Raw genomic sequence first — 164,715 nt, forward strand, 5'->3', positions numbered from 1 at the left:
GCACCTATGTGGAAACCCAACTGGTTCCAACCTTGAAGCCGGGCGACATCGTCGTCATGGACAATCTTGGCTCCCACAAGGGAAAGCAGGTACGCCAAGCCATCCGAGAGGCAGGAGCAAAGCTGCTATTTCTGCCCAAATACTCCCCCGATTTGAACCCAATCGAGCAGTTCTTCGCCAAACTCAAACACTGGCTGCGCCAAGCCGCCGCTCGTTCTCTCGATGAGCTCACGCACGCCATCCAGCACATCTTGCAGCAGACCAAACCCAGCGAATGCGCGAATTTCTTTGCTAACGCAGGATATGATCGAACCTAATTTCATAATGCTCTAATCGGGATGACGGGCCAATTCCGGCAGGCCAGTCAGACCTGATGGGAGGTCGTGTGAGGTCGCAATCCCAAGACGTTTTGGGATTGCAGAACTATCCCTTCAACTGCGCCATAACGCCGGCGATGTCGCCCATGCCCCAATGCTCGGCGATCAGGCCGGCCTTGATGCGGAAGATGTCGCAGGAGGTGAAGCGCAGGTGCCTGCCGGTGGGAGCGATGCCGAAATAGGGGCCCTTGTGCGTGCCGCTGTAGACGAAGCTGGCCGCAACCTTGTCGCCCTGGCTCACCTGCGTCTCGATCCCCACCTGCAGGTCCGGCATGGCGGTGAGGCGGGCCTGGAAGAAGGCTACGGTCGCCTGCTTGGCGCTCAGCTCTTTGCGAGCCGGAGCGGCGGCACTGGCCTGGTTGTTGATGTAATCATCGGCAAACAGGGTAGCGAAGCCGTCGATGTCATGAGCATTCAGCCGGGCCGCGAAGCGCTCAGCCACGCTGGGTTCCTGCGCCAGCGCCGGCAGGTTCATGCCGCCTGCCAGGGCAAGCCCGCTCAGGATCGTCAGTCTGCGTCTACAATCCATATCAGGCCTCCTCCAGTCCTTGATTAGGAAGACGCCTCCTCCAGGGCGGCACTGGCTTCGAGCCAGGCTTCCTCTGCCAGGAGCAGCCTTTCCTCGGCGGTTGCGCGCGCCTTGGCCATCTCGGCCGCCTTGTCGGGCGAGCGTTCGAACAGGCCGGGACGCGAAAGCTTCTCGTCGAGATCCGCGATGATGGCCTGCAGCTTTTCCATCGCCGCTTCGATCTGGCGGACCTTTTCGCGGTCGGCCGCGGTCTGTGCCCGCCGCGCGGCATTGGCCTGGCGCTGCGTCGGTTCGCCGGCGCGCTCGTTTTTCTCCACGGTGGGCTTGGCCAGCACGAGGCGGCGATAATCCTCCATATCGCCGTCGAAGCCCTTGACGGTGCCGTCCGCCACCAACCAGAGCCGGTCGACGCATGCTTCGAGCAGATAGCGGTCATGGCTGATCAGGATCACCGCGCCGGGATAGTCGTTGAGTGCCTGGATCAAGGCCTGGCGGCTGTCGATGTCGAGATGGTTGGTCGGCTCGTCCAGGATGAGCAGATGCGGGCCGCCGAAGGTGGCCAGACCCATCAGCAGGCGTGCCTTCTCGCCGCCGGAAATGTTGGAAACCGGCGTGTCGGCCTTGTCGGCCCCGAAGCCGATCTGGGCGGTGCGGGCGCGGATCTGCGCTTCGGTGGCGCCGATCATCATCTCGGCGACATGGTCGCGGGCCGAGGCCTGCGGATTGAGTTCGTCGAGCTGGTGCTGGGCGAAATAGGCCACCTTCAGCGCCGAGGAGCGGCGCATGCGGCCGGCCATTGCCGTCAGGCGCCCGGCCAGCAGCTTGGCGAAGGTCGACTTGCCATTGCCGTTGGAGCCGAGCAGGCCGATGCGATCCTCGCTGTCGATGGAAAGGTCGAGCCGCGACAGCACCGTGCGCTCGCCATAGCCGACGCTGGCGCCCTCGAGCGCGATGATGGGAGGCGAAAGCGGCTTGGCGGGCGGCGGAAAATCGAAGGGTCTGACTTCCTCGTCGACGAGAGCCGCCACCGGCTCCATGCGCGCGAGCATTTTCATGCGCGACTGGGCCTGGGCGGCCTTGGTGGCCTTGGCCTTGAAACGGTCGATGAAGGACTGGATGTGGCGGCGCTGGTCTTCCTGCTTCTTCCTGAGCTTCAGACTGAGCGCCTGCTTTTCCCGGCGCTGCTTTTCAAAGCCGTCATAACCGCCGCGATAGAGCTCGAGCCGCCCCTCTGTGAGGTGCAGGATGTAGTCGACCGAGGCGTTGAGAAGGTCGCGGTCATGGCTGATCACCACCACGGTGTGGGGGTAGGAGGCGAGATAGTCCTGCAGCCAGAGCGTGCCTTCGAGGTCGAGATAGTTGGTCGGCTCGTCCAGCAGCAGGAGATCCGGCTCGGTAAAGAGCAAGGCGGCCAGCGCCACGCGCATGCGCCAGCCGCCGGAGAATTCCGAGCAGGAGCGGCTCTGCGCGGCATGGTCGAAGCCCAGGCCCGCAAGGATGGTGGCTGCGCGGGCCGGCGCGGCGTGGGAATTCTTGTCGGCAAGGCGGGTCTGGATCTCGGCGATGCGGTGGGGGTCGCTGGCCGTCTCCGCTTCGGCCAGCAGGGCCGTGCGCTCCTCGTCGGCCGCCAGCACCACCTCGATCAGGGTTTCCGGCCCACCCGGCGCTTCCTGGGCGACACGGCCGATGCGCATGCCGCACGGCACCGAGACGCTGCCGAGATCGAGCGAGACCTCGCCCATGATCATGCGGAACAAGGTGGTCTTGCCGGTGCCGTTGCGTCCGAGAAAACCGACGCGCGCATCCGGCGGCAGCGCCACGGTGGCGTTGTCGAACAGGACGCGCGGTCCCAGGCGATAGGTAAGGCCGTTCACATGCAACATGGCCGGGCTTTTGGCATGAGCCGGCCGGCAGGGCAATCATCCAGAGCCAAAGGTGTCGCCTCGCTCCTCCAATTTGACCTTTTTTGCTCTCATCTTGCCGCCATCCAGTGCCGACGACCCGCCGGGAAGGGGCAGTCTCCCGGCAAATGGCCGAGTTCCTCGAGGCAGGCGTGCTGCATGACGCTTCACCGGAAAGAGGGCACTTTCGCGCCGGCGTGGCTGTCGGAGGTTCCCGCAGTACATCGAACAAGGAGTTTTCGCGATGAAACCGCTTATCAGCGTCTTGAGCATCGGCGTGGACGATCTGGAAGCCGCCGTCCGATTCTACCGTGACGGCCTCGGCCTGCCGACGGAGGGGATCATCGGCCGGGAATTCGAACATGGCACCGTCGCCTTTTTCGACCTGCAGAACGGCTTGAGGCTCGCACTATTTCCGCGCGCCAACATCGCCCATGACGCCGGCATTGCGCAGTCGGCGCGCAGCCCGACCGAATTCACCCTCGGTCACAATGTCGGCAGCGAAGCCGAGGTCGACGCGGTGATGCGTCAGGCGATTGCCGCGGGTGCGCGCCCGGTCAAGCCTGCCCGGGAGACCTTCTGGGGTGGCTATGCCGGCTATTTCCAGGACCCCGACGGCCATCTGTGGGAGATCGTTTTCAATCCGGATTTTCTGCCGCCAGCCTGAGAGCATGGTGTTTGAGCAGCGAGGCGCAGCTTCCACTTTTATAGTAATCCGTGCGGAAAACTATCTCGTCTTTCCGTTGCGTGATGTTAGGGTTTGGTCTTGTCGAATCGCGCGGCGGCCTGCCGCCGTTTTTAACCAATTGCTGAGACTCCACTCGCGATTCCGGCATTTGAACCATGCTGTTGCGTTAGAATCATGATATTTCATCTATCCGTGCGATTGGGGAGGTAGAATATTAATTCATTCCCCAACGTCAATTTAGGATGCCGGGCGACAGCAAAAACCGGTCCATGAAGATGAGTCATTCACGGCATGGACCGAGCAACCTCACGTAAGACAAGCCCAAATGGATGAGACATGATTAAAAAACTCGCGGCAGAGTTCTTTGGAACGTTCTGGTTGGTTTTCGGTGGCTGCGGCGCCGCCGTGCTTTCGGCGGCTTTCCCGGAATTGGGCATCGGCTTCGCAGGTGTAGCCCTGGCTTTCGGCCTGACCGTCCTGACCATGGCTTTCGCGGTCGGCGGTATCTCCGGCGGTCATTTCAACCCGGCCGTCTCTCTGGGCCTGGCTGTCGGCGGCCGGTTCAGCTGGGCTGAGCTGGTGCCCTACTGGATCGCGCAGGTCGTCGGGGGGCTCGCTGGCGCGGCGGTGCTCTACGCCATCGCCAGCGGCAAGCCCGGCTTCGAAGTCGGCGGCTTTGCCTCCAACGGCTTCGGCGATCTTTCACCCGGCAAATACGGCATGATCGCCTGCCTGATCGCCGAGATCGTGCTCACGGCAGCCTTCCTCGTCATCATCCTGGGCTCGACCTCCAAGGTGGCGCCGGCCGGCTTTGCGCCGATCGCCATCGGTCTTGGCCTGACGCTGATCCATCTGATCTCGATCCCGGTCACCAACACCTCGGTCAACCCCGCCCGTTCGACGGCTGTCGCCTTCTTTGCGCAGACCGGCGCCGTGAACCAGCTCTGGCTGTTCTGGGTTGCGCCTTTGGTCGGCGCCATCGTTGGCGGCCTGATCTGGAAAGTGCTGCTGGAACCCGAGCAGGCCTGAGCTCCTCTGCAGGAAGATAGGAAGACAAGCAAGCGGCGATCGGCCCTCCGGTCGCCGCTTTTGCTTGGCCGCAAGGAAACGGAGTATTGCCGGATACGGCTGGGATTTCGCGGAATCACCCGGGAGGCGTTTTCATCAAGACGCGCTTTTGCTCTGGGGGTTGAAGCCGGGCAGGGCCATGGCTATAAGCCGCTCACCTCAACCCAAAGAAACCAGGACGATCATGGCTCTCGAGCGCACCTTTTCGATCATCAAGCCCGACGCGACCAACCGCAACCTCACCGGCGCCATCAATGCCGTGTTCGAGAAGGCAGGCCTGCGTATCGTCGCCCAGAAGCGCGTCCGCATGACCCGCGAGCAGGCCGAGACCTTCTACGCCGTGCACAAGGAGCGTCCCTTCTTCGGCGAGCTCGTCGAGTTCATGATCTCGGCCCCCGTCGTCGTGCAGGTGCTGGAAGGCGAGAATGCCGTCGCCAAGCATCGCGAAGTGATGGGCGCCACCAACCCGGCCAATGCTGCCGAGGGCACCGTCCGCAAGCTCTATGCGCTGTCCGTCGGTGAGAACTCGGTGCATGGCTCGGACTCGCTCGACAATGCCAAGATCGAGATCGCCCAGTTCTTTTCGGGCAACGAGATCGTCGGCTGAGACGACCGGCAACTGCAGAGCTGATTGTGTAGCGCACGTTCAGCTCGCGCGGCCTTGCCCCGCGCCGAACAGACACCTTTCAAGGCGGATCCTTCGCGTCCGCCTTTCTCCATTTCTAATTTTCTACTAAATCTATAGAAAATAATTGACATATGCGGGCCGCCGTCGCACCCTTCGACCATGACGAGCGGGCATCCCTGATTTCCCCGCAAGCCGAACCTGTGGAGGGGATCGCATGACCAATTGTTGTTGCTGCTGAGTCCTTTGCATTCGGGCGCCGGACCAGCATTGCACCTCCTACACCCTTCATCACCGCATCGACGTTGCCGAGCGTTTTACAATGCTCCTGTGCAGCGCATGGCGGATCGCGTCTTCAAGGATCTCACATGACATCGCTCAATCGCCGCCTGTTCCTGGCCGCTGGCCTGGCTCTCGGCACCGCGTTCGGCGGGGCCGCCCATGCGGCCGACAACAAGGTGACCATCGGCTTTCAGACCGGGGTCGACCCGGCCAAGGCCGCGCAGGCCGCGGGCGCCTATGAAAAGGCGACGGGCTGGCAGATCGCCTGGCGCAAATTCGACTCCGGCGCCGACGTGATCGCGGCCATCGCCTCGGGCGACGTGCAGATCGGTTATGTCGGTTCGAGCCCGCTCGCCGCGGCCGCCAGCCGCCAATTGCCGATCGAGACGATTTTCGTCGCCGCCCTCCTGGGCGATTCCGAGGAACTGGTGGTGCGCGACACCATCAAGGACCCCAAGGATCTCGCCGGCAAGAAGATCGGCGTGCCCTTCGTCTCCACCTCGCATTACAGCCTGCTGGCGGCGCTCAAGCATTGGGGCATCGCGCCCAAATCGGTGCAGATCCTCAATCTGCGTCCGCCTGAACTGGCTGCGGCCTTCGAGCGCGGCGATATCGACGGCGGCTATGTCTGGGATCCGGCCTTGGGCAAGCTGAAGGAAAAGGGCAGGGTGCTGGTATCCTCGGCCGACGTCGCCAAATGGGGCGCGCCGACCTTCGATGCCTGGATCGCTTCGAAGGACTTTGCCAAGGCGCATCCCGACGTGGTGACCTCCTTCGTCAAGGTCACCGGCGAGGCCTACAAGACCTATCGGGACAATCCGGAGGCCTGGAGCGTCGACTCCGATCAGGCCAAGGCGATCGCCCGGCTCACCGGTTCCAAGCCCGAGGATGTGCCGGGCCTTCTGAAGGCGAATGTCTGGCCGCTTCTGGCCGAGCAATCCTCGCCCGACCTTCTCGGCGGCGCCACGGTCAAAGCGATCGCGGATACAGCCGGCTTCCTCGCCGAACAGAAGAAGATCCCGGCGGTGCTGCCCGACTATTCCGCCTATGTGAACAAGGCCTTCGCCGCACAGGCCCTGACGGAGCTTTCCTCTCAATAGGCTTTCGTCGGCTTGCCCGCCCCGGGATCTCCTCCCTCCCGGGGCGGGCCTTATTCGATGCATTGAAACGGTGGCCCATCGTCATTGCGAGCGCAGCGAAGCAATCCAGTCTCGCCTCGCCCAGGGCCTGGATCGCTTCGCTGCGCTCGCAATGAGGTTCCAAGGGCAGAAAGGGGTTCCCGTGTCCGCTCTGTCCGCCCGTGACGTCAACGTCGTCTATTCCGGAAGAGGAGGGCGTTCCGTCACCGCCCTCAGCAATGTCTCCCTCACCATCGAATCCGCCGAGTTCGTCGTGGCGGTCGGGGCGTCCGGCTGCGGCAAGACCACCTTGCTCAAGCTCCTTGCCGGGTTTCTGCCACCGAGTTCGGGAACGATCAGCCTTGGCGGCAAGCCGGTGACGGGGCCTGGCGGCGAGCGCGGCGTGGTGTTCCAGGACGATGCCCTTTTTCCCTGGCTTTCGGTGCGCGGCAATATCGAGTTTGGCCCCAGGCTTGCCGGGCTCGATACGGCCGTGCGCAGGGAGCGCTGCGGACGCATCATCGATCTGGTGGGTCTTGCCGAGTTCGCCGATCACAGGATCTGGGAATTGTCAGGCGGCATGCGCCAGCGTGTCGGCATGGCGCGCGCACTCGCCAACGAGCCCGAAATCCTGCTGATGGACGAACCGCTGGGCGCTCTCGATGCGCTCACGCGCGAGAAGATGCAGGAACTGCTGATCCGCTTGTGGGACCGCACGCAACGCAGCGTCTTCCTGATCACGCATAGTGTGGAAGAGGCGATCTTCCTTGCCACCCGCATCGTGGTGCTGTCGCCGCGCCCGGGGCGCATCACGCGCGAGTTCCATACCGATTTCTCACGCCGGGTCCTGGCCGGGGAGAGCAGCCGGTCGATCAAGTCCGATCCTGCCTTCATCGCCCTGCGCGAGCGAGTGCTCGCGGCCGTGCTGAAGGGAGCGGATGCATGAGCGATCTCGCCAATTCCGTCAGTCTGGACGATGTCGAGGAGCAGAACGGCAAGAGCGGCTCGCGCAAATCCGCTTTGCCGCTCGGCGCGACGCCGGTGCGCGTCCTCACCATCCTCGGCCTGCTGCTGCTCTGGTCGGTTGCCAGCTATTTCGAATGGCTGCCGGCCTTTTATTTGCCGTCGCCGCGCGCGGTGGTCGAACAGCTCGTCACGGTCGCCACGGAGGGCTATGCCGACGCGACCCTGCTTCAGCATTTCGACGCCAGCCTCTGGCGCATCCTTGCCGCCTTGCTGATCGCGCTGGTGACGGCCGTGCCGGCCGGCATCGCCATCGGCCTCAGCCCGATCGCCCGTGGCGTTCTTGATCCGATCATCGAATTCCTGCGCCCGGTGCCGCCGCTTGCCTATCTGCCGCTGATGGTGATCTGGTGCGGCATCGGCGAGACCACCAAGGTACTGATCATCCTGATTGCGATTTTCGCGCCGGTGGCCATCACCACGGCGGGCGGGGTCGCTACCGTGCCGCCGGACCGGGTGGACGCGGCGCGAGCGCTGGGGGCGCGGCGCTGGCAGGTGCTCTGGCACGTCATCCTGCCCAACGCGTTGCCGTCGATCCTGACGGGCATCCGCATCGGGCTCGGTGTCGGCTGGTCGACGCTGATCGCGGCCGAACTGGTTGCCGCCTCCCAGGGGCTCGGCATCATGATCAAGACGGCTTCGGATTTCCTGCAGACCGATATCGTCGTTCTCGGCATCTTCGTGATCGCCCTGGTGGCGATCGGCTTCGAATGGCTGGTTCGCCTTGCCGAAAGGCTGCTGGTGCCCTGGCATGGCAAGGCTTGAGGCCGGCTCGCCGGTTCGGATTTTCTTCTTGTCGGGTTTGCGCTGCTCCTCAAGCAAAGTGAGTGGCTAACGAAACGCTTCTACGCGATCGGCAGCCGTTCGATGGCGTCGACCCGATCGGGATAGAAGGCGAGGTGGTCCTTGATAGCCGCCACCGAGGGGTAGGGTGCTTCATAGCTCCACACGGCGTTGACCCCGCGCTCGCCGGTCGCCGGCAGGCTGAAATAGGAGCAGTCGCCCTTATAGGGGCAATAGGTGGCGTGGTCGCTGCGCGTCAGCGCGCTCATGTCGACATCGTCTCGCGGAACATAGAGCACAGCCGGATAGGAGGCTTCCTGCAGCCGGAGAGCCTTCAGGCTGTCCGCGATCACCCGCCCGCCGGCCCGGACGACGATGCGCTCCCGGCTGGGTTCGACGGTGATCGGGTGGTCGGGGCTTGGGATCTTGATGACCTTATCCGTCATGGCATGGCTGTCCTTCGTTTGAGCAAAGTGCGATTTCTTCGAATCGAACTTTGCTCTCCAACTCTTGTTTCGACGCGTTTTCTTAATCGAAAAGTCTATCAGCTGTTCTGGAAACGCTTCAGTCCGCGACCGACGGAAGCGCCCGGCAGGCTACCTTGCGCTGGCCCAGGCCGGCGGCGAGATAGGCTCCGCCCACATGGAAGGCGGCGATCGCCAGCAAGGTCCAGGCGAAGGCGGTGCCGATGCCGCCCGCATCGGTACGTGCGCCGAGTATGGTAAAGAACAGCCCGCCCAGAACCGCCACGCTGATTGCGGCGCTGACCTGGAGAGTGGAGTTCACGATGCCGCCGACCAGGCCGGCATGATGGGGCCCGACACGTTCGACGATCGCTCGCATCATGGTCGGCATCGAGGTGCCCATGCCGAGGCCGATGAAGCCGAGTGCGGGGGCCATGAGCAGAAGAGGCGGCATCGCGCCGGGCGGGAAGGCCAGCACCAGCAGGGCGGTCGCGGCGGCGCCGAAGGCCGAACTGCTGAAGCCGAAGGCCGGCGCGAAACCGCCAGTGAGGCGGCTGATCGCCGGACTGAAGGTGGATCCGGCCAGGAAGCCAGCCGAGAAGGGCAGGATGGCCAGCCCCGCATGCCAGGCGCTGTAGCCGAGCGCGCCCTGCAGATAGATCGAATAGGTCAGGAAGAAGGTCGCCATGGCGTAGAGCGTCAGGATGGCGGCGATGCCGCGAACCAGACCCGGCAGGCGGAAGATGCTGAGATCGATCAGCGGGTCGCCGCCCGCGCGGGCAAGACTGAGCTCGTAGCGGCGGAAGAGTTCGACGAAGACCGGCGTTGCCAGCAACATCAGGACGGACCACCAGGGCCAACCGCGTTCACGGCCCTCGACAAGGGGCACCACCAGACTGCTGAGTGCCAGGCTCGAGAGAACGACGCCGCCGAGATCGAGACGCGGCCGCTTTTCGCTGCGGGTTTCGCGCAGCAGCGGAATAGCGGCGAGAAAGGCAACGAGTGCGATGGGAAGGTTGATCAGGAAAATCAGACGCCAGCCGAAGCCGTCGAGGTCCGCGCCGACGAGGGCGCCGCCCAGCAACTGGCCGACGATGGAGGACAGGCCAAGCACCACGCCATAGATGCTGAGCGCCCGCCCGCGTTCATGCGCCGGGAAGAGGGCGTGGACGGAGGCGAGTGCCTGGGGCGCCATGGCTGCTGCGGCGAGGCCTTGCAGCATTCGCGCCGCGATCAGCACGGCCGGCGACCAGGCGAGGCCGCACAGGGCCGAGGCGACGGCAAAGCCCGCCAGGCCCGCCATGAAGATTGCCTTGCGGCCGAAAATATCGCCGAGCCGTCCGCCCGTGATCAGGAAAACCGCATAGATCACGGCATAGCCCGATATCACCAGCTGCACGTCGGCGGCGGTGCTGTGGAGGCCGGTCGTGATGGCCGGCATGGCGACATTGACGATGAAGAAGTCGAGAGGGGCCAGAAAGGCGCCGGTCAGCAGAATGGCCAGAGCCGACCAGCGGCGAGGGTCGGGCGATGGGCTGATCGGCCGGGTAATATCGGAAACGCTGAGTGCCGAGTCTGGCATTGCAGGACCTCGTTCTGAAAAATATTAAATACGTACGAGCGTATTATTTCGGGATGATGATGCGCGTTCGAAGTTAAGCTTGAGTCCAGCAGGTCTCAACGCAGGACGGAAGCAAACAGGAATTTCTTGAAACGCTCGACCGGTTCGGGGGTGCGTTCCGTCTTCGCGGCCAGGAAGGCTCCCTGCAGCGAAGAGAGGATGAAGGCGGCAGCCTCGTGACAGTCGAACCCTTTCGGCAGCTTGCCGAGCCGGACGGCAGCCTCCAGGCAATAACTCATGGCGCGCCGGCTCTCGGCGAAGATATCGAGCAGTTCGAGGCGGATCGCCTCGCTGTCGCTGCTGGATTCGGCCGCAAAATTGCCGAACATGCAGCCACAACGCATGCCGTTCTGCTTGAAGCGCTCCGTCCTGGCGTCGATATAACCTCGAATGCGCTCGAGAGGCGGCTGGTTGTCGTCGAGCAGCGTCTTGTGGGCGTCCTCGCGCTTTTCGGCGCGATAGAGACCCAGTACCTCCAGGCCGAAAGCTTCCTTGGAGGTGAAATGGTTGGTGAAGCACCCCTGCGGGACGCCGGCCGCACGCACGACGTCGCGCACACTGGTGGCGTTGTAGCCATGTTCATGGATCAGGCCGAGCCCGGCGATAAGAAGCTTTTCACGGTTCGATGCGCGTGCCATTCTTCCAATATGTACGACCGTATTATTTTGTCAAGATATTATCGTAGAGCGGGAGGGCGACAAGTTCGGGTTGACGTCGCGCCGTACTTTGCCCTCCCCATCGAGGGGAGGGTCGTTGCGCCTCGCATTCACCTGAACCCGTTGCCCTCTGGGGAGCGAGCCTGAAGACCTGCACCCCGGGTTCTAGCCCTTCTTTGCCTGATGGCTGGTGGAGGCCTTCAGGCGGCGTTCGAGCCACAGGCTGTAGCGCGAAGCCGGGAAGCAGATCAGGAAATAGACCAGGGCGGCGAAGGCATAGGCTTCCGGATAGGAATGCGGCCAGATCTGCTCATTGGTGGCGGCCGTGTTCCTGACGGCGGTGAGAAAGTCGATCATGCCGATGAAGCCGATCAACGGGGTGCTGAGCAGGACGCCGATGCCCAGATTGACCAGAGGCGGGATGATGGCGCGCAGGGCCTGCGGCAGGATCACCAGGCCGGTCGTCTGCCAGTAGCTCAGGCCCAGGGCCCGGGCCGCCTCGCCCTGGCCGGCCGGCAGGGCCTGCATGCCGGCCCGGATCACCTCCGCCAGATAGCAGGCGATGAAGAGGGTCAGGGCGACTTCGACGCTGAAGAACAGGTTCACGTCGAAATAGGGCAGGGCCATCGGCACGATCAGGCTGGAGACATAAAGCACCACCAGCATCGGCATGCCGCGCACGATCTCGATGAAGCTGGTGCTGACCAGACGCACGCCGCCCATGCTCGAACGGCGCCCCAGGGCCAGCGGAATGGCGATCAGGAAGGACGAGGCATAGGCGATCGTCCAGATCAGCATGGTCAGCGGCAGGCCACCCCAATCATTGGTCGAGACGATGACGCCGGAGAAGTAGCCGCGCAGCAGCAGGCAGGTGACCAGGGGCACCGCGATCCAGGCGAGGATCAGGCCCCGCCCCCAGAAGCGCGGAATGGTGCTGAGGCCGGCCAGGCCGAACATCAGGACCAGGCTGAGAATCGGACGCCAGAGGAGGTCGGACGGGTAGGTCCAGAACAGCATCAGCTTGAGATTGACGCCGACGAAAGCCCAGCAGGCGCCGCCATTGGCCTGGCAATCCTGCGCGGTGCCTGACCAGGTCGCCCGGATGAAGGCCCAGTCGATCAGATGCGAACCGACCCAGGCGATCAGGGCCAGCACGACGAGCGTAATGGTCGTGTTGAGGGGGGATGAAAACAGGCCGGCCTTCAGCGTTTGCCAACGCCGGCTCGAGCGTATCCGCGCTGCATCGGGTAGGGACATCGAACTCATTTAGCGATGATCCCTCGCTTGGCCAGGCTGCGATTATAAAGATTGATCAGGTAGGAGGTCGGCATGCTCACGGCCAGGAAGACGGCGACGAGCACGATGATGGTCTCGACCGCGTTGCCGGTGTTGTTGGCGCTGGTCTTGATGATGGCGGTCACCTCGGTAAAGCCGATGAGGATGCCGAGCGTGGTGTCCTTGGTGAGGTCGAGATAGCTCGACGTCATCAGGGGCGTGATCACACGCATCGCCTGCGGCATCACGATGAGGCGCATGATGCGCCCGCGCGGCAGGCCGATCGCCCGGCCGGCTTCCCACTGGCCGATATTGACGGATTCGATGCCGCTGCGCACGCTTTCGGAGATACTGGCGGAATAGTAGATCGTCAGCCCGACGAGCATGGCGGCGAATTCCGGCGTGAGGGTGATGCCGCCGCGGATGTTGAAGCCCTGCAGCACGGGCAGATCCGGCGTGAAGGTGATACCGGCGAGCCAGATCCAGGCGAAGGCGATGGCGGGAAAGAGGGCAAGCACGCCAAGAAGGCCGAACGCCGAGAGGGGATGCTGCAGGCGGCGGATGAAGGCCCTGACCGCGATGGCGAGCAGCACCAGCACCGCGGCCAGCAGCCACAGGCTCTGGCCATTGCCGATCTCGACCCAGGGCAGGAAGATGCCGCGCACCGACAGGAAGGTCGAACCGAAAGGCTGCAAGGCCTGCCTTGTAGGGGGCAGGGCCTGGGTCAGGGCGATCCAGAAGAACAGCTGCAGGGGCAGGGGCGTGTTGCGGATCAGTTCGACATAGGCCTGTACGAGGCGGGAGAGCAGCAGATTGCCGGACAGGCGGGCAATACCGAGTGTCGTGCCGAGGACGGTGGCGAACAGGCAGCCGAGCACGGCGAGCTTGAGCGTGTTGAGCAGGCCGACCGCGATGGCGCGTCCATAGCTGTCGCCGGCCTGATAGACGAGCAGGCTCTCGGTGATGTCGAAATTGGCCGGCTGCCAGAGATAGTCGAGCCCGGGCGCCATGCCGAGACGGTGCATGCTGGCCAGGATGTTATGGCAGATGAGGCCAAGGAACAGAGCCAGGGCAGCGATCAGCAGGAGCTGGCCATAGGGATGGGCGCCCCACCACCGGCGGATCCTGCCGATGGGGCCGGGAACATCAGGGGAAGCTATGCTGATCGTGTCGGCCATCGAGGGATCCCAAAGGGGGCGGACCCGGAGTGTCGACCTTCAGGTCGACACCTGTTCGGCATGGGTCGCGTGAGGAGAATGCCGGTCCGAAGACCGACACTCCGATTCCGGACTGTCCTCAACGGAAGGGAGGCGAATAGATCAGGCCGCCCTTGGTCCACAGATTGTTGAGGCCGCGATCGAAGCCGATCTTCGTGCTCTTGCCGAGATTGCGCTCGAAGATCTCGCCGTAATTGCCCACTTTCTTGATGATGTTGTAGGCGAATTTCGGGTCGAGGCCGATGGCCTGGCCGAGGGACGGATCGACGCCGAGGAAGCGCTTGATGGCCGGATCCTCGCTGGTGAGGAACGTATCGACATTCTGGCTGGTGATGCCGAATTCCTCGGCCTGGATGGTGGCATAGACGGTCCAGTTCACGATTTCGAGCCAGCGGTCGTCGCCGCCCAGAACCGCCGGCGCCAGGGGCTCCTTGGACAGGCGTTCGGGCAGCAGCACATATTCGTCCGGGTTGGGCAGGGCGGCGCGGCGCAGGCCGAGGTCGGTGCCGTCCTGCGTCAGCGCGTCGACGCGGCCGGAGGTCAAAGCCTGGGTGAAGGTGGCGGTATCCTCGATCACCACCGATTTGTAGGTCTTGCCGGTCTTCTTGAAGAAATCGGCGATGTTCTGTTCACCGGTGGTGCCGCTCTGCACGCCGATGGTGGCGCCGTCGAGTTCCGAGGCCTTGTTCACGCCCAGCGACTTCTTCACCAGGATGCCCTGGCCGTCATAGAACACCACCGGGCCGAAATGGAAATTCAGCTTGAAGGCGCGGGTGATGGTCTGGGTCACGGCCGAAAGCAGGATGTCGAACTGGCCGGCCTGGAGGGCGGGCAGGCGCTGCTGGGGCGAGGAATTGGTGAACTCGACCTTGTCGGGATCGTTGAACACGGTGATGGCGAGCGCCCGGCCGAAATCGACGAAGAACCCCTGCCAGCGGCCATTGGCGTCGGGCGCGAAGAAGCCGGCCTGGCTGCCGACGCCGACCTTGATGACGCCGCGCTCCTTGATCTTGTCGAGCGTGAGGCCGGCCTGGGCCGGCGCCGCGGCGATGAAGCCGGCCGCGAGTGCTGCGACGGCGAGGCCGGCGCCGCACGTGAAGCCGCGTTTGACTGTGTTCAGCATGGAAGTCCCTTTCATTCCCCGCATGGTCGATATCCACGACAGGGCGCCCCGTTTCTCTCTTATCTCACAGGCCCGGCGGCATGCGCCGGCGCCTGTGGTTTCGGAAGGATGTCACTGCTTCCAGGCATGATCGGGCGATTATACCGCGATAGCAAGGTCGGCAGCGGCGCCCCCGATCTCTGTCAGCTGTTTCATCCATTCAGCAGACTATGATCGTAAAATAAATTATTACACACTGTCCACTGGTTTATAAGTCAATTCACAAGCTGAAATTGGGTGTTACGCCTCGCTTCAAAGGCCGACATCGAAGAAGATCTGATCCATGGTCCGTCCCGGCTCGGCGCCCGGCGTGTCGCCGATGATGCGGGCCGGCACGCCAGCCACCGTCTTGTGCGGCGGCACCGACGCGGTCACCACCGAGCCGGCGCCGACGCGGGCGCCTTCGCCGATCTCGATATTGCCGATCAGCTTGGCGCCCGAGCCGATCAGCACGCCCTTGCGAATCCTGGGGTGGCGCTGGCCGGACTGTATGCCGCTGCCGCCCAGCGTCACCGATTGCAGGATCGAGACGTCATCCTCGATCACGGCCGTCTCGCCGATGACGATGCCGGTGGCGTGGTCGAAGAAGATGCCGCGTCCGATCGGAACGGCGGGATGGATATCGACTTGCAGCACCTCGGAGACCCGGCTTTGCAGATAGAGGGCGAAATTGCGCTGGCCGTGCCGCCACAGCCAATGGGCAAGACGGTGCAATTGCAAAGCATGGAAGCCCTTGAAATAGAGCAGCGGCTCCAGATAGCGTTGGCAGGCCGGATCGCGCTCGAGCACGGCCTGGATGTCGGCCCGTATGCCCAGGCAGATGCCGGGATCGGCGGCGATCGCCGTGCGGAAGGCATGGCGCAGCACCGAGGCCGGCATGTCCGGATGCTCGATGCGCTGGACCAGGCGCTGGATCAGGGCATCTTCGAAGGAAGTATGATCGAGCACGCCGGCATAGAATTGAGTGGCGAGTTGCGGCTCGGCGGCGATTGCGGCCTGCGCCTCGTCGATCAGCCGGCCCCAGATCAGGTCGGATACGGCGCCCGGCCTTCCGGTCCGGCGCGAGAGCTTGCGGCTGTTCGAGGCGTTCATGGCGGCCCCTCCGATCAGCGTGCGCCGGCCGTGCCGGTACGCTTGGCGAGTGAACGCTCGAGGCTGCCGAGCGCATCATAGATGAGCACGGCCAGGAGCGCGACGATGATGCCGCCCTGCAGGATGTAGGCGGTGTTGGTGGTGGTGATGCCGGCCATGATCACTTCGCCGAGGCTCTTGGCGCCGACGGTGGAGCCGATGGTGGCCGTGCCGAGATTGACCACGAAGGAAAGGCGTATCCCGGTCAGGATCACCGGGAGGGCGAGCGGCAGCTCGACCTTGGTGAGGCGCTGCCAGCCGGTCATGCCCATGCCGCGGGCTGCGTCGAGAGCCGTGGCCGGAACGCTCTTCAGGCCCGCCATGGTGTTTTCGAAGATCGGCAGCAATCCATAGAGCGTAAGGGCGAGCAAGGTCGGCTCCGCCCCGAAGCCGAGCGAGGGCACCGCGATGGCGAGCACGGCGATCGGCGGAAAGGTCTGGCCGATATTCACGATGGTCCGCGACAGCGGCAGGAACTCGGCGCCCGCCGGCCGCGTCACGAAGATGCCCGCCAGCAAGGCGAGCGCCCCGCCGATGAAGGTGGAGACGGCGACCAGGCCGAGATGGCTGAGGGAAAGGAACAGGAGGCTGCCCTGGCGATAGACCGCCGGCGCCCCATTGTCGTTGAGGCCGGCCAGGATCGGCGCGAACAGCTCGGTGTCGAGCAGCAGGAGCAGCAGCAGGATAAGGGCGAGCGCCCTGGCGCCGTAACCGAGCCATTTCATGCCGGGCTATCCTCGACGCGATGCGCATCGGCCCCGGCCAGGTCGAGGATGGCCGGCAGGGTGATGCGTCCGCGCGGCGTGCCGTCCGCCGCCGTGACGGGCAGGGCCTGCACCCGAGCCCACAGCAATTCGGAGAGCGCGTCGCGCAGTGTCGCATTTTCCTGCACGGGCTTGCCCTCTGCGGTGCCCGGCTGCACGGAATCGGCCACCCTGAGCAGGGAGAGCAGGCGCAGCGAACGGTCGGGTCCGCCGATCAGGCGCTCGACGAAACCGGGCGCCGGATGGGTGAGGATCTCGGTCGGCGTGGCGTATTGCAGGAGCTTGCCGCCATCCATCACGCCGATGCGGTTGCCCAGCAGCATGGCCTCTTCCATGTCGTGGGTGACGAGGACAACGGTGATGCCGAGCCGGCGCTGCAGGGCGAGCAGGTCCTCCTGCGCCTTGGCGCGGATGATCGGATCGAGCGCCCCGAAGGGTTCGTCCATCAGCAGCACGGCGGGCTCTGCTGCCAGGGCTCGGGCGACGCCGACGCGCTGCTGCTGGCCGCCGGACAATTGATGCGGCAGTTTTTCGGCATAGAGGGCCGGGTCGAGATCGAACAGGCGGAGCAGTTCGTCGACGCGCCTGGCGATCCGCCCCTGGTCCCAGCCGAGCAGGCTCGGCACGGTGCCGATATTGCGGGCCACCGTCCAATGCGGGAACAGGCCGTGGCCCTGGATGGCATAGCCGATGCCGCGCCGCAGTTCCTCGCCCGACAGGCCGGAGGTGTCCTGGCCGTTGATCAGCACGGTGCCCGTGGTCGGCTCGATCAGCCGGTTGATGATGCGCAGCAAAGTGGACTTGCCGCTGCCTGAGGTGCCGACCAGCACGGTGATCGTGCCGCGCTCGATGGTGAGCGAAACATTGTCGACGGCCAGCTGGGAGCCGAAACGGCGGCTGACTTGCCTGACTTCGATCATGCGTGCCGTCCTTTGAGTGTATCGACGATGGCATCGAGGATGATGGCCGCCGAAAAGGCGAGGGCGATGGTGGGGATGGCGCCGAGCAGGACGAGATCGATGGCGGTGGCGCCCATGCCGTTCTGCACATAGACGCCGAAGCCGCCGCCGCCGATCCAGGCCGCGATCGTGGCCAGGCCGATATTCTGCACCAGCACGATGCGCACGCCCGTCAGGATCACTGGAAAGGCCAGCGGCAGTTCGACCTGGAACAGGCGCTGCCACTGCGTCATGCCCATGCCGCGGGCGGCATCCACCACATTGGGAGAGACCGAATCCAGGCCGATCGCCGTGTTGGAGACCACCGGCAGCAGGGCATAGAGGAAAAGCGCGATCAGGGCCGGCGAGGAGCCGGTGCCGTGCACGCCGATGGCCTCGACGACGGGATAGGTTTTGGCCAGGTAGGTCAGCGGCGCGATCATCAGCCCGAACAGCGCCAGGGACGGGATCGTCTGGATCATGTTCAGCGCCGGCAGCACCGCGCCGCGCAGCCCCTGGTGGCGCTGGCAGAGAATGCCGAGCGGCAGGCCGACGACGAGGGCGCCGAAAAGCGAAGCCAAGGCGAGTGTGACGTGCACCACGGCGTTTGCGGCGAAGCCCGAGCCGTTGGTGGCGTATTCCTTCATGATCGACAGCCCGTTCCAATGGCCGGAGAGCAGGAAGGCCAGGAAGACCGCCAGGGCGAGAACCAGGGCGACGACCCTCTGGAGCGGACGCAGCGCCAGCTTGACCAGCGCGTCGGTGAGCAGGATGGCAAAGGAGAAGGAGAGCAGCCAGAAGCCCGAGGCGGGACCGACCCGCGGCCGGGCACTGCCGGGTGGGATCAGGACTTGGGGTACCAGGCCGATCAGGATGGCAAGGAGCACCAGTGCACCGACGGCCAAGACGAGCCTGACGCGCGGCGAACTCCGGCGCAGGAGAGCGGCCAGGCAGAGGAGGAGCAGGGCGAGGCTGGCCCAGGCAAGCCCCGTGGGAAGCGCCTGGATGAAGCCGATGCCCTGGGCCTGGCCGATGCGGCTCGGCCGGAAATTGGCGAAAGGCAATGCCAGCGCCGAGGCCGCGATCACAGCCATGACGGCGCCGAGCTTGTCGAAGGCCAGGGCATTTTTGCCCGTGGCGACGGGCGGCGCCGGGAAAGCGCTGTTGTCGGCCTGTACTTCCCCGGCGCTTGAACTCACTTCACCAGGCCTTTCTTCTTCAGATAGTCGGCCGCCACGTCCTTGGCCGCCTCGCCATCGACCTGGATTCGGCCGTTTAGCTCCTGCAGCGTGGTGAGGTCGAGGCTGGCGAAGACCGGCTTCAGCCATTCGGCAATTTCGGGATGGGCCTTGAGCACGGATTCGCGAATGACCGGCGCCGGGGCGTAGACGGGCTGGACGGACTTGTCGTCGTCGAGCACCACGAGATTGCCGGCGGCGATGCCGCCATCCGTGCCATAGACCATGGCGGTGTTGACGCCGTCGGTCTGCTCGGCCGCCGCCTTGATGGTGGACGCGGTGTCGCCGCCGGAAAGCACCACGAGCTGGTCGGAAGAGAGTTTGAAGCTGTAGGTCGTCTGGAAGGCGGGCAGGGCGCCGGCGCTGTTGACGAACTCGGCGGAGGCGATCAGCTTCACCTTGCCGCCGCCCGTGACGAACTTGCCGAAATCGCCGAGCGACTTCAGCTTGTTGGCATCGGCCAGGTCCTTGCGGACGGCGATGGCCCAGGTGTTGTTGGCGGGAGCAGGATCGAGCCACACCAGCTTGTTGGCGTCGTAGTCGAGCTTCTTGGCCTCGGCATAACCCTTGGCGGCGTCCTTCCACAGGCTGTCGTCGGCCTTGTTGAAGAAGAAGCCGGCATTGCCGGTATATTCGGGATAGAGATCGATATCCCCGGCCACCAGCGCCTTGCGCACGATCGGCGTGGTGCCGAGCCCGACCCGATTGTTGACCGACAGCCCATGGGACTCCAGGACCTGCACGATCAGGTTTCCGAGCAGATTGCCCTCGGTGTCGATCTTGGAAGCAACGGTGACGTCGGCGGCCTGGGCGGCGCCGGCGGTTGCCATCATGGCCGCGGCGGCAACCCAGGATGTCAGCCGTGCCGCTCTCTTGCCGAAGAGGGAGCGCAGGGGGGATGAGAATGGCATTTGTGGTCCTCTTGATGTCCTTTGAACGACGCCGGAACTAGGAAGGGCTGTGCCGACGGTCGATGATTCAGATTCTGAAGTTGAGGGAGACCCCGTATGTGGTTGATCCGACTCCGGAACTCGGGCCGGCCGTCATTGTTCAGGCATCTCGTGCCGGCCCCGTCGCGAAGCTGGCGCAGAGCGCCGCGACACCGATCCACAGGCTGGCCGACCAATAGGTGACGATCGCCAGAGGATGGGTGCTGCGGCACAGCGATCTTGCAAGCTGGCAAATATCGCTGTTGCTGACAAGGCAGAGACTGGCATCGGGAAGCGAGAGATAGTTGTAGCCGATCACATCCCGGTAGGTCATCCACCACCAGGCGAAGGACAGCGCGACGATGACAGCCCCGGAGATCTGCAAAAGGCGAGTGAATACGGGCAGGGCACTCATGAAAGGCTCAGCCCGAGCGCCTGCAGGATCTCTCGGCGCAGATGAACCAGTTCCGTATCGTCGCGGTGGCGCGGATAGGGCTTGTCGACGGCAAATTCCGCCTTGATGCGCGCGGGCCTGTCGGAGAACACGATCACGCGGGAGGCGAGCAGCAGGGCTTCCTCGACATCGTGGGTCACCAGCAGGGCGGTGAAGCCGGTGCGCTGCCAGAGCGACACCAATTCGTCCTGCAGGGCGAGGCGTGTCAGGGAATCGAGCTTGCCGAGGGGTTCGTCGAGCAGCAGCAGGGACGGGTCGTGCACCAGCGCCCGCGCCAGCGAGGCCCGCTGCGCCATGCCGCCGGAAAGCTGGTGGGGATAGGCGTCGGCGAAGCGCTCCAGACCGACCAGCGCCAGGGCCTGGCCGATGCGGTGGCGCTCGCGGGCGAGCACGCCGCGCGCCTCCAGCCCGGCCGCGACATTCTTGCGGACCGTCAGCCAGGGAAACAGGGTCGGGTCCTGAAAGACCAGGATGCGGGAGGGATCGGGGGCCATGACCGGCTGGCCGTCGGCCAGGATGGCGCCGGCGGCAGGCGGTTCGAGCCCGGCGATCAGACGCAGCAAGGTCGACTTGCCGCAGCCCGAGGGACCGAGCAGGGCGACGAACTCGCCGGGCTCGACCTTGAGGTCGACGCTGTCCAGCACGGGCAGATCTGCGCCGGAGAGATCGAAATGATGGCTGACGGCATGCACGTCGATGCCGATGCTGTGGCTCGATGCAGCCATCAGATGAAGCCCTTCTGCCAGGTAAGGAGGCGATCGCGCAGCACGAAGAGCAGCTTCACGATGCCGGCGCAGATGACGGACATGATCAGCAGCGTGGCATAGACATTGGCATAGCCCGAATAGGCGGTCTGGAACTGGATGTACCAGCCGAGCCCGTATTTGGCGCCGAGCATCTCGGCGACCACCAGCACCGCGAAGGAATAATAGAGCCCCATGAACAGGCCGACGAAGACATGCGGCAGGGAGGCGGGGATGGCGATGTTGCGGATCAGGTACCAGCTCCCGGCGCCGAAGATGCGGCTGACGTCGTAGAAGGCCCGGTTGACCGAGGCGACGCCGGAGGCTGTCAGGATGGCGACGGGTATGCCGGAGGCCAGCGCCACGATGAACACGCTCGCATCGAAGGTATTGGGGAAGAAATAGAAGGTGCAGGGGATCCAGGCCGTGGCCGGGATCGGGCCGATCAGCTTGAGGACGGGCATGCCCCAATAGCTGAAGCGCTTCGACCAGCCGAGCGCCACCCCGAGTGCATAGCCGACGGCGATGCCCGAGAGAAAGCCGGCTGCCCACAGGCGCAGCGAATAGGCGATGCAGATCAGGAGGCGCTGGCTCTCGGTGACATAGACGTGGAGCAGGCCGTGCGGCGGCGAGAAGAACGGCTTGGGCAGCCATCCGGTCTTGGCCGTCGAGAGTTCCCACAGCGCCAGCCAGATGCCGATCGCCGCGAACCAGGGGCCGTAATGCAGGAGCGTGCGCCCCAGCCCGCCGAGGCGCTGGATGGTGAGGGCTAGCACGAGGAAGGCCAGCGAGGCCGTGCCGGCCAGGGCGGCGAACAGCCCGGCGCTACCCCAGGGCACCACGTCGGGCAGGCCGATGGTGATCGCGGCCGTGGCCGCGAACGTTGCCGAGGCCAGGAGCCCATGTTTCCACACGCGGTTCCAGAGCGCGGGCAGGGCGGCCCGTGACGGCGGCGTCGCCTCGAGGATCCCGGGAGTGGGTGCGCGCAGGGTGTCGCTCATCGCAAGGCCTCAGGCGAGCAGGTTGATGGTGACCCGTTCGGCGAACTCCTTGGGATCGGTGGTGGGATCGAGCACCTTGACCAGCTTGAGGTCCTCGGCGGCGAGGCGGATCTGGTCGACCAGAGGCTGGCCGATCGGATGGTTGTGATAGACCAGCGTTCCCAGGATTTCGGTGAGCTGGGCGGCCGTCAGGCCGGCCGGCTTCAGCGTTTCGAAATACCACTGCGCCACCTCGTCGGGATGGCTGGCGGTATATTCGTGGATCTCGATATTCGCCTCGGCGAGGCGGCGCAGGGCGTCCCTGTTGGCATCCAGGAAGGGCCCGCTGGCGCCGAGGACGCAGCAGGTGTGGCCCTCGTAGAAGCCGGTCTGGGTGTCGGCGATCTTGGTGAAGCCGAACTGCTTTTCGATGGCCCAGGCCCAGGGGTCGAGATGGGCCGCGAGCTCGACGTCGCCCCGGTTCAGCGTCTCGCCGACCAGTTCGAAGGGCACGGCCTTCCAGGTCACGTCGGTTTCAGGGTCGAGCCCGGCCTTGGCGAAGCTGACCTGAAAGGCGACCTGGGGCGGGGCGCCGATGCCATAGGTGGCGATCGTCTTGCCCTTCGCGTCGGCCAGTGTCTTGATGCCGGAATCCTTGCGCGCCAGCAGGCGTTGGCAGCCGCCATGCGAGCCGACGAACAGCTTGACGTCGAAGCCCTGTTCGAGCGGTTTCAGCCAGTCGCCGATCAGCCCGGCGCCGGCATCGGCCTTGCCGGTGGCAAGGGCCTGGATCAGCGTCTGGCCGCTGGCGCCCTGATAGAACAGCTCGACATCGAGATTGTGCTTGGCATAGATGCCCTTCGCCGCGCCGAAGCCGAGCGGCGAATGGCAGGCGGCCACCTCCGTCCAGGCCAGGCGGATCTTGGGCGCGGGCGCCGCGATGGCCGGCGAGAGGATCCGTCCGCCGACGGCCCCGAGGGAAGCGAGGGCACCGGCCGCTCCGGCCAGTTTGAGCGCCTTGCGGCGCGAGAAAGCGGGAAGTCTGGACATGGGTTCCATCCGGGGCCGGTAGGATATGAGGAGCACTGTCATCCCCGGCGAGCGAAGCGAGGGAAGGGGATCCAAGGGATGACAGGCGCTATTCTCGAGCGATGTTTTAGGCCGCCTGGCGTTCTGCCGCGTCGTGCTCGCCTTCGGCGGCGGCCAGGGCCTGCGTCAGGTCGGCGATGATGTCGTCCGGGTGCTCGATGCCGATGGAGAGGCGCACATAGCCGGGCGTCACCCCGGTCGCGAGCTGGTCCTCGGGCGTCAGTTGTTGATGGGTGGTCGAGGCCGGGTGGATGGCGAGCGAGCGGGCATCGCCGATATTGGCAACGTGGTAGAGCAATTTGAGCGCATCGATGAAACGCTTGCCGGCCTCTATGCCGCCCTTGAGCTCGAAGCCGACCAGGGCGCCATAGCCGCCCTTGAGATAGGCCTCGGCGCGGCGGCGGTTCTCGTCCGACTGCAGGCCGGGGAAGATGACATGGCTGACACCGGGGTGCTTGGCGAGGAAGTCCGCCACCTTGACGGCATTCTCGTTGTGCTGACGCAGGCGCAGCGGCAGGGTTTCCAGCCCCTGCAGCAGCTGGAAGGCGTTGAAGGGCGACAGGGCCGCGCCGACGTCGCGCAGGAGCTTCACCCGCACGCGCAGAATATAGGCGATCGGCCCGAGCGGCTTGGCGGCCTCGGTCCAGATCGCGCCGTGATAGGCCTCGTCCGGCTGCGTCAGCAGGGGGAAGCGGTCGGCATGGTCTTCCCAGGGGAAATTGCCGCCGTCGACGATCAGCCCGCCGATCGAGGTGCCGTGGCCGCCGATATATTTGGTCGCCGAATAGACCACGACGGCGGCGCCATGTTCGAGCGGGCGGGCGATCAGTGGCGCGGCGGTGTTGTCGACGATGAGGGGGATGCCCAGCGAGCGGCCGATATCGGCGATCTCGCGGATCGGCAGCACCTGCAGCTTGGGATTGGGCAGCGTTTCGGCGTAGAAGGCGCGGGTCTTGTCGTCGCTCGCCCGGCGGAAATTCTCCGGATCGGAGGGATCGACGAAGCGGACCTCCACGCCGAATTGTTTGAGCGTCGAGGCGAACAGGGTCCAGGTGCCGCCATAGAGGTCGGTGGAGGAGACGATGTTGTCGCCGGCCTGGGCCAGGTTGAGGATCGAATAGGCCGAGGCCGTCTGCCCCGACGAGACGGCCAGTGCCGCCGCACCGCCTTCGAGGGCGGCTATGCGCTGCTCCAGCGCGTCGGTCGTCGGGTTCTGCACGCGGGTATAGATGTTGCCGAGTTCCTCCAGAGCGAAGAGGCGGGCGGCATGGCCGGTATCCTGGAACTGGTAGGAGGTGGTCTGGTAGATCGGCACCGCGACGGCGCCGGTGGCCGGGTCGGCACGATAGCTGCCGCCATGCAGAGCGAGGGTCTCGAAATGTCGGGAATCGGTGGTCATGCCAAGGGCTCCTGAAGCGTGGCTTTGAAGATCGAACCGAAGATCAGTAGGCGGAGGCGACCTGCGCCGGCTTGCTGGCGTCGATGAGGTCGGGATGGTGGCGGCGGGCGACGTCGGGGTGGGAGCGCAGGCGACTCTTGAGATAGTTGCGCCCGGCCTCGCGGAAGAGCGGATTGAGCGGGTCCTGCGTCAGGCCGCGCGCCTCGACTGCCAACTCCGGTGCAAGCGTCAGCAGCGGTACCTCGGCGTCGAGATTGGCACCGAGGAAGAAGGGCACCGACAGCCGGTCGGTACCGGCCGGCGGAGAAACCACACGATGGACGTTGGCGCGCAGATAGCCGTTCGACGCCAGTTCGAGGATCTCGCCGATATTGACGACGAAAGTGCCGGGGATGGGCGGGGCGTCGATCCAGCCCTGCTCACCTTCGACCTGAAGGCCGCCCTGCACGTCTTGCAGCAGCAGGGTCAGGAAGCCTGAATCCTCGTGGGCGCCGACGCCCTGGTCGCCCTCGCTGGCATCGCGGCCGGGATAGCGCACGATCTTGAGGAGCTGGTTGGGCTCGGGCGTGTAGATCGGCTCGAAGGCATCGGCCTTCTGGCCCAAAGCGAGCGCGAAGGCGCTGAGGACGCGAATGCCGAGCTGGGTGATTTCCTGGAGATAGCACAGCGTGATGAGCTGCAATTCGGGCAGCGCTTCCGGCCATTGATTGGGGCCTTGCAGGCGATGCCAGGCCGGCGCGCTCGGATCGAGGGGTCGAGCTTGCTTCTCGGCGCCGATGTCGACCTGCTCGCGCCAGTCGGGCTTGCCGCGCGTATGCTCGAAGCCGGCCCGGTTATAGCCGCGGAAATGGGGCGAGTTGATCATCTCGATCGCCAGCTTGTCCCGTTCGGGCAGGTCGAAGAAGCGCCGAGACAGGCGCAGGACATCGTCGATCAGCTGCTGGGGAACGCCGTGGCCGGTGAGATAGAAGAAGCCAGGGCCGCGCGCCGCCGCGCGCAAATCCTTCAGGAAGGCCGCGCGTTCCGCCGTTCCGGTGTCGAAGCGGCGGAAATCGAAGATGGGCAGGCTTTCGGCTGACGTCGTCATGGCATTGGACCGTCTGGTTGAATCTCGGTGTGAAATCGACCATGGCGATATTTATAAGTCAACTGATTTTATAGACTATATAGAATTAAGGTGGCGATCTGCGGAGATAACAACGTTACAACAGAGGGTTAGCTGCCGGTTCGGAATCACGCCGCGAGCCACCCTCACAGGGAGGAGCGGCGCAGGTCGTGGCCAAAATCACGCAGCTGAAAGAGATGAATTAATTATTGACTAAATCTATCAACTATTGGGATTATGGCGGCGGATATCCCCTGAAGGAAGAACTGATGACTGCACTCTGGACCCGCCGCACCCTGCTTGCTGCCGCGCCCGTTCTCGCCGTGACCGCCACCCTCGGGCCCGCGCGAGCCGCGAGGAAGACGATCCGGGTCGGTTATCAGAAATACGGCACCTTCCTGCTGCTCAAGGCGCGCGGCAATCTGGAACGCAAGCTCGAACCGCTCGGCTTCGGCGTGACCTGGACGGAGTTTCCCGGTGGTCCGCAGTTGCTGGAGGCCCTGAATGTCGGCGCCCTGGACTTCGGCATTACCGGCGAGGCCCCGCCGATCTTCGCTCAGGCGGCCGGCGCGCCCCTGGTTTATGTCGCCAACGAACCGGCCGCCCCCCTCAGCGAGGCGATCCTGGTGCGCAAGGACAGCCCGCTGCAATCGGTGGCGGAACTGAAGGGCAAGAAGGTCGGGCTCAACAAGGGATCGAACGTTCACTACCTCCTGGTCAAGGCGCTAGAGAAGGCAGGAGTGGCCTATGGCGACATCCAGACGGTGTTCCTGACGCCCTCGGATGCGCGCGCCGCCTTCGAGCACGGCGACATCGATGCCTGGGTGATCTGGGATCCCTTCCAGGCGGCGGCCGAGATTGCTATCGAGGCGCGCCAGCTTGCCAATGGCGAGGGCCTTGTCGCCAACCGGCAATTCTATCTGGGCGAGCGCGCTTTCACCGAGGCCAATCCGGCCGCGATCGACGCTGTGCTGGCCGCCATCAACGAGATCGACCAATGGGCCAAGGACCATGTCGACGAGGCGGCGAAGGAACTCGCGCCCGCCGTCGGTATTCCTGCGCCGGTGCTCAAGCTGGCGCTCGGACGGCAGTCCTGGAACGTGCAACCGATCACGGCCGAGACGGTGGCTGCCCAGCAGCAGATCGCCGACACCTTCCACAAGCTCGGCCTCATTCCCAAGGCGATCAAGATTTCTGACGCCTTGCGGCCCGGCGTGACGCTCTGACCGGGGAGGGGACAATGGCGTCGCGACGCATGAATGGGATGGCCCAACGCCTGATTCCCTGGCTGCTGCCGGTGCTGTTGCTGGCGGGCTGGGAGATCGCTGCCGATCTCGGCTGGCTGCAGGCCAGGGTGCTGTCGGCACCGAGCGCAGTGGCGCTCGCCTTCTGGCAGACCCTCCAGGACGGCACCCTCCTGCACAATGTCGGTGTCAGCGCCGGGCGCGCGCTGCAGGGCCTGGCCATTGGCGGTCTGATCGGCTTCGCGCTCGGTGTCGCCAACGGTGTGTGGCGCCCGGCCGAATTGCTGCTCGACTCAACTCTGCAGATGCTGCGCAACGTCCCGCATCTGGCCATCATTCCGCTGGTGATCCTGTGGTTCGGCATCGGCGAGAGCGCCAAGATCTTCCTCGTCGTCCTTGGCGTGCTCTTTCCCGTCTACATCAATACCTATCATGGCATCCGCACCATCGATCCGCATCTCACCGAGATGGCCCGCGTCTACGGCCTGGGGCCGGTAGCGCGGTTCTGGCGGGTGATCCTGCCGGGCGCCCTGCCGTCGGTCTTCGTGGGATTGCGCTATGGACTCGGCATCATGTGGCTGACGCTGATCGTAGCCGAAACCATCTCGGCTTCGTCGGGCATCGGCTACATGACCATGAACGCCCGCGAATTCCTGCAGACCGATGTCATCCTGCTCGGCGTGATCATCTATGCGGTGCTCGGCAAGCTTTCCGATACGCTGGTGAAGCTGCTCGAGCAGGCCGCCCTGCAATGGCATCCAACCTATGCGCGACCCCGCCGGGAGGCTCTGGCATGACCAACGCTCTGCTCCATGTCGAAGATGGCTATTTCGTTCCCGAACTGACCCGCAACAGCTTGGCACCTTCGGGTCGTTCCGTATCGTCGCCGCCCAAGGGACTGTCGATCGAGCTGAAGGGGGCATCCAAGGCCTTCGATCACCGGGTCGTGCTCGACAGGCTCAATCTCGCCATCGAGCCCGGCGAATTCGTTGCCGTCGTCGGGCGCTCGGGCGGCGGCAAATCCACGCTTCTGCGCCTGATTGCTGGCCTCGACCGCCCTAGCGCCGGCGAGGTCGCGGTGGGCGGAGCCGCCGCGCAGGGAGCTCATCCCGCCGCCCGCCTGATGTTCCAGGATGCGCGGCTGCTGCCCTGGCAGCGGGTGATCGGCAATGTCGGCATCGCCCGTGGCCCGAACTGGCGCGACCTGGCCCAGGCCGCGCTCGACGAGGTGGGATTGGGTGACCGGGCCAATGAATGGCCGAGCGTTTTGTCCGGGGGGCAGAGGCAGCGTGTCGCCCTGGCGCGCGCTTTGGTCAGCCGGCCCGACATCCTGCTGCTCGACGAGCCCTTCGGCGCACTCGATGCCATGACGCGGGTCGAGATGCATCAATTGCTGTCGCGCATCTGGCGTGAGCATGGCTTCACCGCCATCCTGATCACCCATGATGTGTCGGAGGCGGTGGCGCTGGCCGACCGGGTGATCGTGCTGCGCGAAGGCGCTGTCGCGCTGGATCTGGCAGTCGACCTGCCGCGCCCACGCCGCGACGAGGACCGCAATTCGCAATTGGCGAGCCGTATCCTCTCCTATGTCTGATCCTGCCGCCGGTGCGAAAAAGGCTAGGGCAGCGCCGCTGACCTAGCCTTTTCATGGGTGCTGCACTCGATGTGCGGAGGCTCAGCCGCCGGAGAAGAAGGCGAAGCGCACCACGAACAATGCGGCGACCAGCCAGGTTGCCGGATGGACCTGCCGCGGGCGGCCGGTCAGGGTCTTCATGGCGCAATAGCTGATGAAGCCGAAGGCGAGGCCGTTGGCGATCGAATAGGTGAAGGGCATCATCAGCGCGGTCAGCGCGGCCGGAGCGGCCTCGGTGATGTCGTCCCACTCCACCTCGAGCAGTTCGCGCATCATCAGGCAGGCCACATAGAGCAGGGCCGGAGCGGTGGCGTAGACCGGCACGGAACCGGCGAGCGGCGAGAAGAACAGCGCAGCCAGGAAGAGGATGGCGATGACGATGGCGGTGAGGCCGGTGCGCCCACCGGCTTGCACGCCGGATACGCTTTCGACATAGGCGGTTGTGGAGGAGGTGCCGAGCAGCGAGCCGGCGAGAATGGCGGAGCTGTCGGCCAGCAGGGCGCGGCCGAGGCGGTTGGGCTTGTCGGGCTGGATCAGGCCGGCGCGCTTGGCGACGCCGATCAGCGTGCCGGTGGCGTCGAACACCTCGACCAGCACGAACACCAGGATGACATGCAGCAGGCCGGCATGCATGGCGCCCACGAGGTCGAGCTGCAGGAAGGTCGGCAGGATGGAGGGCGGCATGGAAATGACGCCGCCGAACTTGCTGACGCCGAGCGCAATCGAAAGCGCGGTGATGACGAGAATGCCGATCAGGATGGCACCGCGGACCTTCAGCACGTCGAGGGCGGCGATGATGAAGAAGCCGAGGATGGCCAGCAGCGTGCCGGTCTCCTTGAGCGAGCCCAGGGTCACCAGCGTGGCGGGGCTGGCCACTACGATGCCCGAGCTCTTGAGCGCGATGATGGCGAGGAACAGGCCGATACCGGCCGCGATGGCGGATCGCATCGAATGCGGAATGCCGGCGATCAGCCAGCTGCGCACGCCGGTGACGGTCAGCAGCAGGAAGATACAGCCGGAGATGAACACCGCGCCCAGCGCCTGCTGCCAGGTGAAGCCCATGGTGGCGACGACCGTGAAGGCAAAGAAGGCGTTCAAGCCCATGCCCGGCGCCATGCCGATCGGCCAGCGGGCGATCAGGCCCATGATCAGCGAGCCGAGGGCGGCGGCCAGGCAGGTCGCGACGAAGACCGCATTGCGGTCCATGCCGGTGGTCGACAGGATCTCCGGATTGACGAAGATGATATAGGCCATGGTGAGAAAGGTGGTGATGCCGGCGATCACCTCCGTCCGCACCGAGGTGCCCTGTTCTTTCAGTTTGAAAAACGCGTCCAGCACGTCTTGCTTCCTCTCTTGCGGCACCCGCACGACCAAAGTCGCGCGCCTGACCCTTCCCGGTGCAGCGATTGCGATCGCAGCCCCGAGCCTGGCCTCTGCCGAGCGTTATGACTCCCCTTGCGGAATCTTCGGCTTCATCGCTCGGACGAAACCAGGAAGTACCCGCATTTTCTCAAGATACAAGCAGATGATTTCGAGCAGGAAGCACGTTCCAACCTAAAAGCATTTGCTCGATCGGCCGCTTTTGCCATCCCGGACAGGGTGACGGCCACCGATCGTCTGACGTGGCAAGGTGCCAGCTTCAAACCATTATAATCTCTGCTGCTTTGTCTCGTGACACAAGGGATTCGGCAGCCGGCTAAGCTGGAAGGTCTTTCGCAAATATCTGTGAGAAGGGCGCAGTCGGAAAAGGGAGCCTGCCCCGCAAGACGAGAATTTCCCGCCAGGGCACCGTCATCGCGCCAGTGAAGGGCGCCGGCAGACCAATGCAGGGTCCTTCGTCGCATCTTGTCGACCGAAACCACGTAACTATGCCTGATATACGTCGGGTCTGCAATTTCGACTACTGGCCCGATGCACTGCCGCCCCAGTTTCTGCGCCGATTGTCTGAACATTACGGCGGTTGAGTTCTGTCGCGCAGCGGTTTATGGAGGGCCGCAACGCTGTTCGGATGCTCGGTTGTGGACATCGAAAAAATCGCCGAACAACAGTTGACTAATTTTGTGGACTATTTATTTTTGTGTCATCGGCTTCTCAGGGAGTCGGTCGCGGGGATTTGAGCGAGCAGCTTGCGCCGCGTCATCAAACGCTAAAGCGCCACGGCTGATGTCGTGGGCTCCAGACAGGAAGTGACCCATGATCGTTGTCAGCGGAATGGATATCGAAAAACCAGACGGAAAGATGTGTTGCGGCTGCTGTTGTTGCTGAAGCCGGTCTGAACACATGTATTCCCTGTCATTTCGGAGCGCCACCAGGTGGCGGCTTTATCCATGTCCCATCCCTCCAATTCCGAATCCTATGTTATCGAGATCTCCGGTGCCGCGGTCGGCATCGTGGTGCGCGAACCGCAGGCGCGCCGCTTTGCGTTTCATGCCGCCAGCCGGCGTTTCAGCCGGTTCGACGGCATGACCTTCGTGGGTCCGCGTGATGCCGAACGCTATCTCTCAGGCCAGGTGGCCCGGCGCCTGCACTCCCTGCTGGAGGAGCTGGTCGCGTGAACGCACCTGTGAGAGTGGAAAGCCTGGCCTTGCCTGGTAAGGCGGAGGCAGGCGAGCCGATCGTGCGCTTCGAGCGCGTGTCGCGTTCTTTCGCCGCGCGCAAGGGCAGTGCGGCCGTGTTCGCGCTCGACGATCTCAGCCTGGAGATTCCGCGCGGCGAGATCTTCGGCGTGATCGGGCGCAGCGGTGCCGGCAAGTCGACGCTGCTGCGGCTGATCAACGGGCTTGAGCGGCCGACCGGTGGCCGCGTCGTCGTCGACGGCATCGAGGTCAATGCGCTCAGCGAAAGCGAATTGCGCCCGGTGCGCCGTTCCATCGGCATGGTGTTCCAGCATTTCAACCTGCTGTCCTCGCGCACGGTGTTCGAGAATGTGGCGCTTCCCCTGGAAGTGGCCGGCATCGGCGACGCTGAAATCCGCGATCGCGTCGAGCCGCTGCTCGACCTCGTGGGGCTGGCCGACAAGCGTAACCGCTATCCGGCGGAACTGTCCGGCGGGCAGAAACAGCGCGTCGGCATTGCCCGCGCCTTGGCGACCCGGCCCAAGATCCTGCTCGGCGACGAGGTGACCTCGGCGCTCGATCCGGAGACGACGGCTTCCATCCTGGCGCTGCTCGCCGATATCAACCAGCGTCTCGGCGTCACCATCGTGCTGATCACGCACGAGATGTCGGTGATCAAGGAAATCTGCCACCGGGTCGCGGTGCTCGAGGCCGGCAAGCTGATCGAGACGGGGCGGGCCTTCGAGGTGCTGACCCAGCCGCGTCACGCTACCACGGCCAGTTTCGTGCGTGGCGTTACCGGCGTCGAGCTGCCGGCCGATCTTGCCCGGCGCCTCTCGGACCAGCCAAGCCCGGGAAGCCAGGCGGTACTGCGTATCACCTTTACCGGCTCGCATGCCACGGCACCGGTGGTCAGCCGTCTCACCACCATTCTCGGCATCGACATCAACATTCTGGCAGGCCGCATCGACACCATCGGCGGCGAGCCCTTCGGCGCGCTCCTGGTGTCCGTCCCCGGCGACGAGGCGACCCGGCTTGCCGTGGTCTCGGCGGTGGAGCGGCTCAACCTGCAAGGGGAGGTGATCGGCTATGTCGCCTGAAATCCTCAAGGTCATTTGGAGCGCGACCGGCGATTCCCTGATCATGGTTGGCGTCTCCATCCTGTTCGGAACGATTTTGGGTCTGCCCCTCGGCATCTTCCTGGCCACGAGCCGGCGCGGTGAATTGCTGGCCGCTCCCAAGGTCAATGCCGTGCTCGGTGCGATCGTCAATGCCGTGCGCTCGGTGCCCTTCATCATCCTCATCGTCGCGATCATTCCGTTCACACGGCTGCTGGTCGGCAGTTCGATCGGCCTGAAAGGCGTGATCGTTCCCTTGACCATCGCGGTGGCCCCCTTCATCGCGCGTATCGTCGAGAGCGCCATTCGCGAGGTCGATGCCGGGCTGATCGAGGCGGCGCGCTCCTTCGGAGCCACGCCGTTCCAGATAATCAGAAAGGTTTTGTTTCCAGAGGCCTTGCCGGGTCTGGTTCTTGGCCTCACGCTCACCACGGTGAGCCTGATCGGCTATTCGGCCATGGCCGGCGTGGTCGGCGGCGGCGGCCTGGGCGACGTCGCCATCCGCTATGGCTATCAGCGCTTCATGCCCGAAGTCATGGGGGCGGTGGTTCTCATCCTCATCCTGCTCGTGCAGGGCGTTCAGTCGGCGGGCGACCTGGCCGCGCGCAAGGTCAACAAACGCGTGCGACAGGACTGATATCATGTCTCGACGATGCCGAGGCATCCGAGACCTGAATACCTCGCAATTTATTGAACGAATGCAATAATTTGCGACACGGAATCGGGAGCCATTGCCAATGCCGCCCGACTGGATTCAATGTCTATTTAAAACAGGAAAGACTCTCATGTCCGCCTATACTCTGACGCGTCGCCGCCTTGCCGGCGCTGCCCTGGCCCTGGTCTTCGCCCTGGCTCCCGCCGGCGCGGCCTTTGCCGCCGAGAAGCTCAAGCTCGGCGTGATGGGTGGCGACGAGGAGCGCATCTGGGAAGTGGCCAAGAAGATCGCCGCCAAGGATGGCCTCGACATCGAACTGGTTTCTTTCTCCGATTACGCCATTCCCAACGAGGCGCTGGAGAAGGGCGATCTGGATGCCAACGCCTTCCAGCACAAGCCCTATCTCGACAGCCAGATCGCCGCCCGCGGCTACAAGATCGTGCCGATCGGCTATACGCTGGTGCAGCCCATCGCCCTCTATTCGAAGAAGCTGAAGGCTTTCGCCGATCTGAAGGAAGGCGCCGTCATCGGCATTCCCAATGATCCTTCCAATGGCGGACGGGCTCTCAAGCTCCTGGAAGCCAATGGCCTGATCAAGCTGAAGACCGCCGAAGGCCAGGTGCCGAGTGTGCTCGACGTCACCGACAATCCCAAGAAGGTCGAATTCAAGGAAATCGAGGCCTCGCAGCTCGCCAATCTGCTGCCTGACCTCGACGCCGCGGTGATCAACACCAATTATGCGCTTGGCGCCGGCCTGACGCCGGCCAAGGATGCATTGATCCAGGAAAGCCGCACCAACAATCCCTATGGCAACTTCATCGCCGTGCGCGAGGCCGACAAGGACAAGCCGATCTTCAAGAAGCTGGTCGCTTCCTACCAGAATCAGGAAGTGGCCGATTTCATCAACGCCAATTTCAAGGGCGCGATCCAGCCGGCCTGGTAAGGGCAGGGGGCGGCGGAAACCAAACCGAGGTCGAGCCGCCCCTCACCCGTCCCCTCTCCCCATAAAAACGGGGCGAGGGCGGCCTCGATGGCGAGTTCCATCTTGAAACGACCTCATCTCGCCCAACCGTCGGGCGAGATGAAAAGTATGAGTATAAACAGCGACGCTTGTGCCCCCTCGCCCCGTTCTTACGGGGAGAGGGGACGGGCGAGGGGCAGCATGACGCCAAGGAGCGATGCGCGCCCGCAAAAGCGAGAGCCGAGGCTCTCATTTTTTCACCCATAAATTCTACAAAATCTATAGACATAAGATTTTTACTGTTGCACCATCCGCCCACGACGCGCCGTTGGGTGCCAGCGAAAGGGGAGGCCGAGCCTCCGCTGCTTTTTCGGATGACGGATACGAACATGAATATCGCCGTGAAATTGCCGCCGGTTACGGGGCCGAATCTGCGCGATGCCATGCGGCTGGTTGCCGGTGGCGTCAGCGTGATCACCGCGGGTGAGGGGGACGAGCGGACCGGCCTCACGGCGACCTCGGCGGTGTCGCTGTCGGTCGAACCGCCGACCATGATCATCTGCGTCAACCGCGACGCCTCCGCCTGGCCGGTCATCCGTCGCTACGGCCATTATTGCGTGAACATCCTGGCCGACCATCAGCGCCATGTCGCCGATCGCTTTGCGGGGCGGGGCGGCATCAAGGGAGCGGCGCGTTACGAGAACGCCAGCTGGCGCCGTCTGTTCACCGGCGCGCTCGCGCTGGAGGGAGCGCTCGCCTCCGTCGATTGCGAGGTCGAGGAGTTCATCGACCGCCACAGCCATTCCATCATCATCGGGGCCGTACGAGGCATCCGCACCGCCGATGGCAGGCCGCTCGTCTATGCCCAGGGCGGCTATGGCGGCTTCCATCCTGCCTGACTCAAGAAGACCGGGATCATCATGACCATTTCCGTTGCGCCGCCGCTCACCTCCGCGCCGCCCCAGTTCGACCTCGAACCCCAGGCCCATGTCATCGCGTCCGACGCCGAGGCGATCGAGGTCGCCAAGACTTTGGCGGCTGAATTCGTGGCCGGGGCGGCGTTGCGCGATCGCGAACGCATCCTGCCGGCCGCCGAACTCGACCGTTTCTCCAAGAGCGGGCTTTGGGGCATCACCATTCCCAAATCCTATGGCGGTGCCGGCGTTTCCTGGGTGACGCTGACGGAGGTGATCAAGCTGATCTCGGCGGCCGATCCTTCCATCGGCCAGATTCCGCAGAACCACCTTGCCGCCGTGGATGTGATCAGGGCCACCGCTTCGGAAGAGCAGAAGAAATTGTGGTTCGGCCGCGTGCTCTCGGGCTACCGGTTCGGCAATGCCTTCTCCGAGGCCAAATCCAAGCATGTCGGCGCCTTCGAGACCACGCTGACCCCCGATGGTGACGGCTACCGGGTGAAGGGTGAGAAGTTCTACGCCACCGGGGCGCTTTTCGCGCATTACATTCACATCGGTGCCGTCGATCCGGCCGGCAAAGTGAACCTCGCCATCGTGCCGCGCGACGCCGAGGGCCTCGACATCATCGACAATTGGTCGAGCTTCGGGCAGCGCACCACCGCGAGCGGCAATGTCCGCATCGACAATGTCCGCGTCGAGCCCGAAGGCGTGATTCCGGCCTATCTCGGCGGGGAGAACCCCTCGACCAATGGCGCGGTCTCTCAGATCATCCAGGCTGCGGTCGATGCCGGCATCGCGCGCGGCACCATCGAGGAGACCATCCAATTCGTGCGCAACAATGTCCGCCCCTGGATCGATAGCGGTCAGGAGCACGGCTATGAGGATGTCTTCACCATCGCCCAGATCGGCGACCTCAAGATCAAGCTTCATGCCGCGGAGGCCCTGCTCGAGAAGGCCGGGCGGGCGATCGATGCGATCGTGGTCGAGCCGACCGAGGAGGGGGTGACGGCGGCCGCCATCGTCGTTGCCGAGGCCAAGGTCTTGACCACCGAGATCGCCATCCTCGCCACCAACAAGCTGCATGAACTGGGCGGCACGCGGTCGACCCTCGGCCAGTACAATCTCGACCGGCATTGGCGCAATGCCCGCACCCACACGCTGCACGATCCTGTGCGCTGGAAATTCTACCATGTCGGCAATCACGCCCTGAACGGGGTGAGCCCGCCGCGTCATCCCTGGAGTTGATTTCTCCGGGTGCGCGGGCGTCTCGCCCGCTCTTCTTTGCCGCCAGTGTTGAGTTTCCAAATTGCGGACGAGACGTCCGCGCACCCGGAATAGGACTTAGTTATGCCCACTGCCGCCGCCCTGACCGCCGATACACCACCCGAGCGCCTGGTTGCGTTCAGGGCACCGCCCTTGCGGGCCGGCAAGGCCCACATCATCAAGGACGATGCGGAGGCGCTCGCCGCTGCGCGCGCGGTCGCCGCCCGCATCGCCGAAACCGCGATCGAGCGTGACCGAGAGCGGCGCCTGCCCTATGAGGAGCTCGACTGGCTGTCGGATGCCGGCCTTCTCGCCATCACCGTGCCGAAGGCCTATGGGGGCGCCGAGGTGTCCTCGGGCACGCTGGCCGAGGTGATCGCGCTTCTTTCCGCCGCGGACGGCTCGATCGGCCAGATCCCGCAGAACCACTTCTTCATCCTGCATGCCCTGCGGCTGGAAGGCAGCGAGGAGCAGAAGCGCTTCTTCTATGGCCGCATCCTGGCCGGGGAGCGCATCGGCAATGCCCTGTCCGAGATCGGCACCAAGACCGCCCAGGATCACAACACCCGTCTCAGCAAGGACGGGCCGGTGCTGCGCCTCAACGGGCGTAAATTCTATTGCACCGGCGCCTTGTTCGCCCATTGGGTGGCCGTTGTCGCCAATGACGACGAGGGGCGTTCGACCATCTCCTTCGTGCCGCGCCAGACCCCCGGCCTCGAGGTTATCGACGACTGGGCCGGTTTCGGCCAGCGGGTCACCGGCTCGGGCACCACCACGCTCGACAATGTCGAAGTGCATCCTTTTTCGGTGATTTCGTTGAAGGCCGTGTTCGACCGGCCCACTTCGATGGGGCCGGTGGCGCAGATCATGCACGCCGCTGTCGAAGCCGGCATCGCGCGGGCCGCGCTCGCCGAGACGCTGAGCTTCGTGAAGAAGCATGCCCGCCCCTGGAAGGACAGCGGCCTCGATCACGGCTACGAGGATCCCTACACGATCGCCGGCATCGGCGAAGTGAAGATCCGCGTGGCCGCCTCCGATGCGCTGCTGGAGCGGGCAGGGCGCTTTTCCGACATCGCCGTGGCCGACCCCACTGTGGAGACGGTGGCAGCCGCTTCGGTGGCCGTTGCCGAGGCCAAGGTTGCCTCCACCGAGGCTTCGCTGCTGGCCGGCAGCAAGCTGATCGAATTCGCCGGCTCGCGCGCTACCCAGGCCCAGTTCGGCTTCGACCGTTTCTGGCGCAACGCCCGCACCCACACCGTGCACGATCCCGTGCGCTGGAAATACCGTGCCATCGGCGACTACTGGCTCAACGGCATCAATCCGCCGCGCCACGGCGCCATCTGACGAGGAGCCTATTGATGAATAGGCGAGCCGAATTGGGCCGACCTCCATAAGCGCAGACTTTACGGCCGAAGGCGCCGGAGCATGGAGGGTCGATCTCCAGATCGACCGTCTTCGCGCTCCATCCCGTCCCGCGTTTTCAAGATGGTTGATCAGGAGATCGACCATCCAATCTATGACCAGAGACTTTACCATGCCCTATGATCTCGACCTGCCCCCGCCCGCCCAGGAAACCGATGTGCTCTGGTTCCTGCCGACCCATGGCGACGGGCGTTATCTCGGCAGCGAGCAGGGGGCGCGGCATGTCTCGCTCGGCTATCTCTCGCAGATTGCCAAGGCCGCCGACGACCTCGGCTATTTCGGGGTGCTGCTGCCCACCGGGCGCTCCTGCGAGGACAGCTGGGTCATCGCCTCCGCTATGGTGCCGCTGACCAAGCGCCTGCGCTTCCTGGTGGCGATCCGTCCCGGCCTGACCACGCCTGCCTTCGCGGCCCGCTCCGCGGCAACCCTTGATCGCCTGTCGGACGGGCGCCTGCTCATCAATGTCGTGACCGGCGGCGATCCCGTGGAATTGAAGGGCGACGGCGTTTTCCTCGACCATAAGGAGCGCTACGAGGTCACCGACGAGTTCCTCGACATCTGGCGCGAGCTCCTCCAGGGCGGCAAGGTCGCCCGCGAGGGCAAGCATCTGCGCATCGAGGACGGCGTGCTGCTCTATCCGCCGGTGAACCAGCCCTATCCGCCGCTCTATTTCGGCGGGTCGTCGGATGCAGGCAACGAGGTCGCCGGCAAGCATGTCGATGTCTATCTGACCTGGGGCGAGCCGCCCCAGCAGGTGGCGGAGAAGATCGCCAATGCCAAGGCGGTGGCCGCCAAATATGGCCGCACGCTCTCCTTCGGTATCCGCCTGCATGTGATCGTGCGCGAGACCTCGGCCGAGGCCTGGCGCGCGGCGGATGAGTTGATCTCCAAGCTCGACGACGAAACCATCGCTACCGCCCAGAAGGTATTCGCGCGCATGGATTCGGTGGGGCAGAGCCGCATGCGGGCGCTGCATGGCGGCTCGCGCGACAAACTGGAGATCAGCCCCAATCTGTGGGCCGGCGTCGGCTTGGTGCGCGGCGGCGCCGGTACGGCCCTGGTCGGCAACCCGGACGAGGTTGCCGAGCGCATGAAGGAATATATGGCGCTCGGCATCGACCGCTTCATCCTCTCCGGCTATCCGCATCTGGAGGAGTGCTATCGCTTCGCCGAACTGGTCTTCCCCAAGCTCCCGCTGAAGAAGACCACCGGCAATGATCTCGGGCCGGCCCGCAATGCCGGCCCCTTCGGCGAGGTCATTGCCAATGTCGTCGCGCCCTCCCATCGCAAGACGGCGGCGGGATAGGTTTCTTACCCTCCCCTGGAGAGGGAGGATCGACACGCAGTGTCGGGGTGGGGTGAGAACTCTACCCGTGCTAGGTTTCCACCCACCCCGGCCTTTCAGGCCGACCCTCCCCCTGCGGGGAGGGTAAAGAAGCCGAGTGATGTCCAAACCCATCCGCTTCAACGCCTTCGAGATGAATTGCGTGGCGCACCAATCCCCGGGGTTGTGGCGCCATCCCCGGGATCGTTCGCGCAGCTATAACCGGCTCGACTATTGGCTCGATCTCGCCCGCATCCTGGAGCGGGGCCTGTTCGACGGGCTGTTCCTGGCCGACGTCTTGGGCGTCTACGACGTCTATGGCGGCAATGGCGAGGCCGCCCTGCAGCATGCCACGCAGATCCCGGTGAACGACCCCCTGCTGCTCGTGCCGGCCATGGCTGCGGTGACGCGCCATCTTGGTTTCGGCGTCACCGTCAATCTCAGTTACGAGCCGCCTTATGGTTTTGCGCGCCGCATGTCGACGCTCGACCACCTGACCGAGGGGCGTATCGGCTGGAACATCGTCACCGGCTATCTCGACAGCGCGGCCCGAGGCGCCGGCAGGGACAAGCAGACAGCGCATGACGATCGCTATGCCATCGCCGAGGACTATATGGCGGCCGTTTACAAATTGTGGGAGGGAAGCTGGGATGATGATGCCGTGGTCGCCGATGCCGAGGCCGGTGTCTTCACCGTTCCCGGGCGGGTGCGCAAGGTGCAGCATGACGGCCCGCATTTCCGCATCAATGCCCTGCATCTGAGCGAACCCTCGCCGCAGCGCACGCCCGTGCTCTACCAGGCGGGGACCTCGCCGGCCGGCCTCGGCTTTGCGGGCCGGCATGCCGAATGCGTCTTCATTTCGGGGCCGAGCCGCAAGGTGATCGCCGGCCGGGTGGCGGCGATCAGGCAGGCGGCTGCACGCCTTGGACGCAACCCCGCCGATATCCTGATCTTTACCCTGCTGACGGTGATCGTGGCGCCCACCGATGAGGAGGCGGCGGCCAAGTTCGCCGATTATCGCGGTTATGCCGATCATGAAGGGGCCCTGACGCTGATGTCCGGCTGGACGGGCGTGGATTTCTCCCGGCTCGATCCCGATGCGGTCGTGGAGCATGTTCAGAACGAGGCCGGGCGCTCGGCACTCGAGAACATCACCCGTGCCGATCCCGATCGCCGCTGGACTGTGCGTGAGGTCGCCGAGCATGTGGCGATCGGCGGCATCGGGCCGGTGGTGGTCGGCTCACCTGCCGGCGTGGCCGACGAGCTCGAGGCCTGGGTCGACGAAACGGGCATCGACGGCTTCAACCTAGCCTTTGCCGTGCGCCCGGAGACCTTCCGCGATGTCGCCGATCTGCTGGTGCCGGAGCTGCAGCGGCGGGGGCGCTACAAGACGGCCTATGCCGAGGGCACCTTGCGCGAGAAACTGTTCGGCGGTTCCGCGCGTCTGCCGCAAAGTCATGCGGCAGCGGCTTATCGACATAGCGTCCTGCGATCCGACGGGATCGCGCCGGATCACCAAGACAACTCCAAACAAGAAGCTGGAGCTAAGAACGTTCACGCCTGAACCCGCTTCGCTCAAGTTTTGGCAGGCTTTGGAGACGGCATGAGTAGCAAATCAATCCTTTTGCTATTACCAGAAGGCTGAAGTGGATTTCCGAATCGCAGTCCGGGGGCCGCATGCTGACGAAAAAGGGCAAATACGGCCTCAAGGCGATGGTGCATCTGGCCGGCGCCGAGCCGGGCAAGCCATGCCTCGTTTCCGACATCGCTGAACAGAACGGCATTCCCAAGAAGTTCCTCGACACCATTCTGGGTGAACTGAAGAATGCGGGTTTCCTGCATTCGAAAAAGGGCAAGGGCGGCGGCTACGTCCTGGGCCGGCCGGCAAGCGAGATCCGCGTCGGCCATATCGTGCGCGTGCTCGACGGGCCGCTCGCGCCCATTCCCTGCGCCAGCCGCACGGCCTATCAGCGCTGCGACGACTGTTCCGACGAGAGCCAGTGCGCCGTGCGCCTGATGATGCTGGAAGTACGTCAGGCGATTTCCACCGTGCTCGACAACCGCACGCTTGCCGAAATGCGGGCGCTGGCCGATCTCGACGACCTGACCCTGATGTACCATATCTGACCGCGGCTCCGGCAGCGGGTTGGTTTGCGCGCGATCGGCTGATCGGGACAGCTTGCCGGCTGCACCTGTTTGATCTATCAAAAAGGTAGATTAATTGAAGCATGTGGCATGTCGACCAACCCGTCCGTCTCCTCCAGGCATATCATCGTCGTCGGAGGCGGAGCGAGCGGAGTGCTGACGACGGCTCATTTGCTGCGTCATCGCCATCCGGATCTGCGGGTGACCCTGGTGGAGAAAAGCCGGGAGCTTGGTGCCGGCATCGCCTATGGCACCAGCCATCCCGACCATCTCCTGAACGTACGCGCTGCCAATATGAGCGCCTATCCCGACGACCCCGACCATTTCTGGCGCTGGGTCGGCGAGCACAGCAGCATCCATTGCCCGGACGCTCAGTCCTTCGCCCCCCGGCGCCTCTATCGCGACTATCTCGCCGATCTGCTTTCGCCGCATCTCGTGCAGCGGCCGGGCAGCCGGCGCCTTGCCATCGTGCAGGATGAGGCGGTCGGCATCACCGAGACCGGGGAGGGCGCCGCCGTTCATCTGAACGGGGGCGGGCGGCTCAATGCCGATATCGCCATTCTCGCCACCGGCAATGAAGGCCCCAAGCTGCCGCCGGCCCCCTGGCGTTTCGACGGCTGGTTCGATGCGGGGCCGGCAGCCTTTTCTTCCGATGCCGACGTCGTCATCGTCGGGACCGGCCTCACCATGGCCGACCGGGTCCTGTCGCTGCTGCATGCCGGGCATCGGGGCCGGATCACCGCCATTTCCAGGCGCGGCCTCAGCCCGCATGCGCACAGGCCGGTCCAGCCGCTGCGCCTCGATGCCGCCGACATTCCCTATGGCACGGGCATCACCTATCTCACGCGCTGGTTGCGCCGGCTCGTTGCAGAGCACCAGAGGGCAGGGGGCGATTGGCGGGCCGTCGTCGACGGGCTGCGCCCCTACACGCAGCCTCTCTGGCGCAGCCTGTCGCAGGAGGCCCGCCGGCGGTTCCTGCGGCACGCCCGGGCCTGGTGGGACATTCATCGTCATCGCATGGCGCCGGACGCCGCGGCGCGGATCGAGGCGGCGCGCCGGACGGGGCAACTCGCTATCGTAGCAGGGCGCGTCACCGGCTTCGATCCGCGGGGAAGTCGTGTGACGGTGCGCTACACCGCCCGCACCGGCGCGTCCGAAAGGCGGATCGACGCCGATGCCGTCTTCGAGTGCCGCGGCCGCGCGGCCGACGTCACGGCGACCGAGAATCCTATTCTGCGCCAGTTGCTCGCCGAGGGCCTGGTGCGCCCCGACAGCCTCGGACTCGGGCTGGATGTCGGCCTCGACTGCGGCGTGCTGCGGGCCGACGGTACCGCCTCGCACCGCCTCTTCGCCGTGGGGCCGATCACTTCGGGCACGTTCTGGGAGATCGTGGCCGTGCCGGACATCCGCCAGCAGGTCGCCAAGCTGGCGCGCAATCTGCTGGAGGCGTCGCCTTAGAAATCTGTGACCTGTCACCGCTCTTGGCCGCGGCAGGCAAGGCATCAGGGCTACCCACATTAGCCACTTTTCCAGGTGGTGCCGCCCCTCACCCTCTCCCCGTAAAAAACGGGGCGAGGGGGGCTTTGACCGCTCGTTTCATGCTGAGACAGTCCTATCTCGCTCAACCGTTAGAGCATTATGAAATTAGGTTCGATCATATCCTGCGTTAGCGAAGAAATTCGCGCATTCGCAGGGTTTGGTCTGCTGCAAGATGTGCTGGATGGCGTGCGTGAGCTCATCGAGAGAACGAGCGGCGGCTTGGCGCAGCCAGTGTTTGAGTTTGGCGAAGAACTGCTCGATTGGGTTCAAATCGGGGGAGTATTTGGGCAGAAATAGCAGCTTTGCTCCTGCCTCTCGGATGGCTTGGCGTACCTGCTTTCCCTTGTGGGAGCCAAGATTGTCCATGACGACGATGTCGCCCGGCTTCAAGGTTGGAACCAGTTGGGTTTCCACATAGGTGCGGAAACTCTCGCCGTTGATCGGACCATCCAGGACCCAGGGTGCTTCCACCCGATCATGGCGCAGAGCGGCAATGAAGGTCTGGGTCTTCCAATGGCCATGGGGAACGACGGCCTCGAGCCGCTCGCCGCATTTGCTCCAGCCGCGGAGCGGGGCCATGTTGGTCTTGGTCCAAGTTTCGTCGATGAACACAAGCCGCTCGGGGGTGATCAGGGGACGGTATTTGATCCATTGCTGCCGGCGCCGGGCGACGTCGGGCCGGCTGCGCTCGCTGGCGACCAGCGTCCTTTTTTAAAACTCAGCTTCTGCTCGTGCAGGAAATTCCACACACTGTGATGGTCGACCTTGAGCCCGCGCTCGGCCAATTCCTTGATCAACTTGGCGATCGTGAAGGCACTTCCGTCTCGGCAGCGCCCAACCAGCCAGTCATGATGCTCACCGCTGATCGCGCGCGGCTTATGGCCCCCCATCTTCCCCGGCGCCACACTGCCGTTTGCCTTGTCCCGCTGCAGCCAAAGCACCGCCGTCGAAACCGCTATGCCAAAACGCAGCGCCGCCTGGTTGCGCGAAAACCCTTCTTCCTTGACCGCTCGAACAACCCGCTCACGAAGGTCCATCGAATAAGGAACTGCCATTCGCTGCGGCCTCCTCCGCCGCAGCTATCTTGAATCACTTCTCAATCGATTTGGGAATCCAACGATTCAACCAAAAATCACCCTGCTCTAGACGAGACTGGGAGGCCGGAGGATCAGTCGCGACGTCTGTGTCCCCTCGCCCCGTTTTTACGGGGAGAGGGTAAGGGTGAGGGGCGGCGTGACCTTGAAAAATCAAACGATGCCCTAGACGGTCAGGATCGCCTTGATCACGCCGGCCTCCGGCCTGGACCATTCCGGGATCAGGCCCGGCGCATCGTCCAGGCTGCCTTCATGGCTGGCGAGCGCGCGCAGGGGCACCTTGCCGTCCCGCATGGCCTGCAGCACGGTCTCGAAATCCTGCCGGACGGCGTTGCGGCTAGCATAAAGCGTGGTCTCGCGCTTGTGGAATTCCGGATCGTTGAAGGCGATGTCGGCGCGCACCAGCGACAGCAGCACATAAGCGCCGCCATGGCCGACGAGATCGAAGCCCTTCTGCATGGCGCCGGGGCTGCCTGTAGCGTCGACGACGCAATCGAAGAAGTCGCCGTCCGTCGCCTGGCCGAGACGGTCCCGGATATCGGCCGAAGCCTCGAAGACGGCGTCCGCCCCCAATTCGTCGGCGCAGAAGGCGAGGCGGCGGGGGTTCATGTCGACGACGCTGACATGGGCGCCCGCCACCTTGGAGAAGACGGCGGCCGCGATTCCGATGGGGCCAGCGCCGACGATGGCCACGCGCTGTCCCGGCCCGATGCCGCCGCGCGCCACGCCATGGGCGCCGATGGCCAGGAATTCGACCATGGCCGCCTGGCTGGCCGTGAGGCCGTCGGCCGGAATGACATTGGCTTCGGGCACCGCGATATAGTCGCAGGCACCGCCGTCGCGATGTACGCCCAGGACTTCCAGGTGCTGGCAGCAATTCGTCTTGCCCATCCGGCAGGCGCGGCAATGGCCGCAATAGATCGTGGGCATGATCGAGACGATCTGGCCGGTGCGCAGGGCCGATCCCGCCGGCGCGGCGACGACTTCGGCGCCGAGCTCGTGGCCGATCACCCTGGGATAGCTCAGATAGGGCTGGTTGCCATGGAAGATGTGGTAGTCGGTGCCGCAGACGCCGACATGGCGAATGCGCACCAGCACCTCGTTTCCGGCGGCGCGAGGCTCGTCACGCCGGATGATGCTCAGCTTGCCGGGTTCGTCGCAGCTCAGGGCTCTCATTTCTGCCTCCAGGATTGGGCGGCGTTCAGGACGCCTTGGGTGGCGATCGCCCGATAGGCCGCCTGCAGATCGTCGACAAAGCCCGCGTCGCGCGGCAGGTCCTCCCCGAAAACCGCGGAGAGGCCGAGAAAAGCCTCGATGACCGCCTGCGGCGGGACATTGCGCTGGTCGGGCTGGCTGGTCCAGGCTTCGAAGGTCGGGTCGTTGAGGGGCAGGGGGCGGCCCTGGTCGTCGCTGCCCCCGCAGGAGCGGATCCAGGCGGCGACGGCGAAGACGAGCGGGCCGCAGGGCAGTCCCTTGGCGCGGCAATCGCGCAGGGGCGACAGAATGCGCTGGGGCAGTTTCTGCGAAGCGTCGGAGGCGATCTGCGCGGTGCGGTGATGCAGCGAGGTGTTCTCGTAACGGCCGAGAAGCTGCCTCGTATAGGCGAAGGCCCGGTCGGCGGGGATGGCCAGGGTCGGGATCGCACATTGCCAATAGCGCTCGATCAGGTCGCGGATGACGGGATCGGCGATCGCCTGCGCCACGAAGTCATGGCCGGCCAGCCGTCCCACGGCGGCGATGGTGGAATGTGTGCCGTTGAGCAGGCGCAGCTTCATATGTTCGAAGGGTTCGACATCGTCTGTGAACTCCACCCCGCTTTCCTCCAGCCGCGGCCGGCCGGCGGCGAAGCGATCCTCGATCACCCACTGGCTGAACGGCTCGCCCAGCACCGGCCAGGCGTCTTCGAGCCCGAGCGAAGCGGAAATGGCCGCGCGATCGACATCGGTCGTCGCCGGTACGATGCGGTCGACCATGGAGGAGGGGCAGGGGATCTCGCCGGCGATATAGGCTGCCAGGTCCTTGTCCCGCAACGCGGCGAATTCCGTGAGCACGCGCTTCAGGGTGCGCCCGTTTTGCGGAAGGTTGTCACAGGACAGGACGGTGAAGGGGCGACTGCCGTCGCGGCGGCGACGCGCGATCGCCTCCACCAGGAACCCGAGGGCCGAGCGGGGCAGCTGCGGGTTGGCGAGGTCGTGGACGATGTCCGGATGGTCTTGCCTGAGGCCGCCGCTCCCGAGATCGACCGCATAGCCCTTTTCGGTGATCGTCAGCGTGACGATCCGGATGGCCGGGTCCGTAAGCTGGTCTAGGAGGGTGGCCGGATTTTCCGGCGCCACGGTAACGCCGAGCACCGAGCCGATCACGCGCAGCTCCTCGCGGCCGCTGTCACGGATGGCGAGCGTGTACAGGCCGTCCTGGGGGGCGAGGGCATCGCGCGTCTCTCTGCCGCGCAGCGAACTGCCGAGGATGGCCCAGTCCATCTCGCCGCGGGCCAGGCAATCGTCGATGGCGACGGCCTGGTGCGCCCGATGAAAGGCGCCGGTGCCCAGATGCACGATGCCGGGCCGAATGGCAGCCCGATCATAGCGTGGTTTGGCGATACCAGCCTTGAGCTGGGCGAGCGTGCTGTTGGTGAGCCGCATCGGTTACTCCGTTACATAGGGGCCATACTCGTCCGGCAACTGGGCAAGCATGGTGAAGATCATGTCGAGATGCCGTTCGAGCCGCTCGGCGGCCTCATTCGTCCTGCCGTCGTCGAGCGCATCGAGAACGGCCAGGTGCTCTTCCAGCACCAGGGGCAGGCGGGCCGGCGTGCCGAACAGCCGCACGAAGCGGGCGAGGCGGGCCCGGACCTGCACGATCGTCGGCCATACGCCTTCGCGCTCGGCAAAGCCGGCAAAGGCGTAGTGGAAACGCTCGTCCTGTTCGAAGAAGCGGTCCTTGTCGTCGGCGAGCATGGCCTGGCGCTGCGTCTCCACGATGGCGCGCGCCTCGGCGCTCTTGGCCGATGTCCAGCGGGCCGCCGCCTCGCGCAGCAAGGCCAGTTCCAGATGCTTGCGGATGAAATGGCTGTCGCGCACTTCCGCGAGACGAATGGGGGAGACGAAGCTGCCCTGCTGGGGATAGACGTCGATCAGGCCGTCCTCGCTCAGCCGCACCACCGCCGAACGCACCGGCGTGCGCGAGACGCCGAAATGGCGGCAGATGCGATTCTCGCTGATCGAGGTGCCCGGCAACAGCCGGACCGTGATGATGGCTTGCTTGAGGGCCTCGTAGATCTGGTCGCCGACGGGTTGCTTGCGATTGAGGTCGACGGCAAAGCCCAGTCCGTCCTCGTCCGGCCCCGGCTGTTTACTGGGCAAGGCAGACATGGGCCGGCTCCTTCAAAAACCGCAGTGATCGCAACTGTGTGGCGCTCCATCCTGAATCGGGGTGGCAGGGGGGAAAGCCAGCCTCACCACCATGATGTCGCAAACACTGTTGCATATGTCGAGCTTGGATCCTAGTATCCATGCCTGTCAAGCGGGCCGAGCGACACGAGGAGCGCCCGCGGCAGATCATGCCCCAGAGGGAGGGAATTTCATGTTCGTTCGACGTCAGCTCTTTGCTTGTGCAGCTGCGGCTGTCCTGTTTGCCGGCACCCTGCCGGCCTTGGCCGCGGACGATACCAAGGTGGCGTTGGTGCCCGGCGGCCCGCATCCCTATTTCGCCGCCTGGGACCAGGCCGGCAAGGACGCGGCCAAGGATTTCGGGCTCGGGGCAGCCGACTACAAGGTCCCGCAGAAATGGGAGCTCAGCCAGCAGAACGAACTGCTCGAAAGCCTGGTCACGCAAGGCTACAACGCCTTCCTGGTCTTCCCGGGCGATCCGGTCGGCTCGGTGGCGACCGCCAATGAGCTGGCCGATACCGGCGCACCGGTGATGGCGCTGGCCGGCTGTCTGAAGGACCCCTCCAAGGCTGCCTTCTGCCTCGGCACCGATACCGGCAATTCGGCCTATCTCGGCACCAAGGAACTGTTCAAGGCAATGGGCGGCAAGAAGCGCATCGCTCATTTCACCGGCTTCCTGGTCGATCCCAACACCCAGCTTCGCATCGACGCGGTGAAGAAGGCCGCCGAGGAAGAGGGCGGGCAGGTGGTGCAGGTCATCGCCGACATCGACGCCCCCGAGCCGGCGGAAGAGAAGATCAACGCCTATCTTGCCGCCCATGCCGGCGAGATCGACGGCATCGTCACCACCGCCTGGGTGCCAGCGGTGGTCGCCTCCAACGCTTTGCGCAAGATCGGCGACAAGCGCATCAAGATGGTGGGCATCGACCATGATGAGGTGGTGCTCAAGGCGATCAAGGACGGTTTCGTCAGCGGCACCATGCTGCAGAACCCCTATGGCCAGGGCTATATCGGCTCCTTCGCCGCCGACAAGCTGCGCAATGGCTGCACGGTGAAGGCCGATGCGCCCTGGAAGTCCAATGCGCTGACCAGCCACTTCATCGATTCGGGCACGGTCTTCGTCGATGCCTCCGGCGTCGACAACTACATCTCGGCCATGCAGGGCATCACCAAGACGCTGCTGGCGAGCTTCGAGAAGACCTATCTGACCTGCAAATAATGGTACTGGGCCGATGCCTGCATCCCGTCCCGCAATACGGGGATGGAGTCTCGGCCCATTCCGACCTGTGTTTCTACGGAGCTCGAGACCGCCGATGGCCGGTGACGAATCCCCAACCGCAACGCTCGCCCCGGCGACCGGCAAGCCGATGCAAAGCGGCACGGTGCGCTTCTACCTGACCAACGAGTTTGGGCTTCTGGTCCTGATCGTGGTGTTCGCCTGCCTGTTCGGCCTTGCCACCAAGGGCTTCTTCTCCCCTTTCAACCAGTTCACGCTGGGGCGCGTGGCCGCCGTCAACATCATGGTCGGCCTGTCCATGATGGTTGTGATCGTCACCGGCGGCCTGAACCTGGCGGTCGGCGCCATCGGCGTCTGCGCCGCCATGGCCTTTGGCGCCCTGGTAGAGCTGGCGGGCCTGCCCTGGCCGGTTGCCGCGCTCGGCGCCATCGCCCTGGCGGCGGCGCTCGGCTGGATCAACGGCTTCGTCGTGGTGCGCTCCGGCCTCCACAGCTTCATCATCACCCTGGCCAGCATGAGCATCTTCTTTGGAACGATGATCTATTTGACCAAGGCTCAATCCTTCCGCGGCATACCGGCCGATTTCTCCAATTTCGGGCGGCTGCGCCTGTTCGGCCTGGTCTCGCCGCTTCTCGTCGTCGCCCTCCTCGTGGCGGTGGCGCTCGGCGTGCTCTATCGCTTCACCGTCCTCGGCCGCGAGATGCTGGCGGCCGGCGCCCGTCCCGAGGCCGCCGAGCTTTCCGGCGTGCGCGTCGGGCGTGTCTTCATCCTCTGCCACATGCTGTCGGGGGCGCTCGCCGCCATCACGGCCATGCTCGTGGTGGCGCGCACCGGCGCCGCCATTCCCTCGATGGCCGGACAGCTCGGGCAGGATTGGCTGCTGCCCGCCTTTCTCGGCCCGGTGCTGGGGGGCACGCTGCTCAGCGGCGGCCGTGTCTCCGTCAGCGGCACGGTGCTGGGCGCCATCCTGGTGACGATGCTCACCAACGGGTTGCTGCTGCTGCAGATCGGCGAGTTCTGGGTGCAGGCCTGCCTCGGCTGCCTGCTGCTCACCGCCGTGCTGATCGACAAGGCGCGCCGTTCCTATCTCGCCCATCGGAGGATGGTGTGATGCCCCGTTTCATACAGACAGACTGGTTCGGCCCCCTGGCAATCGCGGTGGTGGCCATCGCCCTCATCGGCAGCTTCAACCCGTCCTTCCTGTCGCCGCTCAACATCCAGGTGCTGCTGCTCGCCATCACCGTGAACATGCTGATCGCCTTCTCGCAGATGATCATCATCGCCATCGGGCAGATGAACCTGGCGGTCGGCGCCATCGGCGGGCTCGCCGCGATCTCCTTTGCCGGCATGATGCAGGTCTGGGGCTTGCCGGCGCCGCTGGCCGCGCTGCTGGCGGCGGGGATCGGCCTCCTGGCCGGTATCGTCAACGGGGCCTTCATCGCGGGCACCGGCATCTCGGCCTTCGTCATCACCCTGGCCACCCTGTCGGTGTTCAAGGGTGTCAACCTCGCCATCACCAAAGCACAGCCCTTCTATGGCGTGCCGCAAAGCGTCAAGGATTTCGGCAACACCACCTTCCTGGGGCCGCTGCCCTGGCTGGTGATCCCGGCGGCAATCGTGTTCGCGGCGATGTGGTATCTGCTCAATCGCCTGCCGCTCGGCCGTTTCATCCTGGCCGTGGGCGGCAATGCCCATTCGGCCGAACTGTCGGGCATTTCGGTGTCGCGGACGGTGATATCGGCGCATGCCATTTCGGGGCTTCTGGCGGCCCTGGCCGGCATCGCGCTGGTGGCGCGGCTGGAGATCGGCCAGCCGACCATCGGGGACGACTGGCTGATCCTCTCCTTCGCTGCGCCGGTGATCGGCGGCGCCGTGCTGGCCGGCGGTCACGTCTCCAGCTTCGCCACGCTGCTCGGCGTGATCATCGTCGCCATCATCACCCAGGCGCTCGTGCTCTTCCATATCGACCCCTTCCTGGTGCAGGTCGTGCTCGGTGCGCTGATCCTGTGGGCTGTCGGCATGAACCGCTGGCGCGAGATCCGCGTTAACAGCGGCCTCAAGAGGATCTGAACATGGCGGCTCAGACTTCGGCACCGGTCTTCCAGGCGCGCGGCGTCAGCAAGTTCTTCCCGGGCGTGAAGGCGCTGGAAGGCGTCTCGATTTCGCTGCGCCCGGGCTCCATCCATGCTCTGCTGGGCGAGAACGGCGCCGGCAAATCCACGCTGATCAAGCTGATCACGGGCGTGCTCAGGCCCGACGAGGGCGAACTGGTGGTCGACGGACAGCCCGCCCATTTCGCCTCGACGCGCGACGCCATCGCCAGGGGCATCGGCGTCGTGCATCAGGAGCGCAACCTCATCCCACGCTTCTCGGTGGGCGAGAACATCATGCTGGAGCGCCTGAGCGCCAGCCTGTTCAAGCCGATCGACTATGCCGCGGTGAATGCCGAGGCGCGGCGCTGGCTCGACGTGCTCGGGCTCGACCTCGACCCGGCCACCCCGGTCTCGCAGCTCAGCGTCGCCAAGATGCAACTCGTGGAGATTGCCAAGGCGCTGTCCCTGCGCTCGCGCGTACTGCTGCTCGACGAGCCGACGGCCTCCCTCACGCCGCATGAGACCGTCGCCCTGTTCGCTTTGCTCAAGAAGCTCAGGAACGAGGGCGTGAGCATGCTCTTCGTCAGCCATAAGCTGGAGGAGGTACAGGAAATCTGCGATCAGGTCACCGTGCTCCGCGATGGGCGCAATGCCTGCGACAGCCGCTCGATGGAGGGGCTCGGACGCCAGGACCTGGTGCGCCTGATGATCGGGCGCAGCGAGCAGATCCCGGACTGGAAGCCGCGCGACCATGCCGGGGCGGCGCCCGTTCTGCAGCTCGAAAAGGTGGCCACCCCCTTCGGCCATCGCGACATCGATCTCACCGTGCGCCGCGGCGAGATCGTCGGGCTCTATGGCCTGGTCGGAGCAGGGCGCACGGAGCTCGCCAAGTCGATCATGGGGCTGCAGCCGGCGACGTCGGGCACCATCCGGCTTGACGGCAAGGAGGTCACCATCACCAGTGTCGGCGAGGCGATCCACACCCACCGCCTCGGCTATGTCAGCGAGGACCGCAAGCAGGAGGGGCTCATTCTCTTGCATTCGGTGCTGGACAATGCCGGCATTGCGATCTGGCGCAAGCTCGCCGGCTTTGGCGGCATGCTCACTGATCGCGCCGTGCGCAAGGCTACCGAGCCCTATATCCGCAAGCTGGAGGTGCGGACGCCCTCGCTGGGGCAGCTCGTCGGCAATCTCTCCGGCGGCAACCAGCAGAAGATCAGCGTGGCCAAATGGCTGGCCGCCGGGGTGCGGCTCCTGATCATCGACGAACCCTCGGTTGGAATCGACATCAAGACCAAGGCCTATCTGCATGAATTGATTCGCGAACTGTCGGATGCCGGTACCTCGATCCTGCTCATCACCTCAGACATGCCGGAGATGATCGCCCTTGCCGACCGCATCGTGGTGATGAACGGCTACCGTGTGGCCGGAGACCTGCAGAACAGCCGCGACTACGGTGCCATGAGCGAAGGCATCATGGACCTGATCCACAAGCTCGATGCGGCGTGAAGAGCGGTTTGCGGTTGATGCACCGATCGGCATCGATAGCTGGTAACATGTCCGCTAGCTTGCCGTCGCCGGTTGCCCGACTTGGTTGATTGTCGCAACAAACTGGCGATAATGCCCGATGAATGCTTGCCGGTGCTCCGGCGATAGAAGCCTTGAACGGAGGAATTCCATGCGCGCCCTTGTCCTTGAACGCCAGCACGAATTGTCGTTGCGCGAGATAGATCTCCCGCTCGAGGTAGGGCCGACCGATGTGAAGATCGCGTTGCACACCGTCGGCGTCTGCGGCAGCGACGTGCACTATTACACCCATGGGCGCATCGGCAATTTCATCGTCAACGCACCGATGGTACTGGGCCATGAAGCGGCCGGCACCGTAGTCGAGGTCGGCTCGAAGGTGACCAACCTCAAGGTCGGCGACCGCGTCTGCATGGAACCCGGCATTCCCGACCTGAGCTCGCGGGCTTCCAAACTCGGCATCTACAACGTCGATCCGTCCGTGACCTTCTGGGCGACGCCGCCGGTGCATGGCGTACTCACACCCTTCACGGTGCATCCGGCGGCCTTCACCTACAAGCTGCCCGACAATGTCTCCTTCGCCGAAGGCGCGATGGTGGAGCCTTTTGCCGTCGGCATGCAGGCTGCGGCGCGCGCCCGCATCGCGCCCGGCGACGTCGGGGCGGTGATCGGAGCCGGGCCGATCGGTATCATGGTCGCGCTCGCCGCCCTGGCCGGCGGTTGCAGCAAGGTGCTGATCTCCGATTTCAGCAAGGAAAAGCTCGAGATCGCCGGCCGCTATGACGGCATCATTCCCGTCGACCTCACGAAGGAAAGCTTCGCCGCCGCCATTGAGCGGGAGACCGACAAATGGGGCGCCGACGTGGTGTTCGAGGCGAGCGGCAGTGCCAAGGCGTATACCGGCATTTTCGACCTGGTGCGGCCCGGAGGCGCGCTGGTTCTGGTCGGCCTGCCGGTGGATCCGGTCAATTTCGACGTGCCCGGCGCCATCGCCAAGGAAGTGCGCATCGAGACGGTGTTCCGCTATGCCAACATCTATGACCGTGCGATTGCGCTGATCGGTTCCGGCAAGGTCGATCTCAAGCCGCTGATCACCGGCACCTATGCCTTCAAGGACTCCATCGCGGCCTTCGAGCGGGCTGCCAAGGCCCTGCCCACGGACGTCAAGCTGCAGATCCTGATGGAGGATTGACGGGGCGAAAGGCCAATGCAGTTCACTTAAGCGTTTCGGGGTGCTCGACCTTTGTCATAGCCGGGCTTGACCCGGCAATCCAGCTCCCGACGGTTCGTCCGTGCGGCTTCTGGGTAGCCGGGTCAAGCCCGGCTATGACAAATTCGGAGCGGTTCCTGCTTAAGTGAACCGCATTAGGGCGAAAGGCGAGGTTATTCAGCCTCGCCATACGTATCTCCCCGAAGCAGAAGGCGGCACCCTGCGGTGCCACATTCCACCTCGATGATGCGGTGGGAGGTGCCGCCGCAATTGGCCTGGAACACCGATGTGGATGCGGCGCGGTAGACCCTGGTGACCTTCGCCTCGACGCAGCCATTGCGCACCAGCACGCCGGCAAGCGCGCCGTCGCCGGCATTCGCGTGCGTGGAAGCAAGACCGGCGAACATTCCGGCTATCAAGAGAACTCTGCGCATTCCAAAACCTGCAGTGGTTCAGCGGCCCCCTTCGAGGGAAGGGGGCCGGTCGAGCCGGCGTTACTTCGCCTTCTCGATCTTGGTCACCGTCAGGCGCCCGTTGACGCGGTCAGCCTCGAAGGAAACCTTGTCGCCGGGCTTGACCGTTTTGAGCATGGCCGGATCGGCCACGGCGAACACCATCGTCATCCCTTCCATGTCGAGATTCTTGATCGGGCCGTGCTTGAGGGTGATCTTGCCCTGGGCCTCGTTGATCTTGGTGACTTCGCCCTTGACGGGCGCTGTTTGCGCCAGGGCCGATGTCGCGAGGACGGAGAAGGCGAGGGTGAGGAGGAGTTTGCGCATCAGAAGGCTCCTGTCTTGGCGGTGACGACGATCGTGCCGGTCATGCCGGCTTCGCGGTGGCCCGGGATCAGGCAGGAAAAGTCGAACTCGCCGACCTTGGTGAATTTCCAGATCATTTCGCCGGTTTTCTTGGGGCTGAGGCGCCGGGCGTTGGGATCGTCATGCTCCATGTCCGGATTCTTCTGCATCTCGGCGCCGTGCTTGAGGTTTTCGGCCAGGGTGGCGAGTACGATCTCATGATCGATCTCGCCATTGTTGCGCAGGACGAACTTGATCTGCTCGCCCTGACGCACTTCGATCTTGCTGGGGATGAACATCATCTTGCCGTCGGTCTCGCGCATGGTGATGGCGATGGTGCGCGCCGGCTTTTTGGCATCGCCCGGCTCGCCATAGGCGCGCGCCTCGCCATGCGCGTGGCCGGCATCGGCCAGGGCCGGCCCGGCCGCGAGGGCCAGTGCGGCCGCAAATAGGATTTTCGAAAACATCCATGCTCCTTTCATCGGGAATCAGTGCTGATCGTGGTTGGAGCGCCGGCCGGGCTTGATCACGCGGACTTCGGCGGTGCTGCTACGGTTCTCGGGAGCGGAGGGCGCGTGGAAGGCGTTCTTCGACGCACCGGTCCATTCATAGGAGACCGTGCCTTCCGGGTGCTTGAACCAACCCGGATCCTTGTAGTCCCCGGCGGCCAGGCCCTGGCGAACCTTGACGACCGAGAACATGCCGCCCATTTCGACCGCGCCGAACTGGGCGAAGCCCGTCATCATCGGCAGGGTGTTGTCGGGAAGCGGCATTTCCATCTCGCCCATGTCCGCCATGCCGGCGGAGCCCATGGGCATGTAGTCGGGCACGAGCTTGCGGATCTTGGCCGCGACAGCCTTCTTGTCGACGCCGATATAGTTGCGGACGTCGTGGCCCATGGCGTTCATGGTGTGGTGCGACTTGTGGCAGTGAATGGCCCAGTCGCCCTCGGCGTCGGCGGTGAAGTCGAAGGCGCGCATCTGCCCGACCGCGCAGTCGATGGTCACCTCCGGCCAGGCGGCTGCTTCGGGCACCCAGCCGCCATCGGTGCAGGAGACCTTGAAGTCATAGCCATGCATGTGGATCGGGTGGTTGGTCATGGTGAGGTTGCCGAAGCGCACCCTGACCTTGTCGCCCTTGCCGCAGACCAGGGGATCGATGCCCGGAAAGGCCCGGCTGTTCCAGGTCCACAAATTGAAGTCCGTCATCTCCGCCACCTTGGGCACATAGGAGCCCGGCTCGATGTCGTAGGCGTTGATGAGGAAGACGAAATCCCGGTCGACGCGCCGGAAGGCCGGGTCGCGCGGGTGCACGACGAAGAAGCCCATCATGCCCATCGCCATCTGCACCATTTCGTCGGCATGCGGGTGGTACATGAAGGTGCCGCTCTTGCGCAGCTGGAACTCGTAGACGAAGGTCTTGCCGGGCTTGATATGCGGCTGGGTCAGTCCCCCGACGCCATCCATGCCATTGGGCAGCAACTGCCCGTGCCAGTGGATGGTGGTGTGCTCGGGCAGCTTGTTGGTGACGAAGATGCGCACTTTGTCGCCCTCGACGGCCTCGATGGTCGGGCCCGGCGATTGTCCGTTGTAGCCCCACAGATGGGCGACCATGCCGGGGGCGATCTCACGCACCACCGGTTCGGCGACCAGATGGAATTCCTTCCAGTCGCCATTCATGCGCCAGGGCAGCGTCCAGCCATTGAGCGTGACCACGGGGTTGTAGTCGACGCCGCTGGTCGGCACGAGCGGGGGCTGCATGCCGGCTTCCTTCATGGTGGGCGCTTCCGGGATGGCGGCGGCCTGGGCGCGGCTGGAGATGGTGCCGGCGCTGATCAGGGCCGCGGCACCGAGAAAGGAACGGCGGGATACCGTCATGAGGTCAGCTCCTGTGATCAATGCGCGGCGCCGGCAGCGGGCGCGGCGGCCATGGCGGTTTCCCCGCCCGATGACGGGGCCGAGCCGCCGCCGATGAGGGCAGCCTGGAAGTCCACGCCGGCGATGAGGAAATCCCGTTGTGCGCCGATTGCAGCCACGCTGACGTCGAGGCTTTCGCGCGTGGTGGTCAACAGGTCGAAGACGTCGATCAGCATGCCGCTATATTCGAGCACGGCCTGCTGGTTGATGGTCTTGCGCAAGGGCAGGATGCGTGCGCGGTACTGGCGCCAGATCTCGTGCCGGCCGCGATAGGTGAGAAAAGCGGTCCTTGCCTCGGAGCGCACCGTGACGGCCTTGTCCACCAGCCGGTTGACCGCCTGCATATAGGTCTCGCGCGCGCGCCTTACCCCGGTCTCGCCGAGATCGAAGAGCGGGATCTGCACTTCGAGCTCGAAGCCGCGCGGATAGTTGCGCTTCTTCGCGCCGTCCTCGCTGGCGCGGGTGTAGTTGGCCAGGCCCGTGAGATCGAGCAGGGAAACATAGCGGCTCGCCTGGGTCAGGCCGAGCTCGGCGGCCATGGCGTCGAGATCGAGCCGGGCTGCGATCAGGTCGACGCGCCTGCGGACGGCCTGCGCCTCGATTGCGCTCGAGGACGGCAACTTTCCAGCCGTGGCCGGCAGAACTCCCGGCAATTTATAGTCGATTTCGTTCCCCCACAGGCCGAGCTGGCGGATCAGGGCCTCCCGCTCGATACCGGCCTGAAGCCTTGCTTCGGCGAGGCGGTTCGAGACCTCGGCATAAAAGGAGGCTGATCGCGCCTGGTCGAGCTTGGTGGCGCCGCCGGTTTCGCCGAGCTTGCGCGAGAGATCGCCGGCAGCTTCGGCGGAAAGCCGGGCCTTCTGCAGCAGGCCGACGGTCTGGCGGGCCGCCACCGCGCGGTAATACGCCCGGCGCGTATCGGCGGCGAGGCGGAAGGTCGCCTCGATGGCCCGGTAGCGGGCTGCCTCGAACTGGGTCTTGGCGATGTCGCGGCGAGCCGGCAGGGTCAGCAAGGAGAGGACGCTCGCCACCAGCCGGCGCTCGATGTCGAGCTCGCCGCCGGCCGCCACGCGCTCAAGCTGGAAGGTCGGACTCGGCGGCAGGCTTGCCGCGACATAGGCGGCCTCGGAAATGCCGAGGGTGTTGTAGTCGGCCTGGAGGCCGCGATTGTTCAGAAGCGCGATCTGCACGGCGCTGTCGGCCGTCAGAGGCCGGGCAAGCAGGTTGGTGATGCGGGCTTTGGCCTGGGCTGCCTCGGTCGGCGAGGTGATCTTGACGGCTTCCTTGCCGAGTTCGGATGCGACGCGTCCCTTGACGGGCATCATGCCGCCATCGGGTGTGAAGCTGGCGCAGCCCGCCAAGCCGAAGGCGAGCACGGTCAGCACGGCCAGCCGATTGGACCGGGCGATGAGAACTGGCAGGGCCATTATTGTCCCTCCCGCTTGGGAGCGACCCTGTCGTTCCTTTCAACCCAGGGCCTGGGCTCGACGGGGCGGAAATCGAGGGTGCCTGAGGTCACCGGCGTATAGTGCAGGCGCGGCACCGGCGTATCGGGATTGGACGGGTCAGGGCCGACGGCAAGCTTGGGCGGTGGCGCGCAAGCGGACAGGGCGACGGCGAGAGCCGTCGGAATGGCGATTTTCATGATACTTCTCGGGCAGCAGCGTCCGGCCGCCTTCAAGGCAGCCGCAGGCGCACAGGTTTTGGAGACAAGGCGGAGTGCGAGGCGTCAATCGCCTCGAATCGCGACCGGTCGGCCGAGCCCGCGGGAGTTCCGGCGACGCAGGGGCGCCGAACGGAAGGCAGAAGGGGGACGATCAGCCGGCGGACGCGTCGGCCCGCCTGGGCGGTCTGTCGAGCAGGGACAGCATCGCCATCGGCAAGCCCGGTTCCATGAAGGCGAGCTTGATGGCGATGATGAAGGTGCGGGCGTTCAGGAGGGGAGCATCGGTTTCCACGGCGACATGACAGGCAAAGGCGCAGCAGGTGGAAGCGGCTTCACCGGCACCGTCCTCATCGCTGCATGGCGCCGGCGGATGACAGGACATCTCGCCTGTCATCGTCGCCTGGTCATGATGCGGCGCGTCGGCCTTCTTGCCGGCGGCGTGATGGCTCGTGGCGAGATCGCCGGCCATGCGTGTGCTCGCCATCGCCCAGCCCACGGTCGTCACTGCGAAAAGCAATGCGAGCATCAGGCACAGGAACGGGCGAAAAAGGCGAATCATCGGGACCCTGTATGAAGGTTCCCACATGGGAAGGACAAGCAGCCATTTCGAGAGCTCGGACAAGCCGCTTGCCTGCAGGGGAGGCCGGCGGCAGCGACGGCTGCGCGTCGGCAGCGCTTCTCTTGAAGAGAAAACGCTCCGATCTCTCATGCCGGGCTTGACCCTATGCGAGCCTCGTTGACCTCATGCCAGACATTCGCGCGGCTCTTCCTTTTCTCGGAACAACTGCGGTGCCAGTTTCAGCGCGGCGAAGAAGCCGGGCAGGGCGATCGCGATAGCCAGGATGAACACGGTCAGCATGGCTTGCTGCAGTTGCGGGCCCGTGGTGGCAGAGCCCGCGCCATTGGCGTTGGCCACGAAACCGAGCACGGCGGCGCCGATGGCATAGGCTGCCGATTGGAGCGTGGGCAGCAGGGCCGAGGTGCGGTTGCGCTCCTCCACCGGTGAGGCCTCCATCAGGCCCTGGCTGAGATAGCCCCAGCTCGCGCCGAAACCGGCGCCGATCAGGACCTGCCCGCCGACGAGCAGCACGATGTCGGTTTTCCAGAGCGCGGTGATGATGGCGACGAGTCCCAGCACCAGGAACAGCGGTCCCAGCCAAATCAGCCGGCGGCGGATCCTCTGCGAGGCCACGCTGGCCACGGCGATGGCGACGAGGCTCCAGCACACGGCCATCACCGCGTTGAGCGCTCCCGCCAGCGTCGCGCCATAGCCCCATAGATGCTGGATCAGGTAGACGAGATAGACCGAGGCGGCCGAATGCGCCATCGGCATCAGGAAGACGATCCACAGGCCGAGGCCGATGGGCTGGCCGAGCCGGAAGGCATCCTTGGGGAACAGCCGCGCAGGCGAGCGCCTGTCGCTGTAGACGGCACCGGCATAGAGCAGTGCGGCAAGCACCAGCAGCAGGATGGCGCCACTGCCGGCGCCGGCCATGTCGGCGATCATCACCGCCGCCATGCCGGCTCCGATGGCGCTGAGCTGGACGAGCGGAAGCGCCGCCGCCGCTTGCTGCCGGTCCGCATGCGGCACGACCTTGAGGACCAGGGCGATGAAGATCAGGGAGAGCGGCACGTTGACCAGAAAGGCGGCCCGCCACGACACGGTTTCGCTGATGATGCCGGCAACGGCCGGACCGCCGAAGGCCGCCGTGGCCCAGACCATCGCTTCGGCGCCGAATACCCTGGGAACCAGCCGGGAGGGGAATATCTCCGGGATCAGCGCATAGCAGATCGCGGCGATCAGGCCTTCGCCAAAGCCCTGCAGGGCACGGCCGACCAGCAGCACGGCCATGGCCGGGGCCAGGCCGGCAAACAAGGTGCCGGCCGTGAACAACAGGGCGGCCCCGATCAGCGCAGCCCGCGCGCCATAGCGGGCCTTGAGGAGTGCCGCGATCGTGCCCCCGAGAATGGCGAAGATCAGATAGAGGCTGACGGACCAGGCGATCAGCGAAGCGCCGCCGAGTTCGTCGATCGCCGAGGGCAGGGCGGTCGAGACCAGGAAGCTGTTGAAGGCGAACAGGGCGACGCCAAGGCAGAGCGTGGCTGTCGCGCCGGCATAGCGGCCGACCGCAATCTCCCGCCAATGGGCTTGGGTTCCAGTGCTGACTTGCGCGTCCATCTTCGACTCCAACTCGCGGCATCCATCTCGAACAAGGCCCGGCGCCATTTCGGCATCGCGACTTTGTCTGGCCTACAACCTCTACTTAAGTTAAGGTCAAGAGGTTTTCTGGGAGACGATCCATGGTTGAGATGAGCGTCGGCGATCTGGCTCATCGCAGCGGCGTATCGGTGACGGCGCTGCATTTCTACGAGCGCAAGGGGCTGATCCGCAGCCGGCGCAGCCAAGGCAATCAGCGGCGCTACGATCGGGCCGTGCTGCGTCGCGTGGCCCTGATCAAGGTGGCGCAGGAACTCGGCTTCTCGCTGGCGGAGATCGGGGCGCGCCTTGCCGAGCTTCCGGACGATCGTCCGCCCTCGCGCAGCGATTGGGAAATGCTCGCCACGCACTGGGCCGGCGAACTCGACCACCGCATTGCCCTGATGCAGAATCTGCGCAGCGAGCTGACGGGCTGTATCGGCTGCGGCTGCCTGTCGATGGAGCGCTGCACCCTGCTCAATACCGATGACCGCCTCGCCGGTGCGGGAAACGGGCCGGTCAGGCTGATGCAGGAGGCGGAGGCGTAGCCGGTCTTGAGTAAAATACGATTTTTCCGAAACGTACTTTACTCTCTCATTCTTTGTTTAGACGCGTTTTCTTAATCGAAAAGTCCATCAGCTTTTCTCGAAAGCGCTCTATTCCGCCGGCTCGAACGGCAGGTTGATCTGCCATGAGACGCCGAAACGGTCGGCGACCCACCCGAACCGGCGGCTGAAGCCGTAGTCGTCGAGGGCCATGAAGACCGTGCCGTCCTGGGACAGGGCCGCGAAGAGGCGATCCAGCTCCTCTTTCGTCTCGCAATCGATGAAGAACGAAAAGGACGGGGTGAAGGTGAAATTGTGCTGCACCGGGCTATCGATGCAGATCACGCTCTGGCCGGCGATGCTGAAGCGCGCCTTCTTGATCGAGCCCGGCAGTCCCATCTCGTTGGGGCCATAGCGCTCGACATCGAGGATCTCGCCATCGGGGAACAGGGAGACATAGAGGTTCATGGCGGCATCCGCCTGGCCGTGCCCCTGGAACATCAGGAAAGGCTGGACCGTCAGTTTCATCGGCATGTCCTCCAGGCGGTGGGCGTCCTCTTGCGGCATATTCAAGGATAAGGGCTTCTTTCGGCCCCGTCATGCTGCGCCCTTGTCCCCTCTCCGTGAACGGCATGGGTGCCAATTTTGAGGCCAATGGGCAAGTAGCCGAAGTGCTGATCGCCTGATCGGCATCTTTTTCAGTGAAGCGATGGCGCCCGCCGGCTATGCCGATCTGGAGATCGGCGCGCCTGATCCGGCGTCAACTCCGGCAGGGCCGTCTCAACTATGAAGCCCCGGCGCCTCGTGGCCGGTGCGGGCGACATATTCGGTATAGCCGCCGCCATATTGGTGGATGCCGTCCGGCGTCAGCTCCAGCACGCGGTTGGAGAGGGCGGCCAGGAAGCGCCGGTCATGCGAGACGAACAGCATCGAGCCCTCATATTGCGACAGGGCCGCGATCAGCATCTCCTTGGTGGCGAGGTCGAGATGGTTGGTGGGCTCGTCCAGCACCAGGAAGTTCGGCGGGTCGTAGAGCATCTTGGCCATGACCAGCCGAGCCTTTTCGCCGCCCGAGAGGAAGCGGCATTTCTTCTCGATGTCGTCACCCGAAAAGCCGAAGCAGCCGGCCAGCGTCCGCAGCGAACCCTGGCCCGCCTGGGGAAATGCATCCTCGAGCGTCTCGAAGATACTGCGGTCACCGTCGAGCAGGTCCATGGCGTGCTGGGCGAAATAGCCCATCTTGACGCTGCCGCCCTGGACGACCGTGCCCTTGTCGGGCTCGGCGGTGCCGGCGACGAGCTTGAGCAAGGTGGATTTACCCGCGCCATTGATGCCCATCACGCACCAGCGCTCCTTGCGGCGGACCTGGAAGGTGAGGCCTTCATAGATGCTGCGGTCGCCATAGGCCTTGTGCACGTCCTTCAGGCTGACGACGTCGTCGCCCGAGCGGGGAGCGGGCTGGAACTCGAAGGCGATGCTCTGGCGCCGGCGCGGCGGTTCGATCTTGTCGATCTTCTCCAGCTTCTTCACCCGGCTCTGCACCTGGGCCGCGTGGGAAGCACGCGCCTTGAAGCGCTCGATGAACTTGATTTCCTTGGCCAGCATCGCCTGCTGGCGCTCGAACTGCGCCTGCTGCTGCTTTTCGTTGAGGGCGCGCTGCTGCTCGTAGAACTCGTAATCGCCCGAATAGCTGGTCAGCGTGCCGCCATCGATCTCCACCACCTTGGAAACGATGCGGTTCATGAACTCACGGTCATGCGAGGTCATCAAGAGGGCGCCCTCATAGCCCTTGAGGAACTCTTCCAGCCAGATCAGGCTCTCGATGTCGAGATGGTTGCTCGGCTCGTCCAGCAGCATCGCATCGGGGCGCATCAGGAGGATACGGGCCAGCGCCACGCGCATCTTCCAGCCGCCGGAGAGGGCACCGACATCGCCGTCCACCATGGCTTCGCTGAAGCTGAGCCCGGCCAGGACTTCGCGGGCGCGGCCTTCGAGCGCGTAGCCGCCCAACTCCTCGAATCGCCCCTGCACCTCGCCATAGCGCTCGATGATGGCATCCATGTTGTCGGCCTGGTCGGGGTCGGCCATCGCCGCCTCGAGCTCCCTCAACTCGGCCGCGACCTCGCTGACCGGCCCGGCCCCGTTCATCACCTCGGCGACGGCGCTGCGGCCCGTCATTTCCCCGACATCCTGGTTGAAGTATCCGATGGTGACGCCGCGGTCGACCGAGACGCGACCCTCATCGGGCTCCTCCTCGCCGGTGATCATGCGGAACAGCGTCGTCTTGCCAGCGCCGTTCGGACCGACGAGCCCGACCTTCTCGCCCTTCTGCAGCGTGGCCGAGGCTTCGATGAACAGAATCTGGTTGCCGTTCTGCTTTGAGATGTTTTCGAGACGGATCATGGTGCGGTGCGGTCAATGCCTAGGGAACCGCGCTCTTACGCGATGCCGGGAATTTGAGAAAGGCCTCATCGCCTGGAGAGGACAGGACGACGCGTCATCCTTGCTCGAGCATGAGACAGCACATCGGCTCATGCCCACAAGCAACTGACAATGTGAAGGGAAAGGAGAGAATGGCGCGCCCGAAAGGATTCGAACCTCTGACCCTCAGATTCGTAGTCTGATGCTCTATCCAGCTGAGCTACGGGCGCGCTGGGAAGCGACCGGCGCTTCCATGGGCGGTCTGATAACCAAGCCAAGCAGGGGATGCAAGCCCCCCTCGCGCTTTTTTTCACATTATCGAAACAAACCCTCGCCCTGCTCGTCGATCAGCTGCTTGCCCTTGGTCAGGGAAAACTGCACGGCATCGTCCAGACTGGCGAAACGGTCGGCCCGGATGAACTTATGGCTCTTGAGTTCGCCGCCGATCTCTTTTTCCACATAGCCGCAGGTCTGGTACTGGCCACCCTCCTTGTAGGGCGCGGGACGGACGGTGAAGCCGTTATATTCCTCGCCATCGCCCTTGGGGGCCGGCTCGCCATCCGATTCGCGTTTGCCCCCGAACAAGGAGGAGAGGGATTTGAGGAAGGAGGCCACGGCAAAGTCCCAGACTGGTTGATCTCGGCCGCACGATAGCCGCATTGACGCCTGTCGCCAATGGGCGCATCTTCCGCCCGGTTGTGGGAGGACGAGCTTTCGCGCGGAGGCTGCGGGGATTTGCTCCCGCCGGCGTGCTTCACTAGAATTTGCCGGCCGCAATGGGATGCGGCAGCGATTCCTGGGACACAGACATGAACAAGCTCATTCTCGCCAGCATGATCGTGATGGGTGGGTTCTATGCTGGGACAGGTACGGGACAGGCGGCCTCCCGCCCTCAAGGGGAGCGTTACGCCGACAATGCCAGGATCGAGTGCATCCTGCCCTGGTACCGCTTCTTCGGTGCCTGCGACGAGGCGATCCAGGATCCGCCCGACGGCAAGAACGGGCACGAATGGGAGCATCGCGGCCATCGGCATCGCGGCTTGCGCCGCTAGAACATTGTGCCGAAAACGGAATTCCGGTTTTCGGCACAGCCGATGCGTTTGTAGAAATGCCCCGGGCAGGCATTGCCCCCGAACCTCGGCGCACCTCTCCAAAGCGCGGGTTCGCGTTTTTTTCCGCATCGGTCTCCATCCGCTGGCCTTGAAATTGCCGCGGGAAGACCAAAATCAAGGAGCCCCACAAGACGGCGGGAGCCGCGGGGGATTTCATTTTTCAGTTTTGCCGGACAAGGGAGCCGGCATCGGGATGGTCGATGGACCCGCCAGACGGGGCCCTCGGCATGCCTGATGTCGGCTCTCGTTGAACTATTGATTTTTCACCAGGGTCCACAAAGGGGCAGCAATGCGTGAAGGTAAAATGATACTAGAAAATTTGCGTGGCCGCGAGGGCGTCATCGGTACCCTGTTGGCCTTGGGGCTCTCGACCGCAGCGCTCGCTCAGAACGCGCCGCCTCCTGCCGTGTCCGTTGCCAAACCCGTGGTGAAGGAAGTCGTCGAATATGACGACTTCATCGGCCGCTTCGAGGCGGTCGACCGGGTGGATGTCCGGGCTCGCGTCTCGGGTTATGTCGACAAGATCCATTTCGTCGACGGCGCCATCGTCAAGGCGGGGGATCCGCTCTTCACCATCGACCAGCGTCCCTACCAGGCTGCCCTCGAGGAGGCGCAGGCCGGCGTGGAGGCCGCCAAGGCGCGGGTGGATTTCGCCGCCGGCGACGTCAGCCGTGCCGAGAACCTGCGCAAATCCGGCAACATCACCGGCCAGATCTATGACGAGCGCACCCAGACCCTGGCCACCGCCAAGGCTGACCTCAACCGGGCGCAGGCAACCCTAAACCGCGCCAAGCTCGATCTGCAGTTCACCGAGATCAAGGCGCCGATCGCCGGGCGCATGTCGCGCCGGCTGGTCTCGCTGGGCAATCTCGTCAACGCGAACGAGACCGTCCTCACCAATGTGGTGTCGATGGATCCGATCAATTTCTACTTCGACGTCGACGAGCGTTCCTATCTCGCCTACCAGAAGCTCTCGACCGGATCGCTGCGCGTCTCGAGCGACGGCAATCTCAACGAGGTTCTGGTCGCCACCTCCAACGAGCGCGAGCCCATCCACAAGGGCCATATGGACTTCACCGATAATCGCCTGGATGCCGCCAGCGGCACCATGCGGGCCCGCGCCGTGTTCGAGAACAAGGATCTCGCCCTGGTGCCCGGCCTTTTCGGCCGCATCCGCATTCTCGGTTCCGACAAATACAAGGGCGTGCTGGTGCCCGAGGACGCGCTCGGTTCCGACCAGGACCGGCGCGTCGTCTATGTCGTCGGCGCCGACAATACGATCTCGCTGAAGCCGGTGCGTGTCGGTTCGCGCGTGGACGGCTACCGCGTCATCCGCGAGGGGCTCAAGGGTGACGAGACCATCGTCGTCAACGGGCTGATGCGGGTGAGACCCGGCATCAAGGTCGATCCCAAGCTGACGACCCTGCCGGCGACCGCCGTCGCAGCCGCCAACTGAGAGAGCGGTCCATGCGGTTTGCCCATTTCTTCGTCGACCGGCCGATCTTTGCGTCGGTTCTGGCGGTCGTGATCACCCTTGTCGGCGCCATCGCCTTTCTCGGCCTGCCGGTCGCGCAATATCCCGAGATCGCGCCGCCCACCATCGTGGTGCGCGCCAGCTATCCCGGCGCCAATGCCCAGACCGTCGCGGCCACCGTGGCCACGCCGCTGGAGCAGCAGATCAACGGCGTGGAGAACATGCTCTACATGTCCTCCTATGCCTCCAATGACGGCTCGATGTCGCTGACCATCACCTTCAAGCTTGGCACCGATCTCGATACAGCGCAGGTGCTGGTGCAGAACCGGGTCGCCATCGCCACGCCGCGCCTGCCCGACGATGTCAGGCGCCTCGGCGTCACCACGCTGAAATCCTCGCCCGACCTGATGATGGTCATCCACATGTTCTCCCCGGATGACCGCTACGACCAGCTCTACGTCTCCAACTACGCCCGCAACAATGTGCGCGACGACCTCCTGCGTCTCGACGGCGTCGGCGACCTCACCATCTTCGGCGAGCGCCAATACAGCCTGCGCGTCTGGCTCGATCCGGACAAGCTGGCCAGCTATGGCCTGACCTCGTCCGACGTGGTCAAGGCGATCCAGGCCCAGAACGTGCAGGTTTCCAGCGGCGCCATCGGCCAGGAGCCGACCAGTTCGGGCGGCGCCTTCCAGGTCACGATCAACACCCAGGGGCGCTTCCAGGATGTCGCCCAGTTCCGTCGGGTCATCGTGCGTTCGACCCCGGACGGGCAACTCGTTCGGGTCCAGGACGTGGCGCGCGTGGAACTCGGCGCGCAGGACTACGTCACCAATTCCTACCTCAACGGCAAGCCGGCGGTGGCGCTGGCGATCTTCCAGCGCCCCAACACCAACGCGTTGCAGGCGGCCGACGAGATCATCAAGAAGATGGAGGAACTCAAGCAGTCCTTCCCGCCGGGAATCGCCTATTCGATCGTCTACAACCCCACCCAGTTCATCGCGGAATCGGTCAACGCCGTCTACCACACCCTCGGCGAGGCCGTGGTGCTGGTGGTGGTGGTGATCATCATCTTCCTGCAGAGCTGGCGCACGGCGCTCATCCCGGTGATCGCCATCCCGATTTCGCTGATCGGTACCTGTGCGATCATGGCCGCCTTCGGCTTTTCGCTCAACACGCTGACCCTGTTCGGCATGGTGCTGGCGATCGGCATCGTGGTCGACGACGCCATCGTGGTGGTGGAGAATGTCGAACGCAACATCAGCCTGGGCATGTCGCCGCGCGATGCGGCGCACGAAACCATGGACGAGGTCGGCACGGCGGTTATCGCCATCGCCCTGGTGCTGGGCGCGGTCTTCATTCCCACCGCCTTCATCCCCGGCATATCGGGCCAGTTCTACCGGCAATTCGCCCTGACGATCGCGGTCTCGACCTTCCTCTCCGCCTTCGTCTCGCTCACATTGTCGCCGGCGCTCGCCGCGATCCTGCTCAAGCCGCACAGCCATGAGCCGCCGCGCAATCCCCTGACGAGGCTCGGCAAGAGGCTGGCCGGCGGCTTCAACCGCAGCTTCGACAGCCTGTCCAACGGCTATGCTTCCAGCGTGAACCGCGTCGTCCGGCGAAAGATCATCATGCTGCCGCTCTATGCGGGACTGCTGGCCGGCACGGTCTGGGCGGTGCAGAAGGTGCCGCAGGGCTTCATCCCCACGCTCGACCAGGGCTATGCCATCGTGGTGGTGCAACTGCCGGACGGTGCCGCGCTCTCGCGTACCGATGCCGTCACGCGGCGGGTTTCCGAAATTGCGCGGGCAACGCCCGGGGCGCAGGATGCGGTGGCCTTTGCTGGCTTCTCCGGTGCCACCTTCACCAATGCCACCAATTCGGCCGCGGTCTTCGTGCCGTTCAAGCCCTTCGAGGAGCGTCTCAAGGAAGGGCTGACGGCGGACAAGATCATCAAGGACCTGTTCGGGCGCATGCAGGTGATCGAGGAGGCCTTCATCATCGCCATCCCGCCGCCGCCGGTGCGCGGTATCGGCAATGCGGGCGGCTTCAAGCTGCAGGTGCAGGAGCGGCTGGGCTCGGACATCCAGCGCATTCTCGCCTCGACCTATGAGATGATGGGCAAGGCGCGCCAGAACCCCAAGCTGTCGGGCGTGTTCACCACCTTCTCGGCCAACTCGCCGCAGCTCTTCCTCAATATAGACCGGCAGAAGGCCGAGATACTGAACGTCCCGATCACCAATATCTTTGACACGCTGCAGCAGAATCTCGGCACGGCCTATGTCAATGATTTCAATGCGTTCGGGCGTGTTTACCAGGTGCAGGCCCAGGCCGACCAGCGCTTCCGCAACGATCCCGAGCAGATCGGCGGCCTGCGTGTGCGTTCGGCGTCGGGAGCTCTGGTGCCGCTCGGCACGCTGGTGGAGGTGAAGGAGGTTTCCGGCCCGCAATTGATCCAGCGCTACAACATGTACCCGTCCGTGCCGCTGCAGGGCAATGCCGGCCCGGGCGTCTCCACCGCCCAGGCCCTGGACGAGATGGAGGCTCTGGCCAAGGCAACCCTGCCGCAGGGCACCAGCTTCCAATGGACGGACCTGGCCTTCCAGGAGCGGGCGACCGGCAATACCGCGATCTTCATCTTCGCTTTGTCGGTTCTGTTCGTCTTCCTGGTGCTGGCTGCCCAGTATGAAAGCTGGTCATTGCCGCTCGCCATCATCCTGATCGTACCGATGGCCGTGCTTTCGGCTCTGCTTGGCGTGATGGCGCGTGGCATGGACAACAACATTCTCACGCAGATCGGCCTGATCGTGCTGGTAGGCCTTGCCGCCAAGAACGCCATCCTGATCGTGGAGTTCGCGCGCGAGGCGGAAGCGCGGGATGGCAAGAGCCCGATCGAAGCAGTGGTGGAGGCCTGCCGCCTGCGCCTGCGCCCGATCCTGATGACGGCCTTTGCCTTCATCCTGGGCGTGGTGCCGCTGCTGATCGCCACCGGCCCAGGCGCCGAAATGCGCCAGGCTCTCGGCACGGCCGTGTTCTTCGGCATGCTGGGCGTCACCTTCTTCGGCCTGTTCCTGACGCCGGTGTTCTACGTGACGCTGCGCATGCTTGCGCCGGGCAGGAAGAAGAAGGAGGCCAAGCCGGCCGAAGCGGTGCCGGCGGCAGAGTAGCGCCTGGAGTCTTTGCGCTTTCGCAGGCAAGAGGGCTTCCCGACCGTGGTTGGGAAGCCCTTTTTTGTCGCTTGCCCATGTGGTGCGGGAAGCGCAGGACCTGGGACCGCGGACGTCCCGTCCGCTTCTTCCCATCCCCAAGCGGGGCGCTTCCAAGAGCGGACGAGACGTCCGCGGTCCCAGCCGGCTGCCGCGCCGACCGGTCCTCGCAAGCAACCCTTGCCCTGACAAACGAAAAGCCCTCCATGCCGGGCACGGAGGGCTTTTCGTTTCCAAGAGGCGGACATCGCGACATGCAGGCATGTCGCTGAGACGTCCGCGCTCGCAGGACATCAATTGTCGAGGAAGCTCCTCAGCTTGCGCGAGCGGCTCGGATGCTTGAGCTTGCGCAGCGCCTTGGCCTCGATCTGGCGGATACGTTCGCGCGTCACCGAGAACTGCTGGCCGACTTCCTCCAGCGTGTGGTCGGTGTTCATGCCGATGCCGAAGCGCATGCGCAGCACGCGCTCCTCGCGGGCGGTCAGCGACGCCAGCACGCGCGTGGTGGTCTCGCGCAGGTTGGACTGGATGGCCGCGTCGATCGGCAGGATAGCGTTCTTGTCCTCGATGAAGTCGCCGAGATGTGAATCCTCCTCGTCGCCGATCGGGGTTTCCAGGGAGATCGGCTCCTTGGCGATCTTGAGCACCTTGCGCACCTTTTCGAGCGGCATGGCGAGCTTCTCGGCCAGTTCCTCCGGGGTCGGCTCGCGGCCGATCTCGTGCAGCATCTGCCTCGACGTGCGCACGATCTTGTTGATCGTCTCGATCATGTGCACGGGGATGCGGATGGTGCGGGCCTGGTCGGCGATCGAGCGGGTGATCGCCTGCCGGATCCACCAGGTGGCGTAGGTCGAGAACTTATAGCCGCGGCGGTATTCGAACTTGTCGACCGCCTTCATCAGGCCGATATTGCCTTCCTGGATCAGGTCGAGGAATTGCAGGCCGCGATTGGTGTATTTCTTGGCGATGGAGATGACGAGGCGCAGATTGGCCTCCACCATTTCCTTCTTCGCCTGGCGAGCTTCGCGCTCACCCTTCTGCACCATATGCACGATCTTACGGAACTCGGTGATTTCGAGGCCGGTCTCGGTGGCGAGGTTATGGATATCCTCGCGCATCGTCTTGATGGTCTCGAGCTCGTGGGCCACGAACTCCTTCCAGCCCTTGGAACCGAGCTTGGAGACGCGCAGGATCCACTTGGGATCGAGTTCGGAGCCCTGATAGGTCTTCAGGAAGTCCGACCGGTCGACGCGATAGCTCTCGGCCAGACGCATCAGGCGGCCTTCATAGCTGATCAGGCGCTTGTTGATGTCGTAAAGCTGTTCGACCAGAGCATCGATGCGGGCCTGGTTGAGCGAGAGGCTCTTGACGTTGACGACGATCTCTTCCTTCAGCTTCTTGTATTTGCGGTCCTGCGAAGGCGAGAGCGAACGGTTCTGCAGCCGGCTCTCGACATTCACGTCCTGCAGGCGGCGCAGCTTCTTGTAGTCGTCGGCGATGCGGTCGAAGGTCTCGAGCACCTTGGGCTTGAGCTCGGCTTCCATGGCCGAGAGCGACACGTTGTTCTCCATGTCGTCTTCGTCCATCTCGCCGTCCATCGGCGGCAAGGCGTCGTCGTCCATCTGCTGCTGCTCGGGCTCCCCGCCCTCGGCATCGCCATCGCTCGCCACTGCCGGCGGGTTCTTGCCGTCGGGGCCGGCATAGGTCGCCTCGAGATCGATGATGTCGCGCAAGAGAATCTTGCCATCATTGAGCTCGTCGCGCCAGATGATGATGGCCTGGAAGGTGAGGGGGCTTTCGCACAGCCCGGCGATCATCGCCTCACGGCCGGCCTCGATGCGCTTGGCGATGGCGATTTCGCCTTCGCGTGACAGGAGCTCCACCGTGCCCATCTCGCGCAGATACATGCGCACGGGATCGTCGGTGCGGTCGGTCGGTTCCTTGGCCGTGGTGGTGGAAGCGATCGCGCGCGTCGAAGTGGCCTCGACGAGGTCGCCGCCTTCGGCTTCCTCCTCCTCGCCCTGAGCAGCCTCCTCGGACTCCTCGTTCTCCTCGTTCTCCACGACATTGATCCCCATTTCGGAGAACATGGCGAGCACGTCCTCGATCTGGTCGCCATCGACCTGATCGGAAGGCAGGACGTTGTTGATCTCTTCATGCGTGACATAGCCACGCTTCTTGGCGCGCTTGATCAAGGCGCGAACCGCGGCATCCGACAGATCGAGCAAGGGGCTGTCCTGGCTCGGCGCTTCGGTGTCCGGCGTTTCTTCCTTGTCAGCTTCCTTTTTCGCCATCGTTGCTTTCCCTCACTCGCTCAAGCAGGATTTCGCAGCTCGCCCCGCCGGGTAGAGCTCTGAAATCCCGCATCACGTCCCTGCCGGTCCGAAGCCGACAACTGTCAACTCACCCGGGCCACAGATTTTGGCCCGCAAGCACTGGCGCATCCGTGCACCCTGTGCCAAACCCGATGCGGAATTTCCTAGATTCGCCTGTCGGCGCGTCCAAGCAATTCCAAACAACTTCAAGGCTTTGGTGCATGGTCCTCGCCTCGATTGGGGACCCCGACCCAAAACCCGCACCCGGCAGGAGATTCCCGCCAAGGCCGACTGTTTGCCAACACCAAAAAGGGCAGCATCCGGTACCCGGAGCCACCCGACTTGTCGCCGCCTTGCTCCAGCGCCCTGGGAAAGACCTTCGATTCGTCTGCGTAACGCCTTGCAGCAACTGCCAGAATCGAAATTCCAGTTCCAGGAACTGGCGCTATCACTACCCGGGCAATGGCTAATCCGCCGTTAACCCTGCTAGTCCTACACGGCTCGCGAAGTCCGCCCGGACGAAGCTCCAAACCCCTCGATCATCGCCTCGGTTCCTTCCATCGCGGCGATCTGCGCCTTGATATTGGTGAGCCGAGCCCAATTCTCTTCGGTGAAGTCCTGGTCCATGGCCGCCTGGGCGAGCCTGAGTTCCTTATGTAGCGTGCGATTCTTATGATGCAAGGCCACTGCATGCACGAATCCGTCCCGAACGTCGGGAAACGCGGCGTCCCGTCGCACCCAAAAGTGGGTTGGACTGCTCAAAGCGGCGATATGCGCGAGCAAACGTTCGAATCCCTGGGTCATCAGCTCGGCCTCGACCGCAACTGATTCGCGCAGCCCATGCGCCACGCAATCGATCAAGGCCTGGCGCAGGCGGCTCGCCTCGACATTCTCGAACTCGAGCCCCGCCAGCAATTCGCAATGGTCGTCCAGCAGATAGGGATGGGCCACCACGACGGCCAGGATGAGGGCCTCGCGCGCGGGAATGCTGCCATGGCCGCCCCGCATGCGTGCGCTTTCCCTGACCGCCGGCGTCACCAGATGCGTGGCCGGCGATGTTTCGCGCCGGCTGCCGCCCTGGCGCCAGGCCCGCTGCGGACCGCCCGCGAAGCCGGACTGGGCCGTCCGGGCCGGGGCAAAGAAGCTGCGCAGGCGGTTATCCATTTCCGCCCGATAATGCTTGCGCACCGTCTCGTCCCGGATCGGCGCCAGCGCATCCATCAGCTTGCGTTCGAGCGCGGCGCGCCGCTCCGGCGTGGAGAAGTCGCCGCTCTCCGTCTCGCGAGCCCAGAGAATGTCGGAAAGGGGCAGAGCGCCCTGCAGGACTTCCGACACCGCCGTGGCACCAGAGCTGCGCACCAGTTCGTCCGGATCCTGCCCGCCCGGCAGCAGCGCGAATTTCAAGGTCTTGCCGGGGCCGATCTGCGGCAGGGCCACGTCGACGGCCCGATAGGCGGCGCGCCGCCCAGCCTTGTCTCCATCGAAGCACAGCACCGGCTCCTCGCTCATGCGCCAGAGCAGATTGAGCTGGTCTTCGGTAAGGGCCGTGCCGAGCGGCGCGACCGTATGCCCAAAACCCGCCACGCTCATCATGATGACGTCGACATAGCCCTCCACCGCGATGACGCCGCCCTTTTCATGGGCGGCCTTGCGGGCGCGATGATGGTTGTAGAGGCAGGCACCCTTGTGGAAGAGCGATGTCTCGGGCGAGTTGAGATATTTGGCGGATGCCTCCTTGTCCATGGCGCGGCCGCCGAAGGCGATCACCTTGCCGCGTACATCATGTATGGGGAACATGATGCGGTCGCGGAAGCGATCATAGGGGACCTGGATGTCCTCGCCATGGATGAGAAGGCCCGCTTCGATCATGGCGTCGCGGTCGACGCCCTTGCCGGCGAGATGGTCGCGCAGGGCGAATTTCTCGTTCGGCGAATAGCCGATGCCGAACTCGGCCTGGATCGCCGGCGTCAGCCCACGATCGGCGAGATAGCCGCGTGCCGCCGCACCTTCGCGTGCCTGCAGGCGGGACTGGAAGAAGGCGGCGGCAAGTTCCATCACCTCATGCAGCGAGGCACGCTGCTCTTCGCGGCGGACATCCTCCACCGTCATCTTGGGCAGGGTGACGCCCGCATCGTTGGCGCAACGCTCCACCGCTTCGGGAAAGGAAATGCCCTCCACCTCGCTCAGGAAGCGGAAGATATCGCCATGCTTGCCCGAGGAGAAGCAGTGATAGAAGCCCTTCTGGTCGTTGACATAGAAGGACGGCGTCTTCTCGGCATTGAAAGGCGAGAGGCCGCGCCACTCCCGGCCCTGCTTCTTGAGCTTCACGCGCCGGCCCACCACCTCGGACACAGGCAGCCGGGCACGGATTTCGTCGAGCAGGGAAGGCGGGTATTTCATGGGCTCTTATGTGAGGATGCAGGCCGGCGGCACAAGTAGCTCACTCTAGCACGGAAGGCGTTGAGTCGAATCTTTCCCCGTTGTCCTCAGATGCGAGAGCGTGCCTGCGGAGAATCGCCCATGTCATGAAAAGGCCCGGCACCTATGGTGCCATGGCCAGAAACGCGGGAGGCCGAATTGAGCACGGTGCTGGGATTGGTCGACGGTCTGGTGGCTGCCGCGCAGATCGTCGGTGCACTGGCCTTCATCGTGGTTCTGGTGGGCGGCGGCATTTCCTTCATCCGCGGCCGTCGCGGCTATCGGCATCCGGAAGACTTCCTTTGACGACCAGCACACCGAGATCGCCATGTTCGCAGCCCGCATGAAAAAGGCCCGGGCAAGCCGGACCTTCCTCAATATCGGAGACGAGCCGTCGATCAGAAGGTGCGCTTGATACGCACGCCGCCCATCCAGAAGTCCGACTTGGCGTCGCGGGCGATCGCCGCAACCCCAGCTGCCGGCACATAGGACAGGTTGTCGATGGTCTGGTGCGTGTAGGTGACTTCGCCGGTAACGGTCAGGCCTTTGACGATCGTGTAGACCACGTTGCCGGTCAGCGAGTATTCCTTGACCTTGCGGTCGCCCAGATTGCTGAACTTGTCATAGGTGGTGTCGATATAGGCGCCGACCAGGTTGGCACCCCATTGCGGTGCGAAATTGCCGCCGAGTTCGGCCGTCACCGACCAACCTTTGCCGCCGTCGAAGCCGCCATTGCTGTTGAAGAAGTAGTTCTGGCCCTTGAGCTTGCTGGAGCCGATGCCGAGATAATCGAGCGCACCATCGGCATACTGGCCTTCGATCACGAAGTGACCCTTGTCGATGACCGGGATGTTGACGAGCAAAGTGCCGCCGACCGCGTAACCCCACTTGTTTTCGCGCGGAACAATCGTCTCGGCTGTACGGTATTGATGGGCGGCTGCCTGGACGGCCACCGAGCCCCAGTCCTGCTTCAAGCGGATCTGGCCGACCACGTCTGGAATCTGCTGGCCGCCCTGCTGATTCTTGGCGAAGGCGTTCTGGCGATGGTCACGGCCATCTTCGATCGAGAGGGTCGCTGTGAAGCCGCTACCGAAATCAGCCGTATAGGCCAACAGGTTCACGACGTTGGACTGGGCATAATAGGGACCCCAGACCGTGTTGCCGAAGTCAAGGTCGTAAAAGCCGAAGAAGGAATGGGCGTAACCAGCAGTCAGGCCACCGAATTGAATGTAGGCATATTTGATCGAGAAGGTATTGCCGGAGGTATCCTTAGTAGAATCCCAGTTGATGGGATGGCTGATGCCTCGAATCTGGAAGAAGGAACGCAGCAGGCCAAACTCGGTCTGAGTGCGCGCATCGAAGGAAATGCGGGCCTCGGTATTGAAGGCGCTGGAGTGGATGTCGCGATTCTGTTTGTAGAAGTCAGATCCGAAGTCGTTCTTGGTATTGGCCTTAATGCCATCGCCACTCTGGTTATAGAAGCGATAGTCGGCGCGGATTTCGCCGGCGATCTTGAGGCAGGTATCGCTGCCGGGAATGTAGAAGAAGCCGGGGCCGAAGGCGGAGCAGACCTTCACATATTCGACGGCTTCCCCCTTGGTCATGGGGAGGTCGGCGGCCTGAGCGGCAGCGAGAGCGGTGAGGCTGGCCGCGGCGCCGAGCAGAAGAGATTTGATCGTCATCAGATAGCTCACTGAGCAAATTGGGTTGGGTACATCGGGCTGGTTCGTTTCAGTGCCGAGCCCGACCTGTCGCCTTTTGAGGGCAATTGTGGCCGGATGCTCGTGAAGCGAGAGCCGAGGTGTCTTTGCGCAATTTTCTGAAGATTCACAACATTGATGGAGAATAAATACTGATATGACATTCTTATAACTAATAACTGTCTCCGAAAAGCCACATTGAGATTTATAACAATTTCGTGACGATATAGTTATATTTTATGAAAAATGAGAATAAACGTTGAGTTTGGAGATTTGTGCGGAGGAGATGATAATAAATTCCTCCGTGATGGTGCCGTTGCTGACGATGGCGAATGACTGTACTTGGCATCCACCGATCATCAAGGCGTGCAAAGGGAGTGCGATGATAGTTCGGGTTCTCGTTTTATCTGTGCTTCTGAGGAAATGCCTCCACAAGTTGTGGAGGCATCACGCGCGAGATCATCAGCCGCGTGGCGGCACCTGATCGGCGACACCGCTCGCGACCTGCCGGAATACGCCCCTCAGCCAGGCGAGCAGGCGATCATGTTTGCGCGCAGCATGCCAGACCATGGTGATCTTCAGGACGGCCGGCTCGAGCGGGGGGTCCAGCAGTACGAGGTCCAGGGCTTCGGCGAACTGCCGGGCGAAGGCATGAGAGAGCACGGTCACCATGTCGGTCCGGGCAACAGCCATCAGGGCCGAGGTGAAATGGGGTGTGGTCAGGCCGATGCGCCGTTCCAGCCCCGCCGCTGCCAGCGCTGCATCCGCCTCCGTGCTGCCGTCCCCGAAGACGGATACGGTGACATGGGTGAGGGCAGCATAGGCGGCGAGGCTGAGCGGCCCGTTCCGAGCGGCCGGATGATCGCGCCGCATGATCAGCGCAAGGCGGTCATCCATCAGCGTCTCACTGTGAGTTCCGGCCGCGAGCGGGTAGTTGGCGAGGGCGAAGGTCAGGTCGATATCGCCGCTTTGCAGACGACGGGCGATGTCCGCTGCGATCGGCACCGCCCGGAGGTCGACATGCGGCGCTTCCTCGAGCAGTCGCGCCATCACGCCGGGAAAGAGCAGGGTTGTCAGCGAATCGACCGCCGCGATCCGCAGCGTGCGATGCTCGGAGGACGGATCGAAACGCGGTTCGGCGACGAGGGCACGGATATCGGCCAGGATCTCCTGCACCTGCGGCGCCAAAGCCTCGGCGCGTGCCGTCAGCACCATGCCCGCGCCCGAGCGCAGCATCAGTTCGTCGCCGAACAGATGACGCAGGCGATCGAGTGCCCGGCTCATCGCCGGCTGGCTGAGGCCGATCTCGCGCGCCGCGCGGCTGACGCTGCGCTGGGAGAGCAGGGCGCCGAGCGCCGTCAGCAGGTTGAGATCGATCGCCTTCAAATGCACATCGCGCATATATTGAATATAAAGCATGCATTGGAGTTATGATAGGGCGCTTGCTAGCATCTCCTCATCAAGGAGAACGCACCATGTCTGCCAAGATCATGATCCTGGGATACGGTCCCATCGGCCGCGCCATCGCACGGCAGCTTTCGGATGCGGGCCGAGAGGCGCTTGTCGCCCAGCGGCGCGAACCCGCTGATCTGCCGTCCGGCACGCGGTTCCGTGCCTGCGATGCCCTCGACCGAGCCAGCCTGACCGCCGCGCTGAAGGGGTACGACGTGCTGATCTGCACGGTCGGTCTCGCCTATGACGCCGCCATCTGGGAAAGGGACTGGCCCCGGCTGATGACCACTATGCTGGCGGCCTGCGCCGCGAATGGGACACGTCTGGTCTTTGTCGACGATCTCTACATGCACGGTCCCCAGCGCGGGCCGCTGCATGAGAACACGCCCCTGGACGCGTCCGGCCGCAAGGGCAGGGTGCGCGCTGCCATCACGCGTCAATGGCAGGCTGCCGGCGCGGTGAAGACCGCGGCCTTGCGGGTGCCGGATTTCTACGGTCCCGGCGTGATGCTGTCGGTGCTCGGTGAAGAGGTGATTGGCCGCCTGGCCGCCGGCCGCGCGGCGCGACTTGTCATCGCTGCCGACGAGCCGCATGCCTTTGCCTATGCGCCGGATGTGGCCGCGGCTGCGATCCTGCTCGCCGACGCTCCGGACGACGCCTATGGCCGGGCCTGGGTCATGCCCTGCGCGCCGGCGCGCACCCCGCGCGAGGTGATCGGCATGGCCGCCGCCACGCTCGGTGTGAAGCCGAGCTTGCAGGTGCTTCCGGGTTGGCTGCAGAGATTGATGGGGGCGTTCGTGCCGTTTCTGATGGAGTGGAGCGAGACGTCCTATCAGCACGATCGTCCGTTCCTGGTCGATGGCAGCAGTTTCGAGCGTTATTTCGGATTCCGGCCGATGCCGCTCGAACGCGGAGTTCAGGCCACCGCGGCCAGCTTCATCAAAGCTTGAAGGCTACTGCCCGACGATCGCCTCGCCCAGCCGCAACGGAGTTTGCAGCAGCGTGCCGGCCGTGTTGACGACAAACAGCCCGGTTCGTGAGATCGGATTGCCGCGTGCTGCCGCCGCATCGCTCTTCGCCATCTGGTGCAGGGAAGGCAGCAGGCCGACGAACTTGCTGTGATTCATCGAATCCAGGCTCTTGGCATCCGACATGTCGATGACCCGCAGCCCGTAATGGGCAATGGCCTGCTGAGCCTCCTTGTTGTCGATGAGGACATTGCCGACACGCGGCACATCGCCCGCCAGCCGCTGCGAGAAGCCGAGCGCGCGATCGTCTCGCGAAATCGCCACGGTAATGGGCTGGTTGAGCTTGCCGATGGTGTCGAGCTGGGTGCGGAAGACGTCGATGTCGATATCTGGCGACATCAGGAAGACTTCGCCGAGCTTGGGAAGGAAAGCTGAGTTGCCGCGGATCCTGGCTTGACGGAGAGCCTCCACCGCCAGCCAGTTGCCCATGGAATGTGCGATGATGTGGATGCGCTTGACGCCCGGGGTGCGGGCGAGACCGTTCAGCGTCGTCTCCAGATAATCGCGCGAATAGGTGGTGCTCTCGCGATCGGCGACATAGCCGGTCAAGGTCCCGAGCGAGGGCCAGGCGAAGGCGACCACGGCACCGGGGAAGCCGCTGTCCTTCTCGAGCTGGGCAACCCGATAAACGGCTTCCTGATAGTTGGTGTTGTAGCCGTGCACGAACACGATGACTTCGCCGGTACCCTTGGTGTCCTTCACCACCGCCGCATCGAAGCGAGCCTGGTCGAGGGGGGCCGAACTGGTCACCACGAAGTTGACGGCCGGATTGCCGGGCGGCTTCTTCGGCCATTCGATATTGCCGGCAACATGGTTCGGCGGCACCGAGATCGTGTAGGCTTCGTAGCTCAGGCCGAAATTGCGCTTGGCCGTGAAGTCGCGCTTGTCGATTTCGGAACGCTGGCGGGTGGTGGCGACCAGAATGTTGACCGGCGTGCCGACACCTGCCGATATCGAGACCGGATGCAGCATCAACGCACCGGGCCGGTCGGCGCAGGACGCCAAGCCGGCCAGGGCGAACAGAACCACCGAAAACCGAACCAGGAAGCGTGGTGAAGGCGCCATGCCGGCCTCATCGTTGCAGCGGCCGGCAATCTAGCGGGCGCATCGGTCTCGGAAAAGCGCGGAGTTTGGACGTCCTTAACCGCCGAGCGCTTCCTTGACCAGCGGGCTGGTCTTGCCGAAGTCCATCTTGCCTGCGAAGCGCTCCTTCAGGACGGCCATGACCTTGCCCATATCCTTGACGCCGGCAGCGCCGATTTCGCCAACCACGGCGGCGATGGCCGCCTTGGTCTCCGCCACGTCCATCTGCTTGGGCAGGAAGGAGGAGAGGATCTCGATCTCGGCCTTGCTGGCCGCTGCCATTTCCTCGCGGCCGGCCTTGAGCGCGGTCTCCAGCGTCTCCTGGGCCTGCTTGATCATCTTCTGCAGCATGGACAGGATCTCGCTTTCCGGGATCTTGCCGTCATGCTCGCCGCCGCGGGCGGCGATATCGCGATCCTTCAGCCCAGCCTGGATCATGCGCACGACCGACAGGCGGGCCTTGTCGCCGCTCTTCATGGCGTCCTTGACGGCAGTGGTAAAATCGTCGCGCAGAGACATGATGCCCTACCTTTCCTGGAATCAAAATTGTTCACCGGGCGGCACGCGGCAGCGAAATATTTGGTGGGCTTGTCTCAAATCATTGAAATATCTTATGATTTTGAGCATCGCCAAGGGTTGACGGCAAGCCGTCCGCCCCCTACTTTCCGCCGCGTCTGCCGGGCGGAGCCGAGTATGCCGCCGCCATTCATCCGGCACTTAAGATGAAAATGACCGTCACACAAGCGAGCGCGAAGGACAGAGACATGGAAAATGGCTGGGCGGAACCCAAGGCAACCGCGCTCCTGGTCCTCGCAGACGGCACCGTGATCGAAGGCACCGGGCTCGGGGCCGTGACGAAAGCGGCGGGCGAACTGTGCTTCAACACCGCGATGACGGGATATGAGGAAATCCTCACTGATCCCTCCTACGCCGGGCAGATCATAACCTTCACCTTCCCCCATATCGGCAATGTCGGCGTCAATGACGAGGACATCGAGACGGTCAACATGGCCTCTTCCTCCGGCGTCAGGGGCGTGGTGCTGCATGCGCCGATCACCGAGCCTGCGAATTACCGCGCCAGCCGCCATCTTGATGCCTGGCTCAAGGCCCGCAACATCGCTGGCATTGCCGGCGTTGATACCAGGGCGCTGACCGCCCGGATCCGCGAGGGCGGCATGCCAAACGCGGTGCTCGCCTTCGATCCCGACGGTAATTTCGATGTCGAGGGCCTGAAGCGCGAGGCAGCCGGGCTTCCCTCGATGAACGGCCTCGACCTCGTGCCGCCGGTGACCACGGCGCAGCGTTTCGATTGGGACCAGACCACCTGGGAGTGGTCGCAGGGCTTCGGCAAGCAGGAGGCGCCCCAATATAAGGTGGTCGCCATCGACTACGGCGTGAAGCGCAACATCCTGCGCCTGCTGGCGGCGGCCGGCTGCGCCGTCACCGTGGTGCCCGCCACCACGCCGGCCGAGGAGATCATCGCTCTCCAGCCCGATGGGATTTTCCTTTCCAACGGCCCGGGCGATCCGGCGGCCACGGGCGAATATGCCGTGCCGGCGATCAAGACCCTGCTTGAAAAGGACATCCCGATCTTCGGTATCTGCCTCGGCCATCAGATGCTGGGCCTCGCCCTCGGCGCCCGTACGGCCAAAATGAAGCAGGGGCACCACGGCGCCAATCATCCGGTCAAGGATTTCACCACCGGCAAGGTCGAGATCGTTTCGATGAACCATGGTTTCGCGCTCGACCGCGACAGCCTGCCTGCCGGCGTGGTGGAAACCCATGCCTCGCTGTTCGACGGTTCCAATTGCGGCATCGCCGTCACCGGCAAGCCGGTGTTCTCCGTGCAGCACCATCCCGAAGCTTCCCCCGGTCCACAGGATAGCCACTACCTCTTTAAGCGGTTTGTCGAAAACATGGCATCTCGCCATGGTGTTGCCGCAGTTGCGCAACACAACGCCTGATCGCAACCGGAGCAGTGTGCATGCGAGCAAGCGTCGCCTGTCTCTTCCTGATGGTTTCTTGCGTCACTGCTTCGGCGCAATCGGCAGATGGGACGCTGGTTCCTCTGCCGGATTACTTTCAGAAGAGCATCGCCGCGGCGAACGCCAAGCCGTTGCCGCCTCTCCAGCCCAAGCCCAACCAGATGCGAGCCATCAGGGCTTCGACGGGGCTGGAGGGCCTGCCGGACCTCATCGTCCATGGCGGCGTACCCACGCCGCCGGAGCGTCCTCGCCCCAATGATTCCACGGTGGTATCGGCTTATGCCGCCGACACGCCGTTGCCGCCGGAGCGGCCTGATACCGATATCGACATGGCAGGGCCGGAGCCCGAAGGGACGTCGACGCAAGCCGACGCCGCGCCGAATGCCAAGCCCGACGCGGCCTTGCCGCCGGGCACCCTGTCACATGCCTTCGTGCCTCTGCCCGTGCGCCGCCCCGGCGGTATCGACGACCGCATGACCACCAATCCGGGCCTCAATGCGCCGCCGCCGGAGACCAAGGTCGCCATGCTTGGCGGGTTGCCGGGCGCGGGCATCGCCATCAACAATCTGGCGCGCGCCGTGCCGGAAGCCGCCATCGTGAAGGGGGCCTGCAGCGTTGCGCAGCCTTATCGTCTGATGGCGTTGGGGCCGAGCAGCCGCACGACGCTGGTGCCGGCCGCCACCGTCGATTACGCCATGGTCAACGGCCTGGTACGCTGGGAGGCCGGCATGCAGGCCGCCGCCAAGCAATATCTCGGCGAGAACGTGGTCGCCATCAAGGTGGCCGCCTCCTATGTCTGCCGCGGCATGAACAATATACGCGGCGCCAAGCTCTCCGAGCATGCCAAGGGCAATGCCATCGACATTTCCGGCTATATCACGGCCAGCGGCAAGGAAATCACCGTCCGTCATGACTTCAAGGGCGGGGGGGCCAAGGCTGCCTTCCTGAAGCAGGTTCATGGCGTGACGTGCGGCGTGTTCCAGGTCGTGCTGGGTCCCGGCTCGGATGGATATCACGAGGACCATTTCCACATGGATCTCGGTCGCTGGAAGAGCTGCCGGTAAGGCCGTCCGAGGCAGTACCGGAGGGTCGATCTCCAGATCGATCACCTTCATTCCTCTGCAAGCGCGATGTTTACAAGAGGGTCGATCTGAATATCGACCCTCCACATTTTGGCGTGCCCTCGTCGGGCAGGTTTTGGGTTCATCTCAACGCGCAAATCCAGCGGTGCCGCGCTTTTTCGGCGGACGCGAGTTGAACTTGCTCCACGCCATAGCCAGGATGCCGACTACACGGCCGGGGTTTGATACTTTCGCCGGCTCGCCGCATTCGCCCGCTTCCTCGCCGAGCTGCCCGCCGGCCATCCGTTCCGCGTCATCGGTTGCGACCTGGGGCGACAACGCAAGGCTAAGGCCCCTGGTCAAGCCGGCAGTTAGATAAGAATCCATCATGAAAATTCCTCCTCACCGATTGCGTGAATCCGGTGATCTGATGGCTATTTTCAGAAAGTACGAGCCGTTCGACAAACGAGTTCGGCTTGAATATAATGCACCACTTATAAGTTTTTCTTGTGAGTGGGACATATGGAGACGCTGCCGTCCCTGCCGGCTCTGCGTGTGTTCGCCGTCGCGGGAAAGGCGCTCAGCTTCACCCGGGCGGCGCAGATGCTGAACGTCACCCAGGCGGCGGTGTCGCATCAGATCCGGGTGCTGGAAGACCAGCTTGGCGTGAAATTGTTCCAGCGCACGACGCGCAGCCTGCAGCTCACCGCCGCCGGGCAGCAATTGCTGCCGGCGGCCACCGCGGCCTTTGGGGAACTCGAGCGTGCGGTCGCCGGCATCAGGCGCTCGCAGAACCTGCTTTCGATCACCACCACGCCCTCCTTCGGGGCCCGCTGGCTGGCGCCGCGCCTGCCGCGCTTTGCCGAGCTCCATCCCGCCATCGAGATCTCGGTGCGCCATACCGAGGCACCGCTGGATATCGTGGCCGAAGGCATCGACCTGGCCATTCGCGGTGGGCTCGGCAAGTGGCCCGGCTTGACGGCCGAATTGATCGGGCGATCCGCTATGCTACCGGTGGCCGCGCCCGACTATGTCGAACGCCTGCGCCTCCTCGAACCGGCGGACCTTGCCCGCGCGCGATTGCTGCATGACCAGGACCGCAGCGATTGGCGGGAATGGCTGGCCGTCGCCCATCTCGATCCGGCCTTGGCGCAGGCCGGGCCGGCGTTCGACGATGAGAACGTGCTGATCGAGCTGGCGCTCGCGGGGCAGGGGGTGGGTCTGGTTGTTGGCAGCGTGGTCGAAGGCCTGATCCGCCAGGGACGCCTGGTGGCGCTGTTCGATCGGCAAGTCACCCTGGGCTATGGCTATTATCTGGCCTATCCGCCGGGCGCACTGGCCCTGCCCAAGGTCGCCGCCTTCCGGCGTTTCGTGCTGGCGCAGGCGCGATGAGGGCAGGAGCGCGGACATCCTGTCCGCTCTTCGCCTCCTGCACGGGCGATCGCACTCGAAGAGCGCCTATTTCCGGAATCGATTTCGGCCTTACCTGCAGTTCAGCGCCTTGACCGGCTGCCCCGGCTTCCACTCGATATCATTACCGCTCCAGAAGCGCTCCTGCCTGTTCGGCGCATAGGTGCCACTGGCGTCGATCTGGCAGGTGAGGGCGGCGGAACCGGCCGGGACCAGCCCGACAGCGTGGTAGTCCTCGCCGTTCGCTTCGATGCGCAACACGTCTGCGCCAGGGGTGGCAGACACGGCATCGCCTGCGCTGAGTGAGAAGCGTCCCCGCTGGTCCGTGCTGGTGAGCGTCGAGCGGCTTGGTAGGCGCGAGTTGGTCACACGGATCTGTGCTCCGGCGACAGGGCGGCCTTCGTCGAGAAGCACGCCCGTGACGCTGGACCGGTCCAACGCGGATAATCCGGCGGGGCGGCAGGCCGCCAAGGCAAGGCAGGTGGCGAGCAAGGCAAATCGCGGCCCGATCATGCAAAGTCTCCGCAGCTGAAACACAGCAATAACCGGTGTGAGGGGCGATGATGGCGAAACGTGGCCGTTTCCAGGGTGACGCGGCATCATCATCTCCTATGGTTCCGAGCCAAAACCCTCCTCGAAAGGAAAGCCGATGGCCTGGGTCTTGATTCGCACCCTCGTCGCCGTGGGGCTGGTTGCCACATCTCTGTCGGCGCAGGTGGCCGAATCCTGCCGTGCGCTCCTGCAGCGCGGGGCGAGGCGATCGACAGCTATGTCATGAACTTCGGCCCTGATGACACGCTCTACATCTACATCCTGCGTATGCCGGGCGGCCTAACGGCGGAATGCACGTCGCAAGAACCGCTCTGAAGGCCGGTCGACCCCTGGATTCCCTCTCGCGATCGTCACTTTCCGCAGCAGTCCGCAAACGGCCCCTTTCGCAAGACGCCAAAATGGTTTAGTCGAACCGCTCGATCCGCCCGGTGCCGTGGAGTCCCCTCCGCGGCTTTTTCATGCCGGCCCTCCCAAATCGGACGAGCGATGCCAAAACGTAGCGACATTTCCTCCATCCTGATCATCGGCGCCGGCCCGATTGTCATCGGCCAAGCCTGCGAATTCGACTATTCGGGAACACAGGCCGTCAAGGCCCTGCGCGAGGAGGGCTATCGCGTCATCCTGGTCAATTCCAATCCGGCCACGATCATGACCGATCCTGACCTGGCGGATGCGACCTATGTCGAGCCGATCACGCCCGAGATCGTCGCCAAGATCATCGAGAAGGAGCGCCCCGACGCGCTCTTGCCGACCATGGGCGGCCAGACCGCGCTCAACACCGCGCTCAAGCTCGCCGAGATGGGCGTCCTGGAGAAGTTCGGCGTCGAGATGATCGGTGCCGATGCCGACGCCATTGACAAGGCCGAGGACCGCGAGCGCTTCCGTGAGGCGATGGCCAAGATCGGCCTGGAGACGCCGCGTTCGCGCTTGGCCCACAGCCTCTCCGAGGCGCTGGAGGCGCTCGATTATATCGGGCTTCCCGCCATCATCCGTCCCTCCTTCACGCTGGGCGGTACCGGCGGCGGCATCGCCTACAACAAGGCCGAGTTCATCGACATCATCGAGCGCGGCCTCGACGCCTCGCCGACCACCCAGGTCCTGGTCGAGGAGAGCGTGCTCGGCTGGAAGGAGTTCGAGATGGAGGTCGTCCGCGACAAAGCGGACAATGCCATCATCGTTTGCTCGATCGAGAATATCGATCCGATGGGCGTGCATACCGGCGATTCCATTACCGTTGCGCCGGCGCTGACGCTGACGGACAAGGAATACCAGATCATGCGCAACGCCTCGATCGCGGTGCTGCGCGAGATCGGGGTTGAGACGGGCGGCTCGAACGTGCAGTTCGCCGTCGATCCGGCCACCGGGCGCCTCGTCGTCATCGAGATGAACCCGCGCGTGTCGCGCTCCTCGGCGCTGGCTTCCAAGGCCACCGGTTTCCCGATCGCGAAGGTCGCCGCCAAGCTTGCGGTCGGCTATACGCTGGACGAGATCGAGAACGACATCACCGGCGGCGCGACGCCGGCCTCCTTCGAGCCGACGATCGACTATGTCGTCACCAAGATCCCGCGCTTCGCCTTCGAGAAGTTCCCGGGCGCCGAGCCGATCCTCTCCACCGCGATGAAGTCGGTCGGCGAGGCGATGGCCATCGGCCGGACCTTCCAGGAGAGCCTGCAGAAGGCGCTGCGCTCGCTCGAGACGGGCCTCAACGGCCTGGACGAGATCGAGATCGAGGGCCTTGGCCAGGGCGACGACAAGAACGCCATCCGGGCCGCGCTCGGCAAGCCGACGCCGGACCGCCTGCTCAACATCGCCCAGGCCATGCGCCTGGGCCTGTCGGACGCCGAGATCCATGGCGTCTGCAAGGTCGATCCCTGGTTCCTCGCCCAGATCCGCGGCATCGTCGAGACCGAGCAGAAGGTGCGCGAGATCGGCCTGCCCAGGACACCGGGTGCCTTGCGTTCCCTCAAGGCGATGGGCTTTGCCGATCGCCGCCTGGATGCGCTGGCCGGCGTTCCGGAAGGAACGGTCAAAAACCTGCGTGCCGAACTCGGGGTGCATCCCGTCTTCAAGCGCATCGACACCTGCGCCGCCGAATTCGCTTCGCCCACCGCCTATATGTATTCGACCTATGCGCCGCCCTTCGCCGGTGCGCCGGCCGACGAGGCCAACCCGTCCGACCGCAAGAAGGTGGTCATCCTCGGCGGTGGTCCCAACCGCATCGGCCAGGGCATCGAGTTCGACTATTGCTGCTGTCATGCCTGCTTCGCGCTCTCGGATGCGGGCTATGAGACCATCATGGTCAACTGCAATCCCGAGACGGTATCGACCGACTACGACACCTCGGACCGCCTCTATTTCGAACCGCTCACGGCCGAGGACGTGCTGGAGATCCTCGAGGTCGAGAAATCAAAGGGAAGCCTGCACGGCGTCATCGTGCAGTTCGGCGGGCAGACGCCGCTGAAGCTGGCGGCTGCGCTGGAAGAAGCGGGCATTCCCATCCTCGGCACCACGCCGGACGCGATCGACCTCGCCGAGGACCGCGACCGCTTCAAGCGCCTGCTCGACAAGCTCGGCCTGCGCCAGCCCAAGAACGGCATCGCCTATTCGGTCGAACAGGCGCGCCTGGTCGTCGCCGATCTCGGCCTGCCGCTGGTGGTCCGCCCCTCCTACGTGCTGGGCGGGCGCGCCATGGCGATCATCCGCGACGAGGTCGCCTTCGACGACTATCTGCTCGGCACCCTGCCGCAAATGGTGCCGCCGGAGATCAAGACGCGTTATCCCAACGACAAGACGGGCCAGATCAACACGCTGCTGGGCAAGAACCCGCTGCTGTTCGATCGCTATCTCTCCGACGCGGTCGAGGTCGATGTCGACGTCCTGGCCGATGGCAAGGATGTCTTCGTCGCCGGCATCATGGAGCATATCGAGGAAGCAGGCATCCATTCCGGGGATTCGGCCTGTTCGCTGCCGCCGCGCTCGCTGAGCCCCGAAATCCTGGCCGAATTGGAGCGCCAGTCCAAGGCGATGGCGCTCGCCCTCGACGTCGGCGGCTTGATGAACGTGCAATATGCCATCAAGGACGGCCTGATCTACGTGCTCGAAGTCAACCCGCGCGCCTCGCGCACGGTGCCCTTCGTGGCCAAGGTGATCGGCGAGCCGATCGCCAAGATCGCCGCGCGCGTCATGGCCGGCGAGAACCTGGCCTCCTTCGACCTGAAGGCCAAGAGGCTCGATCACATCGCGGTCAAGGAAGTGGTGCATCCCTTCGCGCGCTTCCCGGGCGTCGACACGGTGCTGGGCCCGGAGATGCGCTCGACGGGCGAGGTCATCGGCCTCGACCGCGACTATGCCGTCGCCTTCGCCAAGAGCCAGCTCGGCGCCGGCGTGACCGTGCCCTCCGGCGGCACGGTGTTCGTGTCGGTGAAGGAGAGCGACAAGCCGCGCATCCTCGATTCGATGCGCCTGCTTGCCGATCTGGGTTTCACGATCGTCGCCACCGACGGCACGCAGCAGTTCCTTGCCGGCCACGGCGTCGAGGCCACGCGTATCAACAAGGTCCTGGAAGGTCGTCCGCATATCGTGGATGCCATCAAGAACGGCAGTATCCAGCTGGTGTTCAACACCACGGAGGGAGCCCAGGCCCTGGCGGATTCGCGTTCGTTGCGACGTGCCGCCCTCTTGCATAAAGTCCCATATTACACCACTCTCTTCGGAGCGGTGGCGGCTGCACAGGGGATCAAGGCCAACAAGGGCGGTGATCTGGAAGTGCGGGCGCTGCAGTCCTATTTCTGAAGGAGGGCGCCTTCTCCCGCTGGGGCGAGGGTACCGTAGTATTGCAAATCCGATATGTCAGCCGCGCCGGGGAAGTCCGTCCGGCGCGTATCTTTTTTGCGTTTGGAAAGAGAAGACGAAGCAATGGACAAGATCCCGATGACGCCGGCAGGTCATGCCGCGCTCGAGGCAGAATTGAGGGAACGGCAGCAGATCGAGCGGCCGCGCATCATCGCGGCGATTTCCGAGGCACGTTCCCATGGCGACCTTTCCGAGAACGCCGAATACCATGCGGCCAAGGAAGCACAGGGCCACAATGAAGGCCGTGTCGCCGAACTCGAAGACATCTTATCGCGCGCCGAAGTGATCGACGTTTCCAAACTGTCCGGCGATACCGTCAAATTCGGGGCTCACGTCACGCTGATCGACGAGGACACGGAAGAAGAGAAGACCTATCAGATCGTCGGCGAGAGCGAGGCCGATGTACGCTCCGGCAAGATTTCGATCGGCTCGCCGCTCGCCCGCGCGCTGGTTGGCAAGAAGATCGGGGTTTCCGTCGAGGTCAACACGCCCAAGGGCCCCAAGGCCTATGAGATCGCTAACGTCGCCTGGCGTTGAGCCGACGGCCGGTTTCAGACCCTTTCTGACAAGGCGCCGCACCCCACCGGGTGCGGCGTTTTGCTGTCGGATGCACTATCGTCAAGACATGCGACATGGTCGCGCAAATTTGCTTCGATCGGCGGCGCGGCGCGTTCTATAGAAAGCAAATATCGCGAGCAGGAGGCTATCATGACTTCGGGACATGTCGGGCGCAGAGGCTTCCTGGCCATTGGCGCAGGTTTGTTGCTCACCGGTTGCGCCACTTCCTACGCCGATAATCCGGCCATACCGGTCATCCGCAGGGTGCAGGTCAGCGGCAGCGGCAATCTTTGGCTCCAGCGCATGCCGCCTTATCTCCAGCGCAATCTCGTCCGGCAGCTCGGCTCGCGCTACCAGCCCGGCGCGAAGGGCGGCGCGACATTGTCGGTGGCACTCACCGACATCAGTTTTCCCGTGGATTCGGATGGCGGCCTGATCAGCATCGACAGCGTCGACACGCTCGATGGCCGCGTAACGCTCTTGTCGTCATCGGGCGGCGTGATCAAGAGCTTCCCGCTCTTTGCCACCACGAGCTCGGTGGATGCCGCTCCCGAAGTGCCCGACCCGACGCCGCGCCGCTATGACTGGCTGGCATCCAGCTATGCGCATTGGCTGCTGAGCAAGCTCGTTTAGGCCCCTTCGCTCACATCGAGTTCGAGGGGAACGATCGGGTCGTCCTTGATGGAACGCAGGGTGAGCGCGGTCTTGACGTTGCGTACCGCCGGGCCGGCCGTGAGCTCCGCCACGAAGGCCTGGAAGGAGCGCAGGTCCTTCGCCACGCATTTGAGCACGAAGTCCACGTCGCCGGACAGCATCCAGCATTCGCGTACCAGGGGCTGATTCTTCACATACGTTTCGAAGGATTGCAGATCCGCGCCCGCCTGCGAGGTCAGGTTGACCATGGCGAAGATGGTAATCTCGTAGCCGAGCGAAGCCTCGTCGAGCAGGGTGCGGTAGCCCTTGATCACACCGGCATCTTCGAGGGCGCGCACGCGCCGCAGGCAGGGGGGCGCGGAGATGCCGACGCGCTTGGCCAGTTCCACATTGGTCATGCGGCCATCGGCCTGTAGTTCCTGCAGGATTTTCCAGTCAACAGCATCAAGGCGTGCGCGCACGATAAGCTTTCCGATTAATAGCGGTTACGCCGTCCTAAACCGGCGAGAACAGTCAAGCAAGCATCTTTGTTACCCAATCGGCCTTGCTGCGTGAAACAAACTTGCGTGTGCGGAAAGCCGGCGGGGCCAGCATTGCAGGAATTGCCCTGCTGGCCCCTGGAACCTTGCCCGATACTGGGAGAGGCGCGGAGGATCAGTCTTCCAGCTCGAAACGCGCGGATACGGTGACGTTCAGCGTGCTCTCTCCGGACTCGATCGGCACCGAGTCCTGCACGGCCTTGGCGCGATAGAGGCCGCTGCCGATCGGGCCAGTATTCTCGCTCAGATCCACCAGCTTGCCCAGGCGCAGGCCGGAGGCCCTGGCATAGATCTCCGCCTTGCGTCTGGCATCGTCCAGGGCCGTCTTGCGGGCGCCATCCAGCAGGACCGACTGGTTGGAGACGATGAACTGGATGCCTTCGATGCTGTTGGCGCCGGCGCTGACCGCCTTGTCGAGGATGTCGCCGAGCTTGGGCAGGTCGCGCAGCGTCACGTTCACGGTGTTGGAAACGGTATAACCCGCGATGGCGGGGCCGTCCTCCGAACTCGATGAGAACTTGCCGTCCTGCTGGCTCGCCGGCTGCACGCTGAAGCCCGAGGTCTGCAGGTCCTTGGCATCGATGCCGGCTGCCTTGAGCGCGGCGAGAACCTCACCGGTCGTCTTGGAATTGGCGGTCAGCACCTCGCGCGCCACCTTGCCGGCGCTCTGCACGCCGATACTGACGTAGGCCAGGTCCGGCTTGGCACCGACCGTCGCTTCGCCGTTGATGGCGACCACGCGCTTGAAATCCTCGGCTTGGGCGGCACCGAGCGCGCCAGCCAGCAGCAGGGCGGCGAGGGCGGGTCGGGCGAGGAAGGACGGTAGCATCGATGAACTCCAATGAAGAAAATTGCGAGCGGAACCTTGCAATCGAAGGCGGCGGGATGATGACGGGATCTAAGGCAGGTGTCGCAATTGCGGAAGCCGATTGAACCTTGACGAGACTCTGCCTATAGATGCGGCGTCTGGCACAGCCGGGCCTGTAGCTCAATGGTTAGAGCCGGCCGCTCATAACGGTCTGGTTGGGGGTTCAAGTCCCTCCGGGCCCACCAGACAAAACCCCACTGGCAACGACGTTTTTGAAGCATTTGCCTCCGAATCGTTGAGGCGTGGGCAGCCAGATCACGTCGCAGAGCGGAACATGCCTACCCAAATGCCGTTGGCGCCGGGCTTTGATCTTCTTGGCCGACTCGTGCGAGGGCGCACAGCATTTGGGCGGCGAACACACCATGTCGATGCCGTGGCTGGCGGCGTGATGCCCCAGCCGGCCTTCCCGTCCTGGTGCTGAAATGTTCTTCGAAATCGTCCGGTTCGGCTTGATCCATGCCGCCGCCCTCATTGCTGTCGCGGCGCTGACCTGTCGCGATCAGCTCGTCCTGCGCGCCCTCCTGGTCGTCTCGACCCTGCTCTACATTCTCTATTATCTGGTCGTGCCCGAGATCATGCTGTGGGACGCGCTGTTCTGGACGGTGGTCAATCTGGGCGTGAATCTCCTGATGATGGCCAGGCTGGTCCTGGCCCGCACCCAGTTTCGACTGAGCGCCGAAGAGCGCCGGCTGTTCGCTGCCCTCGGCGGGCTATCGCCGGGCGAGTTCCGCTCCTTGATGAAGATCGGTCATTGGCGGCGCAGCGAAGGCAACGACACCCTGCTGAGGGAGGGAGAGGCTGTCGAGAAGGTCTATTACGTGCTCGAGGGGCGATCCCATGTGGAAAAGGCCGGGCGCAGCCTGGTTCTCGGGCCGCAGTCCTTCGTCGGCGAGGCCGGCTTCCTGCGCCGCCAGCCCGCGTCGGCCACCGTGACGGTGGAGCCGGGCACCTGCTATGTCGAATGGTCGGTGACGGCCCTCAACGCCCTGCGGGTGCGCCGCCCGCTGATCAAAGTCGCGCTCGACGGCCTGCTCGCTTCGGACATGGCGGCGAAGATGGCTGCCGCCTGAATCCCTTGCGGGCAGCGAAAGATTGCCTCTTTCCGCTGCCTCTGGATATTGGTATGACAAATGGAAATCCGGCGGGGCGGGGTGATGCCCGGCGGACGGCCGGACCGCTCGGACATCATGCCACGCGCCTGGAAACGCTTTGCGAGTTGACGGACTCGGGCTGACTCGCAAAGACGCTTCGAACCAAGGAGCCGGAACAAGGCGCATCCATTGCTGAATGGTGCCTTGCCCCGGCAGGAAACGAGACCGAAATGACTTCCCTCCGCCAGGCCGGCATCGGGGCCGCAAGCGTCGGCATGGGCATTGCGCTCTATCTCATCGGCGTGTTCCTCTTCGCCCTGAACGATGCGCTCGGCAAATGGCTGGTTGCGGACTATTCGGTCGGCCAGTTGCTGCTGTTGCGCTCCGTCGGTGCAGCCATCGTCCTCGCGCCGATGGTCTGGCACCTGAAGGTCGATCTCTTCGATTTCGGTCAGTGGCGGCTCCAGGTCCTGCGCATCCTGTGCATGGCCGGCGACACCTTCTGCTTCTATTTCTCGACGCGCAGCATGCCCCTCGCCGATGTGATGACGTTCTACATGGCGGCACCGCTGATCATTACCGCCCTGTCGGTTCCCCTGCTCGGCGAAAAGGTGGAGCCGTTCCGCTGGGGCGCGGTGATCGCCGGCTTCATCGGCGTTCTCGTGGCGTTGCAGCCCTCGGCGGAACTGTTTTCCTCCGCCTCGCCCATCGCCCTCATCGGCGCCATCATGTTCGGCTTGGCGGTTACCGTGACGCGGCGCCTGCGGCGTACGCATTGGCTTCCCCTCGTGGTCTGGCAGTTCGCCGGCGCGGGCGTGATCGGCGCGGCAACGATACCGTTTGCCTGGGTCACGCCGGGCTGGTTCGATCTTGCCCTGATGTTCCTCGTCGGCATCGTTGCGATGGTGTGCTTCATATGCATCACGCGCGCCTTGGCCATGGCGCCAGCGGCGATGCTTGCCCCGTTCCAATATTCGGCCATGGTATGGGCGACGCTGATGGGCTGGATCGTCTGGCGCGACGTGCCGACGCTGCCGATCGTCGTCGGCAATTGCATCATCATCGGCAGCGGATTGTTTGTCTTCTATCGCGACCGCACGACCGTGTCGGCGCCGGCCGAGTAATCAGGGCGCGGGCGGTACGGTCGAGCCGCGGAAGACGAGGTCGACCGGCCAGATTTCCGCGGCGGCGGCGGGATCGGCGCCGTTCGACAGGGCCATGGCGATCTCGGCCACGCGGACACCGGCGGCATGGATGGACGAGAAGGTCGTGGTGAGGGCCGGCGTCAGCGTTTCCGGCCGGATGGCGTCGAGGCCGTCGTCATGGGCGATCAGCGACAGGTTCTTGCCGACGATCCGGCCCGTTTCCCGGGCAGCCCGCATGGCCCCGAGCGCCAGGAAGATCGACGAGCAGAGCAGGGCGGTCGGCGGGTCCGGAAGGTCGAACAGGCCTCGCGCCATGCGATAGCCGTTTTCTTCCGTCATGCGGGCGCCGCCCTCGAGTTCGGGAGGGGCGGGGAGGCCCCTGGCGGTCAGCGCCCGGCGCCAGCCTCGCGAGCGATGCGTGGCGAAGGTGAAGTGCAGGTTTTCGTTGAGCAGCCCGATGCGGCGATGGCCCAGATCGATCAGCAATGTGGTGGCCTTGTCGAAGGCTCCCTCATTGTCGATGTCGAGATAGGGATAATCGAGGCCGGTCTGCGTGCGCCCATGCACCACCAGAGGCATGCCCAACCGCTGCAGCATGCCGATGCGCGGATCGTCGACCGTCGGCGAGGACAGCAACATGGCATCCACCGAGCGGACGCGGGCAAGGCGCCGATAAGTGCCGGCCTCGTCGCCATGGGCCGAGGAGACCAGCACGTCATTGTCGGATCGCGAACATTGGCTGGCGACGCCCGCGAGAAAATCGGTGAAGATCGGATCGAGCAGCATGTTGCGATCGGACGAGAATACGATGCCGATCGCTCCCGCGCGGCCGGTGGCGAGTTTGCGCGCGCTGGCGTTGGGGCGGTATTGGAAGGTCTCGGCCGCTTCCAGCACACGCTTGCGGGTTGCGTCGCCAACTTCCGGGAAGCCGTTGAGCGCGCGGCTGACAGTCGTCTGGGACAGGCCCAGATGCTGTGACAGTTCCTTCAAGTTCACCGCAACGTTCCTTCCGGGGCCTTGTCGTTTCTCTCGATGAACAGAAGCAAGCCCGTCATGCCACGGATCGGAGCGAGACGCTTGTCGGGTACGGCGAATAGCTCGCGATACTGCGTACCCGTCCTGGTAGTCTCCCGATCGCAAGCAGCGATCAGACCGCATCTGTTCATTAAAGCGCTTTGGACTGGCGCTTTCTATTATTTTTTCTGAGTCACCTTAATTCTTTCCCGGCAAATAGGTAGCGCAACCGGCATATTTGTTCGGAAATTCACAAGTTTCTCACGCAATCGCTCAAAGCCATCAACGGTTCCGAATTTCAATCAAATTATTTGAATGGAGCATGCTACTTTTGGAGGATCTGCTCAGGCGCCTTAGTTGTTACGCAGTTTTGCCACGGGGTCGCCTTGACAAAGGCAAACTTTTGTCGGAATGAGAATTCAAAGCGCTTTGAAGTAGATTATAGAAGCTCTGCCAAAAGGGACTTCGAACGAGGAAATGTCGGTTGCCTATGCTGACCTGCCATAGAGGAGGCAGCTACGGCACATAAAAGGGAGGACGACCGCATGTTCATGCGTTGGGCTTTGGCCGCGACTGCCTCTATCGCTCTTACGAGTTTCGCCAGCGCTGCCGAGGTCGCGATTTCCTGCGGCGCGGTCGGCCAGGAATTGGCGCTGTGCAAGAGTGGTGCGGAAGCCTGGGCCAAGAAGACCGGCAACACCGTCAAGATCGTCTCGACACCCAACGATACCAATGAAAGGCTGGCGCTCTATCAGCAGCTGCTGTCGGCCGGCGCGAGCGACATCGACGTCTTCCAGATCGACGTGATTTGGCCCGGCATCCTCGCCAATCACTTCATCGATCTGGCGCCCTACACCAAGGGCGCGGAGAAGGAGCATTTTCCCGCGATCATCGACAACAACACCGTGGGCGGCAAGCTCGTGGCGATGCCCTGGTTCACCGATGCCGGCGTGCTCTACTACCGCAAGGATCTCCTGGAGAAGAACGGGCTGAAGCCGCCGACCACCTGGCAGGAAATGACCGAAGCCGCGGCCAAGGTCCAGGAGGGCGAGCGCAAGGGCGGCAACGACAAGTTCTGGGGTTTCGTGTTCCAGGGCAAGGCCTATGAGGGCCTGACCTGCGATGCGCTGGAGTGGATCGACTCCTTCGGCGGCGGCACTATCGTCGACGCTGAAGGCAAGATCACCATCAACAATCCCAAGGCGGCCGAGGCGGTGACCCTGGCTTCCTCCTGGATCGGCAAGATCTCGCCGGACGGCGTGCTCAACTATGGCGAGGAGGAAGCGCGCGGCGTCTTCCAGTCCGGCAACGCGGCCTTCATGCGCAATTGGCCCTATGCCTGGTCGCTGGGCAACGGTGCCGACAGTCCGGTCAAGGGCAAGATCGGTGTCGTGGCCCTGCCCAAGGGTGGCGCTGACGGCAAGAACACCGGCACGCTTGGTGGCTGGCAGCTCGCCGTCTCCAAATATTCCAAGAAGGCCGATCTTGCTGCAGACCTTGTCGTCTACCTGACCTCGAAGGAAGAACAGAAGCGCCGTGCCATCGAGGGGAGCTACAACCCGACCATTGCCGGCCTCTACGAGGATGCCGATGTCCTCAAGGCCGTGCCGTTCTTCGGCGATTTGAAGGCGACCTTCACCAGTGCGGTCGCCCGTCCCTCCAAGATCACCGGCGCCAACTACAACGAAGTTTCGAACGCCTTCTGGAACGCGATTGCCAGCGTGTTGTCCGGCAAGGCCAAGGCAGAGACGGCTCTCGAGGACCTTGACGGTGAACTCGCCAACATCAAGGGCTCGGGCTGGTAGGATCCTCCCCGACTGCGCCGCGAACCCTCAGGTTCGCGGCGCTCTTTCCTCCCTTCTATCATCCCTCGCGATCTGGCCGACCCGGCCTGGTTCCTGATGCCAGGAGCAGCGTGCGCCATGAGGGAGCACCTGTCTGCTCCGGCTCGGTGTTTCCAAGCCGATCCGGCGGATTGGCCAGGGCGTCCTTGCGGTTCGAGCTGACTGCTCAGAGCGCAAAACGCCCCGGGCCTTCGCCGGCCGCCGGGCACGTATGGATTTCCCGCGTTTCGACTGGAGTGGCGGCTGACATGCCGGCCAACTCTTCCTGCCCTTCTGGGAGTCCCCGATGGCAAGTCAATCAGAACTGACACGGACAAGGGTTCGGTCGGCATGGCTGTTCCTGCTGCCCATGCTGGTCGTGCTGGCGGTCGTCGCCGGATGGCCGCTTCTTCGCACCATCTGGTTCGGCTTCACCGATGCCAAGCTCAGCAATCCCGGCAATTACAAGCTCGTCGGCTTCTCGAACTATCTCGCCAATGTCGACGGACGCTGGATCGGCCTGCTCGCCAACAAGGTGTGGTGGCTTTCGGTCTGGAATACGGTGTGGTTCTCGCTGGTTTCCGTGGCGCTGGAGACGGTGCTCGGAACCATCGTCGCGCTGGTGCTGAATGCCAATTTCAAGGGGCGCGCCATCGTGCGCGCCGCCGTGCTGATCCCCTGGGCCATTCCCACCATCGTCTCGGCCAAGATGTGGCTGTGGATGCTCAACGATCAGTTCGGCATCCTCAATCACATCCTGCTCAGCCTGCACATCATCTCGGCTCCGATCGCCTGGACCGCCAATTCGGAGACGGCGATGTGGGCCGTTATCATGGTGGACGTCTGGAAGACGACGCCCTTCATGGCCCTGCTCATTCTGGCGGCGCTGCAGATGATGCCCTCCGATTGCTACGAGGCGGCCAAGGTCGACGGCATTCACCCCGTGAAGGTGTTCTTCAAGGTGACGTTGCCGCTGATCCGCCCGGCCTTGATGGTCGCCGTGGTGTTCCGCGCCCTCGACGCGCTGCGCATCTTCGACCTGATCTATGTGCTGACCTCGGGTAGCCGGGACACCATTTCGATGTCGGGCTTTGCCCGGCTGCAACTGGTGGACTTCGCCAAGACGGGCCTCGGCTCGGCGGCGGCGACGCTGCTGTTCCTGGTGATCGGCCTCATCACCGTGTTCGCCATGACGGTGGGCAAGGTGCGTGTTTCGGAGGATGGAACGAGATGAGCAAGGTCCTCAAGCCGATCGGATTCTGGGCGCTGGTCGCTGTCATCGTCCTCTATGCCGTCTTCCCCTTCTACTATGCCATCCTCACCTCGATGCGGACCGGTCAGGCGCTGTTCTCGACCTCGCTGCTGCCCGACAGCCTGGATTTCTCCAATTATGTCGGTGTGTTCGAGCAGCAGCCCTTCGCCTGGAACATCTGGAACTCGATCGTCGTCGCCGTGACGGTGGTGCTGATCTCGCTTTTCCTCGGGGTAACGGCTGCCTATGCGCTCGGGCGGGTTCATTTCAAGGGCAGGGGCCTCCTGCTCATGACCATCCTCGCCGTATCGATGTTCCCGCAGGTCGCGGTGCTCTCGGGCATGTATGAGGTCGTGCGTGCCTTCGGCCTCTACAACACCATGCCGGCCCTGATGCTTTCCAACCTGATCCTGACCTTGCCCTTCACGGTGTGGGTGCTCACCACCTTCATGAAGGAACTGCCGCGGGAGCTGGAGGAGGCCGCTTTCGTCGACGGCGCCAGCCCCTGGACGGTGGTACGCCGCGTCTTCATGCCGCTGATGTGGCCGGCCATGGTCACGACCGGCCTGCTCGCCTTCATCGCGGCGTGGAACGAGTTCCTGTTCGCGCTGACTTTCTCGCCGGACAACCGCACCGTGCCGGTGGCGATCGCCTCGATGAGCGGCGCCAGCCAGCAGGAGCTGCCCTGGGGCAACATCATGGCCGGCTCGGTCATCGTGACGCTGCCCCTCATCGTCCTCGTCCTCATCTTCCAACGCAAGATCGTCGCGGGTCTGACCGCTGGCGCCGTCAAGGGTTAAGCAAATGGCGAGTGTGACACTCAAGAATATCCGCAAGGCCTTCGGCCGGATCGAAACCGTACACGGCGTCAACCTGGACATCGAGGACAGGGATTTCGTGGTTTTCGTCGGCCCGTCCGGCTGCGGCAAGTCCACCCTGCTGCGCCTGATCGCGGGCCTGGAAGACATTACCTCGGGCGATCTTATGATCGACGGCCAGCGCGTGAACGAGAAGACGCCGAAGGATCGCGGCATCTCGATGGTGTTCCAGTCCTATGCGCTCTACCCGCACATGAATGTCTATCAGAACATGGCGTTCGGCCTGGAACTGGCTAAGACCGACACCCAGACCATCGACCAGAAGGTGCGCGAGGCCGCCAAGATCCTGGAATTGACCCCGCTGCTCGAGCGCCTGCCCAAACAGCTGTCCGGCGGCCAGCGCCAGCGCGTCGCCATCGGCCGCGCCATCGTGCGCAATCCCAAGGTCTTCCTGTTCGACGAACCGCTCTCCAACCTCGACGCGGCGTTGCGCGTTCAGATGCGAATTTCCATCGCCAAGCTGCACAAGCAGATGGGCGCCACCATGATCTACGTCACCCACGACCAGGTGGAGGCGATGACCCTGGCCGACAAGATCGTGGTGCTCAACGCCGGCAATGTCGAACAGGTCGGAGCGCCGCTGGAGCTCTATCACAATCCGCGCAATCTGTTCGTGGCCGGCTTCATCGGCTCACCCCAGATGAATTTCATCGATACCGAAGTGCAGGGCGCCGACGCGTCCGGCGTCAAGGTCGCGTTGCCGGGCGGCGGCAGCGTGATCGCCAAGGTCGACGGCACCGGCGTGAGCGCCGGCGACAAGGTGAAGCTCGGCATCCGGCCCGAGCATCTGCAGGAGACCGGTGGAGAGGCCTCCTTCGCCGGCGATGTCGAGGTCGTCGAGGAACTGGGCGAAAGCCACTTCCTTTATGTGCGTACGGCGGATGGCCGGCTGGTGACGCTGCGCCACGCCGGGGACGCGCCCGTGGTCGCCGCGACCAAAGTGAATATCGGAGTGCCTGGAGATCTTTCCCACGTCTTCAAGGCAGACGGCACGGCCCTGCGGCGGCTGCCGGCCTGATCAGGGCGTTGCCGGGCCGTTCTGAAGGACCGGCTGGAGCCTTGTCAGAGAGCGCCAAGGGCGCCGCGAGGATTGGTCCCGGCGGTTCTCGCCGGGCCAAAAAATAGATCCACAACCCGCTTCAATCACCAAGCCGGATGTGGCAGAGCTTTTTGTTAAAGCGCTTTGAATCGCCGTCGTCGGCAAAGGAAATTTCGATATGACCATCCGCGCACTCGTCTGGAACGAGAACCGGCATGAGCAGACCAACGCCCTGGTGCGCCAGCTCTATCCCAAGGGCATCCATGGCGAGGTCGCGGCGGCGCTCGAAGAGGCTGGCGGCATCAGCGTCGGCACCGCGACGCTGGATGAACCCGAGCACGGCCTGACCGCCGAGAAGCTTGCCAATACCGATGTGTTGCTGTGGTGGGGCCACACCGCGCATGGCGAGGTCAAGGACGAGATCGTCCAGCGCGTGCAGGAGCGCGTCTGGGAGGGGATGGGCCTTATCGTTCTGCATTCGGGCCATTTTTCAAAGATCTTCAAGCGGCTCATGGGCACGCCCTGCGCCCTGTCCTGGCGCGAGGCCGGAGAAGTCGAGCGGCTGTGGGTGCTCAACAGGAACCATCCGATCGCCGAGGGCCTGCCCGAATATTTCGAAATCGAGCACGAGGAGATGTATGGCGAGCCCTTCACCGTGCCGGAGCCGATGGAGACGCTGTTCATTTCTTGGTTCGAAGGCGGCGAAGTCTTCCGTTCGGGACTGACCTATCAGCGTGGCGCCGGCAAGATCTTCTATTTCCGCCCGGGCCATGAAGCCTATCCGACCTACCACAATGCGACCGTGCGCAAGGTGCTCGGCAACGCGGTGAAGTGGGCCTACAATCCGGCGACGGCCTGGAAGCGGGTCAACGAGGCCCCCAACACGCCGCATGACAAGGCCCCGGTGCCCCTGGAAGTCAAGGGTCCGCGGCTTCACCAGGATGGGGAAGAAGGCTTCCGGTAACCCTGGGATCGCGGACGTCCTCGTCCGCTCTTCCTTCCAAACAAGCATCGCGTTTCCGAGAGCGGACGAGGACGTCCGCGATCCCAGGATCTCTTCCATGTCCAAGATCCGCATTCTCGTGCTCGGCACCGGCAATATGGCGGCCAACCACGCGCGGCATTTCCAGGCTTCTCCCGACGCCGAAGTGGTGGCGGGCGTCGACATCGACGAGGCGAGAGCCCGTCAGTTCAGCGACGAGCATGGCATCCCTCATTCCTTCGGCGACCTCGACGAGGCGATCGCCTGGGGCGGCTTTGACGCCGTGGCAAACGTCACCCCCGACAGGTTTCACCATCCCACCACGATGAAGCTGATCCTCGCCGGCAAGCATGTTCTATGCGAGAAGCCGCTGGCCGAAACCTTCCCGCAGGCCGACGAGATGGCCACCGCCGCCGAGGCCGCCGGCCTGATCGCCATGGTCAACCTGTCCTACCGCGACGTGCCCGCCCTTCAGGCCGCCCACGGCATCATTGCGCGCGGCGAGATCGGCGAGGTGCGCCATGTCGAGGCCTCCTATCGCCAGAGCTGGCTGGTGGGCAATCACTGGGGCGACTGGTCGACGGAACCGCGCTGGCTCTGGCGCCTGTCCGAGGAACATGGCTCGAAGGGCGTGCTGGGCGATGTCGGCATTCACATCCTCGATTTCGCCAGCTATGCCGTGAGCATGACGCCGGTCGCCCTGCAGGCTCAGCTGGCGACCTTCCACAAGGCGCCCGGCGACCGCATCGGCGACTATCCGCTCGACGCCAACGACAGCGCGGTAATGTCGGTACGCTTCGAGAATGGGGCGCTGGGCGTGATCCACACCAGCCGTTTCATGACCGGCTATGCCAACACCCTGAAACTCAGCGTCTTCGGCACCAAGGGCGCGATCGAGATCAACCACGGCCCTTACACGAGCCTGCGCATCTGCACCGGCGACGGGATCCACAGCCAGGCCTGGCGCGACCTCCACGCCGATCCGGTGAAGACCAACTACCAGCGCTTCATCGCGGCCGTACAGAGCGGCGAGAATGCCGAACCCAGCTTCCGCCACGCCGCCAATCTCCAGCGCGTGATCGATCGCTGCTTCGACAAGGATATCGCTTCGGCCCCGCCGATCGCCTGATCATCGCGGGTGCGCGGGCGTCTCACCCGCTCTTGGAAACATAGCTCGAGTGGTAAGAGGCGGGCGAGACGCCCGCGCACCCGGGATGACGTCAGATGGCATCGAGCGCTTTCAGGAAGCGCCCGAGTTCATCGCCGGCGATGGTGACCAGCTGATTCGGTGCCGGGAAGGCGCCGTTGACGACGTCGGCATTGTATTCGGAGAAGGCGGCGACGCGTTCCTTCTGCAGGCGCTCATACTCGCCCCGGAAATTGCGATAGACCTTGGCATGGCGGGGATAGTGTCCGTCATGGGCGCCGAGAACGTCATCGGCGAACAGATATTGCGCATCGCATCCCCCGCCCGCGCCCATGGAGATCATGAACAGGCTGGTCCGCCGGCTGATTGCGGTGGCGACCTCTTCGGGAACCACTTCGATCTCTGCGGCGAAGGCTCCAGCTTCTTCGAGAGCCTTCACCTGCTGCCAGACCTGCCAGGCTGTCTCGAAGGTCTTGCCGACCGCCTTGAAGCCGCCGGTCCACGTCCGGTGCGAGGGGATGAGGCCGACATGGCTCACCACGGGAATACCCTCGTCGCGAAGCCGCCGGATGGTGGCCAGGCTGGCGGCGCAATAAACGGCGTCCGAACTTTGCTGCCGGACGAGAAAGGCGGCCCGCAGATAATCCTCGGCCGTGACGTAATGGCCATACTCCAGGCCGGTGACCGCGAAGGCCGTCGGCGCGGCGTCACGGAAAGCAGGCTCGGCGATCAGTGCGGGTGGAACCGAAAGCATGCCGATGCCGGCGCGTTCGGCCGCCTCGGCTTCCTCGAGCGTGGTGACTCTCAATTTGGCGACCTGCCTCTTGCCGCGAAGGGCAAGCAGGTCGGCAACGGTCGGGCGAAGGCGGGCCATGACGATCTCCATGCTGTCCCGGGGCTCATCGCATCGTCAGACCACCGGGCGCGTTAAGGCGTTTTGCGATTTGACGGCATTGCCGGAAAGCGCAAAGCAGCGTTGAAACAAAAGGCAGAGCAAAGACGCTGATAGGCGCTTTGATTCAGGCGGCGAGAAGGGATTTGAGGCGGGTATTGGGATCGCCAAGCCTGTCCCTGTTAGGATGGGCGCGCTTGGCGATCAGCATTTCACAAAGCCGGATATCCTTGGCGATCGCATTGCCGGGGCCGATGCCGCTGGCGGCGACCAGGCGTCCGTCATCGGCGAGATGGCAGAGGATGAAGGAGCCGTCGGCACCGTCCCGGCGAATGGTGCGGCGTCCTTCGTCGACCAGTCCGGCGACCTGCAGGGACAGGTCATACTGATCCGACCAGAACCAGGGAATGGCGTCGAAGGCCGTGTTCTCGCCCAGCATGGCACGGGCGGCATGGGCACCCTGTTCCTGGGCGTTGCGCCAGGATTCCAGACGCACCCGCCGTCCTCCATAGACAGGCAGGGGGAAGGAGCAGCAGTCGCCGGCGGCGAAGACGGCTTCGTCGCTGGTGCGCAGCCTGGAATCGACGGCGATGCCGTTGTCGATCGCAAGGCCTGCAGCCTCCGCCAGCGCCGTGCTGGGCGAGGCGCCGACGCCGAGAACGACGAGATCGGCGAGGACCAGTTTGCCGCTGGTAAGGCGGACAGCGAGGCCGTCGGGCTCCTCCTCGATGGCGGCGATGCCTTCACCGCACAGCAAGGTGCAGCCCGCGGCGCGATGACGCTCCTGCACGACCTCGGCGATATCGGCCGGCACCCCCCGGCTGAGCAGGCGCGGAAGAGCCTCGATGATGGTGACCGCCGCGCCGCGCTGGCGAGCGCTTGCCGCGAGTTCCAGGCCGATGAACCCGCCGCCGATGATGGCGATCTCCGCGCCCGGGCGAAAGCGTTCCCTCAGATGCAGGGCGTCCTCGAAGCGCCGCAGCGTCACGCATCCGGGCCGGTTTGCGCCGGCCAGCGGCAGCCGGCGCGGCGCGGCGCCGGTGGCAAGAAGCAATTTCTCATAGGCGAGGGTATTGCCGTCATCGAGCCGGACCAGCCGACGGTCCGGCTCGATCGCCACCACGCTGCGCTTTGCCAGATGGAGGATGGCTTCGGCCTCGAAACGCGCCTCGGCGACGATATAGCGCGGGGAGGGCCCGGCCTCGTCCAGCAGCGCCGCCTTCGACAGGGGCGGGCGCTCATAGGGGGCGTGGACTTCGTCCCCGATCAGGGTGATGGAGCCGGCCCAGCCATTCTCGCGAAGGGCGAAGGCTGCCCTGGCGCCCGCCTCGCCGGCGCCGACGATGACCATGCCCGGCTGCATCGCATCACCCCAGCTGGATCTGGACCTTGCCGCCGGCGAGCCGGACGGCATAGGTCTTCAAGTTGATGCAGACCGGCGCGCCCTTGGCTTCGCCGGTCTTGTAATTGAACCGGCCATTATGCTTGGGGCATTCGATGATGTCGTCCATCACCAGGCCATCGGCCAGATGGATCTGCTCGTGGGTGCACAGCCCGTCGGTCGCGAAATATTCGTCGTCCGGACTGCGATAGAGCGCATAGGTGCGGCCGGCGTGGTCGAAGCGCAGGACGTCTTCCTGCTCGATATCGTCGGCATCGCAGGCATCGATCCAGTTGCTCATAATCTCCTCCCGATGTGGTTTTCAGTCTTGTGTCCGTCAATGGTGCTGGCCGGCAAAGCGGGCACGCGGATCGTCGGGCATGACCACCTCGCCATGAAGGTCGGGGCGATAGGGGCGGGCACTCGAGGGCAGCACCCGGCGCACGAAATATTCCGGATCCTTCATCTGGCGCCGCAGGGCCGGGATGATCTCGCGATAGGCCTCGATCGTGCTGCGATAGGGCGTCGGCGTGTCGGCGAGCATGGCCTTATGCAGTTCCGGGAGCGCGTGGTAGGGCACCATCGGGAACATATGGTGCTCGACGTGATAGTTCATGTTCCAATAAACGAAACGGAAGAACGGATTCATGTAGACGGTGCGGGAGTTCAGCCGATGGTCGAGCACGTTCTCGGCCAGGCCCGCATGCTGCGTCAGCCCGAAATAGAGGGTCAGCCAGCCGCCATACATGGTGGGCAGGACCCCCACGAACATCATCGGCAGCCAGGATTGCAGCGCCAGCGAAAGTGCAAGGGTAGCGACATGGATGGCGAGCCAGATGCGCGCGACCAGATAGACCTTGCCGCGTTCCATGTCCGGCACGAAGGTCTCTTCCTCTTCGCTGAGCCGGCCGGTGGCGTGCAGCACAAGGCCCTTGAGGCCAGTCCAGGTCGAGGCGATCGCGAAGATATTCGATATCAGGCGCAGGATTGCCGGGGGGCGCATCGCCGCGATCTCGGGGTCGCGGCCGACGATGATGGTATCGGTGTGATGGCGCGTATGGCTCCAGCGCCAGATCGTCGGCTCGCGCATGATCATGAAGCAGGCGATGTGATAAACGACGTCGTTCATCCATCGGGTGCGGAAAGCCGTGCCGTGCCCACATTCGTGCCAGCGCGAATCCGAGGCCGAGCCGTAGAGAATGCCGTAGAGCGCGAAGAACGGCACGCACCACCAAGTCCCCCACAGCAGCCCGGCGGCGACGCCGCTTGCCAGCAGGCCGGCCAGCCACAGCGCGGTGTCGCGGATCGCCGGAGCGTCCTTGCGCTGCATCAGTTCCTTCATGCGCTTGCGGGGAATGTCGCAGCGATACCATTCGGCTGCGGCAAGGCCGCTCTCGACGGCGGCCTGGGCATCGCGCCCGATCAGACTGTAGTCGCGCCGGGTCGGCCTCATTGCAAGCTCCCCTAGGCAAAACGCGTCCAAGCGAGAACGCTTATTTGCTCACATTCTTTATTTCCGAACCGATCCGACGGATTGGCTCGAGCGTCCAGCCTGGTTGCGACCGGGCTTCATCCTTGGCGCCGATGCTATGTCGCACCGGTTCCGGGCTCAACGGGGCGTTGACAATTTCTATCAAAATGCATCAGAACGGCTATCATCATGATGTAATTCCATCAGGAATGACCATGGGCAGGCCGACGATCCAGGATGTCGCCAGGGAGGCGGGTGTCAGCCCCGCAACGGTCGACCGCGTGCTGAACGGCCGGCTCCCGGTCCGGCCGGAAACGGCCCGGCGGGTGGCCGAGGCAGCCAAGGCGCTCGGCTACTATGCCGCTGGGCTGATCCAGCAGCGCCTCGATCGCGATGTGCCGCATTTGCGCCTGGGTTTCTTGCTGCTCAAATCCGCCTCGCCCTTCTACAGCCTGCTGGCGCAATCCATTGCGGAGGCGGCTGCCTCGGCGCACGGCTTTCGCATCTCCGCCATCATCGAGCACCACGGGGATACCTCGCCGGCGGCCGTGGCCGAGCGGATGCACAGCCTCGGCGAGCGTTGCCAGGCCCTGGCGGTCGTATCGGTGGACCACCCCCTGATTACTGGGGCGGTCGCCGAGTTGAAGGCCCGCAACGTGCCCGTCTTCGCGCTGCTGTCCGATTTCGCGGCCGAACATCGCGCCGGTTATGTCGGCCTCGACAACCGCAAGGCCGGGCGCACGGCGGGCTGGCTCATTGCGCGCACCGCACGCCAAGCCGGCAAGATCGGCATCATTCTAGGCAGTCACCGTTTCCACGGCCATGAACTGCGCGAGATCGGGCTGCGCAGCTACTTCCGCGAACATGCCCCGGAGTTCGAAGTGCTGGACAGCCGCGTCAACCTGGAGGAGTCGAGCATAGCCTATGAGGCGACGTTCGGGCTCATCAGGCGCTATCCGGACCTGGCCGGCCTCTATGTGGCCGGAGGCGGCATGGAAGGGGTCATTGCCGCCCTGCGGGAAGAGAAGGCGAAGGGACTGGTGGCCGTTTGCCCGGAACTGACGCCAGACTCGCGGCTTGCCTTGAGCGAAGAGGTGATCTCCTTCGTCATCGCGACGCCGCTGCCGCAACTGCCGGTGGAACTCATCCGCGTCATGGCTCAGGCATGTCTCGCCGGTACCGTGGAAGGAACCGGACAGATCTTCCTGCCTTTCAACCTCTATCTTCCAGAAAATATCTGAACCGTTCGACGGTCGCTCCTGACCCGTGTCCTTGTTCACGAGTTTTCCTGCCTCCCACGCTTCCCAGATCGAGGGGAGGATGTCTCGGCGCCGGCAGCGACTTCGCGCGAGCCAGCAGGACCGAAATGCGTACTTGACAGGGCAGTGCAAAAATAGAATATTAATTCCAATTAAGGTAAAAAACGGTCCAATCATTCCATTTTGATGACTGGTACCGGAGAGCATATGGCGTCGGAAAAACGCCTCCGAGGTTGGAAATAGGGCGCTCACGCCTGCAAGGAGTGTTTCATGACAAGCGAAGCCGAACCCTTCGCTCTCAACCATATGACCGCGCCGAAGCTGCGGCCTGCCGAGTTCTTTGCGCTCGCCCGCAATCTGGGGCTCGCCAGGGTCGAGATCCGCAACGACCTCGCCGGCAACGCCATCCTCGACGGGACGCCTGCGGCCTCGGTGAAAGAAGAGGCGCAGCGCGCCGGCATCGACATCCTTTCAATCAATGCCCTCCAGCGCTTCAATGACTGGACCGCGGCACGCGCGTCGGAAGCTGAAGAACTGGCCGACTATGCGGCCGCTGCCGGCGCCAAGGCTCTGGTGCTCGTGCCCCGCAATGACGGTGAGGGGCGTGGCGACCATGAGCGCCTTCCCCGTCTGATCGAAGCCTTGCAGGCGCTCGAACCGATCCTGTCGGCACGCGGGCTGATCGGCCTCGTCGAACCTCTCGGTTTCGAGATCTGCTCCCTGCGCCTGAAGTCGGAGGCCGTCGCCGCCATCGATGCCGTCGATGGTGCGCGGACCTTCAAACTGGTGCATGATACGTTCCATCATCATCTTGCGGGCGAGGCTGCGTTGTTCCCGGACCGCACAGGGCTGGTTCATATCTCCGGCGTGGACGATGCGTCCGTCGCGGTGGGGGAGATGCGGGACAGCCATCGCGGCCTTGTCGGGGCGGATGATCGTCTTGGCAATATCGATCAGATCAGAGCGCTGCGCGCCGGCGGCTATGGCGGTGCGCTCTCCTTCGAACCCTTCGCCGAAAGCATACAGCAAATGGACGCCAGCCAGATCCGGGACCGCCTTGCCGCGAGCATGGCGCTGGTAGCGGCAGGCCTGGCGTCCTAGGGCAAAGCGCGTTCGGGCGTGAACGCTTTTTGCTCCAACTCTTTGTTTCCAGGCCAATCCAGCGGATTGGCTGAAGCGTCAAACGCTCCAACGATCCACCAATTCCCCGCAAGGGGATTATCCGGAAAATGACGGGTGCTGCCGGACATCCGACCCAGGGAGGAGACACGATGAAACGGACCCTTTTCGCGCTCGCCGCAACGGCTTTGCTGTGTGGCACGGCCTATGCCGAGAATATCGGCGTCAGCATGGCCAAGTTCGATGACAACTTCCTCACCGTGTTGCGCAACGGCATGACCGACTATGCCAAGACCAAGTCCGGTGTGAATCTCCAGATCGAGGATGGCCAGAACGACGTCAACAAGCAGCTCAGCCAGATTCAGAACTTCATCGCCCAGAAGGTCGATGCCATCATCGTCAACCCGGTCGACACCGACGCAACCCCGCAGATGACCAAGCTCGCCACCGATGCCGGCATCCCCCTCGTCTATGTCAACCGCATGCCCTCCGAAGAGAAGCTGCCGGAGAAGGTCGCCTTCGTCGGCTCGAACGAGGTCGATTCCGGTACGCTCGAAACCAAGGAGATCTGCAAGCTCCTCGGAGGCAAGGGCGATATCGTGGTGATCATGGGCGAATTGTCGAACCAGGCCGCCCGCCAGCGCACGCAGGATGTCGAGGACGTGATCGCCAAGGAGCCCTGCACGGGCATGAAGATCCTGCAGAAGCAGACGGCCAACTGGGACCGCACCCAGGCGATCGACCTGATGACCAATTGGCTGACCTCCGGCATCAAGCCGGCTGCCGTGATCTCCAACAATGACGAAATGGCCATCGGGGCCATCCAGGCCCTCAAGCAGGCCGGCCTTGCCGGCGGCAAGGTCCTCGTCGGCGGCGTGGACGCCACGCAGGATGGCCTCGGCGCCATGAAGGATGGCGATCTGCAGGTCACCGTGTTCCAGAACGCCGCCGGCCAGGGCCAGGGTGCCGTCGATACGGCGCTGAAGCTTGCCAAGGGCGAGAAGGTCGACCCCATGGTTTGGGTGCCCTTCGAGCTGGTGACCCCGGCCAATATCGACAACTACCTCAAGAAGAACTGATCGAACGGCGCGGAGCCCCTCCGGCTCAGGAAGCCGGGGGGTGCGCGATTTTCTCGTCAGACGCGGCAATGTCCGGACCCCTGTTCCGGGCCGATGAAACACGTCGGCAGCTCCGGCGCAAGCATGAGGGAGAATGACGATGGCTGTAGTGCAATCGGCGGCGCCGAGCCGCGGTACCACGGGTTCTGCCTATCTCATCGAGGTGGAAGGCGTGCGCAAGGGCTTTCCCGGCGTGCTGGCGCTCGACAATGTCTCCTTCAAGCTGCGCCCCGGCACGGTGCATGCCCTGATGGGCGAGAACGGCGCCGGCAAGTCGACGCTGATGAAGATCATCGCCGGCGTCTATCAGCGCGACAGCGGCGTGATGAAGCTGCGCGGGCAGGAGGTGCAGTTCTCCGGCCCCCTCGATGCGCTCCAGCAGGGCGTCGCCATGATCCATCAGGAACTCAACCTGATGCAATATATGACGGTGGCGGAGAATGTCTGGATCCGACGCGAGCCATTGACCCGGCTCGGCTTCGTCGATCATGGCGAGCTCAACCGGCGCACCGCCAAATTGTTCGAGCAGCTCAAGATCAAGATCGACCCCACCGTGCCCGTCGGATCGCTATCGGTGGCTAACCGCCAGATGGTCGAGATCGCCAAGGCGATTTCCTACAATTCCGACGTGCTGATCATGGACGAGCCGACCTCGGCCCTGACCGAGACTGAAGTCGCGCATCTGTTCGAGATCATCCACGACCTCAAGGCGCAGGGTAAGGGCATCGTCTACATCACGCACAAGATGAACGAGCTGTTCGAGATCGCCGACGAGGTCTCGATCTTCCGCGACGGCAAATATATCGGCACGGACCTGGCCGCCAACCTCACGCGCGACGAGATCATCCGCCGCATGGTCGGCCGCGAGATCACCCAGATGTTCCCCAAGGAGACGGTGCCTATCGGCGACGTCGTCCTGTCGGTGAGGAACCTGACGCTCGACGGCGTCTTCCGCGATGTCTCCTTCGACTTGCGCGCCGGCGAGATCCTCGGTTTCGCCGGGCTGGTCGGGGCAGGGCGCTCCAATGTGGCGGAAACCCTGTTCGGTGTCACGCCGGCCTCCTCCGGCACGATCGAGGTCTTCGGCAAGCCCGTCTCCATCTCCTCGCCTGCCGTCGCCATGCGCCAGGGCATGGCGTTCCTCACCGAGGATCGCAAGGACACCGGCTGCTTCCTCATTCTCGACATCCTCGAAAACATGCAGATGGCGGTGCTGACGCAGCGCTACGTCAGGGCCGGCTTCGTCGCCTCGGGCGAGGCGACGCCGGCCTGCGCCGAGATGAGCGCGGCGCTGCGCGTCAAGACACCCAACCTGCATGAGCGCATCGAGAACCTGTCCGGCGGTAACCAGCAGAAGGTCCTGATCGGCCGCTGGCTCCTGACCAAGCCGAAGATACTCATCCTCGACGAGCCGACGCGCGGCATCGATGTCGGCGCCAAGGCTGAAATCCATCGCCTGATCAGCAAGCTGGCGGGCGAGGGCGTGGCGGTGATCATGATTTCCTCGGAACTGCCGGAGGTGCTGGGCATGAGCGACCGCATCCTCGTCATGCATGCCGGCCACGCTACCGGCATCCTCGACCGGGCGGAGGCGGACCAGGTCAAGATCATGGAACTGGCCGCGCGCTGAGGCGCGGTCCCTGGAATTGGAAGAACCCCGATACGGCGCGCCGTGAGGCGCTTAGCGATAAAATTGGAGGATCCCATGTCCGCGAACGAGGCTGCCGGCAAATCGCCGCAGATATCCAGCGTCAAACCGCATCGCAGGCTGCCGCAGGAACTGAGCATCCTGGCGGTTCTCGCCGTCATCGTGGCGATATTCGAGCTCATCGGCTGGCCGCTGAAGAGCCAGAGCTTCTTCTTCAATGCGGGTCGCCTGAGCATCATCTTCCTGCAGGTGGCGGTGATCGGCATCATCGCGGTGGGCGTGGCGCAGACCATCATCACCAGCGGCGTCGACCTGTCCTCCGGCTCCGTGGTGGGCGCCACCGCCATGATCGCCGCCTCGCTCGCGCAGGTGAGCACGGCCCGCTCCGTGGTCTATCCGCATCTCACCGATCTGCCTTTCATCATTCCCGTGCTGGCCGGGCTGGCGACGGGACTGCTGGCCGGCGTCATCAACGGCGCGCTCATCGCTTACGCCAATGTGCCGCCCTTCATCGCCACGCTCGGCATGATGGTCTCGGCGCGCGGCTTCGCCACCTGGTACACCAATGGCCAGCCCGTCAGCACCTTCACGCCCTCCTTCCGCGTCATCGGTTCGCCCGTGGAACTCTTCGGCTTTTCCATCGACGTGCCGACGGTGATCTTCCTGGTGGTGGCGCTGATCTTCCACATCGCCATGTGCTACACGCGCTATGGCAAATTCACCTATGCCATCGGCTCGAACATGCAGGCCGCGCGCGTTTCGGGCATCGACGTGAAGTGGCACCTGGTCAAGGTCTACGGCTTCGCCGGCCTGCTTTCGGGCCTGGCCGGGGTGGTGCAGATCGCCCGTGCGGGCTCGGGCCAGGCCGGCGCAGGTCTCGGCTATGAGCTGCAGGCCATCGCGGCGGTGGTGATCGGCGGCACCTCGCTCTCCGGCGGCGTGGGACGCATCACTTCCACGGTGATCGGCCTCCTCATCCTCTCGGTGGTGACCTCGGGTTTCACCTTCCTCGGCGTTCCCGCCTCCCTGCAGCAGATCGTGCTCGGCGCCATCATCGTGGGTGCCGTGGTGATCGACCAGTATCGCCGGCGCCGGAAGGTCTGAGGCGAGCAGCACTACGATCGAACGGCCCGTCCGCCAGGGCGGGCCGTTGTCATTTGTCCGCATCTGTCGCTGCCCTGGAAGGCCTACACGATTGGTTGCAATCATGTGTGCCCTCGCGAACAGGCCCGTTGCCTCGCTGCCGGCTTGCTATATGTAGTCTATCCCAGTGCCTGTTGACGGCCCGTCGGCCTGGTGCTTGTCGGGCTGGGGCGGCACGGAAGATCGAATGACACCATGGTCCATGCGGCACGAATGTTCCCCTGGCCAGGAAATGAGGGGTGAGGGGCTCAACGCGTCCGGCCGGTGCCGGCAGGGCGTTGAACCTGGCGAGACTTGATGAGCAGCAACACCACGGTCTATCTTTTTCCGCATATCCTGAAATGCGCCGGCCTGAGCGTCAGGGATTATCTCCTGCACGACGTCCCGCCGCGCGGCTCCGCCGTGATTTATTCCAAGCCCGAGCAACGGCCCTGGCTCGATCCGAAGGTCCGCGTGCCCCAAGCCGATCGCGACGAGATCCGCATCCTGTTCGGCCACAGATTGCCGCGCACCGCCGCCAAGGGCTTCGAAGGACGCGTCATCCGGGAGGTCGGGCTGCTCCGGGAGCCGGTGTCCTTCTACGTCTCGCTCTACAATTTCCTGCAGAAGACGCCGGAGAGACATCGGGTCGTGGGCATGTCCTTCGAGCAGTGGTATCCGACCAACAAACACAACCGCATCAGCCGCTTCTATTTCCGCCACTATTTCGGCCTGTCCTCCCTGGGCATCCGCAAGATGAGCCAGCGCCAGAGGTTCGAATTTCTCTCCAGGCAGTTCGAGACATTCTGGTTCGTCGGCGACTATCGCAACTGCGATGCGGTGATGGAGCGGATTACCCAGGATATCGGCTGGAAATTCGAGAAACTGCCGCATGAGAATGCCGCGCCTACCAATGCGCTGCGCAGCCAGGATATCGGCGAGGACCTGCGCCGGAAAATCCGGGAGGACAACGCCCTCGACCTGGCGCTCTACGAAACCTGGAGTGAGCGCAAATGGGGGGGCAATCCGACGCTTGAGCGCGGCCAGGGCCTGAACAATCGCTGGACCTGGCAGTAGCGGCGGCAGGGCGGGCCAGCTCCCGGTCGGGGCATCATCCCGAGAGGATGGCTGACAATCGGTGCGGCGTTTCAAACTCTTGCCCCGATCCCATGCTATGCAGGCGTCAGGTCGGCGTTCGCGAGGCTTGCGAAGAGCAATCCTCGGCTTCGATCGGACTGCCGGCCGGGCTCGAGCGCATGGATCTGCCCATGGCCCACGCGCCCGGGCCGATGACCCCAACCAAACTTCGCTCCCCGATCAGAAGGGCAAGGTTCTTTCTGACCGGGGATTTGTCGAGCGCTCCGCGACGGAAATGCGTAGGGGGCGGCGGGATTTGGTTGCGCTGTGCGGAGTGCGATTGGCTGAATCCCCGGCTCCAATGTGACTTCTTCGCCATTCGATCAGTCGGGCTGACAGCGAGGGATGCCCACCCCACAATGTGGCCCGCTCTCATCAGCGCCTGCGGTTCACGGGGTGCAAGGTAAATGCAGCAGGCTTTCGAGGAACGACGGACCTCTTGTAGCTCAATTCTCATTGTCGCAGCGGCAGCGAGTGCTTTCTGATCAGCGGTAGAACACTGCTTTGTAGTAAGCTCATAGGCCCAGGCCTCCTGACGAGGAAGCGTTCCGCTTTTTCGAGCCACGTCTAATTCGCGACCACAGCGAGCGTACTGCCACATGAGTTGACGGTAGGTGCGAGGCGGTCCCGTGTACCTTGCAATAAATCGAGACTTCGCCGTTTTTTTAAGAGCTTCCTCGTGTGCGGCCTGTTTATGTTTCTTCTCGCCATCCCGCGAATCTGTGACCGGATGCCTCCAGCGTATGTCAAACTGATAGCGATGGGAGCGCATGGGGGCACTACCAAAGATGCAGTCCATCAGATCTTGGGCCGAGCCGCGGGGCGATATAACATGTGACGATAAGGGATGAGGAATAGGCTATGGCGGTGCGCGTCAGCCGGGTGGGCCTTGTTTTGGCGGGGCTATATCTCACTTTGGCCGGAGGTTGCCTGGGCGCCGCGATGTATAGTCGCCAGGCCGGCGACATCATCGCATATAAGGGATGGGTTGCGTTATCGCAGTTAGCGCTAGCGCCAGGATTACTATTTCTGATGATCACAAGGCTTGAAGTTTTAATCAGAAATACTTGGCTAGACAATGTACTCCTTCCGATAACGCTGGGGATGTTGTTCTTTTATTTAATTGGATCCTTCTTCGATCGCCCACAAAAGCCTCGCGAACGTCGTACTTAGTATTGTGGTGACGGTGCATATTATTGCGAGCACTTCATTTTGCTCGCCCCCACGCGCAATACGATCCAGCCGCATGCACCCGCGGTGTCGTCAGTCAAAATGTAGGAAGGGAAGAGGAGATGGTGCCTAGGGGCGGAATCGAACCACCGACACTGCGATTTTCAGTCGCATGCTCTACCAACTGAGCTACCTAGGCATCCGGCGAGTCAGCCGAGGCCGCCGCGAGACCGCGGGTGTATAGCCAGCGCCTCCCTGGTTGTCCAGCCCTCTTGCGCGGAAAAAATAAGCCGGCTGCAAAAACACCGGTACGCACGCTGTTCCCACCGGTACAGATGGTGAAAACTCTCTGAATCATGATTGCCGCCGAACCGGGGCGCCCTTAGTCTTGCAGGCTCGGTGGCCCCTTCCCTGTGCATATCGCGTGACCTGGGCGTGCCGTCAGTTATCGACTGGGTTCTCCCGCATAACTGACGACACGCCCAGGTCACGCCGGCGCGCTAGCGTGGAAGGGGACCGCCGCATAGGCCCAGGGGCGGATAAGAGGGACAGGGAACATGGTCAGGCAGGCAGCGCGCCAAGGCGTCTTCGTGCGGTTTTTCTCGGCATTCGTGCTCATGCTCGCCGTGCTGAGCTGGGTGGCTGCCAGCCCCGCGCAGGCGGCCCCGCGGTTCCAGGTGGATAGCCATTCCTACGCAGCCGACAGCTACAAGGACAGCATCGCCAAGCTGGCCAAGACCATGAAGAAGAGCGCGCCGCAGCTCCAGGAGGAGCTGAAAGCGGCCATCGGCTCCGACAACGCGCGCAACACCGCTGTGGTGGTGGAGCAATTCATCGCCCTGTCCCCCAATGACGGTGCGATGTGGAAGCGCCTCGCCGATTTGCTGCTGGTGGCGGAGCCCTTCAACAGCCAGGACGGCTATGAACTGCCCTACAAGGCGCTCGGCGCCTCCATCAGGGCCTATCAGCTGGCCAAGACGCCGCAGGAGCAGGCCGACGCGCTCAACGACGTCGCCCAAGCCTTGGTCAAGCGCGAGGACTGGCGTCCGGCCCTCAACGCCTATCGCGCCAGCCTCGATCTGGTCGACAATGCCGAGATCCGTGAAGCCTATGAGGAAGTACGCAAGGATCACGGCTTCCGCATCACCGACTATACGGTGGAGAGCGACGCGCCGCAGCCGCGCCTGTGCTTCCAGTTCTCCGATCCCCTGAGCAACGCGGTCGCCGACTACGCGCCCTATTTCAGCCAGGAGCCGGGCCCCGTCTCGGCCGTCACCGTCGACGGCACCAAGCTGTGCGTCGAGGGACTGAAGCATGGCGGGCGCTACAAGGTCACCGTGCGCCAGGGCCTGCCTTCGGCTGTGGATGAGAGCCTCCTCAAGAACGCCGAGTATGAGATCTATGTGCGCGACCGCCTGCCGTCCGTGCAGTTCGTCGGCAAGAGCTATGTCCTGCCGCGCACCGGCCAGAACGGCATCCCTCTGGTCTCGGTCAACACCACCCAGGCCAAGCTCGCGCTCTACCGGGTCGGCGACCGCAGCCTGATCTCGGCGGTGATCGATTCCAATTTCCTCGACCAGATCTACGGTTCCCAGGCCAGCGAGATTGCCCGCACCAAGGGCAAGAAGGTCTGGGAAGGCACGATGGACCTCACCAGCACGCCGAATCAGGACGTCACCACCGCTTTTCCGGTCGACGAAGCGCTCGGCAAGATCGAGCCTGGCCTCTATGTGATGACGGCCCACGCCGGCGAAGTGGCGGAGGACGAGGACAGCCAGCTCGCCACGCAGTGGTTCGTGGTCTCCGATCTCGGCCTGTCGACGCTGAAGGGCAAGGACGGCCTGCACGTCTTCCTGCGTTCGATCGCTTCCGCCGAGCCGCTCGCCGATGTCACGGTGCGCCTGCTCGCCCGCAACAACGAGATTCTGGGTTCGGTGAAGACCGGGGCCGATGGCGCCGCCTTCTTCGATGCCGGCCTCACCAAGGGCAATGAGGGCCAGGAGCCAGCCCTCGTGGTGGCCTCAGACGAGAAGAACGACTACGCCTTCATCGACCTCACCCAGCAGGCCTTCGACCTCACCGATCGCGGGGTCACCGGGCGCGACCCGCCGGGACCGGCCGATGCCTTCGTCTATGTCGAACGCGGCGTCTATCGGCGCGGCGAAACGGTGCATGCCGCCATCCTGCTGCGCGACGGCAATGCCAATGCCCTGGCCGACGTGCCCGTCACCATGGTGGTGCAGCGCCCCGACGGCGTCGAATATTCCCGTACCGTGCTGAAGGACCAGGGCGCGGGCGGCCGTACCGCCGATATCGCCATCATTCCCTCTGCCGCCAGCGGCACCTGGCGCGTCGTCGCCTATACCGATCCTAAGGCGGCGCCGGTCGGCGAGACCACCTTTCTGGTCGAGGACTATGTGCCCGATCGCATCGAGTTCGACCTCGCCACCTCCGGCACGCGTATCGACCGCACCAGCGGCGCCAATCTGAAGGTGGACGGCCGCTATCTCTTCGGCGCTCCTGCCGCCGGCCTCGATATCGAGGGCGACGTCTCGGTCTCCATCGACAGTCAGCCCTTCCCGCAATGGAAGAACTATGCGTTCGGCCTGTCGGACGAAAGCGTCGACACGGTGCAGAACACCGTCGATGATCTCGCCCAGACCGACGACAAGGGGCACGCCGAATTCACCGTGCCGCTGCCGCAGCTGCCGACGACCACCCGTCCGCTCAAGGCCAATTTCGTCATCCGCATGAAGGAAGGCGGCGGCCGCGGCGTGGTGCGCAGCGCCTCCCTGTCGATCGCCGCCACCGGCCCGATGCTCGCCTTGAAGCCCGGCTTCGCCGAAGGCACGGTGCCCGAGGGCCAGCAGGCCCTGTTCGACGCCGTTGCCGTCGATCCCCAGGGCAACCAGGTGGCGGCCAAGGGCGCGACCTGGACCCTCAAGCGCCTGACCACGACCTATCAGTGGTACAAGAGCAATAATCGCTGGAACTATGAGGCCGTCACCACCGCCCGCAAGGTCAGCGGCGGCACGGTCGACCTCGCGGCCGACAAGCCCGCCCAGATCTCCGCGCAGGTACAGTGGGGCCAGTACCGTCTCGAAATCTCGGCGGATGGATTGGCTTCCTCCTCCAGCTCCTTCTATGCGGGCTATTACACCAGCGAGAAGGCGGACACGCCCGACATGCTGCCGGTCGCCCTTGACCAGACCAGCGTCAAGACCGGCGATACGCTGCAGGTGAAGATCGATGCCCGTTTTGCCGGCAAGGCCTCGGTGCAGGTGGTCGGCGAGAAGCTCTTGTCTTCCACCCTGGTCGACGTGCCGGAGAAGGGGACGACCGTTCCCGTCACCGTGGGCAAGGACTGGGGCACGGGCGCCTATGTCGTGGTCACCCACTTCCGGCCGATGGACGTTGCCGCCAAGCGCATGCCGACCCGCGCGATCGGCCTCGCCTGGTTCGGCATCGACCGCAACGAACGCACGCTCAAGGTCACGCTCACGCCGACCGAGCTGATGAAGCCGCGCCAGCCTCTCAAGGTGCCGGTGAAGATCGAGGGCCTCGCCGGCGAGAAAGCCTATGTCACCCTGGCGGCCGTCGATGTCGGCATCCTCAACCTGACGGGCTACAAGCCGCCGGAACCGGAGACGTTCTATTACAGCCAGAAGCGCCTTTCGGCCGAGCTGCATGATCTCTACGGCCAGTTGATCGACGGCATGGAAGGAGCGAAGGGGCGGATCCGCACCGGCGGCGACGGCGGAGCCAATTTCAACAGCCCCCCGCCGACCCAGGCGCCCCTGGCGCTGTTCTCCGGCCTGGTCGAGGTCGGTGCCGACGGCACGGCCGAGATCAGCTTCGACATTCCCGCCTTCAATGGTTTGGTGCGGGTGATGGCGGTGGCCTGGACCCCGACCAAGGTCGGCCATGGGTCGGCGGACGTCAAAGTGCGCGATCCGGTGGTGATTGCCGGCACCTTGCCGCGCTTCCTTGCGGTGGGCGACCAGTCGCGCTTCCGCCTCGACCTCGTCAACGCCGAGGCCGCGCCGGGCGACTATACGCTCGCCGTCGACGTGGCGGGGCCGATCGGCGCCCAGCCCTCGGCCCTCTACCAGACCGTGAAGATCGGGCCCGTAGGCTCGCGCACGCCGGTGAACATTCCCATTACCGCGAACGGCATCGGCACCGGCAAGCTGGTCGCCACCCTGGCGGGGCCGGGTAATGTCGCCATCGACCAGAGCTTCACCCTCGGCGTTCTGCCGGCCAATCCGCCGGTGACGCGCCGCACGATCCAGACCATCGCCGCCAATGGCGGCGGCATCACCGTCAGTGCCGACCTCGTCTCCGACATGGTTCCCGGCACCGGCGCGGTCTCGCTTTCGGTGGGGCCGTTCAGCGCCCTCGACGTGCCCGGCCTGCTGCGCGATCTCGATCGCTATCCCTATGGCTGCTCGGAACAGCTCGTCAGCCGCGCGCTGCCCTTGCTCTATCTCAGCGAGCTCGGCGGCAATGCCATCGATCTCGACGGCACGGTGAAGGAGCGCCTGGGCGATACGGTGCAGCGCCTGCTCGCACGCCAGGATTCGAACGGCGCCTTCGGTCTGTGGAATGCCGATAGCGGCGAGTTGTGGCTGTCGGCCTATGTCACCGACTTCCTGCTGCGCGCCCGCGAGAAGGGCTTCGCGGTGCCGGAGCTGGCGCTCAACCAGGCGGTCGACTATCTGCGCAACCGTGTCGGCAACGCGCCCGACGTGGAAGAGGGCAAGGGCGAGGACGTCGCCTATGCCCTCTACACGCTGGCCCGGGCGGGCAGGGCGCCGGCGGGCGATCTGAAATATCTCGCCGACACCAAGATCGGCCAGTTCGGCAGCGCCATGGCGCGGGCCCAGATCGCTGCTGCCCTCGGCATGCTCGGCGACAAATCGCGGGCCGGCGAGGCGTTCGGCTCGGCTGCCGAGGCGCTCCAGAAGGAGACCAGCGATACCAGCCTGGCCTATCGCAATTACGGCTCGCCGCTGCGCGATGCCGCGGCGGTGGTGGCGCTTGCCGGTGACGGCAATGCCGGCCTGCCGGTGATCAAGGCGGCGCTCAAAGTCATCACCGATGCGCGATCGAGATCCCGTTATGCCTCGACCCAGGAGATGACCTGGATGGTGCTCGCGGCTCGCAGCGTCGCTGACCAGGCCCGTTCCCTCAAGCTGACCGTCGATGGCTCGGAACAGCAGGGCGCGTTCTACAAGGTCTATCGCGGCGAGGCCCTCAAGACCCCGCATTCCGTCTCCAACCCCGGCACTTCGGCCCTGCAGGCTGTGGTTGCGGTTTCCGGCTCGCCCGTCGTGCCCGAGCCCGCCGCCAATAACGGCATGAACCTGACGAGGAGCTATTTCTCGCTCGACGGCAAGGCCGTGGATCCCACGCAGGTGAAGCAGAACACCAGGCTGGTTGTGGTGTTGAGCGCCAGCCGCAGCGGCGACAACCAGACCGGCAACTTCCTGCTCGTCGACCGGCTGCCCGCCGGCTTCGAGATCGAGAATCCGAATCTGGTCGTCACCGGCGAGACCGGCAGCATGTCCTGGCTCAAGGATCTCACCGAGGTGACCCATTCGGAGTTCCGCGACGACCGCTTCGTCGCCGCGTTCACCGACCAGGCCGCCAAGGTTGCCTATGTCGTCCGCGCGGTAGCGCCCGGCCGCTACATCCTGCCCGGCACGACGGTGGAGGATATGTATCAGCCTGAGCGCAATGCCACGCTGGCCACCGGCATGCTGACGGTGACGGAGAAATGAGGCGAGGGCCGTGCTATACCCTTCCCCTCGAGGGGAGGGTGAAGTCGGAGACTACCCCGCCATGACCGCCCGGCGCGTCCATATTCTCTGCGCGTTTCTGTTTACGGCTGTCATTGCCGTGAACGCCGGCGGCTTTGCGCTGTCGGAGGCGCTCCGGCGCCTTGGCCCGGTGCCGCTGGGCGAAAGCGTGACCTATTCGCCCCTGGTGGTGGACCGCGACGGCAAGCTGCTGCGCCCCTTCACCACGGCGGACGGCTATTGGCGCCTGCCGGCCAGGCCGGAGGAGGTCGACCGGCGCTTCCTGTCTATGCTGGTCGCTTACGAAGACAAGCGCTTCTATTCCCATCACGGCATCGATCCGGTGGCGATGGTCCGCGCCGCCTGGCAGATGCTGAGCCGGGGGCACATCGTTTCCGGCGGCTCGACCCTGACCATGCAGGTTGCCCGCCTGCTCGAGCCGCGTCCCGATCGCACTTTCGCGGACAAGGCGGCGGAAATGATCCGCGCCGTCCAGATCGAGAACCGGCTGAGCAAGGAGCAGATCCTCGGCCTCTATCTGGCGCTGGCGCCCTATGGCGGCAATCTGGAGGGAACACGGGCCGCGTCGCTGGCCTATTTCGGCAAGGAACCCAAGCGTCTTTCGACGGCGGAGGCGGCGATGCTGGTGGCCTTGCCGCAGGCCCCTGAATCGCGCCGCCCGGACCGGGCCCCCGCCGCGGCCAAGGCAGCCCGAAACCGGGTGCTGCGGCTTCTCGCCGGCAAGGGCGTGCTGCATCCCGACCAGGCCGAGGCCGCCACGCTGGAGGCAGCACCGCAGGGGCGTAAGCCCTTCCCGATCCTGGCCGCCCATGTCGCCGAACGGCTGGTGCGCCAGGACCTCGTTCGTCAGGTCCAGGCCGGCAGAAGCGAGCCCAATCCGGTGGTGACGACCACGATTGCGCGCTTCCTGCAGGAGCAGCTCGAGAACCTGGCTCGCGAGCGAGCGACCGCCTTGGGCGGCGGCGTCTCGGTTGCCATCGTCGCCGTCGACAATGCCAGCGGAGAGGTGAGGGCACATGTCGGCGGCGTCGGCTATTTCGACAAGGCGAGGGCCGGGCAGATGGATCTGGCCGAATCCTCGCGCTCGCCGGGCTCCACCCTCAAGCCGTTCATCTACGGCCTTGCCTTCGAGGATGGCCTCGCCCATCCCGAGACGCTGGTGGATGATCGTCCCGCCCGTTTCGGGGTCTACAAGCCCGAGAATTTCGACGATGCCTTCCAGGGCACCGTCACCATGCGCCGCGCCCTGCAGCAATCCCTCAATGTGCCGGCGGTGATGCTGCTCAATTCGATCGGGCCGAACCGGCTGATCGCACGCATGAAGAATGCCGGCGCCGAGCCATCCCTGCCGCCCGACGCGGTGCCAGGGCTTGCCGTCGGCCTCGGCGGCGCCGGCGTCAAGCTCACCGATCTCGCCACCCTTTACCTTGCGCTGGCCCGTGACGGAGAGGCGCTGCCGCTGATCTGGCGACCGCAGGACCGGTCGATCGGCGCGCAGCCCCATCGCCTGTTCGAGAAGGCCGCGGCCTGGCAGGTCGGCAATGTCCTGATCGGCGCGCCGCCGCCGGAGAACGCGGTGGGCGGCAAGATCGCCTACAAGACCGGCACGTCCTATGGTTATCGCGATGCCTGGGCGGTCGGGTTCGACGGCGCCAACACGGTCGCCGTCTGGGTCGGGCGGCCCGATGGGGCGCCCGTCTCGGATCTCGTCGGCCGCAAGGCTGCCGCTCCCATCCTGTTCGATGCCTTCCAGCGCATCGGCGAGAAGCGCGTGCCGCTCAAGCCTCCGCCATCCGGCGTGGTGTTCGCGCGGACCTCCGAACTGCCGCCGGCCTTGCAGCGCTTCCGTCCCGGCGCGTTGCCCGAAATTGCCGCCGCTGGTTCGGGCGATGCCCCGCTGGTGATTTCCTTTCCGCCCGATGGCGCCCGGGTCGAGGTTTCCGGGGGACAGCCGGATGCCGCTTTGGCTCTCAAGGCGATGGGGGGCGCGCCGCCCTTCACCTGGCTCGCCGACGGCCTGCCGATCGTGATCGGCGAAGAACGGCGCGAGGCTGTCTGGGACAAGCCCGGCAAGGGCTTTGCCCGCCTCTCGGTGATCGATGCCAGAGGGCATACGGCCAGTGTGCAGATCAGGCTGGATTGATACTCGGCTCTCGTAAGGGATCAATGACCTAGGACCAGGTTTTTCACCCGGGACCATAATATTCCTGTCAAGATGCGGGCCTAGCCTTGGACGCAGCACATTCCAATGATTGGCAGAAATACATTTCCGGGAGAAGCGTGGTGAAGGCAGGGCGTTATGTGATCAAGCAAGGCGACACCTTGTGGGGGATCGCCGGCCGTTACTATGGAAATCCGGTGCGCTGGCCGGAGATCTATGCCTATAACAATGAGCCGGCTGTCGTCGCCAAGACCGGACACGGCATCGTCAATCCCGATCTCATCAAGGCCGGGCAGGTGATCTACCTGCCGAAGCAGCATCGCCGCGTGGTTTTGCGCGGTACGTCGACGACAGGCCCGGCTCTGACGGCGAAGCCCCAGCCGGCCAACCCGCCCGTATCTGGCTCGCCCACGCCTGCTCCTGCCCCGACAAGGGCCGGCACGAACCCGTCCCATCCTGTGCGCACACCGCCCGATGCCGGAAGCAACCCGGCAGCCAGGACGCTCGCGAACAATTTCGGTTTCGGCTACCAGCTTGACGACCTGCCGATCATCGAGATCAAGGGCAATGGCTTCTCGGCCAAAGTCAAGCTGAAGGGGGCGATCTTCCTGCAGCCGACCGACAAGGTGCCGCTTCTCGTCTACAGCAATAAAGGGCTGGAGTCGCAGGCGCGCCAGCAGACCTCGACGGTGCTTGGCGAATTGGTGTCCGGCGGCAAGTTGAGCTGGGACCGCAAATCCAACAGTGTTACCTATGAATGCCAGCTGACCCTGCGAGCCAACGCGCATTCGCCGGGCGCCCAGTTTTCGGCCGGGATTTCGAGCACGGGCGAGCCGGTGCTCAAGGCGACGCTCGCCTATCCGCGCCTGACCGGGCGTATCCGCGACTATGTCTATGTCGCCGGCGAGTTCAAGGTCGAGATCGAGCTGAAGCCGGATCAGCATCTGCGCCCACCGCTGCCCGAGCCGGTGCTGGCGCCGAGCTATCGCCCGGTTCCCGATGCGACGCGGGTGTGGCGACCCCAGCCCGTGCACAGCGATCGCAGGTCGCCCTCGTCCCCGGAGCCGTCTTCGGGCATTCATTGGGGCAAGGCAACGGTGGCCATCGTCGGTGCCGTGGTGATTGTCGGCTTGACCTTGCTCGAGGATGCGGCGACCGCTGGGGGCGGCGTGGCCGATGATCCCGCGAGCTTCGCAGCAGCCGGCGCCCTGCTGCGCTGGGGGTTGCGCCGGGCGGCCGTGCAGGCGCCGGCACGATTGGCGCCGGCGCTGGCCTATTGAGAACGATCGAACTTTCCGATTTTCGAGCACGAAATGCGTTCTTCGATGCGGTTTCAGGACCTACGGGCCGGGCAGCAACGCTGACCGGCCCTTTTCTTGTTGTCGGTGCGTCAATCAAGATTGCGTGTTAGACAGGGGCGAGTCAGGCAAGAACGGTTCGGCCATCGAATGATGGAGCTGCGGACGCGCCTTTGCGATCCCGCCCAATCAAGCAAAGCGGGTACAGTCGGAAAGACTGCTTTGCCTGGTGTTTGTAATGCCGTGTCCTTGCGGCTCTTGGTCAGTCCACTGAGCCGCAAAGCGCTTTTGCCTGAAAATACCTGGTGCCGCATGTCTTCTTCCTTCTCTCCCGACCAGAGTGCCGATCGCTCCGAACCGGCGGAAAACGCCGAGGTCGAGCGGCTGATCGATCATCTGCTGCGCAAGGGGCGCCTGGAAACCGAAAGCCCGACGGCGCTGTATCGGCGCTTGCAGGATGCCCTGCGGAGCGCGATTGCCGAAGGCGTCGTTTCGGCGGGCGCGATGATTCCGGGTGAACGCGAGCTGGCTCAGCGCCTCGATCTGTCGCGCGTGACCGTGCGCAATGCCATCAAGGGGCTGGTCGAGGAACGGCTGCTGGTGCAGCGCCACGGTGCGCGAACCAGCGTCGCGCTGCGCCTGGAAAAGCCGATGACGGTGTTCACCAGCTTCTCGGAGGACATGGTGGCGCGCGGCCGTGTTCCCGGCACCACCTGGCTGCGCAGGGAGGTTGGCATGGCAGACGGCGCCGAAGCCATGGCCCTGGGCCTGTCGCCGGGGGCCGAGGTCTGCCGTCTGCACCGGCTGCGTCTGGCCGATCGGGTGCCCATGGCAATCGAATATTCGGTGCTGCCGGCCGAATTCCTGCCGAGCCCCGATCTCATCAAAGGCTCCCTCTATGCCGCCCTCGATCGCCGGGGCTGCCAGCCTGTGCGGGCGTTGCAGCGGGTGAGGGCCGATGTGGCGACCGCCCACGAGGCGCGCCTGCTCGAGATCGAAACAGGCGCTCCCATCCTCGAAATGGAGCGCCGCTGCTCGCTCGAAAACGGCCGGGTGGTCGAGCTGACCCGCAGCCGCTACCGTGGTGACGCCTATGATTTCATGGTCGAACTGGCCCGGCGTGGTTAAAGCACGGAGGACTGCGTCACTGGTATTAAACAGGTTGCATTCTGGTCCCATTGATGTCAGGCTTCCTCAGCAGCAAACGAGGAGCATGGGGTGGCAACCCCAGTTGAACGATCGCTCGACGGATTGATCGTGTCCTGCCAGCCGGTGATCGGCGGCGCCATGGACCGGACCGAGATTGTCGTCGGCTTCGCATTGGCTGCCGCGGCAGGCGGCGCGGCAGCGTTGCGCATCGAGGGGCTGGCCAATGTCAGGGCTGTGCGCGCGGCAACGTCGCTGCCGGTCATCGGGCTGGTCAAACGCGCCGAAGCGAACACGCCCGTATTCATCACTCCCTTGCTGCAGGATGTCGCCGATCTGGCGGATGCCGGTGCCGACATCATCGCATTCGATGCCACGCAGCGCGTGCGCCCGGTCTCCGTGCCTGCCCTGATCGCCGCCATTCATGCCGCCGGGCGGCAGTCCATGGCCGATTGCGCCGACCTGGCGGATGCTGTCGCCGCCGCCGAGGCGGGCGCATCCGTGATCGGCACCACCCTGTCCGGCTATGTCGGCGGGCCGGTGCCGGAGGAGCCGGATATCGGCCTCGTGCGCCGGGTCGTGGCTCTCGGCAGGCCGGTTTTCGCCGAGGGGCGCTATCGTACGCTGGCACAGGTGCAGGCGGCACGCCAGGCCGGCGCAGATGCCGTGGTGGTCGGCTCCGCCATCACTCGCCCCGAGCACATCACGAGCTGGTTCGTCGAGGCGGTGAAGTCGCCCTCTGCTCCATCCTCCTAGGAACGCCCATGCAACGACGGCCTGTCCTTGCAATCGATATCGGCGGCACCAAGACCCTCTCGGCCTTGGTCGACGGCGACAGGGTGGTGGCGCAGCGCCGTGTCGAGACCGCACGCGAGGGCGGCCCGCAGGCCTGGCTGGATGCCGTCGCCGCGAGCATAGCCGATTGGAGCGGACGCTATGCTGCCGCCGGCATCGCTGTCACCGGCCGGATCGCAGGAGGCCGCTGGTCGGCACTGAATCCGGCCATCCTGCCGGTGCCGGACGGTTATCCTCTCGTTGAGGTCCTGACCGAGCGCCTCAAGGTGCCCGTGACTGCCGTCAACGACGCCCAGGCCGCGGCTTGGGGCGAATATCGCTTCGGCGCGGGGCAGGGCACCGACATGGTGTTCCTGACGGTATCGACGGGCGTCGGCGGCGGTTTCGTGCTGGGCGGGCGTCTGTTGACCGGCCGTAGCGGGCTGGCAGGGCATGTCGGCCAGATCCTTACCGATCTCTCGGCAGGCGAGCAGCGATTGGAAGACATTGCGGCCGGTTCTGCCCTGGCGCGGTCGGCCGCCGGCAGCGGACGATGGTCCGGCCCGCCGGCCTTGCTGGCAGCCGCCCGCGGCGGCGATCCGGAAGCGGAAGCCCTCGTCGACGGGGCCGTGCGCCCCTTGGTCCGTGCCGCCCGCACCCTGCAGATGCTGATCGATCCGGATTGCTTCGTCATTGGCGGCGGCCTCGGTCTGGCCGAGGGCTTCCTCGACCGGCTGCGCCGACAAGCCGCTGGGCTTCCTCCCCATTACCGTCCCGAATTCCGCGCTGCCGCGCTCGGCGCCGAAGCGGGACTGATCGGCGTGGCCGATCTCGTCGACCTATAACCAGAAAGCGCACCGGAGGTGGATCCATGTCTGAGATGAAGCGAGGCCGAAGGAACAGATGCAGAGCGCTGCTGGCCGGTCTGGCCCTGGCGTTGGCGGGCAGCACCGGCGCCATGGCCGACGTTACCGTTCTCGGCTGGCCCGGCGGGCCGGAGGAAACGGCTCTCCGGGCGACCGCCAAGGCCTACAATGAGCGCCCCGGTCTTGCCGAGGCCGACAAGGTCAGGCTGATCTTCTTCAACCGCGAAGGGTTCTGGGACAAGCTGCAGGCCGATCTTGCGGCGGGGTCGACCGAGTTCGATCTCAACCTGATCGCTACCTATTCGCTTGGCAAATATGCGCCCTTCATGCAGCCGGTGGACCTACCGGCCGACAGCGCCAAGGTCTTCGGCGAAAAGGTGCTGAAGACCATGCAGTTCGACGGCAAGCAATATGGCGTGCCGACGGACCTGTCCTTGCATTTCATGTATGTGCGCAAGGACCTGATGGAAAAGCTGCTGGCCGATGACGGCTGGAAGAAGACCTATGGCGAGATCGCCCAGAAATATCTCGGCAAGCCGCTGCAGCCGGTAAAGCCGGACGAATGGACCTGGGACGACTATGCCGCCACGGCCCTGTTCTTCACCAAGAGCATCAATCGCGCCAGTCCGACCCGCTACGGCACGGTGCTGCAGATGAAGAACCTCCTGTTCAACATGATGGTGTTCCAGACCATGGCGCGCTCCTATGGCGCCGATTGGCAGGACGCCACCGGCAAGATCACTGTGGATTCGCCCGCCTACCGTACCAGCCTGGAGCTCTATAAGAAGCTCTACGATGCCGGTGCCAGCCCCAAGGATTCGCTCTCCTACGAATATGCCGAGGCCAACGCCGCCTTTGGTGCCGGGCAGGTCGCCACCATGTTGCAATGGAACGCTGCGGCGGCCGATCTCGACAATCCGGCTAAGAACGCCGCGGTGGCGGGCAAGATCGATGCGCTGGCTCCGCCGAAGGGGCCTGAGGGGCGCACGACGCATATTCACGGACTTGGCTTCGGCCTCAACAAGGCCTCGACCCATAAGGAGGGCGCGGTCAAGTTCCTGCACTGGCTCGCCGGCGCGGAGGCGATGAAGATCTATGCGGAGGCGGGTGGTTCGCCGGCGCTCGATGCCAGCCTGACGTCCTCCCTGCCGAAGCGGCCGGACCTCGCCAAGATCGGTGACTTCGCCGGCCAGTACGGTTTCGTGATGACGGGAGGGACCTCAGCCGGCGCCTTGCAGGTCTACGAGGCCCAGGCCAAGGCCTTCACCGGCTATTGGGCGGGACAGGCCGACCTTGATGCGACGCTGAAGGAAACGACCGCCAAGATGCAGGAATTGTTGAAGAAATAGCGTTTGCATCGAGTGCCCGTCATAGGGCGCAATCCCGGGAGCGCAGGTGACGCGTCCGCAGGTGCTAACTTAAGCGGCGGGCTTACGCTGCCCCCGGTTCTTGCGTTCTCCCCGTACAAACGGAGCGAAAGAGCGTTTGGCGTCACGCCTCTCGCCTTAGGTTCGCGTCTTCGGACGGGGACGTCCGCACTCCCAGCAACGCCCGGAGACAGCCTGATGGCGCTCGCCAAGAGCAAGACATCCTATCTGCTCATCGCTCCGATGACCGGATTCCTGATCTTTCTGGTGGCGCTGCCGCTTTGCATCGACATCGTCTACGCGCTCTCGAACGTGACCTTCGAAACCCTGCGCAGCCCGAACCTGCAGGGTTTCGGCAATTTCCTAGGCGTGCTCCAGGATGGCGCGTTCTGGAAGGCCATGGGCTTCTCCCTTAAATTTGCCGTTGCTGCGTCGATCGCCCAGATCCTGCTTGGCCTGTTCCTCGCCATCTTTCTCAGCCCCTTATTGGCCAAGCGGCCCTGGCTGATGGCCGTCCTGATGCTGCCGATGATGCTGGCCCCGGCCCTGGTCGGCCTGATGTATCGCCTGGTGCTGCAGGAATTCGTCGGCGTGATCCCCTATTATTTCCTGCTCTTCACCGGTGACAGCCCCGCTTTCCTCAGCCCGGACAATGCCTTCGCCACGCTCGTCACCATCGAGGTCCTGCAATGGACGCCCTTTGCCCTGCTGATCCTCTATTCGGCCTACCAGGCGATCCCCATCGAGATCAGGGAAGCTGCCGCCATCGATGGCGCCGGTTATTTCCGACGGCTGCGCTGGATCGACCTGCCCTATATGGCGCCGACCATCGCCATCACCTTCTTCTTCCGCTTCATCGACAGCTTCCGGGTGTTCGACAATGTCTATGTGCTGACCGGCAGCGGCTCCGGCGGCAGCACGACCACAATTAGCATTTATATCTACGAGGCGTTCTTCCGCGGCAGCAATATCGGGATGGCCGTCGCCGCGTCCCTCATCCTGCTGGTGATGTCCTATGTCGCAGTGGCTGGGCTGATGAAGCTGGCGGAGCGCCGCGCATGACACGGCTTCTCACCCTCCTGCGCTGGATCGTCTTTCTCCTCGCGGCTTTCGCGCTGAACTTTCCGTTGATCGCGGCCTTCAAGAGCGAATCCGAAATAGCCGAGAACCCGTCCTTGCTGATCGAGGCGCCGACGCTGGAGAATTTCGCCAGGGTCTTCGAAATCTCCGACCGTTTCGACATCGCGCATTATCTCGTCAACAGCCTGGTTGCCGCCTCATTGGGCTCGCTGTTCGCAATCCTGCTCAGTTTTCCGGCAGCCTACGCCATCGTGCGCCATGGCATCGGCCAGCGCTGGCTGCTGCCCGGCGTGACCAATCTGCGTGCCATCCCGCTGATCATCTTCTCCATCCCGATCTATTTGATCTACCAGCGCCTGGCCTTGCTCGATACCCGGTTCGGGCTCGCCTTGATCCTGTGCCTCGTCAACCTGCCGCTGGTGCTGGTGCTGATCGCCAACGCGGTCAGGGACCTGCCGATCGAGATCGAGGAGGCGGCGCTGGTCGATGGCGCCGGCACCTTCTACGTGCTGTGGCGGGTGGTGCTGCCCTTGACCGCGCCCGCCATCGCCTCCTCGCTGATCCTGGCCTTCATCTATGCCTGGAACGAATTCCTGTTCGGCCTGATGCTGACCACGCAGAGCGCCGTGCCGATCACCGTCGGCGCCTCGTTCTTCTTCGCGGCCAGCGGTGGCGGGGTGCAATGGGGCACGGCGGCGGCGGTGATGATCCTCTCCGTGCTGCCGCCTCTGCTGCTCAGCCTGCTGGCCTATCGCTATATCGGGCGCTCGCTGACCGCCGGTGCCGTGAAGGGCTAGAGTGTTTTCCAGAGAAGTTGACAGACATTTCGATTAAGAAAACATGTCACAACAAAAGGTTAGAGCAAAGTACAATTCGGAGAAGTCGCACTTTGCTCTAACAGGCTGTTGAAGAAGTCGCCCAGGGAGCGGCTTTGAAGCTGGTTTCGTCGCCGTTGCGCCAAGATATTTCGCCGAGGAGCGAGCCGTCATCCTGGAGCTCCGCCCAACCGTCGCCGCTGACCTGGTCGCCTTCGTCGGAGCCATCCCAGTTGAAATCAAAACCGCTCTGCGTGTAGGCACAGTCGAGCGCGGCAGTCAGGGCGCCGAAGGCCATTTCGCCCAGGCCGCGCTCGTCGATCTGGATGTATGCCGGCTCGACCAGATCGAGATAGTCTTCGTCGAAAGCCTCCAGTTGAATGATCCGCCACTTGCCTTTCAGCGTCATGGCTGCGCTCCAACCAGCTTGGGCAGGCGAACCAGATTGTAGGCCGCCGCGGCGAAGGCGAATGCCCATCCGACCCTGTCTCGTCCTTTGAACCTTGTCTTGCGCTGGCCGGCCACGGTCTTGATCCAGCCGAACGCTTCCTCGATCCGCTTGCGGATCTTCTGGCTCATCGCGTAGCTGGCGTGGCGGGTCGTGCGCCGATCGATGGCCGAACGCCGGCCGTTGTCGTTTTGGGTCACGTGTGGGCGCACGTTCATCGACCGCAGTTCATTGACGAAGTCCTCGGCGTCATAAGCCTTGTCGGCGCCCAGACTGATCGCGTGCGGCCGGTCCGCGCGCGGCTCGATCATCGAAAGGGCCGCACGGCGCTCGCCATGGCCGTCAGCCTGTGTCAGTCGGGTGTCGACGACCAAGCCAGATCGGTTCTCCATCAGAGCGTGGCCGATAAAACACAGCTTGGCTTCCATACCAGAACCCTTGCGATAGAGCCGGGCGTGGGGATCGGTCGTGCTCTGATGGGTCTCATTGGAGCGCTTGTGACCTTTGAAATCGACCTCGCCATTACGGCCACCCGATGCGGGTGGATCTGCTGGCGGTCCTCCCTCACCATTGCCCGCCTTGGGCCTGAAGCTCTTCATCGACGCCCAGGCCTCGATCAACGTGCCGTCGACACTGAAATGATCGCTGGACAGCAGCCGCTTCACATTCGGCTGGGCCAACACTGCCGCCAAGAACTTCGCCGCGATCTCCCCTTCCAGCAACCGATCACGGTTCTTGGAAAAGCTCGAGTGATCCCAGGCCGTCTCGTCAATGCCCAGGCCGACGAACCAGCGGAACAACAGGTCGAACTCCAGCCGTTCCATCAACTGTCGTTCCGAGCGTATCGAATAAAAGGCCTGCAATAGCATCGCCCGCAACAGCATCTCCGGCGGGATCGACGGGCGGCCCATTCCCGAATAGAGCCGTGAGAAATCTTTGCTCAGTCCCTCCAGCGCATCATCGGCAAACACCTTGATCCGTCGAAGCGGATGATCGCTGCGCACCCGCGCCTCCAGATCAACATAGGAAAACAGCGATCCCGAGCGGTTGTCCGAACCTCGCATCCACCACCTCGCCGCATCAACGAGTGAATGAATCATACTCGGTTCGGCCGCGCCACAGACTTCTTCAACAGCCTGCTAACCCGGGCGCTGGCTGTGCTTGCGCAGGATCTCCAAGGCTTCCATGCGGGCCTTGGAAAGATCCCACAGCGTCTTGGTGGCCGCAGCCATCAAGGCCTCGATGATCGCCAGGATCGCCGCGTTCGAATCCCAGTTCGACGGCACGCCTGTGCGCGCTGAAATGACATGGCGGGCAAAGCGGGCGATCGGCGATAGCCATTGGTCGGTGAACAGCACGATGGTGGCGCCGCGCTCGGTTGCCTCCTGCGCGAGCAGGATGACATCGTCCTGGTAGCGCCGGATGTCGAAGACGATCAGGACGTCACGCTTGCCGAAATCGATGACCTGGTCGCGCCAGGTTGCCGCCTGTCCCTCAACCAGCGTGACATCGGGGCGGATGACCCTGAGATGGCGCACGGTATAGAGCGCCACGGCCTCGGTAAGGCGACCACCGACGACATGCAGCCGGCGCTTGGTGTCGGTGATAATGGCGAGAATCGCATCGAACTCGGCCGGCGCCATCGCCTCGAAGCTGTGCGTAATGTTTGCGACCACAGCCGCCGCGAAAGCGGAGAGGGGGGTCGGGTTCGCCTGTTCCGGCGCCTGCTTCATCAGCGGCGACTGCAATTGTGCTTCGAGTTCGTCCTTGAGATGACGTTGGAAATCGGCGTAGGCCCCGAAGCCGAGGCGGGCAATGAAGCGCAGGATCGAAGGTGCCGAGATGCCGGCGCGCGAGGCAAATTGCGCAACGGTTTCAAGGCCTGCGAACGGATAGTTCGACAAGAGGACATGGGCGGCGCGGCGCTCGGTGGGGGTCAGCGAACCGAGCCTGCTGCGGATGGTCGTCGCCAAGGTCTGATCGCTTGCAGTGGCCGCCGCGTCTGGGCTTTTGGTCATCAGGCGACTCCCTCCGGAAAAGCGAGAGTGGAAGGTGGACACAATTTTCACAATTGACAAGTCGGCTACGGCTGTACTCAGAATAACACTCAATACAAAAACAAGCCCGGACGTAATGAATGTTAGAATCGCTCGCCGAGAGAGCTGCCGGAGGAACTTCGGGCGGGGAAATCCAGCCGGATTCTGCCATTGTCGATAACGGCCGAGGCAGGGGTGAATATGTCCTCGTCTGCGAGCATGCATCCAATTTCGTTCCTCCGCGTTTTGGCAAGCTCGGCCTGTCGGATGCCGACTTGCAACGCCACATCGCCTGGGATCCGGGAGCGCTCGGCGTGGCACGCGTGATGGCGCGCGAGCTCGACGCGCCCTTGGTGTCCTGCGCGGTGAGCCGGCTGGTGATCGATTGCAATCGCGATCCGTCGGTTTTCGACGCGATCACCCTCAAGAGCGAGGGCACCGTCATTCCCGGCAATGCGGATCTCAGCGATGCCGAACGCGCACGGCGGATCCAGGAGGTCTATGAACCGTTCCATGCGGGGGTTGCCGCGGCGGTGGCCGCCAAGCGGCACGCTGGACCGGCAGCGATCATCGGCATTCACAGCTTCAATCCGGTCTATAACGGCGTCCAGCGTCCCTGGCATGTCGGTATTCTCTTCGATCGCGACGAGAGCCTGTCGGGCCCGATGATCGCGGCTCTGCGCGAGGATGCGAGCCTGGTGGTCGGGGTCAACGAGCCCTACAGCCCGGGAGACCGCGTCTATCATACGCTCGATCGCCATGGCCAAAGCCAGGGTCTTCCCAGCGTGATGATCGAAATCCGCAACGATCTTCTGGCAACGCCGAATCAGCAGGAAGAATGGGGCATGAAACTTGCTACCATCCTGAAGCGGATCGGCCTGCCCGGAGACGATTCGCCAAAATGAGAGAGCCGGAACGAACGGCCGGAAACGATAGCTGAGTGAAAGGTAATATCCATCGGTCCACGGTCTATCGGTCCACTGTCGACCGATCCTGGACCACAAGTCGGGGGACTTTCTATGAGCGGATCGACTGACGAGGACGTCAAAGTCCTCCACTCCATGGGCTACGCGCAGGAGTTGGCGCGCCGCATGGGCGGCTTTTCGAATTTTGCGATCTCCTTTTCCATCATCTGTATCCTGGCCGGCGGCATCACCTCATTTCCGCTGGCGATGGCAACCGGTTCGGGCTTCGAAGCGACGATCGGCTGGGTCATCGGCGGCGTGTTCGCTCTCGTGGTCGCGGCCTGTCTCGGACAGATCGGTTCGGCCTATCCCACGGCGGGCGGGCTCTATCACTGGTCCTCGATTCTCGGCGGTCGCGGCTGGGGCTGGGCAACCGCCTGGATCAACCTGCTCGGCCTGATCTTCGTGGTCGCATCGGTCAATGTCGGCGTCTGGCTGCTGTTCCGGGATCTCGTGCTTTCGGGCGTCTTCCATGTCGACGTGACGGCATGGACTTCCGTCACGACCGACCCCTTGCCGTCAGGCATGACGGCCGAACAGGCCAAAGCGATCAACAGTTCTGCCTACACCGCGCAGGTGGTGGCCGTCTGCCTGATCACGCTGGTCCAGGCGCTGATCAACCATTTCGGCATCAAACTCACCACGCTGCTGACCGACTTCTCCGGCTATCTCATTCTGGTAGTTGCCGTGGTGCTGACCCTGACCTTCCTGGGGTGGGGAGCCAGCTGGGACTTCTCGCGTCTCACCACTTTCGTGAACAATACCGGTGATCCGGGCGGCAATTACGTGCCGGAAGCACGGCCTGCCTTCATCGCCTTCCTGGTCGGCTTGCTCTACCCGCTCTACACCATCACCGGCTTCGATGCTTCGGCGCACACCTCCGAGGAAACCCAGAATGCCCGTGTCGCCGTGCCCAGGGGGATGATCCATTCGGTGTTCTGGTCGCTGGTGTTCGGCTTCGCCATGGCGGTGTCCTTCGTGCTAGCCAGCCCGGACCTGGCCCAGACCGCCAAGGATGGCGGCGCCGGCTGGTTCAACCTGTTCAACAACCTGCCCGCGCCGGGCCTGCTCAAGGACGTGCTGGCCATCGGCATCGTGCTGGCCAATTTCATCTGCGCCCTGGCCGGCCTGACCTCGACTTCGCGCATGATCTATGCCTTCGCCCGTGACGGCGGCCTGCCGGCCTCCGGCGTCTGGAAGGGTGTGAGCCCGACCTGGCGCACACCCGTGGCGGCGATCTGGCTGGGAGCGGTGCTCTCGGTTGCGGCCACCCTCTATTCGCCCGCCTTCGCCGCGCTGGCGGCGGGCTGCGCGCTGTTCCTCTATGTCTCCTATGCCATGCCGATCGCCGCAGGACTGCTGGCGGAGGGCAAGACCTGGACCGAGTTCGGACCTTTCCGCCTCGGTATCTGGTCCAAGCCTCTCGGCGCGATCGCCGTACTCGGTGTGCTCGTCCTGATGTATGCCGGTATCCAGCCGCCCTTCGACATCCTGATCAACTACGCTATTGGCCTGCTGGTGCTGCTCCTGGTGTTGTGGTTCGGCATCGAGGCTCGTCGGTTCAAGGGCCCGCCGATCGGCGGTGACATCGCCAAACGGGCCAGCGAGATCGCCGAAGCCGAAAAGGCAGTCGGCCAGAGCACCTGATCGTGGCGTCGGCCGGCCCGGGTCGCTGCCCGGGCCGGTCACCGGCACGCGAAGAACTATCCACAAAGAACAAACCTAGAGAGACGGAACCAGCGGATCATGGCGAACCCAGCGAGACCGACCAATGCAGCCGAGGCGATAGCCTATGTCCGAGAACACGGCTTTTCCGATGTGAAGGTCGGTGTCTTCGACATAGACGGCGTCTTCCGCGGCAAATACATGGCTCGCGAGAAGTTCGAGAGTGCGCTCGAGAAGGGTTTTGGTTTCTGCAACGTCGTGCTGGGCTGGGATTCGAACGACCAGCTCTATGACAACACCAGCTTTGCGGGCTGGCACAACGGCTATCGCGATGCCGAGGCCCGTTTTCTGCCTGAGACCATGCGTATCATCCCGCTCGAAGACGGCATGCCGCTCTTCATCGGTGAGTTCGCCGGCGATGCCGAGGCCTATTGCCCCCGCGGCACATTGCGCCGGGTGATCAAGCGTGCAGCCGACATGGGCTATAAGGTTTCGGCGGCGGCCGAGTTCGAATTCTTCGTCTTCGACGAAACACCCCATAGCGTACGCGAAAAACGCTTCCGTAATCTGAAGAACATCACGCCAGGCTTCTTCGGCTATTCCATGCTGCGCGCCGGCGTGCATGCCGACTTCTACCAGGATCTCCTGCAGATGTGCCGGGAGATGGACATGGAGATCGAGGGCCTGCACACCGAAACCGGCCCCGGCGTGCTCGAGGCGGCGATCAAGGTCGATGAGGCCCTGGCCATGGCCGACAAGGCCGCCTTGTTCAAGACCTACACCAAGATCCTGGCGCAGAAGCGCGGCTGGATGGCGACTTTCATGGCCAAGTGGTCGCATGATTGGCCGGGGCAATCCGGACATCTGCACGCCTCGCTCTCGGATCTGAAGACCGGCAAGGGCGTGTTCCACGATCCGTCCAAGCCGCATGCGATGTCGGACGAGATGCGCTGGTTCGTCGGCGGCCAGCAGGCGCTGATGCCTGAATTGCTGGCGATGATCGCCTGCACGGTGAATTCCTACACCCGCCTCATTCCCGGCTTCTGGGCGCCGACCGATGCGAGCTGGGGCGTGGAGAACCGCACCTGCGCCCTGCGCGTCATTCCAGGTTCCGAGAAGTCCCAGCGCGTCGAGTATCGGGTGGCGGCTGCCGACATCAATCCCTACATAGCCCTGGCGGCGGCGATCGGTTCGGGCCTGTGGGGTATCGAAAACCGCATCGAGCCCGACGCGCCGGTCGAGGGCTCGGCCTATGACAAGAAATTCCCCAAGGCGCGTCAGTTGCCGCGCTCGCTCTGGGATGCGGCCCAGCGCCTTAAGGCTTCCAAGGCGGCCCGCTCGCTCTTCGGCGACGCCTTCGTCGAGCATTATGCCGCCACCCGCGAATGGGAGGAACGCGAGTTCCGCCGCACGATTTCGGATTGGCAGCTGGAACGCTACTTCGAAATCATCTAGATGTGATCACAAAGAGGGTGGCCCCGGACACTCCGGGATCACACTTTCATTCTCCAATGGAGGCTTCGTCATTGCGAGCGCAGCGAAGCAATCCAGTCTTTCAAGCGGGGCGAAGCTGGATTGCTTCGCTGCGCTCGCAATGACGGTGCGCCAGGCCGTCCGGGGTTTCAATCATGTCCGATATCGTCTGTATCTCTCCCATCGACGGCAAGGAGCTGGTGCGCCGCCCGGCGGCCAGTGCCGCCGAGATCGAGGCGGCGTTGGCCGCAGCCCGCAAGGCCCAGAAGGAATGGCGCCGGCTCTCCATCGAGGAACGCAGCGCCTATGTCCTGAAGTTCCTCGACGCCATGCTGGCGATGAACCAGGAGGTCGTGCCGGAGCTTGCCCAGCAGATGGGCCGGCCGGTGCGCTATGGTGGCGAATTCCGCGGCTTCGAGGAGCGCGTTCGCTATATGGTGCGCATCGCCAAGGACAGCCTGGCGCCGACCATTCCCGATGACGACCGCCCCGGCTTCAAGCGCATGATCAAGCGCGAGCCGCTCGGTCTGGTCTTCGTGGTGGCGCCCTGGAACTATCCGTTCATGACGGCCGTCAATACCATCGCTCCCGCCCTGATCGCCGGCAACGCCGTGATCCTCAAGCATGCGGGGCAGACCATCTTGGTCGGTGAGCGTTTCCAGAAGGCGATGGATGCGGCCGGCCTGCCCAAGGGCGTGTTCCAGAACCTCGTGCTCACGCACGAGCAGACCAGCGACATTCTGGCCAAGGGACTGGTCGACCACACCAATTTCACCGGTTCCGTCGCGGGCGGCCGCGCCATCGAGAAGGCCGCTGCCGGCACCTTCATGACCCTTGCGCTCGAACTCGGCGGCAAGGACCCGGCCTATGTGCGGGCCGACGCCAATGTCGAGCACGCGATCGAGAACCTGGTGGATGGCGCCTTCTACAATTCGGGGCAGTGCTGCTGCGGCATCGAGCGCATCTATGTGCATGAAAGCCATTACGACCGCTTCGTCGACGGCTTTGCCAATCTCACCAGCCAGTATGTGCTCGGCAATCCGCTCGACGAGGCCACGACGCTCGGCCCGATGGCCAATCTGCGTTTCGCCGACTGGGTGCGCAAGCAGACCGCGGAGGCCCTGGCCAAGGGCGCCAAGGCTCATATCGACACGGCGAAATTTGCGGCCGACGCCGCCGGCACGGCCTATCTCGCCCCGCAAGTCCTCACCAATGTCGATCATTCGATGTCGGTGATGATGGAAGAGAGCTTCGGCCCGGTCGTCGGCATCATGAAGGTGAAGTCCGACGAAGAGGCCGTCGCGCTGATGAACGATTCGCCCTATGGCCTGACGGCGGCGATCTGGACACAGGACCTCGACGCGGCCGAGCGCATCGGCGCCGAGATCGAGACAGGCACGATCTTCATGAACCGCTGCGACTATCTCGATCCCGGCCTGACCTGGACCGGCGTGAAGGATACCGGCCGCGGCACGGGGCTTTCGCGCCTCGGCTACGACTCGCTCACCCAGCCCAAAAGCTATCACCTCAGGACGATCTGACCTGGTCTGCCGGTCTTCTCAGTTCCATCGAGAGATGGAGCGAGACCGGCATTGTTCCCGACCCATGCCGGTCTGAAGACCGGCGCACCGAATCCCGCATCCATTTCTCGGACACCGCCCATGACCACGACGTCTCCACGCGCCAATTGGAGCTATCCCACCGCCATCCGCTTCGGCGCCGGCCGCATCTCGGAACTGGCGGAAGCCTGCAAGAGTGCCGGCATCAGCGCGCCACTGCTGGTGACGGATCCCTTCCTCGCCACCCAAAAGATGACCAAGGATGCGCTGGAGAGCCTCAGGGCCGCCGGGCTGCATGCGGCCATCTTTTCGGATGTGAAGCCCAACCCGGTGGAATCCAACGTCTATGCGGGCCTGGAAGTGCTGCGCAAGGGCGGGCATGACGGCGTCGTTGCCTTCGGCGGGGGCTCCGGCCTCGATGCCGGCAAGGTCATCGCCTTCATGGCCGGGCAGAAGCGGCCGATGTGGGATTTCGAGGACATCGGCGACTGGTGGACCCGGGCCGATCCCAAAGGCATCGTGCCGATCGTCGCCGTGCCGACCACCGCCGGCACCGGCTCGGAAGTCGGCCGGGCAGGGGTGATCACCCAGGAAAAGACCCACACCAAGAAGGTGATCTTCCATCCCCTGATGATGCCCAAGGTGGTGATCTGCGATCCCGAGTTGACCGTCGGCATGCCCAAGCACATCACGGCGGGCACAGGTCTCGATGCGCTGGCCCACTGCCTGGAGGCCTATTGTTCGCCCTTCTACCATCCGATGGCCGAGGGCATGGCGGTGGAGGGCGTTCGCCTGGTCAAGGAGTTCCTACCGCGCGCCTATAAGGACGGCACGGATCTCGAAGCCCGCGCCCATATGATGTCGGCCGCGGCGATCGGCGCCACCGCCTTCCAGAAAGGCCTTGGTGCCATCCATGCGCTCTCCCATCCGGTTGGTGCGCTCTACGATACCCATCACGGCCTGACCAATGCGGTGTTCATGCCCTATGTCATCGCCTTCAACAAAAAGGCTGTGAAGGAGAAGATCGAGCGTCTCGCCGCCTATATCGGTTTGAAGCCGCGCTATTCGGCTTTCCTCGACTGGACTTTGGCGCTGCGCGAGGAACTCGGCGTGCCGCACACGCTGGCGGGCCTCAAGGTCGACGATCAGAAGTTCGACCTGATGTCCAAGATGGCTCCGAAGGATCCGACTGCAGGTGGCAATCCCGTTACCCTGACTAAGGCCGGCGCCCTCAAACTCTATCGCAAGACGTTGGAAGGGGCTATCTAGCCGGATCTGATGGTGTTCGGCCGGGGGCGGCGATAACCTTCCGCCTCCGCGACGAAGCGTCGGCAATCGTGCAGCAAGGCGCGTCACTCGCACGCGCTTTGCTTTCGGTGTCCGGAAGGGTCGATCCTGCAGCGCCTCGCTTGAAACAGTCATGCCGAGAAAGCCTGATCTTCACGACCGTCTCGCAGTTCTGCCCTTGTGGGACGGTCCCATCGCTGTCGAGCCTGTGGCCGGTGGGCTGACCAATCGTAATCTTCTGATCACAGCGCGGCATGGTCGCTTCGTGGCTCGCATCGCCGCCGACAATGCGGCGCACGACATCGACCGCGCGACCGAGCAGGCTGCCACCCGTGCCGCTGCCGCATGCGGGCTTGGGCCCGAGTTGGTCTGGGCGGAACCCGGGCTGATGATCCTGCGGCATATCGAGGGACGCACACTCGCCAGCGCTGATTTCCGCGACCAGACGAGGTTTCGACACGTGCTGGCGTTGCTGAACAGCATCCGGCGAACGGTGCCGGAACACTATCGGGGATCATCGCGCGACAGGACCCCGCTCACCATCCTCGGCCGTTACCTTCAGAAATTGACCGCGGAGCCCAATCGTTGGCAGCGAGCCGCCGATCGTTACCGGCCGCTGCTCGGCATCCTGGCACCACGGCTCGCCGCCGTACCCGCGGGCTTTGCTCATAACGATATCCACGGCGACAACATCATCGATGATGGCCAACGCCTTTGGCTGCTCGATTGGGAGTATGCCGGGCAGGGCCAGCCTTTGGTCGATCTCGCCAGCTTTTTCAACAATGCCGGTTTGGATGACGGAATGGTCCGCATCTGCCTTGCCGACTGGCTGGGGCATCTACCGACAGGGGAAGAGAAGCAGGGTTTCGCGGCCATGCGTCTGGCGGCGGCGATGCGCGATCTGTTCTGGGGCTATGCCCAGGACGGCCTGGTGGCAAGCCAGCCGGGCAAACTCGACGACTATATCGCCATCAACGAACACCGGGTGAGCATGGCTGCCGCGGTCCTTTGACCTGTGATCCCGGGGCACTGGCAAGATGGCACTCGGTGTCTTCCAAAAAATCGATGGGTCTATTTTTCGTATTTGGTTTTCTCACAAGAAGGTGACGAAAGCGGTGCCAGTTTACCGCTTCAATATTAAGTGATGCCTATGTGAGTAGGGTTCTTTCACATTGTGTGAGGCAATTAATTTCGTTATTCGTAGCAGAAATATATAGATTCATAGCCATGTAACTAGCGAAAATCGAAAACTCTTGAAAATTCAACTTTTAGTTGAGTTGTCTAATTTTTCAGAATTACGAATTCGTTTTATAATTTTATTGTGAGCAGTGTCGTAATGAAAAGGCCCAGTATTCTTATCGCCTGCGTATGTGGAAACCGCTTTGTCGACATCGATGCCGTACGCTCTTTCCTCAGCATCGCCTTGGATTTGAAAGAGCGGAAAGTCGAAGTCGACTTTCTCGGGCAATCGGGCATTCCACATCTGGAACATGCGCGCAACGCAGTCGTCAGCTATTTCCTCGAAGGTCGCAGCGACTATCTTCTTTGCTTGGACTCGGACATGGAGATATCGCCCAAGACGATAGGGCGGCTGCTTCAGTTCAGCCAGCTCCATGACAAGCCTTTCACGGCCGCGCCCTATGTGTCGAAGGGCTACGACAATGAGAAGACCAGCAAGGTTTTCGCTCGCGATCTCGAGGATTTTCATGCCGCCGTGTCGCGCTGGAATGTCGTCTTCGAAGACCCGAAGGCGCTGACGGGGCAGGGGCGGCTGGACCTGCGCAACGGCTTTGCGCGCGCCCTGCGGGTCGGAGCGGGCGCCATGCTTTGCCGTCGCGACATGCTGGAGACGATGGTCGCCCGCTACAGGGACCAAGGCTATTCCTATCACAACGTGCCGTTCCGCCTGTTCCCGCTGTTCAACATTCCGGTGGTGGACGGCGAGGCGGTTGGCGAGGACTATGCTTTTTGCGATCGTTGGCGTGCTTGCGGTGGCGAGCTATGGGTCGATACCATGGCAACGATCCGACACAATGGCCATCATTCCTATCGGGGCAATCTTGCCGAAACCCTCGATCTGCGCCGGCGTGCCTTGCCCCAGCTTTAGTCGTTCAATCTCCAAGCTCGAGCGGAGCCTGGCGCACTCGCCTTGTTCACTCCCAGGCGGGTGAACAGCGGCGCTTGGGCCTGTTCGCCGGAATTCACGCCGAGGCAAGGCCTGCGCTCCCGCGAAACTCACTCCGATGAATGTCATGTGGTGGATCGGGCGCGACATCGGCGGGACTGCGACGCAATCCTGCCATTTTGGCCTTTCCCTGTTCGATACTCGCTAAACGTGCGAATGGGATTTCTTGTAACTTTAAGTATAGGCTCGATCAATTATAGCAACCAAACTTATACGTGCAACGAATTTGTCCTAAATTGGGCAAATTTATGAGATACGCAGTCGCTTCCTCAGGTTGATTGAGTAAGAAAAGCACAACTTTTGATTGATTTATCCATACTGCGACCCCGCTGTACGGTGAAAGTTGTGTCTTTTGGGTGACATGTATTGGGCAAAACGGTGTGAGTGCCTGGGATTTGGTCGTTTTCACGTTGTGGAATGACGGCGACTGCCGCACTGTCACTTTCAACGATTCACGCAATGGGTCGTCTCCGGGCCGCCGCCAGAGGTTGGGGCCGGGGTCTCGCGAGCCGGTCGGAGAGGTCAAGTTTCCGGCCGAGTAAAAATGTCTTGGAGGTCATCTCATGACGATGAAATCAGTTCTTCTCGGCGCAGCCGCCGGTATCGCCGCCATCGGCGCTGCCCAGGCCGCCGATCTGCCCATGACCAAGGGCGAAGCCGTTGAATATGTGAAGGTCTGCTCGGCCTTCGGCCCGGGCTTCTTCTACATCCCTGGCACCGACACCTGCCTGAAGATCGGCGGTGAAATCCGCGCCAAGTACTATGCTTTCGGCGGCACGGGCTTTAATCGTAACGACAATCGTTCGGCTTTCGACACCCAGGCCCGCGTCTGGTTCGATGCCCGTACCGAGACCGAATGGGGGCTGCTGCGTTCCTACTTCCAGATCAACGCCGACTCCAACCGGCTGAGGGGCCGTGGTGGCGGTGACGGCGCGCGGAACGACTTCACCATCGATAAGGCCTTCATCCAGTTCGGTGGCCTGACTGCTGGTTACGCCCATTCGTTCTTCGGCTTCTATGACAACGAATATGGCGACACCCTTGAAGGCAATTACTACGCTCAGAGCAAGACCGTTAACCTGCTCGCCTATACCGCCCAGTTTGGCGGCGGCTTCAGCGCCACATTGTCAATCGAAGACGGCCGCGACCATCGTGTCACTGCAAACGATGATGTTATCTATCCGTTTGTGAGGGACGGTGGGCAGCAGGTTCCGGACATCGTCGGTCAGGTTCGTTGGGATCAGTCCTGGGGCTCGCTCGCGGTGCAGGCGGCGGGGCATCAGTCTCGCACAGGTGAGAACTACGTGGATGCTGATGGCAACGTCGTGAATGTTCGCCGCAGCAGCAAATATGGCTATGCCGTCGGTGCCACTGGTTTGATCAAAATTCCCGCTATCGATGGCTGGTTCGTCGTCGAAGGTCAGTATGCTGACGGTGCCTTGGATTATCTTGGCGCTTACAACACTTTCGTCGCGCAGTCTGATCGTTTCGTAAATGACGCTGGCCGGCTCGATTCCGGCAAAGGCTGGTCGATCACCGGTGAATTGGGCGGGCACATTACGCCTCAGCTGCAGGCCGTTCTAGTTGCCAGCTACATTGACACTTCGTTCGACCGGTACAACCCCGGTGCTGACGCGGGCATCAAGGAGTACAGCATCAGCGGCAACCTGACTTACACGATCGTCAAGGGGCTGAAGGTGGCCGGAGAGGTCGGTTGGACCCACGGCAAGCTCGAACATACTTTCACCGACATCGACGGTCGTGCACGAACCAAGTACGACAACTGGCTGGCCGGCATGCGTATCACGCGCCAGTTCTGATCATTCAGTTCGAATCATTAAGGAGAGGCCCGGCGAAAGCCGGGCCTTTCTTTATGGGAGACACTACTATCGCCTCCTGAGTTGTAGGTCATCGACTATTCTAAGCTGGCCGGCATGTGAAATGCTATCAGCCTTTATCGTAGGCCTCAGCCATTTCCCGGGCCTTGTGGGTAAAGCGTCGGGGGCTGTAGGCGGCGAGGGGTTTCCAGCCCGATTGGCACGGCCGGTATCACCGGGGCGTTCTTGCAGTACAAGCCGGCTGCTGCATTTTTTGGCCACACCCCTCACTCGCGCCTATTCCGTTCATCATCACTAGGACCGGAGTTCAATATTCGATGGCGTGAATAGCGCCGGATGGGATGGGCGGTCCGGAATCTGCTGTATTGTGTTCGAGGAGGGGTGCGTTGAGACACCATTCCCGCGAATGAGATTCGCCCGAATCGTACGTCAGCCCCGCTCGCGCGGAGTTGGACAATTCGGCGCCTTTGCTTCCGGATCGATGCTTTCGCCAGGGCGAAATCGACTGGAGTGGCCATCTCGAAACGACGCGCAGCGGTTTCACTTCCCTCGAACATTGGGAGGCGTCATGTCCGATCGCCTCACCAGAGTCCTCACTCTGTCCTGCAAAATTATGTCATTCGTACGGAAGATGGCTCGGAAAACCGGGATTTTCGCCCAAACTCGACTCAATTGTGGCGAAAATACTGCGTGTGTCCTTTTTGCTACACAGCTTTGCCAAAATGCCGCGACCCTGGGTTGTCGGGCGCAATCGCTATTGTACAACCAGAGGCAGTGAAGCAATGTCATGACAACGATTCACTCGATGGGTCGTGTCCAGATTGCAAGTTAAACGTGTGATCGGGGTCTCGCGAGTCGGTCGGAGCACCAAGCGGCGCTTTCGATCAAATAATAACTGTCTTGGAGGTCATCTAATGACGATGAAGTCCCTTCTCCTCGGCGCCGCTGCTGGTATTGCCGCCATCGGCACTGCCCAGGCTGCCGATCTGCCCATGACCAAGGGCGAAGCCGTTGAATATGTGAAGGTCTGCTCGGCTTTCGGTCCCGGCTTCTTCTACATCCCTGGCAGCGACACCTGCCTCAAGATCGGCGGTGAAATCCGCGCCGACTACCGCGTCTTCGGTGGTAGCAAGAACTACCAGTTTAACCGCGGCGACAATCGTTCGGCTTTCAATACGCAGGCACGCATCTGGTTTGATGCCCGCACCGAGACGGATTGGGGATTGTTGCGTTCTTATTTCCAGATCAACGCTGACTCCCACAAGATTGGTGGCCCGCGTGACAGCACGTACAATTCCAACACCTTCAGCATCGACAAGGCCTTCATCCAATTCGGCGGCTTGACGGCTGGTTATGCCCATTCGTTCTTCGGGTTCTATGATAATGACTGGGGTGACACTATCTGGGCCCCTTATTACGCTGAGAGTAACACTGTCAACTTGATCGCCTACACCGCTCAGTTTGGTGGTGGGTTCAGCGCCACGCTGTCAATTGAAGATGGTCGCGATCATCGCGCGAATGCTTTGACTAACTTTCAGGGTGGGCAGCAGGTTCCAGATGTTGTCGGTCAGCTTCGCTTAGATCAGAGCTGGGGTGCTGTCGCGGTTCAGGCTGCTGGACACCAGTATCGTACTGGCGTTGATGAGAATGGTGACGATATCCTTCCGCGCTCGAACAAGTATGGTTGGGCTGTCGGCGCATCCGGTTTGATCAAACTGCCGTTCATCGACAATGGTCATTTCGTCGTTGAAGGACAGTACGCCAACGGCGCTCTCGACTACCTTGGTGTCGGAAACAGCGTGAATGGTGGGCAGGACTTCTTTATCGACAACACCAACCGCTTCAAGGGTGGTAAGGGCTGGTCAATCGTTGCCGAACTCGGCGGGAACATCACGCCTGTCTTGAACGCAAACTTGGTGGCTAGCTACCTCGACACCAAATATGATCGTGCTTATATTGATGGCGGCAGCCTCAAGATCAAAGAATATACTATCGCTGCAAACATGGCCTACACGATCGTGAAGGGATTGTCGGTTAGCGCCGAAGTTGCTTATACGCATGTTGATAATGGCCAAGGTCTCTCTATTGGCGAAGAGACCGTCCTGCCTCGCGGTAAGGGCAACATCTGGCAGGCCGGTGTTCGTTTGAAGCGCGTCTTCTAATTCCTCTGGGAATTGAGATTTCGAAAGCCCGGCAAATGCCGGGCTTTTTTTGTGACGTATGCCGCTGGAATAAAGAGCCGAGGGGATATAGAAAAGAGATTCTGAGCCAACAAAGCATTTTGAGCTATCTGGCTATTTGACTAATAAGAAATTTCTCAAGTATTTGACGTAATTTTTTTTCGATCTGAGGCGGGTATTCCAACTCCTTTGGTGATGTCGACAGTAAATTCATCGTGGCGTTCGTTTCGAAAATTATTAGATTCCCGTCCTCGGCGAGGTCGAAATCTACCCCAAAGATTTCAAGAGGCATTATTTCGGCAACGATTTTAATCTTGTCATAGAGATTGCTGCCCAGTTCGTATTCGGGATCGAGCACTATGCGATTAGCTTTGTCCAGCAGATGGGGATTTTTCCGATAGAAATCCTGCCGCTGCGGATTTCGGCGCGCTCGCACATTCCAATGGTCGCTGTAGTCGGCGCGTATGATAAGAGGCTGCTTATTGATGAATGCTGCACGTAATGAGCGGAACTTTCCGTCGCTCTGGCAAGTTGGGAGGTAGGTGATTGCGTAAAATTGAAAACCTTCAAGTTTGTCCAAAGCTTCACGAAGGCTCTGTCGATCACCGACCAGCTGGGTTCCTACACCCATTTGCTGGAAGACGGTGCGAATGATGACTGGATAGCCACAACGGCTCTCAATCTCCTCGATCAACGCTAGCCTCTGATCCTTGTCGCTGTGGTAGCGGTAGACTTTCGGAAAAACGATGCCCGGTATGTCGGCGAAACGGTCCGAATTCTTCTGGCGGGTTGCCTGGACGGCAAGCTTGGGATGATTAATCACTTTGACGCCAAGGCTGTCCTCGAAGGCGCTGACACGCTGCAGCGTGTCTTCCACCATCAATTGTTCGGCATTGACGACATTGTTCAGGGCCAGCGCCGGGCGCGGCATGCCACGTAGCGCATCGACGGCCGTAGGAGAATCTGCCAGGACGGACATGAAGCGGAAACGATCAGCGAAGGCCTTTACCAGCTGCGAAGGGAAGTTACTACTGTAATGATGGTTATGAGGCTCCCGAAAATCGGTGACTAATTCAGGCGAGCGGTTGAAGACAGCAAGCACGAATTGCTGCGAGGAGGTGGACTCGGATAGCAGGATCGGCATGCTTACGGCAAAACGGTGACTGCTCTGTCTGCACGCGGCTAAATCATTGCGCTTGTAGGCAAGTGCGGCGCGAACCGCATGCAGGTTGGGTAGCTCTTCTCCTGGACCGAAATCTCGATCCAACACGGCAAAGGCATCATCATCGCGGCCAGCAGCGTGGAGCAGGTCGGCGATCGACATGGCAAATTCGACATCCTTTCCCATTGTGGACAGGTGGGGGAGACCGATTGCGAGAGCCAAATCGGCAAGGCCGACATCTTTGAGGGCGCTGACGAGGCTGACAATGATATCGTGCTCGACGGTGTCCGGGACGCGTCCCGGGGGCCAGACGTCTGGTGAATAGGCCTCGGCGGCTGACTTTGCTTCTTCCTGTCGGCCAGATTCAATTAGGAGACCAAGCAGATTGTTGAGATTTCGGTAAGCGAGGGGAACTGTTGTCCGATCCTGCAGACTCAAGCGCAGTAGGCGTTCGGCTTCTTCGGGGGCTCCGCCATGTTCCTTGGCGACGCCGAGAAGGCCGAGAAGATCGGCGCTGTCGGGCTGCTGCTTCAGAAGTTCCAGATAGGCCGAAATCGCCTGGTCGACATGTCCATTGCGATGCAGAGCGACGGCACGCTCACGGCTGACTTGAAAAGACGTCGACATTCGCAGACCTCTAGCAGGATAGTACCTTGCTCCTAGCGTAGCGAGCGTTCCAGATAAACGAAACGACTTCTTCGTGCGCGGCGGAGAATTGATCATACCGCGTCACGACCTTCTAACGCTATTTCAGGCAGAATCGTCTTTACGTTGCGGCGTGCTCTTTTGGCAACGCGTTGCCTGAATAGTCGGCCCATGGCGGCACGACCTGCGGCATTTCATTGAGTTGCCCCGGCTTTTGCCGCACTCTGCAGCTGGAGGTTGTGCGGCTGGGGACGGGCCGTCACCTTGGGGAAGAACGATGAAGGCAGCGGTGGTCGGCATTGCCGGCGCAATCTTGGGGGCTGGTGCGGCCCATGCGCAGGATTTGCCGGTCAGCAAAGAAGCTCCGGAGAGCTACCTTCAGGCCTGCGTCGAGATGGGTGTGGGTTTCTGGCAACTGCCAGGCAGCGATACCTGCGTGAAGATCAGCGGTGAAGTGCGGGCCGACTATGTCGTCACTCGCCAGAGAACCCGTGAGGATGACTTCACCGGCTTCGTCACGCGCGGCCAGATCGGTTTTGATGCCCGTACCAACACCGATTATGGCCTGCTGCGCTCCTTCTTCCTGATCGATGCCTATGTCGGTCCGGCCGCGAGGACGGAATTCGTGGTCGACAAGGCCTTTCTGCAGTTTGGCGGCCTGACGGCAGGCTATGCCCATAGTTTCTTCGGCATCTACGACCTCGACTACGGCAATGATCTCCTGCAGCCCTATTTCGGCTATGCCGCCACCACCAATCTGATCGCCTATACACAGGAATTCGGCGGCGGTTTTTCGGCGACATTATCGCTCGAGGATGCCCGCGGCACGCGCAGCGATGTGCTGAACTTCTTCGGTTTTCCCGAGCCGCGACGCCCGGCGGGTGGAACCGCAATGCCCGACATCGTCGGCAATCTCCGTCTGGACCGCGATTGGGGCACCCTGGCCGTTTTCGGCGCCGCCCACCAGATCCGCTATCCCGGTCCACCGCAGATCGGTGGTTCCGACTATGGTTATGCCGTCGGTGGGGCATTCGCTCTCAACCTGCCGATCCGCTCCGGGGCCCACATCGCGGTGGAGGGGACCTACGCCGATGGTGCTTCCTCTTACCTTGGCTGGCAGCAGGTCGATGCGGCCTATGAGAATTTCAGCCGGCGCAAGGATCTCGGCCGTGGCTGGACCGTTACCGGCGAAATGGGTGTCAACGTCACGCCGGCGCTCACCGTGAACCTGCTCGGTTCCTATCTCGATTACAGCGCAGCGACCACGCGGGACTATGTCAATCCGGCGGCCCCGGATGTAAGGGGATGGGTTGCAGGCGGCAACGCTGTCTACACGGTTACGCGCGGTCTCTCCTTCGGCATCGAGGGGTTTTATTCATCCTATCGGGCCAAGGGCGGACAGGACTTCTTTCCCTATGAAGAGGACATTCGAGGCTGGACCGGCGTGCTGCGCGTTCGCCGGACATTCTGAGCCGGGAGCCTGCTCCAAGTCCCGAAGATGCCGACGCGCCCGAGACTTGGCCGCTTCGCAATTTTCGATCTAAAGTCAAGAGTTTGGCGAAAGGCGCCTCTGGGTATCACCGGCTTTTGCCGCGGAGATCGGCCTCGATCAGCAAGGAGCTCTTGGTATCGAGGCGTGAGCGGTAGACCTGCACGTTTTCCAGCACGCGCTGCACGTAGTTGCGCGTCTCCGTATAGGGAATGCGCTCCACCCAGTCGATCGGATCGACCTTCGGATCGCGCGGGTCGCCATAGGCCTTGACCCATTCGGCAACCTTGCCGGGGCCGGCATTGTAGGCGGCGAAGGTCATGACATAGGAGCCGCGGAAGCGGCCGATCAGATCGCCCAGATGCGCCTCGCCCAGGCGGGCATTGTAGACGGGATCGCTGGTCAGCTTCCTGGCATCGAAGGCGATACCGGCCAGGCGTGCGGTCGCCTTTGCGGTCGAGGGCATCACCTGCATCAGGCCGCGCGCACCGGCGGTGCTGATGACTTCATGGCCGAATTCGCTTTCTTGCCGGGCGATGCCGTAGACGACGGCGCGTTCGACATTGCCCGAACTCTCGAAGCCGGGAATGGCGCCGATCGGAAAGGCGATCGCATCGAGCGGCAGGCCGCGCTGCGTGGCCGATTTGCCCACGGTGAGTGCCGTCTTGGTGTCCTGATTGTCGAGAGCAATCTGGCCGAGCAGGGCCAGCTGCTGGCTGTCCTGGAGTTGCCGTCCCATGTCGGTGACAAGAATGCGGGCATAGTCGCGCTTGCCGAGTGTGTAGAGTTGGTTGATGGCCCGTACCGCCGGAAGCTCGTCGAAGGCCGCACGGCTGGCGGGCGTGGCCTCGGGCAGGGCGTTGAGGTCGAGCGTCCGCAGCCCCAGGCGAGCCCGGGCGATCTGGCCGTAATAGGTGATGGGATAGCGCGCGGCCGCCTGGTAGAACCCGGTCGCCCCGGCCTTGTCCCCGGCCGCTTCGGCAGCGCGGCCCTGCCAGTAAGCGCCGCGCGCGACCGAAATCGGCCGCTGGGAATCGGCGCTTAGATTGGCGAAATGCCGGGCGGCGGCCCGGGGATCGTTCAGAAAGCGCAGCGCGATCCAGCCGCAATGGAACTCGGCTTCCATGCGGGTGGTGTCGCTCTCGGCCGTAAAGCCGGCAGCCACGGCATAGGCGGTGCGCGCATCACCCTGGTCGAGCAGGGCCCGCGCCACCAGGCGCCGTTCCGTCCACCATTGGTCGGGGCGCACGAGTGCGACGGCGTCGCGCGGGGCCTTCAGCAACAGGGCGGCGGCATCCCGCGGCTTTTTCTGGCGCCGGAGATAGACGACACGGGCGAAGACATAGGCCGGATCGTTCGAAACATTGGCGGCCAGCAGGGCGCCGGCGTTCCTGGCTTGTCGGGCCACGGCAATGCGCTGCTTGGCAAGCGTCACCACCTCCGGGCCGGCCCGGGCGGCGACACGCAAGCCATCATCATAATTGCCATCATAGATCAGGCGATCGGCGCGATATTTGTGATCGGCCGGCGAGAGCAAAGCCCCGTAGTCCCGCAGGATATCGCCCTCGAGCTGACCGGACAGGCTGTCGTTGCGATAGGCATCGCGAATGAGGGCGGCAGCTCGGTCCGGGTTGCCGTCGCGCTGCAATACGGCGGCGAGGGCGACCTTGCCCTCATCGGTCTCCGGCTGGGACGAGGCGAAGAAGGCGCGCACGGTGTCGGCATCCGCTCCCTCATTGTAGAGTGCCTCTTCCCCACGCCGCCGGATCAAGCCGTTGCCGGGCCAGCTCGGATAGGCAGCGAGGAAGGCTTTGATTCGGGCGAGCCCGATATGGCGCGCGGCGCTGCGGATGGCGATCCACTCTGCCGCGGCCTGGCTGGCCGGATCGGTGAGAGAGCGGGCGAGGCTGTCGCCGCCTGAACGGTCGCTGCTCTCATAGGCGGCGATCGCCTGGCGCAGGATGTCGAGCTGATTCACCAGCGGCGGCGGAACGAGGATCGAACCGGTGATTTCGGTATCGGGGCGAGCTGAATCGGCCGGGGCGACGGCATCGGTGCGCAGGGCGACGGTGCGTGCCGGATGCTTGAGGGTGGCATCGCCAGGCCGCGTGACCGGGGCGGCGAGTGCGCCGGTCAGCACCGCAACGAAGAGGGATGTACCCGTCATGAACCGCAAGAGCATTGCCGCCACGCCAATCCAGGTGACCCAGTTCGGCGATTGTCGCGTCCTCTGATTGACGAAGCGTGAATGACGACGTTGGAATGCCGCATTCTCGCCATCAGTGAGGCACGAGGAAAAGGTGATTTTCAAGGCCCGAAGGCGGCGGATTCGCGGCTGCTGCCTTAAAAAGTGGCAATGCGAGCCTGACTCATTCCATTAACCAGAGCGATGCGAAGATCATCCCGTTGAAATGGGGGGCTTTCGGCCGCAAATCGCTGTCCATGCTCTTTTCGTGACCGGGTGGCTCGTATATGTCTGGCGCCCGGCTGAGATCACCGAGGCAGCCGTCCGGCAAAGCTTTTTGCGATCTGGTGGAATCACCCCGAATTGCAAAAGTGCGTCGAACCAGAAGTTAGAGCAGAGTGCGTTTTCGCCGAAACGCGCCTTGCCCCAGGGATCGTGGAGTTGAGATGATGTCGAAGGCAAAGTTCAGAGGGTCGCTCACCGCCTTGGTGACGCCGTTCCGCGACGGCGCCATCGATGAGAAAGGTTTTCGTGACCTGATCGACTGGCAGATCGCCGAAGGCACCAGCGGCCTGGTGCCGGTAGGCACCACCGGCGAGAGCCCGACGCTCAGCCACGCCGAGCATCACAGGGCAGTGGAGATCTGCATTTCCCAGGCCAATGGCCGCGTTCCCGTGATTGCCGGTGCCGGTTCCAACAATACCGTCGAGGCCATCGATCTGGCGCGCCATGCCGAAAAGGCCGGGGCGGATGCCGTGCTGGTGGTAACGCCCTATTACAACAAGCCGACGCAGGAAGGACTCTACCAGCACTTCAAGGCTGTCAACGACGCAATCGGCATTCCGATCTTCATCTACAACATCCCGCCGCGTTCGGTGGTCGACATGTCGGTAGAGACGATGAAGCGCCTCTATGAGCTCAAGAACATCGTCGGGGTGAAGGATGCCACCGGCAATCTCGCTCGCGTATCCCAGCAGCGCCAGCAACTCGGGCCGGATTTCATTCAGCTCTCAGGCGAGGACATGACGGCTCTCGCCTTCAATGCAGCCGGTGGCCAGGGCTGCATCTCGGTGGTCTCCAATATCGCGCCGCGGCTGTGTGCGGATTTGCAGGAGGCGACGCTGCGCGGAGATTATGCCTCGGCCCTTGAAATTCAGGACCGCCTGATCCCACTTCATGGTGCGACCTTCCTGGAGCCGGGACTCGCCGGGGCCAAATGCGGCCTGGCCATGCTCGGGCGCCTGAAGGAAGAGGTGCGCCTGCCGCTGGTGCCGGTGACGGACGCGGCGCGTGCCCAGATCCGGCAGGCGATGGTGCATGCCGGACTGCTGAATTGAAACATCGAAGCGGAGGAGGCCGGCCCTCTCCGTCCAAAAGGACGGACTGTGGGCTCGTCCCGGAAAACGCTTCCAAAACAAGAAGGTAGAGCCCATTTTCGAGCATTTCGCTCGAAGGCTCTCTTTGGGTGATACGTGGCGGACAAGAAGGACGGTGCTCGCAAGCTGGTTGCCGACAACCGCAAGGCTCGGTTCAACTATGAGTTGCTCGACACCTTCGAGGCCGGGATCGTGCTGGCCGGTACCGAAGTGAAATCCCTGCGCCTCGGCAAGGCGACGATCGGCGAATCCTATGCCGGGCCTTCCGGCGAGGAACTGCTGCTCTTCAACGCGGACATTCCCGAATATCTCCAGGCCAATCGCTTCAACCATGAGCGTAAGCGTCCACGCAAACTGCTTTTGCACAAACGCCAGATCAACAAGCTGATCGGTGCCGTGCAGCGTGACGGCCTGACCATCGTGCCGACCAAGCTCTATTTCAACGAGCAGGGCAGGGCCAAGATCGAACTCGCGCTCGCCCGCGGCAAGAGCCTCGGCGACAAGCGCGAGACCGAGAAGAAACGGGACTGGCAGCGTGAAAAGGGGCGCCTGCTGCGCGATAAAGGCTGATCGTCCCGAGGATGCGCTCAACGTTCGAGAATGGCGCGGATCGTCTCGAAGACAGCTCGGAACATCGGCGTGGTCAGGCGGCCCGTATTGGTGTTGTAGCGAGAGCAGTGATAGCTGTCGACGAGCGTCAGCTCGCCGATCTGGTGCTGCGCGTGATGGGCAAAGGGAAAGTGGGCGGGCTTGCGGCCGAGGGCCGTGACCACGCTGTCATGCCCGATCTTGCCGAGCGCCAGGACAACCTTGAGGTTTGCCATTTCCTCGATCGTATTGGCCAGGAAGGGGCGGCAGGTGGCGATTTCGCTGCCGGTCGGCTTGTTCTCGGGCGGCACGCAGCGCACGGCATTGGTGATGCGGCAGTCGACGAGTTCGAGGCCGTCATCGGGCCGCTCGTCATAAATGCCGGTGGCAAAGCCGAAATCGCCCAATGTTTCGTAAAGCAGGTCGCCGGCCCAATCGCCCGTAAAAGGCCTTCCTGTGCGGTTGGCGCCCTGGAGCCCCGGCGCTAGTCCAGCGATCAGCAGCCGGGCAGCAGCGGGACCGAAGCTGGGAACCGGCGCGTTGTGCCAATCGGGATGCCTGGCGCGTGCCTGCAGACGGAAGGCGACGAGCCGTTCGCAGAGCGGGCAGTCGCGCCCAGGTTCTTGGAATTGATTGGCGATCATCGATTACTCGAGCAAGGGGCGTGTTGAAGAGAACGCAGCTTGCTCCAGCTCCCTGTTTCCAAGCCAATCCAATGGATTGGCCAGAGCGTCTTTGCGGTTGTTGCCGATTCCGTCAAATCGCAAAACACTCGGGCCCCGGAACGAGACAGCGGCGCTGACGCAGCCGCCCATGCGGGATCTGCCAAGAGAGAAGGCCGAGCGCACGAGGCAATGTTCTTGGCCTACTGATCGTCGGATTGGCCGGTTGGACTCGCCGACATGAAGCCCGGGGTCTGGCCTGCGAAGCCCTGCTGGGGAGGCTGGCGCGTCGGCGCGGGACCGGCCGGGAAACTTCCGCCGGCCTGTCCACGCACCGCACGTTCGGAAGGATCACGGCCAATCTTGCTTTGAAGGGTGACGAGGTCAACGAACTCGTCCGCCTGGCGGCGCAACTCGTCGGCGACCATCGGTGGCTGTGTCGAAATGGTGGAGACCACGGAAACGCGCACTCCCTTGCGCTGCATGGCTTCGACCAGGGAGCGGAAATCACCGTCGCCGGAAAACAGGATCATGTGGGAAATGTGGTCGGCCAATTCCATGGCATCGATAGCGAGCTCGATGTCCATATTGCCCTTCACCTTGCGGCGGCCGGTGGAATCGACGAATTCCTTGGTCGGCTTGGTGACGACGGCGTAGCCATTATAATCCAGCCAGTCGATCAGCGGGCGGATCGACGAATACTCCTGGTCCTCCACCAGGGCGGTATAATAGAACGCTCGCACCAGATAGCCGCGGCTGTGGTACTCCTTGAGCATTTTCCGGTAGTCGATATCAAACCCCAAGCTTTTCGCCGTTGCGTAAAGATTGGCGCCGTCAATAAAGAGAGCGATGCGTTCCTGGGTGTTGTTCATTCTTCTGCCAGTTGAGGTTCGTTCTGCTGATGCTCGGTTTGATCTGAGGCGATTGAAATCGGTCTAAATTACAGTCTAGAATTAATCCCAAGGGCAACATCGAGAAGGGGCTCTCTGTGTAATCCCAGCGGAACGGCAGCAACGGCAAGTTTAGGCCCGATACATTCAGCTTGTGCCTATCGCGGTATAGAATGTCAAGGTTGTCAGCATTGTCGTTAGATTGAGTGTTTTCCAATGAGAGTGTTTACAGGATTATTGCAATATCGAGACGAACAGCCTCGATATATAAGTCGAATGAGGTAGAACTTGCGGTCAATCTCGTCGCCTCGAAGGTGGGAGGATATCACGGATCGGCCTTTTGGGGTTGCACAAACTTGGCTGACGGTGTAGTTGGCGCGCTTGATCCCAAAACACGGTACAGAAAGGCGTCGCCATGGCCCGCGTCACGGTGGAAGATTGCATCGACAAGGTCGAGAACCGCTTCGAGCTGGTTCTGCTGGCCAGCCATCGCGCCCGCATGATCGCTGGCGGTGCGGCGCTGACGGTCGATCGCGATCGTGACAAAAACCCGGTGGTGGCTCTGCGCGAGATCGCGGATGAAACCCTGACCCCGGATGACCTCAAGGAAGACCTGATCCACTCGATGCAGAAATATGTCGAGGTGGACGAGCCCGAATCGGATCCGGCCGCTCTCACCGCCGGCGATTCCGACGACAATGTCGCCTTCGACCGCATGTCGGAAGAAGACCTGCTGCGCGGTCTGGAAGGGCTGGTGCCGCCGGCCAACAACGGCTCGGACGACGAGGAATAAGCTCTCCGCTTCCTCCCAGGCGATTTCAGCGGGCCGGCACCACCGGCCCGCTTTTCTTTTGCGCTGCACCCGTATTGAATAGCGTAATGCTTCGGTTCGACCGAAGCGCGGTAACGAGGTGAGCCGGGCGCGGCAACGCTGCCGGCGGGAGACTGTGAGTGACGGCGCCATTTCGCCTGATGCGGCAATATGAACTCGTGGACAAGGTGCGGGCCTACAACCCGGCCGTGAACGAGGATCTTCTCAACGCCGCCTATGTCTACGCCATGCAAAAGCATGGTGCCCAGTTTCGCGCCTCCGGTGATCCCTATTTTTCCCACCCTCTGCAGGTGGCTTCGCTTCTCACCGATCTCAAGCTCGACGATGCCACCATCGCGGCCGCCCTGCTGCATGACACCATCGAGGACACCGATGCCACGCGCGGCGAGATCGAACGCCGCTTCGGCAAGGAGATTGCCGCGCTCGTCGACGGGCTGACCAAGATCAAGAAGCTCGATCTGGTTTCCAAGGAAGCCAAGCAGGCGGAAAATCTGCGCAAGCTTCTGCTGGCCATCGTCGAGGATGTGCGTGTCCTTCTCGTCAAGCTGGCCGACCGCCTGCACAATATGCGCACCCTCAATTTCATGAGAGCCGAGAAGCGCGCCCGGATTGCCCAGGAGACGCTCGACATCTACGCCCCGCTTGCCGGGCGCATGGGCATGCAGGACATGCGCGAGGAGTTGGAGGACCTCTCCTTCCACGAATTGCAGCCGGCCCATTACGAAACTATCGTCCGCCGCCTTGAAGGCTTGAAACGCCGCAATGGCGCGCTGATTGCGGAGATCGAGAACGATCTGCGCGAGCGGCTGCAGGAGCGCGGCATCGAGGCGACGGTCAAAGGGCGTGAAAAGCGGCCCTATTCGATCTTCAAGAAGACCGAGCAGAAGCAGGTCGCCTTCGAGCAGCTTTCCGATATCTTCGCCTTTCGCGTATTGGTGAACAAGGTGGAGGATTGTTACCGCGCACTCGGCCTCGTTCATACCAAATGGCCGCTCGTGCCGGGCCGCTTCAAGGACTACATCTCCACGCCCAAGCAGAACGACTATCGCTCGCTGCACACCACGGTGATCGGTCCGGGCCATCAGCGCGTCGAATTGCAGATCCGTACCGAGGAGATGCATCGCATCGCCGAGTTCGGCATCGCCGCCCACGCCCTCTACAAGGAGAACAAGGCCGGCGACAGCCTGCGCCTGGAAGGGGAGAGCCGGGCCTTCGCCTGGCTGCGCCGGACCATGGCAATGCTGGCCGAGGGCGACAATCCGGAAGAATTCCTCGAGCACACCAAGCTCGAACTGTTCCAGGACCAGGTGTTCTGCTTTACGCCGAAGGGCAAGCTGATCACCCTGCCGCGCGGTGCCAACGCCATCGATTTCGCCTATGCCGTGCACACCGATGTCGGCAATACGGCGGTGGGCTGCCGCGTCAATGGCCGCACCACCCCCCTGGTCTCCGAACTCTATAATGGCGACGAGGTCGCCATCATCACCGCCAAACAGCAGACACCGCCTGCGGCCTGGGAAACGCTGGTGGTGACCGGGCGGGCGCGGGCCGCCATTCGCCGTGCTACCCGCTCGGCCGTCCGTGCCCAATATGCGGGGCTTGGCCAACGCATCATTGAGCGCGCCTTCGAACGGCTGGAGAAGACCTATAGCCCGGACGCCCTGCAGGGCGCGCTCAAGCGGCTGGCCCGCAAGAGCGTGGACGACGTGCTCACCGCCGTCGGTCGCGGCGAAATGCGGTCGCAGGACGTGGTGCGGGCAGTGTTCCCGGACTTCAAGCTCGAACAGTCGAGCCATGCCGCCGCCGGGCTCGACGAGACCTGGTTCGGCCTGCAGGGTGGCCAAAACCTGCGCTTCAAGCTTCCGGGCGGCGGCGATCCTGCCAAGGCCGCCATTCCCGTACGCGGCCTGATGGGCGATCTGCCGGTACGCTTTGCCGAGGGCGGGGCGGTGCCTGGGGATCGCATCGTGGCCATCCTCACGCCGGGCGAGGCGATCACCATCTATCCGATCCAGTCGCAGGCGCTGGCCGATTTCGAGGACAGGCCAGAGCTCTGGCTGGACGTGCGCTGGGATCTGGAGGCGGCGCGCGCCGAGCGCTATCCCGCCCGGATCCAGGTGGTTTCGATCAACGAACCCGGCACGCTTGCCCAGATCGCCCAGGTGATTGCCGAGACAGACGGCAATATCGACAATCTCGCCATGCAGCGCCGCTCCTTCGACATGACGGAGATGATCATCGATCTCGAGGTCTACGACCTCAAGCACCTGCTCGCCATCATCGACGGCCTGCGTGCCCGCAAGGTCGTGAGCGAGGTGCAGCGCGTCATCTAACGCCGGGAGCGCGGACATCCCGGCGACATGCGTTCATGTCGCGATGGCCGCCTCTTTCTTTCCGATAAGCGGAGAGGCGGACAGGATGTCCGCGCTGCAAGCGCGTGCGACGGCGTCAGCTGCATTGTCCGCCGATGCTGGTCATCCCGATCACCCGACCGAACATCAGGCTGACGAGGACGGCGCAACTGCGATCATAGGCGAGGCCATATCGCGCTAGCATGCGTTTCTGCTCGACCACCGGAAGGGGCGGGGTGTCGCCACGCTGGCGGAAGTCGAGACGATTGCCGAGATAGACCAGGCGGATGGCGCCTCCTTCCTCAGAGCGAAAATCGGGCTTGCCGTAGCGCTCGACGAAAGCCTGTTCCGACGAGCCCATCGAAAAGAGCGGCCGGAGGCCGCCGTCGCCGATCGTGCATCCGGCGAGCAGCAGCGCGAGGCAGAAGATCAATGTTCTCACGGCACTCGCACTCCGTATCTGGGCAACAACGGGAAGTCGGCGGCTAAACCGTGTAGCGATTAGACGAACTCTCCGGAAATCGCAAAGCCGCCTTTGAAGCTCCCGTCAGCCCAAGGGCGGGACACCGGGTCGGCATTTCATGAAATTTTCTCCCTCCGACCGGTGTCGGCCATTGATCTGCACGTCCCGGAAGCGTAGCCCGTACAACCGGAAAAATTAGGAGATGATGATGACGCAGGATGAGGTGCTGGCGGAGTTCCGGGCGGCGGGAGCATTGCTCGAAGGACATTTCATCCTGACATCGGGGCGCCATTCGGCGGTCTATCTGCAGAAGAATCTCGTCTTCATGGATCCCCCGCGCACCGAGCGCCTTTGCCGGGCCCTGGCCGAGCGCATCCGCGCCGCCTACGGGCCCATCGACATGGTGGTGTCGCCGGCCGTGGGCGGCATCGTGCCGGGTTACGAGACCGCGCGCGCCCTCGGCGCCAAGACGGTGTTCGTGGAACGCGAGAACGGCCAGTTCCAGCTTCGGCGCGGCTTCGCCATTCCCAAGGGCGCGCGCGTGGTCATGGTGGAGGACATCATCACCACCGGCCTGTCCTCGCGAGAATGCCTGGCCTCCATTGCCGACCAGCCCGGCGAAATCGTGGGCGCGGCCTGCCTGATCGACCGCTCGGGCGGCAAGGCGGAGCTCGGCAAGCCCCTGGTGGCGCTGGCGACCCTGGACATCCCGACCTTCGAAGCCGACAAGCTGCCCCCCGAACTGGCCGGCCTGCCGGCCGTCAAGCCCGGCAGCCGCGCTCTTGCAGGACAGGCCTGAACATGAGCGAAGCCGTTCTGCCCAGGGCCCTCCGCCTCGGCGTCAATGTCGACCATGTCGCCACGGTGCGCAATGCGCGCGGCGGCCTGTGGCCGGATCCCGTCCGCGCCGCCCATCTGGCGGTCGAGGCTGGCGCAGACGGCATCACCGCCCATCTGCGTGAGGATCGCCGCCATATCCGTGATGCCGACATCCGGCGCATCCGGGCGGAGGTGAAGGCGCCGCTGAATTTCGAGATGGCGGTGACCGACGAGATGCTTGCGATCGCGCTTGATGTGAAGCCCCATGCCGTCTGCCTGGTGCCGGAGAAGCGCGAGGAGCGGACCACCGAGGGCGGGCTGGACGTCAGGTCGGCCGAGGCCAACCTGCGAGCGGCGATCCCGCGGCTCAGGGGAGGCGGCATCCGTGTCTCCCTCTTCGTCGAGCCGGACAGGGCGGTGCTGGAGGCTTGCGCCGCTCTGGGAGCCGATATCGTGGAATTGCATACGGGGACATGGTGCGAAGCCGTCGCCTCGGGCGAGACCGGTCACGCTGCCGCCGAGTTCGAGCGCCTGAAGCTCGGCGCATCCATCGCTGCCGGCCTCGGCCTCGAAGTGCATGCCGGGCACGGGCTTGATTTCGAGACTTCGGAAACCTTGGCTGCGGTGCCCGAATTCGCCGAGTTCAATACCGGGCATTTCCTAATCGGAGAGGCGATTTTCGTCGGGCTCGCCGAGAGCATCCGCACCGTCAAGGCGGCGATGGCGGCTGGCCGGAGCCGTGCCGGATGATTATCGGCATCGGCAGCGATCTCTGCGACATCCGCCGAATCGAGGATGCACTCGCCCGCTTCGGCGAGCGCTTCGAACGGCGTTGCTTCACCGAAGGCGAACGCGCCAAGGCGGCCGGCCGTGCCGACAAGGCCGGTACGCTGGCCAAGCGCTTCGCCGCCAAAGAGGCCTGCTCCAAGGCACTGGGAACCGGCATCAACGGTAGGGCGGGCATTCACTGGCACGATATGGAAATTCTCAATGCCGAGAGCGGCCGGCCCGAATTGCGGCTGAGCGGCGCGGCCTTGCGGTGCCTCGGCGGCATGCTGCCCGAGGCGCATGAGGCCCATCTTCATCTCAGCCTGACCGACGAGCATCCACTGGCGCAGGCTTTCGTGGTGATCGAGGCCCGACTGCGCGCTTGAGTGGAAAGGTGGCGCGCCGCCGTGCAATTGCCGAAATCGTGCTGTTTGTGACGAAGGTCATTCCGGCGAATGATCGATGCCACCGGGCGTTTCGTCAGGCATGGTACGGCGCCAGACGAGGACGGGCCCCGCTCTCATCCGGTGTGTGACATGCCTCACCACGCGCGCGGGCGGCAGGCTCTGTCGTTGCACCCTCAATCCGCAGGGGCTATAGCAGCCGCAACAGAGTTGTTTCGTTACAAAGCTTCCGGAGCTTGCCCCAGGGCCGGCTCCGGAAGCTTTGCGTAATTTCAAGGTTCTCGCGGGATCTTGGATCGGGGCAATGTTTCGAGGCTCCGGTCCCGCCGAGGACCGCCTCCAAAGATGGAAGATCGATGAGCGTGGCCAGCCAACCGAACAAGACGCCCGACACCAGCGGCGCCGCCAAGAAAACGTCGAAAGATGGCGGTATCGGCGAGCTCATCAAGATCATCATTCACGCGCTCATCATCGCGCTGGTGGTCCGCACGGCCCTGTTCCAGCCGTTCAACATTCCGTCCGGCTCGCTGATCCCGACGCTGCTGGTCGGCGATTACGTTATGGTCTCGAAATACAGCTATGGCTGGTCGCGCTACTCCGTGCCGGTGATCTCCAGCATCCTGCCATCGGGCCGCCTGTGGGCGGGCGAGGGGCCCAAGCGCGGCGACATCGCCGTCTTCAAGCTGCCCAAGGACAATTCGACCGATTTCATCAAGCGAGTCATCGGTCTGCCCGGTGACCGCATCCAGATGCGCCAGGGCCGGCTGTTCATCAACGGTACCATGGTTCAGCGCGAGCAGGCCGGCAGCTATCTGGTCAAGGATGAGTTCGGGCGTGACAAGGAAGTGCCGAAATATATCGAGACCCTGCCCAATGGCGTGAAGCACGAGGTCATCGAGATTCAGGGCGATACCGGGTATTACGACAATACCGACGAATATGTCGTGCCGCCGGGCAACTATTTCATGATGGGCGACAATCGCGACAATTCCGATGATTCGCGCGACCTCGCCGCCGTCGGCTATGTGCCGCTCGACAATTTCGTCGGCAAGGGCCAGATCATCTTCTTCTCCGTCGCCGACGATGCCTCGCCGCTCGCCTTCTGGCAGTGGCCGTGGACCGTGCGCGGCAGCCGTTTGTTCTCGCTCATTCGATAATGGCCGATCGGACCACGTCTGACGGGATATTGCGCCGAATTCGGCCACATGCGAGCTGCCACGGCAGGGTGCTGCTCGCCGGCGGTGTTCTGCTGCTCGCCTCTTGCCGCAATTTCTCCGTGCCGAGTGGTTCCAACATTCCGACGCTGCTGGTGGGCGACATCGTGATGGTGTTGCCCAACACCGATGAATATGTCGTCCCGGCCGGCCATTACTTCGTGATGGGCGACAATCGCGACAATTCCGACGATTCGCGTGATCTCGCCGGTGTCGGCTATATTCCGCTCGAGAATTTCGTGGGCAAACCCTGGCGGGTCCTGTTCTCGACAGCCAAGGCACAAATGCGTCTGTTTAAGATCATACAATGAGTTCGAAGAAGAAACCCCCGCTCGAAACACTGGAAGCTGCGCTCGGCCATGTCTTTGCCGATCGTTCTCTTCTGGAGCGGGCGTTGACGCATATCAGTTTCCTCGACGGGCCGGGCCGGCTGGCGAGCTATCAGCGCCTCGAATTTCTGGGTGACCGCGTGCTCGGCCTGGCGGTTGCCGACATGCTCTATCGCGCCTTTCCCGATGACGAGGAAGGCGCCATGTCGCGCCGGCTTTCCGACCTCGTGCGCAAGGAGACCTGCGCCGCGGTTGCCACTGACTGGGGGGTTGGTCCGCATGTCAAGCTCGGTCTGGGCGAGGCTCATTCGGGCGGACGCAAGCGCGTCACCACGCTGGGCGATGTCTGCGAGGCCCTGATCGGCGGCGTCTTCGTGGATGCCGGTTACGACAAGGCGCGTGCCGTGGTCGAGAAGGCCTGGCGCGAACGGCTCCATGCGCCGGTCCGGCCACCGAGCGATGCCAAGACCGCCTTGCAGGAATGGGCCCAGGCCCGTGCCCTGAAGGCTCCGACCTATCGCCTGGTCTCGCGCACCGGGCCCGATCACAATCCACGCTTCGTGATTGCCGTCGATATCGAGACGCTGACCTCGGCCGAAGGCGAAGGCAAGTCGAAGCGCCTGGCCGAGCAGGCCGCCGCTGCTGCCTTCATGGCACGCGAGGGGATCTCCCTGGAGGGGCGCCACGGTTGATCGGGTCGACGGACCGCTCCCTCCAGACGGACCGCTCCCTCCATAAGCCTTGGGCTCGGTCGATCTCCTAGGAAAACCAAGAATAAACCGGCCGCTGCTCGGCCTCGGCCAATCACGCCGTATGTCGGCACGTCAATGTCTGCTAGAGCGAAGTGCGGTTTCTGCGAACCTCACTTTGCTCTAGCTCCATGTTTCGACGCGTCCTTGCGATTTGAAATAATTCCCTCAAATGGCAAAACGCTTTAGAAAGCTGAAATGAACCAGACCTCAAACACCAGATGCGGCTTCGTCGCCCTGATCGGCGCCCCCAACGCCGGAAAATCCACGCTGATGAACGCCATCGTCGGCGCCAAGCTGTCGATCGTCACCCACAAGGTCCAGACGACGCGCGCGATCGTGCGCGGTATCGCCATGACCGGTGACGCGCAGATCATCTTCGTCGACACGCCCGGCATCTTCCAGCCCAAGCGCCGGCTCGACCGGGCCATGGTAACCACCGCCTGGAGCGGCGCGGCCGATGCCGATGCCGTCTGCCTGCTCGTCGACGCCCAGCGCGGGCTCGACGAGGGCAATGAGGCGATCCTGGAAAAGCTCTCCGCCACCAAGCAGAAGCGCATCCTCATCCTCAACAAGATCGATGCGGTGAAGCGCGAGAAACTGCTGGAGCTTGCCCAGGCCGTCAACGCACGGCTGCCTTTCGACGAGACCTTCATGGTGTCGGCGCTGACCGGCAGCGGCGTGGAGGACCTCACCAAGCATCTCGGCTCCATCATACCCGCCGGGCCCTGGCTCTATCCCGAGGACCAGATTTCCGATGCGCCCCTGCGCTCGCTGGCGGCCGAGATCACGCGCGAGAAGCTGTTCCTGCGCCTGCATGACGAACTGCCCTACGAATCGACGGTGGAGACCACGGCCTGGACCTCGATGAAGGACGGTTCGGCCCGTATCGAGCAGACGATCTATGTCACGCGCGAGGGGCACAAGAAGATCGTCATCGGCAAGGGCGGAGAAACCATCAAGGCGATTTCCATGGCGGCCCGCAAGGAAATCGCGGCCATGGCCGAAGCGCCCGTGCATCTGTTCCTGTTCGTGAAGGTGCGCGAAAACTGGTCTGACGATCCCGAGCGCTATCGCGAAATGGGCCTGGAATTCCCGGTGGAGAAGCCCTGAGGCGGGCTCCCTTTATGAGTGTCGGCCAGGAGGCCGACACTCCACGCCATGCGCTCCTTGTTAGGGCGGGCAGTCCGATGGAATGGATCGACAGCGGTTACATATTGGGCGTGCGCCGCCACGGCGAATCCAGCGTGATCCTCGAGGCGATGACCCGGGACCACGGCCGTCATCTCGGCATGGTGCGGGGAGGGCGCTCGCGGACATTGCAGCCGGTGCTGCAGCCCGGCAATGAGGTGCAATTGACCTGGCGTGCCCGGATCGAAGGTCATCTCGGCCATTTCGCCGTCGAAGGGCTGACATTGCACGCCGCCCGCTTCCTCTCCTCCCGGCAGGCCCTGTTCGCCATGACGCATGTGGCGGCACTGGTTCGCCTGCTGCCCGAACGCGATCCGCATCCCGGCCTTCACGAAGCGCTCGGCCACCTCGTCGAGGTGCTGGGAGAGCCCGATTTGGCGCCGGCGCTGATCGCCCGCTTCGAACTCGAGGTCCTGTCGGACCTCGGCTTCGGCCTCGATCTGGCCACCTGCGCCGTTACCGGCCGGCAGGACGACCTCATCTATGTCTCCCCCAAGAGCGGCAGGGCGGTTTGCCGGGAGGCCGGAGCCCCCTGGCATGACCGGTTGTTGCGCTTGCCGGCCTTCCTGCGCGGCGAGGACGGCATGCCCGCGGCTGGCGATATCGCGGATGCCTTGCGGCTGACCCAGTATTTCCTGGAGCGCGATGTCTTTGCGCCGCGCGGCCTTGCCATGCCGGAGGGGCGGCGCGTCCTTCTGGAGAGTCTGGTGACGGGGCAAGAAAAGGGTTAACCAATCCTTATTCCGCCAAAGTCATTGGCTACGAGCGGCGGATGAAGTTTTCGAGGATGATGCCGTGACCATCCGTCCCGTTTCCCTGCTGGCAATTGCGCTCTCTCTTGCCGCCATCCCCCTGACGCAGGCCCAGGCGGGCTGGCGCGACGCTCCCTTTTATGGTGATGGGGGCTGGGGCAGCGAGTTCGAGGCGCCCATGCGCCCTTACCATCCGGGGACTGTTTATCGCGAGGACGAGGGCGGCTACGAGACCCGCAGCTTTTATCCACGCCCCGCCTATCCGCGCCCTTGGGTGAGGGGGCCGGTTTATGAGCCCGATATCGAAGAGCCCTACGACGTCCTGCCGGAGGAGCGCGGACCGGGGATGCGTTCGCTTCGCCCGCCGCGCAACGTCGTCGGAACACCGCAGACCCTGCCGCGCCCGACTCTGCCGAAGCCGCGCAGTGCGGCCTTGTCTGCGCCGAAGAAGATCGATCCGGCGAAGACCCTGCCACCCGCCGCTGCCCCGAAACCGCGCCCGGAGCCGGTCCAGGAGGCGAGAGCGCTGCCGGTACCGCGGCCCAATCTCGAAAGCATGGATTTCGAGCCCGCGAAATAGAAACGCCTCGATGCTTGCGGTTCGCGGTGCCCCGAGGCAAACCGCAGAAAGGTATCAGGCCGGTATTTTGGCCCTCGCCACATAGAGTGCGAGCGCCGCAGCGTTCGAGACGTTCAGGCTCTTGATCGCGCCGGGCATGTCGAGGCGGGCCAGGGCATCGCAGAGCGAGCGTGTGCGCTGACGCAGGCCCTTGCCTTCGGCGCCGAGTACGAGCGCCAGCGGTCCGCCGAACGCCGTGCCCTCCAATGTCGCCGGTCCTTCCGAATCGAGGCCGATTCGCGTCACGCCGCTTTCCCCCATTTCATCCAGCGTATCGCCGAGATTGCGCACGGAGATGACCGGCACATGTTCGAGACCGCCCGAGGCCGATTTGGCCAGCACGCCGGTGGCGGCGGGGGAATGGCGCTCGGTGGTGATGATGGCGGCCACCTTGAAGGCGGCTGCCGAGCGGATGATGGCGCCGACATTGTGGGGATCGGTGATCTGGTCGAGCACCAGCACGATATCCTGGGCGCCGAGTTCCCCGAAGGCGGGGGCGGGCAGAGGGGCCGCTTCCAGGTAGAGCCCCTGGTGAATCGAATCGGGTGTGAGCAGGCGGTCGATGTCGCCCGGTCGGACGGTTTCGGCCTTGATTCGCGTCTCGACCTTCTCGTCGGCGAGCCTTTTCAGGGCATTTTCGGTGGCGAGCAGCCGCTTGAGCTTGCGCTTGGGGTTCTGCAGCGCTTCGCGCACCGGGTGCCAGCCATAGATCACCACGGTGTCGGGCGTTGCTTCGCCGGCATAGCCCCGATGGTGGCCGCGATGGCCCCTGCGGTCCCTGTCCTTCATGTTTTTCTCCGTTCCGGAGACTGCCCATGGCATGCCCGGCGTGCCAAAAAAAGCCCCGTCGGTAATTAAGTGCAAAAACTCGTCGTCAATCTTCGCCTTTTGGGTTGACAGGCACCGATCCCCTCACCATAACGGCGCCCTCTGAACGAAGCGGTCGCGCCACTTGGCCGCTTCGATTTCGCAGCGGCTTCACAGCGTTGCGGAAGGACGTTTTGGAGGGGTGCCCGAGTGGTTAAAGGGGACGGACTGTAAATCCGTTGGCTCAGCCTACGTTGGTTCGAATCCAACCCCCTCCACCAAACGTCCAAAGAACCCTGTGTTTGGTTTGCGGGTGTAGCTCAATGGTAGAGCAGCAGCCTTCCAAGCTGAATACGAGGGTTCGATTCCCTTCACCCGCTCCATTCCCTTCCGGTCGGATTTCGGGCCACCCAAACCTCGCGCTCCATTCTCTTCTTGCGCGTCGGCGCAAAAACCCCTATCGAGCCGCCCGATATTTCGCACCGGCGAAATACCCAATCCTCCAATGCTGGAAACGGGGCTATGGCCAAAGAGAAATTTGAACGCACGAAGCCGCACTGCAACATCGGCACGATTGGTCACGTTGACCATGGCAAGACGTCGCTGACGGCGGCGATCACGAAGGTTCTTGCCGAGACGGGCGGTGCGACGTTCACGGCGTATGACCAGATCGACAAGGCTCCGGAAGAGAAGGCTCGTGGCATCACGATCTCGACGGCGCATGTGGAGTACGAGACGAAGAACCGTCACTATGCGCATGTGGACTGCCCCGGCCACGCCGACTATGTGAAGAACATGATCACGGGCGCGGCGCAGATGGACGGCGCGATCCTGGTTGTTTCGGCGGCTGACGGCCCGATGCCGCAGACGCGCGAGCACATCCTTCTGGCGCGCCAGGTCGGCGTTCCGGCGCTGGTGGTGTTCCTGAACAAGGTCGACATGGTCGACGATCCGGAGCTTCTGGAGCTGGTCGAGCTGGAGGTTCGCGAGCTTCTGTCGAAGTACGAGTTCCCCGGCGACGACATTCCGATCACCAAGGGTTCTGCGCTGATGGCGCTGGAGAACAAGTCTCCGGAGAT

142 protein-coding genes, 5 tRNA genes and 2 pseudogenes are annotated in these 164,715 nt (G+C 63.6%); 88 read left to right on the forward strand and 61 right to left on the reverse strand.

Features of this window, described 5'->3' with window-relative positions:
• Nucleotides 1-317, forward strand: a 317-nt coding sequence (locus C5L14_RS27260) for a transposase (RefSeq protein ID WP_146127008.1), incomplete at its 5' end; no start/stop codon positions are given.
• 106 nt (nt 318-423) lie between these two features.
• On the opposite strand, the gene C5L14_RS27265 is transcribed toward C5L14_RS27260, so the two are convergent.
• Together C5L14_RS27265 and C5L14_RS27270 are read right to left on the reverse strand one after the other, a co-directional pair.
• Entirely contained in the window at nt 424-906 is a 483-nt protein-coding gene (locus C5L14_RS27265; protein WP_105865217.1) for an ester cyclase, read from the reverse strand.
• A gap of 23 nt (nt 907-929) precedes the next feature.
• Nucleotides 930-2,789, reverse strand: coding sequence for an ABC-F family ATP-binding cassette domain-containing protein (locus tag C5L14_RS27270; protein WP_105865218.1), 1,860 nt, complete (start codon nt 2,787-2,789; stop codon nt 930-932).
• A gap of 262 nt (nt 2,790-3,051) precedes the next feature.
• Here C5L14_RS27270 and C5L14_RS27275 point away from each other — a divergent pair, with 262 nt between their 5' ends.
• The 6 genes from C5L14_RS27275 (at nt 3,052) to C5L14_RS27300 (ending at nt 8,376) form a co-directional block, all read left to right on the forward strand.
• The gene (locus C5L14_RS27275; RefSeq protein WP_105865219.1) at nt 3,052-3,474 is read left to right on the forward strand and encodes a VOC family protein; all 423 of its coding nucleotides are present in this window, start codon (nt 3,052-3,054) and stop codon (nt 3,472-3,474) included.
• Between the two features lie 357 nt (nt 3,475-3,831).
• The gene (gene aqpZ, locus C5L14_RS27280) at nt 3,832-4,524 is read left to right on the forward strand and encodes an aquaporin Z (protein ID WP_105865220.1); all 693 of its coding nucleotides are present in this window, start codon (nt 3,832-3,834) and stop codon (nt 4,522-4,524) included.
• A gap of 223 nt (nt 4,525-4,747) precedes the next feature.
• Complete coding sequence (gene ndk / locus C5L14_RS27285) at nt 4,748-5,170, forward strand: nucleoside-diphosphate kinase (protein ID WP_105865221.1); 423 nt, start codon at nt 4,748-4,750, stop codon at nt 5,168-5,170.
• A 386-nt stretch (nt 5,171-5,556) separates the two neighbouring features.
• Nucleotides 5,557-6,570, forward strand: a complete 1,014-nt coding sequence (tauA, locus tag C5L14_RS27290) for a taurine ABC transporter substrate-binding protein (RefSeq protein WP_105865222.1) — start codon at nt 5,557-5,559, stop codon at nt 6,568-6,570.
• Between the two features lie 181 nt (nt 6,571-6,751).
• A complete protein-coding gene (locus C5L14_RS27295) occupies nt 6,752-7,534 on the forward strand; it encodes a taurine ABC transporter ATP-binding protein (RefSeq protein WP_181161357.1) in 783 nt (260 codons plus the stop codon).
• Nucleotides 7,531-8,376: an ABC transporter permease subunit gene (locus C5L14_RS27300; RefSeq protein ID WP_105865223.1), complete on the forward strand. Its 846-nt coding sequence runs from the start codon at nt 7,531-7,533 to the stop codon at nt 8,374-8,376. Before C5L14_RS27295 ends, C5L14_RS27300 begins: the two co-directional genes overlap by 4 nt.
• Before the next feature lie 80 nt (nt 8,377-8,456).
• Here C5L14_RS27300 and C5L14_RS27305 read toward each other — a convergent pair whose 3' ends face one another.
• The 17 genes from C5L14_RS27305 to C5L14_RS27385 all read right to left on the reverse strand — a co-directional run bounded on the left by C5L14_RS27305 (nt 8,457) and on the right by C5L14_RS27385 (nt 25,541).
• Nucleotides 8,457-8,840: a DUF427 domain-containing protein gene (locus C5L14_RS27305; protein WP_105865224.1), complete on the reverse strand. Its 384-nt coding sequence runs from the start codon at nt 8,838-8,840 to the stop codon at nt 8,457-8,459.
• Nucleotides 8,841-8,958: 118 nt separating this feature from the next.
• Nucleotides 8,959-10,440 (reverse strand): MFS transporter, encoded by a 1,482-nt coding sequence (locus tag C5L14_RS27310; RefSeq protein WP_105865225.1) that lies wholly within the window; start codon nt 10,438-10,440, stop codon nt 8,959-8,961.
• Nucleotides 10,441-10,535: 95 nt separating this feature from the next.
• The gene (locus tag C5L14_RS27315; RefSeq protein ID WP_105865226.1) at nt 10,536-11,117 is read right to left on the reverse strand and encodes a TetR/AcrR family transcriptional regulator; all 582 of its coding nucleotides are present in this window, start codon (nt 11,115-11,117) and stop codon (nt 10,536-10,538) included.
• 183 nt (nt 11,118-11,300) lie between these two features.
• Complete coding sequence (locus tag C5L14_RS27320) at nt 11,301-12,401, reverse strand: amino acid ABC transporter permease (RefSeq protein WP_245443607.1); 1,101 nt, start codon at nt 12,399-12,401, stop codon at nt 11,301-11,303.
• Nucleotides 12,398-13,588: an amino acid ABC transporter permease gene (locus C5L14_RS27325; RefSeq protein WP_245443608.1), complete on the reverse strand. Its 1,191-nt coding sequence runs from the start codon at nt 13,586-13,588 to the stop codon at nt 12,398-12,400. Before C5L14_RS27325 ends, C5L14_RS27320 begins: the two co-directional genes overlap by 4 nt.
• A 118-nt stretch (nt 13,589-13,706) precedes the next feature.
• The gene (locus C5L14_RS27330) at nt 13,707-14,750 is read right to left on the reverse strand and encodes an amino acid ABC transporter substrate-binding protein (RefSeq protein WP_105865227.1); all 1,044 of its coding nucleotides are present in this window, start codon (nt 14,748-14,750) and stop codon (nt 13,707-13,709) included.
• 291 nt (nt 14,751-15,041) lie between these two features.
• A complete protein-coding gene (gene cysE, locus C5L14_RS27335; protein WP_105865228.1) occupies nt 15,042-15,881 on the reverse strand; it encodes a serine O-acetyltransferase in 840 nt (279 codons plus the stop codon).
• Between the two features lie 14 nt (nt 15,882-15,895).
• Complete coding sequence (locus tag C5L14_RS27340) at nt 15,896-16,645, reverse strand: ABC transporter permease (protein ID WP_105865229.1); 750 nt, start codon at nt 16,643-16,645, stop codon at nt 15,896-15,898.
• Nucleotides 16,642-17,604 carry an ABC transporter ATP-binding protein gene (locus C5L14_RS27345; protein ID WP_105865230.1) on the reverse strand — a complete coding sequence of 321 codons (963 nt, stop codon included), beginning with the start codon at nt 17,602-17,604 and terminating at the stop codon, nt 16,642-16,644. The genes C5L14_RS27340 and C5L14_RS27345 overlap by 4 nt, the downstream gene beginning before the upstream one ends.
• Nucleotides 17,601-18,716 (reverse strand): ABC transporter permease, encoded by a 1,116-nt coding sequence (locus tag C5L14_RS27350; protein WP_105865344.1) that lies wholly within the window; start codon nt 18,714-18,716, stop codon nt 17,601-17,603. Before C5L14_RS27350 ends, C5L14_RS27345 begins: the two co-directional genes overlap by 4 nt.
• Nucleotides 18,717-18,817: 101 nt before the next feature.
• Nucleotides 18,818-19,693 carry a glycine betaine ABC transporter substrate-binding protein OsmF gene (gene osmF, locus C5L14_RS27355; protein WP_146127042.1) on the reverse strand — a complete coding sequence of 292 codons (876 nt, stop codon included), beginning with the start codon at nt 19,691-19,693 and terminating at the stop codon, nt 18,818-18,820.
• 217 nt (nt 19,694-19,910) lie between these two features.
• The gene (locus C5L14_RS27360; protein ID WP_105865232.1) at nt 19,911-20,204 is read right to left on the reverse strand and encodes a hypothetical protein; all 294 of its coding nucleotides are present in this window, start codon (nt 20,202-20,204) and stop codon (nt 19,911-19,913) included.
• A complete protein-coding gene (locus tag C5L14_RS27365) occupies nt 20,201-20,968 on the reverse strand; it encodes an ABC transporter ATP-binding protein (protein WP_105865233.1) in 768 nt (255 codons plus the stop codon). Before C5L14_RS27365 ends, C5L14_RS27360 begins: the two co-directional genes overlap by 4 nt.
• Entirely contained in the window at nt 20,968-21,987 is a 1,020-nt protein-coding gene (locus C5L14_RS27370) for an ABC transporter permease (protein WP_105865234.1), read from the reverse strand. The genes C5L14_RS27365 and C5L14_RS27370 overlap by 1 nt, the downstream gene beginning before the upstream one ends.
• Before the next feature lie 9 nt (nt 21,988-21,996).
• A complete protein-coding gene (locus tag C5L14_RS27375) occupies nt 21,997-23,016 on the reverse strand; it encodes an ABC transporter substrate-binding protein (RefSeq protein ID WP_245443609.1) in 1,020 nt (339 codons plus the stop codon).
• Between the two features lie 106 nt (nt 23,017-23,122).
• Nucleotides 23,123-24,454 carry an O-acetylhomoserine aminocarboxypropyltransferase/cysteine synthase family protein gene (locus tag C5L14_RS27380; RefSeq protein WP_105865236.1) on the reverse strand — a complete coding sequence of 444 codons (1,332 nt, stop codon included), beginning with the start codon at nt 24,452-24,454 and terminating at the stop codon, nt 23,123-23,125.
• A gap of 43 nt (nt 24,455-24,497) precedes the next feature.
• The gene (locus tag C5L14_RS27385) at nt 24,498-25,541 is read right to left on the reverse strand and encodes an isopenicillin N synthase family dioxygenase (RefSeq protein ID WP_105865237.1); all 1,044 of its coding nucleotides are present in this window, start codon (nt 25,539-25,541) and stop codon (nt 24,498-24,500) included.
• 287 nt (nt 25,542-25,828) lie between these two features.
• On the opposite strand from C5L14_RS27385, the gene C5L14_RS27390 reads away from it, so the two are divergent.
• From C5L14_RS27390 to C5L14_RS27400, 3 genes are read left to right on the forward strand one after another with little or no spacing between them, the layout of a single operon-like run.
• Nucleotides 25,829-26,785, forward strand: a complete 957-nt coding sequence (locus C5L14_RS27390) for a sulfonate ABC transporter substrate-binding protein (RefSeq protein WP_105865238.1) — start codon at nt 25,829-25,831, stop codon at nt 26,783-26,785.
• Nucleotides 26,786-26,799: 14 nt separating this feature from the next.
• On the forward strand, nt 26,800-27,600 hold the full coding sequence (locus tag C5L14_RS27395) for an ABC transporter permease subunit (RefSeq protein WP_105865239.1): 801 nt from the start codon (nt 26,800-26,802) through the stop codon (nt 27,598-27,600).
• The gene (locus C5L14_RS27400) at nt 27,597-28,397 is read left to right on the forward strand and encodes an ATP-binding cassette domain-containing protein (protein ID WP_105865240.1); all 801 of its coding nucleotides are present in this window, start codon (nt 27,597-27,599) and stop codon (nt 28,395-28,397) included. Before C5L14_RS27395 ends, C5L14_RS27400 begins: the two co-directional genes overlap by 4 nt.
• Nucleotides 28,398-28,478: 81 nt before the next feature.
• Here the strand turns inward: C5L14_RS27400 and C5L14_RS27405 are convergent, their stop codons facing one another.
• The gene (locus tag C5L14_RS27405; RefSeq protein ID WP_105865241.1) at nt 28,479-29,774 is read right to left on the reverse strand and encodes an NCS2 family permease; all 1,296 of its coding nucleotides are present in this window, start codon (nt 29,772-29,774) and stop codon (nt 28,479-28,481) included.
• Between the two features lie 989 nt (nt 29,775-30,763).
• On the opposite strand from C5L14_RS27405, the gene C5L14_RS27410 reads away from it, so the two are divergent.
• The 11 genes from C5L14_RS27410 (at nt 30,764) to C5L14_RS27460 (ending at nt 42,251) form a co-directional block, all read left to right on the forward strand.
• Nucleotides 30,764-30,991: a hypothetical protein gene (locus tag C5L14_RS27410; RefSeq protein WP_068287353.1), complete on the forward strand. Its 228-nt coding sequence runs from the start codon at nt 30,764-30,766 to the stop codon at nt 30,989-30,991.
• Complete coding sequence (locus tag C5L14_RS27415) at nt 30,988-32,091, forward strand: methionine ABC transporter ATP-binding protein (RefSeq protein ID WP_428832664.1); 1,104 nt, start codon at nt 30,988-30,990, stop codon at nt 32,089-32,091. The genes C5L14_RS27410 and C5L14_RS27415 overlap by 4 nt, the downstream gene beginning before the upstream one ends.
• Complete coding sequence (locus C5L14_RS27420; RefSeq protein ID WP_105865242.1) at nt 32,081-32,746, forward strand: methionine ABC transporter permease; 666 nt, start codon at nt 32,081-32,083, stop codon at nt 32,744-32,746. Before C5L14_RS27415 ends, C5L14_RS27420 begins: the two co-directional genes overlap by 11 nt.
• Before the next feature lie 148 nt (nt 32,747-32,894).
• Complete coding sequence (locus C5L14_RS27425; RefSeq protein ID WP_105865243.1) at nt 32,895-33,707, forward strand: MetQ/NlpA family ABC transporter substrate-binding protein; 813 nt, start codon at nt 32,895-32,897, stop codon at nt 33,705-33,707.
• A 407-nt stretch (nt 33,708-34,114) separates the two neighbouring features.
• Nucleotides 34,115-34,624: a flavin reductase family protein gene (locus tag C5L14_RS27430; protein WP_105865346.1), complete on the forward strand. Its 510-nt coding sequence runs from the start codon at nt 34,115-34,117 to the stop codon at nt 34,622-34,624.
• 21 nt (nt 34,625-34,645) lie between these two features.
• A complete protein-coding gene (locus C5L14_RS27435) occupies nt 34,646-35,884 on the forward strand; it encodes an SfnB family sulfur acquisition oxidoreductase (protein WP_105865244.1) in 1,239 nt (412 codons plus the stop codon).
• A 102-nt stretch (nt 35,885-35,986) separates the two neighbouring features.
• Nucleotides 35,987-37,246 carry an SfnB family sulfur acquisition oxidoreductase gene (locus tag C5L14_RS27440; protein WP_105865245.1) on the forward strand — a complete coding sequence of 420 codons (1,260 nt, stop codon included), beginning with the start codon at nt 35,987-35,989 and terminating at the stop codon, nt 37,244-37,246.
• A gap of 172 nt (nt 37,247-37,418) precedes the next feature.
• On the forward strand, nt 37,419-38,630 hold the full coding sequence (gene ssuD / locus C5L14_RS27445; protein WP_245443610.1) for an FMNH2-dependent alkanesulfonate monooxygenase: 1,212 nt from the start codon (nt 37,419-37,421) through the stop codon (nt 38,628-38,630).
• 139 nt (nt 38,631-38,769) lie between these two features.
• Nucleotides 38,770-40,212, forward strand: coding sequence for an LLM class flavin-dependent oxidoreductase (locus C5L14_RS27450; RefSeq protein WP_105865247.1), 1,443 nt, complete (start codon nt 38,770-38,772; stop codon nt 40,210-40,212).
• A gap of 113 nt (nt 40,213-40,325) precedes the next feature.
• Nucleotides 40,326-40,775 carry an RrF2 family transcriptional regulator gene (locus tag C5L14_RS27455; protein ID WP_105865248.1) on the forward strand — a complete coding sequence of 150 codons (450 nt, stop codon included), beginning with the start codon at nt 40,326-40,328 and terminating at the stop codon, nt 40,773-40,775.
• Nucleotides 40,776-40,883: 108 nt separating this feature from the next.
• Nucleotides 40,884-42,251 carry an FAD/NAD(P)-binding protein gene (locus C5L14_RS27460; protein ID WP_245443611.1) on the forward strand — a complete coding sequence of 456 codons (1,368 nt, stop codon included), beginning with the start codon at nt 40,884-40,886 and terminating at the stop codon, nt 42,249-42,251.
• Between the two features lie 186 nt (nt 42,252-42,437).
• Here C5L14_RS27460 and C5L14_RS27465 read toward each other — a convergent pair.
• From C5L14_RS27465 to C5L14_RS27480, 4 genes are all read right to left on the reverse strand, one after another.
• A protein-coding gene (locus C5L14_RS27465; protein WP_105862481.1) for an IS630 family transposase occupies nt 42,438-43,387 on the reverse strand; the annotation gives its coding sequence in 2 pieces (ribosomal slippage) (nt 42,438-43,037 and nt 43,040-43,387; 948 coding nt in all).
• Nucleotides 43,388-43,591: 204 nt separating this feature from the next.
• A complete protein-coding gene (locus C5L14_RS27470; RefSeq protein WP_105865249.1) occupies nt 43,592-44,602 on the reverse strand; it encodes a zinc-binding alcohol dehydrogenase family protein in 1,011 nt (336 codons plus the stop codon).
• Nucleotides 44,599-46,068: a mannitol dehydrogenase family protein gene (locus C5L14_RS27475; protein WP_105865250.1), complete on the reverse strand. Its 1,470-nt coding sequence runs from the start codon at nt 46,066-46,068 to the stop codon at nt 44,599-44,601. Before C5L14_RS27475 ends, C5L14_RS27470 begins: the two co-directional genes overlap by 4 nt.
• A 3-nt stretch (nt 46,069-46,071) precedes the next feature.
• A complete protein-coding gene (locus C5L14_RS27480) occupies nt 46,072-46,797 on the reverse strand; it encodes a GntR family transcriptional regulator (RefSeq protein ID WP_105865251.1) in 726 nt (241 codons plus the stop codon).
• A 211-nt stretch (nt 46,798-47,008) separates the two neighbouring features.
• Between C5L14_RS27480 and C5L14_RS27485 the strand changes: the two genes are divergently transcribed.
• The 5 genes from C5L14_RS27485 (at nt 47,009) to C5L14_RS27505 (ending at nt 52,861) form a co-directional block, all read left to right on the forward strand.
• On the forward strand, nt 47,009-48,034 hold the full coding sequence (locus C5L14_RS27485; protein WP_105865252.1) for a sugar ABC transporter substrate-binding protein: 1,026 nt from the start codon (nt 47,009-47,011) through the stop codon (nt 48,032-48,034).
• A 94-nt stretch (nt 48,035-48,128) separates the two neighbouring features.
• Entirely contained in the window at nt 48,129-49,163 is a 1,035-nt protein-coding gene (locus C5L14_RS27490; RefSeq protein WP_105865253.1) for an ABC transporter permease, read from the forward strand.
• Entirely contained in the window at nt 49,163-50,122 is a 960-nt protein-coding gene (locus tag C5L14_RS27495; protein WP_105865254.1) for an ABC transporter permease, read from the forward strand. Before C5L14_RS27490 ends, C5L14_RS27495 begins: the two co-directional genes overlap by 1 nt.
• Before the next feature lie 2 nt (nt 50,123-50,124).
• Nucleotides 50,125-51,654, forward strand: a complete 1,530-nt coding sequence (locus tag C5L14_RS27500; protein ID WP_105865255.1) for a sugar ABC transporter ATP-binding protein — start codon at nt 50,125-50,127, stop codon at nt 51,652-51,654.
• Nucleotides 51,655-51,823: 169 nt separating this feature from the next.
• A complete protein-coding gene (locus tag C5L14_RS27505) occupies nt 51,824-52,861 on the forward strand; it encodes an NAD(P)-dependent alcohol dehydrogenase (RefSeq protein ID WP_105865256.1) in 1,038 nt (345 codons plus the stop codon).
• 191 nt (nt 52,862-53,052) lie between these two features.
• Here C5L14_RS27505 and C5L14_RS27510 read toward each other — a convergent pair whose 3' ends face one another.
• The 8 genes from C5L14_RS27510 to C5L14_RS27545 all read right to left on the reverse strand — a co-directional run bounded on the left by C5L14_RS27510 (nt 53,053) and on the right by C5L14_RS27545 (nt 59,437).
• Entirely contained in the window at nt 53,053-53,286 is a 234-nt protein-coding gene (locus C5L14_RS27510) for a hypothetical protein (protein WP_105865257.1), read from the reverse strand.
• An 87-nt stretch (nt 53,287-53,373) separates the two neighbouring features.
• Nucleotides 53,374-53,658, reverse strand: coding sequence for a copper-binding protein (locus C5L14_RS27515; protein WP_105865258.1), 285 nt, complete (start codon nt 53,656-53,658; stop codon nt 53,374-53,376).
• Nucleotides 53,658-54,143, reverse strand: a complete 486-nt coding sequence (locus C5L14_RS27520) for a cupredoxin domain-containing protein (protein ID WP_105865259.1) — start codon at nt 54,141-54,143, stop codon at nt 53,658-53,660. Before C5L14_RS27520 ends, C5L14_RS27515 begins: the two co-directional genes overlap by 1 nt.
• A 21-nt stretch (nt 54,144-54,164) precedes the next feature.
• A complete protein-coding gene (locus tag C5L14_RS27525) occupies nt 54,165-55,553 on the reverse strand; it encodes a multicopper oxidase family protein (protein WP_105865260.1) in 1,389 nt (462 codons plus the stop codon).
• Between the two features lie 17 nt (nt 55,554-55,570).
• Complete coding sequence (locus tag C5L14_RS27530; protein WP_105865261.1) at nt 55,571-57,019, reverse strand: TolC family protein; 1,449 nt, start codon at nt 57,017-57,019, stop codon at nt 55,571-55,573.
• Nucleotides 57,019-57,237 carry a hypothetical protein gene (locus tag C5L14_RS27535; protein ID WP_105865262.1) on the reverse strand — a complete coding sequence of 73 codons (219 nt, stop codon included), beginning with the start codon at nt 57,235-57,237 and terminating at the stop codon, nt 57,019-57,021. The genes C5L14_RS27530 and C5L14_RS27535 overlap by 1 nt, the downstream gene beginning before the upstream one ends.
• 172 nt (nt 57,238-57,409) lie before the next feature.
• Nucleotides 57,410-57,817 (reverse strand): hypothetical protein, encoded by a 408-nt coding sequence (locus C5L14_RS27540; protein WP_105865263.1) that lies wholly within the window; start codon nt 57,815-57,817, stop codon nt 57,410-57,412.
• Between the two features lie 183 nt (nt 57,818-58,000).
• Nucleotides 58,001-59,437 (reverse strand): MFS transporter, encoded by a 1,437-nt coding sequence (locus C5L14_RS27545; RefSeq protein WP_105865264.1) that lies wholly within the window; start codon nt 59,435-59,437, stop codon nt 58,001-58,003.
• Between the two features lie 122 nt (nt 59,438-59,559).
• Between C5L14_RS27545 and soxR the strand changes: the two genes are divergently transcribed.
• Complete coding sequence (gene soxR / locus C5L14_RS27550) at nt 59,560-60,003, forward strand: redox-sensitive transcriptional activator SoxR (protein WP_105865265.1); 444 nt, start codon at nt 59,560-59,562, stop codon at nt 60,001-60,003.
• Between the two features lie 108 nt (nt 60,004-60,111).
• On the opposite strand, the gene C5L14_RS27555 is transcribed toward soxR, so the two are convergent.
• From C5L14_RS27555 to C5L14_RS27570, 4 genes are all read right to left on the reverse strand, one after another.
• On the reverse strand, nt 60,112-60,528 hold the full coding sequence (locus C5L14_RS27555) for a VOC family protein (protein WP_105865348.1): 417 nt from the start codon (nt 60,526-60,528) through the stop codon (nt 60,112-60,114).
• 252 nt (nt 60,529-60,780) lie between these two features.
• Nucleotides 60,781-62,403: an ABC-F family ATP-binding cassette domain-containing protein gene (locus tag C5L14_RS27560; protein WP_105865266.1), complete on the reverse strand. Its 1,623-nt coding sequence runs from the start codon at nt 62,401-62,403 to the stop codon at nt 60,781-60,783.
• A gap of 171 nt (nt 62,404-62,574) precedes the next feature.
• Nucleotides 62,575-62,651: transfer RNA gene (locus C5L14_RS27565), tRNA-Arg, on the reverse strand.
• Between the two features lie 85 nt (nt 62,652-62,736).
• Nucleotides 62,737-63,036: an HlyU family transcriptional regulator gene (locus tag C5L14_RS27570; protein ID WP_068287761.1), complete on the reverse strand. Its 300-nt coding sequence runs from the start codon at nt 63,034-63,036 to the stop codon at nt 62,737-62,739.
• 194 nt (nt 63,037-63,230) lie between these two features.
• Between C5L14_RS27570 and C5L14_RS27575 the strand changes: the two genes are divergently transcribed.
• The 3 genes from C5L14_RS27575 (at nt 63,231) to C5L14_RS27585 (ending at nt 68,174) form a co-directional block, all read left to right on the forward strand.
• A complete protein-coding gene (locus tag C5L14_RS27575; RefSeq protein WP_105865268.1) occupies nt 63,231-63,473 on the forward strand; it encodes a hypothetical protein in 243 nt (80 codons plus the stop codon).
• Nucleotides 63,474-63,837: 364 nt separating this feature from the next.
• Complete coding sequence (locus C5L14_RS27580; protein WP_105865269.1) at nt 63,838-64,989, forward strand: efflux RND transporter periplasmic adaptor subunit; 1,152 nt, start codon at nt 63,838-63,840, stop codon at nt 64,987-64,989.
• 11 nt (nt 64,990-65,000) lie between these two features.
• Nucleotides 65,001-68,174 (forward strand): efflux RND transporter permease subunit, encoded by a 3,174-nt coding sequence (locus tag C5L14_RS27585; protein ID WP_105865270.1) that lies wholly within the window; start codon nt 65,001-65,003, stop codon nt 68,172-68,174.
• A gap of 332 nt (nt 68,175-68,506) precedes the next feature.
• On the opposite strand, the gene rpoD is transcribed toward C5L14_RS27585, so the two are convergent.
• A complete protein-coding gene (gene rpoD / locus C5L14_RS27590) occupies nt 68,507-70,507 on the reverse strand; it encodes an RNA polymerase sigma factor RpoD (RefSeq protein ID WP_105865271.1) in 2,001 nt (666 codons plus the stop codon).
• 513 nt (nt 70,508-71,020) lie between these two features.
• Complete coding sequence (gene dnaG / locus C5L14_RS27595) at nt 71,021-72,928, reverse strand: DNA primase (protein WP_105865272.1); 1,908 nt, start codon at nt 72,926-72,928, stop codon at nt 71,021-71,023.
• A 177-nt stretch (nt 72,929-73,105) separates the two neighbouring features.
• Between dnaG and C5L14_RS30505 the strand changes: the two genes are divergently transcribed.
• On the forward strand, nt 73,106-73,252 hold the full coding sequence (locus C5L14_RS30505; protein ID WP_181161358.1) for a hypothetical protein: 147 nt from the start codon (nt 73,106-73,108) through the stop codon (nt 73,250-73,252).
• Nucleotides 73,253-73,344: 92 nt separating this feature from the next.
• On the opposite strand, the gene C5L14_RS27605 is transcribed toward C5L14_RS30505, so the two are convergent.
• Entirely contained in the window at nt 73,345-74,628 is a 1,284-nt protein-coding gene (locus C5L14_RS27605; RefSeq protein ID WP_146127037.1) for a porin, read from the reverse strand.
• Nucleotides 74,629-75,108: 480 nt separating this feature from the next.
• Nucleotides 75,109-76,065 (reverse strand): LysR family transcriptional regulator, encoded by a 957-nt coding sequence (locus C5L14_RS27610; protein WP_245443612.1) that lies wholly within the window; start codon nt 76,063-76,065, stop codon nt 75,109-75,111.
• A 56-nt stretch (nt 76,066-76,121) separates the two neighbouring features.
• Here C5L14_RS27610 and C5L14_RS27615 point away from each other — a divergent pair, with 56 nt between their 5' ends.
• A complete protein-coding gene (locus tag C5L14_RS27615; RefSeq protein ID WP_181161359.1) occupies nt 76,122-77,048 on the forward strand; it encodes an NAD-dependent epimerase/dehydratase family protein in 927 nt (308 codons plus the stop codon).
• A 3-nt stretch (nt 77,049-77,051) separates the two neighbouring features.
• Here the strand turns inward: C5L14_RS27615 and C5L14_RS27620 are convergent, their stop codons facing one another.
• The gene (locus C5L14_RS27620) at nt 77,052-78,191 is read right to left on the reverse strand and encodes an alpha/beta hydrolase (RefSeq protein ID WP_105865276.1); all 1,140 of its coding nucleotides are present in this window, start codon (nt 78,189-78,191) and stop codon (nt 77,052-77,054) included.
• Between the two features lie 75 nt (nt 78,192-78,266).
• The gene (locus tag C5L14_RS27625) at nt 78,267-78,728 is read right to left on the reverse strand and encodes a GatB/YqeY domain-containing protein (protein ID WP_105865277.1); all 462 of its coding nucleotides are present in this window, start codon (nt 78,726-78,728) and stop codon (nt 78,267-78,269) included.
• A 245-nt stretch (nt 78,729-78,973) separates the two neighbouring features.
• Between C5L14_RS27625 and carA the strand changes: the two genes are divergently transcribed.
• The gene (carA, locus tag C5L14_RS27630) at nt 78,974-80,173 is read left to right on the forward strand and encodes a glutamine-hydrolyzing carbamoyl-phosphate synthase small subunit (RefSeq protein ID WP_105865278.1); all 1,200 of its coding nucleotides are present in this window, start codon (nt 78,974-78,976) and stop codon (nt 80,171-80,173) included.
• Nucleotides 80,174-80,193: 20 nt separating this feature from the next.
• Complete coding sequence (locus tag C5L14_RS27635; protein ID WP_105865279.1) at nt 80,194-81,258, forward strand: extensin family protein; 1,065 nt, start codon at nt 80,194-80,196, stop codon at nt 81,256-81,258.
• Nucleotides 81,259-81,402: 144 nt separating this feature from the next.
• Here the strand turns inward: C5L14_RS27635 and C5L14_RS27640 are convergent, their stop codons facing one another.
• Nucleotides 81,403-81,645: a hypothetical protein gene (locus tag C5L14_RS27640; RefSeq protein ID WP_105865280.1), complete on the reverse strand. Its 243-nt coding sequence runs from the start codon at nt 81,643-81,645 to the stop codon at nt 81,403-81,405.
• Nucleotides 81,646-81,777: 132 nt separating this feature from the next.
• Between C5L14_RS27640 and C5L14_RS27645 the strand changes: the two genes are divergently transcribed.
• On the forward strand, nt 81,778-82,647 hold the full coding sequence (locus C5L14_RS27645; RefSeq protein ID WP_105865281.1) for a LysR substrate-binding domain-containing protein: 870 nt from the start codon (nt 81,778-81,780) through the stop codon (nt 82,645-82,647).
• Nucleotides 82,648-82,737: 90 nt separating this feature from the next.
• Here the strand turns inward: C5L14_RS27645 and C5L14_RS27650 are convergent, their stop codons facing one another.
• Nucleotides 82,738-83,178, reverse strand: coding sequence for a carboxypeptidase-like regulatory domain-containing protein (locus C5L14_RS27650; protein ID WP_105865282.1), 441 nt, complete (start codon nt 83,176-83,178; stop codon nt 82,738-82,740).
• A 525-nt stretch (nt 83,179-83,703) separates the two neighbouring features.
• On the opposite strand from C5L14_RS27650, the gene carB reads away from it, so the two are divergent.
• The 3 genes from carB to C5L14_RS27665 all read left to right on the forward strand — a co-directional run bounded on the left by carB (nt 83,704) and on the right by C5L14_RS27665 (nt 88,260).
• Entirely contained in the window at nt 83,704-87,009 is a 3,306-nt protein-coding gene (carB, locus tag C5L14_RS27655) for a carbamoyl-phosphate synthase large subunit (protein WP_105865283.1), read from the forward strand.
• A gap of 123 nt (nt 87,010-87,132) precedes the next feature.
• The gene (gene greA / locus C5L14_RS27660; protein ID WP_105865284.1) at nt 87,133-87,606 is read left to right on the forward strand and encodes a transcription elongation factor GreA; all 474 of its coding nucleotides are present in this window, start codon (nt 87,133-87,135) and stop codon (nt 87,604-87,606) included.
• 171 nt (nt 87,607-87,777) lie between these two features.
• A complete protein-coding gene (locus C5L14_RS27665; protein ID WP_105865285.1) occupies nt 87,778-88,260 on the forward strand; it encodes a hypothetical protein in 483 nt (160 codons plus the stop codon).
• Here the strand turns inward: C5L14_RS27665 and C5L14_RS27670 are convergent.
• Nucleotides 88,257-88,742: an Lrp/AsnC family transcriptional regulator gene (locus C5L14_RS27670; protein WP_082979703.1), complete on the reverse strand. Its 486-nt coding sequence runs from the start codon at nt 88,740-88,742 to the stop codon at nt 88,257-88,259. The genes C5L14_RS27665 and C5L14_RS27670 overlap by 4 nt on opposite strands.
• 193 nt (nt 88,743-88,935) lie before the next feature.
• Nucleotides 88,936-89,649 (reverse strand): SIMPL domain-containing protein, encoded by a 714-nt coding sequence (locus C5L14_RS27675; protein ID WP_105865286.1) that lies wholly within the window; start codon nt 89,647-89,649, stop codon nt 88,936-88,938.
• A 148-nt stretch (nt 89,650-89,797) separates the two neighbouring features.
• Between C5L14_RS27675 and C5L14_RS27680 the strand changes: the two genes are divergently transcribed.
• From C5L14_RS27680 to C5L14_RS27690, 3 genes are all read left to right on the forward strand, one after another.
• Nucleotides 89,798-89,873 (forward strand) — tRNA-Ile (locus C5L14_RS27680).
• A gap of 237 nt (nt 89,874-90,110) precedes the next feature.
• Nucleotides 90,111-90,758 carry a cyclic nucleotide-binding domain-containing protein gene (locus C5L14_RS27685; protein ID WP_105865287.1) on the forward strand — a complete coding sequence of 216 codons (648 nt, stop codon included), beginning with the start codon at nt 90,111-90,113 and terminating at the stop codon, nt 90,756-90,758.
• Nucleotides 90,759-91,009: 251 nt separating this feature from the next.
• Entirely contained in the window at nt 91,010-91,903 is an 894-nt protein-coding gene (locus tag C5L14_RS27690; protein WP_105865288.1) for a DMT family transporter, read from the forward strand.
• On the opposite strand, the gene C5L14_RS27695 is transcribed toward C5L14_RS27690, so the two are convergent.
• Nucleotides 91,904-92,920 (reverse strand): substrate-binding domain-containing protein, encoded by a 1,017-nt coding sequence (locus tag C5L14_RS27695; RefSeq protein ID WP_245443613.1) that lies wholly within the window; start codon nt 92,918-92,920, stop codon nt 91,904-91,906.
• Nucleotides 92,921-93,483: 563 nt separating this feature from the next.
• On the opposite strand from C5L14_RS27695, the gene C5L14_RS27700 reads away from it, so the two are divergent.
• The 6 genes from C5L14_RS27700 to C5L14_RS27725 all read left to right on the forward strand — a co-directional run bounded on the left by C5L14_RS27700 (nt 93,484) and on the right by C5L14_RS27725 (nt 100,041).
• Nucleotides 93,484-94,743, forward strand: coding sequence for an ABC transporter substrate-binding protein (locus C5L14_RS27700; RefSeq protein ID WP_210203298.1), 1,260 nt, complete (start codon nt 93,484-93,486; stop codon nt 94,741-94,743).
• Nucleotides 94,744-95,068: 325 nt separating this feature from the next.
• The gene (locus C5L14_RS27705; protein WP_105865290.1) at nt 95,069-95,995 is read left to right on the forward strand and encodes a carbohydrate ABC transporter permease; all 927 of its coding nucleotides are present in this window, start codon (nt 95,069-95,071) and stop codon (nt 95,993-95,995) included.
• Nucleotides 95,992-96,813 carry a carbohydrate ABC transporter permease gene (locus tag C5L14_RS27710; RefSeq protein WP_105865291.1) on the forward strand — a complete coding sequence of 274 codons (822 nt, stop codon included), beginning with the start codon at nt 95,992-95,994 and terminating at the stop codon, nt 96,811-96,813. Before C5L14_RS27705 ends, C5L14_RS27710 begins: the two co-directional genes overlap by 4 nt.
• Before the next feature lie 4 nt (nt 96,814-96,817).
• Nucleotides 96,818-97,909 carry an ABC transporter ATP-binding protein gene (locus C5L14_RS27715; protein WP_105865292.1) on the forward strand — a complete coding sequence of 364 codons (1,092 nt, stop codon included), beginning with the start codon at nt 96,818-96,820 and terminating at the stop codon, nt 97,907-97,909.
• 199 nt (nt 97,910-98,108) lie between these two features.
• Complete coding sequence (locus C5L14_RS27720; RefSeq protein ID WP_105865293.1) at nt 98,109-98,894, forward strand: ThuA domain-containing protein; 786 nt, start codon at nt 98,109-98,111, stop codon at nt 98,892-98,894.
• Between the two features lie 97 nt (nt 98,895-98,991).
• Nucleotides 98,992-100,041, forward strand: coding sequence for a Gfo/Idh/MocA family protein (locus C5L14_RS27725; RefSeq protein WP_245196656.1), 1,050 nt, complete (start codon nt 98,992-98,994; stop codon nt 100,039-100,041).
• Between the two features lie 91 nt (nt 100,042-100,132).
• On the opposite strand, the gene C5L14_RS27730 is transcribed toward C5L14_RS27725, so the two are convergent.
• The 4 genes from C5L14_RS27730 to C5L14_RS27745 all read right to left on the reverse strand — a co-directional run bounded on the left by C5L14_RS27730 (nt 100,133) and on the right by C5L14_RS27745 (nt 103,785).
• Nucleotides 100,133-100,933 (reverse strand): 3-methyl-2-oxobutanoate hydroxymethyltransferase, encoded by an 801-nt coding sequence (locus C5L14_RS27730; RefSeq protein ID WP_105865352.1) that lies wholly within the window; start codon nt 100,931-100,933, stop codon nt 100,133-100,135.
• A gap of 145 nt (nt 100,934-101,078) precedes the next feature.
• Nucleotides 101,079-102,302 carry an NAD(P)/FAD-dependent oxidoreductase gene (locus C5L14_RS27735; protein ID WP_181161360.1) on the reverse strand — a complete coding sequence of 408 codons (1,224 nt, stop codon included), beginning with the start codon at nt 102,300-102,302 and terminating at the stop codon, nt 101,079-101,081.
• Between the two features lie 16 nt (nt 102,303-102,318).
• On the reverse strand, nt 102,319-102,633 hold the full coding sequence (locus tag C5L14_RS27740; protein ID WP_105865295.1) for a MocE family 2Fe-2S type ferredoxin: 315 nt from the start codon (nt 102,631-102,633) through the stop codon (nt 102,319-102,321).
• Between the two features lie 36 nt (nt 102,634-102,669).
• The gene (locus C5L14_RS27745) at nt 102,670-103,785 is read right to left on the reverse strand and encodes a fatty acid desaturase family protein (RefSeq protein ID WP_105865296.1); all 1,116 of its coding nucleotides are present in this window, start codon (nt 103,783-103,785) and stop codon (nt 102,670-102,672) included.
• Nucleotides 103,786-104,018: 233 nt separating this feature from the next.
• Here C5L14_RS27745 and C5L14_RS27750 point away from each other — a divergent pair, with 233 nt between their 5' ends.
• From C5L14_RS27750 to C5L14_RS27780, 7 genes are all read left to right on the forward strand, one after another.
• Nucleotides 104,019-105,044, forward strand: a complete 1,026-nt coding sequence (locus tag C5L14_RS27750) for a LacI family DNA-binding transcriptional regulator (protein WP_428832665.1) — start codon at nt 104,019-104,021, stop codon at nt 105,042-105,044.
• Between the two features lie 288 nt (nt 105,045-105,332).
• Complete coding sequence (locus tag C5L14_RS27755; protein ID WP_105865298.1) at nt 105,333-106,163, forward strand: TIM barrel protein; 831 nt, start codon at nt 105,333-105,335, stop codon at nt 106,161-106,163.
• A gap of 170 nt (nt 106,164-106,333) precedes the next feature.
• The gene (locus tag C5L14_RS27760) at nt 106,334-107,260 is read left to right on the forward strand and encodes a sugar ABC transporter substrate-binding protein (protein ID WP_105865299.1); all 927 of its coding nucleotides are present in this window, start codon (nt 106,334-106,336) and stop codon (nt 107,258-107,260) included.
• 133 nt (nt 107,261-107,393) lie between these two features.
• A complete protein-coding gene (locus C5L14_RS27765; RefSeq protein WP_105865300.1) occupies nt 107,394-108,929 on the forward strand; it encodes a sugar ABC transporter ATP-binding protein in 1,536 nt (511 codons plus the stop codon).
• Between the two features lie 75 nt (nt 108,930-109,004).
• Nucleotides 109,005-110,051 carry an ABC transporter permease gene (locus tag C5L14_RS27770; RefSeq protein WP_105865301.1) on the forward strand — a complete coding sequence of 349 codons (1,047 nt, stop codon included), beginning with the start codon at nt 109,005-109,007 and terminating at the stop codon, nt 110,049-110,051.
• A gap of 336 nt (nt 110,052-110,387) precedes the next feature.
• A complete protein-coding gene (locus C5L14_RS27775; protein WP_105865302.1) occupies nt 110,388-111,146 on the forward strand; it encodes a hypothetical protein in 759 nt (252 codons plus the stop codon).
• Between the two features lie 921 nt (nt 111,147-112,067).
• The gene (locus C5L14_RS27780) at nt 112,068-112,379 is read left to right on the forward strand and encodes a hypothetical protein (RefSeq protein WP_105865303.1); all 312 of its coding nucleotides are present in this window, start codon (nt 112,068-112,070) and stop codon (nt 112,377-112,379) included.
• Between the two features lie 120 nt (nt 112,380-112,499).
• Here the strand turns inward: C5L14_RS27780 and C5L14_RS27785 are convergent.
• Nucleotides 112,500-112,575, reverse strand: a tRNA-Phe gene (locus tag C5L14_RS27785).
• 358 nt (nt 112,576-112,933) lie between these two features.
• Here C5L14_RS27785 and C5L14_RS27790 point away from each other — a divergent pair.
• From C5L14_RS27790 to C5L14_RS27830, 8 genes and pseudogenes are all read left to right on the forward strand, one after another.
• Entirely contained in the window at nt 112,934-118,159 is a 5,226-nt protein-coding gene (locus C5L14_RS27790; protein WP_105865304.1) for an alpha-2-macroglobulin family protein, read from the forward strand.
• Nucleotides 118,160-118,220: 61 nt separating this feature from the next.
• Nucleotides 118,221-120,341 carry a penicillin-binding protein 1C gene (gene pbpC, locus C5L14_RS27795; RefSeq protein ID WP_105865305.1) on the forward strand — a complete coding sequence of 707 codons (2,121 nt, stop codon included), beginning with the start codon at nt 118,221-118,223 and terminating at the stop codon, nt 120,339-120,341.
• A 140-nt stretch (nt 120,342-120,481) separates the two neighbouring features.
• The gene (locus tag C5L14_RS27800) at nt 120,482-121,639 is read left to right on the forward strand and encodes a LysM peptidoglycan-binding domain-containing protein (protein WP_181161361.1); all 1,158 of its coding nucleotides are present in this window, start codon (nt 120,482-120,484) and stop codon (nt 121,637-121,639) included.
• Nucleotides 121,640-121,969: 330 nt separating this feature from the next.
• A complete protein-coding gene (locus tag C5L14_RS27805) occupies nt 121,970-122,785 on the forward strand; it encodes a GntR family transcriptional regulator (protein ID WP_105865307.1) in 816 nt (271 codons plus the stop codon).
• Nucleotides 122,786-122,875: 90 nt separating this feature from the next.
• A pseudogene (locus C5L14_RS31020) lies at nt 122,876-124,422 on the forward strand (putative N-acetylmannosamine-6-phosphate 2-epimerase).
• Nucleotides 124,423-124,448: 26 nt separating this feature from the next.
• The gene (locus C5L14_RS27820) at nt 124,449-125,792 is read left to right on the forward strand and encodes an extracellular solute-binding protein (RefSeq protein ID WP_428832666.1); all 1,344 of its coding nucleotides are present in this window, start codon (nt 124,449-124,451) and stop codon (nt 125,790-125,792) included.
• 216 nt (nt 125,793-126,008) lie between these two features.
• Nucleotides 126,009-126,872 carry a carbohydrate ABC transporter permease gene (locus tag C5L14_RS27825; RefSeq protein WP_105865310.1) on the forward strand — a complete coding sequence of 288 codons (864 nt, stop codon included), beginning with the start codon at nt 126,009-126,011 and terminating at the stop codon, nt 126,870-126,872.
• A complete protein-coding gene (locus tag C5L14_RS27830) occupies nt 126,869-127,687 on the forward strand; it encodes a carbohydrate ABC transporter permease (protein WP_105865311.1) in 819 nt (272 codons plus the stop codon). Before C5L14_RS27825 ends, C5L14_RS27830 begins: the two co-directional genes overlap by 4 nt.
• 97 nt (nt 127,688-127,784) lie before the next feature.
• Here the strand turns inward: C5L14_RS27830 and C5L14_RS27835 are convergent, their stop codons facing one another.
• The 3 genes from C5L14_RS27835 to C5L14_RS27845 all read right to left on the reverse strand — a co-directional run bounded on the left by C5L14_RS27835 (nt 127,785) and on the right by C5L14_RS27845 (nt 130,171).
• Complete coding sequence (locus C5L14_RS27835; protein ID WP_105865312.1) at nt 127,785-128,114, reverse strand: hypothetical protein; 330 nt, start codon at nt 128,112-128,114, stop codon at nt 127,785-127,787.
• Nucleotides 128,111-129,217 carry an IS5 family transposase gene (locus C5L14_RS27840; RefSeq protein ID WP_105865313.1) on the reverse strand — a complete coding sequence of 369 codons (1,107 nt, stop codon included), beginning with the start codon at nt 129,215-129,217 and terminating at the stop codon, nt 128,111-128,113. The genes C5L14_RS27835 and C5L14_RS27840 overlap by 4 nt, the downstream gene beginning before the upstream one ends.
• A gap of 75 nt (nt 129,218-129,292) precedes the next feature.
• Nucleotides 129,293-130,171, reverse strand: a complete 879-nt coding sequence (locus tag C5L14_RS27845) for a MurR/RpiR family transcriptional regulator (RefSeq protein ID WP_105865314.1) — start codon at nt 130,169-130,171, stop codon at nt 129,293-129,295.
• A 119-nt stretch (nt 130,172-130,290) separates the two neighbouring features.
• Between C5L14_RS27845 and C5L14_RS27850 the strand changes: the two genes are divergently transcribed.
• The 9 genes from C5L14_RS27850 to C5L14_RS27890 all read left to right on the forward strand — a co-directional run bounded on the left by C5L14_RS27850 (nt 130,291) and on the right by C5L14_RS27890 (nt 143,323).
• Nucleotides 130,291-131,094: an N-formylglutamate amidohydrolase gene (locus tag C5L14_RS27850; RefSeq protein ID WP_105865315.1), complete on the forward strand. Its 804-nt coding sequence runs from the start codon at nt 130,291-130,293 to the stop codon at nt 131,092-131,094.
• Nucleotides 131,095-131,208: 114 nt separating this feature from the next.
• The gene (locus tag C5L14_RS27855) at nt 131,209-132,801 is read left to right on the forward strand and encodes an amino acid permease (RefSeq protein WP_105865316.1); all 1,593 of its coding nucleotides are present in this window, start codon (nt 131,209-131,211) and stop codon (nt 132,799-132,801) included.
• A 99-nt stretch (nt 132,802-132,900) separates the two neighbouring features.
• The gene (locus C5L14_RS27860) at nt 132,901-134,274 is read left to right on the forward strand and encodes a glutamine synthetase family protein (RefSeq protein WP_105865317.1); all 1,374 of its coding nucleotides are present in this window, start codon (nt 132,901-132,903) and stop codon (nt 134,272-134,274) included.
• Between the two features lie 173 nt (nt 134,275-134,447).
• Nucleotides 134,448-135,833, forward strand: coding sequence for an aldehyde dehydrogenase family protein (locus tag C5L14_RS27865; protein WP_105865318.1), 1,386 nt, complete (start codon nt 134,448-134,450; stop codon nt 135,831-135,833).
• 120 nt (nt 135,834-135,953) lie between these two features.
• Nucleotides 135,954-137,120: an iron-containing alcohol dehydrogenase gene (locus tag C5L14_RS27870; protein WP_105865319.1), complete on the forward strand. Its 1,167-nt coding sequence runs from the start codon at nt 135,954-135,956 to the stop codon at nt 137,118-137,120.
• Nucleotides 137,121-137,271: 151 nt separating this feature from the next.
• Complete coding sequence (locus C5L14_RS27875) at nt 137,272-138,150, forward strand: choline/ethanolamine kinase family protein (RefSeq protein WP_105865320.1); 879 nt, start codon at nt 137,272-137,274, stop codon at nt 138,148-138,150.
• 549 nt (nt 138,151-138,699) lie between these two features.
• The gene (locus tag C5L14_RS27880) at nt 138,700-139,245 is read left to right on the forward strand and encodes a hypothetical protein (protein ID WP_146127038.1); all 546 of its coding nucleotides are present in this window, start codon (nt 138,700-138,702) and stop codon (nt 139,243-139,245) included.
• Nucleotides 139,246-139,886: 641 nt separating this feature from the next.
• Nucleotides 139,887-141,143 (forward strand): porin, encoded by a 1,257-nt coding sequence (locus C5L14_RS27885; protein WP_105865322.1) that lies wholly within the window; start codon nt 139,887-139,889, stop codon nt 141,141-141,143.
• 932 nt (nt 141,144-142,075) lie between these two features.
• Nucleotides 142,076-143,323, forward strand: coding sequence for a porin (locus tag C5L14_RS27890; protein ID WP_105865323.1), 1,248 nt, complete (start codon nt 142,076-142,078; stop codon nt 143,321-143,323).
• Between the two features lie 124 nt (nt 143,324-143,447).
• On the opposite strand, the gene C5L14_RS27895 is transcribed toward C5L14_RS27890, so the two are convergent.
• Entirely contained in the window at nt 143,448-145,130 is a 1,683-nt protein-coding gene (locus tag C5L14_RS27895; RefSeq protein ID WP_181161362.1) for a tetratricopeptide repeat protein, read from the reverse strand.
• Between the two features lie 295 nt (nt 145,131-145,425).
• On the opposite strand from C5L14_RS27895, the gene C5L14_RS27900 reads away from it, so the two are divergent.
• Complete coding sequence (locus C5L14_RS27900; protein WP_105865325.1) at nt 145,426-146,619, forward strand: porin; 1,194 nt, start codon at nt 145,426-145,428, stop codon at nt 146,617-146,619.
• 106 nt (nt 146,620-146,725) lie between these two features.
• On the opposite strand, the gene C5L14_RS27905 is transcribed toward C5L14_RS27900, so the two are convergent.
• On the reverse strand, nt 146,726-148,804 hold the full coding sequence (locus tag C5L14_RS27905; protein ID WP_181161363.1) for a lytic transglycosylase domain-containing protein: 2,079 nt from the start codon (nt 148,802-148,804) through the stop codon (nt 146,726-146,728).
• Nucleotides 148,805-149,268: 464 nt separating this feature from the next.
• Between C5L14_RS27905 and dapA the strand changes: the two genes are divergently transcribed.
• Nucleotides 149,269-150,159 (forward strand): 4-hydroxy-tetrahydrodipicolinate synthase, encoded by an 891-nt coding sequence (gene dapA, locus C5L14_RS27910; protein WP_105865327.1) that lies wholly within the window; start codon nt 149,269-149,271, stop codon nt 150,157-150,159.
• Nucleotides 150,160-150,294: 135 nt separating this feature from the next.
• Nucleotides 150,295-150,768 (forward strand): SsrA-binding protein SmpB, encoded by a 474-nt coding sequence (gene smpB / locus C5L14_RS27915; RefSeq protein WP_105865328.1) that lies wholly within the window; start codon nt 150,295-150,297, stop codon nt 150,766-150,768.
• 17 nt (nt 150,769-150,785) lie between these two features.
• On the opposite strand, the gene C5L14_RS27920 is transcribed toward smpB, so the two are convergent.
• Nucleotides 150,786-151,430 (reverse strand): uracil-DNA glycosylase, encoded by a 645-nt coding sequence (locus C5L14_RS27920; protein ID WP_105865329.1) that lies wholly within the window; start codon nt 151,428-151,430, stop codon nt 150,786-150,788.
• A 221-nt stretch (nt 151,431-151,651) separates the two neighbouring features.
• Nucleotides 151,652-152,320 carry an NYN domain-containing protein gene (locus C5L14_RS27925; protein WP_105865330.1) on the reverse strand — a complete coding sequence of 223 codons (669 nt, stop codon included), beginning with the start codon at nt 152,318-152,320 and terminating at the stop codon, nt 151,652-151,654.
• 433 nt (nt 152,321-152,753) lie between these two features.
• On the opposite strand from C5L14_RS27925, the gene rpoZ reads away from it, so the two are divergent.
• Together rpoZ and C5L14_RS27935 are read left to right on the forward strand one after the other, a co-directional pair.
• Entirely contained in the window at nt 152,754-153,131 is a 378-nt protein-coding gene (gene rpoZ / locus C5L14_RS27930; RefSeq protein WP_068287631.1) for a DNA-directed RNA polymerase subunit omega, read from the forward strand.
• A gap of 179 nt (nt 153,132-153,310) precedes the next feature.
• Entirely contained in the window at nt 153,311-155,503 is a 2,193-nt protein-coding gene (locus C5L14_RS27935) for a RelA/SpoT family protein (RefSeq protein ID WP_105865331.1), read from the forward strand.
• A 115-nt stretch (nt 155,504-155,618) separates the two neighbouring features.
• Here C5L14_RS27935 and C5L14_RS27940 read toward each other — a convergent pair whose 3' ends face one another.
• Nucleotides 155,619-155,963 carry a hypothetical protein gene (locus C5L14_RS27940; RefSeq protein WP_146127039.1) on the reverse strand — a complete coding sequence of 115 codons (345 nt, stop codon included), beginning with the start codon at nt 155,961-155,963 and terminating at the stop codon, nt 155,619-155,621.
• 229 nt (nt 155,964-156,192) lie between these two features.
• Here C5L14_RS27940 and pyrE point away from each other — a divergent pair, with 229 nt between their 5' ends.
• From pyrE to C5L14_RS27985, 9 genes and pseudogenes are all read left to right on the forward strand, one after another.
• Nucleotides 156,193-156,783, forward strand: coding sequence for an orotate phosphoribosyltransferase (pyrE, locus tag C5L14_RS27945; RefSeq protein WP_105865354.1), 591 nt, complete (start codon nt 156,193-156,195; stop codon nt 156,781-156,783).
• Nucleotides 156,784-156,785: 2 nt separating this feature from the next.
• Complete coding sequence (locus tag C5L14_RS27950) at nt 156,786-157,553, forward strand: pyridoxine 5'-phosphate synthase (RefSeq protein WP_105865333.1); 768 nt, start codon at nt 156,786-156,788, stop codon at nt 157,551-157,553.
• On the forward strand, nt 157,550-157,957 hold the full coding sequence (gene acpS, locus C5L14_RS27955) for a holo-ACP synthase (RefSeq protein WP_105865334.1): 408 nt from the start codon (nt 157,550-157,552) through the stop codon (nt 157,955-157,957). Before C5L14_RS27950 ends, acpS begins: the two co-directional genes overlap by 4 nt.
• Nucleotides 157,958-158,331: 374 nt before the next feature.
• Entirely contained in the window at nt 158,332-159,132 is an 801-nt protein-coding gene (gene lepB / locus C5L14_RS27960; protein ID WP_105865335.1) for a signal peptidase I, read from the forward strand.
• Between the two features lie 176 nt (nt 159,133-159,308).
• A pseudogene (gene lepB / locus C5L14_RS30780) lies at nt 159,309-159,435 on the forward strand (signal peptidase I); the annotation flags it as partial.
• Nucleotides 159,436-159,496: 61 nt separating this feature from the next.
• On the forward strand, nt 159,497-160,210 hold the full coding sequence (gene rnc / locus C5L14_RS27970) for a ribonuclease III (RefSeq protein WP_105865336.1): 714 nt from the start codon (nt 159,497-159,499) through the stop codon (nt 160,208-160,210).
• A 255-nt stretch (nt 160,211-160,465) separates the two neighbouring features.
• Complete coding sequence (gene era, locus C5L14_RS27975) at nt 160,466-161,380, forward strand: GTPase Era (RefSeq protein WP_105865337.1); 915 nt, start codon at nt 160,466-160,468, stop codon at nt 161,378-161,380.
• Between the two features lie 77 nt (nt 161,381-161,457).
• On the forward strand, nt 161,458-162,189 hold the full coding sequence (gene recO / locus C5L14_RS27980) for a DNA repair protein RecO (RefSeq protein WP_105865338.1): 732 nt from the start codon (nt 161,458-161,460) through the stop codon (nt 162,187-162,189).
• Nucleotides 162,190-162,253: 64 nt separating this feature from the next.
• Complete coding sequence (locus C5L14_RS27985; RefSeq protein ID WP_105865339.1) at nt 162,254-162,790, forward strand: hypothetical protein; 537 nt, start codon at nt 162,254-162,256, stop codon at nt 162,788-162,790.
• A gap of 54 nt (nt 162,791-162,844) precedes the next feature.
• Here the strand turns inward: C5L14_RS27985 and C5L14_RS27990 are convergent, their stop codons facing one another.
• A complete protein-coding gene (locus C5L14_RS27990; RefSeq protein ID WP_105865340.1) occupies nt 162,845-163,618 on the reverse strand; it encodes a TrmH family RNA methyltransferase in 774 nt (257 codons plus the stop codon).
• A gap of 214 nt (nt 163,619-163,832) precedes the next feature.
• Between C5L14_RS27990 and C5L14_RS27995 the strand changes: the two genes are divergently transcribed.
• The 3 genes from C5L14_RS27995 to C5L14_RS28005 form a co-directional block, all read left to right on the forward strand.
• Nucleotides 163,833-163,917, forward strand: a tRNA-Tyr gene (locus C5L14_RS27995).
• 28 nt (nt 163,918-163,945) lie between these two features.
• A tRNA-Gly gene (locus C5L14_RS28000) sits at nt 163,946-164,019 on the forward strand.
• 139 nt (nt 164,020-164,158) lie between these two features.
• The coding region (locus C5L14_RS28005; protein ID WP_146127041.1) for a GTP-binding protein at nt 164,159-164,715 on the forward strand (557 nt) is incomplete at its 3' end.

The sequence above is a fragment of the Labrys okinawensis genome, from assembly GCF_002982075.1.
Lineage (GTDB): Bacteria > Pseudomonadota > Alphaproteobacteria > Rhizobiales > Labraceae > Labrys > Labrys okinawensis_A.

What these genes read in the sequence shown, in the direction of transcription:
- C5L14_RS27265 (WP_105865217.1), bottom strand. Translation starts at nt 906, where the DNA reads ATGGATTGTAGACGCAGACTGACGATCCTGAGCGGGCTTGCCCTGGCA.
- C5L14_RS27270 (WP_105865218.1), bottom strand. Translation starts at nt 2,789, where the DNA reads ATGTTGCATGTGAACGGCCTTACCTATCGCCTGGGACCGCGCGTCCTG.
- C5L14_RS27275 (WP_105865219.1), top strand. Translation starts at nt 3,052, where the DNA reads ATGAAACCGCTTATCAGCGTCTTGAGCATCGGCGTGGACGATCTGGAA.
- aqpZ (WP_105865220.1), top strand. Translation starts at nt 3,832, where the DNA reads ATGATTAAAAAACTCGCGGCAGAGTTCTTTGGAACGTTCTGGTTGGTT.
- ndk (WP_105865221.1), top strand. Translation starts at nt 4,748, where the DNA reads ATGGCTCTCGAGCGCACCTTTTCGATCATCAAGCCCGACGCGACCAAC.
- tauA (WP_105865222.1), top strand. Translation starts at nt 5,557, where the DNA reads ATGACATCGCTCAATCGCCGCCTGTTCCTGGCCGCTGGCCTGGCTCTC.
- C5L14_RS27300 (WP_105865223.1), top strand. Translation starts at nt 7,531, where the DNA reads ATGAGCGATCTCGCCAATTCCGTCAGTCTGGACGATGTCGAGGAGCAG.
- C5L14_RS27305 (WP_105865224.1), bottom strand. Translation starts at nt 8,840, where the DNA reads ATGACGGATAAGGTCATCAAGATCCCAAGCCCCGACCACCCGATCACC.
- C5L14_RS27310 (WP_105865225.1), bottom strand. Translation starts at nt 10,440, where the DNA reads ATGCCAGACTCGGCACTCAGCGTTTCCGATATTACCCGGCCGATCAGC.
- C5L14_RS27315 (WP_105865226.1), bottom strand. Translation starts at nt 11,117, where the DNA reads ATGGCACGCGCATCGAACCGTGAAAAGCTTCTTATCGCCGGGCTCGGC.
- C5L14_RS27320 (WP_245443607.1), bottom strand. Translation starts at nt 12,401, where the DNA reads ATGAGTTCGATGTCCCTACCCGATGCAGCGCGGATACGCTCGAGCCGG.
- C5L14_RS27325 (WP_245443608.1), bottom strand. Translation starts at nt 13,588, where the DNA reads ATGGCCGACACGATCAGCATAGCTTCCCCTGATGTTCCCGGCCCCATC.
- C5L14_RS27330 (WP_105865227.1), bottom strand. Translation starts at nt 14,750, where the DNA reads ATGCTGAACACAGTCAAACGCGGCTTCACGTGCGGCGCCGGCCTCGCC.
- cysE (WP_105865228.1), bottom strand. Translation starts at nt 15,881, where the DNA reads ATGAACGCCTCGAACAGCCGCAAGCTCTCGCGCCGGACCGGAAGGCCG.
- C5L14_RS27340 (WP_105865229.1), bottom strand. Translation starts at nt 16,645, where the DNA reads ATGAAATGGCTCGGTTACGGCGCCAGGGCGCTCGCCCTTATCCTGCTG.
- C5L14_RS27345 (WP_105865230.1), bottom strand. Translation starts at nt 17,604, where the DNA reads ATGATCGAAGTCAGGCAAGTCAGCCGCCGTTTCGGCTCCCAGCTGGCC.
- C5L14_RS27350 (WP_105865344.1), bottom strand. Translation starts at nt 18,716, where the DNA reads ATGGCTGTGATCGCGGCCTCGGCGCTGGCATTGCCTTTCGCCAATTTC.
- osmF (WP_146127042.1), bottom strand. Translation starts at nt 19,693, where the DNA reads ATGATGGCAACCGCCGGCGCCGCCCAGGCCGCCGACGTCACCGTTGCT.
- C5L14_RS27360 (WP_105865232.1), bottom strand. Translation starts at nt 20,204, where the DNA reads ATGAGTGCCCTGCCCGTATTCACTCGCCTTTTGCAGATCTCCGGGGCT.
- C5L14_RS27365 (WP_105865233.1), bottom strand. Translation starts at nt 20,968, where the DNA reads ATGGCTGCATCGAGCCACAGCATCGGCATCGACGTGCATGCCGTCAGC.
- C5L14_RS27370 (WP_105865234.1), bottom strand. Translation starts at nt 21,987, where the DNA reads ATGAGCGACACCCTGCGCGCACCCACTCCCGGGATCCTCGAGGCGACG.
- C5L14_RS27375 (WP_245443609.1), bottom strand. Translation starts at nt 23,016, where the DNA reads ATGTCCAGACTTCCCGCTTTCTCGCGCCGCAAGGCGCTCAAACTGGCC.
- C5L14_RS27380 (WP_105865236.1), bottom strand. Translation starts at nt 24,454, where the DNA reads ATGACCACCGATTCCCGACATTTCGAGACCCTCGCTCTGCATGGCGGC.
- C5L14_RS27385 (WP_105865237.1), bottom strand. Translation starts at nt 25,541, where the DNA reads ATGACGACGTCAGCCGAAAGCCTGCCCATCTTCGATTTCCGCCGCTTC.
- C5L14_RS27390 (WP_105865238.1), top strand. Translation starts at nt 25,829, where the DNA reads ATGACTGCACTCTGGACCCGCCGCACCCTGCTTGCTGCCGCGCCCGTT.
- C5L14_RS27395 (WP_105865239.1), top strand. Translation starts at nt 26,800, where the DNA reads ATGGCGTCGCGACGCATGAATGGGATGGCCCAACGCCTGATTCCCTGG.
- C5L14_RS27400 (WP_105865240.1), top strand. Translation starts at nt 27,597, where the DNA reads ATGACCAACGCTCTGCTCCATGTCGAAGATGGCTATTTCGTTCCCGAA.
- C5L14_RS27410 (WP_068287353.1), top strand. Translation starts at nt 30,764, where the DNA reads ATGTCCCATCCCTCCAATTCCGAATCCTATGTTATCGAGATCTCCGGT.
- C5L14_RS27420 (WP_105865242.1), top strand. Translation starts at nt 32,081, where the DNA reads ATGTCGCCTGAAATCCTCAAGGTCATTTGGAGCGCGACCGGCGATTCC.
- C5L14_RS27425 (WP_105865243.1), top strand. Translation starts at nt 32,895, where the DNA reads ATGTCCGCCTATACTCTGACGCGTCGCCGCCTTGCCGGCGCTGCCCTG.
- C5L14_RS27430 (WP_105865346.1), top strand. Translation starts at nt 34,115, where the DNA reads ATGAATATCGCCGTGAAATTGCCGCCGGTTACGGGGCCGAATCTGCGC.
- C5L14_RS27435 (WP_105865244.1), top strand. Translation starts at nt 34,646, where the DNA reads ATGACCATTTCCGTTGCGCCGCCGCTCACCTCCGCGCCGCCCCAGTTC.
- C5L14_RS27440 (WP_105865245.1), top strand. Translation starts at nt 35,987, where the DNA reads ATGCCCACTGCCGCCGCCCTGACCGCCGATACACCACCCGAGCGCCTG.
- ssuD (WP_245443610.1), top strand. Translation starts at nt 37,419, where the DNA reads ATGACCAGAGACTTTACCATGCCCTATGATCTCGACCTGCCCCCGCCC.
- C5L14_RS27450 (WP_105865247.1), top strand. Translation starts at nt 38,770, where the DNA reads ATGTCCAAACCCATCCGCTTCAACGCCTTCGAGATGAATTGCGTGGCG.
- C5L14_RS27455 (WP_105865248.1), top strand. Translation starts at nt 40,326, where the DNA reads ATGCTGACGAAAAAGGGCAAATACGGCCTCAAGGCGATGGTGCATCTG.
- C5L14_RS27460 (WP_245443611.1), top strand. Translation starts at nt 40,884, where the DNA reads ATGTCGACCAACCCGTCCGTCTCCTCCAGGCATATCATCGTCGTCGGA.
- C5L14_RS27470 (WP_105865249.1), bottom strand. Translation starts at nt 44,602, where the DNA reads ATGAGAGCCCTGAGCTGCGACGAACCCGGCAAGCTGAGCATCATCCGG.
- C5L14_RS27475 (WP_105865250.1), bottom strand. Translation starts at nt 46,068, where the DNA reads ATGCGGCTCACCAACAGCACGCTCGCCCAGCTCAAGGCTGGTATCGCC.
- C5L14_RS27480 (WP_105865251.1), bottom strand. Translation starts at nt 46,797, where the DNA reads ATGTCTGCCTTGCCCAGTAAACAGCCGGGGCCGGACGAGGACGGACTG.
- C5L14_RS27485 (WP_105865252.1), top strand. Translation starts at nt 47,009, where the DNA reads ATGTTCGTTCGACGTCAGCTCTTTGCTTGTGCAGCTGCGGCTGTCCTG.
- C5L14_RS27490 (WP_105865253.1), top strand. Translation starts at nt 48,129, where the DNA reads ATGGCCGGTGACGAATCCCCAACCGCAACGCTCGCCCCGGCGACCGGC.
- C5L14_RS27495 (WP_105865254.1), top strand. Translation starts at nt 49,163, where the DNA reads ATGCCCCGTTTCATACAGACAGACTGGTTCGGCCCCCTGGCAATCGCG.
- C5L14_RS27500 (WP_105865255.1), top strand. Translation starts at nt 50,125, where the DNA reads ATGGCGGCTCAGACTTCGGCACCGGTCTTCCAGGCGCGCGGCGTCAGC.
- C5L14_RS27505 (WP_105865256.1), top strand. Translation starts at nt 51,824, where the DNA reads ATGCGCGCCCTTGTCCTTGAACGCCAGCACGAATTGTCGTTGCGCGAG.
- C5L14_RS27510 (WP_105865257.1), bottom strand. Translation starts at nt 53,286, where the DNA reads ATGTTCGCCGGTCTTGCTTCCACGCACGCGAATGCCGGCGACGGCGCG.
- C5L14_RS27515 (WP_105865258.1), bottom strand. Translation starts at nt 53,658, where the DNA reads ATGCGCAAACTCCTCCTCACCCTCGCCTTCTCCGTCCTCGCGACATCG.
- C5L14_RS27520 (WP_105865259.1), bottom strand. Translation starts at nt 54,143, where the DNA reads ATGTTTTCGAAAATCCTATTTGCGGCCGCACTGGCCCTCGCGGCCGGG.
- C5L14_RS27525 (WP_105865260.1), bottom strand. Translation starts at nt 55,553, where the DNA reads ATGACGGTATCCCGCCGTTCCTTTCTCGGTGCCGCGGCCCTGATCAGC.
- C5L14_RS27530 (WP_105865261.1), bottom strand. Translation starts at nt 57,019, where the DNA reads ATGGCCCTGCCAGTTCTCATCGCCCGGTCCAATCGGCTGGCCGTGCTG.
- C5L14_RS27535 (WP_105865262.1), bottom strand. Translation starts at nt 57,237, where the DNA reads ATGAAAATCGCCATTCCGACGGCTCTCGCCGTCGCCCTGTCCGCTTGC.
- C5L14_RS27540 (WP_105865263.1), bottom strand. Translation starts at nt 57,817, where the DNA reads ATGATTCGCCTTTTTCGCCCGTTCCTGTGCCTGATGCTCGCATTGCTT.
- C5L14_RS27545 (WP_105865264.1), bottom strand. Translation starts at nt 59,437, where the DNA reads ATGGACGCGCAAGTCAGCACTGGAACCCAAGCCCATTGGCGGGAGATT.
- soxR (WP_105865265.1), top strand. Translation starts at nt 59,560, where the DNA reads ATGGTTGAGATGAGCGTCGGCGATCTGGCTCATCGCAGCGGCGTATCG.
- C5L14_RS27555 (WP_105865348.1), bottom strand. Translation starts at nt 60,528, where the DNA reads ATGAAACTGACGGTCCAGCCTTTCCTGATGTTCCAGGGGCACGGCCAG.
- C5L14_RS27560 (WP_105865266.1), bottom strand. Translation starts at nt 62,403, where the DNA reads ATGATCCGTCTCGAAAACATCTCAAAGCAGAACGGCAACCAGATTCTG.
- C5L14_RS27575 (WP_105865268.1), top strand. Translation starts at nt 63,231, where the DNA reads ATGAACAAGCTCATTCTCGCCAGCATGATCGTGATGGGTGGGTTCTAT.
- C5L14_RS27580 (WP_105865269.1), top strand. Translation starts at nt 63,838, where the DNA reads ATGATACTAGAAAATTTGCGTGGCCGCGAGGGCGTCATCGGTACCCTG.
- C5L14_RS27585 (WP_105865270.1), top strand. Translation starts at nt 65,001, where the DNA reads ATGCGGTTTGCCCATTTCTTCGTCGACCGGCCGATCTTTGCGTCGGTT.
- rpoD (WP_105865271.1), bottom strand. Translation starts at nt 70,507, where the DNA reads ATGGCGAAAAAGGAAGCTGACAAGGAAGAAACGCCGGACACCGAAGCG.
- dnaG (WP_105865272.1), bottom strand. Translation starts at nt 72,928, where the DNA reads ATGAAATACCCGCCTTCCCTGCTCGACGAAATCCGTGCCCGGCTGCCT.
- C5L14_RS27605 (WP_146127037.1), bottom strand. Translation starts at nt 74,628, where the DNA reads ATGACGATCAAATCTCTTCTGCTCGGCGCCGCGGCCAGCCTCACCGCT.
- C5L14_RS27610 (WP_245443612.1), bottom strand. Translation starts at nt 76,065, where the DNA reads ATGCTTTATATTCAATATATGCGCGATGTGCATTTGAAGGCGATCGAT.
- C5L14_RS27615 (WP_181161359.1), top strand. Translation starts at nt 76,122, where the DNA reads ATGTCTGCCAAGATCATGATCCTGGGATACGGTCCCATCGGCCGCGCC.
- C5L14_RS27620 (WP_105865276.1), bottom strand. Translation starts at nt 78,191, where the DNA reads ATGGCGCCTTCACCACGCTTCCTGGTTCGGTTTTCGGTGGTTCTGTTC.
- C5L14_RS27625 (WP_105865277.1), bottom strand. Translation starts at nt 78,728, where the DNA reads ATGTCTCTGCGCGACGATTTTACCACTGCCGTCAAGGACGCCATGAAG.
- carA (WP_105865278.1), top strand. Translation starts at nt 78,974, where the DNA reads ATGGAAAATGGCTGGGCGGAACCCAAGGCAACCGCGCTCCTGGTCCTC.
- C5L14_RS27635 (WP_105865279.1), top strand. Translation starts at nt 80,194, where the DNA reads ATGCGAGCAAGCGTCGCCTGTCTCTTCCTGATGGTTTCTTGCGTCACT.
- C5L14_RS27640 (WP_105865280.1), bottom strand. Translation starts at nt 81,645, where the DNA reads ATGATGGATTCTTATCTAACTGCCGGCTTGACCAGGGGCCTTAGCCTT.
- C5L14_RS27645 (WP_105865281.1), top strand. Translation starts at nt 81,778, where the DNA reads ATGGAGACGCTGCCGTCCCTGCCGGCTCTGCGTGTGTTCGCCGTCGCG.
- C5L14_RS27650 (WP_105865282.1), bottom strand. Translation starts at nt 83,178, where the DNA reads ATGATCGGGCCGCGATTTGCCTTGCTCGCCACCTGCCTTGCCTTGGCG.
- carB (WP_105865283.1), top strand. Translation starts at nt 83,704, where the DNA reads ATGCCAAAACGTAGCGACATTTCCTCCATCCTGATCATCGGCGCCGGC.
- greA (WP_105865284.1), top strand. Translation starts at nt 87,133, where the DNA reads ATGGACAAGATCCCGATGACGCCGGCAGGTCATGCCGCGCTCGAGGCA.
- C5L14_RS27665 (WP_105865285.1), top strand. Translation starts at nt 87,778, where the DNA reads ATGACTTCGGGACATGTCGGGCGCAGAGGCTTCCTGGCCATTGGCGCA.
- C5L14_RS27675 (WP_105865286.1), bottom strand. Translation starts at nt 89,649, where the DNA reads ATGCTACCGTCCTTCCTCGCCCGACCCGCCCTCGCCGCCCTGCTGCTG.
- C5L14_RS27685 (WP_105865287.1), top strand. Translation starts at nt 90,111, where the DNA reads ATGTTCTTCGAAATCGTCCGGTTCGGCTTGATCCATGCCGCCGCCCTC.
- C5L14_RS27690 (WP_105865288.1), top strand. Translation starts at nt 91,010, where the DNA reads ATGACTTCCCTCCGCCAGGCCGGCATCGGGGCCGCAAGCGTCGGCATG.
- C5L14_RS27700 (WP_210203298.1), top strand. Translation starts at nt 93,484, where the DNA reads ATGTTCATGCGTTGGGCTTTGGCCGCGACTGCCTCTATCGCTCTTACG.
- C5L14_RS27705 (WP_105865290.1), top strand. Translation starts at nt 95,069, where the DNA reads ATGGCAAGTCAATCAGAACTGACACGGACAAGGGTTCGGTCGGCATGG.
- C5L14_RS27710 (WP_105865291.1), top strand. Translation starts at nt 95,992, where the DNA reads ATGAGCAAGGTCCTCAAGCCGATCGGATTCTGGGCGCTGGTCGCTGTC.
- C5L14_RS27715 (WP_105865292.1), top strand. Translation starts at nt 96,818, where the DNA reads ATGGCGAGTGTGACACTCAAGAATATCCGCAAGGCCTTCGGCCGGATC.
- C5L14_RS27720 (WP_105865293.1), top strand. Translation starts at nt 98,109, where the DNA reads ATGACCATCCGCGCACTCGTCTGGAACGAGAACCGGCATGAGCAGACC.
- C5L14_RS27725 (WP_245196656.1), top strand. Translation starts at nt 98,992, where the DNA reads ATGTCCAAGATCCGCATTCTCGTGCTCGGCACCGGCAATATGGCGGCC.
- C5L14_RS27730 (WP_105865352.1), bottom strand. Translation starts at nt 100,933, where the DNA reads ATGGCCCGCCTTCGCCCGACCGTTGCCGACCTGCTTGCCCTTCGCGGC.
- C5L14_RS27735 (WP_181161360.1), bottom strand. Translation starts at nt 102,302, where the DNA reads ATGGTCATCGTCGGCGCCGGCGAGGCGGGCGCCAGGGCAGCCTTCGCC.
- C5L14_RS27740 (WP_105865295.1), bottom strand. Translation starts at nt 102,633, where the DNA reads ATGAGCAACTGGATCGATGCCTGCGATGCCGACGATATCGAGCAGGAA.
- C5L14_RS27745 (WP_105865296.1), bottom strand. Translation starts at nt 103,785, where the DNA reads ATGAGGCCGACCCGGCGCGACTACAGTCTGATCGGGCGCGATGCCCAG.
- C5L14_RS27750 (WP_428832665.1), top strand. Translation starts at nt 104,019, where the DNA reads ATGGGCAGGCCGACGATCCAGGATGTCGCCAGGGAGGCGGGTGTCAGC.
- C5L14_RS27755 (WP_105865298.1), top strand. Translation starts at nt 105,333, where the DNA reads ATGACAAGCGAAGCCGAACCCTTCGCTCTCAACCATATGACCGCGCCG.
- C5L14_RS27760 (WP_105865299.1), top strand. Translation starts at nt 106,334, where the DNA reads ATGAAACGGACCCTTTTCGCGCTCGCCGCAACGGCTTTGCTGTGTGGC.
- C5L14_RS27765 (WP_105865300.1), top strand. Translation starts at nt 107,394, where the DNA reads ATGACGATGGCTGTAGTGCAATCGGCGGCGCCGAGCCGCGGTACCACG.
- C5L14_RS27770 (WP_105865301.1), top strand. Translation starts at nt 109,005, where the DNA reads ATGTCCGCGAACGAGGCTGCCGGCAAATCGCCGCAGATATCCAGCGTC.
- C5L14_RS27775 (WP_105865302.1), top strand. Translation starts at nt 110,388, where the DNA reads ATGAGCAGCAACACCACGGTCTATCTTTTTCCGCATATCCTGAAATGC.
- C5L14_RS27780 (WP_105865303.1), top strand. Translation starts at nt 112,068, where the DNA reads ATGGCGGTGCGCGTCAGCCGGGTGGGCCTTGTTTTGGCGGGGCTATAT.
- C5L14_RS27790 (WP_105865304.1), top strand. Translation starts at nt 112,934, where the DNA reads ATGGTCAGGCAGGCAGCGCGCCAAGGCGTCTTCGTGCGGTTTTTCTCG.
- pbpC (WP_105865305.1), top strand. Translation starts at nt 118,221, where the DNA reads ATGACCGCCCGGCGCGTCCATATTCTCTGCGCGTTTCTGTTTACGGCT.
- C5L14_RS27805 (WP_105865307.1), top strand. Translation starts at nt 121,970, where the DNA reads ATGTCTTCTTCCTTCTCTCCCGACCAGAGTGCCGATCGCTCCGAACCG.
- C5L14_RS27820 (WP_428832666.1), top strand. Translation starts at nt 124,449, where the DNA reads ATGTCTGAGATGAAGCGAGGCCGAAGGAACAGATGCAGAGCGCTGCTG.
- C5L14_RS27825 (WP_105865310.1), top strand. Translation starts at nt 126,009, where the DNA reads ATGGCGCTCGCCAAGAGCAAGACATCCTATCTGCTCATCGCTCCGATG.
- C5L14_RS27830 (WP_105865311.1), top strand. Translation starts at nt 126,869, where the DNA reads ATGACACGGCTTCTCACCCTCCTGCGCTGGATCGTCTTTCTCCTCGCG.
- C5L14_RS27835 (WP_105865312.1), bottom strand. Translation starts at nt 128,114, where the DNA reads ATGACGCTGAAAGGCAAGTGGCGGATCATTCAACTGGAGGCTTTCGAC.
- C5L14_RS27840 (WP_105865313.1), bottom strand. Translation starts at nt 129,217, where the DNA reads ATGCGAGGTTCGGACAACCGCTCGGGATCGCTGTTTTCCTATGTTGAT.
- C5L14_RS27845 (WP_105865314.1), bottom strand. Translation starts at nt 130,171, where the DNA reads ATGACCAAAAGCCCAGACGCGGCGGCCACTGCAAGCGATCAGACCTTG.
- C5L14_RS27850 (WP_105865315.1), top strand. Translation starts at nt 130,291, where the DNA reads ATGTTAGAATCGCTCGCCGAGAGAGCTGCCGGAGGAACTTCGGGCGGG.
- C5L14_RS27855 (WP_105865316.1), top strand. Translation starts at nt 131,209, where the DNA reads ATGAGCGGATCGACTGACGAGGACGTCAAAGTCCTCCACTCCATGGGC.
- C5L14_RS27860 (WP_105865317.1), top strand. Translation starts at nt 132,901, where the DNA reads ATGGCGAACCCAGCGAGACCGACCAATGCAGCCGAGGCGATAGCCTAT.
- C5L14_RS27865 (WP_105865318.1), top strand. Translation starts at nt 134,448, where the DNA reads ATGTCCGATATCGTCTGTATCTCTCCCATCGACGGCAAGGAGCTGGTG.
- C5L14_RS27870 (WP_105865319.1), top strand. Translation starts at nt 135,954, where the DNA reads ATGACCACGACGTCTCCACGCGCCAATTGGAGCTATCCCACCGCCATC.
- C5L14_RS27875 (WP_105865320.1), top strand. Translation starts at nt 137,272, where the DNA reads ATGCCGAGAAAGCCTGATCTTCACGACCGTCTCGCAGTTCTGCCCTTG.
- C5L14_RS27880 (WP_146127038.1), top strand. Translation starts at nt 138,700, where the DNA reads ATGGAGATATCGCCCAAGACGATAGGGCGGCTGCTTCAGTTCAGCCAG.
- C5L14_RS27885 (WP_105865322.1), top strand. Translation starts at nt 139,887, where the DNA reads ATGACGATGAAATCAGTTCTTCTCGGCGCAGCCGCCGGTATCGCCGCC.
- C5L14_RS27890 (WP_105865323.1), top strand. Translation starts at nt 142,076, where the DNA reads ATGACGATGAAGTCCCTTCTCCTCGGCGCCGCTGCTGGTATTGCCGCC.
- C5L14_RS27895 (WP_181161362.1), bottom strand. Translation starts at nt 145,130, where the DNA reads ATGTCGACGTCTTTTCAAGTCAGCCGTGAGCGTGCCGTCGCTCTGCAT.
- C5L14_RS27900 (WP_105865325.1), top strand. Translation starts at nt 145,426, where the DNA reads ATGAAGGCAGCGGTGGTCGGCATTGCCGGCGCAATCTTGGGGGCTGGT.
- C5L14_RS27905 (WP_181161363.1), bottom strand. Translation starts at nt 148,804, where the DNA reads ATGACGGGTACATCCCTCTTCGTTGCGGTGCTGACCGGCGCACTCGCC.
- dapA (WP_105865327.1), top strand. Translation starts at nt 149,269, where the DNA reads ATGATGTCGAAGGCAAAGTTCAGAGGGTCGCTCACCGCCTTGGTGACG.
- C5L14_RS27920 (WP_105865329.1), bottom strand. Translation starts at nt 151,430, where the DNA reads ATGATCGCCAATCAATTCCAAGAACCTGGGCGCGACTGCCCGCTCTGC.
- C5L14_RS27925 (WP_105865330.1), bottom strand. Translation starts at nt 152,320, where the DNA reads ATGAACAACACCCAGGAACGCATCGCTCTCTTTATTGACGGCGCCAAT.
- rpoZ (WP_068287631.1), top strand. Translation starts at nt 152,754, where the DNA reads ATGGCCCGCGTCACGGTGGAAGATTGCATCGACAAGGTCGAGAACCGC.
- C5L14_RS27935 (WP_105865331.1), top strand. Translation starts at nt 153,311, where the DNA reads ATGCGGCAATATGAACTCGTGGACAAGGTGCGGGCCTACAACCCGGCC.
- pyrE (WP_105865354.1), top strand. Translation starts at nt 156,193, where the DNA reads ATGACGCAGGATGAGGTGCTGGCGGAGTTCCGGGCGGCGGGAGCATTG.
- C5L14_RS27950 (WP_105865333.1), top strand. Translation starts at nt 156,786, where the DNA reads ATGAGCGAAGCCGTTCTGCCCAGGGCCCTCCGCCTCGGCGTCAATGTC.
- acpS (WP_105865334.1), top strand. Translation starts at nt 157,550, where the DNA reads ATGATTATCGGCATCGGCAGCGATCTCTGCGACATCCGCCGAATCGAG.
- lepB (WP_105865335.1), top strand. Translation starts at nt 158,332, where the DNA reads ATGAGCGTGGCCAGCCAACCGAACAAGACGCCCGACACCAGCGGCGCC.
- rnc (WP_105865336.1), top strand. Translation starts at nt 159,497, where the DNA reads ATGAGTTCGAAGAAGAAACCCCCGCTCGAAACACTGGAAGCTGCGCTC.
- era (WP_105865337.1), top strand. Translation starts at nt 160,466, where the DNA reads ATGAACCAGACCTCAAACACCAGATGCGGCTTCGTCGCCCTGATCGGC.
- recO (WP_105865338.1), top strand. Translation starts at nt 161,458, where the DNA reads ATGGAATGGATCGACAGCGGTTACATATTGGGCGTGCGCCGCCACGGC.
- C5L14_RS27990 (WP_105865340.1), bottom strand. Translation starts at nt 163,618, where the DNA reads ATGAAGGACAGGGACCGCAGGGGCCATCGCGGCCACCATCGGGGCTAT.